Below are 230,686 nucleotides of genomic sequence, written 5' to 3' on the forward strand. Positions count from 1 at the left end.
CGCGCCGGCGCGGCTCAGGCAGACCCGCAGCGCGGCAGGCAAGACTCGAGCTCCTCGCCGAACGCCGCCTTGCCGATGCAATCCAGCCGGACCACCTCGTCGGGCTTCTGCAGGCATTGCTCGAAGTCTGCCGCCGGCAGCAGCGCGCGATGGACGAGTCTGGTGGCCCAGAAGTCATCGACGGCCGCGCCGCTGTTCTCGAACACGGTGCCGTCCGCTTGCACGTAGAGGAAGATCCACCGCTTCGTGTCGTCCGTAGCGGATGAATCACCCGGATCTGCCCCGGCGTGTGGTCGCGCAGGGCCTTCAGCGCGCACTCCAGCGCTGCGGGGTTCTCCACGACGGACGCTTCCTTCTCGCCAATGACGAGGATGTCGTCGCACGCGATGGTCGCTTCGCACACCACCTCGGTGATCTTCGCCCCGCAACTCTCGTCGAGGGCGAAGCAGCAACAATCGCTCGCTGGCTCGTCGAGGGGGCACACCTCGCCGCCGGTCGATGTCGGTTCCGTAGTCTCGGCCGTGGTCTCGGCCGTGGTCGTCGGGGCGTCCATGGTCTCCGCTTTACCGGGAGCACACGCCGCGCAGAGCAGGAGGAGCAGGCCACACCGAGGATGGATCGTTAAGCAAGTCATGCGCCGAGCGCAGCATGCTGGCGGCTCTCTGCGCATGTCCTCATGGACATGTTCTCATGGACAGCTTTGTAAAGCTGTCCGCTGGAGCGCGTCGATCGGTGTGAACCCGATGGCCGAATCAGCGCAGGTCGAGCTCGACGTCGACGCCCTTCTGGCGGCAGGCGGCGAGGATCTCCTCGGTCAGCTGATCGGTGTCACGGTTGTCGCCGGGCGGGAGGGCCAGGACCACGCGCGGGCGCTGGGCCTCGAGCGCCGCCATGCGTTCGCGGTGCTCGAGGAAGCGGGAGAAGCCGGCGTAGGCGACGCCCCCGAGCACGGCGACGAGCACCACCAGCGCGAGCAGGATCGGCATGTCGGTCCAGGATAGCGCGGTGGCGGGCGGGCGTCAGCCGCCGAACAGGCGCGCGAGCTGGCTCGCGCCGCCCTGCACGGCGGTGCGCTGCATGTACAGCTCGAGGCCGAGGCGACCGCCGAGCTCGGCGCCGCCGCCGGCGCGGCCGGGGCCGCCGTGCTGCGCCTGCGGGAACACGCCGCCGGGGCTGAACGAGCCGCCGGCGCCCTTCTCGTCGGAGAGGACGAGGCGGCCGAGCTGGGGCCCGAGCTCGGCGACGGCGCGCGCGACGTAGTCGCGATCGTCGCTGTAGACGGTGGTCACCAGGCTACCGCCGCCGAAGCCGATGATGGCCGCGGCCTGGGCGACGCTGCCGTCGTAGGGCAGGAGGGTGGCGACCGGCGCGAACACCTCGACGCGGTGGAACACGGCGCCGCGATCGAGCACCGCCGCGGCGTCGGCCTCGAGCAGGATCGGCTCGAGGAAGAAGCCCTTGCCGGCCGGGACGTCGATGAACTCGCCGCGCTGCGGATCGCCGCGGACGATGCGGGCGCGCTCGCGCAGGGCCGCGACGCCGGCGCGGGCGTCGGCGAGCTGCTGCGCGGTCGACAGCGGGCCCATCTTGACGCTCTTGCTCAGCGGGTTGCCGGTCTGCGCGGCCCGCTCGCCGAGGCGACCCTCGAGGGCGTCGCGCAGCGCGGGCAGGGCGGCCTCGGGCACGAGGATCCGGCGCGTGGCGGTGCACTTCTGACCTGTCTTTTGGGTCAGCTCCGTGACGGCGTCGCGCACGACCAGGTCCCACAGCTCGCTGCCCTCCTGCACGTCGGGGCCGAGCACCACCGAGTTGAGGCTGTCGGCCTCGACGTTGACGCGCACGCCGTGGGCGAGGACGTTGCGGTGGCCGCGGATCTTGGCGCCGGTGTCGGCCGAGCCGGTGAAGGCGACGACGTCCTGCGGGCCGAGGTGGTCGAGCAGGTCGCCGACCGAGCCGATCAGGACCTGGAAGGCGCCGGGCGGGAGGATGTCGGCGGCGACGACGAGCTCGGCGATCCGGTGGGCGACCAGGCTGGTGCTGGTGGCCGGCTTGGAGAGCACCGGCATGCCAGCGAGCCAGGCGACCGCGGCCTTGCCGAGCATGCCCCAGGCCGGGAAGTTGAAGGCGTTGATGTGCACGGCCACGCCGTGGCGCGGCTGCAGCAGGTGCTGCACGCGGACCTTGCTGGTGCGCACGACCACCGCCGGCTCGCCCTCGACCAGCCAGGGCGCGTCGGGCAGGGTCTCGGCCAGCTCGGCGTAGGCCGCGAGCACGCCGAGGCCGCCGTCGATGTCGAACTTGGCGTCGCCGCGGGTGTTGCCGCCGCTGACGACGGCGAGGTCGAGCAGCTCCTCGCGGTGCGCGTGCAGCAGCTTGGCGATGGCCTGCAGGAGGGCGCCACGTTGCCGAAAGGACATGGCCCGAAGGTCAGGTCCGCCGACCTCGCGGGCGTGGCGGACGGCGTCGCCGAGGCCGCGCGCCGAGCTCGCTTCGGCCAGGACCTCTTCGGTCGCGGGGTTGACGAGGGGGGTCTTGGGACCGTCCGCGGACTGCCAGGCGCCGTTCAGGAAGCTCTCGATCACGCGCATAGAGGCGCAAACGGTACGCCGAGCGCGGCCCCACCGACAAGCCGGCGGGCGGCGCGTTCGATCACGCGTGCGCGCGGGTGAGGCCGCAGGGGGCATGCAGCGGGAGGTCGGAGTGCTCGAGCACACCGACCTCCGTCACATCGTCGCGACGCGGGGCAGGGCCCGCGCCGGCGGTCACGCCTGGGCGCGACCGAGGCTGCGAGGATCGGTGAGGCGACCGGTGACGGCCGAGGCGGCGGCGACGGCCGGCGACACCAGGTAGACCGGACCGGGCGCGCCCATGCGGCGATCGAAGTTGCGGTTGGTCGTGCTCGCGGTGGTCTCGCCCTCGAGCGGGATCCCCGGACCGTTGCCGATGCACGAGCCGCAGCCCGGCGCGGTCACCACGGCCCCGAGCTCGCGGAACAGCCCGAGCAGGCCCTCCTGCTCGGCCGAGGCGCTGACCTCGGCGCTCGACGGCGTGACGGTGACGCGGACCTTCGGCGCGAGGGTGCGGCCGCGCAGGACTTCGGCGGCGGCGCGCAGGTCGGCGAGCGAGCCGCCGGTGCACGAGGCGATGACGACGTTGTGGATCGGCACGTCGACGACGTCGGCCAGAGCGGCGCGGTTGCGCGAGTCACCGGGGGTGGCGACGGTGAGCGGGACCTCGGCGAGGTCGATGGTGATGGTGCGTACGTACTCGGCGCCCTCGTCGGGCTCGACGAACATCGCGTCGGTGTCGACGCCGGGCCGGCGGTCGCGCAGGAACTCGCGCACGGGCGCGCACGGCTCGACCACGCCGGTCATCAGGCCGCCCTCGACGGTCATGTTGGTGAGCACGCTGAGCTCGTCGACGTTCCACTGATCGAGGCCGGGGCCGCCGATCTGGATCACGCAGGTGTCGGTGGCCGAGGTGCGCCACTGCTCCTCGCGGAAGTACGGGTCGCCGATGATGTGGAGGATGAGGTCCTTCGGCGAGACGACGCCGCGGGCGTCGCCGGTGACCCAGATCCGCACGGTCTTCGGCACGGTGACCGGGACCAGGCCGGTGCGCAGCGCGAAGGCCATGGCCGTCGAGCCGACGCCGAACGCGAAGGCGTTGAGCACGCCGGCGGTCGGGGTGTGCGAGTCGGTGAGGATGATGATGGTGCCGGGGTTGCCGTACTGCTCGACGACGATGCGGTGGCACACGCCGGCGTCGTACTTCTGGCCGGGCCCGTGGATCCGGATGCCGTTCTTGAGGCTGGCGCTGACCATCTCGTCGCGCAGCTGGCGGGCCGAGTCGAGCCGCTGCTTCTTGACGCGCAGCGGGACCGTCGGCTGATCGATGAGGACGAAGTGGTCCTCGAAGGCGGCCGCGAGCTCGGGGTTCTTGATCGGCGTGGTGCCCCACTCCTGCTCGTAGAGGGCCATCACCATGCCGCCGGTGTACTCGTGCACGCCGCGGAAGCCGACCGCGCACAGCACCTGATCGCCCGGCTTGACGGCGGCGATGCCGAAGCGCTCGCCGCCGGTCCAGGTGCGCGCGGCGATGATCTTCTCGGTGCAGTTGAGCGGGCGCGCGGGGGCGTCGGTGCGGTACTCGGGCTCGATCTCGCCGGCCAGCAGGCGGCTGCCGTAGTGCAGCAGGCCGCCGTTTTGCACGACAGCGCGGAAGAACGGCGGCAGCTCGGCCGCGAGGCCGCCGAGGTCGACGTCCTCACCGGCCTGCAGGCGGCCGACCACCCCGAAATCGGTGGTGAACGGCAGGCCGCTGTAGACCATGTTCTCCTGGAAGATCCGCTGGAAGCTGCGGGCCACCACGAGCTCGATGCCGGCGCCCTGGTGGGCGACCACCGCGACCTCGCGGCTCGAGCCGGAGCCGTAGGCGTCGCCGCCGACGACGACCTGGAAGCCGCCGTCCTTGACGCTGTCCTTTTGGACCTGCTCCTTGAAGTTCTCGAGGAAGTAAGGACCGAGGATGTCGCCGGTGTAGCCGAGCGTGCAGGCCGCGCCGCTGATCATCAAGTCGGTGTTGACGCCGTAGTGGAGCGGCGGAGCGGCGTCTGCGCGGGCGTCGAGATCCGTGCCCGTCAGCTGCTGCGCGATGCCCTGCGCGTCGTCGGTGAGCCAGAGGATCCTGCCGCGAAGCTTCATGCGAAGTTCGGTTTAACACCCGTGCGCAGGCTTCGGAAGGTAAAGAGGGGAGTCGGCGGGCCGGCGTGACGTGGCTCAGCTCACCGGTGCTCCGCCGGATGGCCGGCCCAGTGCGGTGGAGTATGTTCGCGGCGCATGTTCTTGCGCACGGCCCTTCGCTCCCTCTCGCTGACCGCGCTGGTCTCCACGACTGTTCTTCCAGGTTGCGCCTCCAAGCCGGCGACGTCGGCGGAGACTCCGGCCCCCGGCGGCGAGGATCCCGCAGGCGCGGCGGCCCGTGACGCCGATCCCGCGACGGTGGAGGCGCTCAAGGCCGCCATCGCCGGCCCGCAGCGCTCGGCTGAAAACCGCGCCCGCGACGTGTACCGCCACCCGCTCGAGACGCTGCTGTTCTTCGGCCTCAAGAAGGACCAGACGGTGGTCGAGCTGTGGCCCGGCGGCGGCGGGTGGTTCACCGAGGTGCTGGCGCCGACCCTGCGCGACAGCGGCAAGCTCATCGTCACCAACTTCGACCCCAACGGCCCGGCCGACGCCTACCAGACCCGCAACGGCAAGAAGTTCCTGGAGAAGCTGGCCAGCGCGCCGGAGGTCTACGACAAGGTCGAGGTCGTGACGGTGACCGACCCGTCGGCGCTGGTGCTCGCGCCGGAGAACTCGGTCGACCTGGTGGTCACGTTCCGCAACACCCACGGGTGGGTCGAGAACGGCATCGACGCGGCGGTCTACAGCGCGGCCTTCAAGGCACTCAAGCCCGGCGGCGTGCTCGGCGTCGAAGCCCACCGCGGCAAGCCGCAGCCGGTCGACGACCCGAAGAAGGTCGCCGAGACCGGATACCTGCCCGAGGACTGGGTGGTCGCCCGCGTCGAGTCGTTCGGCTTCAAGCTGCAGGCCCGCTCGGAGATCAACGCCAACCCGAAGGACACGAAGGACTACGAGAAGGGCGTGTGGACCCTGCCGCCGTCGTTCGAGCTCGGGGACAAGGACCGCGACAAGTACGCGGCGATCGGCGAGAGCGACCGCATGACGCTCAAGTTCGTCAAGCCGTAAGCGAGGCCCGTTCGCGGCCCAAAACAAAAGGACAGGTCCCTAGGGACCTGTCCTTTCGTGCATCCCGGCGGGGCCTAGAGGACCGACTTGATGAAGTCGGCGATCTTGCCGCGGGTGCCGCCGCCGACCATGCGGTTGGCCAGCTTGCCGTCCTTGAACAGCAGCAGGGTGGGGATGTTGGTGACGCCGTACTCGACGGCGGTGTTCTGGTTGCGATCGACGTCGAGCTTGACGATCTTGACCTGCTCGCCGAGCTCGCCGGCCAGGGCGTCGAGGTGGGGCGCGATCGCGCGACACGGACCGCACCAGGTGGCCCAGAAGTCGACCAGGACCGGGGTCTGCGAGTCGAGGACGTCGTTCTTGAAGGTCTGGTCCGAGGTGTTGGTGATTTTGTCGGATGCCATGGTGGTCGGGGCGGGTGAGTGCAGGCCAGAGGGCCGTGAAGCAGTCAGGCTTGGACGGGCTTGCAGCGGTTGAAGTGGGGGCCGCTCGCGGCGGCGGCGCGGCGCAACTGGCGTCGCCGCCGGCCAGAGCATGGTGCCGGGCCCGCGGCGGCGCAAGGGTTGTGAGGCCGCGCGGGCGCGGCTACCCTGGCCGGGCATGCCGCGGATCTTCGTCGCCCAGACCCTCGTCGACACATGGCTGTCGACCGGGACCGTGTCCCTCGAGCAGGACCTCCTGCGCGTGTCCGGTCCCCCGTCGGTCGATCTCTTCATCAACCCCGCGGTATGGTTCGAGCGCATCGACGGCGGCGAGGCCGATCCTCATGACGTCGTCGGGCGCGTGAAGACGTCGCAAGAGCTGGCGCAGATGGGCGCCGACCACTACGAGAGCTCGGTCGTGATGGGCGACTACGCGTACACCGTGAAGCCGGGCTTCATCGCCACGGTGGTCGACGCCCGCGGCTCCGAGGTCCGCCTCGACGGGCCGACGTGGGGCCGGCTCATGCAACAGATCGAGGACCTCGGCGCGTCGTCCGACAGTTAGGCCCCATGCTCGTCCTCTTCATCCTCGCTTCGCTCGCCTACGGGGCCGCGATCTTCGCGTACGCGCTCGACCCGCCCGCGAGCGAGGCGCGCGCAGATGCGCTGCATCGCGAGACGCGCGCGGGGATCTTGCTGGCGATCGCGGCGGCGCTGCACGTGGGTTGCATCGGCGCGCAATGCGTCGCCGGCGAGCACCCGTTCAGCTCGGTGTTCCTGGCGACCAGCTTCGGCGCGCTCATCGCGGTGGTCGGCGGCCTGGTGGTCGGACGGATCCGCCGGGCGGCGACGCTCGGCGCGATCGTGGCGCCGGTCGGGCTGCTCGGGCTCTCGATCGGCGTGATGTTCGGAGCGGCGAGCGTGCACGACCCGCTGCCGGCGCCGACCAGCGCGCTGGCGAAGGCGCACATCGGCCTGGCGACGGCGGGCCTCGGCGGGTTCACGATCGCGGCGGGCATCGCCGCGCTTTACCTGACGATGGACCGGCGACTGCGGCTGAAACGCTGGAAGCCCCAGCCTGGCGGCCTGTCGCTCACCGGCCTCGAGCGCCTGCACTACCATGCTGTGATGCTGGTCGTGCCGGTGCTGACGCTGACGATCGTCACCGGGGTGCTGTGGACGGTCAAGTCGGGCGGCGTGGCGGCGATCGGCGGGCGCTGGATCGAGGTGGTGATGGCGGCGGCGGCGTGGCTGTGCGGCGCGGCGATCCTGGTGATGCGCGCGACGATGGGGCTGCGCGGGCGCAAGTCGGCGCTGCTCACCCTGGCCGCGTTCGCGTGCACGCTGCTCGTGCTGGTCTGGTACGGGGTGCGGGCATGACGGAGCTCGTGGCGGTCGGGCTCAATCACAAGACAGCCCCGGTCGAGCTCCGCGAGCGCCTGGCCTTTGGGACAGGTGACGTCGCGGCCGCGCTGTCGGCCCTGCGCGAGCGCGCGGGCCTCGGCGAGGTGATGATCGTGTCGACCTGCAACCGCGTCGAGGTCTACGCGGTCGCGCCGCACTGGGCCCGCGCCGGCGAGCGCGTGCTGCAGGCGCTGGCCGACACGCGCGCGGTGCCGCTGCCCGAGCTGGTGGCACACACGTTCGTGCGCGGCGAACGAGCGGCGGCGAGTCACATCTGTCGCGTGGCGGCCAGCCTCGAGAGCATGGTGGTCGGCGAGCCGCAGATCCTGGGCCAGGTGAAGGACGCGTTCGAGCTGGCGCAGCGCGAGGGCACCGTCGGCGGGGTGCTCGACCGCTGCCTCGGGACGGCCTTCCGCGCGGCCAAGCGGGTCCGCAGCGAGACCGAGGTGGCCCGCGGGGCGGCGAGCGTGCCGTCGGTGGCGGTCGACCTGGCGCGATCGATCTTCGGCGAGCTCACCGGCAGCGGCGCGTTGCTGGTGGGCGCCGGCGAGATGGCGTCGCAGGCCGGCGTGCACCTCAAGGCGGCCGGCGTGGCCGAGATCGCGGTGGTCAACCGCAGCGAGGCCCGCGGGCGCGCCCTGGCGGACGAGCTTTCAGCCCGCTTCGCGCCGTGGGACAGCCTCGACGCCGAGCTGCGCCGCGCCGACATCGTGGTGACGAGCACCGGGGCGCAGCGGCCGGTGATCGACCGCGCGCTGCTGCGACCGGTGATGAAGGTCCGCCGCGGCAAGCCGATCTTCTTCGTCGACATCGCGGTGCCCCGAGACGTCGAGCCGGAGGTGGCGCGTCTCGAACAGGTGTTCCTCTACAACATCGACGACCTGCAAGGGATCGTGCACGACAACATGCGGGCCCGGGCAGCCGAGGCGGACCGCGCGGGGTCGCTGGTGGAGGAGGAGGTCGGCGAGTTCGTGGCCTGGCAACGGGCGCGGGCGATCGGGCCGATCGTGCAGGCGCTGCAGCAGCACGCGCGGGCGATCGCGGAGGCGGAGCTCGGCCGGATCCGCGGCAAGCTGCAAGGGCTGGCGCCGGAGCAGCAGAAGGCCGTGGAGGCGCTGGCCAACGGGATCGTGCAGAAGCTGCTGCACAAGCCGATGACGGCGCTGCGCCAGGCCGCGGTGGGCGAGGGCGGCGAGGCCGACCTGGCCGGGGCGGTGCAGCAGCTGTTCGGGCTCGAGGTGCCGTCGGCGACCGCAGCGGCGGCAGCACTGCTGAAGCCCGAGCTCGTGCGCGAGTGACGAGGGCCGGGCGCCGCGACGGGCGCGCTTGAAGCGAGGGACATGTCCCGAGGAGAATGTCCTGGGGGGCATGTCCCTGAGGACATGCCCGTGCGGACATGTCCCTCAGGTCTTGTGGGCCAGGGCGGCGAGCACGGCGTCGGCGCCGAGGCGGAGCAGGAGCTCGGCGACCCCTCAGGGCTTGTGGGCGAGCGCGGCGAGTACGGCGTCGGCGCGGAGCGGAGCAGGAGCTCGGCGAGCCTCAGGTCTTGTGGGCGAGCGCGGCGAGCACGGCGTCGGCGCCGAGGCGGAGCAGGAGCTCGGCGACGGCGGTGCCGAGGTCGGCGGCGTCGGCGGGCGGACCGACGCGGGCGGCGGTGAAGCAGGGGCGGCCGCTCGGGTCGGTGATGACGCCGCGGACGTGCAGGAGCTCGCCCTGCAGCTCGGCGTGGCAGCCCATCGGGACCTGGCAGCCGCCGTCGAGGCGGGCGAGGAAGGAGCGCTCGGCGGCGGCGACGGTGGCGGCGTGGGCGTCGTTCAGCGGGGCGACGAGGGCGCGCACGCGGTCGTCGTCGGCGCGGCTCTCGAGCGCGAGGATCCCCTGGCAGGCGGCCGGACAGAACTGTTCGGGGTCGAGGCGAGCGTCGATGCGCTCGCTCAGGCCGAGGCGGACGAGGCCGGCGGTGGCGAGCAGGATGGCGTCGTAGTCGCCGGCGTCGAGCTTGCGCAGGCGGGTGGGCACGTTGCCGCGCAGCGGGCGGATCTGCAGGCCAGGGTGGAGGCGCAGGGCCAGGGCGCCGCGGCGCAGGCTGGTGGTCCCGAGCGCGGCACCGGCGGGCAAGGACTGGATCGAGAGGTCGCTCGGGGCCTGTCCTTCGGGACAGAGAGCGGCGCGCAGGGCAGGGCCGAGGACGAGGGCGTCGCGGGCGTCCTCCCGCGGCGGGGTACAGACGATGGCGAGGCCGGGGTGCAGGCGCCCGGGCAGGTCCTTCATGCTGTGGACGGCGAGGTCGACTTCACCGGCGGCGAGTCGCTCCTCGATGGCGTTGACGAACAGACCCTTGCCGCCGATCTGGTTGAGCGGGCGGTCCTGGATCCGGTCGCCCTCGGTGGTGATGTGCACGAGCTCGACGGCGAGGCCGTCGCCCCAGACGGCGCGCAGCCGGTCGCGGATGTGGTGGGCTTGCCACAGCGCCAGCTCGGAGGCGCGAGTGCCGATCCGCAGCGGACGATCGAGGTCGGGCTTGGTCGAGGCGGTCATGCCGGGCGGGGATGATAGCGCCTGCGCTCGCACGGGCGCCACCGGGGTCGGGCGCCCGGCCCCGGGGGCTCCGAGGGCCGGGGTCGGGCGGCGGGTGTCATCGAGGCGAGCAGGGCCGCGCGAACGGCGAGCGCGCCGCCCTGGTGGCCGTCGACCTCGCACGCGGGGGATGCCGGCAATCCGTGACGGCGCTCGGGATCGATGAGGGGTCAGGCCTCGTGGCGTGCGTTGCCTTGGTGCGCAGTCGGTCGCGAGGCATGCTGGCCTCGGAGACCGGAGGCGGGCGGCAAGCAGTGCCCGCTCGGCGCAGGTCCGGCGAGAGGACGAGGACGATGATCCGCGTGATGTACTGGTGGAAGGTCGAGCCGGGCCAGGAAGATGCGTTCGCGGCGGCGTGGTCGCAGGTGACGCGGTGGATCCGGGAGCATAAACCGGGCGCTCGCGGCAGCTTGCTGCTGCGCAGCGCCGAGGACCCGCACGAGTTCGTGGCGATCGCCCGCTGGACCAGCCGCGAGGCGTGGGAGGCGTCGCCGCAGCTGGATGACGCCGAGATGCAGGTGCATCGGCAGACGATGCGGACGACGGCGGAACGCTCGCGCCCGGCCGTGTTCTTCGAGGAGGTGGCCGACCTGACGGTCAGCGACGAGGAGCGGGCAGGCGAGGCTTGAGGCGTGCCGGCGCTTCGCACGGCGCGGCGGGCACGTGGGAGACGCCTGGCGACAGGGACATGTCGCTGAGGACATAAACCGAAGGACATGCCCATACGGGCATGTCCTCGAAAACATGTCCTTCAGCGCTTGTCGGCCGGCGGGTCTTCGGGGGCGCCGCCGAGGCGGAACACGATCTCGCCGCGGATCTGGTCGGTCTCGACCCAGCCGATCGCCCGTGAGTCGCAGCAGGCGCCCTCGTCGCGGTTGTCGGCGACGAGCAGGTAGCCGTCGGCGGGCATCTCGTAGGGGCCGCCGTCGGCGGGCACGCCCATGCCGGGCCAGGCGTCGGGGCCGGCGGTGCTGGCGAGGACCTGATAGCGGCGATCGCCGATGATCTCGAAGGAGGTCGGGCGCCCGTTGGGCACGCCGGGGCCGTCGCCGGGCTTGTGCGCGAGCGGCTCGCCGTTGACGGCGAGGCCGAGGGCGCCGCGCGGATCGCCGAAGGTGACGGCGTCGCCGGGGAGGGCGAGGATCCGCGCGACCCGCAGGCTGCGCGGCGGCGGTCGCCCGGCGACGCCGCTGCGCCGCTGGACCTTCTCCCACTCGTCGTCGAGGCCGAGCTCCTTGGCGTCGACGACGGCGGTGTTGCGCAGGCGATCGCGGGTGCCGGGCACGCGCGGACGCGCGTCGGGCAGGGGCCGCTCGCCGGGCAGCTCCTGCACGGGCGAGGGCTCGGGCGGCGGCGGCGGCGGCGTGGGGTCGTAGACGACGAGGTCGCCGCGGTCGAGGCCCCAGGTGCCGCGCACGAACAGGACGTGATCGCCGCTGCGGAGGTTGGGCGCCATGCCGTCGCCGTGGATCTCGACGACGGTGGCGAAGCTGCAGCGCAGCATCAAGAGAGCGGCGCCACCGACGAGCACGCCCCAGGCGAGCCGCGTCGGCCAGGTGCGATCCGGCGGCGCGGGGTAGTCGTCAGGCTCTGGTTCGCGGCGAAACAACATGCGAGGCGCGGAGCTGTTCGCTCAGCGCGGCGACATCTTGCTCGACCCGGGCGGGCGGACCAAAGAAGACGCCGATCCCGGCGAGGGCCCGCGCGCCGGCGGCGAGGCAGGCGGCGGCGGTGGCCGGACCGACGCCGCCGAGGGCGACGAGGCAGGCGGCGGGCTCGGCGGCCCAGGCGCGCAGACCGTCGAGGCCGATCGGTCGCTTGCTGCCGAGCGGAGCGCCGGGCTGGGCGGTGGTCGGCGGGAAGACGGGGGCGACGAGGGTGTAGTCGACGAGGTGGTGGCCGGGCTGTGGGGGGCCGTGCACGGCCCGGCCGAGCAGGCCGGGCAGGCGCGGGCGCAGCTCGGCGAGGCGGACGAGCGAGGGGTCGCCGCGCAGGTGGAGGCCGTCGACGTCGGGCAGGCCGGCGGCGCGTAGGGCGTGCTCGGGATCGACGGCGAGCAGGATCGGGATCGCGCGCTCGCGGCAGCGGCGGACGACAGCGGCGAGGCGGCCGGCCGGATCGAGCAGAGCCTCCGGCGCGGCGCCAGGCTCGCGCAGGAGGACGGCCAGCGCGAGGTCGCCGGCACCGGCGCGCCAGCACCCGACGAGCTCGGGATCGACGGGGCCGGTCGGCGGGGTGATGGCGAGCAGATGGAAGGGCGGGGTCACGAGGACGCGCGCGCGTTCACTCGATCATGCCCGCCGTCGGGCTCGAGGCGCTGCCGATCACGCGCGTGGGCATGCGGCCGGCGCGGAAGGCCTTGCGACCGGCGACGATGCCGTCGCGCATGGCCTCGGCCATGAGCAAGGGGACCTGGGCGTGGGCCACGGCGGTGTTCATGAGCACGGCGGTGCAGCCGAGCTCCATGGCGATCGCGGCGTCGCTGGCGGTGCCGACGCCGGCGTCGACGATGACCGGGATCTTGGCCTGCTCGATGATGAGGCGGATGTTGTGCGGGTTGCGGATCCCGAGGCCGCTGCCGATCGGCGCCGCGAGCGGCATGACGGCGGCGCAGCCCATCGCCTCGAGCTTGCGGCAGACGATCGGATCGTCGGTGCAGTAAGGAAGGACGACGAAGCCCTCGTCGAGGAGGATCTTGGCGGCCTTGAGGGTCTCTTCGTTGTCGGGCAGGAGCGTGCGCGGGTCGCCGATGACCTCGAGCTTGACGAGGTCGGCGATGCCGAGCTCGCGCGCGAGGCGGAGCGTGCGAACGGCGTCGTCGGCGGTGTAGCAGCCGGCGGTGTTCGGCAGCAGCGTGTAGCGGCTGCGATCGATCCACGACAGCAGGTTGTCCTTGACCTTGAGGTCGACGCGGCGCAGCGCGACCGTCACGATCTCGGCGCCGCTGGCGGCCAGGCAGGCGCGCGTCTCCTCGGCGTCCTTGTACTTGCCGGTGCCGATGATGAGGCGCGAGGTCAGGGTCCGACCGGCGAGGGTCCAGGTGTCGTGTGTATCGCTCAATTTCAGCCTCCGCCGACGAAGGTGACCACCTCGAGCCGGTCACCGTCGACCAGCTCGATCTGTGCGTAGGTGGCCCGTGGCACGATCTCTCGGTTGCGTTCGACCGCTACCTGCCGCGGATCCAGACCCAGCGAGGCGACCAGCGCCGCGACCGTGGTCCCGGGCGCGAACGGGTGGGGCTCGCCGTTGAGCACGAGGGTCGGCACGGGCGGAAAGGTACAACGAACCGGGGGTGCGACGAGATGGCGCCATGTGCGCCGGCACGACATGGATCACAGCGTTGCCCAATTCACTCACCTGTGGCGATCGTGCAACAGGTACCCAGGGGCGCGATGATCGCCGTATTTTTGGAAGACTAATGGAAAATCAATGAGTTAGGCGTTTGACGCGCCGTGCCGGCGTTTGGCCCGCTTTGTGCTCACTCCCACAAGTATGCACGTTGAGTCGGAATCCCGCCGTCCGAGCATCCCCCTGGAACGCATGGAAGCCCAGGATATCCTGTCCTGCGTCGAGCCCTTCACCGCTGCCCGCCCCGCCGAGTTGGAGGTGCTGGGGCGCACGGCCGTACGAGTCCGAAAGACGCCCGCCAGCATCCTCTGCCACGATGGGCAGCCGGCTGACGGCCTTTATATCGTGCTCCGTGGACGCATCAACCTGGTCCGCGCCGTCGATGGCAACCGCGACCTGATCCTGTCGAGCCTCGGGCCCGGCGAAGTGTTCGGCGAGAACTGCGCGATGCCCGGGATGGTGATGTCGACCACCGCCGTCGCCGCGGTGCAGAGCGAGATGCTGCGGATCCCCGGCGAGGCGCTCAGCGAGCACCTCCGGCGCGAGCCCGAGACCGTGGTCCGCTTGATGCGGATGCAGTACGAGAAGCTCCGCGAGGTCGAGGCGGTGGCGAGCGGCCTGGCGCTGTGTGACGTGGAGCAGCGGCTGCGCCGCACGCTCGCTCGCCTGGCGCGTCGGCAGGGCCGCCGCAACCCGGCGAGCGCCGGCTGGATCCTCGCGCCGGTGCCGACGCAGTCGGAGCTCGCGCGCATGGTCGGCTCGTGTCGTGAGACCGTGTCCCGCACGCTCAGCGCGATGGCCCGCAACGGCCTCGTCAGCGGCAGCGGCCGGCGCATGATCCTCAACGACAGCCTCGTCAACGAGACGCCCTGAAGCCCGCGGAATGTCGGCGAGGCCGGGCGCGTTGGGGGACGCGCCCGATGCCACGTTCCCCGACTCCTCGTGCTAACTTCGGGCCCGTGGCTTATTCCGGGCCTGATCGTCGGGTCGCCGACCGCAGGCAAGCGCCGATCGTCGAAGTCCGGCCGACTTATGCGTATGTCGACGCCGGCGCGATGGTCCACAACCTGCGCACCGTGCAGGCGGCCGTCGGTCCGCGCTGCCGCGTGCTCGCGGTGGTCAAGGCCGACGGCTACGGCCACGGCGCGATCGAGGCGGCCCGCACGTTCGTCGACGCCGGCGCGTGGGGCTGCGCGGTCAGCCTGGTCGAGGAGGGCGTCGAGCTGCGCCAGGCCGAGATCCGCGCGCCGGTGCTGGTGCTCGGCGGGGTCCATCCGGGCTCCGAAGACGTGATCGTGCACCGCTCGCTGACGCCGGTGGTGTGGGCCCGCGAGCACCTGCAGCTGCTGTCCGCCGCGGTCCGTCGCAGCGGGGCGCCGCCGCTGCCGATCCACCTGAAGATCGACACGGGCATGTCGCGGCTCGGCGCGCTGCCCGGCCAGCTGCCGGAGTTCCTCGACTGGCTCGAGGGCGAGGACGGGCAGCACGTGCGGCTCGAAGGCGTGATGACCCACTTCGCCTGCGCCGACGAGCCGGACGACGTGACGAGCCCGCGCCAGCTCGAGTCGTTCCGCGACAGCCTGGCGGCGCTGGCCAGCCGCGGGTTCCACCCGCCGATCCGCCACGTGTGCAACAGCGCGGGGCTGGTCCGCCTGCCGCACGCGCACTTCGACATGGTGCGCCCGGGCGTGGCGATCTACGGGGCGGCGTCGAGCCGCGAGGTCGAGCTGCCGGGGTTGAAGATGGCGATGAGCGTGCACTCGCGGATCCTCGGCATCCGCGAGCTGCCGGCCGGCGCGCGGGTGTCGTACGGGCACCGCATGGAGCTGACGCGGCCGTCGCGGCTCGGCATCGTCCCGGTCGGCTACGCCGACGGCTACCCGCGGCGCATGAGCGGGCAGGCGCAGGTGCTGGTCCGCGGGCACCGCTGTCGGGTGGTCGGCAACATCACGATGGACGTGTCGATGATCGACGTGACCGACCTGCCCGACGCCCGCGAGGGCGAGCGCGTGACGCTGCTCGGGGCCCAGGGGCGCGACCGCATCGACGCCTACGAGCTGGCGCGTTGGGCTGATGTCATCCCGTACGAGATCCTGTGCGGGATCTCGAAGCGGGTGCCGCGGCGGGGGTAGCGGAGCTTCGGGACATGTCGCGCAGGACATGTCCGTTCGGACAATGACGAAGGGACATGCTCTTTCGAGCATGTCCCTTGAGATAGCGACCAGCCCCGGGCTCAGTTGCCGGCGGGCGGGGGCGCGGAGGTGGTCGGCGGCTGGCTGCTGGCCGGGGGCTCGCCGCCGGCGGGCGGGGGCGCTCCGGCCTCGTTGCAGTCCTCGGAGCCGACGTAGTCCGGGTGGCATGGGTCGCTGATGTCCTGCACCTTGGGCGCCGCGGCGCCGCCGGTCTGGCTGACCGGCTTCGACCAGTTCACCTCGGTCTTGGCGAAGGTATTGGTGTTGCCGGCGTCGAAGATCTGCTCCTCGTTGACGTAGCTGTAGAGGTAGCGCTGGTCGGTGGCGAACAGGGCGGTGATCGTCGACTGCTTCTTGACCTCGTGGCTGCCGCTCGAGGTGGTGGTGATCTCGGTCTCGTCGGTGTCGGTGATGAGCCGCGCGACGGTGATCGGCGGCTCGCCGGTCTGATAGAAGCCGTCGACCTTGCTGGTGACGGTGCCCTCGGAGTAGCGGCCGAGCTTGCCCTTGCGGCCGCGCTTCTTGTCGTCCTTCCAGGTGTCGCCGGCCTTGAGCGGGCGCGCGGGGACGGTGAGGAAGGCGGTCTCGAGGGCGTCCAGGGCCTGCTGGAGGACGACGCGGAGCTCGGCCGAGAGGTCCTCGGGGAGCTCGGGCATGTGGAGGATCTTGCCGGTGTCGTCGACGCTGAAGTCGACCTCGAGGCCCTGCAGCTGCTGGCCGGCGGTCCGGTTGAACTCGGCGACGCTGATCGGGAAGCTCGGCGGGAGGCTCCACTTGATCTGGACGGCGCTGAAGCGGGCAGTGACGGCGGTGCCGCCGTGGGCCTCGTCGGCGCCGCGCACGGTCAGCGTGAGATCGAAGCTGAAGCTCTGGGAGGAGCTGGTGGCGCTGGTGGCGGCGCGGATGGTGGCGCTGCGGCGCACGCTGCCCTGGTAGACCTGGCCCGCGGTGAGGTCGTAGCGCAGCGTGATGCCCTCGGCCGGCGCCTCGACCTTGGTGAGGCCGGGGCCGGTCTTGCACCCGGGCAGCGACGGAGCGGCACAGAGGACGAAGGCGAGGAGCCAGCGAGGGGCGCGAACCATGGCCCGGAACATACGCGGGCGCGTATCGCACGGTCAACCGGCGGCGATCCGACGCCTCAGCCGCCCGCAGCCGCGGCCGGGACGAAATCCGCCGTGGCTGCAGCAGCTTCGGCCCGGCGCTCGTCGGCCTCCTCCAGCCTGCGCTTCTCCTCCTCGGGGTCGGGCGGGCCGATCGGCCGCTCCTGAAAGAAGGCCTGATCGGGCGGGAGGCTCGAGTCGCGGACGTGGACGACGACGCTGCGCTCGAGGTCGGCGGGCAGGTAACCAGTCCAGCCGGCCGGCAGCGCGGGGGCGACCCACTCGAACAGCCAGCGGGCGTCGAGCGGGGCGAGGTTGACGCAGCCGTGGCTGCGCCGCTTGCCGAACTGGTCGTGCCAGTAGGCGCCGTGGAGCGCGTTGTGACCCTGGAAGAGCATGACCCAAGGGACATGTTCGACCATGTACGGGTTGTCCTCGTAGTCCTGGTTGGCCATGGTCATGCTGGCGACCTTGGCCCAGATCGGGTAGTTGCCCTTCGGGGTCGGCGAACCCTTGCCCGAGCTGACGAGGGTGACGTAGACCGGCCGCGCGCCGCGGTAGGCGACGAGGACCTGCTCGCCGAGGTCGATGTCGATCCACTGGTCGTCGCCGCTGGCGAGCCGGTTGTCGCGCAGGGCACCTTCGGGGATCGGCGTGAACACGACCTCGTTGAGGTTCTTGGCCTGGACCCATCGACCCTCGCCGATCTTCCACCAGCGCGCGGGGTCGGCCTCACCTGACTCTTCGAGCAGGTCGACACGCTCGCGCAGGCCGAGAGTGCCGACCTGGGCGGCCTTGAGATCGGGCTCGGCGAGCACGGGGGTCTTGTCGCGCGAGGACCAGGCGAAGGCAGGGCCGACGCCGGCGTCGCCGGCGAGGAAGACGCCGCGCCAGGCCGAGCCCTGACCGAGCCAGCCGACCGCGGACTTGCTGACGAGCGCGCCGTCGACGGTCTCGACGTAGGCGCCGCCGTCGACCTCGAGGGTGCGCGCGACGGCGAGGTTCATGCCCTCGCTCAGGCTGCGCGCGGCGACGCCGGTGCGCACGCCGTCGACGCCGCGGTACATGAGGGCGCCGTCCTCGCGGACCTTGGTGTAGTCGAAGGGCAGGCGACGCTCGCCACGCATGCGGTCGGCGAGCGCGTGGCCGACGGTCGGCTGGTCGCGCGCGGGTTTGACGTGCTCCGAACAGACGTAGCCGAACGGATAGACGGCGTACCACGGCTTGCCCTTGCAGCCGCTGCTGTCACGGCTGGCGATCTGCCCCCGCACGACCAAACGTGTCCCTTTGGACATGGTGGCGATCCGCTTGCTCGGCGCCCACGGGCGGGTGCGAATGCCGGTCTCGGGCCAGTGAGTCTCGACGATCGCGGCGGGCGCCGCGTCGACCTTGATGCCCTCGCGCGCCTCGTCCACGGGCTCGAGGCGGCCGAGCGCGGCGAGGGTGCGGAGGGCGGTCCAGGCGACGAGGAGCTGCACGGCGAGACGCTACCACGGCCGCGCAGGCGGACCGCAAAGTCGACCACGCGCGAGGGGGCACGAGGTATTCCAGCGCGCCGGCTCAGGAGCCGGAGCCGGCGCCAAGGACAGGCAGCGGGAACTTGTTGCGCCGCTCGGCCGCCTTGCCGCGCCGCCGCGCCCACGCGGCCTCGTCGCCGAACTTGAGCGGACGCGCGAGGGGAGGCGTGGCCTCGAAGGCACGGATCCAGTCGGCGTAGCGCGCGCCGGCTCGCACGGCCTGGATCGCGGCGTGGCCGGCGTCAGGGCCGCGCTGGGCCAGGAAGTACTCGATGTGGGCCCAGCGCGGCGACTGCGGCCGGATCTCGACCTTGCCGGCGAGACCGCTGCGGATCCGTCGCAGACGCTCCTCGGCCGCCTTGACGCCCATGAAGGCCTGACCGTCGAGCGGGGTGTTGCGCTTGGGGACGAAGGTGGAGAAGGTCAGCGCGAGACGGCCGATGCGGGCCAGCTCGCGGGCGAAGCGGATGAGCTCGTCGACGTCGGCGTCGGTCTCGCCGGGGGCGCCGATCATCTCGTAGACCTTGAGGCGGTGGAAGCCGTGCTCATGCACGAGCTTGGCGGCGCGCAGGATGTGCTCTTCCTTGATCTTGCGATCGAGCAGCAGCCGCATGCGCTCGCTGATGCCGTCGGAGGCGACGGTGATGGTGCGGTGACCGCTGCGCTGCATGTCGCGCAAGAAGGTGGGCGTGAGGCGATCGGCCCGCATGCTGGAGATGCTGACCGAGCGGCCCGACTCGACCAGGCTGGCGACCAGCGACTCGAGGTCGGGGTGATCGGTCACGGCAGCGCCGACCAGACCGACCTTGCGCGCTTGCTCGGGCACGAGGTCGAGGACGCGGTCGACCTCGACGAGGCGCATGCCGCCGCCCGGCTGGATCCGCATGACGCAGAAGGCACACTGACGCGAGCAGCCGCGCTCGGGCTCGATCAAGAACATGTCCGCGAGCTCGGTGTCGGGCGTGAGGATCGCGGAGTACGCCGGGACGCGCTCCTTGCTCGCCCGCGCCGGCTCCGGCAACTCGTGGAACAGGCCGGGGACGAGCTCGCCGACGATGGTGTGCGGCAACTCGGCGGCGGCGGCGATGGCGGGCTCGCGGCGTCGATGCGCGAGCAGTCGGTCGATGGCGTCGGGCAGGACGTCCTCGGCCTCGCCGGAGATCAAAAGATCGGCGAAGGGGAGCAGGCTGCTGGGGTTGGAGAAGGTGAGGGGGCCGCCGAAGATGAGGATCGGGTCGTGTTCGCGGCGCTCGGCGGCGAGGACCGGGATACCGGACCCTTCGAGCAGGCGGACGAGGCCGGCGAGCTCGAGCTCGTAGGCGACCGAGATGGCGACGACGCGGTACGACGACAGCGGTCGCTCGCCCTCGTAGGTGAGGATCTGTCGGCGCGGCTGCGGCCAGGGCAGCGCCATCGGCTCCCACGCGTCGGGCAAGAAGGCCCGGTGCGCGCCGAACTGCAGCTCGTGCAGCAGGCGGTAGAGGGTCTGGAAGCCCAGGCTGGACATGCCAGCGCGATAAGGGCTGGGATAGGCGAAGGCGACCTCGGAAGGTCGCCCTACGCCCAGAGTCCCGATCTCACGGTCCAGACGAGCCCGCAGCAGGGCTCGCTCGTCGCTCACGGCCATGTGTGGAGTCTAGCCGCGCCGCCTAGAAGCGCAGCGCGAAGGAGCCCGCAGCGCCGCCGCCGGGCAGGGGCGCCGCGCCGAGGCCGGTGACCTCGAGCCGCTTCTTGCCGGCGTAGAAGCCCTTGCTCTTCTTCTTGTTGGAGCGATCGATGGCGATCATGGCGATGCCACCGACCAGCAGCGCGCCGCCCGCCGCGATGAGGATCGGCGTGACGAGGTTGAGGGTCTTCAGCGAGTTGAAGTCGTCGTCGACGTCGCTGTTGTACTGACCCTGCGGGAAGGTCGAGATGAGGTTGCCCGAACCGGCGGCGGCCTCTTCGATGCCGGTGGCCCGATTCTTGGCGCCCACGAGGGTGCCGATGCCGCCGCCGACAGCGCCGACGCCGAGCACCGCGAGCACGACGCCGCCGATGAAGAGACCGGAGACGCCGCGCTTCTTCGGCGCGTCGTCCTCGTCCGCGCTGCTGCTGTTGTTCTTGCGCTTCTGCAGCAGCGGGTCCTCTTCGTCGGTCGCCGGACGCGACGAAGTGTTGTTGTTATTGGTCGTCGGCGTGGGCGCAGCCGCAGAACCACCGGTGACGCACTCCGGGTTGTTCTCGGACTTCTGCAGCAGGTCCTGGGCCTTCTTGCGCAGCTCGGCGTTGTTCTGCTCCTTGACGAGGAACAGCTCGAGGTACTGCTTTACGCGGGCGCAGTCCTTTAGCTCCCACGCGTCCTGGCCGATGTTGAAGGCGAAGATGTGCTTGTCGGGCGCGAACGCGTAGGCCTGCTCGAACCGGATGACCGAGTTGTAGTAGTCCTCGCGGTCGTGGGCCGCCTTGGCCTCGCCGAACAGCCGCTTCGCCCAGTTGAGCCGATCTTCCTGAGAGAGCGTGCTCGGGTCGGGCGGAGCTTCGGGCTGGACGCCGTTGCCGCCCGGCGGCGGCGGCGGCGGCGGACCGGCCCAGGCGACCGAGGTGGGCAGCGCGAGGGTGGTGCAGAGGAGGGCAGACAGCGAGGCGCGCAGGATCGACATGGGCGGGTCGTTTCTCTCGGGTGGCTCAGCCGAACGGATCGGCGACTTCGCTCTTCTTCTTGGGCTCGGTCTTCTTGGCGCCGCCGCCACCACCGCCACCGCCGCCGGTCTTCTTGACCTTCTTGACCGTCTTCTTGGCGTCGGCGTTGGCGTCGGGATCCGGCTGGCCGGGCGTGACGCCAGGCTGCGCGGGCGGAGCGTTGGGATCGACGGGCTGGCCCGGCGTGCCGACGCCAGGCTGACCCGCGACGTTCGGCTGACCGGGGATCGGTTGACCCGGGACGTTCGGCTGGCCGGGAAGCGGCTGGCCGGGCTGATTGGGCGCGACCACCGGCGGCTGGACCGGCGTGGGCTCCTTGGTCTCGATCTTGGCCGGCGCGGGCGGAGGCGGCGGCGGCGGATCGGGCTTCAGGAACATCGCCAGCCCGACAGCGATGCCGGCCACTGCGAGACCACCACCGAGCGCGATCGCCAGGATCGGCTTCGGAGGCGGCGGGGCCTCCTGCACGGGCGCAGCGTAGGTCTCAGCCTGCGGGGGCGGCTCCGGCGGCGGAGGCGGCGGCGGAGGCTCGGGCTCCGGCACCATGGTCGGAGTCATTGCAAGCTCGTCGACGAGCTGCCCGAGCAGGTCGTCAAACGCATCGGCGTTGCCGGATGTGGTCTTCTTGGGTGCAGCCACGGTGCCTCTCCTTCAACGGAGCCGAGAGCGGTTGGTCGATGTTAGCCTCTCGGGCAGGAGCGATACAAGGGTTTGCAGAACCGCGGCGGCGAATGATGTTCACCGCGCGGCGGATTCACTGGCGAGGCCAAGGCCAGTCTGCGCGCTCGCCAGTGCGCAGACGAGGGATTCCACACGGTCGATGAGCGCGGTCAAACGCGGGCGGCTGGGCCGGATCGGCGCTCCGGCGGACGACGCGAACGCGGCGAGCTCCGGCCACACCGCGGATCTCGCCTCGTCCATGTAGAGCGCGCGATTCACCTCGAGCTGCAACGCGTGCTGACTGGCCTCCGGTCTGCCGAACGAGCGCACGAGTTCACCGCCGCGGTAGGGGTCGTTCAGGCGCACGGAGAGCGCTGGCCGACCGTCCGCAGACGCGTGCAGCGCCGCGAGCGCCCGCTGCTGCAGCGCCGGGCTGCACGCGCCGCCCTCGTAGGTGCCGAGGATCAAGTCGCCGGGGACGCTGCTCGGCATGCTGTGGGCGTCGAGCAGGATCGCGTGGCCGAAGCGGGCCCGCCGGCGCGCGAGCAACACGGCGAGCGCCCGGTGGTAGGGCAGGTAGTAGCGGCTGAGGCGCTGCGCGAACTCGGCGTACGACAGCGGGCGATCGAGGATGGGGATGTTGCCGACGGCGTTGCCCCACACGACGCCGCGGTTCCTGGCCTGGGGTCCGCACCAGCTGCGGCGATCGGGGCGCGGAGCGGGATGATCCGGGACGATCTCGGGACCCACGTCGTCGGGGGCTCGGTTGAGGTCGACGAGGAGCCGGCTGTACTCGGCGCGCACGACGGCGGCCCCGAGGGCGGCGGCGCGGCTGTAGAGCAGGTGGACCTCGTAGTCGGCGTTGCGGGCGAACTCCACCGGCGGACGGGCTCGCGTGGCGTCGTTGGGCCAGGCGAGGCCGACGTGCGGGAGGCTGATGACGAGCGGGGTGATGCGCTCGGCCGGGATGAACCGAAATGGCAGCGGCGTGCCCGATGGGTGCCCGACGTCCTCGGGGCCGAGCTGCTCGAGCGCGGGTTCGGTCACGAATCGCTCCAGCGCCGGCCGGACCAGGCTTCGAAGCGCCCGCGGGCGGCAAGATCGGCGTCGGCGATCCGCTCGATCTGCGGAGCCCCGCGCGCGGCGGCGAAGGCGAGCGAGATCGTCGACACGCGCTCGCGCCGGCTGACCAGCAACTCCGCGGGTGCGCCCGGTTGCAGGTGATCCCAGACGCGGGCGGCCCGGGCGGCTCGGACCCGCAGCCAGCTGCCGTCCTGGCGGCGCGCGGCCAACAGCTCGTCGCCGGAGGCCAGACCAGCGCGCTCAGCGGGCGAGTCGGTGCGCACGAATTCGACCCAGGCGCTGCCACCACGGTCCAGGATGGTGAAGCCGGGATCGACGAGGCCGGGCTGAACTGGCTTTTCGGACAGGCGAAGGCCGAGCAGCGCGAGCCCGGTGAAGTCCAGCTCGGTCGGTCGAGACCAGAGTGCGCGAATGGCGCCCGGGACCTCTGCGAGGCCGCTTTTCTCCCCTAGAATCTGCTCGAGAGCGTCCACCCTAAAGCCTGGATAGGAATAGGTATTTGTCGTGGAAGGTCCGCGTGTTTCACGGTCGCCGGGGCCGCGGCGCCAGAGCTCGGCGAGGACAGCATCGAGGCCGTTGCCGGAGGGTTGCAACTCGCGGAGCCAGAGGTCGAGGAGCAGGGCGACGAGGCTACCCTTGAGGTAGTAGCTGACCGAGGCGTTGGGGCTGTCGTCCTGTGGGCGGTACAGCTTGATCCACGCGTCGAAGCTCGACTCCTCGAGCGACTGGACCAGGCGGCCCGGGGTGTCGCGCAGGCGAGCGATGGAGTCGGCGAGCCGCTGGAGGTGGGCCTTGACGCTGATCTCGCCGCTGCGCAGGACGAGCAGGCCGTCGTAGTAGCTGGTGAAGCCTTCGGCGATCCACAGCTCACGGGTGTAGTTCTCGCGGCCGTAGTCGAACGGGCCGAGCGCGAGCGGGCGCAAGCGCTTGACGTTCCAGGCGTGGAACAGCTCGTGACTGGCGAGCTCGAGCAGGTCGTAGACGCCGGCCTCGCTGTCGTCGTCGCGGTCGAGCGTGCCGGCCTGGATGCGCCGCGCAGCGGGCGCCCACCAGTCCGGCTCGACGCCGAGGACGCTGCCGGAGAGGTGCTCGAGGCCGCCGCGAGCGCCGACGGCCGCGTGGACGAGGAAGGTGTAGTGGTCGTAGGGGCGCGCGGGCCAGAAGCGCTCGACCTGGTCGACGACGCGGGCCAGGCGTGGGAGCACGAACTCGGGCAGCGGCTCGCCCCACACCGCCAGGCGCACGTGCTCGCACGGGGCCGGGAGGGTGGTGACGGCGAGCAAGCCGGCCTCGATCGGGGTGTCGAAAAGGGCGTCGAGGTCGGGGAGATCGAGCTCGAAGCGGCCGGGGCTGTGGCGCTCCTGGCGGGCGGGATCGGCGGCGAGGCTGATCGCGGACCAGCCAGGGAGCAGATCGACGGCGACGCGGAACGGGCCGGCGTAGCCCTCGGGCACCAGGAACAGCTGCGGCGGGTGGAGATAGGCGTGGCTGGCGTCGTGATGGGCGGTGCGGACGCTGAGGTCGTGGGCGTAGACGCTGTAGTCGACGACGATCCGCTCCCCCGGCTGGCTGGCGAGCTCGAACCGGTCCTTGGCGATCTTGCGGATCTCCCGCGGCGCGTCGTCGACGGTCGCGGCGATCGAGCGGACGTTGCGCGCGTACTCGCGGAGCACGTACGAACCGGGGCTCCAGGCCGGCATCCAGAGCTGGCAGATCTCCCCGCCCGCGGTCAGCTCCAGGCGGACGTGGACGAGGTGCGCCCCTGGCTGCGGAAACGTGATGCGGTAGGCGACGAGATCCACGCCAGGCAGGATAGCAAGGTGGTCCGGGCCGACGAATTTTTCGCGCCGGCGTCACCGTTCGGGTTCCCCGGAAAATCGCCGCGAAGCGGGTTCCAAGGAGATACGGCCGACGCTTCGACCCGCGCGCCCCCGAGCACCGTCGCTGGTGTCCGGGTGGGTCACCCGCCGGCCTGCTGGTCCTCCGACCTCAACGTGTGACCCATCACGCCGCAGCGAGCAGTCGCTGCGGCGTTTGTTTTGGGTCGCTCGGCGATGCGACCAAAAGGCGAAAGCCCTCAGCGGAGTGCGCTGAGGGCTTTCTGAGTGACCCTGTCGGGACTTGAACCCGAGCTTTCGGCGTGAGAGGCCAACGTCCTAACCGCTAGACTACAGGGCCAGAAACTCTCGGACGTGGTAGTTCGGGGACAGGGATTCGAACCCCGATAGGCGGTACCAGAAACCGCAGTCCTACCATTAGACGATCCCCGAAGAAGGGCGAAGCGCCGGAGAGGGGGTGTTGGTGGGTTCGAACCTTTCGGTCTGAACCGCGCCCCTGGGCGCGTCCGAGGTGCGGGGGAAGATGCTCCAAGCCTCGGCGGGTGTCAAGCATGATTTGGAAGCGACGGCGATGTGCGGATGGCGCGACAGTCGGAGGGAGGCCATGTAAGGTTTCGGCCATGTCCGCCCCGCTGAAACCGTCCGCATCCCTGGCCCTGACGCTCTGGCTCGTCGCGGGAGCGCTCGCGTGCAAACCCGCCGCACCTGCGGCGAGCCCGGCTCCCGGGCCCTCGGGTGCGCCTGGTGCGCAGGAATCGGACGCGCAGGGACCGGCGAGCGGGAGATCACTCCCCGCCAAGGATGCGGGCGATCCCGCGACGGCCGTGGGCATAAATGGCGCGGTGACCTCGGCCGAGCGCCACGCCAGCGAGGTCGGCGTGGCGGTCTTGAAGAAGGGCGGCAACGCGGTCGACGCGGCGGTCGCGGTCGGGCTGGCGCTGGCAGTGACCCACCCGAGCGCCGGGAATCTCGGCGGCGGCGGGTTCATGGTGATCCGCATGGCCGACGGCCGCACCGCGGCGATCGACTACCGCGAGGTCGCGCCCGCGGCGGCGACGCCGACCATGTACCTCGACGCCAAGGGCAACCCCACGCGCGAGAGCGTCGAGGGCCCGAAGGCGGCCGGGATCCCGGGCACGGTCGCGGGCTTGGCGCTGGCGCATGAGCAGTTCGGCACGCTGCCGTGGCGAGATCTCGTACTTCCCGCCGTGGCGCTCGCGCGCGACGGTCACGCGCTCGACAGCTTCCACGCCGAGGATTTGACCACCGGCAGCGAGCGGATGCTGAAGCTGGGCTTCAAGGACGCGGCGGCGATCTACCGCCGACCGACGGGCGAGGCCTTCGTCACCGGCGACACGTGGAAGCAGCCCGACCTGGCGCGCACGCTCGAGGCGATCGCCGATCGCGGGCCGCGGGCGTTTTACGAGGGGCCGCTGGCGGACAAGCTGGCGAGCGAGGTCAAGGCGCTGGGCGGGATCTGGACCCCCGACGACCTCAAGGCCTACCGCGCGGTGGCTCGCACGCCGATCACCTTCACCTACCGCGACCACGAGGTGATCACGATGCCGCCGCCGTCGGGCGGTGGGGTGGTGCTGCGGCAGCTGCTGGCGGCGCGCGAGATCCTCAAGATCTACGAGAAGCCGTGGCTCAGCGTCGACGAGCTGCACCTCTACGTCGAGTCGGCGCGGCGCACCTACGCCGACCGCAACTTCCTGCTCGGCGATCCGGCGTTCGTGAAGATCCCGCTCGAGCAGCTGACCGACTCGAAGTACCTGCAGGGGCGCCTGGCCGACATCGACCCGAACAAGGCCACGCCGTCGTCGAAGATCGCGGCCGGGATCGGCACCAAGACCTCGATGCAGACGACCCACTACTCGGTCGTCGACGTGCTCGGCAACGCGGTCGCCAACACCTACACCCTCAACACCGGGTTCGGCGCCAAGGTGGTCGTGCCGGGCACGGGGGTGCTGCTCAACAACGAGATGGACGACTTCTCGGTCAAGCCGGGCTCACCCAACACGTTCGGGCTGGTGCAGGGCGAGCAGAACAAGATCGAGCCAGGCAAGCGCATGCTGTCGAGCATGAGCCCGACGATCCTGGTCAAGGACGGCAAGCTGCGCGCGGTGGTCGGCACGCCGGGCGGCTCGACGATCTCGACGACGGTGACCCAGATCGTGCGCGCGCTGATCGACTACGGCGCGACCATCGACCAGGCCGTCAAGGCGCCGCGGGTCCATCACCAGTGGATGCCGGACCGCATCGTCACCGAGCCGACGCTCGACCCCGCGACCGTCGAGGGGCTCAAGGCCAAGGGGCACACGATCGGCGAGTGGCCGTCGATCGGCCACGCCAACTCGATCGAGGTCGACCCGAAGACGCAGGGCTACCGCGCGGTCGCCGACATCGCCCGCGACGGCGGGGCCGCGGTCGCGTACTGAGAGCCGGGCGCCGAGCGGCTGTCGTAGCTGCGCGAGAGCCCGCGCAGGGCCGCTCCGGGTGGCTTCTGCGACGGACCGCCGGGTGCGGACCCGGCCAGTCTTGGCGATCGGCAGCTGAAGGGGGCGCGCAGCGTAGCGTCCCTTCGGGACATGTCTAGGAGAGCATGTCCTTACGCACCTGTCGCTACGGGCATGTCCGAAAGGGAACGTTCGGCCACTACCTCGTCGCTGGCGCGCGCGCCAGGGGCCGCGGGCAGGCGGGCGGCGTCGAGGACGGCGACCGCGTCGTTGCGCCAGGCGCGGAGCTCGACCTCGGCGAGGCGGCCGGTGCTGCGGTCGCGGCGGACGACCAGGTGGGAGCCGTCGAGGAAGCAGCCGCTGTTGGCGTAGACCACCTCGTCGTTGCGGGCGATCGCGCCGTGGTGGCTGTGGCCCATCAGGACCAGCGGCACGCCCGTGGCCTTGCCGACGTCACAGGCGACACGGGCCATGTCGTCGGCCATCGCGCGCGGTCGCCGGCGCTTGCGGAGGCGGCGGATCGACAGCCAGCCCAGCAGCGCCCCCGCGGCCAGGCCCGCGAGCGTCGGGGCGCCGACCGCGGCGGCGAGGCCGACACCGATCCCGAGGCAGGCGAGCACGCTGAGGATCGCGTCGAGCGCGGTGATCCGCAGGACGCCGCCGACGGTCGCGGACGCCGGCGGCGGGGCCATCGACTGCAGCGCGGTCAGGGTGCTCATCTGCAGGCCGGCGGTGGCCGCGATCCGCTCGAGGCGCGCGGCGTGCATCGCCTGGCCGGCGCGGTCGACCCGGCCGGTGCGGGCCCACAGCGCCAGCAGGCGGAAGGCCATGCGGAAGTACAGCGTGATCGCGTAGAGGATGAAGCGCAGGCCGCGGGCCCAGGCCCAGCGGATGTAGTCCCACGGCGAGATGAACTTGTCGGCCGCGTCGTAGTCGATCTCCGGCATCGCGTTGGTGAAGCTGCGCGTCGCCACCTCGGCCAGCGACTGGACCAGGCGGCCGCCGCGCGTCGGCGCCAGCATCTGGCCCGTGTGACAGGCGGCGTCGAACACGTGCCCGTGCTCGATCCACACCCCGCCGGCCTCGCACAGGAACCACGGCACGAACCGCACCCGCGCCACCTGGTCGAGGCGCGGGCTGCCGGTGTGCGTGATCGTGAGCGAGGCCTCGCCCAGGCCGGCGTAGAGGCGTTCGGTGAGGGCGCGGCGGACGCCGGGGTAGAGGAACTCGGCGTCGTGATTGCCGACCACGAACACGATGTTGTGGCCGGCCGCGAGGAAGCGGGCCAGCGCGTCCTCGACGCCCGGATAGGCGTCGAGCACGGCGTGCAGGCGATGGACCGCGAGGGCCTCGCCGACGAGGCGCTTCTCCTGGCCGACCTCGATGTTCCAGAAGTCGATGAAGTCGCCGTTGATGACGAGCTGCCAGCGACCGGGTCCGCGTGCGTAGTGGTCGAGGAAGCGAGGCAGGCCGCGGTCGATGTCGACGGCGAGGTGGACGAACTCGCCGCGCATCCGCGGTTTGAGGTGGGAGCCGAGGTGGAGGTCGCTGATGAGGAGCAGGTCGGGCGCACGGTCGCGGGGGCCGGGAGACGGCTCGCGGTCGGGGCGCTGATCGGACGGGTCCATCACGGGGGGAGCGGGAGATCTGGCCGGGGCGCGGTCTTGCGCGCAGGGACGAACGCTGGCCTCTGCCCTGTGGTATAGCGTGCTTGCCCCACGCCTGCCCTGCCATGCTCAAGCAGATCGCCTTTGCCGCCGCCGTCGCGTTCTCGCTCGGCCTCTTCACCTACACCGTGTCGACGCTGGTGCGCACCGTCGCGCTCGGCCGCCCCTCCGACCTCAAAGAGACCTGGGCCCAACGGATCGCCAGCCTGATGGCGTTCTTCTTCGGCCAGGGCAAGGTCGTCGAGGAGAAGCGAAGCTGGCACCACCTGCCGATCTACTGGGGCTTTTTGATCCTCACGATCGCCACCGTCGACATGGGCCTCAGCGGCCTGTTCGGCCCCAGCGTCAACCTCTCGCTGGTCATGCCCGACGCGGCCTACCGGGCGGTCATGGCGACCGTCGACGTCGCCAACGTGATCGTGCTCGCCGCGCTGGCCTACGCGATCACGCGCCGCTTCATTCGCCCGGCGTTCGTGCCGCTGAGCCTCGACGCGATGCTGATCCTGTCGGCGATCAGCCTGCTGTGCATCAGCCACTTCGGCCACCACGCGTTCGAGATCGCGGGGGCCGGTCACTACGCCGGCGGCGCGCCGGTGTCGGCGGCGATCAGCGGCCTGTTCGCGGGGATGGACCCGCAGTTCGCCCACGTCGCCTCGGAGGTGTGCTGGTGGGTCCACATGGGCATCGTCCTGGCGTTCCTCAACTACTTGCCGTACTCGAAGCACATCCACGTGCTGACCTCGGCGCCGAACATCCTGCTGCGCCGCCAGGGCCAGCGCGGGGCGATGCCGAAGGCCCGGCTGTTCGACGGTGAGCCGACCGACCCCAACGCAGAGCCGCTGTTCGACAACTGGGGCGTGGGCAAGGTCGAGGACTTCACGTGGAAGAGCCTCCTCGACAACTACTCGTGTACCGAGTGCGCCCGCTGCACGATGTACTGCCCGGCGTTCGCGACCGAGAAGCCGCTGTCGCCGATGCACCTCATCCACGACCTCAAGGACGAGATGAAGGAGCGCGGCAAGCTGCTGGTGAAGCTGCAGAAGGCCGGCGGCACGGTGAAGGACGACGCGCCCGAGGGCCCGAACAAGTCGATCATCGACAAGATCAAGGCCGACCTCGAAGCGCTGCCGCCGATGGTCGGCGGGCGGGTCAAGGACGCGACGCTGTGGGCCTGCACGACCTGCGGGGCGTGCCAGGAGGTGTGCCCGGTGTTCATCGAGCACCCGCTGAAGATCCTGCAGATGCGCCAGCACATCGTGCTCAACGACGAGTCGGGCCGCACGCCCGGCGAGGTCACGCGCGTGCTCGGCAACATCGAGGGCGCCGGCAACCCGTGGAGCCTGCCGCAGGACGACCGCATGAAGTGGGCCGAGGGCCTCGAGGTGCCGCTGGTCGAGGACGTGCCCGACGCCGAGTACCTGATGTTCGTCGGCTGCGCCGGCGCCTTCGACGACAACGCCAAGAAGACCACGCGCGCGCTGGTCAAGGTGCTGCACGCGGCGAACGTCAAGTTCGCGGTGCTCGGCAAGCGCGAGAAGTGCACCGGCGACACGCTGCGCCGCCTCGGCGCCGAGATGGCGTTCCAGACGCTGGCGCAGGAGAACGTCGACACGCTCAACGAGGCCAAGGTCACCAAGGTGATCGCCTCGTGCCCGCACTGCTTCCACACGATCAAGAACGAGTATCCGCAGTTCGGCGGCAACTACGAGGTCATCCACCACTCGCAGCTCATCACGCACCTGCTGCAGGCCGGCAAGCTCAAGCTCGATCACACCAGCGAGCGCACGTTCACGTACCACGACTCGTGCTACCTCGGGCGCTGGAACGGGGTCTACGACGCGCCGCGCGAGATCCTCGAGCACGCGACCCGCGGCAAGGGCAAGGTCCAGGAGCTGCAGCGCAACCGCGAGCACGGGTTCTGCTGCGGGGCCGGCGGCGGTCGCATGTGGATGGAAGAGGAGCCGGCCAAGCGCGTCAACATCAACCGCGCCAAGGAGGTCGCCGAGGGCGGCGCCAACGCGGTCGCGGTCGGTTGCCCGTTCTGCCACACGATGCTGACCGACGGCCTCAAGGCGCTCGGCAAGGACGAGACCGTCGAGGTCATGGACCTCGCGGTGGTGGTCGCGGCTCAGCTGCCGGCCGAGGCTCCGCGGCCCGAGGCGAGCGCGTGAGCGAGGCTGTCCTTTCGGGCAGGCGAGCGCGGGCGCTGACGGAGGCGCTGACGACCGCGTTCGCGCCCGAGCACCTCGAGGTGCGCGACGAGAGCCACATGCACGCGGTGCCGAAGGGCGCCGAGAGCCACTTCCGGGTGGTCGTCGTAAGCGCGGGCTTCACCGGCAAGTCGCTGGTCGCCCGCCACCGCGAGGTCAACGCCGCCGCGGCCGAGGAGCTGCGCGCGGGGCTGCACGCGCTGGCGATCGAGGCGCTGACGCCGGAGCAATGGCAAGCCCGCGGCGGGCAGGCAGCCAAGAGCCCGCCCTGCCTCGGCGGCAGCAAGGCCGGCTGAGCGGCGGCCCGCGGGTTACCTGTCGTTGAGGGCTTGGCCCTCGGGGCAGAGCATCGTCGCCTGTCCCGAGAGTCAGGCGGGCGCTCGACGAGTGGGCGAGCGCCTCGCATCGGTGTCTGACGCGTGACGCGGTGGCGAGCGCCTGCTATCGTGACCTCCATGCGTCGGTCGGTGATGAGCGTGTTGCTGGTGATGGGGGCGTGCGAGTCCAAAGGCGAGCCGCCGCCGCCGGTCGTGTCGAAGGCCGAGGACGCGGTCGCGCACGAGATCGTGAAGACCGCCGAGGAACTGGCGAACCAGCAGCCGGCACCGATCCCCGCGGACACGAAGCGGGCGGCGATCGATCCGAAGGCGCTGCTCGGCACCTGGAGGATCAAGCACCTCGTCTACATCCGTGACGGCAAGCCCCTCGATCCGGAGGAGCCGGTCGTCGAGGGCACCTGGAGCTTCGAGGAAGGCGGTCGCTGGGTGAAGAAGGGCGGCAACGACCTCGAGGGGACGTTCGCGCTGACCCCGGACCGACTCGTCATCTCGGCGTTGGGCTCGCCGGTCGAGTACTCGGTCGACAAGGTGACGGTTTCCGAACTGGTGGTGACGACGGCGATCGTGGACGGCATGGGCACGACGACGGTGCTCGATCGGGTGCCGTAGTCGACCCGCCAGCGCCGCGCGCCCAGACCGCCCACACATGTCTCGAGGGACATGTGTGGCGGGCGATCACGATGTGTCTCTCGGGACAGGATGAGCTGTCCAAATGGACAGCTCGCTACTCGGCCTCGACGGCGCCGCGCATCCAGGCTGCGCCCGCCAGGCGCACCTGCGGCGCGTCGGCGGCGGGGCGGGCGACCACACGGCCGAGCGTGTAGGGCTCCTCGCCGGTCGCGGTGAGCGCGGCGCGGACGACCTCGACGTGGGCCGGGTCGACGTAGAGCAGCATGCCGACGCCGCAGTTGAAGGTGCGCAGCAGCTCGCGCACGCCGACGCCCTGACCGGCGACCGCGGCGAGCACCGGGGGAAGCTCGACCGACGAGAGATCGAGCTCGAGCGCGAGGTCGTCGGCGAGCGCACGCGCCGGGTTCTCGAGCAGGCCGCCGCCGGTGATGTGGGCGGCGCCGTGCAGCGGGGCGTGCTCGAGGCCACGCAGGGCCGCGAACGCGGGCTCGTAGATCCGCGTCGGCGTGAGCAGGGCGTCGCCGACGCTGCGGCCCGCGGGATCGCCGGGCAGCGGGTCCGCGAACGACAGGCCTGCGTGCGCAGGGTCGAGCAAGGCCTTGCGCGCCAGGCTGTAGCCGTTGCTGTGGAGGCCGCTCGAGCGCAGGCCGAGCACGACGTCGCCGTCCTTCACGCGGGTGGGCCCGAGCATCTTGCTGCGGTCGACGACGCCGACGGCGAAGGCGGCGAGGTCGTAGTGGTCATGGGCGTAGAGGCCGGGCAGCTCGGCCGTCTCGCCGCCCAGGAGGGCGCAGCGCGACTGCTTGCAGCCGTCGACGATGCCGCTCACGAGCGCCTCGATGCGCTCGGGCACGACCCGGTCGCAGGCGATGTAGTCGAGCACGAAGAGCGTGCTCGCGCCGGTGACGAGCAGGTCGTTGACGTTCATCGCCACGAGGTCGATGCCGACGGTGTCGTGGCGATCGAGCGCGATCGCCACGAGCAACTTCGTGCCCACGCCGTCGGTGCAGGCGACCAGCACGGGATCGCCGACGCCGGTCGGTAGGCCCATCAGGCCAGCGAAACCGCCGATGTCGCCGATCTGCTCGGGTCGGCGCGTTCCGGCCACGAGGCGCCGAATCCGCCGCACGGCTTCGTTGCCGGCGCTGATGTCGACGCCCGCGCCCTTGTAAGTGAGGGGGTCCTTGCGATCCTGCACGGGCATGACGCGTACCAAGGCGCGGGCCTCGCGGCAACGGCCTTGAAAAGGTGCCCCGTCGCGGCGATGATGCGCCCCGGCAAGGGAGCCCGATTCGCATGGCGTGGTGGAGCCGCAAAAAGCAGCCGCTCGAGCAGACGAGCGAGAGCAACAAGGTGTCCGTCCCGCGCGGCTTGTGGACCAAGTGCGACGCGTGCGGTGAGATCACGTACACCGCGGAGTTCGTGCAGAACCTCCGCGTCTGCCCGGTGTGCGGGCACCACCACGTGCTGCCGACGAAGGAGCGGATCGCGGCGATGCTCGACCCGGACTCGTGGCAGCCGCTGGATCTCGAGCTGCGCTCCGGAGATCCGCTCGGCTTCCGCGACCAGGCGGCCTACAGCGACCGCGTCACCAAGGCCGACCGCAGCGTCGGCCCGACCGACGCGTTCACCGCCGGCTTCGGCCGCATCGACGGCCTCGACGTCAGCGCCGGCTTCTTCGTGTTCGAGTACATGGGCGGCTCGATGGGCTCGGTGGTCGGCGAGAAGGTCACCCGCGTGTTCGAGCGGGCCCTCGAGCGCAAGATCCCCGCGGTCGTCTTCAGCGCGTCCGGCGGAGCGCGCATGCAGGAGGGGATCCTGTCGCTCATGCAGATGGCCAAAACCTCGGCCGCCCGCGGCCGCCTGCGCGCCGCCGGGATCCCGTACGTCTCGGTCTGCCTGCACCCGACCACCGGCGGCGTGGCGGCCAGCTTCGCCATGCTCGGCGACATCATCCTCGCCGAGCCGCGCGCGCTGGTCGGGTTCGCCGGCCCGCGCGTGGTCCAGCAGACGATCGGCCAGGAGCTGCCGCCCGGGTTCCAGCGCGCCGAGTTCCTGCTCGAGCACGGCATGCTCGACCGCATCGTCGGCCGGCTCGAGATGCGCGAGCAGCTGGGCCTGATGCTGCGCCTGCTGGCCGGCGCGCCGGCCAAGGCCGTGGCCGCGCTGCCGCCGGCGCCGGCTGGCTGATCGGACATGTCCATGAAGACACCCCCGGCCTGGCAGCTGGCGCTGTTCGCCCGCCGCTCGCTCGGGGTGATCCGCGGGCTCGAGGCGGTGCGCGCGGCGTGGGAGGGCCTCGGCGAGCCCGGCAAGGGCGTGCCGGTGGTCCACGTGGTCGGCACCAACGGCAAGGGCTCGACGTCGGCGATGGTGGCGCACGCGCTGGGGCGCCGCGGTCGACGCGTGGGCCTCTATACGAGCCCGCACTTGCACCGCGTGGGCGAGCGGATCCGGATCGACGGCGTGCCGCTCGATGACGCCGCGATGGAGCGGTTGGTCGAGCGCGTGCTGCGGCTCGAGGGGCCGGCGCTGCCGCGGCCGCTGACGTTCTTCGAGGTGTTGACGGCGGCGGCGCTGCTTGCGTTCGCCGAGGCCGGCGTCGAGACCATGGTCTTGGAGACAGGTCTGGGCGGGCGTCTCGACGCGACCGGGGTAGTGCCGGCGACGGCCACGCTGATGACGCCGATCGACCTCGACCATCAGATGTACCTCGGCGACACGATCGAGGCGATCGCGGGCGAGAAGGCGGCGGTGATGCGCGACGGGGCGCCGGTGTGGTCGGCGCCACAACATCCGGCCGCGGCGGCGGTGCTGCAGGCGTCCGCGATGGAGCACGGGGTGCGGCTGCGGTTCGTCGAGCCGCTGGTTCGCGCGCCCGAGGGGCTGCCGGGCGCGCACCAGCGGATCAACGGCGCGCTGGCGCTGGCGGGGGCGCGCTTCCTCGATCCGGAGGTGTCGGTGGGCGACCTCGACGGGGTGCGCTGGCCCGGCCGCTGCGAGCGAGTGACGAGCGGCGGCGGGACGGTGGTGTTCGACGCGGGGCACAATCCGCACGGGCTCGCGGCGCTGGTGACCTGGCTCGAAGGACAGCCGCATCCGCGGCGGGCGATCGTGTTCGGTTGCCTGGCCGACAAGGACGGGCCGGGGATGGTGGCGCAGCTGCGTCGCTTGCAGGTTCCGCTGTGGTTGGTGACGCCGGGACCGGGCGGCTACGACCTGGCGTCGCTCGGGGCCGCCGATACGCGGTTGTTCCTGGATGGCATGGGCCCCGAGTTCACTGCGGCGTGGCGCGAGCACCTGGCCGCGGGCGGCGAGCTGGTGGTGTGCGGCTCGCACCTGCTGGTGGGGCAGCTGCGCGAGGACGTGCTCGGCGAGGTCACCGACGCGCTGCCGCTCACCGATCCGCTGCGCGGCCGCTGAGGCGCTCGCAGGCGAGGGCGAGCCGGCTGCGCGGCGATGGATCGCGCGGGCGATTGCGCGTACAAGATCGTGAGGGCCCGCGCGGGCCAGCGAGACGACGATGGCGCAGACGCGACCGCTCCCCTACGACACCGACGCTGCGGCGACTCACCTGCGCCGCAGTCACAAGGCGATGAAGCGGCTGATCGATCGGCTGGGGCCGATCACGCTGCGGCGCGACGCCGGGGCGAGCCCGTACGGGGCGCTGGCGCGGTCGATCGTGTTCCAGCAGCTCGCGGGCGCGGCGGCGTCGACGATCTACGGGCGCGCGTGCCTGCTCGGCGAGGGCGGCCAGTTCCCCGAGCCGGCGGCGTTGCTCGAGCTGCCGGCGGAGCGGCTGCGCGCGGCGGGGCTGTCGGCGGGCAAGCAGGCTGCCCTGAAAGACCTGGCCCAAAAGACACTCGACGGCGTGGTCCCGACGATGCGCGCGCTGGCGAAGATGGAAGACGCTGCCATCGTCGAGCGCCTGATCCAGGTCCGCGGGATCGGGCGCTGGACGGTGGAGATGATGCTGATCTTCCGCCTCGGCCGCCCCGACGTGTGGCCGGTCGGCGACTTCGCGGTGCGCAAGGGCTACGGGCAGACGTTCGGCCTCGACGAGTCGCCGACCCAGCGCGAACTCGAAGCGCTCGGGGACCCGTTCTCGCCGTACCGCAGCGCGGCCGCGTGGTACTTCTGGCGCTCGCTCGATACGCAGACGTGAGGGCCGGCGGGGGGCGGCGGACTTCGGATGCCGCCCGACATCCTGCTGGGCCGGGACTCACTGCACGCGGCGCGGCGGTGATGCTCCGGGTCGCTGTACGCAGCGGTGTGGCGGATGTCGCTCGGCCGTCGCGGCTCACTCGCCGAAGCCGAGGCGGCGGCGGACGCGGGCCGCGAGGTCGCGGGCGCGGCTGGCGGGGCCGAGGGCGCGGGGAGGCGGGGCGCCGGGGAGGCTGTCCGATGGGACCTGTCGCTTGCGACCTGTCCGAAAGGACGTGGTCGCAAGGGCAGGTGCTTGCATGAGCAGCTTGACGAGCGCTGTCACCAGCTCGACCGGGCTGTCGGCGCGGACCTCGAGGCCGACCTTGCCGCCTGGGTCCTCCGCGGCGCCGCGCGCGACCGTGCGCGTGCCATCGGAGCGGACCTCGATGACGATCCGGCTGACGATCGGGAGATCCTCGTCCGCGCTGCTCATGGCGGGAAGCTAGCACGCCGGGCCGGGGACCGCCGCCGCCACCGGCGCGCGGCCGAGCACCCGGAGCGTGACGTCGAGACGGACGCTGCGAGAGACTGGGCGGCGGGTCACTCGCGCGGCGGGAAGGGCCCCTTGTAGAGGATGTCGCAGCGCACGACGTACTTGCGGCCGGTGGCGACGGCGCGGCCCTGGTGCAGGTGGCGGTGCTGAAACAAGATGCCGAGCCCGGTGTGGGGGATGACGCTCTGCTCGAGGTGGAGGAAGTGGGTCTCGCCGCCGGTGTAGTCCTCGTTGAGATAGATCATGAAGGTGAGCAGGCTGCGCTCGTCGTCAGCGCGGACGCAGGCGCCGTCGAAGTGCGGGGCGAAGCGCTCGCCGGGGTCGTAGCGGTAGCAACGGAGCCGCTGGTGGATGCCGAGGACGGTCATGCCGGCGATCTGCGGCGGCACCGCGGGCCGGACCCGCTCGAACAGCAGGTCCGCGAGCTCGGGATCGTCGAGGATGACGCGCTTGTTGTCGGTGAGCTCGGGGCGCAGCACGGGGGCGCGCAACATGGTGACGGGCGCGCGGGCCGGGCCGAGCGACTCGATGCGCTCGATCAGCGCCACGCACTCGCCGGCCGTCAGCACGTCGTCGACGGTCCAGACCGGCGGGTGTGACAGGTCGAGCGATCGGTGGTACACCGCCCCAGGATACGCAAAAGCGCGACCCAGGAGCCTGCCGTGACCCCACGAACCTTGCTCGCCCTCGCCCTCGCTCTGACCGCCTGTGACGGCGCCAAGCCGCCTGCTGCCGCCGGAACGCCGACCAAGACGCCCGCCGCCGACGGCGAGGCGAAGGCCGCCGCCCCGACGCCGGCGCCGACCGCGAACCCGCTCGCCGATCCGGCCGCGGTCGCGGCGATCGGCAAGCCGGCCCCCGACTTCACGCTGCCGACCGCCGACGGCAAGACGGTCAAGCTGTCCGACCTGCGCGGCAAGACGGTGGTGATCGAGTGGTTCAACCCCGAGTGCCCGTTCGTCAAGGCGGCGCACGACGCCGGACCGCTGAAGGATCTGGCGGCGCGCACGACGGCGGCGTCGCCGACGGTGACGTGGCTGGCGATCAACTCCGGCGCGCCGGGCAAGCAGGGCCACGGCGCGGACGCCAACCAGGCCGCGGCCAAGACGTGGTCGCTGGCCCACCCGATCCTGCTCGACGAGACGGGCGCGGTCGGCCACGCGTACGGGGCCACCAACACGCCGCACATGTACATCGTCGACGCCGAGGGCGCGCTGGTCTACCGCGGCGGCCTCGACAACGCGCCGATGAACGAGGCCGAGGGCGGCACGCGCGTGGCGCTGTTCGAGGACGCGCTGGCGGCCGTGCTGGGCGGCAAGCCGGTCGCGCAGGCCGACACGCGCGCGTGGGGCTGCTCGGTCAAGTACGCGAAGTGAGGCGGGCGGCCGCGCACGCGCGCGGCTGTACGTCGAGTCCGCGAACTGAAGCGAGCTGGCGGCCGCGCGCCAGCGTGAGCGGGGCGGTCGCTGCCGGGCGCGCCTGCGGGACGGTCGCTCGCTGTCGGGCCAGCGTGAGCGGGGCGGCCGCTCGCGCTGCCGGGCCAGCGTGAGCGGGACGGTCGCTCGCTGCCGGGCGCGCCAGCGTGAGCGGGACGGTTGCTCGCTGTCGGGCGCGCCGCTGCGAGTCCACGGTCGCGGCAGGGCTGTCCTCGAGGACAGGCGCGGGCCCGCTCGGTGGACGCGACGCGGCTGTCCTCGGGGACATGTTCTTCGCGGCTGCGCCGAGATGGTCGAGGTCCCGGGACGTGGCTCTCAGAGCATGTTCAAAACGACATGTCTGAAGGGACATGCCCGATCGCGGACGCACGAACGGCGCGGGCCCGAGGGGCGCCGCGCCGTTCGGGGGCCGCGGAGGGCGCGGCTCACTTGTTCTTGAGCTTGGCGGCCTCTTCGGCGGTCAGGCAGCGGTCGTCGACGACGTTGTTGCAGTCGTCGTCGAGGTTGTTGCAGATCTCCTGGCTCGGCTGGACATTGGCGACGCACTGGATCCGGCCGCCGAGGCACTGCATGACGCCCGGGGCGCACACGCCGACCTTGCCGGTCTGGCAGGCGACGCCGGTGCCCGGCACGTCCTCGTCGATCTTGTCGTCGCAGTCGTTGTCGAGGCCGTCGCACACCTCGGCCTTGATCGAGGGCTGCGGGGCGTCACACGTGGCGCCCTTGCCGTCGGCGTTGCACTTCCACACGCCCGAGCTCTTGCACTCGCCCTTGCCGATCGTGCAGGTGGCGCCCTCGCGCTCGAAGTCGTTGTCGACGATGCCGTCGCAGTCGTCGTCCTTGCGGTTGCAGAGCTCCTTGATGGGCGTCACCTGACCGCTGCACTGGCCCCACGTCGCGTCGTCGCTGCAGGTGCGCGTGCCGTCCTTGCACAGGCCGCGGCCGGAGGTGCCTTGCGGGCCGTCGTAGCAGGACTCGAGGATCTTCGGCTTGCACTGCGCGGGCTTGCTGCCGGTCGAGTTGAGCTCCTCGAGGAGCCTCTTCTGCTCGAGGTTCTGGTCGGTATTGGCGCACGCGCCGACGAAGGCGCCGATCGCTAGCCCGGCGAGGCATCCCCGGCGGAGGATCCCTGTGCCGGAGGCGAAAAAGGACGCAGCGGGGTTTCCCATGGCCGGGACTATACACCGCCTGATATCATCCGCCGCATCAAAGTGTCCCTGCTGGGCAAAGTCTACCTTCTGGTCAGCCTCATCCTGCTCGCGCTGGGCCTCGTGTGGACGCTCGTCACGCTGGGTGCGAACACCGGATGGGTCGAGGTGGTGCTCTACCTGCCCGCCGCCGATCTTGCCCCGTCGTTCGTCCGCCGCCGCTTCGAGGTCCACGCCGCGGCGCTGCTGGCCGGATGGGTCGCCACCGCGGCGCTGCTGGCCGTGGCGGCCATCCGGGCGCCGTTTCGGATCCGGTCCGCGGCGATCGCGCAACGGCGCACCCGCGAGCTCGAGCGTGAAGTGCTCGAGCTCCGCACCTTGCCCCTGCGACAGGAGGACGAGGACGAATTGCTGGCCCGCGAGGCCCATCTCAGCGATACGCGCCGGCCCGTGATGCTCGGCGTGTCGGGCCCGAGCACGGCGGCGACGCGGTCATGGTCGGGCTCGCAGCCGCGACGCGAAGGGGACGTCGGGTGAGCGAGCTGCTGGCGTTCGTGGTCGTGGCCCTGGCCGCCGGCGGAATCGGGGCTGCCCTGGCGTGGTGGCGGTTGGCGCCGCGGCGGGAGGCGATCGAGCGACTGGCCCGCCGCGGGCACGTGATCCGCGAGCTCGCCGAGGGCGACGTCGAGAACGTGGCCGAAGAGCTCGAGCGGATCGCGGAGGTCGAGCCCAACGACGCGACCGTGTTCCTCGCCCTGGCCGCGCTCGACCGCCGTCGCGGCCGCGTCGAGCGGGCCAAGGCGCTGCACCGCACGGTCCTGGCGTCGGCCGAGCTGGCGCCCGAGATGCGGGTCGCGGGGCTGGTCGGCCTCGGGCGCGATCTGCTGGCGCAGGGCCACGAGCAGGCGGCCGTCGGGGCGCTGACGCGGGCGATCAGCCTGGCGCCGCAATCGGTGGCGACGCTCGAGTCGCTGGCGCAGGCGCTCGAGCAGGCCGGCGCGTGGGAGCGGGCGGCGGCGGCGTGGGAGCGCCACGAGAAGCTGGCGCCGGCGCGGCGGCGGAGGCAGTCGCGGATCGGTCGCGGGCACGCGGTCGCCGGTCAGGCGCTGGCGGCCCTGCACGAGGGCGATCCCTTCAAGGCGCGCAAGCTGGTCGAGCGCGCGCTCGAGCTGGCGCCCGACAGCGGTCACGTGTGGACCGCGCGGGCCCGCGTCGCCGTGGTCGCGGGGGCCCGCGAGGAGGCGCTCGAGGCGTGGCAGCGGGCCTGGGAGCTGGCGCCTGCGGGCGCGCACGCGCTGACGAGCGAGGCGTGGTCGTGGGCGAAGGAGGAGGGCGCGCAGGACGAGCTGCTCGAGCGCATGCAGGCGAGCTTGCGCACGGCGAACGCCAGCAGTCTGGTAGTGGCGCTGGCCGAGCGCGTGGCTCGGCGTGACCCCGACCAGGCGGCCCAGGCGCTCGGCAGGGTCGCGTCACGCTCCCCCGCGGCGGCGCTCGGACTGATACGCTTGCGCCTCGCTCAGGCGCCGCGCGATGCGGCGCCCGATGCCACGGTCCGCGACGCTGCGATGAATTACAACACGCCCCCCACGCTCGTGTGCCGGCTGTGCGCCGCGCCGATGGCCAGATTCGGCTTCCGCTGCAGCTGCGGGGCCTGGGACAGCGCCGTCGCGGTCGAGGACCTGAGCCCGCGTTCGGGCGCCAGGAGCCGCACATGAACGACTCGACGCCGACACGCAAGCACGAGCTGCTCGGGTCGATCGGGCGGTTCCTCCGGCTGTGGGGCTTCCTGCTGTTCCCGGTGGTGCTCGCCATCATCTTCCGCGAGGTGATGGTCCCGTTCGTGTTCGCGTTCGCCCTGGCGTACCTGATGGCGCCGGTGATCAACCGGATGCAGGTCCGGCTCGGACGCGTGCTCTCGGTCATCCTCGTCTATCTGTCGCTGTTCGGGCTGATGACGGCGTTTTTGACGCTGTTCTTGCCGGCGCTCGTGGCCGACTTCTCGCGCCTGCGCGACACGGCCCCGGCGGCGATCGAGTACCTCGATCAGAACGTGCTGCCGCAGGCGTCGCGGTGGGTCGACGGCTCGCTCGGCACGCTCCACCAGCTCGACGAGGCGGTGACGACGGGACCGATGGAGCCGCCGAAGCCGTCGGAGCTGCTGGCCAAGCCGAACCGCGACGGCTCGTGGTCGATCAGCCTCGAGGGCGCGCGGCTCCACGTGGCCGACGCTGGCGACGGCCGCTACACGATCGCGGCCCCGAGCTCGACCGAAGAGAAGAAGCTGACCGACACGCTGCGCAAGCTGGTGGTGTCGAAGGGCACCGAGTACACCGGCCAGATCGCCGGGTTCCTCCGCAGCCTGGTCAGCGGGGTCACGACCTTCCTGACGAACTTCACGATCACGCTGATGCTGGCGGCGTTCATCCTCGTCAACCCGCAGCGGGTGACGGGCTTCGTGCGGGCGATGGTGCCGATCCAGCACCGCCGCACCTACGACGAGATCATGGGCCTGCTCGACGTCGGCCTCGCCGGGGTCATCCGCGGCCAGCTGCTGATCTGCCTGGTCAACGGCGTGCTGACCTACATCGGCCTCGTCATCTTCGACATCAAGTACAGCTTCCTGCTGGCGGTGGTGGCGGCGGCGTTCAGCCTGGTGCCGATCTTCGGCACCATCATCTCGTCGATCCCGATCCTGCTGGTGGCGCTGGTGTCGAACGAGAACGGCCTGTCGTTCGGGCCGCCGCTGCTGATGCTGGCGTGGATCGCCGGCATCCACCTGCTCGAAGCCAACGTGTTCAACCCGAAGATCATCGGCGACGCGGCGCACATGCACCCGGTCGTGGTGATCTTCGCGCTGCTGGCGGGTGAGCACGTCTACGGGCTGACCGGGGCGCTGCTGGCGGCGCCGGTGGCGAGCATGCTGCAGACGCTGTTCCTGTTCGCGTTCCGCCGCTCGCGCTGGCACCACGGGCCGAGCACGTCCGGCGACGTCGTGCCGGCGATGCAGTCGGTGACGACCTCGGTCGAGGCGTCGCGCGTGGCCGCCGACTCGGGCAGCTTCGTCGCCGCCGACAGCGACGCCTCGGACCGCTTCACCGGGCCGTGACGAGGGCTGCCGTGGGCGGTGCGGAGCGCGACCTCGCCCTCGGCCTCCCGCCTCGGTTCGTCGCGGTCGCGCGGCTCGGCGAGGGCGCCGAGGGCGGGACGTGGACGGCGCGCGACGCCGACGCGGGCGGCCGGCGCGTGGCCCTCAAGCACGTGCCGCCGGGGCGCGCCGCGCAGGTCCGGCAGGCGTTCCGGGTGCTGCGCCGCGTCAGCTCGCCGCACCTGCCGGCCGCGCTCGAGCTGCTCCAAGAGACAGGTGGCGGCGCGTGGCTGGTGACCGGGTGGATCGACGGCGCGCCGCTGACGGCGGGGCCGGTGGCGCTGGCGGAGGCGCTCGGCGAGGCGATCGCGGTCGCCCACGCGCTGCGGGCGATCCACGAGGCCGGCACGCACCATGGCGACGTCAGCCCCGGCAACGTGCTGGCGGGCGAGGGCGGGGTGGTGCTCACCGACTTCGGCCAGGTCGGCTGCCTCGGCTGCGGCACGCCCGGCTTCCTCGCCCCGGAGGCGCTGGCAGGCGGCGGCGGGCCAGCGGCCGACGCGTTCGCGCTCGGGTGCCTGCTGTGCTTCCGCCTGTTCGGCGCGGCGCCGTGGAGCCGGCCGGAGGGGCTCGTCGACGCGCTGCGCCGCGGCGAACGGGCGGTCGACGCTCGCCTGGCCGAGCTGGCCGCGCAGGCGCCGGTGCCGACGGAACTGCTGGCGCTGCTGCGCCGCCTGCTGGCGCTCGACGGGGCGCGCCGGCTGGTCGACCTGCGGCTGGTGCTGGCGCGCCTGCAGGGGTTGCTCGTGACATGTCTCGATGGACATGTCACGGAGAACATGTCCTCGGAGTCAGGCCCGACGTGGTGGCTGCCGGCCCGCTGGCCGTACGCCGGGACCTCGCTGGCGCCGGCGCTGGCGGTGCTGTTGCCGACCCCGCGCGCGCAGCTGGTCGCGGTCGTGGGGCCGCCGGGTGCGGGTCGTGGGCGCGTGGTCGAGGAGCTGGTCGCCACGCTGCAGGCCCAGGCTGAGGGTCCGCCGGCCCGCCTGTGTCCGGCGGAGCGGCTCGGGGCGGCGCTGCAGGTGCCGGCCGCGGGGTGGATCGAGGCCTGGATCGCGGGCGCCGAGGCGGCGGTGTTCGGGCTGCCGGAGGCGCCGCCGTGGCCGGGTGACCTGGCCGAAGAGACCGGTGACGAAGAACATGTCGCAAGGCGCAGGTCGGCGGTGCTGGCGGCGGCCGCGGCGATGGCCCGGACGACGGTGATCGTGCCGGTGTCGCCAGCCGTCGGGGCGGCGCTGGCCCGGGCGGGGGCGGAGGCGGCCGGGCGCGGGGAGCCGCCGATCGCGGTGGTGGAGCTGCGGCCGTGGACCGAGGAGGAGCTGTCGCAGGCGCTGCAGCCGGTGCTCGATCCGCCGGAGGAGCGCGAGGGCTGGGCCGCGGCGCTGCGGGCGGCCACCGGCGGCTGGCCGGGCGCGACGGTCGAGGCGATCGAGGCGAGCGCGCGGGCGGTGCTGGCCCGGCCGACGCCGGAGGGGATCGCCGGGGCGGCGGCGACGGCCCGCGGGGCGCTCGACGCCGGGCGGGCCCGCCTGGTGCTCGAGGCGGCGTGGACGGCCGAGGGGCGCGAGGCGGCGGTCGCCACCGGGGCCGGGCTGCAAGCGGCGCACCTGTTCGCGCCGGGCGGGGTGCCGCTCGGCTGGGCAGTGGCGGCGGCGCGGCGGACGTTCGGGCCGCGGGTGCGCGAGCTGGCGCGGGAGCGGCTGGCCGAGCTCGAAGAGGCTGGCGGGCGCGGTGGACATGGCGAAGAGGACATGTCCGGAGGGGCAGGCCGAAGCGTGGCCCTGGCGCTGGCGGTCGACGCCGAGGCGCCGCAGGCGGTGTCGCGCTGGCTGGCCGGGTGTGAAGAGTCGGGCGGGCCGTGGGAGCGCGACCCGGCGCTGCCGCGCCTGCTCGAGCGGATCGACGCCGAGCTGCCCGACGTGTCGCGGGCCAAGCTGGCGGGGGCGCTGCTGCGGGCCGGGCAGGCCGGGCGAGCGCTGACGCTGGCCGCGGGGGGGGGGCCTCGCTGCGCGCTGGTGGCCGCGCGGGCGCTCGAGCAGACCGGGCGCGCCGGGGAGGCGCTGGGCCGCCTCGAGGCGCTGCTGGTGAGCCCGGAGCTGGCCGACGGGCTGCGGGCAACGGCGCTGGGCCTGCGCTGGCGGGCGCTGACGGACCTCGGGCGCGCGAGCGAGGCCGTGGCCGAGGTGCTGCGGCTGGCGCCTCGGGAGCTGGCGCGAGAGACAGGTGCAGAACGGGCCGAGAGCAGCGGGCTGGCGCGAGAGACAGGTGACGGGCGGGCTGAGACGAGTGGGGAAAGCGAGGGGCTGGCGCGAGAGACAGGTGACGGTCGAGCCGAGACGCGCGAGGCGAGCGACGGGCCGGCGCGAGAGACAGGTGACGGCCGAGCCGAGGCGGATGGCGCTCTGGCAGGAGCGCCCGCTGTCATGGCAGAGGGGACATGCTCTGAAGAGCAGGCCCCAAAGGACATGGCCGTTGGGACATGGCCATTCGAACATGCTCACGAGGACATGCTCCGATCCGCGCTCGCGGCGAGCGGGTCCGGGGCGGCCGAGGCGTGGCTGTGGGCGGCGCTGGCTGCCATCTACGGCGGGGCGGAGGGGCACGCGGAGGGCTGGCTGGAGCGGGCCGAGGGGCGGCTCGGGGCGGCCGGTGCTCCGGGGCTGCAGGCCCGGATCGATCAAGTCCGCGGCAACCTGGCGCACCTGCGCGGGCAGCTCGGACGGGCAGAGGCGGCCTACGAGCGGGCGGCCGCGGGGTTCGAGCGGGCCGGTGAGGGGATAGGGCGCACGCTATTGGCGGCCAACCTGGCGGCGCTGGCGATCCTCAGCGGCGAGCTCGGCCGCGGGCTCGAGCACGGGCGGCAGGCGCTGCGCGGCTACCTGGCGCTCGGGCGCGTGCAGGCGCTGCCCGAGCTGGCCGAGAACCTCGTGCAGCTGCTGGTGCGGGCCGGCGCGCAAGCCGAGGCGGTGCGGCTGCACGTGCTGCTGGCGCAGACGCTGAGCGGGACCTCGGGGTCGCTGGCGCAGGCGCGGCTTGGGCGCGTGCAGGCGGAGCTGGTGTGGGGCGAGCGGCTGCGCGGGCAGGGCAGCGACGCCGCGGTGGCACACGCGTTCGCGGCGGCGGCCGAGGCGCTGCAAGGGGCCGGGGCGACGCGCGACGCCTGCGAGGCGCGGCTGCGGGCGGCCGCGGCGGCGCGGCGCAGCGGTCAGCCGGCGCGAGCGGTCGAGCTGCTGGCGGCGGCGGAGCAGGGCCTCGGCGAGGGCGACGAGGGGCTCGAGGTGACGGCGGCGCTCGAGGGCGTGCTGACGGCAGCCGCTGGCGGGGTGCCCGGCGAGCTCGCGCGGGCATGCCTGCGCCTGGCCGAGCTGCCGCCGCCCGTCGAGCTCGCGGCGCGCGGGCGGCTCGAGCTGGCCTGGCACTACGACCACGTCCTTCACGCTATCCTGAGCCCGAGCGACCCGCGGCGGCCCGCGCTCGCTCGCCGGGCCGCGCACACCTGGGAGGCATTGATGAGCAAGATCCCCGAACTCGACAAGCCCAGCGCGCGCGCGGCCCTGCTCGCGGAGTCGGGCGATCGGGCGGCCGTCGCGGCGCTGGTGAGCGACCTGCCCGAAAGTACAGGTGAGACCGCGGGCGAGGCCCCGCAGGCCGAGGTCGGGAGGCGCAGCGGCGACGCGGGCCACCTGCTGCGGATGTACCGGCGGCTGGTCCGCGAGGACGACCTCGGGCGGCTGCTGGCGCAGGTGGTCGACGCGGCGATGGAGCTGTGCGACGCGGAGCGCGGGGCGATCGCGGTGTTGCCGTCGCCGCCGGCGCGCGGCGCAGAGGCGGCGCCGCCGACCCTGATCGCGCGCGAGCTCGCCGGCGGGCCCGGCGGCACGTTCTCGCGCTCGGTGCTCGACCGCGTGCTCGCCGAGGGCACGCCGATCCTCAGCGTCGACGCGATCACCGACGATCGCTTCGGCCAGTCGCGATCGATCAGCCACCTCAACCTGCGCAGCGTGCTGGCGGTGCCGCTCGTGCACCGCGGGGCGCTGCTCGGGGCGCTGTACGTCGATCACCGGCTGCGCCGCGGGGCCTGGGGCGAGGCCGACCTGGCGCGGCTCGAGGAGTACGCCGAGCTGGCGGCGCTGGCGATCGCGCATCGCGGGGCGGTGGCGGCCCTGGCCGAGCGCGGGCGCGAGCTGGCGGCGCTGCTCGAGGAGCGCGAGCTCGAGGTCCGCGGCCTGCGCGAGGCGGCCCGCACGCCGGAGCGACGCGGCTATCGGAACATGGTCGGAGGGACAGGTTCGATCCAGACCGTGTTCCGCCTGGTCGACCGCCTCGCCGACAGCGACGTGCCGGTCGTCATCTACGGCGAGAGCGGGACCGGCAAGGAGCTGGTGGCGCGGGCGATCCACGACGGCGGGCCGCGAAAGGCTCGCCCGTTCGTGGCCGAGAACTGCGGCGCCATCCCCGAGACCCTGCTCGAGAGCGTGCTGTTCGGCCACGCCAAGGGCGCGTTCACGGGGGCGCAGCGGGCCACGCCGGGGCTGTTCGAGGCGGCCGACGGCGGCTCGCTGTTCCTCGACGAGATCGGTGAGATGAGCCCGGCGATGCAGACCAAGCTGCTGCGCGTGCTGCAAGAGGGCGAGGTCCGGCGGGTCGGTGAGACGGCGGTGCGCAAGATCGACGTGCGGCTGATCGCGGCCAGCAACCGCGACCTCGACGCGATGGTCGCGGCCGGCCAGTTCCGCAAGGACCTGCTGTATCGGGTGCGGGTGGTGAAGGTCGAGCTGCCTCCGCTGCGCGCGCGCACCGAGGACCTGCCGCTGCTCATCGAGCATTTTTTGGGCAAGTACGATCGCGGGCGGCGGCTCACCGTGAGCGCTGCGGCGATCCGGCTGCTCGCTCGCTATGCGTGGCCGGGCAACATCCGCGAGCTCGAGAACGAGGTGCAGCGGTGGGTCGCGCTGTGCGAGGCCCGCGTCGAGCCGGACGACCTCTCGCCGGCGATCCGCGAGGCGCCGGCGAGCGGGGCGCCGGCCGCCGACGACCTGCGCCTGCGGCCGCGCGTCGAGCGACTGGAGCGCGAGCTCATCGACCGCGCGCTGCAGCAGGCCAGCGGCAATCAGACCCGCGCGGCGACGCTGCTGGGGCTGTCACGCTTCGGGCTGCAGAAGAAATTGCGGCGGCTCGAGAGCGGCGGCGAAGACGAGGAGTGAGCGTCGCGCCTGCCAACCTCGTTGGCGATTTGGTCCCTGGTCGCCATCGGGGTTGCGAGGCCGCTGGGCTTTATCCAGCGATCACGCCCTTGGCGGCTTGGTGTAAGCCTTGCACAATGAGACCGTGGTCGCAGACCCACGGTGCTCGCCGTGCGTCGCAGCCGCCTGGAGCTCCGACCCATGCACTTCCGCGTCCTCCTCGCCGCCGTCCTCGTCGTCCTGAGCGCCTGCAACACGCACCTGCCTACGCGCACCGACCGGCCGTTCACCGGGCAGTTCGGGATCTCCGTGCCGGTCCCGCCGCCGAGCCTCAAGGCGGCCCCTGTGCAGTACGTGCGAGTGCAGGGCAACCTCGAGGTCGAGGCGCCGCAGGCCGACACGCGGGTGTTCGTGTACGACAGCTCCGGCGATCGGGGCTTCTTCGTGTTCGCCGACCAGTACGGCCAGTTCGAGTTCGACGCGGTGAAGCTCGACCTCACCGACAACTGCCTCGAGGTGTGGTTCGAGGAGCCGGGTCTCGACGGACCGGCGAGCCAGCACCGGTTCTACGTCGCCGGCATCGAGGCGGACGACGCGACCGTGGCGACGATGGAGCAGGCCGACGAGTGCTGAGCCCGGCGCCCGGAGTGAGCTGGCCCGAAGGACAGGTCGTCGAGACGACGCGCGCGGCTCGACGCGTGCGGTGTGCATCGGTCGGGCGGCGACTCTGCCGTACGGGCTTCGTGGCGCTCCTCCACGGCTGTCACGAAGCCCTCACGCCGACAGCAGCGCCCGAAAGCACCAGAGCCCGCCAGCGAAGCTGACGGGCCCTGCGAGGACTCGACCGGGAGGCGCGCTTACTGGGTCTTGACCGCCTTGCCGCCGACCTTGAGCACGGAGCGCTTGGCCTTGGGCGGGAGGTAGAACGTGACGCCGAGCGAGAACATCACGTTGTGGTTCCAGTTGGCGTCCTGGCGGTCGACCTTCGGCGGCACGTCCGTCGTGGTCGAGTTGAGGCCGGCCGCGTTGTTGTAGGTCATGATGTCGTGGACATCGAGGTTGAGCGAGGCGAAGTCGGCGAGGAAGATGTTCACGCCGCCGCCGAAGCTCGGACCGACCTTGAGGCCCGTGTCGGGCTTGACCGGGTGCAGGTAACACTCGCGGTTGGTGCTGTCCCCGTCGCGGCAGTACGTCGGGCTGCCGTTCGCCGTGTCGAGGCCGAGCAGGTCGCTGGTCGACCGGGCGTTCGGGTAGTGACGCCCGAAATTGGCCAGGCCGAGGCCGGCGAACAGGTACATGTCGTACTCGGTGAAGATGCCCGAGAACAGGCCCAGCTTGCCGCTGAAGGGCTTGAACACAACGTCGAAGCTGGCCAGCCAGTTGTTGCGCGTGAGGCCCGACTGGAAGTCGTGGAGCAGCGGCGCGGGGCTGTTGAAGTCGGCCAGCGTACGGACGGGCGCGAGGGACTGGTTCTCGGGCGTACCCGTCGGGATGCCGCGCGGGAGGCCGCCGGACTCGTCGTTGAGCGCCTTGAGCAGCTTGGCGTCGCGGTTGATCACGCCGTACGCGAACTTCGCCTGGATGCCGATCCAGTCGGTGAAGTCGAAGTGGAGCTTGCCGCCGACGTAACCCTTGTGGACGAAGGTCTGCGACAGGCTCATGCCGACGAACGGCGTGATGCCGAAGCGAAGCTTGCGCAGCTCGAGCTTGCGGACGACGACCGGCTTGCCTTCGAGCGGGCTCTTCCGCTTGGCATGCGCGACGTCGGGGAGCAACGAGATGGCGACCAGGGATGCCGCCAGAACAGTGAGCGATCGAATCCGGTGCATGTCGAGGTGCTCTTAGCGGCGGGTGGTGTACTGGAAGGAGGTGGGGAAGTAGAAGCTCAACCCCAGGAAGAAGACCACGTTGAAGGCGAGCTTCTTGACCGCGGCATCCTTGGCAGCGTCGGCGGAGTCGAGGCTGTCGAGCTGATTGGGGCCCGGGCCACGCTCCGTCGGCTCGAGCTTGTCCTGGTAGATCCAGGTGCGAACGCCGAAGTTGACCGAGATCCAGTCGACGCGCGGGCCGTAGAAGCGGGCGCCGATGGCGAAGTTGCCCTGGCCGGTGAGGTGGCGGAACGGCTCGTGGATGGCCTCGTACCGCGGAATCACCTGGGTCTGGATCGCGCCGCCGCCGACCTGGACGTACGACTCCCAGTGCATCAAGGCACGGTTGAACACCGCGATCTTGCCGTAGAACGGGTTGTAGAGGAAGTTGACGCTGGCCTGCCACAGCGTCTTGTTCGCGGTCAACAGCACGCTCTCCTGGAAGCGGATGTTGGTGTACCGCGAGGTCTTGTTGCCGAAGAAGGCCGTGCCCGTGATACCGACCGCCATGCGGTTGGTGATCCAGTAGTTGAGCTCGGCGCCGACGGTGAAGTGGCGGACGAAGGGATCGTTGACCGTGATGCCGATCTGCGGCTGCAGCTCGAAGCGCTTCTTCTTGAGGAAGCGCTGGCGCTGCACGACGGTAATGAACGCCTTGTCCTGCTTCAACTGGTCGGCTTCGGAGGTCGCGCTGACCTTGCCGGTCTCGCCCGAGGCCGCCGCCTTGCCCTTGTTCGCGTCGCCGAACAGGTCGGTCGAAGCACCGGCCTCACCACCTGCCTTGGCTTCGCCCGCGGGCTTGGCCGGGGTCTCGCTCTCGGCCTCGTCGAGGACGATCGTGTCGTCGTCGGCCGGGGCCGCAGGCGCGGCAGGAGCGGGGGCGGGTGCCGCGAGGGCCGCGGCGGCGGTTCCAGGAGCAGTGAAGGCCCAGGCTGCCAGGAGAACAGCCGAGCCGGTCAAAGAACGTCGCATGCTCACCTCAAGGTCGACTGGCACGTGGGTATCTCGGAGGTCAGGCCCAGCGGCCTGTGGAGAGGCCCTGCAGGGCCGTAGGAGGCAGGAACTCAAGTGGCCGGGAAGGCCGGGTCTCAGCAGGCCCGAAGGCCGTTGGAAGCAGAATCGCAGAGCCGGGGTAGAAAATCATCAGGCCCAGAGGGCACCCGGCAACCGAAGCGATAGACACCGGTTTAGGGGTGTCGGACGGTATCACAGCCAACCACTAGGTCACAACAGGACAAGCGCTGTTTGATGGCGGGCGCTGTTTGGAGCAAAGGCACGCGGGGCGGCTCGTAGGCCCCAAGGCTGCCAAATTCGCAGGTGACGCCCCGACACGCGCCCGCCGGCTGCCCGGCGAAGTTGTGGAAGACGATCTCCGCGGCGGGGGTTGGGTGACCCGTCACGACCCGCCTGGCCGTGCGAAGGCGCAATTTCAAACACGGCCCCATGGCGTAGAAAGTGCCAGTCACGCCCTGGCGTCGTCCGGGTCGCCGAACATGGCCTCGACGAACGCGTCGGCGTCGAACGGCCGCAGGTCGTCGACCTTCTCGCCGATGCCGATGAAGCGGACCGGCACCCGCAGCTCGTCGCACACGCCGAGGACCACGCCGCCCTTGGCCGTGCCGTCGAGTTTGGTCAGCACGAGGCCGGTGAAGTCCATCGTCTCCTTGAACAGGACCGCCTGGGCGAGCGCGTTCTGGCCGATGGTGGCGTCGAGCACGAGGAAGGTGTCGTGCGGGCCGCGGACTTCGGTCTCCACGACCCCGCGAGCGCGCGCGAGGGCCTTGGCGCACGAGCGGCGGATCTTCTGCAGCTCGTCCATCAGCTCCTTCTTGGTGTGGAGCCGGCCGGCGGTGTCGCAGAGGACCACGTCGAAGCCCTCGCGGGCGCCGCGGGCGATGCCGTCGTGGATGACGCTCGAAGGATCGGCGCCCTCCTTGCCGAGGTGGATCTCGCAGCCGACGCGGCGGGCCCAGATCTCGAGCTGCTCGCCGGCGGCGGCGCGGAAGGTGTCGCCGGCGACCAGCAGCACGCGGCGCCCCGCGGCCTTGTGGAAGGCGGCCAGCTTGCCGAGCGTGGTCGTCTTGCCGACGCCGTTGACGCCGATCATCAGCAGCACGTAAGGCGGCGGGTTCGGGCTGTAGTCGAGCGGGTCGGCGGGGACGGCCAAGATCTGGCGCGCGGCGGTGCGGATGACGGCCCACACCTTGTCGGCGTCGGCGACGTCGCTCTTGTCGAGGAGGTCGGTGACCTGCTCGAGCAGCTTCTGCGCCGCCTTGGCGCCGATGTCGGCGGTGAACAGCACGCTCTCGACCTCTTCGCGCAGCTCGGCGCTGACGCGCGGGCGGCCGCGGAACAGGCGGGCGAGCTTGGCGACGAAGCCGCCGCGGGTGCGCGCGAGGCCGGCGACGTAGCGCTCCTGTTCGGCGGCGCGGGCCAGCTCCTCGGCGGTGAGCGGCCGGACCGGGACCTCGGGGGCGCGGCGGGTCGCCCCCTCGAGGGCGCGTGCGGGCGGTTCGCCGGTCAGCTCGGCCGGCGTCTTGGCCGGCGGGAGGGCGCGGCGACGCGCGAGGACGACGCCGCCGGTGACGACGAGGACGCCGAGGATGGCGAGGAGCAGGTAGATCTCGGTCGAGGTCATCGGCGACGGCCACTGCAGCGGTAGCACAGCTGGCGCCGATCCTGAAGGGTTCGGGCGTAGCTCCGCGAGATCTGCGAGATCTCGGGGGCGCGGGGCGCGGGCGCCGGCGGGGCGGGGTGAGCCCGCGACATCCGATTCGGGCCCCGGCCCCGGGAGATCGTCACCGCGGGCTTTTCCGGGGCGGCGGGTGGTGCTATCTCGCGGACGCCAGCGTTTTTTTGCGCGCGCCGTTCGATGCGAATCAAGAAGATCGAGGTCAACGGGTTCAAGTCCTTCGCCGACCGCGAGGTCATCCACGTCGACGACCACGTGACCGCGATCCTCGGGCCCAACGGCTGCGGCAAGTCGAACGTCGTCGACGCGATGCGCTGGTGCCTCGGCGAGCAGCGGGCCAAGCACCTGCGCGGCCAGGGCATGGCCGACGTCATCTTCGCCGGCTGCTCGACGCGCGGCCCCGGCAACGCCGCCGAGGTGACGCTGACCTTCCAGAACAACGGCCAGGTCCCGGCGGCCTACCTCAATTTCGCCGAGATCGCGGTCACCCGCCGGCTGTACCGCGACGGCACCAGCGAGTACCTCATCAACAAGGTGCAGTGCCGCCTGCGCGACATCCAGGAGCTGATGGCCGGCACCGGCGCGGGCACGCGCGGCTACTCGATCATCGAGCAGGGCCAGGTCGGCCGGATCGTCAGCTCCAAGGCCGAGGAGCGCCGCTACATCATCGACGAGGCGGCCGGCATCACCCGCTTCAAGGCCCAGAAGCAGGCCGCCGAGAAGAAGATCGAGCAGACGCAGCAGAACCTGCTGCGGGTGTCGGACGTGCTGACCGAGCTCGAGGCGCGGGTCGGCAACCTGCGCCGGCAGGCGCAGAAGGCCGAGCGCTACAAGCGCTACCGGTCCGAGCTGCGCGACCTCGATCTGTGGATCGCCAGCCATCGGTTCCTCGAGCTCGAGGCGACGCGGCGCGTGCTCGAGGTCCGCAAGGGCGAGCTCGGGGTGCAGGTCGACGACATGCGGGCCAACCTGGCGGCCGCCGACGCGCGCGGCGAGGCCCAGCGGACCGAACTGCTGCAGCGCGAGCAGGAGCTGCGCGCGGCCCAGACGACGGTGTTCGACCTCGACAACCGCATCAAGCTGGCCGAGAGCGAGGGCCAGTTCCGCCGCCGCGAGCAGGAGGGGGCCCGCCAGGCGGTCACACAGGCCCGCGCCGAGGCGGCCGCGGCCGAGCGCTCGCTGACGGCCCTGCGCGGGGAGCTCGAGCAGGTCACGTCCCAGCTCGAGGATCTGCGCGCCGGCGCCGACGAGGGCCACGCCGAGGTCGCGGCGCGCCTGCAGGAGGAGCACGACGGGCTGACGGCGCGGCTGCGCGGCGAGGTGTCCGAGTTCGAGCGCGGGCGCTCGCAGCTGGCGCGCCTGCAGCAGCGCGAGGCGACCGCGTCGGCTCAGCTGCAGGCCCGCGCCGAGGGCCTGTCCGACCTCGAGCAGCGGATCTCGGGCCTGGCCCAGGAGACAGAATTGCTGGTGATCCAGCTCGAGCGCGACCGCGAGGATCTCGAGGTCGCCGAGTCCGCCCGCGAGGCCGCGGCCGAGCGGGTCGCGGGCCTCAACGACCGTCGCAGCGCCGGCGACCGCGAGAAGCAGGCGCTCAAGGGCCAGATCAAGTCGGCCGAGCAGACCCACGACGGCGTGCGCACGCAGCTGCAGCGGACCCAGTCGCGGGTGCAGTCGCTCGAGGAGATCCAGAAGCGCTACCGCGGCTGCGCCAGCGGGGTGCAGACGGTGATCCAAAACCGCGAGGCGATCGCGGCGGAGGCCGGCGGGGCGATCCTCGGCATCCTCGCCGACCACGTGGCCGCGCCGGCCAAGTTCGAGCCAGCGCTGTCGGCGGTGCTCGGCGACCGCCTGCAAGGGGTGGTCGTCGACGGCGTGCGCGCCAGCGCCAGCGCGGTCGCTTTGCTCAAGGCCAAGCAAGAGGGTCGGACCTCGTTCCTGCCGCGCGAGTGCCGGCCGCGCCGCTCCGAGCATGGCTCCCAGGACATGTCCGATGCGCCAGGTGCTTACGGACCTGGCCTCGAGGACATGCTCCAGAGGCCAGGCGTGGTCGGCCGCCTGGTCGACGCGATCGACGTGCCGGGGGAGCTGCGGCCGCTGGCCCGCGCGCTGCTCGGCGACACGGTGGTGGTCGAGGACCTGCCCCAGGCGCTCGAGCTGTGGCAGGCCGGGGCGACCGCGCCGCTGGTGACCCTGGCCGGCGACCGCGTCGAGCCCTCGGGGGTGGTGATCGGCGGCTCGGCGCAGGGGCTCGACTCGGCGCTGCTGCAGCAGAAGCGGGAGATCCGCGAGCTGCACGAGCAGGCGGCCACGCGCGAGGTCGAGGTCGCGGCGGCGTACGAGCAGGTGCAGGTGCTGGCCGAGCGCCAGTCGCAGCTCGAGGCCGAGCGCGAGATGAGCGAGGCGGAGCTGCTCGAGTCGGAGAAGGTCCGGCTGGCGCGGGTGCAGGAGGTCAGCCGGCTGCAGCGGGAGATCCAGCAGCTGGGCCAGCGGATCGATCAGCTGACGCGCGAGCGCGCCAAGCTGCAGGCGTCGCTCGGCGGCCGCGAGGAGGAGCGGGCGCGCCTGACCGAGGAGCTGGGGCAGGTGCGCGAGGAGCTGCCGGGGCTGCAGCAGACGATCGTCGACGCCGAGGCGCGCATCGAGCTGCTGCGCGAGCAGCAGGCGCAGGTGTCGGAGATGTTGACCGAGGCCAAGGTGGCGCTGGCGCGCTTCCAGCAGCAGCTCGGGGCGCTGACGGCGGCCGAGGGCCGGCTGTCGCGCCAGGTCGCGGCCGAGGACGAGCGCCTGCAGCGGCTCGGGCAGACCCAGATCGAGGGCGAGGCCAAGATCGCGGCGCTCGAGGAGGCGCTGCAGGCGGCCGAGGCCGAGCGCGAGCAGCAGCTCGAGGCGCACCGCGTGGCGACCGCGACGCTGCAGGCCGCGCGCGAGGCCCACGACGCGGTCCGCCTGGCCACCGACGAGCTCGACCTGTCGGTCCGCAAGCTGCGCAACGGGCTCGACGAGCAGCGCGAGCGCCTGGCCGAGGTCGAGAGCGTGCTCAAGGAGCAGCGCATGGAGGCGCAGCACCTGAGCGCCGACATCCGCGAGCGCTTCGACGCCGAGCTCGAGCTGTCGCTGTGCGACTTCCACGACCGCCCGCTGGCCGGGCCCGACTCGTCGGCGCGCCAGCAGGAGCTCAAGCGCGTGCTGGCGCGCATGGGCGAGGTCAACCTGACGGCGATCGAAGAGTTCGAGGAGGTCTCGGGCCGCTGCGACTACCTCTCGACGCAGAAGCGCGACCTCGAGTCGGCGATCGCCCAGCTGCAAGAGGCGATCGACAAGATCAACAAGACCACGCGCGAGCGCTTCCTCGAGACGTTCCGCGAGATCAACGAGAAGTTCCAGCAGGTGTTCCCGCGCCTGTTCAACGGCGGCCAGGCGCTGCTCCGGCTGACCGACGCCAGCGACCTGCTCGGCACCGGCGTCGAGATCCAGGCCCAGCCGCCCGGCAAGCAGGTCCGCAACCTCGAGCTGCTGTCCGGCGGCGAGAAGGCGCTCACCGCGGTCAGCCTGATCTTCGCCATCTTCCTCATCAAGCCGAGCCCGTTCTGCCTCCTCGACGAGGTCGACGCGCCGCTCGACGAGGCCAACGTCGGCCGCTTCGGCGCGATGGTCCAGGAGATGGCGCAGAACACCCAGTTCATCATCATCACCCACAACAAGCGGACGATGGAGATCGCCGACCGCCTGTACGGGGTGACGATGGAGACCCGCGGCGTGTCGAAGCTGGTCAGCGTCAACATCAAGCGCGCGGTCGAGATGGCGGTCGCCTGAGCCGCGGGCGCGGGTGTCCGCGAGGGCATGTCCACAAGGGCATGTCCGAAGGGGCATGTCCGCGAGAGCATGTCCTTGGGGGCACCCGGCCGTGGCCCGGCTCACGGCGGCGGCGCTGCCGCGGACGCGGGAAACCGGGCATCGTCGCGGCATGAGCATCTTTCGCGCGGACGCGCTGCAGGGACTGGTCGCCCTCGTCACCGGCGGGGGTTCGGGCATCGGGGCGGCGATCGCGGTGACGCTGGCGGAGCACGGGGCCCGCGTGGCGGTGTGCGGGCGGACGCAGGCCAAGCTCGAGGCGACGGTCGAAGCGATCGCGGCGGCCGGCGGCGAGGCGCTGGCGGTCGCGGCCGACGTGCGCAGGCCGGAGCAGGTCGAGGCGGTGATGCAGGCGATCGAGGCCCGCTGGGGCCGGCTCGACGTGCTGGTCAATTCGGCCGCGGGCAACTTCCTGTGCCCGGCCGCGAGCCTGTCGCCGAACGGCTTCGGCACCGTGGTCGACATCGATCTCAAGGGCACGTTCAACGCCTGCAAGGCCGCGCTGCCGCTGCTGTCGCGGGCGGGCGGGACGATCCTCAACATCTCGGCGACGCTGCACTACGGCGGCACGCCGCTGCAGATCCACGCGGCCAGCGCGAAGGCGGGGATCGACGCGCTGACGCGCACGCTGGCGGTCGAGTGGGGCGCGGCGGGGATCCGCGTCAACGCGATCGCGCCGGGGCCGATCGACAACACCGAGGGGATCACCCGGCTGTTGCCGCCCGAGCTGCGCGCCAGGGCGGAGCGGGCGATCCCGCTGCGGCGGTTCGGCCAGCCGCGCGAGATCGCCGACGCTGCGGTGTTCCTGGCCTCGTCCGCCAGCGCCTACACGACCGGCGCGACGCTGGTGATCGACGGCGGTCACTGGCTGACCGGGATGGGCCTGATGAGCCTCGCCGAGTGACGGGGCGCGGTCGCGCGGCGGTTCGCCGGTCAGACGCCCGCGGTTCTGCGTTATCGTGGCGGCTCGCATGAGTGCGAGCGCGAGCGCGGCTCACTACGTGCAAGAGGTCGGCGCGATCCTCGGGACCGCGGCCGTGACCAGCTTGCTGTCGCAGCGGCTGCGTCAGCCGCCGGTGCTCGGCTACCTGGTCGCGGGCATGATCCTCGGCCCGCACGTGCCGGGCATCATCATCGGCGGCGAGGGCAGCGTGCAGCTGGCCCACGCGCTGTCCGAGTTCGGCGTGATCCTGCTGATGTTCACCATCGGCATCGAGTTCAGCCTGCGGAAGATCGTGAAGATCGGGCTGCCGGCGGCGCTGACGGCGGTGATCGAGGTCGGGCTGATGATCTCGCTCGGCTACATGATCGGGGGGCTGTTCGGCTGGAGCTCGACCGCGAGCCTGTTCGTCGGCGCGTGCCTCGGCATCTCGTCGACGATGCTGGTGGCCAAGGCGTTCGAGGAGCAGCGGCTGCGCGGCGGCTTCGTCGAGGTCGTGTTCGCGGTGCTGGTGTTCGAGGACATGATCGCCATCCTGCTGCTGGCGATCCTCACCGGCCTGGCCTCGGGGACAGGTCTGTCGCCGATCGACTTCGCGCTGACCGTGGGCAAGCTGCTGGCGTTCCTGCTGGCGATGCTGGCGGCGGGCCTGCTGGTGGTGCCGCGCTTCATCCGCGGGGTGGTCCGGATCGGGCGCGCCGAGACGACGCTGATCGCGGGCATCGCGGTGTGCTTCGGTATGGCGGCGTTCGCCTCGGCCTCGGGCTACTCGGTCGCGCTCGGGGCGTTCCTCGCCGGCATGCTGGTGTCGGAGTCGGGCGAGGGGCCGAAGGTCGAGCACGTGATCCAGCCGCTGCGCGACCTGTTCGCCGCGGTGTTCTTCATCTCCATCGGGATGACGATCGACCCGGTGCTGGTGGCCCAGCACTGGTTGCCGGTGGTGGTGCTGACGGCGGTGGTGCTGGTCGGCAAGGTCGTCGGCGTGTCGTTCGGGTCGTTCCTGGCCGGCAACGGGCTGCGCCGCTCGGTCCGCGCCGGCATGAGCCTGGCCCAGATCGGCGAGTTCTCGTTCATCATCGCCGGCCTCGGCCTGCAGACCGGCGCGATCCCGGACTACATCCTGCCGATCATGGTGGCGGTCTCGATCCTCACCTCGATCACCACGCCGGTGATGGTCCGCCGGTCCGAGCGCGGAGCCGAGGCGATCGATCGCTGGCTGCCCGATCGCGTGCAGACGTTCGTGACGTTCTACGACGGGTGGATCGAGCAGCTGCGCGCGGCGCCCCGCAGCGCGACCGCCGGTCGCCGGGTGCGCGGGCCGCTGTTGATGCTGACCGTCGACGCGGCGCTGCTGGTGGCGCTGCTCGCCGGCTCGAGTCTGGTCCACTGGCAGGCGGTCGAGGCGATGTTCCAGGCGACGCGGCTGTCGCCGACGGTGATCGAGATCTTGTACGTCGGCGCGACGCTGACGCTGGCGGGCGTGCTGTTCGTCGGCGTGCTGCGGCGGGCGGCGGCGCTGGCCCGCGCGCTGGCGACGGTGGTCCTGCCGACCCGCGACGACGGCAAGCTCGACCTCGGCTCGGCGCCGCGGCGGGCGTTCACGGTGGCGATCGAGCTGGCGCTGTCGCTGGTGATCGGGCTGCCGCTGGTCGCGGTGCTGCAGCCGTTCCTGCCGCTCAGCTCGGGCTTCGCGGTGTTCGTGCTGGTGGTCGCGGCGCTCGGTTACAACGTGTGGCGCAGCATCGGCAACCTCGATGGCCACGTGCGCGCGGGCACCGAGCTGATCGTCGAGGTGCTGGCCCGCCAGGGCCGCCAGGGCAGCGGCCCGGCCGCCCACCAGTCGCTGGTCGAGGTGGCGCCGATGCTGCCCGGCTTCCCCGACATGACGCCGGTGACGCTGGCGGCCACGAGCCCGGCGATCGGGCAGACGCTGGCGGAGCTCAACCTGCGCGCGCGCACGGGCGCGTCGGTGCTGTCGATCAACCGCGCCGGCGCGGGCGTGGTGCTGCCCGAGGCCAACGAGCGGCTGCAGGTCGGCGACACGCTGACGCTGGCCGGCGGCCACGAGGCGGTCGAGCGCGCCTCGGCGCTGCTACAGCGCGGGATCTCCCCCGGCGATTGAAGACGGCGGGCATGCTCGATCGAGCATGTCCGATGGAACATGGCAAATCGGACATGTCGTGAGCGACATGTCCGAAGACGCAGCCGGGTCAGGCGCGCGCGAGCTCGGCGGTGGCGGCGACGATGCGGTCCAGCGAGCGGGCGAGCACGTGGGCGTCGTCGACGACCTCGAGGCGGACGGCGGGGTGGGCGGCCGCCCAGGCCTCGACGGCGGCGACGGGGATGAGCTCGTCGTCGCGGCCGTGGATGGCGATCGTCGGGCAGGGCGGCGCGAGGTCGAGGGCGTCGGCCGGCGGCTCGTGCACGATCAGGGCCGGGGCGGCGAGCACGAGGCCGTGCACGCGACCGCCGGCGCGATGGTGGAGGATCGCGCCGCACAGGGCGGTGAGGCCGCCGTAGCTCGAGCCGACCAGGACGCAGCCGTCGTGGGCGGCGAGCTCGGGCAGCAGCGCGGCGACGCGCGCGGCGAGGTTCATGCCGGTGAAGTCGGGGGCCACGAGGTCGAGACCGGCGGCCCGCAGCGCCTGCGCCTTGCGGCCCTGCGGGCTGCCCTCGAGACCGTGGCAGAAGACGACCTTCATCGCCGGACAGGATACGCGGCGGGCCGGCGCTCGTGGTAGGCCATGGCCATGCCGGTGTTCGCGCTGACGGACGAGCTGGTGTTCCCGGACCCGGGGCAGGCCGAGCCGGACGGGCTGCTGGCGCTCGGCGGCGACTTGCGGCCCGAGCGGGTGCTGCTGGCGTACGCGCACGGGATCTTCCCGTGGAACAGCGAGGACGAGCCGCTGCTGTGGTGGTCGCCGGCGCCGCGGGCGGTGCTGGAACCGGGGGCGATCGCGGTGCCGCGCTCGCTGGCCAAGGCGATCCGTCGCCGGCCTTACCGCATCACCCTCGACCTGGCCTTCGAGGCAGTCATCGCCGCGTGCGCCGAGACGCCGCGGCCGGGCCAGGACCGCACGTGGATCACGCCGGCGATCCGGGCGGCGTTCACCGATCTTCACCGCCGCGGATTGGCCCACAGCGTCGAGGCGTGGGACGGCGAGGAGCTGGTCGGCGGGCTGTACGGGCTGGCGCTGGGGTCGGTGTTCTGCGGCGAGAGCATGTTCGCCCGCGCCGACGATGCCTCGAAGATCGCGTTCGTGGCCCTGGCCGAGCAGCTGCGGCGGTGGGAATTCTCGATGATCGATTGCCAGGTCGAGTCGGACCACCTGCGTCGCTTCGGGGCGACGCCGCTGGAGCGCGTGGCGTTCATGCGCCGGCTGGCGGCCGGGGTGGCGCAGCCGTGGCGGGTCGGGCTGTGGACGCTCGACGAGGAGCTGGCCGGCCGCGCCGAGGGCGGGCCGCCGGCGCACACCGCCGGGCCGCCGGTGATGTGGAGAATGTCCCAAGAGACAGGTGATGCGTCCGCCGGCGAGGGGCGGAGCCGGCGCAAGCGGCGAGGCCGCGGCGACTGCGAGCTGGCGCGAGGGACAGGTGCTTCGACGGGGCGCGCGGCCGAGGCCGCGAGTGAGATGTCTCGAGGGACAGGTGGATCGGCGGGGTCCGGGGCAGAGGCTGCGCCCGCGAGTGAGGCGTCCCGCGGGAAGAAGGACGCGCCCGAGCCCGACCTGCCGCGCGGGACAGATCCAGGGGTGGTCCGCGGGGCCGCGGAGGGCACGATGGGCGCAGAGACCGAGGACACGAACATGTCTCCGGGGACAGGTGGCGAGGGCGCCGCTGCTTCGGGCTCCTCGGGCCGGCGGGAGCCCTGAACCGCTGCGGGGCCGCGGGCCCGGGGAGCGACGGCGCCGCGACGTCACGGGGCCATCGGCTGCGACGGGCGTGACGCGCGGGAAGGCGCGAGGTATCCTTCGCGCCCTCTCGCATGCCCCGCTCGCGCGTCGTTCGGCTCCTCGCAACTGCCCTCTCTCCGGCCCTGGTGGCCTCGCTCGCGGCCTCGGGCTGCACGCCTCGCTCGGCGGCTCCCACGCCGCCGCTGGCGCATCAGCCGGGCGCGCCGCCGGCGGCGCCCCCGGTCGCGGGCAAGCCCGGCGAAGCCGGCAAGGACGAGCAGGCCAAGTGGGACGTGAACGATCCGCCGGGTGACGAGACCGAGGTCGCGATCGACGTCACCGAGGGCACGTGGATGAGCCTCGACGTCAGCCCCGACGGGACCGAGATCGTGTTCGACCTGCTGGGTGACCTCTACGCGCTGCCGCTCGCGGGCGGCGAGGCGCGGGCGCTGACGACGGGCATGGCGTGGGACATGCAGCCGCGCTACAGCCCCGACGGCAAGTGGATCGCGTTCACCAGCGATCGCGGCGGCGGTGACAACGTGTGGGTCATCCCGCGCGCGGGCGGCGAGGCGCGGCAGGTGACGAAGGAGGACTTCCGGCTGGTCAACGGGCCGGTCTGGTCGCCCGACGGCAACTTCATCGCGGCGCGCAAGCACTTCACCAAGCACCGCAGCCTCGGCTCCGGCGAGATCTGGCTGTACCACGTGTCGGGCGGCAAGGGCGTGGCGATGACGGAGAAGCCGAACGATCAGAAGGACGTGAACGAGCCCGCGTTCTCGCCCGACGGCAAGTACGTGTACTTCAGCCAGGACACCACGCCGGGGTCGCACTTCGAGTACAACAAGGACCCGTACGCCGGCATCTACACGATCCGCCGGCTCGAGCGGGCCACCGGGCGCATCGAGGACCTGGTCGGAGGGACAGGTGGCGCGGCCCGGCCGACGCCGTCGCACGACGGCAAGTCGCTGGCGTTCATCCGCCGCGTCGGGGCGACGCCGCAGCACCCGGGCTCGACGGCGCTGTACGTGCGCGACGTGAAGAGCGGGCAGGAGCGGCTGGTGATCCGCGGGCTCGAGCGCGACAACCAGGAGACGTGGGCGATCCACGGGGTCTACCCGGCGATCGCGTTCACGCCCGACGATCGCGCGATCGTGTACTGGAGCGCGGGCAAGCTGCACCGCGTCGAGGTCGCCAGCGGCAAGGTCAGCGACATCGCGTTCCACGTGAAGTCGACCCGCAAGGTCGCGCCGGCGATCCGCTACCCGGTCAAGGTGGCGCCGCCGGAGTTCGCGGTGAAGATGCTGCGCTGGCCGACGGTCAGCCCCGACGGCAAGTCGGTGGTCTATCAGGCGCTGGGCAAGCTGTACGTAAGGACATTGCCGAACGGACAGCCGAAGCGGCTGACCGCGCAGGACGAGCACGTCGAGCTGTATCCGACGTTCACGCGCGACGGCAAGTCGATCGTCTACGCGACGTGGGACGACCAGGGCTTCGGCAGCGTGCGGGTGATGCCGGCCAAGGGCGGCAAGGGGCGGGTGCTGACGAGCGAGCCGGGGCACTATATCGAGCCGGCGGTGTCGCCCGACGGGCAGACGGTGGTCTATCGCAAGGTCGCGGGCGGGTGGACGCGCTCGCCGGCGTGGTCGCAGGAGCTGGGGCTCTACGCGGTGCCGCTGCGCGGCGGGGCGCCGAAGCGGATCGTCCGCGAGGGCGAGCAGCCGCACTTCGGCGCGGCCAACGACCGCGTGTTCTATGCGCTCGAGCAGGACGACAAGGTGCAGCTGTGGAGCGTGGCGCTCGACGGCAGCGAGCCGCATCACCACGCGAGCAGCGAGCTGGCGACGGGCTTCGAGGTGTCGCCCGACGGGCAGTGGGTGGCCTGGCAGGAGGGCTTCCAGGCCCACGTGGCGCCGTTCCCGGCCACCGGGCGGGCGGTCGAGCTGGCGCCCAAGATGGACGCGGTGCCGTCGTACAAGGTGTCGAAGGACGCGGGCAACGAGCTGCACTGGTCGGGCGACAGCAAGCGCCTGCACTGGTCGCTCGGGCCGCAGCTCTACACGCGCGCGCTCGACGAGGTGTTTGCGTTCGTGCGCGCCGACGGCAAGCTGCCCGAGGGGCCGCTGGCCGACGCGCCAGGGCTCGAGATCGGGTTCACGCAGGCGACGGCGCGGCCCAGAGGCGCGGTGGCGCTGGTCGGCGTCAAGGCGATCACGATGAAGGGCGACGAGGTGATCGCGCCGGCGACGATCGTGATCCAGGACGACCGGATCGTGGCCGTCGGTCCCCAGGGACAGGTGGCGATCCCGGCCGGCGCGCGCACCATCGACCTCAAGGGCGCGACGGTGATGCCGGGGCTGGTCGACGTGCACGCGCACGGGTCGGCGGGCGAGCAGGGCATCGTGCCGGAGCAGAACTGGCACCACCTGTCGGCGCTGGCGTTCGGGGTGACGACGCTGCACGACCCGAGCAACGACACGGCGACGATCTTCGCGGCCAGCGAGCTGCAAAAGGCGGGGCTGATCGTGGCGCCGCGGCTGTTCTCGACCGGGACGATCCTGTACGGGGCGCTGGCGCCGTTCAAGGCCCAGATCGACTCGCTCGACGACGCCCGCTCGCACCTGCGGCGGATGAAGGCGGTCGGGGCGTTCTCGGTCAAGAGCTACAACCAGCCGCGCCGCGAGCAGCGGCAGCAAGTGCTGGCGGCGGCGCGCGAGCTCGAGATGATGGTGGTGCCCGAGGGCGGGGCGCTCTACCACCACAACATGACGATGGTGGCCGACGGCCACACGGGGGTCGAACACGCGGTGCCGGTGGCGACGCTCTACGCGGATGCGCTGCAGCTGTGGGGCGGCACCAAGGTCGGCTACACGCCGACGCTCGGGGTGGCGTACGGCGGGCTCGGCGGCGAGAACTACTGGTACGCGACCACCGACGTGTGGAAGAACGCGGCGCTGACCCGCTTCGTGCCGCAGCACGCGTTCGGGGGGACGGCGTACCGGCGCGTGACGGCGTCGGAGGGCGACTGGAACCACTTCAGCGCGGCGCGGACGGCCAAGAAGCTGCTCGACGCCGGCGTGGGCGTGAACCTCGGCGCGCACGGCCAACGCGAGGGCCTGGCGGCCCACTGGGAGCTGTGGATGCTGGCGCAGGGCGGGATGACGCCGCACGAGGCGCTGCGCGCGGGCACTCTGAGCGGCGCGCGCTACCTCGGCCTCGACGCGGACCTGGGCTCGATCGAGCCCGGCAAGCTGGCCGACCTGGTGGTGCTGGCGAAGGACCCACTGGCGGAGATCCGCAACACGGACTCGGTGACGCACGTGGTCGTCGGCGGGCGGGTGTTCGAGGCGACGACGATGCGCGAGCTCGGCGGGCTGGGGTCGGTGCCGCAGCCGCTGTACTGGCTGGCAGCGGAGGGCCAGACGAGCACGGCGGCGCCGCCGAAGCACGCGCGCTGCGACCACGGCGAGCCGTGAACTGATCGCGGGCGCGGCACCCCGACGCGCATGAACGAGAGAACATGTCTCGAGAGACAGACATTATGCGCTGACTGCGCGTGTGGTCGATGTCTTCCAGGCGCGCGAGCGGCCGTACGCCCGGTGCGAGGTCGAGTGACGGAGGCGTGGGGCTGGAGTAGATTTCTCCCCGAATGTCCTCGCCCGCATGGTTCATTCGCTCCGTCTCGGTGCAGAAGTTCGGGTGCCTCAAGGACGTGAACGCAGCGTTGACGCCGCTGCACGCGTTCATCGGGCCGAACGATAGCGGCAAGAGCACGCTGCTGCGCGCGCTGCGGACGGCGATGCACCTGGTTCGAAGGTCATTTATTCGCGCGCCGAATGACGAAATTCAGCCCTTTGATCCGGGACCACTCTGTAGCGGGACGGCCATGCAGCTCGCCTTCGGGCCAGATCGTGCAAAGAGCCATTTCAACTTGAAGATCCTCGATGAGGGTAACTTCGCGGAGTCCGGTGGGTCGAAGCCGTTGCTGGCGTCTCAGCGAAGCTGGATCGGGCCGCGGTCGACCAAACGAGGTTCAACGCTAACGTGGCCTCCGGAGATTTTGCCGCTGCTCGACTCGGGCGCTCGGCTCGTGCACCTAAACCCGAGCTCGCTGCGTGAGCCGAGCGAGCTCATCCCTGAGGGCGGTGGAAACGAGCTCATCGACGAGTACGGGCGGGGGCTGCCGGCCATTTACGACGCAATCCTCAATCGCGGGGATGATGCATTCTTGCGCATGGTCGAGGGCGTTCGTCGTTTGTTTCCGACGATCAAGGCAGTCCGCCTCAAGGTGATGTCGAAGAGCACTAAGGCGCTGGAGGTGGAGCTTGTTTCGGGGGAGCGAGTGCCCGCGGCATTCCTCAGCGAGGGGCTCCTGTTCTATCTCGCCTTCGCGGCGTTGCAGCACCTCGATCCGGTCGCGCTGTTGCTGATCGAGGAGCCCGAGAATGGGCTGCACCCGGCGCGAATCGCCGACGTCATGCGGATCCTGCGGGAGATCTCGAGTACGACGCAGGTGGTGCTGACGACCCATAGTCCGCTCGTGATCAACGAGATGCAGGGCGACGAGGTCAGCGTGGTCACGCGCGATCGAGACAAGGGCACGATGGTCCGTCGCCTCGACTCGACCCCGAACTTCATCGAGCGCTCGAAGGTCTACGCCCTCGGAGAGCTGTGGCTGAGCTACGCGAACGGCGACGACGAGGGGCCGCTGCTCACCGCGCAGGTCGTGACATGAAGCGCGTCGTCCTCGGCGGGGAAGGGCCGAACGAGCTCGGCGGCTGGTGCAACCTGCCCCCGTATCGCGCAGAAACACCGGTTCCGGGGGTGCTCGAGGCGCTGTTGCGGCACGTCCGTCCTGACGGATGGATCGTCATCGACGCCGTAGTTTGGAGCTCGATCCGGAAGTATCGCGCCGGAGGTCACGCGGACGCCGAGGAGCGCAACGTGCTCGGTCTGGTCTTGAAGGCGCGAGAGCGCGGCGCCGACATCGTCGCCTTCGCGCGCGACTGCGACGGCGACGGAGCGCAGCACCGCCGCCGAATCGCCTCGATCGACGTCGGGCTCGCGCGCGCGCGCGAAGAGTTTCCGCAGGGTCCAGCCGTGATTGGTGGGAGCGCCGTGCGCATGCTCGAGGCTTGGGTCCTCGCTATCGGCGGCGAGCGACGGACCGAAGAGATGGGTCGAGAGGGACTTGAGACGGGATTTCAGCGGTTCCAGATCCCGCTCAAGAAGACCCCTGCGCTGGTCGACTTTGTTCAGAAGGCGGACCTCGGCAGGATTCCCGCCGATGCCGTGTCGCTGACGAAATGGTTGGCGCGAGCGCGTGAGGTCCTCGCTCCGTCTTGAGCACGCCTCGATCCGCTGGGCATGTCCGAACGGTCAGCAGCGATGAACGCTCGGGACATGTCGCTCGCGGTCTAGACCCCACTCGTCCGGCGCGAATGGCTGGCACTCGGGACATGTCCTGTCGGTCAGACTGGTTGACCGATCTCTGGCGCTAGCGAGCGGCTGGCACTCGGGACATGTCCCTCGCGGCTAGTCCCACTCGCACACGCGGTGCTTGCACTTCTGGCCGGCGGCGCAGTCGGCGGCGGTGCTGCAGGCGTAGAAGCAGCGCTTGTGCTCGCACAGCAGGCCGGCGGGGCACTCGGCGTCGGCCTCGCACTCGAAGGTGCACATGCCGCCGTCGCACTCCTTCTTGTCGCAGCAGTGGCCGGAGCTGCACTCGTCGTCGTCGTCGCAGAAGGCCCCGATGCCGCCGGGGCAGTTGGGGTCGTAGCGGCAGTCGCCTCCAGGGAGGCCCGGGGGTCCGCAGGTGACGCTCAGCAGGGCGCCGATGGAGAGGCCGAGGAGGGTGTGAAGCCAGCCGGGCGATCGGTGCATGGAGCGAGGATCGACGGGGACGCGGAGGACGTCAACGGTCAGGGCTGCGGTCCGGAAGCCCCGGCCGTGAGCAGGGCCGCGTCGAGCCGGGCCTCGAGATCGGCGCCGGGCAGGGCCCACACGCCGATGAGGCCGGCCGCGCGGGCGGCGTCGATGTTGCCGCGCTGATCGTCGATGACGACGACGTCCGAGGCGAGGCCGCGGAGGTGCGCCCAGAAGCGCGGGTCGGGCTTGGCGACGCCGAGTTCGCCGCTGCAGAGCCAGTGATCGACGAGGCCGGAGTCGCCGATCTGGTCACGCACGAGGGGCAGCCAGGCGCGGGCGAAGTTGGTGGCGAGGGCGATCCGGTGGCCCCGCGCGCGCAGGCGCGAGACGAGCGCGAGCCGGTCTGTCCGCAGGCGCAGGCAGGCGCGGTAGGCGGCGGCGGTCGCCGGGTCCCAGAAGTCGTCTTCGTCGATCGCGCCGACCCGCAGGCGGTGCCAGCGGTCGCGGTCGGGGGCGCCGTCGAGCTCCCGCCACGACGGCTCGGCGAGCACGCCGATCAGGTCGAAGGCGACGAGCGGGAGGGCGGACGAGGAGGTCGGTTCGGACATGGTTAAAAAAGGGTCGGGCTTCAGGACGTTCACGTCTAGCGAGCCGCTCGCGGGACGGAGGTCGACGAGGCCCGGGCCGTCGGCGGGGACCGTAGCTCGTCGCGCCGCGAGGAGATGTCCGAACGCACATGCTCGTATGAACATGCGCATATGGACATGTACAAACAGACATGCGCTTTTGGACCTGCGCGTTCGGACATGTCCTTCACAGCAGGCCGTAGCGGACCAGGTGGTCGGGGGAGCGCTGCCACAGGTGGCCGACCACGGCGGTGGCGGCCTCGTCGAAGCGCTCGGCGCCGGCGCGCAGGCGGCGGTACACCGGGGAGGCGTCCCGGACGTCGTAGGCGAGGAGGTCGAGGGCGCGGCGGGTGTCGGGCTCGGCGAGGGCGGCGAGGAAGGCGTCGTAGGCGGTGACGAGGCCGGCGCACAGGGGGAGGCCGTCCAGCGGGCGCAGGGCGTCGGCGATCCGCAGCAGCGGCGGGCGGGGCAGCTGCTCGGCGAGCCAGCCGTCGCGGGCCTCGTCGGGCAGCAGCGCGGCGCGGCAGAACACGGCGAGGTTGGCGAGGTGCCACAGCTTGCGCGAGTGACGGAGCTTGAAGTAGCGGATGGCCCAGTGCTTGCCGGCGTTCTCGACCTTGAACCGGTAGTCGACGCAGATCGTGCGGTAGTAGCGGTGGAGGTCGTTGCTCAGCGAGGTGAGGTAGCGGCCGCGGGTGATGGCGCCGGCCGTGTAGGCGCCGAACACCTGCTCGACGATGGCGGCGGCGTCGCCGGCGTTGGCCAGCCAGGCGCCCTCGGTCAGCAGGAGGGCGCGGTAGGTCAGGTGATCGTTGCTGTCGTCGCGGCCGCCGATGTCGCCGAGCAGGTCGTCGAGGACGACGGCGCTGTGGAAGGTCTTGTCGGGGACGTCGAGGCCGCGGGCGCGCAGGGCGGCGGCCAGGGCCTCGCGCGCGCCGTCGGCGTCGACGGGGGCGATGGCGCCGCGGCGGTAGACGACGGCCAGGTCGAGGTCGCTGAGGGCGCTCGACTCGTGGCGGCCGAGCGAGCCGAGCGCGAAGGCGGCGCAGCCTGGCGGGACGGCGCCGACGAGGGCGCGTCGCAGCTCGGCCAGGCGGGCGTGCGAGCCGGCGGCGGCGGCGAGCACGTGGGACGCGTCGGCTGCGGTCAACCCGAGCTCGGCGAGCAGCGGCGCGTAGTCGACCGGTCCGCGCATGTCAGATCTCCGGGCCCTCGGCGCCGGGTATGACTGTCCATCGGGACATGTCCTCATGGACATGGTCGTCGAGCGTGATCGGCAGGGTCAGCTGGGCCGCGGCGTGGCGCGGGCTGACGAACGCGAGCTGACGGCTGTGACGGTAGCGGCGCGACCACTGCGGGCGAGCGAGGCCGTGCGGACCGGGGGCGACGGTGGCGTCGACGAAGTAGCGCTTGTGCACGCGCGGGACCACGTCGTCGCCGCCGGGCGGGGGCACGCGGGTGCTCTGGAAGCGGTCGTCTTGCCCTTCGGACAGGCCGCTGCGGCGCGCGTGAGTCTCGACCAGGCCGCGCAGGGCGGCGTCGTCGAACTCGGCGAAGCGGGCGAAGATCCGGTGGTCGAACGCGTCGGCGACCGCGCGCGACAGCTCGGCCTCGCACACGATGTTGGAGGGCAGGTTGATGACCTCGCTGTAGATCCGGTCCTTGAGGTTCCAGAAGCGGTCGATGACGGGGAGCGCGTCGGGGTCGATGAGCAGCTCGCGGCCGCGGCGGACGAACACGGCCCGCGGCAGGCGCACGCCGGCGCGGCCGAAGGTGCGGGCGGTGCGGACGATGCCGTCGAGGGTGTCGAGGTTGATCGGGGCGAGCAGCAGGGCCGAGAGGTCGAGCGCGAGGCCGTCGCCGCGGCCGCCGATGATGGCCCACACGCGCTCGGGGTCGAGGTCGACGCTCTGCAGCACGGGGCGCAGCGAGAGGGCCTCCGGGATCGCGCCGTTGCCGAGGACGATCCACTCGCTGACGCCGTGGTGGGCGACGCCGAGGGCCCGCTCGAAGCCCGGCTCGGCCGCGTGCGACAGCGGGAAGTGGCCGATGTCGTGCAGCAGGCAGGCGGCGACGAAGTGGCGCAGATCGGCCTCGGCGAGGCCCAGCGCGGCGCCGAAGCGGTGACCGAGGGTGGCGACGCCGAGCGAGTGGTCGAGGCGGGTCGCGGGGTCGTGGCTGCGCGGGTGCCAGTCGAGGGTGCCGAGGAAGCTGACCCGACCGAGGCGCTGCACCCACGACGAGTCGAGCAGCGGAGCGCCGAGCAGACGGACGAGGGCCGGGGGGGGAGGCACGGCCCTCGGACGCTGGCACAGGCCCGCGGTGCTGCCAAGGGGGGACGCCGCGGCGCTCGCCGCAGCGTCACGCAGACAGGCCGTGAGGTGCGGGTCGGATCGCCGCGTGTCGGCCTGCGTCGGGCCCGCTTGCAAACCGGCGCGCGCTCTGCGAAGCCATGCGGCGACGGCATGACGAAGAAGTCCGCGAAGATCCGCTGTTGGCTGATGAAGAGCGAGCCGGACGTGTTCTCGATCGACGATCTGCAGCGGCTCGGCAAGACCGCCTGGGAGGGCGTGCGCAACTACACCGCCCGCAACTCGATGCGCGACGACATGAAGATCGGCGACCTGGTGATCTTCTACCACTCGAGCGTCGAGCCCGCCGGCGCGGTCGGGCTCGCTCGCGTGTGCAGCGCGCCGTACCCCGATCCGACCCAGTTCGACGAGAAGAGCGAGTACCACGATCCCAAGGCGACCCGCGAGGCGCCGCGGTGGATCCTCGTCGACGTCGAGTTCGTCGAGAAGTGGCCGGCGATGGTGACGCTGCAGGCGCTCAAGGCCGACAAGAAGCTGAAGGACATGCTGGTGGTGCAGAAGGGTCAGCGGCTGAGCGTGCAGGCGGTCGAGCCGCGCCACTTCGTGCACGTGCTGCAGCTGGCCGGCAGCGCGCAGGGCGAGGCGGTGTCGGCGTGAGCGCGGCCCGCAACATCGAGCTCAAGGCCCGCTGCCCCGACCTGGCGGCGGCCCGCGCTGCCGCCGAGCGCCACGGGGCCCGCTTCGTCCGCGTCGAGCACCAGCGCGACACGTTCTTCCACGCCCGCACCGGTCGCCTCAAGCTGCGCGAACGGACATGGCGCGAGGGACAGGACGCAGAGGACAGGTCGGACGCGGAGCTGATCCCGTACGAGCGCTCGGACACCGGCGGGGCGCGGGAGAGCCGCTACCACGTGGTGCCGGTGATCGAGCCTGCCGCCCTGATCGCGGGGCTGGCGGCGGCGCTCGGGATCCGCGGGGCGGTGGTGAAGCGGCGCGAGCTGTGGATGTGGCACAACGTGCGGATCCACCTCGACGCGGTCGAGGGGCTGGGGGCGTTCGTCGAGTTCGAGGCGGTGATGCTGCCCGGCGAGACGGACGCCGAGGCTCACGCGCGGGTGACGGCGCTGCAGGCGGCGCTGGGGCTGGCGGACGCCGACGTGGTGCCAGTCGCGTACGCCGACCTGCTCGGGCTGTGAGCGGGACGTAGGGACATGTCCGCGAGGGCATGTGCCTGCGGACATGTTTAATCAGACATGCCCGATCGGGCATGCCGGGAGGGACAGGTTCAGGCCGAGAGGGTCGCCGGGGGCCGGTCGGTGAGGATCGGCAGGGCGCGCGGGTGGGGGGCGGCCTCGCGGATGAGGGTGGCGAGCGCGTTGACCCATACCGGGTGGTCGTTGAGGCAGGGGACGAGGCGCAGGTCCTCGCCGCCGGCGGCCTTGAACGACTCGGCGGCGCGGATCCCGATCTCCTCGAGCGTCTCCAGGCAGTCGGCGACAAAGGCGGGGCAGAACACGGCCAGGCGGCGGACGCCGCGGCGAGCCAGCTCGACCAGCGCGACGTCGGTGAACGGCTGGATCCACGGGGTGCGGCCGAGGCGGGACTGGAAGGCGATGCTGGTCGCTTCGCGGGCGAGGCCTAGGCGGTCGCGCAGGGCGCGGGCGGTGGCGACGCAGTGGGCGCGGTAGCAGTTGCGGTTGTTGAGACCGATGGTGTCGCAGCAGTCGGGGCGGGCCAGGCAGTGGGCGCCGCTGGGGTCGCTCTTCTTGACCTGGCGCTCGGGCAGGCCGTGGAAGCTGAACATGACGTGGTCGGGGCGGAAGTCCTCGAGCACAGGCGCGCCGACGCGGGCGAGCGCGTCGATGAAGGCCGGGTGGTCGTAGAACGGCGGGACGATGGTGAGGAACGGGGTGTTCCACGGCTCGCCGGCGGCGCGGTAGAGGGCCTCGACGGTCGATCCGGTCGAGCTCGAGGCGTATTGCGGGTAGAGCGGGACGGCGACGATCCGGTCGCAGCCGCGCGCCTTCAGGGCGTCGAGGCCGCGCTGCAGCGAGGGCTCGCCGTAGCGCATGGCGAGCTCGATCTCGAGGTCGGGCATGGCGACGCGCAGGGCCTCGGTGAGCTGGCGCGAGTGGTGCAGCAGGGGCGAGCCGTCGGGGCCCCAGACGGTGCGGTAAGCGGCTGCGGAGCGCGCCGGACGGAAGGGGAGGATGACGAGGTTGAGCAGCAGCCAGCGGCCGACGGCGCCGATGTCGAGGACGCGCGGGTCGGACAGAAACTCGCGCAGGTAGCGGCGGACCTCGGGGGCGCGCGGGGCGGCGGGCGTGCCGAGGTTGATGAGGAGGACGCCGAGCTTCGGTTCGGGGCGCATGCGCGGGCGCATCGTGGCGCGGTTCGCCAGGCGCCGCAACTGCGCGGCGGCTTGACGCGGGCCAGGGGTGCGCGCGACGTTTGCAGCGGTGACGGAGCGGCAGAGCCTGGCGCCAGGTGAGGTCCACGTGTGGCTGTGCGCGGCCGAGACGCAGGTCGACGCCGACTGGTTGGCGGCGGCGCGCGGGCTGCTGAACCCGGAGGAGCAGGCCCGCCAGGATCGCTTCGTGTTCGAGCGCAACCGCCGGCAGTTCGCGGTCGCGCGGGTGCTGGTGCGCCAGATCCTCGCCGGCTACACGGGGATCGCGGCAGCCGAGCTGCGCTTCGTCGCCAACGAGTACGGCAGGCCGGCGCTGGCCCTGGCCGGCGCGCTCGAGTTCAACCTGTCGCACACCGACGGGCTGGCGGCGCTGGCGGTGACCCGCGTCGGCGAGATCGGGGTCGACGTCGAGGACGCCGAGCGACGCGCGCGGCCGGAGGAGGTGGCCGACCACTTCTTCGCGCCGAGCGAGGTGGCGGGGCTGATGGCGCTGGAGACCGAGCAGCGGCGGGCCCGGTTCTTCGACCTGTGGACGCTGAAGGAGGCGTACATCAAGGCGCGCGGGATGGGCCTGGCGATCCCGCTGGACGCGTTCGCGTACGACCTGTCGCGCGGGCGCGCGGCGATCGATCTGGCGATCGACGCGTCGCTCGGCGATCCGCGCGCGGGCTGGGAGTTCTTCCTGGAGGACCCGACGCCGCGCCACCGCCTGGCGCTGGCGGCCCGCTTGCCCGCGAGGGAACCCGCGCGGATAACGTATCGGTGGGTCGGTCCGGCCGGGCACGGGCGGCTCGGCCTGCGAGATGGTCCTTGAGACATGTTTTTATGGACATGTCCGAACGGACCTGTTCTTCACGACCTGTGATGCCGCGGCGCGACGGGATTCACTCGAACGTGCGCGGCCCGAAAGCGAAACGACCGCCCCGGGGCTCCGGAGCGGTCGCTGGGCGGCCTGGCGGCGGGGCTCAGCCCTTCTGGCTGTAGAAGGGCTTCTTGCGCTCCTCGGCGCGCGACTGGGTGGCGTGCACGAGGCCTGACCACAGGTTCTCGAGGCCCATGGCGTCGCGGACCTTGCCGAGGGTCTCGTAGGCGACCTTGCGGGCGGTGATGGTGCCGTCGACGATGATCTCTTCAGTGCGGTGCTTGTCGGCCGCGAACTCGGACCGGCGCTCGCGGATCGGGACCAGGGTCTTCTCGAGCGCCTCGATGACGCGGTCCTGGACGGCGGCGAAGCCGATGGCGCCGCGGTCGTACTCGGCGCGGAGGTTGGCCAGCTCCTCGGCGTCGCGCAGGAAGGCCTCGGCGAACAGGAACAGCGGGGCGTCGGTCGACTCGCCGGGGGCCGGGCCGGGCAGGGTGCGGATCTTGCGAGCGACCTCCTCGGGGCTGTCCTTGAGCCAGATCGCGTTGCCGGCCGACTTCGACATCTTGCGCTCGGCACCGCCGGCGACGGTGTTGACGCCCGGCAGCGACGGGGTCGCCGAGATGGTGGCCTGCGGGACCGCAAACACGCGGCCGTAGGCGTCGTTGAAGTGCTGGGCGATGTCGCGGGCGAGGGTGACGTGGGTCTCGTTGTCGGCGCCGACCGGCACGAGCTCGGCGTTGGCCATGAGAATGTCGGCGGCCTGGAGCACCGGGTAGCCGAGCAGGCCGAGCGGCACGTCAGCGTCCTTGAGGCCGGCGTTGACGGCCATGTCCTGGATCGACTGCATGCCCGACAGCCGCGCCACCGGGGTGAGCATCTGCAGCAGGATGGCGATGTCGTAGACCGCCGGTACGCCCGACTGGAGGTAGATCGTCGAGCGGCCGGGGTCGACGCCCACGCTGAGCATGTCGAGCACCACGTCGCGCACGTGGTTCGGCAGGCGGGCAATCTCGTCGCGCCGCGAGCGGGTCGTGAGCGAGTGCAGGTCGGCGACGATGATGAAGCACTCGTGGCTGTCCTGCAGTTTGACCCGGCTCTGCAGGGTGCCGACGAGGTGACCGAGGTGAAGCGGCCCCGTGGGGCGATCACCAGTGAGCAGTCGCGGTTTGCGAGCTTCCATCGAGTTCAAGGGTCAAGGCCGGCTCTCCCTGTGTCAAGCCAACGGGTTCGCGCATCGCGGAACGACACACAGCTGTCTCATGGGACAGCTGTGCGTGGACCTGCGACTCGGGCTTGCAAAGAGGGGGTGACCAAATGCGAAGCGCCGCGACCGAAGGCGGTCACGGCGCATCCGCGCTCCGCGGATCTGGCGGCTGCGAACCAGATCAGCGCAACGCTTCACGCAGGCGCGGCTTGATGTCCGGGAGCACCACGCTGACGAGGATGCCGAGCTGCGCCTTGCTGCAGTCGACGGCCATACCCCAGCGATACTTGTCGGTGAGGTCGACCACCACGATCATGACGATGCCCTCGTCGCCGAGGCGGAGCATGGTCTCGTTCAGATAGTCGGGGACGGGCAGACCCGACTTCTTGATCGTCTCCATGATGCGCTCACAAAGGATGTTGAAGAGCGCGCACGCCTTGGGGCTGCTGCGAACGCCGGCGACCGACATGCCGGACGTTTTGCTGAAGACGTCGGAGGCGGCCAGGCCACCCATCAGACCGTCTTCCACCTCAGCGAGCAGTTGGTTTACGACTTTGAGATTCATTTCGAGTTCCTTCGTGATCCGTGCAGTCGGTGCCAGGTCATGGTAGCCGTGGCGCGGGGCGACAATCTATCACTTTTTGCACGATCCGGACAGCCGTCCAAACGGCCCGAGCGGCGCGCCGCACGTGGCCGCAAGGCCCGTTCGGCGCGGTCAGAAGCTCAGCCCGCGGATCGGCGGCGGCGCGTCCTGCTGCGTCTCCTTGAGGTAGTGCTTCGCAGCCCTCCGCAGCAGCGCCTTGAGATCCTCGGTGTCCCAGGGCTTCGTGACGTACTGCCACATCAAACCCTCGTTGAGGCCGCGAATTACCACGTTGATGTCGGAGTAGCCGGTGATCAGGATGCGCACCGGCGTCGGGTTGATCTCCTTGAGCTTGCCGAACAGCTCGACACCCGTCATCTCCGGCATGCGCTGGTCGCTGAGAACCAGCTGAATGTCGCTGGCCCGGAAGATCTGCAGCGCCTCGGTGCCCGAGTTGGCGGTGTAGACCTTGAACATGTCGCGGAAGCTCTCCTCCAGCGTGTTGAGGATGCCCCGCTCGTCGTCGACGATGAGCAGCGAGAGGACCTGCTTGTCCTCTTGGCCGATCGTGCCGGTCTTCTGGAATTCCTTCCAACTCATGCAATACCTCGCTTCTCGCTGGGCAACCGGTCGTAGCGCGGGGAACCCTCGACGCGAGAGAGAGTCTGCTCCGTTCGCGCATGGTGGCAGGGGCGCATCCGGTTCGCAAGGGCCCCTTGGAGCCGCTCGCAGGAGCGCTGGTGGAGCGAGCCAGGGCCGGGGAGGCCGTGGCGCCCGGAGGACCTCGAAAGCGACCCGTGAGGCCTGCTAGGGCCTTTTCGCGCGTGAGTGGTCACAGTAAATCTCCTGTACCACCGTCCGCTCCGCGCACGTAGCGGAAAGTGGACGCAAAGTGGCGAATTCCGGGGGCTTCGACCTCGAAGCGAAGGCCGTGGCGCATGCGCTGGCCCTTCTCTTCGAACACGGTGCGCACCACGTCGGCGACGTACTCGAGGTGCTCCATGGTGTAGACGCGGCGCGGGATGGTGATCCGGCACAGGTCGAGGTTGGGGCGGATGTTCTCGCCGGTGTCAGGATCGCGGCCGATGAGGACGCTGCCGACCTCGACCGCGCGCACTCCGCCCTCTTTGTAGAGCTCGACGCAGAGCAGCTGGCCGGGGAACTCGTCCTCGGGCACGTTGCCGAAGAAGCGCCGCGCGTCGATGAACACCGCGTGACCGCCGAGCGGCTCGACCAGCGGCACGCCAGCGGCGCTGAGCAGCTCGCCGAAGCGCTTGACCTGACCGATGCGGTAGGTGAGGTACGGCTCCTCGGTGACCTCGCGCAGGCCCTGCGCCAACGCCTCCATGTCGGCGCCCGACATGCCGCCGTAGGTGTAGAAGCCCTCGAACAGGATCGTCGGCGCCTTGAGGCGCTCGTACAGCAGGTCGTCGCGCACGGCGATGAACCCGCCCATCGGCACGAGCGCGTCCTTCTTCGCGCTCATGATCGCCGCGTCGGTGTAGCTGCACATCTCGGCGACGATCTCCGGGATCGTCTTGGTCGCGTAGCCGGGCTCGCGGTGCTTGATGAACCACGCGTTCTCGGCGAAGCGCGCGGCGTCGAGGATGACGAGGAGGCCGTACTGGTCGGCGATCCGCCGCACCTCGCGGATGTTCTCCATCGACACCGGCTGACCGCCGCCCGAGTTGCAGGTGACCGTCATCAGGATGTACGCGACGTGGCGCGGGCCGTACTCGCGGATGACGCTCTCGAGCTTGGCCAGGTCGACGTCGCCCTTGAACGGGTGGTAGCCCGTCGAGCTGCGGCCGGCGTCGATCGTGCAGTCGATCGCGCGGCCGCCGGCGAATTCGATGTGCGCCTTGGTCGTGTCGAAGTGCGAGTTGCCGGGCACGATCATGTGCTTTTTGATCAGCACGAAGTCGAGCACGCGCTCGGCGGCGCGACCCTGGTGGGTCGGGATGGTGTAGCGGTACCCCATCGTCTCGCGGATCTGCCGCTCCATCTCGAAGAAGGAGCGTGAACCGGCGTAGGCCTCGTCGCCGATCATCATGCGGCCCATCTGGGCCGCCGAGAGGGCTCCGGTGCCGGAGTCGGTCACGAGGTCGATGTACACGTCGTGCGATGCGAGGCGGAACAAGTTGTTGCCGCACGCCTCGATCCGCCGGACCCGCTCCTCATAAGGGAGCAGCGCGATCGGCTCGACGACCTTCGCCTTGTACGGGATGATCTGTCTGGCTCTGCTCATGGGCTCTCCGCGGCCTTGGCGGCCCCTTCGGTCCTCGTGCCCGGGTCCTTGGGCTCGGTCGGGATCCGAATGAGGAAGGTTACCCCCGCCGTTTCATTGCGCGTCACTGCGATGGTCCCCTGGTGCTCCATCACGATCCGGTAGCTGATCGACAGGCCCAATCCTGTCCCCTTGCCGACCGGCTTGGTGGTGAAGAAGGGATCGAAAATCTTCGAGAGGTTGGCTTCCGAGATGCCTTCGCCGTCGTCCTTGACCGCGATCTCGACCCAGGCGCCGTTGACCCGCGTGTCCACGTGAACTTCGCCCCCGCGCGGGGTGGCGTCGATCGCGTTGTTCACGAGGTTCAGTACTACCTGGTTGAGCTTGGCAGGGAAGCAGGCGTAAGGGCGCGTCAGCGTGAGGTCGGACGTCAACTTGACGCCCTGGTCGCGCGCGTTGTTGGAGAGGATCATCAGGGTCTGACGGATCCCCTCGTCGATGTCGGCGTTCTGGAACTGCGCCTCGTCGAGGCGGGCGAAGTTGCGGAGCCCGAGCACGATCTCGGCCATGCGATCGAGGCCGATGAAGCACTCCTCGAGCACCTTCTGCGTGCGCGCGAGGACCTCGTCGAGCGAGCCTTCCTTCTGCTCGCGGCTCTGGCTGACGTAGCTGAAGAACATCTTGAGCAGCTCGAGCTGCTTCGGCGCGGGCATGCTGCCGAGGTCGGCGATGACGTCCTTGGCGTCGGAGCCGATGTCTTTGTCTTCCTTCAGCTTGTCGAGGATCGCCCGGGCCGCGCTGACGCGCGCATGCGGGTCGCCGCCGGCGTCGGCCTCGAGCCAGCGCTGGACCGCGAGCCGCCGCGCGACCTTGAGGACGCGCTCGTGGGCGAGGTGCGTGTTGTTGCGGCTGAAGGCCAGCGGGTTGTTGATCTCGTGGGCGACGCCGGCGGTGAGCTGGCCGAGGCTGGCGAGCTTCTCGCCCTGGACGAGCTGGGCCTGGGTCTGCTTGAGCTCGACGAGGCTCTCCTGGAGGCCCTCGTAGAGCTGGTTGTTCGTCAGCGAGATCGCGGTCTGGCTGGCGAGCGAGAGCGTCAGCTCGAGCGCGGCGTCGTCGTACGGGAGGACGACGCTGTCGATGTCGGCGGCCGTCAGCGTGGCGGTGCGCGAGATCTTGCGGTTGATGAGCTGGAGGACGCCGATGACCTGGTCGTCCTGGTTCTTCATCGGCAGCACGAGCATGCTGCGCGTGCGGTAGCCGGTGCGCTGATCGAAGGCGGGGTTGAAGCTGTACTCGGCCTTGGGATCGAGCAGGTAGGCGTCAGGGATGTTGACGGGCTCGCCGGTGACGGCGACGTAGCCGGCGAGGGTGCTCTTCGAGACCGGGATGGTGAACTTGACCAGCTCGAGGTGCGGCAGCGAGTCGTTCTGCGAGTTGTTGAAGCGCAGGCGCCTGGTGCCGGACGCGTCCTTCTCGACGATGTAGAGCGAGCCGGCGTCGGAGCAGGTGAAGTCGCGGGCGGTGGTGAGGATGAAGTCGAGGAGCCGCTCCTGATCACGCTCGGTCGACAGGGCGATGCCGATGCGATTGAGCTTGGTGATCTCGCCGGCGAGGCGGCGACGCTCGGCCTCGAGGCCGAGCAGACGATCGTCGGCGGCGGCGTCGCGGAGGGCGGTGCGGAGCGCGACCTGGAGCGCGGCGGCACCTGGCTCCGGGGACAGGATCGAGGAGAGCACGTCGCCGAAGCGCTGCTGCAGCGCGTCGGCGCCGGAGCCCGGCAACATGCTGATGATGCGGGTGGGGCCGACGGGCTGGAGCTCGACGCGGCCGTCGTCGCAGAGGAGGTGCTCGTCGAGGAGGACGATGCACGACCGACCGGCGCGCCGCGTGGCGACGACGGTGCCGAGCTCGCGCGGAGCGACGGGTCGCAGCTCGCCGGACGAGCGGCACAGAGCGGCGGTCGCCGAGCCGGCGAAGGCCGCCGAGCACAGCAGCAGCGGGGTCAACGGCTCGGGACGAGGCGCAGGCACAGGCCCGGTGGGTCCGGCCGCGTCACCCGGGGGCGCGGTGCTGGCTGCGTCGTCGGCCTGCACAGTGTTCATGATGGTCGGAGAACCGGAGCGCAAAAACAAGAGTCACCGCTGCATCTGCACGACGTGAGGTCGGTGCCCGCGGACCCACACCGACGTCGCGACGACGACGCGGCGCGGGCTGCACCCGCGACGCGTCGAAGTCCTCAGCGGACGATACCGCGCTCACATGTTGACTTCGGGCAGCTCGGCCAACGCCGCCTCGATCGCCGCCTGCGGGTAGGCGTAGTCGGTCAGCTCGCCGCGGAAGTAGGCGTCGTAGGCCGTCATGTCGAAGTGGCCGTGGCCGCAGAGGTTGAACAGGATCACCGGCGAGGTGCCCTCTTCCTTGGCGCGGATGGCCTCGCGGATCACCTGAGCCACGGCGTGGCCGGCTTCGGGCGCGGGGACGATGCCCTCGGCGCGCAGGAAGGTGACCGCCGACTTGAAGGCCTCGAGCTGCGGGACCGAGTAGGCCTCGATCAGCTTCTGGTCGTACAGCTCGCTGATGACGCTGCCGACGCCGTGGTAGCGCAGGCCGCCCGCGTGCACCGGCGGCGGGATGAACTTGGCGCCGAGCGTGTGCATCTTGACCATCGGCGCCATGCCGGCGGTGTCGCCGTAGTCGTAGGCGTACACGCCGCGCGTGAGGGTCGGGCAGGCCGCGGGCTCGACCGCGACGACCCGCACGTTGCGGCCGTGGACGATCTTGTCGCGCAGGTAGGGCACGGCGATGCCGGCGAAGTTGCTGCCGCCGCCGACGCAGCCGACGATGATGTCGGGGCTGTCACCGGCGCGGTCGAGCTGCAGCATCGCCTCCTGGCCGATGACCGACTGATGCATCAGCACGTGGTTCAGCACCGAGCCGAGCGCGTACTTGTACTTGCCGCCGCTCTTGGCCGCCATCTCGACGGCCTCGCTGATGGCGATGCCGAGGCTGCCGGTGCTGTCCGGATCCTGGGCCAGGATCGATCGCCCCGACTCGGTGCGGTCGCTCGGGCTGGCGGTGACGTTGGCGCCGAAGCTCTGGATGATCGCGCGCCGGTACGGCTTCTGGTGGAAGCTGACCTTCACCATGAAGACGTGGCACTCGAGGTTGAAGAAGTTGCAGGCCTGCGACAGGGCAGTGCCCCACTGACCCGCGCCGGTCTCGGTGGTCAGGCCGACGACGCCGGCCTGCTTGTTGTAGAAGGCCTGCGGGATCGCGGTGTTCAGCTTGTGGCTGCCGCTCGGCGAGACGCCCTCGTACTTGTAGTAGATCTTCGCCGTGGTCCCGAGGGCCTTCTCCAGGCGCCTGGCCCGCATCAGCGGCGTGGGGCGCCACAGCTTGTAGATCTCCCGGACCTCCTCCGGGATGTCGATGAAGCGCTCGCGCGAGACCTCCTGGTTGATGATCTCCGCGGGGAACAGCGGCAGCAGGTCGTCTGGAGTAACCGGGCTCTTGGTACCGGGGTGCAGGACCACGGGGAGCGGGCGCGGAAGATCGGCCTGGATGTTGTACCAACGTGTCGGAATTGCGCTCTGGGGGAGTTCAAAACGCGTCAGGGACTCGGTCATTCGCGGCGCTCCAGTCTCGCTCGACCTTTATATCGCGAGGCGTCGCTGCGACAAAGGCCCACGGGTCGGTCGCGGCCTCGGCTTTCGTCGGCGGGCTGCGGTCCTTGCCCCGTGTTCGCCGAGGTGCACCCCGAGCCGTAGATCGGCTGTTCTTTGGGCCATGCGCCGCAATTCGCGGGGCGCGCCGGCCGCTGCGCCCGGCGCCCGTGCGCATGCGCGTGGACGCGCCGGGTCGGCAAAACCGGCTGAAACGGGCTTCTGGGGCCATTTGGCGGGCCTCGCCGCGGCGCGCTTCGGCCGATGCGCGCGGAGTCACGGACCGCGGCGCGCGGACAGGTGTCACCGCCGCTTTGCCGCGCGTAGGCGCGCGAAGTACTCGCGGTAGGCCCGCATCGTCACGCCGGCGAACAGCAGCGTGATCGGGATGTTGACCCACAGCATCACGCCAGTGCCGACCGAGGTGATGTTGTCGAGTTCAGCCTCGGTGCTGATCCAGCCTGCGCAGGCGAGCAGGATGCTCAGGCAGTAGACGATCTTGTACGGGACGACTGACCGCCGTCCCGCCATGTAGACCATGCCCTGCTCGCCGTAATAGGCGTACGAGATCATGGTCGACACCGCGAACAGCCACGAGGCCACGGCCACGAGCCACTTCCCGAGCCCCGGGGCCACGCGATCGAAGGCGTGGCTGGTCAGCGCGGCGCCGACGTAGTCCTTGTAGACGTCGAGGCCTGCGAGCGCAGGCGCGCTGGCGAGCGGCGCCGCCGGGGAGCCCACCGGAGACCAGTCGACATAGAGGCGATCTCCCGCCCCGACAGCGACGACGCCGCTGACTCGCTGCAGGTCGCCGCCGGTGGCCGGATCGATCGGGCCGTAGCGCGCGAGCATGAACACCCCGTCGCCGGGCCGCCAGCCGGTGCCGGTGATCGCCAGCGCCTGCGCATGTTTCTCGGGCAATGGCGTATCGGACAGGTCCCAACAGCCAGGTTCGATCTGGACCGCGGCCGGCGGGGCGGACAGCGAGGCCTCGCCGTCGCGACACCAGGCGCCGCTGGCCAGCACGACCAGCGAGGTGAGGGTGCAGACGACGAGGGTGTCGATGAAGGGCTCGAGGCCGGCGACCACGCCCTCGCGCACGGGCTCGTCGGTCCGCGCGGCGCAGTGGGCGATCGGCGAGGTGCCCTGGCCGGCCTCGCTCGAGAACAGGGCCCGCTTCATGCCCCACACGAAGGCGGCGCCCGAGGTGCCGCCGACGAACGCGCCGGCGGCGTCGGCTGGGGAGAAGGCGGAGGCGACGATGAGGCGCAGCATCGCCGGGATGTCGGCGACGTGGACCGCGAGCACGTAGAGGGCGGCGGCGAGGTAGAGGAAGCACATCGCCGGGACCAGGGCGCCCGCGACGGCGCCGATCCGCTTGATGCCGCCGAGGATGACGGCGCCGACCAACAGCGCGAGCACGACGCCGACGGCCTGCTGCGGCACGCCGAAGCTCTCCTCGGTGACGATGCCGACGTTCCACGCCTGGAACATGTTGCCGCCGGTGAGCGTGCTGATGAGGAGGGTGATGCAGAACAGGACGCCGAGGACGCGGCCGACGGGCCGCAGCTTCTCGCTGCGCTGGGCGAGGCCGTCGTCGGCGACCCACATCGGCCCGCCGCTCGGCTCGTCCGGGTTGTCGGTGCGCCGGTACAGCATCGACAGCGTGACCTCGGTGGTCTTGAGCGCCATGCCGGCGATGCCGACCATCCACATCCAGAACACCGCGCCCGGGCCCCCGAGCGCGATGGCGACGGCGACCCCGCCGATGTTGCCGAGGCCCACGGTGGCCGACAGCGCGGCGGAGAGGGCCTGGAAGTGGCTGATGGCCCCGGGCGCGTCGGGCTTGTCGTAGTCGCCGCGGATGATGGCGACGCCGTGGGTGAGCGCGTGGTACTGGCAGAAGCCGCTCCACACGGTGAACAAGAGGCCGGTGGCCATCACGGCGTAGAGCACGCTGTCGTGCCACAAGACCGCGTTGATGGCCGTCAGCCAGTCGTTGATGGCGATCCAGATCTCCACGAGCGGACGAGGGCCGCATGATGGCGGCCCGACCTGCGCGGCGCAATGACCGGGGCGGGGCCAGGCGAGCGGTCGGCGACTTTGCTGGATTAATTAAAGGAGAGGCGCGGCGGCCGGCCCGCGGCTCAGCCGGCCGGGGCGGATGGGGCCACCGGGGGCGGGCTCGCGGCGGCGGCGGACTGGCCGGCGGCGAGCGGCGTGGCGGGGCTCGTCATCGGCGTCGCGGGCGGGTCGGCGGCGTCTGCGGGCGCGGGCTTGCCGAGCTGCGGGGCGTCAGGACGGATCCCCGGCGGGACCTCGACGCGCTCGCCGACTGTGATGAGGCTGGCGTAGCGGAGCAGGCTGACCTTCACCAGCAGATCGGAGAAGGCCCACTCGGTCTCGAAGTTGGTGGCGACGGGGATGTCGACCGCGCCATCGGGGCCGGGCGCGGGCAGCTCGCGCGAGGGGACGCGCGTGGGTGGGCCGTAGACGCGGGTGTAGTGGGCGACGGCGTCCTCGTAGTCGGCGAGCGCGGGCGCGGGGTCCTTGGCGGTGCGCTGGTACGAGACGTGGCGCAGCGGATGATCGACGCTGTCGAACACGAACAGCAGGCGGCCCTCGGACCGCGGCCGCGGGCGATCGGTGAGCTGCTCGCTGCGGGTCTTGGGGCAGCTGAAGCGGACCTGCGGGTTGGCCTCGCGCTTGCTCTTGCGATCGAGCCACGAGGCGGCGGTGACAGCGTCCTCGCCGCGGGCGCGGGCGTCCTCGAGGCGCTTGCGCTCGACCTTGCGGCGACCCTCCATGCTGGCGCGGATCGAGGTGTCGCCGCAGGCGAGGCCGAGGCGCGCGGCGAGGGCCTCGGCGTCGGCGACGTGGTGGCGGCCGACGTCGGTGTGCATGGCGACGGTGACGGGCGCGCGCGGCCCCGGGCGCGGATCTTTGAACTCGAAGCGCCACTCCTGCTCCCTGCGCGCGAACAGGCCGGCGAGGCCGGAGCCGGTCGCGGTCGCGGTCGGCTGGGTGGGCTCCGCGGCGGGCTCGGGCCGCTGTTCGCCAGCGCCGCAGGCGGCGAGGCCGAGGACGCAGGCGAGAAGGGTGAGGCGCGAGGCGAGCAGCATGGGAGGCGCGGGAAAGTTCTCGAAGGGCGGTGTGAACTTCGGGACAGGTCGATGAGGATCGAGATGAACTTCGGGACAGGCGCGGGTGCGGTGGCTCGGAGGGGGAAGTGTCGCGCGACGCTTCGGAGGCGGAGGTTCGAGGTGAACTTCGGGACAGGTCGCGCGGGAGGCCGGATGAACTTCGGGACAGGTCGCGCGGGAGGCCGGATGAACTTCGGGGCAGGTCGCGCGGGGCTTGGGGCGGGCCGGAGATCGGGGGAACTTTGGGACAGGTCGCGCGGGGACGCGGGGCCGGGGGCGGGTGTACTTCGGGACAGGTCGCGCGGGTGGCTGCGGAGCGGTGGTCAGCGGCCGAGCAAGATGCGGGCGCCGGCGATCGCCTGGCGCAGCTCGGGGTCGCTGACGTCGGACATGGCGCGGCTGGTGGCGTCGCTGGGCTCGGCCGTCATGGTCGGCGGAGCGAGCGCGGCTGCGGGCAGGGCGAGCGGGCGCGGGCTGGGCGTAGGGACGGCGCCGAGGCGGAACCTCAGGCCGCCGAGGCGGGCCTCGGGGGCCAGCTGCTGGAGCTTGCCCAGGAGCTGGTCCCGCGAGTACATCAGTTCGTGGTGGTACTGACTGTCCTCGACCACGACGATGACCTCGTCCCGCACGACCGCGAGCGGATAGGCGCGCCCGCGCAGCCACGGCATGTTGAGCCGCTCCCAGGCGGCGCGGACGTAGACCAGCCGGACCATGTGGTCGGGGACGATGGTCTTGACCAGCCGCCACACGGCGTCGGCGAGCGGCTGCGGACCGCGGGCGAACGAGCGGCGAGGACGACGGGCGGCCATCACCGTCGAGTGTGCCACACCGCGCTGGCGTGGGCGGCGGCGCTCCTCACGCTCGGATGCGCGGCCCGGTCCGGATGGGAGCGGACCGACGCGCGGGCCTGCCGCCCGGCCGATCCGCCGCGGATCTGCGTGCTCGCCGAGCCCGACCGGGCCCTGGTGGTCCGCGCGGGCGGGACGGCGCTGGTGCCCGGCGAGTGCGCGTCGTCGCCCCGGCGCCGCGGCGGGTCGCTTCACGTGACGGCAGAGGACGGTCGAACCGGGGCGCGAGACGACCGCTGGCTGCGGACCGGTCGCGGGGCGACGACGCGGATCACGGCGACCAACAAGGCGAAGCCGCGGGTGGTCGAGCGCGACCGCTGCACCGGGCAGATCGAGGCGGACATGGCCGAAGGGTCATCCGCAGCGCGCGGCCGCGAGTGAGGGGCGGCTGCGCGGCGAACGGGCGTGCCCGAATCGTCCGCGTAGCGGACATGCTCGAAGGGGCATGGCCGAACGAGCATGCGCGAAGGGACATGCTCGAAGGGTCATGGCCGAACGAGCATGCTCGAAGGGACATGCTCCGACAGCGAGGGGCCGGCCGCCCGGGGAGGCGGCCGGGTGTCCCGAGGGACAGGCGCGGGCTCGTGTCGCTCAGAGCGACGCGAGGCCGGCCTCGTAGGCCTGGCGGAGGCGGAGGGTCAGCGGGCCCTCGCGGCCGTCGGTGACCGGGAAGCCGTCGAGGGTGGTGACGGCGATCGGGCCGCGCACCGAGGAGGTCAGGAACACCTCGTCGGCGGCGCGCAGGTCGAACGGGTGCAGCGACGACTCCTGGGCGGAGATCGCCAGCGAGGCGGCGAGCTCGAGCACGACCGCGCGGGTGATGCCGGGCAGGATGCCGTCGGAGATCGGCGGGGTGAACAGGACCCCGCCGAGGACCGCGAACACGTTGCTGGTCGCGCCCTCGGCGACCAGGCCGGCTGGGTTGACGAGCACCGCCTCGTCGTCGCCCGCGGCCAGGGCCTGGCGCAGGGCCTGGATGTTGGGCAGGTAGTTGGCGGTCTTGAACGCGGGGTCGAGCGCGCTGGCCGGGGCGCGCGTGACGTCGACGATCCGCGCCCGCAGGCCGCGGGAGTAGCCGGCCGCGTCGGGCAGGTCGAGCGGGATCGCCAGCACGGCCAGCGTCGGCGTCAGCGCCTTGCGCGGGTCGAGCATCAGCGGGCCGACGCCGCGGGTGACGACGATCCGCACCAGGCTGTCGGCGTTGCCGGTGGCAGCGTGGGTGGCGTCGAAGTGCACGCGCAGGTCGGCGTCCGACCAGGGCAGGTCGAGGCCGATGCCGTCGGCGCTGCGGCGCAGGCGGGCGGTGTGGGCCGCCCAGGAGACGGGGCGGCCGCTGGCGGTGCGCAGGGTCTCGAACACGGCGTCGCCGAACAAGAACCCGCGGTCGAGCACGGGCACCGCCGCCTCAGCGGGGTCGAGGGGGCGGCCGATGGTGGACAGGTACACGCGGGATGACGGCATAGCTTCAGAACATGTCGGATGAGACAGGGTGGAAGGGACAGGGTGAAACGGGCATGTCCTTCAGGACCGGCGGAGACGGAGGCGGAGGCACAGGCCGACGGCCTCGAGGGCGATCGCGGGCGTCATCTTCGACGCGCCGCGCTCGCGGTCGGGGAACACGATCGGCAGCTCGCGCGCGCGCCTGCCGGCGCGCACGAGGCGGTACTTCATCTCGATCTGGAAGCCGTAGCCGCTGGCGGCCACGGCGCTGCGATCGAGGGCGGCGAGAGCGGCGCGGCCGTAGCAGACGAACCCGGCGGTCGGGTCGCGCAGGCCGAGGCCGAGCAGGGTGCGGGCGTAGAGGCCGCCGCCGCGCGACAGCAGGCGGCGCCCGAGGCTCCATCCGCGGGTGCCGCCGCCGGGCACGTAGCGCGAGCCGATCGCAAAGTCGGCGCCGGTCTCGCCGACCGCGGCGACCAGGCCCGGCAGGTAGGCGGGGTCGTGCGAGAAGTCGGCATCCATGGTGATGATGTGGGTGAAGCTGTCCTCGTGCCGCAGGGCCCAGTCGATGCCGGCGAGGTAGGCGCGGCCGAGGCCCTGCTTGGCGGCGCGGTGGAGGACGTGGACGCGGGCGTCGGCGGCGGCGAGGCCGTCGGCGAGGGCGCCGGTGCCGTCGGGGCTGGCGTCGTCGATGATGAGCACGCGCGCGTCGGGCAGCGCGGTGAGGATCGCCGCGGTGATCGGCTCGACGTTGTCGCGCTCGTTGTAGGTCGGCACGAGCACGAGCGGGCGTGGGCGATTGGCGGCGGCGCTCATGGCAGGCAGCCCGCGCAGAGTACCCCGCGCCGGCGCAGGGTTGCGAGGCCGCGCGCCGGGCTGCTATGTTGTCGCCCGCCCAGGTTGCCACGGTGCGACGGATCCGCTGCCATTACGCGTCCGGAGAGGCCTTTACGGCGGCGCTGCGCGCGGCCGGCGACGATCAGGCGCTGCAGGTCTTCACGACCGAGCGCTTCGAGCCCGGCGAAGAAGTGCTCGCGGAGGTGTTCTTCACCGGCATGAACGGGAAGATGCTGGTCCGCGCGATCGGCAAGAAATGGCACATGGCGCGCCCGCGCCTGCGCGTCCGCGCCGGTGGGGTGCTCCGCTGCGCGGGGAGCGAGTGGCGCAAGCTTCAGTTTCTCCGCGAGGTGGCGCTCGGGCGGGCGACCATGGCACCGCGGCGACGGCACCTGCGCCAGCCGGTTTTGGTCGAGATCCGCTGGCGGCGCAGCGACGGCAATGACCTGATGCCGGCGACGATCTCGGAGATCTCCGAGGCCGGCGCGCTGCTCCTGACGGACGCGGGACTCACGCTCGGGGAGGAGATCATCATCGAGATCACGACCCCGGGGGGCGCGCGCCCGCTCGAGCTGACCTCGGTCGTGCGCAACACCCAGCACCCCGACGGGGTCGGCGTCGAGTTCATGCGCCGCACCTCCGGCGGGCTGACGCGGATCCGCGAGGTCATCCGCCGGCTCGTGGACCAGTGAGCGCGATGCGACAGGTACGAAGAGACATGTCCGTGGGGACAGGGCGTTCGGGGCAGGTGCGAAGGGGCATGTCCTTCGGGGCAGCGGCGCTGGCGCTGGCGCTCGGCTGCGGGCCGCCGGCGGTCGAGGTGCTGCCGGGGGTCAAGGCCGACCTCGGGTCGGGCGCGCCGAGCCCGGTCGGCGAGCCGACGCCGGCGCGGTCCGAGGGCGACTGCGCCGGGCTGGCGGCGGGCGCGGCCGCGGGCTCCGGCGAGGACGCGGTGCTGCTCGTTTGGACATGTCCGGAAGTTCAGGCGAGTCCGGCGGCGCTGCGGGCCGCGCTGCTGCAGGCGGGCAGCCCGGCGGAGGCGGCCGCGCTGGCGCCGAAGCTGGCGGCGGCGCCCGATCTGGCGGGGCTGGCCCGGCTGGCGGCGATCGATCGCCCGGCCGCGGGCTCGCTCAACCCGGCGGAGGCGCCCGACCCGGTCACGGCGATCGTGAGCCCGATCGACGAGGCGGTGCTCGGCGGGGTGCTGCGAGCGATCGGGGCCCAGACAGCGAGCGGGCTGACGCACGAACAGCGGACGCGGTCGGCGGCGCTGCTGGCCCGGGTCCACCGCGAGGCGCTGGCGCAGCTGGGGCTGCCGCCGGACCAGCCGCTGCCGCCGTTCGGGCGCCTGCTGGCCGGGCGGTTCCTCCACTTCGGTCGCGGGTTCTGTCAGACGTACTGGCAGCGGCGCGTGGCCGGGCTCGAGCCGCTGTTCGCGGCGACCGAGGACGAGCTGATGCGGGTGATGCTGGCGGTGGAGCGCACGGCCCACGCGGGTGACGACGCGCTGCTGGCGGTCGAGCGCCAGCGGGCCCGCCGTTACTTGCAGGGCAGCGGGGTGGCGGAGCGGCTCAAGTCGCGCGGGGTGACGCAGACGCCCGAGGCCCTGCTGCCGCTGCCGAACGAGCTCGATCGCCTGGCCGACCACGGCTTCGTCGAGCTGGCGCTGCAGCGGGCGCTGTTCCTCGCGGGCGAGCAGCCGGCGCCGTTCGGGCTCGTGCCGGTGATCGAGTCGCTGCAGGCGATCCTGAGCCAGCGCGATCTGGGCGAGTTCCAGGCGCTGCTGACCCGCAGGATCGGCGAGTCGCGCAAGCTGGTGCCGGCGCCGCCGGAGCAGGGGACGCGCGAGTGGCCGGTGCGCGTGCCGTGGAGCTGGTCCGACGCGAGCTCGGTGGCGACCGCGGCCGAGACGCTGTGCGAGGAGGCCGACGCGGCCCAGGGGACGTCGCGCCAGCGCGGGCTGTGGCGGGCGGTGCTGGCGCTGCGCGACCGGCCCGACGCGTGCCGCGAGCTGCTGCGCCGGGCGCAAGCCGGCGGGCTGGCGGCCCGGCTGGCGCGGGCGGTGCTCGACCGCCTCGACGACGACAGCCTGGCCGGGCTGCGCACGCGCACGGCGGCGCGCGAGGCCGGCGAGGCGCAGGTGCGGCGGGCGTTCGCGCTGGCGAGCCGCGACGCCGGGCTGTTGCCGCGCTGAGGCGCGGAGGCGCGGAGGCTCGCGGCCGCGCTGGGGCGCGGAGGCTCGCGGCCGCGCTGGGGCGCGGAGGCGTCGCAGAGGCGCGGAGGCGACGCAGCCGCGCAGAGGCGACGCAGCCGCGCAGAGGCGCGGAGGCGACGCAGAGGCGACGCAGCCGCGCAGAGGCGACGCAGCCGCGCAGAGGCGACGCAGCCGCGCAGAGGCGCGGAGGCGACGCAGAGGCGACGCAGCCGCGCAGAGGCGACGCAGCCGCGCAGAGGCGACGCAGAGGCGCAGAGGCGACGCGGCGCGACGCGCTTGCGCGCGCGTGAGCATGTTCTTTCGGACATGTGGAATCCGAGCGGGCGCACACGGCATGTTCGAGAGAACATGTAGTTCCAGACATGTCTCTATGGACATGTCCTCGAAGGCATGACCTATCGGGCATGACCTATCGGGCATGACCGATCGGGCATGTCATACGGCAGGGGCGTGTGCTGTCAGCCAGGCGGCGATCTCGCGCTGGCGGCGAGGGTTGCGGATGGCGTGGGCGTCGCGCTCGGCCTGGCGGGCGAGGGCCAGGGCGCGGTCGCGCTGGCTCGGTTCGTGGTCCCACAGGGCGCGGGCGAGGGCGAAGTGGGCGATGGTGCGGATCAGCGGCTGCTGCGAGCGCTCGGCCAGCGAGTGGGCGCGCTCGAGGTCGTCGAGGGCGCGGGCGATGGCGCCGCGGCCGAGCTGCAGCATGCCGGTGGCGGCGAAGTACTCGGCGTAGTCGAGGCGGTCGTTGCCGAAGGTGGCGATGATCTGCGGCAGGGCCGGCTCGAGCAGCCGTGCGGCCTCGTCGAAGTGGCCGAGCTCGAAGTGGGCGAGGCCGAGGTTGGCGTGGGCCATGCACGCGAACGGGTGGCGCTCGCCGAGCAGGCTGTCGAGCCCGGCGCTGGCCTCGTGGAGGACGGCAGCGGCCTCCTCGACCCGGCCGATCGAGCGCAAGGCCTCGCCGAGGCCGATCTGGGTGATCCGGATCGGCAGCGGCTCGTCGGGCGCGGTGCGCTGGCGCAGGGCGATGCCGCGGCGGTACAGGTCCTCGGCCTCGGCCAGGCGGCCCTGGGCGGCGCGCGAGTTGGCCAGATTGTTGAGGAGCTCGGCCTCGATGCCGATCTCGGGCGGGCGCCGGGCGATCAGGGCCCCGGCGATCGCTGCGGCGCGCTCGGCGGCACCGAAGTCCTGGAGGCCGTAGCCCTGGACGTGGACGTCGGTGACGAGGGCGCGAAGCTCGATGGCGTCGTGGCCGGCGCGGATGCTGGTGAGATAGGCGGCCCACAGCGAGCTGGCGGACTGCTGGGGCTCGCCGGTGTCGCTGAAGATCCGCCCGCGCCAGAACAGGGCCTCGGCGAGCAGCGGCGGGTAGTCGGTGGCCTCGGCGGCGTGGATGGTGCGCTCGACGAGGGCGACGGCGCGGTCGATCTGACCGGCGAGGAACAGCGCCTCGACCTGGGCCAGGTCGCGCTGCAGCAGCTGGACGCGGGCGGCGACGGCGGGGTCGCTCGGGAGGCCGAGGCGGCGCTGTTCGTCCATCAACGCCGTCGGGTCGCCGCACGAGGCGACCGAGCGCAGCCCGGCGACCGCCTGGGCGGCGTTCATCACGGTGTTGCGATCGCCCTCGGCGAGCACGTCGACGAGCGCGTCGAGCTCGGCCCGGCGGCGCTGCAGGCAGTGCATCTGCAGGTCGAGCGCGGCGCTCGAGCGCTCGCCGGCGCGGTGGGCCTCGCAGGTGCGCACGTGCAGCTCGGTCCACTCGGCGGCGTGGGCGTCGAGGTCCTGTCGCGTGCGCGCGACGGTGTCCGCGGCGAACACCAGGCCGGTCGCCAGCATGGCGCGCTCGACCGCGGCGCTGCGGCTGTCGTCCCACACGCCGACGAGGTGCTCGGCGGCGTCACGGCAGCTGCCGGCGGCGCCGGCCTGGACGAACGCGATCGCGGCGGTGCCGAGGCCGGCCACGGCGAGGGCCCAGCGCATGCGTCGGCGGCCGCGATCGGGCGCGGGCGCCAGCTCGGCCAGCAGGTCGTGCATGGTCGGGAAGCGCTGGTTGGGATCGCTGTCGAGGCCGCGCAGCACGGCCCGCTGGACCTTGGGCGGCACCGGGGTGCGCGCGGGGATCGGGACGCGCTCGCCGAGCAGGACGCTGCGGCTGACCTCCTCGATGGTGCTGCCGGGGAACGGGCGGTAGCCGAACATCGCCTCGAACAGGGCCACGCAGAAGCCGAACTGATCGGTGCGCGCGTCGGTCGGCTCGCGCAGGAACTGCTCGGGCGCCATGTAGGCGGGGGTGCCGATCAACGAGCCGGCGGCGGTCATGCGCAGGATCGATTTGCCCGACTCCGAGATCGTGGCGCTGAGCTCGTCGCCGCCGAGGCCGACCGGCAGGGCCAGGCCGAAGTCCATGACGCGGACGCGGCCGTCGCCGCCGATCATGAAGTTGTCGGGCTTGACGTCGCGGTGGACGATGCCGGCGCCGTGAGCCGCGGCCAGGCCGCGACCGGCCTCCACGAACACCGCGAGGATGTCGGACCACGAGCGCGTCTGCTCTTCGAGCCAGGTGGTGAGGGTGCGGCCGTGGACGAACTCGAGGGCGATGAAGATCTGGCTGTTCCACTCGCCGACGTCGTAGATCTGGATGACGTTGGGGTGCGACAGCTGGGCCAGCGCCTGGGCCTCGCGCAGCAGGCGGGCGCGGCCGGGGAGGTCGCCGCTGAGCTGGCGACGGACCAGCTTGACGGCGACGCGACGGTCGAGCAGCTCGTCGTAGGCGCTGTAGACGACGCCCATGGCGCCCTCGCCGAGGCGGCTGAGGACGACGTAGCGGCCGAACCGCAGCGCGTTGGCGTCAGGCTCGCTCGAGCCCGCTCCGCCGCCGGTCGCCGTGGTCTCGTCGGCCATAAACGGCGGCAGCTTACCCGATGCAGGCGGCCGCCGGCGCCCCGGGGACGTGCGTCGGCCAGGGCGCGCGCGGGTACGGCCGAGCTCACACGATCGAACTCACGCGGCCGGACGGGCGCATGATGCGCGGCCGCGCGCGCGCGGCTGCCTGTGCCGGAGGACATGTCCTCGGGGGCATGTCCGAATCGACATGGCTATTTGAGCATGTCCGCAAAGGCACGCGAGTGCCGCGGCAGGAACAGGGCCCCGAGGACCACGCCGGCGGCGATGCCGGCGGCGTGGGCGGTGCCGCTGACCTCGGGGGTGAAGCTGTCGAACACGACCTGGAGTCCGAACAGGATGGCGAGCGCGACCAGCTCGGTGCGGCCGATCGGGGTCGACCGGAGGTCGCGCCGCAGCAGCAGGGCGGCGATCACGGCGCCGCCGAGCGCCATGATCGCCCCGGAGGCGCCGATCAGCAGCAACGGGCTGGCCGGGTCGCGCAGGAGCGCCACGGCGAGGCCGCTGAGGGCGGCGCTCAGCACGTAGATGGCGGCGAGGCGAGCCCGGCCGAACAGCACCTCGACGAAGGTGCCGAAGCGCCACAGCATCAGGACGTTGAGGGCGAGGTGGAGGACGCCGACGTGCAGCAGCGTCAGGGTGCCGAGCCGCCAGACCTCGGACGGGCCGAAATCGCCGGTGTACAGGGCACCCCAGGCGTAGGCGTGCTCCGTGTCGTAGGGATCGCCGACGCTGGCGTAGATGGCGTAGAAGCCGACGAGCACGGCCATCCACGCCCAGGTGAGGCGCGGGCGGATGGCGTGGCGGCCGAGGAAGGTCGAGACGGCGCGCAGGGTCGGAGCGCCGCGGCGCAGGGCGGCGAGGCGGTGGTCGAGCGCGGGGCTAGGGGTGGTGGCCGGCCGCGGCGGGCGGCGCACGATCATGGCGTCGAGCGAGGCGAGGGTGGAGCGGGCGATCCGGTGCTCGCCGTGCTGCTCGAGCGCGCGCGCGAGGGTGCGACGGGCGGCGTCGGGGCGGCCGGCGCACCACTCGGCGAGGGCGACGCACAGCTCGCGATCGCCGCGCGCGAGGTACATGCCGAGGCCGTCGGCGAGGGCGCAGGTGCGGGCGACGTCGCCGGCGAGGGCGTGGGCCTGGATGACGAGGCGAGCGAGGCGCTCGAGCTGCTGGAAGGTGGGGTCGCCGGCGAGCGCCCGCGCGAGCGCCTCGGCGAGGGCGTCGCCGCTGGGGTCGGTGCAGGCGACGCTCTGGACGTAGATGGCGCCGAGGCCCTGGGCGAACAGGCCGGCGCGCTCCTCGGGATCGGCGAAGGCGGCCTTGACGGCGTCGACGTCGCGGCGGTTGTGCAGGAGGACGATGTCGAAGGCGCGCCGCACCTGCGGCAGGCCGTGCGAGACGCGATCGAGCTCGGCGGGCGGGACATCGTCGCCGGCGCGCAGGGCGAGGATGGTCGGCAGCGCGGCCAGCTCCTCGCGCACGACCCGGGTCGGGTGGATCCGCGCGAGCACCCAGGCGAGCCGCCGCGCCCGCACCTCGTCGCCGGCGCCGATGGCCCGGTGCAGCCGCGTCTGCAGCGAGACGGGGGCGATGATGAAGAGGAGGTAGAGGCCGAAGGCGACGAAGCCGGCGCTGACGGGCTCGATCCACCACGCGAGCGCGGCGGCGAGGACGATAAAGGCGACGAGCAGCCAGCCGGTGCGCGCGTGCGGCAGGCCGACCCGGCGCAGGTAGAGGGCGTAGCCGAATAGCCCGATCGCGGTGACGATCAGCAGCGGGAGGGCGAGGGCGTCGATCGGCACGCAGCCGCAGGGTAGCCGAGCGCGGGCAGGTCGGGGTAGATCGATCGGCGTGCTGAAGCGGGCGGCGGTGCGGATGCAGTCGGCGATCGCGGTGGCGATCGCGGTGGTGGCGTCGGTGCTGGTGCTGGCGGTGGCGCCGTGGTGGATGGTGGTGATAGGGCCGCTGGTCGGGCTCGGCTACCGCGCGGCGGCGCTGCGGCCGATCACGCGGCGCGAGCGCGTGGCGCTGGCGCCGGTGCCGGAGACCTGGCGCGAGCTGCTGAGCCGGCGGGTGCCGTTCTACGAGCGGCTGACGCCGCCGGCGCAGCGGCGCTTCGAGGGCGACGTGGCGGTGTTCCTGGCCGAACACCGGATCTATGGGCCGCAGGGGTCGGAGGTGCCGGAGGAGGTCAAGCTGATGATCGGGGCCGGGGCGGCGATGCTGTGCCACGGGCGGCCGGACTGGGAGTGGCCGCACGTGCGCGACATCGTCGTCCACCCGACGCAGTGGAACGAGGACGGCGAGCCCGGCGACCACCACGGGATCGCCGGGCAGGTCCACCTGCAGGGGCCGGTGCTGTTCTCGCGCAAGCAGATCCGGTTCGGCTTCCGCAAGCCCGACGGCGAGAACGTGGTGCTGCACGAGCTGGCCCACGTGCTCGACATGGCCGACGGGGCCGCCGACGGGTCGCCCGACCGGTTCGCGTGGTCGGCGGTGCCGGGCTGGGAGGATCTGGTCAAGAGCCGCTTGAAGTCGGTCCGTCGCAAGCAGGGCGGGCCGCTGCGGGCGTACGCGGGGACCAACTCGGCGGAGCTGTTCGCGGTCGCGGTCGAGGTGTTCTTCGAGCAGCCGCAGCGCCTGCGCAAGCAGGACCCGCAGCTCTACGAGGCGCTGGCGACGCTGTTCAACGTCGACCCCGACACGGGGGTGCTGCGACGGGCGCTGCCGGAGTAGGCTGGCCCTACAGGGTGTCCTTAAGGACAGGTTGATTCTCAGGAGGATGTCCCACGGGACAGGTCGGTTGCCTGTCCCGAAGGACATCCGGCGATCAGATCGGCGTGGCCGACAGCACGCGCGCGGTGCAGACGGCGCCCGCGGTGGCGACCTCGACGACGAGCGGGCGGGGCTTGCCGTCTTCCATGGCGGGCAGGCGGACCGCGACGGTGGTGCGGAGGGCGGTGGCGGGGGCGGCGAAGCCGATCACGTGCTGCTGGCCCTTCTCGCTGCTGTCGATGCCGTGGAGGACCGCGCGGGCGTCGGGCTGCTGGGGATCGCGGGTCAGCTCGACGGACAGGACGACCACGAAGTCCCGCGGCGAGGCATTGACGAACACAGAGCCCTGGACCGGGTGGTTGGGGTCCAGCGAGGGGTTGGAGAACACGACGTCGTACGCGCTCATGCCGGGGAGCTTAGCGCCACTCGCCGCAGGGCTGCCGCGGCGAGGGCGTCGAGCACGGCGGGGTCGCTGGCGAGCGCGTCGCCGGCGAGCGCGATCTCGAGGCTCGCGTGGTCGCGCTGGACCCGGGCGACGAGCTCCGGGACGTCGCGCTTCAGGTGGCGCCCGCCGCCGGAGAGGAACACCGGCACGACGACGACCCGCCGCACGCCGGCCTCGCCGAGGCGCGCGACGACGTCGCCGAGCGCGGGGCCGTGCTCGAGGGTGGCGAGCGCGATCGCCAGCGCGGGGGCGAGGACGCGCAGGCGCTCGGCGATCTGCTCGACCGGGGTCAGCCAGTCGGGATCGGGGCTGCCGTGGGCGAGCAGCGCGAGCGCGAGCTCGGGGCGGGGGTCGCTCATGACCGGGCCGCGCGCAGCTCGACGGCGAGGATGGCCTCGTGATCGCGGAGCCGCTGCAGGCACTCCTCGCTCGGCGCGACCTCGAAGGTGATGGTGGCGCAGGCCGCCTCACCGCCGGCGAAGATGGTGTTGCTCATGCCCTGGACGTTGACCCGCTCCTCGCGCAGCGCCATGAGGATGCCGGCGAGCACGCCGACGCGATCGAGGTGGCGGACGACGAGGCTGTAGCGAGCGACGCGCTCGTTGAGGTTGACGGCGTGGTGGACGATGCCGCGGGCGACGAAGCTCTCGATGATGCGCACGACCTCGTCGCTGATCGCCGACTCGGCCTGCTCGGTCGAGGCGCCGATGTGCGGGGTGGCGTAGACGTCGCCGTGTTCGCCGGCGATGTTCTTGAAGTCGGCCTGGCCGCCGGCGGGCTCGCCCTCGAAGACGTCGAGGCCGGCGCGCAGCCGACCGGCGCGCACGGCCTCGGCGAGGGCCTTGTCGTCGACGACGCCGCCGCGCGAGGTGTGGATCAGGGTGGCGCCCGGCCGCATGCGCGCGAGCTGCTCGGCGCCGATGTAGTGGTGGTTGGTCTTGGAGTAGGGGACGTGGACGCTGACGATGTCGCTGACGTCGAGCAGCGCGCCGAGGTCGGCGACCTGGATCGCGCCGTGGGCCTCGAGCACGTCGGGCGCGATCGGGTGGTTGGCGCAGGTGACGATCTTGAGGCCAAAGGCGCGGGCGCGGACGGCGACCTCGCGGGCGATCATGCCGAAGCCGACGAGGCCGAGGGTCTGCCCCTTGAGGCCGCGGGCCTTGCCGTACTTGCTCTTGTTCCAGGTGCCGTGCCGCAGCTCGAGGGTGGCGTCGACGATCCGCCGGTCGAGCGCGAGGATCAGGCCCATGGTCAGCTCGGCCACGGCGATCGCGTTCTTGCCGGGGCAGTTGGCGACGAAGATGCCGCGACGGCTGGCGGCGGCGGTGTCGATGGTGTTGGTGCCGGCTCCGGCACGCACGACCAGCGACAGCGGCGGGGAGGCGGCCAGGGCGGTCTCGCTGACCACCGTCGAGCGGACGACGAGGATGTCGGCCTTCGTCTCGCCGAGCGCGGCAGGCAGCTGCTCGGCGCTCAACTCGGGCCGGTAGACGACCTCGCCGAGGCGAGCCAGGACGTCACGACCACTCGGAGGAAACTTGTCGGCGATCAGCACCAGCATGGCGGCCATCCATACCATGCCCGCTGCTCGCGCCGTCGTGATCGCGCGCGCTTGCGAGGGGCAATCTTGCGGTTGTATTGGTGGATGAATTACGGATTTGTTTCGTAATCTTGGACGATAAAATAGGAAGTCTTGGATGATGGTGGGTTCGGGCGCAGCGCCGCAGCGCGGATGGCGGGCGGGTGACTGCGTCGGCGCAAGACACTGGCGGTGTTTGCGAGATCTCGCTATGGGTCGCCGATGCCTCGCCTGCGCCTCGAGTGGATCGCCGTCGCCTCGCTGACGGCGTGCGGTGCGACGCCCACCGCCGACACGGCCGCGGGTCGGCCGGTGTCGGCAAGCCCGGCCACGCCGGTGACCGCGAGCGCCCCGGCGCCGCTCGAGACGACGGCGCCGCCGGCCGCGGCAACGCCGGCTCCGACGCCGCTACCGCTGCCGACCGCGGCCGATGCCGGGACCTGTCCGGCCGCCGACGATCGGGCCTATGGGATCTTGGTGTCACCGCAGCGGCCGGCGGTCGGGCAGCCGATGCGGGTGCTGGCGGCGACGCTGGCGGGCGAAGAGGCGCTGGCGCTGCGGGTCGAGGGCGGGGCTGACCCTTCGGACATGCGCTTTTGGACAGGCGCTCCGGCGGCGGCGCTGGCGACGGTGACGCCGGACAGGGCGGGCGAGCTGACGATCGTCGCGGGCCGCGGCGGGGTCGGCAAGGTCTGCCTCAAAGTGAAGGTGCGCGAGCGGGCCGGGCGCGACGCACCGCCGCCGGCGAGCACGGCGGTGTGGCCGAGCCAGCGCGCGTGGGACAGCGGGGAAGAGGCGCTGTACTCGGCGTGGGTGCGGGCGCTGTTCCACGCCGAGCCGGGCGTCGACCTGGCCTACACGGCGTTCGATCAGGTGACGCGCGATCCGGTCCGCAACATCCTTCATGACGCGTTCGCGTGGGGCGAGGACGCGGCGCCGCAGCAGGGCGGGCTGCACATGCGGCCGGACTGCGCCGACACGCCGTACTTCCTGCGCGCGTACTACAGCTGGAAGCGGGCGCTGCCGTTCGCTTTCCGCGGCTGCTCGCGCGGGGGGCCGGGCAAGCCGCCGCGCTGCGGCGAGACGACCAGCAACCTGGCGGCGCCGGGTGGGTCGGGGCCGCAGCCGGGGCAGCTCGGGGCGGTGCAACACTTCATGCGGCGCACGCTGGCGTGGGGGGTGCACACGGGCAACGGGCGGGTGGCGCTGGGCGACGAGCGCAGCGACCTCTATCCGGTGCGACTCGATCGCCGGTCGCTGCGGCCGGGCACGGTCTACGCCGATCCTTACGGGCACATCCTGGTGCTGGTGGAGCTGTTCGCCGGCGAGGGCGGGCGGCCGGGGGTGCTGTACGCGGTCGACGGTCAGCCCGACGGCAGCATCACGCGCAAGCGGTTCTGGGAGGGCAACTTCCTGTGGAACCCGGACCCGCTGCTCGGCGGATCGGGGTTCAAGAATTTCCGGCCGATCGCGATCCGTGACGGGGCGGCGACGCCGCTGACGGATGCCGAGATCGCGGCCCACGGCGACTACGGCGACCTGTCCCAAGAGCAAGGTACGCTGGCGGGCCCGGCGTTCTACGACCGCATGGAGGCGATCGTGTCGCCAGGCGCGCGCGACCCGTTCCTCGCCCAGGAGGAGGCGGTCGCGGCGCTGTTCGAGCAGGCGCGAGTGCGGGTGACGTCGGTCGGCAACGGTGAGGCGTTCTTCAAGCAGAGCCCGGGGGCGACGATCGCGATGCCGGAGGGGTTCGCGGTGTTCGAGACGACGGGCTCGTGGGAGTCGTACTCGACGCCGGCCCGCGACCTGCGGCTGCTGATCGCCATCGACGTGGTCCGCGACTTCGCCGACAAGGTGCGACGTCAGCCGGCGGTGTTCGCGGCGGAGAACGACCTCGAGGGCGTGGTGCGCCGGCTCGGCGAGGCGCGCGACAAGCTGCTCGCCGATCCGAAGTTCCGCTTCGAGTACGTGCGCAGCGACGGATCGAAGTGGCCGCTCGGGCTCGGCGAACTGGTGGCCCGGGGGCGCGCGCTCGAGGTCGCTTACAACCCGAACGACTGCCCGGAGCACCGCTGGGGCGCGCCCGCCGGCAGCGAGGAGGCGAAGCCTTGCTCGCGCCGGGCACCGAACGAGCAGCAGACGAAGATGGAGCGCTATCGGGAGTGGTTCTCGGCGCGCAAGCGGCCGGCCCGCGGGACCTGAGGAGTCGGGTCGGTCGCGGCGCGGGCGACGGTGAGGCGCGACGAGCGAGTCTCGCGCCCGGCACGCGGGACCCGGGGCGCGACGAGCGAGTCGTTCGCGCCCGGCTCGGGGGACTCGAGGCGCGGCGAAGTGCGAGTCACTCGTCGGTGTGACGAAGCAGTGACGCGCGGACAGTCGGCCGGATCAGGCGCCGGCGTCGCGCGGCGGGCGGACGACGAGGACGCTGCAGTGGGCGTGATTGACGACGCGGGCAGCGGTGGTGCCGAGCAGGCGATCGAGGGTGTCGAAGCCGTGGCTACCGATGATGATGAGGTCGGCGCCGATGGCGTCGGCGACCTCGCAAATCACCTGCGCGGGTCGGCCGAGGCGGACGTGGATCTCGCCGGCGAGCGAGGCCGTGAGGGAGCCTCGCAGGTTCACGAGGTCCTGGTGCGCGAGCTCCACCAGGCGCGCGCCGAGCTCTTCGCCGCTGAGCGACCAGGCTTCGACGGGCATGCCGATCGGGACGTTGACGGCCCGGCACAGGTCGAGCGCGGCGCCGTGGCTGGCGGCGAGCTGCGCGGCCTGGCGGAGGACGAGGTCGGTCCGCGAGGACCCGTCGAGGGCGGCGAGGATGCGGGTGTACATGCGCGGACAATTTAGATCGTCGGCGCGAGGTTGTTCACCTTTTCGATGTGCGCGGGAGAGCGTAGCCTCCCGGCCATGGTCGACCAATCCACCCCGGTCCGCGACGTGATGACGCCGGCCCCGATCACGATCGGCCGCGCGCAGACGCTGTCCGACGCGGCTCGGCGGATGCACGAGCACCACGTCCCTCACTTGCCCGTGCTCGAGGGCGGCTACTTGTTCGGGGTCCTCAGCGAGCGGGACATCGACCTGGTCGAGAACCTGCCGGACGTGGACCCGGACGCGGTCAAGGTCGAGGAGGCGATGACGCAGGACCCGTACCGCGTCGGCCCGGACGTGACGGTGGGTGAGGTGGTCCGGACGATGGCGGCCCACAAGTACGGCTCGGCGGTGGTGATGCACGAGGGCCGCGTGGCCGGGATCTTCACCACGGCCGACGCCATGAACCTGCTGGCCGCGGTCCTGGCGCCCGCCGCTCCGCCCGCCGCCGAAGGTGTATGATGCACCCGCGCCAGGCTGCGGGGCGAACATGAGCGGGCTGATTCTCATCGTCGAAGACGAACGCGACCTGGTGGCGACCCTCGAGTACGCGCTCGATCGCGAGGGGTTCCGCACCCGGTCGGCCTACACCGGTCGACAAGCGCTCGAGATCGCGGTGACCGAGCCGGCACCCGACCTCGTGCTGCTCGACCTGATGCTGCCCGACATGTCCGGGACGCAGGTGTGCCAGCAGCTCCGCGCCAACGAGCGCACGCGGGCGATGCCGGTGATCATGATGACGGCCAAGGCCGAGGAGGTCGATCGCGTGGTCGGCTTCGAGGTCGGCGCCGACGACTACGTGGTCAAGCCGTTCAGCCTGCGCGAGCTGATGCTGCGGATCCGGGCGGTGCTGCGGCGCAAGACCCCGGCCGAGACGCCGCTGGCGCCGACGCCGTACGGGCGGCTGCGCGTCGACATGGACGGCCATCGCGTGTGGGTCGACGACACCGAGGTGACGCTGACGGCGCTCGAGTTCCGCCTGCTGACGACGCTGATCGCTCGCCGCGGCCGGGTCCAGACCCGCGACGCGCTGCTGGCCGACGTGTGGGGCGTGCAGCCGGGGCTGACGACGCGCACGGTCGACACGCACGTCCGGCGCCTGCGCAAGAAGCTGGGCGAGATCGCCGACTACGTGCAGACGCTGCGCGGGGTGGGCTACCGCTTCACGACCGACCTGCGCGCGTCCGAGGACGACGAACCTTGAGGCTCGACTTCCGCGGCAAGCTGTTCCTCGTCTCGGTCTTGTTGGTGCTGTCCGTCGTGCTGGTGGCCGGCGGTTATCTCGAGGGTCAGATCCGCGAGTGGGCCCACGGCCGCGCGGAGGCCGAATTGCTGGCCCAGGCGCGGGTCGGGCGGGTCGCGCTGGCCTACGACAGCGCCCCGGCCGACGCGGTCGCCGATCAGCTCGGGGCGGCCAGCGGAGCGCGGGTGACGATCATCGACGCGACCGGCAAGGTGCTCGGCGACTCGGAGATCGCGGCGGACGAGCTGGCCGCGGTCGACTCGCACAGCGACCGCCCCGAGGTGATCGCCGCGGTCGCGGCGGGCGAGGGCCGGGCGGTCCGCTACAGCGCGACGCTCGGGACCGACATGATGTACATCGCGGTGCCGTTCACCGCCGGCGCGGTGACTGGGACGCTGCGGGTGGCCCGGCCGCTCGAGGAGATGGACGCGGCGGTGCGACGGCTGCGGATCGCGCTCGGGATCGCGGGCCTGCTGAGCCTCGCCGGTGCGGTGGTGCTGAGCGGGCTGGCGTCGCACTTTTTGGCCCGCACGCTGCGCACGCTGGTGGAGGACGCGCGCCGGGCGGTCGACGGCGAGGAGCCGCGGGTGCCGGCCGAGCCGAACGACGGGATGATCGGCTCGCTCAACCGCATGGCGGCCGAGCTCGAGACGACGGTCGGGATGCTGGCGGCCGAGCGCAGCCGCTTCGAGGCGGTGCTCGAGAGCATGGACGAGGGCGTAGTGGCGGTCGATCAGACGCAGCAGTTGACGCTGATCAACCGCGCGGCGCTGGGGCTGCTCAGCCTGTCGATCGAGCACAGCGGTTCGACGCTGGCCGAGCGCATCCCGATCCCGGCGCTGCACGAGCTGGTGCAGCGCGCGCTGGCCGGGCACCCCGAGCGCCGCGAGTTCGAGACGCGGACGACGCCGCCGCGGCAGGTGCAGGCGTACGCGAGCCCGCTGCGCAATCAGCAGGGCGCGGTGGTGGTGATGCACGACGTGACCGAGATCCGCCGGCTCGAGCGGGTCCGCCGCGATTTCGTCGCCAACGTGTCGCACGAGCTGCGCACGCCGGTGAGCATCATCCGCGCCAACGCGGAGACGCTGCTCGACGGGGCGATCGAGAAGCCGGAGATCGCGCGCAGGTTCCTCGACGCGCAGCTGCGCAGCGCCGACCGCCTGGCGGCGCTGGTCTCCGACTTGCTCGAGATCTCCCGCATCGAGGCGGGGAACTACGAGATCAGCCCCGACGAGATCGAGCTCGAGCCGATCGTGGCCCACACGATCGACGAGGTCGAGCGGCTGGCGCAGGAGAAGCACATCGAGATCACGTCGGATGTCCCCGAGGACATGACCGTATGGGCAGACGAGCAGGCGCTCGAGCAGGTGCTGCTCAACCTGATCGACAACGCGGTCAAGTACACGCCGGCCGGCGGAAAGATCGTGGTCCGGGCGGTGAAGCGCGACGACATGGTCCGCGTGGAGGTCGAGGACAACGGGCCGGGGATCGAGGCCCGCCACCGCGCGCGGGTGTTCGAGCGGTTCTACCGGGTCGACAAGGGCCGCTCGCGCGAGGTCGGCGGCACGGGGCTGGGCCTGGCGATCGTGAAGCACCTGGCCGAGGCGATGGACGGGCAGGTCGGGGTCGAGCCGTCCGAGCCGCAAGGCTCGCTGTTCTGGCTGACGCTGCCGGCAGCGCCGGATTGAGCAGGGCCTTTCAGACAGGTCGTGAAGGACAGGTCGTCGAGGACATGGCCGACTGGGCATGTCCTTTGCGACTCACGGGTCAGGGCAGCAGGGCGTCGGCGAGCACGTCGAGCAGGGCGCTGTCCTGGGTGTCGCCGGCCAGCTCCCAGAACATCGCGCCGCCGAGGGCCTTGGCGGTGATGTAGTCGGTCTTGCGCTGCATCGACTCGGGGTCGTCGTAGGTGATGAAGAGGTCGTCGGCGGCGTCGTAAAGCCACGGGACCGCGGCCTCGGCGTGCCAGAAGCGCTCGAGCTCGGGCTCGTAGTTGGCGACGATGTCGTGGTAGTCGACGATGCCGGGCTCCCAGGTGCCGGGGCCGGCGCCGCTGAAGGTCGAGTAGAGGCCGTCCTGGCCGCCGCTGGCGCCGGCGAAGCTGCGGCCGTAGAACGGCACGCCGAGCACCAGCTGATCGGGCGCGACGCCGGCGGCGAGGATGGCGGTGACGGCGGAGTCGTCGCTGAGCAGGGCGTTGTTCGGGTCGGGATCGTCGGCCGGGCTGTAGAGCGCGGCGTTGTGGGTGGTGGTGCCCATCCACGGGCCGGCGAAGTCGTAGGCCATGAGGTTGATCCAGTCGACGCTGGCGGCGATGCCGGGGAGATCGAGGTTGGCGAGGTTGCCCGGTCCGGCGGGCGCGGCGATGGTCAGCAGGTAGTCGGCGCCGTCTTCGGCCCCGGCGGCGTCGAGCTCGGTCCGCAGGGCGGCCAGGAGCGCGCTGTAGTGCTGGCCCTCGAGCGGCGAGGCGGGGAACTCCCAGTCGATGTCGACGCCGTCGAACCCGTAGTCGCGCATGAACTTGACGCACGAGGCCGCCAGCTTGGCCCGGCCCTGCTCGGTGGCGGCGTTGGGGGCGAAGTTGGTCGACCAGGTGTAGCCGCCGACCGAGATGAGGGTGCGCAGGTGGCCGTGCTGCTGCTTGAGCTGGTGAAGCTGGTGGAAGCTGCCCTTGAGCGGGGCGTTCGGGTCGTCGCCGTCGTAGACCTTCTCGATGTCGGCGTAGCTGTCGCCGAGCACGCACTCGCCGGCGGGGCTGAGGTTGGCGAAGGCGTAATTGACGTGGGTGAGCTTGGCGGCCGGGATGTCGCTGACGTGGTAGTCGCGGTCGTAGACGGCCCAGGCGGTGAAGTAGCCGACGATCCGGCCGGCGCCGCGGACGGGATCGCCGGTGGTAGTCGTCGTGGTGTCGATGTCGGTGGTGTCGGTGGTGTCGGGGCCGGTGGTGGTCGAGGCGACGGTGGTGGTGCCCGGGTCGCCGGTGGTCGGCGCGGTGGTGCCGGTCGGATCGCCGCTGTCGCTGTCGGTCGCGGTCCCGCTCGTCCCGGAAGTCGTGCCGGCGGTGATGACGGGATCGGTGGCTGTCGAGCCGTCGGTGGTCGCGGGTGAGCCTGTCCCTTCGGACATGGTCGAATCGCCCTGTCCCCCGGGACATGCAGCGACGAGCGCGGCGGTCAGCAGGAGCGCGGGGACGGGGCGGGGTGGAAGCGACGGCATGGACGGCCATCTTGACGGCACTCGCGGCCCGAGAGCGAGGACAAAGCGAGCGCGGGGGCGCGCCAGGGCGCCCCCGCTCGCGCCGGGCTCAGCCGATGACGCAGCCGTACTCGATCTGGACGATGCCGGTCTGCTTGTAGTGCTCGCACGCGTCGCCGCACAGGATGATGGCGTCGCGGTCGGGCGAGGTGTACTTCCAGCCGGCCTCCTCGTCGCAGTTGGCGACCTGCGTGTCCTGGCCCTCGTAGACCTGCTGGTCGGCGTCGCTGTCGCTGCCGACCTCGACTTGCTGGATGAAGAAGCTGTCCGGCACCGGCTCGCCGAGCTTGATCTCGCACGAGACGACCTGCTGCGTGATGGCGTTGAGCGCGGCCTGCAGCTCGGTCTGGTTGAGGGCGTTGTAGAACTTCTCCTCGCCGGGGCGGGCGGTGCCGCCGAGCTCGGCCAGCTCGTTGAGCTTCTCGTAGGTGTTGGTGTTGTCGGGGTTGCCGTCGACCATCGTCGGCGAGAACACGTCCTCGATGTCGATGCCGATGACGTAGGTCGGGAAGCCCATCGCCTGGGCCTCGGCGACCACCGCCGGCAGGTTGTCGTCGTAGTCGTTGAACAGCGCGGGCGTCACCGTGCCGGCCTTGCAGTTGGCGGCCCCGTCGGTGACGAGGATGATGAACTTCGGCTCGTCGTCCTGCAGGCCGGCGAGCTCGTCGAGCGCGACCTTGATGCCGGCCGCGGCCGGGGTGCCGCCGGCGATCATCGTCGTGTCGGCGGGCGGGAGGGCGGCGAGGATGGCGGCGCCGCTCTGCGGGCCGATCGGGACCAGCGGCTGGGCGTCGACCGTGCAGGCGGCGGGGCCGTAAGAGCCGGTGGCGGTGAGCGACGGGAACAGCACCGCGCCGAAGTTGATGACGTTGTCGAGGCTGGCGAAGATCGACTCGACGACCGAGTGGAGGCTCATCCAGCGGGTGATGTCCGGGGTGTTGGGATCGGCGTCGTGATCCCAGAAGCCGGACTCCTCCGAGATCATCGAGCCCGACTTGTCGAGCACGAGCACGACCCGCGGGATGACGGGCTCGATCTCCATCGGCACGAACTCGTCACACACCAGCGGACCGTCCTCAGTCGTGGTCCCGGTGACGTCGGGGCCGGTGGTGGGCGCCCCGGTGGTCGGGTCTTCGGGCCCGGTGGTGCTGGTGGTGGTGGTGAGCGGGGGCAGCTCGACGCCGGTGGTGCCGGGGGTCGAGTTGCCGCCGGCGGTGTCGTCATCCCCGCCAGGGCAGGCGCTGAGGAGCGCAACGGAAGCTACGGTGACAAACAGAGGGCGCTGCATGTCGGGGCAGTACCCGCGGCGGCGCTTTCAATTGGGGTCGATGAACATCGGCCGCGGCGCCGCAAAACGGCGACCGCGGCGGGTCCGGAGTGCGCGCGCCCTCGCTCGCCCCCGGACCCGCGCGGCGCCGAACTCTAGGGGATGAAGCAGCCGTACTCGATCTCGACGAGGCCGGTGGCTTTGTAGTGCTCGCAGGCGGCGCCGCACAGGACGATCGCGTCGCGCGTCGGGCTGGTGTACTGCCAGCCGCTCTCGCTGTCGCAAGCGTCGACCTGCGTGTCCTGGCCGTCGTATTCCTGCTTGTCGGCGTCGTCGCCGATCTCGACGCGCTGGATGTAGAAGTGGTCAGGGACGGGCTTGCCGAGGCCGATCTCGCACGAGACGACGCCGCCGGTGATGGCCATGAGCGCGGCCTGCAGCTCCTCCTCGTTGGTGGCGTTGTAGAACTTCTCGGCGCCCGGCCGCGCGGTGCCGGCGATCTCGGCCAGCTCGTTGAGCTGCTCGTAGGGGTTGATGCCGTCGGGGTTGCCGTCCTGCAGCACCGGGGTGAGCGCGTCGGAGATGTCGATGCCGACGACGTGGACCTGATAGCCGGCGTCGCGGGCGTCGGCGACGGTGGTGGCCAGACGGGCGTCGTAGTCGTCGAACAGCTTGTCGTTGTCGGGATCGCAGTTGGCGGCGCCGTCGGTGATGAAGATGATCGACCTCGGCTCTTCGCCCTCGAGCCCATCGAGCGCGCTGATGGCCGCCTGGAGGCCGGCGGTCGAGGGGGTGCCGCCGGCGATCGTGGTGGTGTTCGGCGGCGGGATGGCGGCGAGGATGGCCCCGCCGGCCTGCGGACCGACCGGCACCAGCAGATCGGCCCCGACGACGCAGGCGGCGATGGTCGGCTTGGCGGTGGCCGCGAGCGACGGGAACAGCACCGCGCCGAACTGGACCACGGTGTCGAGGCCGCCGACCATCGACTCGACCACCGCGTGCAGGCTCGACCAGCGCGACACGACGTCGGTGGCAGGATCGCCGTCGTGGTCCCACTCGTAGAGCATCGAGCCCGACTTGTCGAGGACGAGGACGACGCGCGGCACGATCGGCTCGGGCGCCGCCGGGATGAAGTCGTCGCACTTGAGCGGGCCGTCGCCGGTGGTGCTGGAGGCGGTAGTGGTCGGATCGGGCTCGTCCTGCGTGGTGGTCCCGGGCTCGCCGCCGCTGCTGGTGCTGTCGTCCGCGGTGGTCGGCGGGAGGATGCTGGTGACGACCTCCGAAGCAGCGTCGCTGTCGCTCTCGCTGGTGGCCTCGCCGCCCGGACACGCGGATAGAAGAAGGACAAGCCAAGCCATGGATAAGGATGAGCGCTGCATGATCGGGCAGTACCCGCCGCGCAGCGTTCAATTGCGGGGGCGCGTCGATCGCTAAAGACAGCCGAAGCGCAGCCGGGCGATCGCGCCCGCGTGCAGCCGATCACAGGCGGCGGGGCAAAGCTCGATCGCCCGGTGGGTGTCGTCGCGCCAGCGCCAGGCCCAGCGATCGTCGCAGTCGGGGTCGGCGCGGTGCATGCGACCGTCGACGTCGAGGGCGACGAGGTTCGGATAGTCGGGCGCGGCGTCGATGCCGATCCGGCAGGCGTCGACCTGCTCGGCCAGGGGGGCCAGGCGCTCGCGCAGACCGGCCAGCACCTGCGGCAGCGCGGCCGTGTCGCGCAGGTGGAGGTAGTGCTCGGGCCCCGCTTGCGCCGCGCCGCCGGCCAGCGCGAGCGCGTTGAAGTACTCGTGCGGGTTGACGTCGTCGATCATGCTGTCGCCCGCGAGCAGCGGGGCGAGCACGTCCATGACGCTGATGCCGACGACGACCGTCGGGATGCCGCTGGCGAAGCTGGCCTCGACCAGCGGGTAGACCTCGCCGTCGAGCTTCTCGGCGATGTCCTCTTTGATCTTCGGCTTGGTCGGGCAGTTCGGCGGGTTGTCGCTGACGAGGACGATGGCGCGCTGGCGCAGCAGGCCGTCCTCCAGCGGCGGGAACAGGTCGGACCAGGCCTCGCGCAGCGGGTTCTCGCCGATCGGCGGCGAGGCGATGTCCTCGGGGACAGCGTCGAGGATGGCCGCCGAGACGTCTTCGGTGCCGAATGGGACCCGCGAGTTGTCGTTGAGGTTGCAGAAGCCCTGCTCGGAGATCAGGGTCGGCGTCGGGAACACGACCGCGGCGAAGTCGATGCGATCGGCGAACTCGGGCACGAGGGTGTGGACCAGCGCGACCAGGCCGTCCCAGCGGCTGAGGCCGGGCGGGTCGACGGCCTGGGCGCAGCGCTCGCGCTCGGTCGGATCGTCGAGGCAGCGGCGCATCGACTGCGAGTGGTCGAGCAGCAGGGCGACCTGCGGGCGCACGTCCTGCAGGTCGAAGGTGAGGCCGCTGCAGCGGCGCTCGACGGCGCACACGCCGTCGTCCTGGCACGGCAGGTCGGGGCCGCAGTCGGCGTCGGTCTCGCAGCGCTCGCCCCAAAGCGCCTGTCCTTCGAAACATGACCCGAAGACCAGGGCCGTGGCGAGGCAGGCGAGGCGCGCGAGGCCGGCCGCGCGCGCCATCAGTGGCCCTTCCAGGTCCGGCGCTTGCCGGTGTCGAGGTGGACGAACTGGCTGACGGGGTAGTAGCCGACGCCGCCTTTCCACCGCTTGAGCGCGTACTTGTAGAGCTTGTCGGCCTTGACGCCGCGCAGCGAGAAGTCGATCGCCTGGCTGCGCGCGTGCTGGCTGTCGCGCGCGACCTCGTGGCCCTTCTTGGTGAGCATGAGGTTGAACTTGGGGTGGCGGAAGCCGCTGATGACGCGGACCTCGCCGGCGCCGAAGTGGTCGGCCGCGGCGACGACCCCGGCGATCAGCTCGGCGGGGTGGCCGGCCGGCTCGTCGGTGAAGCGGCAGCGAAAGAAGCTCGCCAGCGCGCCGGGAGGGTGGGGGCCGCGCAGCGGCATGACCTCGAGCGTGTGAAGGTGACGGGCGAACAGCACCGGGTCGGCCTGGTCGCCGGCGCGTGGGGAGTCGCGGCAGACCGGGTCGATGAGACATGTTCCATCGGACATGTCCTTGGGGCAACATGCGCGCCGGGCCGGCGGCGGGGCCCGCTTGGCGGCGAGGTAGGCGGCCTTCTTGTCGTCCTCGTGCTCGCCGGTCGGACCGACGGCGGGGCCGAGCAGCGCGGCGACGAGGAGGACGACCTGCACGCGGACAGTCTAGTGCGCGGCGCGGGTTCTTTCGAGCCTCGCCGCGCGGGCGCGTGGACGCGGCCGAATTCGGGCTGGGTGACGGCGCTAGCCGGCGTCGCCGGGGAAGCGCGCGACCTCGACGTAGGCCCCGGGGCCGGCGTCGCCCACGCGGCGGAACAGCACGGCGCCGCCGATAGTGTGCTCCTGGGCGTCGACGACCAGGTAGTCGACCGGGTAACCGGCGGCCAGCGCGGCGGCCTCGTCCTCGGCCGAGAAGTAGGCGCCGACCCGCGGGTGCGAGTGGTAAATGATGGTGGGCGGATCGTCGCCGTCGAAGGCGCGCGTGAACTCGATCAGCTCGCGGCCGCCGAAGTTGTAGCCGTTGGCCGAGGTCCGCGGGTAGGTCTCGGGGTCCATCGCGTGCAGCTTGTCCATGAAGTTCTTGCACGGATACAGCCGCATGGCGTCGCCGCGGCCGCGCAGGTAGCCGCAGCACTCGCCCGGGAACTCGGCCCGCGATTGGGCGTAGATCTGGGCCAGGAGCGCAGCAGGGACGGCGAATTCGGAGGCTGGCGTTTCGGACATGTCCTTCACCACAGGTAGCGCTTCTCCCAGCGCAGCGGGACGAAGTAGCGGTCGCCGCGGTCGCACAGGATGGTGACGACCACGCCGCGGCGGCCCTCCGCAGACAACTGCTTGGCGATCCGCAGCGCGCCGGCGACGTTACCGCCCGAGGAGTGGCCGACGAACAGGCCCTCCTCCCGGGCGAGCCGCTCGGCCATGTCCCAGCCCTCGTCGGTCGGCAGCCAGATCGTGTCATCGAGCACGCCGGCGTCGTAGATCGCCGGCACGATGCTCGAGGGCAGGTGCTTCATGCCCTCGAGGCCGTGCATGGCGTCGTCGGGCTGGATGGCGACGCAGCGGATGTCGCGGCTGAACTCGTGGAGCCGGCGCGAGGTGCCGACGACGGTGCCGCTGGTGCCGATGCCGGTCACGAAGTGAGTGACGCGGCCGCCGGTCTGCTGCCAGATCTCGGGCGCGGTGGTGTGGTAGTGCGCCAGCGGGTTGTTGGGGTTGCCGTACTGGTCGGCGTAGTGCCAGCGCTCGGGGTGACGCTCGACGAGCTCGTGGGCCAGCACGATCGCGCCGTCGCTGCCCTCCATCGGGCTGCTGTAGACGATCTCGACCCCGTACGCGGTGGTGACCTGCTTGCGCGGGGCGCTGACGTTCTCGGGCATCACGAGGGTGACGGGCACGCCGAGCGCGGCGCCGACCATGGCGTAGGCGATGCCGGTGTTGCCGCTGGTGCTGTCGATGAGGCGCACGCCCGGGCGCAGCAGGCCGCGCGCGAGGGCGTCACGCACGATCCGCAGGGCGGCGCGATCCTTGACCGAGCCGGCCGGGTTGCAGAACTCGCACTTGGCCCAGATCTCGACGCCGGGCGTGGCGCGATCGATGTGGTGCAGCCGCACCAGCGGGGTGTTGCCGACGAGGTCGACGATGCTGTCCGTTCGGACAGCTCGCCCCGGACGCAGGTCGCTCAGGAGTTGTTCGCGGCCGGTGGGCAGCATGGGGCGTGCGCGCTCAACCGCCGGCGATCGCGGGGACGATGCTGATCTCGTCGCTGGCCTTGACCGCGGTGCCGAGGTTGTCGAGGAAGCGGATGTCGTCCTCGCCGACGAACACGTTGACGAACCGCCGCACCTTGCCGGCCTCGTCGCAGATCCGCTCCTTGATCCCCGGGTAGCTCTGCTCGAGGCCGTCGAGCACGCCGGCGACGGTCTCGCCTTCGACGGTGACCTCTTCGCGGCCTTGGGTGTACTTGCGCAGGGGAGTGGGGATCCGGACGTTCGGCATGACGGTGTGTTCAGTATAATGAACAGGGCGCTCAGGTACTGCAAGCGGCGCTCGAACACGCGGGCCCCAGCGGGCCCCGGACGGGCCGGGAAACCTGCGGATCACACCCCGGGCAGCCTGCGCGCCGCGCGGGGCGGATCTGCTGCGGACGGAGCTCGCGGAGGTCGAGCGCGACGAGGGTGCCGGCGACGTCCGCCCCGGCGTCGAGGGCGACCGCGAGGTGCGCCATCATGAAGCCGAGCGCGCCCGCGGCCGCACCCTGGACGCCGACGGCGGCGCATGAGGGCGCGAGCTCGGCCGGCGGCGCGGCCTCGAAGACGCAGCGAAAGCAGGCGCCAGCGCCGTGACGCACGGCCATCGCCTGACCGCCCCAGCGCTGCACGCCGCCGATGACGAGATCGAGGCGATGCTCGCCGCACAGGTCGTGGGTGAGGAACTTGAGGTCGGGCTGGTCGCTGCACTCGAGCACGACGGTGCCCGGCGCCTGGGCCGCGAGCAGCGATGAGAGCGTGCGCTCGTCGAGCCGCAGGGGGATCGGCTCGACCTCGAGATCGGGCGCGCACGCCCGCAGGCGACGGGCCGCGGCCTCGACCTTGGGTGCGCCGACGTCACCGAGATCGTAGAGGACCTGGCGATGGAGGTTGGTGGCGTCGACGACGTCGCAGTCGACGACGCCGATCCGCGTCGCGCCGCTCCCGACGAGCCCGAGCAGGGCCGGGCAGCCGAGGCCGCCGGCGCCGAGCACGAGGAAGCGACCGCCGGCCATCGGGCCTCAGGCGCCCGCGGGCGCGGCGAACTGCTCGTCGAGCGAGAAGTAGCGCTCGCCGGTGTCGCAGAGGATCGTGACGACGTCCTTGTCGGGCCCGAGCTCGGCCGCGAGCGCGAGCGCGGCCACCATCGCGGCGCCGGCGGAGATGCCGACGAGCAGGCCCTCCTCACGGGCGAGCCGCTGCTTCATGTGCCAGGCCTCTTCGTCGCCGATCCGCGCGACGCGATCGAAGACGCGGGTGTTGAGCACGGGGGGGACGAAGCCGGCGCCGATGCCCTGGATCTTGTGCGGGCCGGAGACGCCCCCGCTGAGCACCGGGCTGCGATCGGGCTCGACCGCGACGATGAGCACGTCGGGCCAGCGCGCGCGCAGGACCTCGCCGACGCCGGTGAGCGTGCCGCCCGTGCCGACGGCGGCGACGAAGCCGTCGACCCGGCGATCGCCGAGCTGGGCCATCAGCTCGAGCGCGGTGGTCCGGCGGTGCATCTCCGGGTTGGCCGGGTTCTCGAACTGGTGGAGCATGACGTGACCTGGCCTTTGGCACAGCTCACGCGCGCGGGCGACGGCGCCCTCCATCCACTCGCTCTCGGGGGTCAGCACGATCTCGGCGCCGTAGGCCTTGAGCAGGTTGCGGCGCTCGAGGCTCATGCACTCGGGCATGGTGAGGATCAGCCGGTAGCCCTTGACCGCGGCGACCAGCGCGAGGCCGATGCCGGTGTTGCCGCTGGTCGGCTCGACGAGGACGCTCTCGCCGGGACGGATCTGGCCGCGCGCCTCGGCGGCCTCGATCATGGCCAGGGCGATGCGGTCCTTGACCGAGCCGCCCGGGTTCAACATCTCGCACTTGCCCCACACGGTGGCGTGGGCGTCGCCGGCGTGGAGCTTGCGGATCCGGACCAGCGGCGTGTTGCCGATCAGGCCCAGGATGTCGTCGACGCAGACCGGCGGCATGCGAAGATCGGCGGCTCAGATGATGAAGTCGGTCGAGCGGCGACGGAAGCTGTCGCGCGCCTCGCCGAGCAGCTGCTCGAGGCTGAGCTGCCCCACCGCGGCCTCGAAGCGGGCGTCGACCGAGCGCTCGACGATCCGCGTGATCTCGTCCTGCGGATCCCCGGTGACAGGGCCGCTGCTGGTGGGGGTCGACAGCGCCTGCAGCACCTCGGCGATCGAGATGTCGGCGGCGGGGCGGGCCAATTTGTAGCCGCCGCGCGGGCCGCGCTTGCCCACCACGAAGCCCGCCTTGCGGAGTTCACCGATGATTTCCTCCAAATACCGCGAGGGAATCGCCTGTTGCTCCGCGATGACGTGGGCCGAGGCGTATCCCCGGTGAGCGACATGGCAAAGGGCGCGCAGGCCGTATCGGGCTTTGGTCGTAAGCTGCATTTTCCGGTGGGCCTTGATGAAAAGTCTGGGCCCGGACTTTGCCACAACTTCCCCACGTTCGTCATGGAATTCTCGCGGGAAAACAGTGGTGCAGGGACCCCGTTCGCATACCCTTTCACCGTTTAAAATTCGGGAAATTAGCGGGCGTCCGCGCGCAGGCTGGGTCTGCGCTGGTCTCGTGGGCAAATGGGTGAAAACGCGCGCCAGTCGGGGAGATCCGCGGGACCCAACCGGGATCCGCCTTGCGCGAACCTCGCAGAAATGCGCAGGTGGCGCGACGGCGAGCGACGAGACTTCTCTCGGGCGGCCCCGGCGGCGATCGCCGTTGACACGGAGGCCATGGAGGTACTACCCACCGCACGCCCATGGACGTCTCCGAACTCCGCAAGAACGCAAAGGTCCAGCTCGACGGCCACCCCTACGTCGTCGTCGAATTCTTGTTCGTCAAGCCGGGCAAGGGGCAGGGGCTCTACAAGTGCAAGCTCAAGAACATGATCACCGGCGCGGTCCTCGATCGGACCTGGCGCTCGGGTGAGCGGTTCGATCCGGCCAACGTCGAGTCGCGCAAGATGCAGTACCTGTTCAAGGACCAGAACGGGTTCACCTTCATGGACAACGAGAGCTACGAGCAGGTCGCCCTCGCCGACGAGATCGTCGGCGACGACTCGGCCTTCTTGCTCGACCAGATCGCGGTCGACGTCCTCTTCTACAACGACCGTCCGGTCGGCGTGACGCTGCCCAGCCACATCGTCATGACCATCACCGAGTGCGAGCCGGGCGTGAAGGGCGACACCGCCACCAACGCGACCAAGAACGCGACCGTCGAGACCGGCCACAAGATCCAGGTCCCGCTGTTCATCCGCGAGGGTGACAAGGTCAAGATCGACACGCGCACCGGCTCCTACGTCGAGCGCATCAACACCTAGTCGTTCGATGGCGGCCGAGCTCGGCGGGCTCGCGTGGCCCGCCCGCGTACAGATCTGGGACGCCGCGTTGGCCGCCGTGCGCGGCTATTTTCGCGAGGCGGGCCTGCGCGAGGTCAGCACGCCGGTGCGCGTGCCCGCGGTCGCGGTCGAGCCGTTCATCGAGCCGATCGCCGCGCCGCCGGGCCTGCTGGCGACCAGCCCCGAGCTGGCGATGAAGCGGCTGCTGGTGCGCGGCAGCGGGCCGATCTTTCAGATCGCCCACGTGTTCCGTCGCGCCGAGGTCGGCGATCGTCACAGCGAAGAGTTCCACCTCGTCGAGTGGTACCGCCTCGGCGCCGATCTCGATCCGCTGCTCGCCGACGTCGAGGCGCTCGTAGCCCGGGTGTTCGCTGCGACAGGTACGAACGGACATGTCCCGAAGACCTGGCAGCGCGCGCGCTTCGGCGACGTGGTGACCGCGACCTGCGGCGCGCGCCTGCGCGGCGACGAGGGGCCCGACGCCTTGGTGGCCGCGCTGCCGCCGGCGCTGGCCGCCGAGGTGGTCGCGGCGCTGGTGCCGGCCGCGGGCGCGGACCCGGCGGCGCGGACCCTGATGGCGTGGACGGCTTTCTTTACTGCCTGGTCGGACATGTTCTTCGAGACATGGCTGAAAGGACATGAAGGTACGCACCTGGTCGACTTCCCGGCGCCGCTCGCGGCGCTGGCGGTGACCGACCCGGAGCGGCCGTGGCTGGCGCGGCGGGCCGAGTGCCACGTCGGCGGGCTGGAGATCGCCAACGGCTACGTCGAGCTGCGCGACGCCGACGAGCAGCGGCGTCGGTTCGCGGCGGTCAACGAGCTGCGGCGGGCCCACGGCTCGGCGGCGCTGCCGATCGACGACGAATTCCTGACCGAGCTGCCCGGGCTGCCGCCGTGCGCCGGGATCGCTCTCGGCCTCGACCGCCTGATCACCCTCGCAGCCTGCCGCACGCGCCTCGCCGACGTCTCGCTCGCCCTCGCTGGCGGGTGAGAAGACCCGATGCAGAAGGGGCTCGGGCGATCCACGGGCGCGAGCCTCGAGTGACTTGGTGTTCGGGGCAGGGGCGGGCGCCGGCGGCGACCCCTGGCGGCACACCGCGACACCCTCGGCCTGCGGCGGCGATGCGGCGAGGGGGAGCGGCTCGCGCTGGACGGATGGCTAGGGCCGCGGGGATCCGCAGATCGGACCGAGTTCGGACGCCGGACCGTGCAGGCCGCCTCGCACGTGCGCCGTGGCCTTGCGGCCCCGCCGCCAGGACCGGAGGTCGGCCCGCGGTCGCGCTCGGAACCGCGGGGCGTCTTGAACTCCCCTCACATGTCTGTACACTGGCGCTCTCCATGCGTCCGATTCTCGCCGCAGTTGCCGCGTGTGCCCTGTTCCTGGCGCCCGGCTGCACCAAGATCGCCGCGCGCGACTTCATCCGCGAGGGAAACACCCTCTACGCCAACGGGCAGTATCGCGAGGCGATCGAGAAGTACAACGAGGCCGAGAAGCTGGAGCCCGACCTGGTCACGCTGTTCTGGAACCGCGCCTGCGCGGCCGAGAGCATCGTCCTCAAGATCAAGGATCCGAACCAGCTCGCCGATCGCAAGGTCTTCACCGACCTCGCGCTGTCGGACTTCAAGACCTGGCTCGACCGCGCCGGCAACGAGGTGACCGAAGACGACCGCGCGGCGTACCTCAACCACCGGCTCGCGCTGCTCGACGCCGACGAGCGCTGCGACGACCTGCTGTCCTACTTCCTCGAGCAGCACAACAAGAACTCGAAGGAAGAGGGCTGGTACACGCGCATCGCCAAGCAGTACGAAACCTGCGGGCGCACCAAGGACGCCGACGAGTGGTTCGTCAAGCGCACGGTCGACTTCCCGACCAGCGTGCGCGCCTACCTCTCGCTGGCGATCCGCAAGCTCGAGCGGCTCTACCCCGAGCCCGACAGCGGCGTGCAGTACAACACCAACTTGTCGGAGGAAGAGCGCCTGGCGCTCGCCAACGAGGCGATCGCCCTCCTCGACAAGGCGACGATGATCGACCACAAGTTCATCGAGGCGTACATCTACCGGTCGATCGCGTACACCCAGCGGCAGCTGGCGCGGCGCTACGGCGACGATCCGACGCAGAACACCGCCTACGAGAACCTCAACCTGATCCTCGCGCGCGAGGACGGCATGTCGGCGTGGCGGCAGCAGAAGGCGATCTGCGACATCAAGGTCGAGCCCGAGTGCCCGACTGACAAGGCGCCGGAGGGCCCGTGCTGCATGCTGGCGCCGCGCCCGATCTCCCCCGAAGAAGAGGCTTCCGACGCCGAGCGCAAGAAGGCGATCGAGGAGGAGATCCGGGTGCTCGAGAGCGGCGCCACGCCGGAGCCGGTCAAGGGCAAGGGCAAGAAGGTCAAGGGGCAGGGCAGCAAGTAGTCGCGGCGCCCGCTTCGCACGCGGGCGTTCGGGGCCAGTGAGACCGCACCATGTTTGAACACTATCTCACGTACCAAAAGTCCGACCCCAAGCGTCAGCGCCGGATCGCGATCGCTTCGGTCGTGTCGGGCACGCTCACCTTCTCCGGCATCATCTTCGTCTGGGCCGCGAACAAGATGAACATCACCAAGGTGGACCCGCCGACGGTCCAGTTCTTGATGGTGCAGATGAGCGCCGAGGAGGCCGCGCCGCCTCCACCTCCGCCTCCGCCGCCCGCCGCGGCCGAGACCCAGGAGGAAGAGGAGAAGGAAGAGATCCCCGAGGAGGACGTCCCGGAGGAGATCGTTCAGCCGAAGGAGACGCCCGACAAGGTGCCCGACGTGAAGAAGACGGCGGGCGGCCCCAAGACCAATTCGGTGCCCGGCGGCGTGCCCGGCGGCGTGCCCGGCGGTGTGCCCGGCGGCGTGCTGGGCGGTGTGCTGGGCGGTCAGCTCGGCGGCCAGCTCGGCGGCGTGGCGACCAAGCGCGACGCGACCCAGGCGGTCGCGCCGAAGCCGATCGCGGTGGTCATGGGCAACGCCATCTACAAGCCCGATCCCGAGAGCAACAAGCTCGCCGCGACCAAGGCCGGCATGTTCGACAAGCGGCCCGGCACCGTCACGATCTTCTTCTGCGTCGACGTCGACGGCAAGACGACCGAAGTGAAGACCAAGAAGAAGTTCCCCCACAACGACCCCAAGGTCGACGAAATCTGCCGCGACACGGTCAAGAAGTGGCGCTTCAAGCCCTTCATGGTCGGCGGCAAGGCGACCAAGGTGTGCTCCGAGGTCGACTTCAACATCAAGTTCAACTGACTTCAGGGCCCTCCGGGCTCGAGCGCCACCGCCTCCGGGCCTGAGCGCTCCACGGTCTACCGGCCCTGGTCCTCGCCGGCGCGACCTCAAGACTTCTGGCCTCGCGGCTCCACCCGCCGGCCCCGCCAAGACCCCAATACAAGGCCCTTCGGGCCTGATCCACTGCACGGCCCTCCGGGCCTGATCCACTGCACGGCCCTCCGGGCCTGATCCACTGCACGGCCCTCCGGGCCTGATCCACTGCACGGCCCTCCGGGCCTGATCCACTGCACGGCCCTCCGGGCCTGATCCACCGCACGGCCTTCAGGCCCTCAGCCGACCCCAACGAGAAGACAGGCATCCGACATGGAGCTCATCGACATCACCACGCTACTCGCCAACACCGGCGGCACGGACTTCTCCCTCGCAGGCATGTGGGAGCAGATGGGCATCTTCGCCAAGGTCATCTTGGTGTTGCTCATGCTCATGTTCCTGCTGTCTCTGGCGATCGTGCTCGAGCGCCTGCGGGCTTACTCGCGGTCGCGGCGGCACTCGATCCAGTACATCATGCTGCTGCGCAACTTCTTGCAGGAGCGCAAGCTGCAAGAGGCGGTCGCGGCGGCGCAGACCCACGGCGACAGCCCGCTGGCCAAGGTCGTCGGCGCCGGTCTGAACGAGTACATCAAGGGCATGGAGGCCCTCAACGAGGAGGGTCCCGAGGATGTCGGCGACTTCGACCTCGTCGACGCGGTCAACCGCCAGCTCGAGCGCGCCAAGGAGCGTGAGACGGCCAACCTCAAGCGCGGCCTGACCTCGCTGGCGACCGTCGGCACCACCGCCCCGTTCGTCGGCCTCCTCGGCACCGTGGTCGGCATCATCAACTCGTTCCAGGGCATCTCGTCCGACGGCGGCGGCGGTCTGTCGTCGGTCGCCGGCGGGATCTCCGAGGCCCTCGTCGCCACCGCGGTGGGCCTCCTCGTCGCCATCCCGGCGGTCGTGATGTTCAACTCCTTCAACGCGCGGGTCGAGGGCTTCCAGATCGACATGAACGACGTGGCGTCGGAGCTCATCGACTTCGTCCTCAAGGAAGGGCGCTACCCCTGATGTCCGCTTCCACGAGCCCTCGCCGCGGGGGCAAGGGCGGCAAGCACCGGCGGCACGTCGCGTACAAGAGCGACCACGGCATTCAGCCGGCGCAGGCCAACAGCGACATCAACGTCACCCCGCTGGTCGACGTCTGCCTGGTGCTCCTCATCATCTTCATGGTGGTGACGCCGATGCTCGGGCGCGGCGTGGCGGTCCAGCTGCCGACGCTGACCACCGCGACGATGCACAAGGAGGGCGACCAGGTGTTCGTCTCGGTCAACGACGACGGCGCCTGGGTCGAGACGGACATGTACACGGACAAAGAGCCGTTCCTCGCCCGTCTCGAGGAGGACCTCAAGATCGCCTCCGGCAAGGCGATGGCCAACGACTATACGGGCCCGATCCTGTTCGTCAAAGGCGACAAGGGCACCGAGTGGGGCCGGATCAAGACAGTCATGGAGTGGATCACGGGGTCCAACGCCCAGATGCAGGACGTGGCCCTCGTGGTCGAGGTTGCCAATCAGTCGGGTCCACCCCCGACCTGAGCGTCCGTGATGCTGCGGCCGGGCGAGCGGCCGGGCTGTCGGCGATGCCTCCAGGCGCTCGCGCCACCGACCCCGAGTTGTTCGCCGCGTCACCGAACCCGCCATCGCCGAGCTCCCCGCGTCCGAACTCCGTCCGAACCAAAGCCCGCTCAAACCCCGCGGCGCGACCCTCCCCAGGGCGCGCCGCTTGCGTTTTTCCTATCCCTCCGCGGCAAACGGCGGTAGGCTAATTATCAGCGCGAGCCCTCGGCGGCCGCGAAGGATCACCATGAGCATGTCCGCAGGTGGCTCCAAAAAGGGAGCCCAGAGCGATATCAACGTCACTCCGCTCGTCGACGTCTGTCTCGTGCTGCTCATCATCTTCATGGTGATGCTGCCGAAGAACGTGCCCGAGCTTTCGGTCAAGGTGCCGCCCGAGAGCAAGACGCGGCAGAAGCCGCAGCCCGAGAGTGAGAACCTCGTCCTCGGTCTGACGAAAGACGGGGCCATCACGATCAACCGGACGCCGGTCGACAAGGCGAGCCTCAAGGACACGCTGGAGAACCAGCTCAAGTTCCGCGACAAGAAGGTCATCTTCGTCAACTTCGACGATGACGCCGTCTACGGGCTCGCGGTCGAGGTGCTCGACATCGCCAAGCACTCCGGCGCTGACGTGCTCGGCATCATGAAGAACAAGGACAAGCCGACTCCGGACAGCTTGCGGCAGAAAACCTAACCGACTCGATGAGCAGGACCGACGCCATGCGTAAAAACCTCCTCCGAAGCATTCCCCGCTTGTCGCGCCCGATTCACCGCGGCGACGCCGGCTCTGGCGCCTGGGCGCTGGCCGTGTTCGCTGTGTTCGGCGCCTCGACGGTGTTGAGCGGCTGTGTGACCGACCCCGATTGCGGCGTCTGTGACCCCGAGAACCTGATCCTCGAGACCGTCGCGGGCGTCAATTATGCCGGCAAGGTCGTCAAGCTGCTCGGCCCCGAGTGCGAGGGTCCCGAGTGTCCAGGCGAGATCAAGAACGGCAACTACTTCGTCGAGAAGGTCATCCCCTGTCTGGAGACCGACGCGGCGCTCGAGGCCCCGCGCGGCGCCCAGGAGTGGTGCAAGGTCTCGCCGCTGATCGTCACCGACGGCCTGCAGTTCATCTTCAACAACCTGCTGGATCCGCAGTCGGTCGAGCTCGTCCGCAAGTCGCCGGTCAACCCGCAGCTGTTCGAGGTCTACGACTGGAAGACGAACATCGTCCACCTCGAAGGCCCGATCACGCGCTATAACGGCGACTATCGCCCGGGTTCGCAGACGGCGCCCGACCAGGTGGCGCGCCTCGTCAACCTGGCCTGCATCGACAACCTGAACGAGCAGGGCAAGGGGTTCAACCACGAGAACGTGGCCGACAACTCCTGTGACGGCCTGTTCGTCGACCCGAAGTCGAAGAAGACCATCCCGCTCAAGATGCGGGTGGCCGAAGAGGTCAAGACCTACAAGGGCGAGACCGACGCGCGCCGCGCCTCGCAGTCGTGCACGACCCCGCAGGACGGCGTCGACACCTGCTGCGACGCGTGTGACTACGAGCTCGCGGTCAACATCGCCAAGTACGGCACGACCACGCCGGTCCCGGCCAGCCAGGAGGCCAACAGCAACCAGCTGCGCAGCCCCAACGCCGGCAACGCGCTCACCTGCGATCTGATGGGCGACAAGTTCGCGCAGTGCCGCGACTTCATCCCGTACGTGAACCGGACCGAGGAGGTCCGCGAGTACTCGTACGACTGGACCGACGGCAAGCAGACCTTCCGCGTGCCGCTGCAGGACAAGCTGCGCGAGACGCATCCCGACGAGCGCCCGCCCGGCCTCGAGCAGCTCAACATCCGCTGCGAGACCGACGAGGACTGCGCGGTCAAGCCGTATCCGGCCCTGCCGGGCAGCAACTGCGTCGGCACCAAGAACGGCGCCGCGTGCAGCGGCTCCGATCCGGAGTGCGAGGACAAGTTCTGCCGCGCCGAGTGGTTCGTCGAGTGCCGCGTCGAGACGGCCACCACCGGCGAGCAGGGCTACTGCGTCGACAAGCGCTGGAACGGCAACGGCGTCGCCGCTTGCTTCCAGACCCAGGTCCCGTACCCGATCTGCCGCGACGAGACGTGCACCTCCAAGCAGTCGGAGTCGGCGGACAAGGCCAAGGGCCGCCGCTTCGCCTTCGCCGACTCCGACCTCAGCAACTCGATCTCGGCGCTCGAGGGCTGCCGCGCCGAGCTCAGCAAAGGTGGCCAGGTGCCCGCCGCTTGCGACCCGTACTTCCAGGAAGGCGTCCAGCCGACGAGCCGCTACGACCGCAAGGAGACGCTGCCGAGCGTCGCTCGCAACTGCGTGTGCGAGGAGGATCCGGCGCCCGGTTGCGGCGACCTCGTGGCCTCGCTGTGCCGCGAGGGCGGCGACATCAACAAGCCCTTGATCAAGGAGAAGATCGGGCAGTACGCGATGAAGTTCGTGTCGAAGAACGGCGGCGTGATCTACGACCCGGCGATCAAGGGCGTGCTGTTCTTGCCGGCCGACCTCGGCGCGGTCCCGCGGAGCTTCGCCGAGACCTGCTCGGCGGGCCGGTCCAAGGGCGCCGGTGCGCTCAACATCCGCGACGGCTGGCGCGGCAACGACAACGGGTTCTTCGAGAGCTACGAGAACTTCGATCGCGCGATGTGCTCGAGCTCGACCTACAAGATCGTCTTCAACGACGAGTCGACGAAGAACGAGACGACCGGCGGCATCGCCCAATACATCCGCGACAAGGTCGGCAACACGCTGCGGGACAAGGCGACCTACGTCATCCACACGCCCGACTTCCACGTCGTCCCGGGCAGCGGCTTCCCGACCAACAACCTGCGCATCGGCGCGTGCGACGACTTCGAGCTGCGCTTCTCGAACAAGTACGACATGAGCCCGTCGAACTTGCTGAAGCTGCAGATCATCGAGCTCGGCGGCACCGACGAAGAGCCGGTCGAGGGCAAGGTGATCGCGGGCGGCCCCGGTTGCGCCAAGACGGCCGAGGACCTCGAGGCCGGCGTCGGCAGCGTGCCGTGCCTGTCGGTCAACGTCCGCGACCAGGACATCGGGTCGGTCCGCGTCGAGATCGACGCCAAGGAGTTCGGCGCCATCCTGCAGCCGAATTCCAGCGACAACCCGATCCGCTACCGCTTCAAGGTCCCGGGCCTCACGCTCGCCGACGGCGAGGACGTGTTCGAGGCGATGAAGAACCGCCCGGCCGACTACGCGGCGGCGTTCTGGGACGCGTGCGGCATGCCGCTCGTGCTCGGCATGCCGAAGGTCGACGGCGACGGGAACGTGGCGAAGGGTGGCAAGGCCGCCTCGCCGGACTTCTGGTACGACTTCGAGATCGACTCGCCGAAGTGCAAGGAGGACGAGGACCTCGACGGCTTCCCGTTCTCCTGCGACAACGCGCCCGACGACTTCAACCCGGACCAGGTCAACAGCGACGGCGACGAGGCCGGCGACGTGGTCGACCTGTGCCCGACGGTGGCGACGATGAACCCGTTTGCCGACACCGACAAGGACGGCATCGGCAACGAGTGCGACTTCTGCACCCGCCCGGTGGCCACCTACAACAAGAACGCGGCGGCGGCCTCGGCCTCGGAGAAGATGAAGGTCCGCAACATCCCGGACCAGTCCGACTTCGACCGCGACGGCATCGGCGACGTCTGCGACAACTGCATCACCGTGGCCAACTGCGGCGACTTCGGCGAGGGTGGCAACAAGAAGCCGGCCAAGATCGGCGACCCCGTCCCGTTCAACAACGACAGCCAGTGCCAGGTCGACATCGACGCCAACCCGTTCATCGGTGACGCGTGCGTCGGGCTGATTACGATGCCCGAGATGGGCGCGGCGGGCCCGGTCGGCTTCGGCCTCGAGGACGACTTCGACCAGGACGGCGTCGCCAACAAGGACGACAGGTGCCCGCGCCAGCGTGTCAAGGCGTGCACTGAGGACGCGGAGTGCGGCGGCGAGGACGTGACCTGCGCAGCCGGGTTCTGCAGCAACCACTCGGACTTCGACGGCGACGACGTCGGCGACATCTGCGACACCTGTCCGTTCGATCAGAACCCGCAGCAGGTCCAGATGGGCATGTCGGAGGAGAACGACCTCGACGGCGACTTCGTCGGCTTCAACTGCGAGACCAACAACGAGTGCTTCGACCGTCCGGACGCGCGCCCGATCGCGTTCTACGACAAGGTCGCGCCCTCGGGCATGTGCTGCACGACGGTGTTCCCGGTCGACACGCTCGACGCCCCGCGCCTGATGCCCGACGGCGAGCCGCTCGAACGCGACGAAGTCGAGCGCCTGATGATGGAGTACCAGGCCGCGCGGGAGGCGTGGGCGATGGCGATGGACGGCTCCGAGCCGCCGCTCCCGCCGCTGTTCGTCCCGCTCAAGGCCGACTGCGGCGGCGAGGGGCCCGACAAGTGCCGCCAGCTGCCGCCGAAGGTCCTCGGCATCCACGGCGTCGTCAACCTGCCGCCCGGCTGCGCCGAGGCCGGTCAGCCGCTCAACCTCGACAGCCCGAGCATCAACGGCAACGCCGACGAGCTCTACAAGTTCATGTGCACGCTGCCGCAGCGCGACCAGGACTTCGACGGCATCGGCGACGAGTGCGATCTGTGCCAGTTCTCGTTCGACCCCGACAACACCCTGTACAAGGACCAGAACAACAAGGTGTGGCCGCAGTACGGCCAGTACTGCAGCGGCGTGTGGGCCGTCGACGTGGCGCCCCGCCTGCTCTCGCAGTGCGGTGACCTGTCCGAGGACGTGGGCATGACCACGACCGACACCACGACCGGTGGCATGACCACGACCACCGGCGGCTGAGTCGTCTCCGCGACGCGCTCGACGAAGAAGGGGCCGCCCTGCGCGGCCCCTTCTTTTTTGCGCGTGCAACGTCCGACGCGCTGCCCGAGCGAAGCGCCGGTTACGGCGCTTCGCTTCACGGCGGTCGCGTCTCGCGGTTCAGATCGACACGGCGGGCTCGAAGCGCCAGACGGCGCGCAGGTCACCGTCGGCGTTGCGCGCGGCGATCTCGGCCGCGACCTGCTCGAGCTCGTCGGCGGGGCGCGGGGCGCCGTCGTAGAACAATCGACCCTGGCCACCCTCGGCGTCCGGCTCGAACCAGCAGTCGAGGTCGTCGAGGGTGAGGATGTGGCCGCGACGGAGCCGGGACGCGATGTTCTCGGCGGTGAGGCCGTCGTCGAATTCCTCGCGCAGCTTGCCGAGCCGGCGTGCCTCCTCACTGAGCCCGGCGAGGTCGCCGGCGACCACGGCGTGCAACTCCCCGAGCGCGCGCAGGCCGTCGATCTCGCCCTCGCCGCCCCAGAAGCGGCCGCGGACGTAGAGGTAGGGCGGGGCCATCACGCCGGTCACGCCGGCGATCTGGCGGGCGGCCTGCGGCTGGTCGTGGAGGTTCATGCGGCGGAAGGGGATGCCTTCGGCGGTGAACACCGCGGTCACGTGATCGGTGGCGGCGTCGCCGGGGTAGCCGAACACGACGACGACGATCGGATCGGACCTGTCCAATGGTTCATCTTGCAGCGCCGCCTCTTCGACGGGCGGCTCGGGGCGGGCCTCGCTGCGGCCCCCGAGCGCCGCGGCGCGCTCCTGCACCTGCTCGATGAGCTTGCGGCTGGTCTCGCGGACACCCTCGGGCAGGTGCTTCTCCGCCATCGATTGCGCCTTGCGCAGCAGATCTCGCAACACCGGGGGACAGTAACGCGAACCCCGGGGGGCGACCAGACGTGGCGGCCTGGCGGGCGCGACGGGACAGGCGGTGCGGCGCCCAGGAATTTTCGCGCACCGCGGGCAGGCCGCGCCGAAACCCGCCGGCCCTCGCCGATCCGTGGTATGCATCTGCCTCGCGCCCGATGTTGCGGCTCACGCTCCACCTCGTGCTCGCGGCCAACTTCGCCGTGAGTCCCGTTGCCGGATCCAAGGACAAGCCAGCGTCCAACTGCCGCAACCCGAGCGCCCTCTACGAAGAGGGCCTCAAGGACTACGATCAGAAGTTCACCAGGGCCGCGATCGAGAAGTTCGAAGCGGCCCACCGGTGCTCGAAGAACCCGCTGATCCTCTACAACATCGGCCTGGCGTACCAGCGGTTGTACGACGCCGAGCAGCAGCCTGACCTGCTGCACGCGGCCAAGAAGGCGCTGGTCGAGTACGTCGACGCGATCGAGAAGGACCCGACGCTCGGCGCCGACCCCGAAGAGGTGAAGCCGGCGCTGGCCGAGATCGACGCGGAGCTCGAGCGGATCCGTCCGCCCGAGGTCGCGCCCGAGCCCGAGCCGCTGCCGGCGGCGCCCGATCCGGTCGACGATCCGGGCCGGTCGAAGCGGCTGCTCGGCATCGGGTTGATGAGCGGCGGCGGAGCGCTGACGGTGGTGGGCGTGGCGGTTGGCGCCGTGTTCGCCAGCAAGGGCGGCAAGCTGCACGACCAGCTCAACGGTGAGGGCGCCGTCTACGACCAGCTCGAGGCGGGCGGCTGCGGCCTGGCACAGGCCGACGACGTGCAGGGCGCCGACACGATGGCGTGCGACGCCCTCCGCGGCCGACGCGAGGACCTCCGCAGCGACGGCGTACGCGCCAACGGGGTGGCGTTCGGGATGATGGCGGTCGGCGTGGTCGGCCTCGGCCTCATCATCGGCGGCGCGGTGGCGTTCGCCCAGGGCAAGCGCGCCACGTCCGAGTGGGAGTCGAGCCAGCGCGCTCGCGTCCGGGTCCTGCCGACGATGGGCGGGCTGCTGCTGCAGGGGCGCTTCTAGGCGGCTCCGCGCTGGCCGCGACGACGCGATTCGCTCGTGGCAGCTTGATGACGTGATTCGCCGGCCCGGCGCCCAGCCGTTCGGCTCGAGCGTCCCACGTCGTGGCGGCCCTGCTTGGATGTCTCGAAGGACATGCCCATGTCGACATGTCTTCGTGGACATGCCACGAAGGACATGTTCTCACAGACAGGCTCAATCTCGCCGCGGCTCGGCGGTCGGCTCGCCGCGCGGCAGCAGCAGGGTGAAGCTGGACCCGCGGCCGCTCTCGCTGTCGACGACGATGTCGCCGCCGAGCAGGCGGGCGAAGCGGCGGCTGATGGCGAGGCCGAGGCCGGTGCCGCCGAAGCCGTGGCGGGCGTCGTGGACCTGCGAGAAGTCGCGGAACAGCAGCGAAAGCTTGTCGGCGTCGATGCCGATGCCGGTGTCGGCGACGCAGAAGGCGATGAACTCGCGGTCGCCCTCGCGGGCCGCTCGCACCGCCAGCTCGACCTCGCCGCGCGCGGTGAACTTGACCGCATTGCTCAGCAAGTTGAGCAAGATCTGGCGCAGCTTGGTGGCGTCGGTCGTGATGTCCCCGAGGCCAGGTTCGAGCACCATCCGCCAGCGCAGCGGCTTGCCGCGCAGCTGCGGGCGCACGGCCGCCTCCATCTCCTCGGCCAGCGGCGCGACCGCGACCGACTCGCGCCGCAGCTGCGGGACGCCGGCCTCGAGGCGCGCGAGGTCGAGGATGTCCTCGATGACGGCGACGAGGTGGCGGCCGGAGCGGTCGACGGTCTGGATGTCGGGCAGGAGCTGGCCGAGGCCGGCGGCGGTGGCCTCCTCGCGCAGCATCTCGGCGCAGCCGAGGATCGCGTTGAGCGGCGTGCGCAGCTCGTGGCCCATGTTGGCGAGGAAGAGGTCCTTGGCGCGCGCCGCGGTGACGGCCTCGGCGCGGGCGCGGGCGAGGTCGTCCCGCTGCTCGGCGAGCTCGCGCTCGCGGCGATCGAGCTCGAGGCGGACGGCGGCCTGGCGCGCGAGGGCGAGGAGGTCGCGCCGCTGGTCCTCGTCGAAGCGGCGCGGGACGACATCGAGGATGCACAGGCCGGCGATCGCCCGGCCGGCCTCGCCGGGCAGCGACACGCCGACGAGGCTGCGCAGCCGCGGGCAGGCGGCCACCAGCGGATGCGCGGCGAACCGCGGGTCGGCGGCGAGATCTTCGATCTCGAGCGGCTCGTCGCGCGCGAGCACGGCGGTACAAAAGGACAGGTAGCGTGAGGCGTCGCCGTCGCCGAGGCCGAAGCTGCCCGCGAGCCACACGGCGTCCTCGTCGGCGAGGGCGAGCAGGACGATCGGCGCGGCCAGCAGCGTGGCGGCCAGACGCGTGAGATCGGCGAAGGCCTGCTCGCGGTCCGAGCCGACGGGCGCACGCTCCGGCGCGCCCGCACGCGGGACCTCGAGCTCGGACGACGCGACCAACTCCACGGACCTACGATACTCGCCGTCGCGAGCGCAGCAAGCCCTCTTCATCGCCATCTGCTTCGTACGGCTGTCCGCGGCCAGCTGTTCGAGCGATCGGGCGATCGAAGGTTCACGCGACGACTGTCGCAGTCGTCAGAACTTGCCGAGGCGGACGCCGAGAGTGCCGGTCAGGCCGCTGAGGATCCGGTCGCTCGGCCCGCTCCACGGCTGGGCCACGGCGAAGCGATAGCCGCCCGAGAGCACCAGCCGGAGCACGCGGGTCAGCGCGAACGACAGCCCGAGCTCGGGTTCGGCGACGAACATGGCGGCACGATTGACGCAGCGATCGAGCCGCTCGTCGTTGAGGCAGACCCGGCCGCCGCCGATGAGCGCGCCGATTTGGAGCGAGAAGAAACGGACCTGCAACAACGCGACGGCGAGCGTGACGCCGGCGTACTGGGTCCGCATGTTGAAGGTGCGGTCGTCGGAGCGCTGGGCCGGCAGCGGGGTGGCGAGCGCGTGGCCGGCGGCGCCGAACATGAAGCGCTCGTTGACGATGACGGCGAAGTCGGCGCCGAGCATCAGTCCGGGCGAGCGTCCGAAGCCGGTGAGCTTGAAGTTAGGGGCGATGTAGGCGCCGACCTTGGAGTCGCGGACGATGAGCGGCTGACCCTCGGTCCACAGCGGCCCGCGCTTGGGCTCGCGCTTGGCCTTGACCTCGGCCTTTTCGCCTGGCTTTGGGGACATGGTCTCAGGGCCAGGTTTTGAAGGAGCGGAGGTGTCGGGCGGCGCCGGGGTGGCCACGCCGGAGGAGGGCGGCTGCCAGGCCGGGACGCTGGCGGGCTGGGTGAGATCGGGCGGGTTGCCGTCGACCGGCTGGGGCGCGGGCATCGGCGCCAGCGAGGTGGAGCCGCTGCTGCTGGAGTGCGGCGAGGGCGGGGCCTGGACGCCCGCGGCCGCGCGCGCCGGGACGGACAGGAGGGCGAGCGCAGCGAACACGGAAATTGCGCGGGGGGCCATGGGGTGGGGGATACTGTTGCAGGGGCGGCCCCACGAGGCAATCGCGGGCCGCCCGGGAGCCGGCCGGCTTGCCGGTGCGCGCCACCACGGGCAAGATCCGGGCGTGCGTCGCTCTGTCGTGTTCGCTCTGTCCGCCGCGGCCGCGCTGCTCGCGTGCACACCCGAGCCGGCGAGCACGGTCGAGATGCGCCAGACGGTGGTCGAGGTGGTCGACCAGGGCCGGGCGATGGCGATCGAGAACGCCATGGTCGCGCTGGTCGGCAGCATCGACCCGGCCGACAGCCTGGCCCACATCACCGACCAGGTCGCGGCCGGGCTGGCGACGCAGACGCCGTGCGCGGTGGTCAGCCGCCCGGGCGCGGTGGCGCTGCGGGTGTGGTTCGGCAGCAAGGCCGAGCCGTGCCCCTACGCCGGGATCGGCCTCAGCGGGACGATGCGCGTGGTCTACACGCGGCCCGACGGCGACGGCCTGCTGGCGTCGATCTACTACGAGCCGCTGCGCGGCGAGGCGACGCTGCTCGACGGCTTCTCCCAGCTGACGTGGGCGCCCGACGGCAGTCAGCGGCTGGTGACCGAGATCCGGGTCGACACGGCGACCGAGCGGCAGGTGGAGATCCAGTCGGATCGCCTGCTGTCCCACGTCGACGGCGCGCTCAAGGTCGAGGGCTGGCGCCGCTGGCAGACGCTGATGGGCCGCTGGGAGGCCGAGCTCGCCGCGCTGCTGGTCGACGCCGACGAGTTCATGCCGTACTCGGGCCTGGCCGAGGTCGAGACGCCGTTCAACCACTCGATCGTGCTCGACTTCACGCACGAGGCCGGCGGGGCCCAGGTGCGCGCCAACGGCGGCCGCCGCGACCGCCTGTTCGAGGTCACCGCCGAGGGTGACGTGATCGACGTCGGCGACGGTTAGCGGCTGGCGCGTGGGACATGTCCTCGGGGGCATGCCCGCAGGACCATGTTCGTTTAAGCATGTCCTCGGGGTCATGCCCCCGAGGACATGTCCGGGCCGTCAGCGCTGGAGGACCGGCCAGATCAGCGCGGTCTGGATCGGGTCCTCGCGCAGGGCGTCGAGCTGGGCCAGCACGCCGGAGACGGCCGCGAGGCCGCCGGGGCCGAGCGCGACGGCGAGGCTCGGGACCAGGTCGTGCTCGGCGGCGGCGCGGAGCAGGCTGGGGCCGGTGTCGAAGCCCTCGATCAGGTCCTTGAGGGTCGGCTCGGGCGGGTAGACCTCGAGCGCGACCTCGGGGCCGATGCCGGAGAGCTTGCGGGTCTCGGCGAGCGCCTCGGTGAGGCCGCCGAGCTCGTCGACGAGGCCGCGCTCCTTGGCGGCGGCGCCGGTCCACACGCGGCCCTGGGCGATCGCGTGGATGTCGTCGAAGGTCTTGCCGCGGCCGCTGGCGACGCGCTCGACGAAGATCTTGTAGATGTCCTCCATCGTCGCCAGCACGCGGGCTCGCTCGCCCTCGGTCCACGGGGTCATGCCCGACCACATCGCGGCCCGCTTGCCCCTGGTGATCGGGAAGGTGCGGATGCCGACCTTCTCGAGCATGCCGGCGACGGCGATCTTGCCGCCGACCACGCCGATCGAGCCGGTGAGGGTGTTGGCGAGGGCGAAGATCTTGGTCGCGCCGCAGGCGATGTAGTAACCGCCCGACGCGGCCACGCCGCCCATCGACACCACGACCGGCTTCTTCTCCTTGGCCCGCTGGAGCGCGCGCCAGATCTGCTCCGAGGCCATCGCGCTGCCGCCACCGGAGTCGACGCGGAGCAGGATCGCGGCGACGTTGGCGTCGTCGGCGAGGTTGTCGATCGCGGCAGCGAGGGTGCGCCCGGCGATCTGGTTGCGCGCGCCGATGGTGCCCTGGCCGCGGCCGTCGACGATGCTGCCGAGCGCGTAGACGAGGGCGATGTGCGGCTCCTTGGGCCGCTTGGGCGGGACCAGGCCGATGAAGGTCTGCAGCTTCTCCATGTCGAAGCCGCCGCCGCTCGGGCTGTCCTTGAGCTTGACCTGCTTCCACGCGGCGCCGCCGGTGTGCTGGGCGCGGAAGTCTTCGTAGGTGGCGACGCCGTCGACGAGCCCGGCCGCGAGCGCGCCCTCGCTGGTGAACAGGGCCTCGTCGATCTGCTGCGCGACGGTCTCGGGGGCCAGCTCGCGGCCGGCGGCGATGCCCGCCTGCATGGTCAAATAGGCCTGATCGACCACGGCGGCCAGGGTCTCGCGCATCTCCTTCGACGGCTCGGTGCGCGTGAGCGGCTCGGCCGCGCCCTTGAAGGCGCCGACGTGCACGAAGTCGGGGACGACGCCGAGCTTGTCGAGCAGGCCGCGCAGGTGCAGCGGCATGGCCATCGGGCCGGGGATCATGACCTCGCCGACCGGCTGGACGCCGACGGCGTCGCAGGCGCTCATGAGGTAGTAGACGGCGTTGGTCGGGACGTCGGCGTGGCAGACGAGCTTGCGCTTGCCCTCGGCCTTGAAGGCGAGGAAGGCGCCGCGGACCTCCTCGGCGGTGGCCATGTCGAGGCTCACGTCGGTGAAGCGGACCAGCAGGCCCTGGACGTTGGCGTCGGTGGCCAGGCGATCGAGGCGCGTCAGCAGGGCGTGGAGCTCGATGAGGGCGCCGCCGCCGAACAGCGACATCGGCGCGAGCTCGCCGATCTCGCCGCCGAGATCGAGGGTGAGCCAGTGCGGCTTGGCGGCGTCGAAGCCGGGCGACTGGCGCGGCGGGTCGTAGGGGCCGGGGGCGTCGAGCTTGTCGGCGAGCATGCTGCTCAGCGGGCCGAGGTTGGCGAGCGCGCCCGTGGGGGCCGCCGGGGCCGTCGTGGGGGCGACGTCTCGCTTGTCGCCGGCTTCGGCGGGCGGGGTCCGATCGGGCTGGCGATCGCCGCGGCAGGCGGTGGCACACAGGGTGGCGAGGCTGAGCAGGGCGGTGGTGGCTCGCGTGACGCGCAAGGAAATTCCTCCGGGCGATGTGGACCCGGGCCGGACCCGCGGAGTGTCGCGAGCGGACGGCTGGGCGGGTCGCTTCCGCGCAAGTATCCTCCCGGCACCCCGCCATGCAAAGTCCCGTGTCCGAGCTCGCCCCGCGGCCTCAGGGTCCTGAACTCCTCGCCGATCTGACGACGCTCGTGCCCGATCCGAACCGGCTGTGCGTGGCCTATGCGAGCCTCATGCAGGTGCAGGAGGGCCGCACCCGCCAGGGTCGACCGTACTTCGATCTGGTGGTGAGCGACGCCGCGCGGACCATCGCCGCCAAGGTCTGGGACGACGCGCCCGAGGCGATGGAGGCGGCGAGGGCGGCGCGACGCGGGCAGGCGGTCAAGCTGCTGTTCCGCGTCGAGCAGTACCAGGGCGCGCTGCAGCTCAACGTCCGCAAGCTTCGCGGCGCGCTCGACGACGACGACGGCTACGCGCCGGCGCGGGTGTTCGGCGAGGGCTTCGAGCGGGTCGCGGGCAAGCTGTGCCGCACGCTGGTGTTCGACATCGAGACGGCGCCGGCGCACGACCCGGCGACGATGCCGGCCAGCGTGATCGAGGCGATCCAGCGCCACGCGACGCGCGAGGCGTGCGAGCCGGGGCTGGTGATGAGCCTGTCGCCGCTGTTCGGGCAGGTCGTGTCGCTGGCGTTCATGGACGGCGACGACCTCGACGGCGAGGTGTGGGCGCTCGGCGTGCCGCCCGGCGGCGATCCGCGGCGGGTGGTCGAGGCGGTGCCGCCGTGGCTGCAATTGGTCAGCGAGCGCGAGCTGCTGCAGGCGTTCTGGCTGCTGGCGGCCCAGGCCGAGGTGGTGGTCAGCTACAACGGGCGCAACTTCGACGTGCCGTTCCTGCTCGGGCGCAGCCTCGTGCACGAGGTGCCGGCGCGGGTCGATCTGCTCGGCAGCCCGTACGCGTTGCGGCCGCACCTCGACCTCTACCGCATGATCGCCACCGGCCGCTCGGTCGCCCCGGCCCCGCTCGACGCGGTCTGCTGGGCGCTCGGGGTCGACAGCCCGAAGGGCGGGATGAGCGGCGCCGACGTCGCCCCGGCCTACGCCCGCGGCGAGCTGGCGGCGATCTCCTCTTACAACCGCGGCGACGTGCGCGCGACCGCCAGCGTGTACCAGCGCGTGCGCGACACGGTGCTGCGGTTCCGCGAGGACTGGTGAGCCGGGGCTGTCCGAACGGGCATGCTCTGGAGAGCATGTCCTGAAGGGCATGTAGGATCGCGCGGCCGGATGGAGCCTGCGAACAGCGAAGGGGGACATGCCGGTTCGGGCATGTCCCCTCGTGCATGTTCTGGAGAGCATGTCCTCGCGGACATGCCCTTCGGGTCAGCTCAGCCGAACACCACGCGGAAGCGGCACTTCTTGCCCGCCTGCAGGCGCACGCCCTGGTCGCCGGCCGCGGCCGGGGTGACGGGGTGGGCCGGGTCGGTGACGGGCTCGCCGTTGAGCTTGACGGCACCGGCGCCGATCCGCTCGCGAGCCTCGCGCTTGGACTTGAACGCCTCGATCTCGGGGTGCGTGACGAGGTCGACCAGCCGGATCTCGGGGCCGGGCACGGTCACCAGCGGCACCGCGCTCCAGTCGTCGCTGCTGCCGAACGCCTGCTCGCTGGCCTGCTTGGCCTGGGTGGCGTGGTCGAGGCCGTGCAGCAGGGCGGTGGCCTCGTAGGCGAGGCGGACCTTGGCGGCCTTGAGGGCCGCGCCGCCCTCGGCGGTGAGCGCCTCGATCTCGGCGACCGGGACGTCGGTGAAGGTCCGCAGCATGCGGGCGACGTCGCGGTCGTCGCAGCCGATCCAGAACTGGTAGTACTCGAACGGGGTCAGCCGCTCGGGGTCGAGCCAGACCGCGCCGCGCTCCGTCTTGCCCATCTTGCGCCCGTCGGTGGTGAGCAGCAGCGGCAAGGTGAGGCAGTGGGCGGCGTTGGGCTGGCCCTCGGGGGTCATGCGCCGGATCAGCTCGATGCCGGCGACCATGTTGCCCCACTGGTCCGAGCCGCCGAACTGCAGGGTGCAGCCGTGGTGGCGGAACAGGTGCAGGAAGTCGTAGGCCTGGAACAGCTGGTAGTTGAACTCGAGGAAGCTGAGCGGGATCTCGGCGTCGAGGCGGTCGCGGTAGGTCTTGACCGCGATCATGCGGTTGACCGTGAAGTGGCGGCCGACGTCGCGCAGGAATTCGATGTACTTGAGCTCGAGCAGCCAGTCGCCGTTGTCGAGCAGGACCGCGTCGTTGGGCCGGCCGCTGTCGAAGTGGAGGAAGCGGCCGAGCTGGGTCTTGATCGCGGCGGCGTTGGCGGCCACGTCGTCGCGCGTCAGCAGCTTGCGCGCCTCCATCTTGCCGGACGGGTCGCCGATCATGCCGGTGCCGCCGCCGATGATGACGATCGGCCGGTGGCCGGCGCGCTGGAGGGCGCGCATGCCCATGATCTGGACCAGGTGGCCGACGTGCAGCGAGGCGGCGGTCGGGTCGTAGCCGACGTAGAAGGTGACCATGCCGCTGTCCATGGCGGCGTCGATGGCCTGGAAGTCGCTGGCCTGTTCGAAGTAACCGCGCTCGAGCATGCGCTGGAGGGCGGCGGAGCGGGGCGGCTGCGGCGGGGTGGCGTTCATGGCGCTGTCACGCGGTCGGTGGTTCTTCGAGGGTGTCGGCGGCGGCCTCGGCGGCGGCGAGCCGTTGCTCGTGTTGATCGAGGGCGCGTCGCAGGCCCTGCAAGCGCTCGTGGACCTTGTGGCGGAACCGCTGGTGCAGGTCCTTCTCGCGGAACAGCTCGTCGGCGATCTGCATGGCGACGAGCAGGGCGACCCGTTGGGCGTTGGCGGCGCTGTTGACCCGCTTGGCGCCGCTGCTCAGCAGCTGCAAGTGGCCGTCGACGAACTCGGCCAGCTGTTGGACGTAATCCTGGCCCTCGTCGCTGCGGATCGTGAGCGTCTGCCCGGCGATCTCGACCTGGACGGAGCGCTTCATGGCTGGCCCTGGGCCTCGGCCAGCCGGTCAGCCTCGTCGCTGGCGCGCAGGGCGGCGATGACGTCGTCGATGTCGCCGTCCATGAAGTCGTCGATCGCGTGGCGCGTGAGGCCGATGCGATGATCGCTGACGCGGTCCTGCGGGAAGTTGTAGGTGCGGATCTTCTCGCTGCGATCGCCGGTGCCGACCTGGCTGCGCCGCTGGGCCGCGCGCTCGCTCTGGACCCGCTGGATCTCGCGGTCGAGCAGGCGCGAGCGCAGGAGCTTCATCGCCAGCTCGCGGTTTTTGGTCTGCGACTTCTCCTGCATGCAGTGCACCGCCAGCCCGGTCGGGACGTGGGTGATCCGCACGGCGGAGTCGGTGGTGTTGACGCTCTGACCGCCGGCCCCGGAGGCGCGCATGAACTGCACCTCGAGGTCCTTGGGGTTGATCTGGATGTCGACCTCCTCGGCCTCCGGCATGATGGCGACGGTGGCGGTGGAGGTGTGGATCCGGCCCTGAGCCTCGGTGGCCGGGACGCGCTGGACCCGGTGCACGCCGCTCTCGAATTTGAGGAGGGCGTAGACGTCGCGGCCGTGGATCATGGCCGAGATCTCGCGGAAGCCGCCGGCGCCGGCCTCGCTCATGGCGAGGGGCTCGACGGACCAGCGCTGCCGCTCGGCGAAGCGGGTGTACATGCGCCAAAGATCGGCGGCGAACAGCGCGGCCTCTTCGCCGCCGGTGCCGGCCCGGATCTCGAGCACGACGTCGCGGCTGTCGTTGGGATCCTTGGGCAGGAGCAGCTTCTGCAGCTCGCCCTCGAGCTCGCCGCGCTGCTGCTTGAGATCGCGCAGGTCGCTTTCGGCCATGTCCCGAAGGTCAGGATCGGCGAGCAGCTCGTCGGCGTCGCGGGTGCGCGTCTCGAGGTCGCGGTAGCGGGCGATGGCGGCGGCGAGGGGGGCGATCTCGGCGTGCTCGCGCGAGAGCGCCAGCAGACGGGTCTTGTCCTGGGCGATCTCGGGGGCGCAGAGCATGACGCCCAGCTCTTCGTGACGCTCGGCGATGCTCTCGAGCTTGGCGCGCAGGGCAGGGTCCATGGCGAGCGCGCGACGCTAGCACCAGGGCCGAAGGGGCTCAAGGGCCACGCCACCGCGACGAGCGCCGAAACGCGGCGGCTGCAATGCCCGGCGCAGCGTGAGCACTCGTGGCGCTGCTGCGAGGCCGAGGGCCGGCGGCGGCGAACACACACGCGGGGCGGAACCCCGCCAGGACGGCCGCAGGAGGGGGCCCTGGGGCGGATCGGGCGCGGCGGGCCGCGAGCGCCCTTGCCTCCCGGCCGGGGCGCGCGCTATCCGTGGGCGCGCCATGCTCCACGCCGACCGCTGGGCCGCCCGCTACGGCTTTCTCCGCGAGCTGTGGGCCGGCCGCAGCCGCGTGCTCGCCGACCCCGCGCTCGAGGCGGCGCTGCGCGGGGCGAAGTCGCTGCCAGCCCCGTTCGCGGCGCTGCTGGCCGAGCTGCTGCCGGGGGCTGGCAACCAGGCGTGGCTGCTGGCGCACGAGGCGAGGCCGGGCACGGGTCGCGGTCGCACGGGCGCGCGGGTGGCGGAATTCGACGCGTTCGAGGAGCTGCTGGCGGAGGCGCCGTGGCAGGTGGCGATCGTCGACCTGGCGCGCCACTTCGTCGATGCGGCCAGCCTGACGCGGTTCGCGGCGCGGGCCCAGACGCGGCTGGAGAATCGCCTCGAGACGCGGGCGTTCCGGCTGCTGACGGCGCTGGCGGAGGGGGCAGAGGCCGGGCGGGTCGTGGTGGTGACCGCCCCGGGCGAGGCCGCCGGGGGGCTCGAGCTGGGGCTGTTCCAGGAGCTGGTGACGCAGCATTTCCCGCGGGCGCGGATCTACGCGCTGGCGCTGACGCGCGCGGCCAGCGTGGTGGACTGCGGCGAGGTCACCAGCGACGAGATCGAGGACGAGGAGGCCGACGAGCGCGGGCCGGTGCCGCTGGCCTTCGACAACAGCCTCGGCGAGGACGCGGGCTTCGAGTGCCTGATCGCGGTGGTGGGCGCGCGCGACGTGCCGCGCGGGGTGACGCTGCTCGAGCTGCCGCCGACGGCCCCGCCAGCCGAGCCGGCGCGCCCGGAGCGAGCTCGGCCGGAGCGGGCCCGCGACGAGGAGAGCGAGTCGCTGCGCGGGCAATTGGCCCAGGCGCGGCGGCAGATCGAGCTGGCGAGCATCGCCCGCCAGTCGCTGGTGGAGCAGCTCGACGCGGCCCAGGGCCGGATCGATGCGCTCGAGGATCAGCTCGCGGGGCGGGCGCCGGCGGCCGCGAAGGCCAACGAGCCCGACGAGGAGGGGCCGCGACGGATTGACGCGGCGGCGGCGGCGCTGCAGAGCGCCCGCTGGGAGCTCGAGCAGCTGCAGGGCGAGCTGCGGCGGGTGACGGCGCGGCCGGTGGACGCGCTGGAGCGGTCGTTGGCGGCCGCCGAGGCGCGGCTGGGGGCGCTCCACGCCTGCGCCGCGACGGTCGACGCACTGGCGCAGCGGGCCGGAGCGGACGAACCGCTGGCCGCCGAGCTGCAGACCCTCCGCGACCGTCTGCTCGAGCTCGCCGGGCCGCCCGCGACCGACGAATCGGCGTGAACCGGCGCTCGCCGGGCGGGCATCGCCGCGACATGGTTGCCGGGGCCGGGCGCGCCGGACTATCCTGGCGGAGGCGCGCTGGTGCCCAGACCGGCGCTCCTCCCCGTGCGGCCGCAAACCTGTCTGCGCTTGACCACCGCGGACTTCGGGCCGGTCACGGGTGCGCACCGACCCATCACCCCCCTAGAGCGGAAGCGACTTAGCCATGCGAGTTTCCCCCGAAGCGCCAGTCCCCGACTGGTCGGCCCTTGAAACCTCTTTTGAGCACAACGCCCCCGACCACCACGCCTATCTGGATCTGCAGAACGGGCAGGTGGTCACCATCAACGACACCCGGCCCGAGGACGAGGAGAAGCGGCAGCAGATCGCGCGCTCGACCGGGCGCTTCGTCCACCTCGACCCGGCGTCGTCGCGCGAGCAGTACCGCTGGATGGAGCGATTCGTCGCCTCGGTCGAAGATCCCGCGCTGCGCGAGCGGCTGACGCTGGCGATCGACGGCAAGGGCGCGTTCCGCCGGTTCAAGGACGTGCTGCTGTCGTACCCGGTCGAGCGCGACCGGTGGTTCTCGTACCGCGCCAACCTGCTGCACATCTACATCGACGGCTGGCTGGCCAATCAGGACGTGCTGCTCGGCGCGTACCCTCCGTGGGGCAAGCCCGAGGATCCGCCGGAGCCGAACATCCCGCTCGAGAAGCCGGCGAGCGAGCGCGCGCCGGGGCCGTCCGAGACGCTGCGCCGGACCGCGCGCGATCTCATCGATCGCCTGCCCGCGATCGAGCTCCCGGCCGCCATCGCCTACCTGCAGTACTTGCTCGACAAGCAGCCTTCGGTCCACGTCGAGCCGACGACGTGATCCGGCCGATGGAGCTGTCCCTTGCGACATCTCCGGCGCGACGCTTCACCCGCTTCATCGGCGTCGCTCTCGGCGGCGGCCGCGGCAAGACGACCGCGGTCGCTCGCCTCGAGCGCGTCGACGAGGAGGGCGAGACGCCGCGCGTGCGCCTGGCGGAGGCTCGGCTCCGCCACGGCCACCGCGGCAGCGGCGAAGAGGGCGGCGAGGCCAGCGGCGATCCGTTGTTTCGCGACGAGGTGCTGGTCGCGTACCTGCAGCGGTGGGTGACCGACGACGCGGTGGTGGCGATCGACGCGCCGCTGACGTTGCCGCCGTGCATCCGCTGTCCGCTGGCCTGTCCCGGAGTGCAGGCGTGCACCGTGCCGGTGGTGGCGTGGATGCGGAAGCACGCGCCGGCCTTGCACGCGGCCCGGCGCTCCGATCCGGGCAAGCCGGCGGTCACGCCGTACACGCAGCGCGCGGTCGACGTCCTGTTGACGCACGTGGGCCTGTCGCCGCGCGAGTCGCTGGGGCAGGGCATGGGGCCGCTGGCGGCGCGGGCGGCGTATCTGCGGCGCGTGCTGTCGCCGCTGCTGCGACTGCACGAGAACCTGATCGAGGTCCACCCGCCGGCCACGGTGACGCGGCTGTTCGGGGCCGAGGTCGAGCGTCGGCACCGGCGCAGCGACAGCGAGCAGGCGTGGGAGCTGCGCAAGCGGATGCTGACGGCGCTCGAACCGTGCCTCGCGTTCGACTTCGTGTGGCCCGAGGTTGTGGTCCGCAGCCCGCACGTATTCGACGCGGTCATCGCCGGCCTCACGGCGTTCTTGTGGGCGCATCAGAGCTGGCAGGGTCCGCTCGATCTGCAACCGGCGCAGTCTGCGGCGACTCAGGAGGCGGTCGCGCCCGATCCGCTGCGCGCCGCGATCGCGGGGCTCGAGGACCGCTGGCTCGAAGACGGCTGGATCTGGGTCCCACCGGCTCCTGGAGGCGGACGCGTGTGATTCTGCACGATTTGTGGCAGACCCGGCCCCGCAGCGGGCCGTTGCTTCCCCTGCTTGCCTGCGATGCGCCGCCAGGTGCACAGTAGACAGGCTACAGGCCCTCGGACCCCAGACGCATGCGAGACCCGGCCCACGGCAGCGACTTCACCCCTGACGAGCTCGATCTCCTGGAGGACGCGCTCGAGTGGATGGAGGATCCCGCGCGCCGCGCCGAGCTCGAGGCGATGCCCGCGCCGCTGCGTCAGCGCGCCGACGAGTACGCGTCGATCCTGGCGATGACGCGCGAGGCGATGCCCGCGGAGGACGTGGCGCCGGGGGTGCTCGACGGCATCCTCGCCGAGGCCCGGCGATCGGCGCCGCCGCCTTCGCAGCCGGCGGCCGAGGGCCCGAGCCTGTGGGAGCGGCTGCGACGCTCGTTCCTGCTGCCGGGCGTGGCGCTGGCCGGGACCGCCGCGCTGCTGCTGTGGGTGGCGCGGCCGACCGACGAGGCGGGGCCGTCGATCCGCGAGGAGGCGGCGCCTTCGCCCGCGCCGGCGGCTCCCGAGGCCCGCGAGCCGCGAGCGGCGCCCGAGTCGGATGGCCCCAAGGACATGTCCCCGCCGACAGACGACGCGAAGGGCGAGGCTTCGGCGGCCGTCGAGGTCGCACCTGCGCCGGCCGCCGACGCGGCGAGCGTGCCCGGGGCGGTCTACCAGGAGCCGGCGTCGCCGGCGATGAAGGCCATGCGCGGCGGAGCGCCGGCCAAGAAGAAGGCGATCGACGTCGACGAGGGGCCGTTGCCGGGCATCTCCGTGCCGGAGGCGCAGCGCATCGACGCCGACAAGGAGTCGGTCCGCGATCAGCTCGAGAGCGGCGACCGGGCCCGCAACAAGGGCCGCTGCGACGTCGCCGAGGCCGAGTACGCGGCGGTGGCGAACAGCAACGGACCGGCGGCAGAGCGGGCGCGAGCCCTCGCGGGCCTGGGGCTGTGTCGAGAGGCCGCCGGCAAGTCGGCGGACGCGGAGCGCTACTTCGACGCGGCGCGCTCGCTCGACTCCGGGGTCGAGCGCTGGCTCGGCGGCGAGTCCGAGGTGGTGAAGAAGAAGACCACGAAGATGGCCAAGCCGAAGAGCGAGGCGCCGTAGGTCGATCGCGGCGCGGGCCCCGGCCGACGCGCGGGACATGGGCTTCGGGGCATGTCGCAGAGGCCAGGTGCGTTCGAGCATGTTCTGAACGACATGACGGAAGATACATGTCGTCAGGGACAGTCGCCTGCGCGGCGGGCAAGGGGTCGCAAGGACCAGGCGCGCCGAACGGTTCAGTGCAGGCGCGTCGGTGCCCGCGGGCTCACGCTGAACGGGCAGGCGCAGCGATGCCGCGCGGACGCGCTGCCGCTCGCATCAATCGACGTCGACCGCGAAGTCGACGCCGACGCTGAGCGTGCGGGCGCAGCGGTGCCGCGCTGCCGCTCGCATCAATCGACGTCGACCGCGACGCGACGCCGAGCGGGCTAGGGCAGCGGTGCCGCGCTGCCGCTCGCATCAATCGACGTCGACCGCGAAGTCGACGCCGACGCTCGGGCCGTCGTAGCCGGGGAAGCGGTGGTCGAACACGGCCTTGCGGGCGCACGGGACGATGCCCCACACGCTCAGGCTCGCGGGGGCCTTGACCGACACGCTCTCGACCTTGCCCGAGGGCAAAAGGCGCAGCTGAACAGCGAGGCGGCCGCTGCCGACGTCGCCGTAGCGGCTGGCCGTGATCACGCAGTCGGTGATCTTCGGCGTGATCTTGGCGAAATGCTGGTCGAGGACGCGCTCGCTGGGCCGCTCGCTGCCGGCCTCGAGGTCGATCGTCTGGGTCTTGTCGCTCGAGAACTGGGGGATCTTGCGATCGTCGACAGGCACGAAGGGGGGCAGCTTTTCGGCCGGGGTCTCGGCCTCCTCGACCTCGTCGCCCGGCGCTGTCGCGGGCTCGGAGCCGTGGCCCGCGGCTGAGGCCGCCGTGGTCCGGCGCACGCGCTTCTTCTTGCGGCGCTTCTTCTTCTTTTTGCCGTCGTCGGTGACGGGTGGCGCGGCCGGGGCGTCGACGACGCACTGGCCCTCGACGCAGCTGCTCCCGGGGTCGCAGGGCGTGGCGCACTCGGGCTTCGGTGCGGGTTCGCACGCGAACGAGGTCACCAGCGCCAGCGCGACGAGGCGGGCGAAACGGGCGCCCGGCGGATGCTCACCCATGGGCCCGGATGATGCCGGCCGCAGCGGCGCGGTTCAAGCTCACGGCCCGAGATCTGGCCCGCGGGCAGCCGACCATGGCAGCTTGCGCGCGTGTCCACGGTGCCCTCCCGAGAGCTCGCTTCGTTCGTCAATCCCCGCCCCGGGCGCGACTACGAGGTCCGCTTCGATTGCCCTGAATTCACCTGTCTGTGCCCGATGACGGGCCAACCGGACTTCGCCACGATCCGGATCCGCTACCGCCCGCGCGCGCGCTGCGTCGAGCTCAAGAGCCTCAAGCTGTACCTGTGGTCCTTCCGGGACACGGGGGCGTTTCACGAGGCCGTCACCAACCAGATCCTCGACGACCTGGTCGCGGTTCTGGACCCGGAGTGGGTCGAGGTCGAGGGCGACTTCCTGGTCCGCGGCGGGATCCACACGGTCGTGCGAGCCCGCCACGTCGGCGCGCCGCTGCCGGGCTGAAAGCGGCGGGCGGGCGTGATAACGTCCGCCCGGACTCGCAGCCATGCCCATGTTCTCGACCCTCGCCGGCGCCCTGATCGCTCTCCTCCTCGACGGTCCCTTCAACTACGAGTTCTCGCGCGTCACCGACGAGAAGAGTCAAGCCCACGTGATCCTGCGGGCCAACGAGGACCTGCAGGCGATGGAAGTGACGATCAGCGGCGACCGCCAGACGATCCGCAAGAAGATCCCGGCGCTCAAGGCCGGCAAAGAGTTCAAGATCGCCTGGACGCAGAACGGCGACAACGCGGCCTACGAGATGGCGATCGTGTCGTCGGCGGGCGAGGCCAACGCCAACTTCGAGGTCGCGCGCGGAGCCAGTAAGCCGTCGGGCGGCGGTGGCGGCGGTGGTGGCGGCGGCGCGGCCGGCAAGGTCACGGCGATGGCATCCGCGGCCGACATCCTCTTCGACCACAAGGTCGCGTACACGACCAGCTTCGAGGTCAGCGGCTACGAGTTCAAGGTCTACAACACCGACGGCGACGTGATCCACACGGACGCGGGCGCCGGCGGCTGGAAGGCCAACGAGCGCATCGACCTCAAGTGGGACACGACCGACGACGTGTTCCTGGTCAAGGTCCGGTTCGAGGGCGCGCAGGGCCAGTTCGGCGAGCACATCCTGGCGCCGATGGCGATCGACATCCCGCACACCGAGGTCGTGTTCGACAGCGGCAAGGCGATCATCCGCGGCGAGCAGGCGCCGAAGATCGACGAGGCCGCGGCGGTGGCGATGCACAAGCTGGCGGCGGTCGAGAACGCCAAGAAGGCGGTGGGCAACGCGCTCGAGGGCGCCGGTTACGTGCCCAAGCTGTTCATCGCCGGCTACACCGACACCGTCGGCAAGCCGGGCGACAATCAAAAGCTCTCGGAGGGGCGCGCGCGGGCGATCGCGGAGCGCTTCCACGAGCGGGGCGTGTGGTCCGAGATCTATTACACGGGCATGGGCGAGAAGGGCCTGAAGGTCCAGACGCCGGACTCGTTCGACGAGGAGAAGAATCGCCGCGCGGTCTATGTCATCAGCTTCCAGCCGCCGACGGGGCCGTGGTTCCCGTCGCCAGGGGCGTGGAAGAAGGTGGCAGGCGCGCGCGCGCGTCCGTCCGAGCTGCCGCCGTACCCGGAGAAGTGGAAGGAGCACGAGGACAACAAGCGCTACGGCAAGCCGGGCGCGGGCTCCTCGTCGGGCGACAGCAGCAGCGGCAGCAGCAGCTCGAGTGATTCGTCGAGCGACGACAGCTCGGGCACGTCGGGCAGCAGCAGCAGCTCGGGCGGCGAGCCATACATGGGCTCGGCCGAAGGCCCGCCGGAGGTCGGCGGGGAGCCGGGCGCGAGCAAGAAGGGCTGCAACGTGGTGGCCGAGCCGACCCCCGGGGCGACGATCCTGCTGCTCGCGGGGCTGCTGACGCTCCGTCGCCGTCGCGTCCGCGCGGCGTGAACGCTGCCGAGGTCGCCTCACGCCCGTTCGCCGACGCGAGCGGGCGTTTTGCGTCTCAGATGCAACGGGGCGGTGCGACCGATGGTGAGCGGTCGCTGCCGTGCAGAGATGGGCTGCCCGCACGGGTGCGGCTCGCTTCGCGTTTCGGATGCACGGGGCGGTGCGACCGATGGCGAGCGGTCGCTGCCGTGCAGAGATGGGCTGCCCGCACGGGTGGGAGGCGCTTCGCGTTTCGGATGCACGGGGCGAAGCGACCGATGGCGAGCGGTCGCTGCCGTGCAAAGGGGGGCTGCCCGCATGGGTGCGGCTCGCTTCGCGGGCGGCGTAATGGGGTCGTCGCCCGCGGGTGACTTCGAGGCATCGACACGACCAGGGCAGGTCGTCGTGCGGGCCTTCATCCGCGGCGGCGGCGACGGTGCCGATGCATGCACGAGGGCCCGGATCGCGCGGCGTCGCTCCGAAGCAGGCGTCGAGGCGGCGGGCCGGGAGCAGCGCACGCGCATGGTGTGCGAGGGGATCGGCGATGTCGTCGCCGCGATCGGGTCGCGACTCCCAATCGTCGATGCGGCGAGAAATGCCTCAGAGGTGCATGCAGGGCCATGAATTCGCCGGATCGGTCGACGTGGCCTTTGGGACCTGCGCCACGCGGCAGGTCGCCACGCTCGGCCCGTGATCGACGGGAGAGTTGCAGGCTCGCCAACGTGTTCCAGACTTGCGCCGCAGAAGGAGTGAGAGCATGGCACGTAGCAATCGGACAAAGCAGAGTGGGCCGGCGCGGGCCGGCGCGAAAGTACGCAAGGCGGCTTCGGCCAAGACCGCTGCCCCGTCGCGGACGAAGAGCGCCGCGGTGAAGGGCAAGACGACGGCGGCCAGCAAGGCGACGAGCAAGCCGGCCGCGCGCGCGAGCAAGCAAACCGCGGCGCCCGCTTCGACGACCCGCAGCGAGGCGGCGAAGAAGGGCTGGGAGACCCGTCGTCGCCGGGCCGCGAAGGCGTCCCCGACGACGACGCGCAAGGCCGCCGCCGGCAGCACGAAGGCGAAGAAGACCCGGGCCCGCTAGCGAGATGTCCTTCGGGACATGTCCCACAGGCGGCCAGCCGCAGGACCGCGCGGCTGGCCGAGTCGCGGACGGGCGCACAGGACCGCGTGCGCCCGTCCGCTCGTGACAGCGGACGAGGCGGCGACGCCGACGCGACGGCGTGACGCAGACCGGACGAGGCACGAGACCGCGTGGCTCGTCCGGCAGCAGAAGCGACGAGGTTGCGAGGCTCGCCGCGTCGGCGCGTGAAAGCAGAGGACGAGGGTGACGGCCGGCTCACCCGACAAGACGGCGAGCCACGAGACCGTGTGGCTCGCCGTCGCTTTCATGGAGACCGCGGGATACGCCGGCGCTGTCAGAGACGGGGAGCCTCGAGATCGTGGGACTCGACCCGGCATCTGCCGACGAGGCGCGAAGCGCTCGTGCGATGAGGAATCGGCGCCGGGCAGTGGGAATCATTCCCCCGCGTCGGTCTGGAAGTCAGTGGCTGTCAGGCGGGCTGGCCTTTGGGACAGGAGTTTTGCAGGCAGTGCTGCAGCCCGCACTTGAGGCTCGGCGTGGCGGGCAGGCGGGCCAGCTCGGGGCACACGGTCACGAGCTGGGCGACGGCGTCGGTGCCGACGCCCGAGAGCACGCACGCGGCCCCGAGGCGACGGACCGCGTGGGCGATCTGGGCCACGGATTCGGCGTTGACGGTGTCGATCGCCTCGATCGCTTGCAGGTCGAGCACCACCCACGCGGCCTGTTGGCGCGAGATCGTCTCGGCGAGGCCGCCGATCGTCGCGGCCTGGCGGTCGCCGTCGAGGTGGCCGATCAGCGGCACCGCGAGCACGCCGTCCCAGATCTCGAGCACCGGCGAGGTGAGGCGCGCGATCTCCTGGCGCTGCGCGTGGATGACCGACATCTTGTGAAGCAGGTCGCGCTCGGCGGTGCGGCGGCGATCGGTCTCGAGCGCGAGCGTGACGGCGTCGGCGAGCGAGGCGACGAAGGCCAGCTCGTCGTCGGTCCAGACCCGCGGGCCGCCGATCGACTCGCAGCAGAGCACGCCCGACAGGCCGCCGCGCGAGCGGATCGGGGCGTCGAGGGTGGCGGACACGTCGTGCCGGCGAAAGTAGATGCTGCCGAACTCGCGGGTGCGGGGGTCGGTCTGCGCGTTCGCGGCGTCCAGCACCCGCGTGGTCGCCAGCGTGGCGAAATAAATCGGGAAATCGCAGCGGTAGAGCACGGCACCGGACGAGTGCGCGGAGGTCGCCACGTCGTACACGTCGGCGCACTCCAGGGCCGAAGCGTCGGGGGTAAAGAACCACACGCCGGCGCGATGGATGTCGAGGACTTCGGTCGCGGTCTCGGTGACGCGGCGGAGGGCGGTGGCGAGGTCGACGTCGGGCCGCTCACGGTCGCGGGACAGCTCGAGCAGCGCTCTCAGCTGGCGGGCGAGGTTGGAGTTGTCGCTCGCCGCGTCGCCGCCACACATCAGCTCGGCGAGCACGCGCGCCCTGGCCCGGTCCGGGTCCTCTGCGATGCGGGCGGCGGCGACGATCCGCGCGGCTCGATCGAGCAGGTTCATACTTCCCCTCCAGAGCGAAGTATGACCGGCAACACCGGACGCGCGAGCGGCGAAGCCGCCCGATCGACATCACATGTCCCCAGGGACAGATCGAGGGCGGCCCGGGCGCTGGCGCCTGGGCGGGCAGATCGACGGTCAAGCTCGACCGCGTGTCACTCGAAGGTGACGACGAAGACCTCCTGCTCGCTGTCGGTGCCGGCGGCGCCGCTGGTGGCACTGTCATCTCCGCGGCGCGCGCGACGGATCTCGACCTCGCTGCGGTAGCCGAGCGCCTCGAGGGCGTTGACCGTGGTCTGAAACAGCGGGCGGCCGGGGTCCGCGAGCACGATCCGGCCGCCCGGGCGGCACAGGCGGGCCAGCGCCGGGGCGACCTGATCGGCGAGGCCGGCCTCGTAGACGACATCGCTGGCGAGCACGAGGTCGGCGGTGCCGAGGGCGGCGACCAGGGCGTCGGGGTCGGCGACGTCGCCCTGGTGATAGGCGATGACGGCGTCGTTGAGGGCGGCGTTGCGGCGCAGCAGGGCGAGCACGTCGGGGTGGGCGTCGCAGGCGAGGACGTGAGCGCCGAGGCGGGCGGCGACCAGGCCGGGCAGGCCGAGGCCGCAGCCGACCTCGATGACCCGGCGGCCGCGGACCAGCGCCGGTCGCTCGCCGAGGTGGGCCGCGAGCGCGCGGCCTGCCGACCACAGGGTGCCGAAGTACGGGACGAGGCGCAGCGCCTCGGCGTCGTCGAGGCTGCGGCCGACCTCGTCGCACAGGGCGTCGATGGCGGCGTCGAGGCTGGCGACGACGTCGAGCTCGACGACGACGCCGCCGCACAGCTCGCGGACGCGGCGCAAGGGGTAGTCGAAGCGGCTGCCCGAAAGGACAGGTGAAGCGGCGGGGGGGGTCATGGTCGGGGAGGGGGTCCGAAGGGACAGGCGAGGTGCGGGTCAGCGGTCGCGCGGGACCGTGGAGAATGGCTGCCCGAAAGGACAGGCGAAGAGACGGGGTTGCGAGGCGGAGGGGCGGGTGTTCCTCGTGGATGTCCGAAGGGACAGGTGAACCTTCGCCCGCGTCAGCGGTCGATCGTGAGGACCACCTTGCCGAACTGTTCGCGGCGGTCGAGGTAGCGGTGGGCGGCCTCGGCCTCGGCGAGGGGGAAGGTGCGGTCGAGGATGGGCTTCAGCTCGCCGCGGCCGACGTGGGCGAGGATCGGGAACAGCATCGACTTGCTGCCCATGGTGCTGCCGAGGACCTGCAACTGCCGGAAGAACACCTGGCGCAGGTCGGTGGTGGCGGCGTGGCCCGAGGTCGCGCCGCAGGTGACGACCGCGCCGCCGCGCTTGCAAAGGCGCAGGCTGGCCTCCCAGGTGGCGGCGCCGGTGTGCTCGAACACGACGTCGACGCCGCGCTTGTGCACCCACGGCACGCCCCGCACGCGCCGCTCCCACTCGGGGTCGTCGCTGCGGAAGGTGAGCTCGGCCCCGAGCTCGCGCGCGCGGGCCAGCTTGGCGTCGGTGCTGGCGAGGGCGATCACGCGGGCGCCGAACAGGCGGGCGATCTGCAGGCCGGCGACGCCGACGCCGCTGCCGACGGCGTGGATCAGGACCGTCTGCCCGGGCTTCACCTGCGCGCGCGCGACCAGCATCTGCCAGGCGGTGAGGAAGGTCAGCGGGACGGCGGCGGCGCTGACGAAATCGAGGTTTTCGGGCTTGGGCAGCAGGTTCTGGGCCGGCACGGCGATCTGCTCGCAGTAGCCGCCGGGGAGCTGCTCGCCGAGGATGCCGTACTTGGGGCACAGGTTGTCCCAGCCCGACAGGCAGGCCTCGCACTGGCCGCACGAGACGCCGGGGCTGACGACGACCTCGGCGCCGACCCTGGCCGGGTCGACGCCGGGACCCACGGCGGTGACGACGCCGGCGATGTCGCAGCCGAGCACGTGCGGCAGCGGCAGCTTGAGGCCCGGCAGGCCGCCGCGGACCCACAGGTCGAGGCGGTTGAGGGCGCAGGCGCGGACCTCGACCAGCGCCTGACCGGGGCCGGGCTCGGGGTCGGGCAGGTCGGCGAGCTCGAGGACGCTGGGGTCGCCGTGGCGGCGGAGGACGACGGCTCTCATGGCGGCAGCTCCAGGTGCGAGGGACAGGGCGAAACGGACAGGCGAGGACCGCGGTCGGATGCTGAGAGGGAAGGATCGCGGAGGACAGGGCGAAACGGACAGGTCGGAGAGGACAGGTCGGAGAGGACAGGTCGCGGAGGACAGGTCGGAGAGGACAGGCGAGCGTCAGCGAAGGGCGGCGAAGTTGACGTTCTCGCCGTCGTGCACGGCGTCGACGAACTCCTGCACGACCGCGCTGATGTCGCCCGAGCGGGCCTTGCCGGCCTTGATCGCCTGCGACAGGGCGTCGGCGGCGGCGGCGTAGTCGGCCAGGCTCTCGGCGAACTGCGGCAGCCAGAACACGGCCGACGCGGCCTTCGGGTCGGAGTCGTAGGCGGCGCGGAACTCGGCGTAGGCGCCGGTGAAGGCGCCGTGGAAGGCCTCGCACACGCCGGCGGTGAACTCGTCGTGGTCGCCGATGCAGCGCACGTACGGCTTGGCCTGGATGAGGGCGTTGCGGGTGTGCCACTCGAGGCCGGCGCCGACGCGGGCCTCGATCTCGGCCAGGACCGCGGCGTCGAGCCGGCCCTGGCGGGCGGCGATCTGCTCCTCGAGGCCGCGCCGCGACTCGTCCCAGGCGCGGTAGGCGTCGCTGAAGTTGTTGTAGATCGGCGAGCGCTCGCCGTCCTCTTCGATCGAGGATGACCTGTGCGACATGTCCTCGCGGACAGCGTCGATGGTGGCGGCGAACACTTTGGAGGTGTCGTTGTAGACCGCGGCGGCCTGCTCGAGCGCCGGCTGCGGCGGCTTGAGCAGCGGCCCCTCGCGCTCGGCCTTGTCGCACTGGCCGAGCGCCTCCGGCGGGATCTCGGCCGGCGGGGTGCGGGTGCGCCCGGCGAACGCGGCCGCGCCCTCGCGGTAGGCGTCGTACAGCGGCACGCGGGTGGCGCCGACGCAGTCGACGTAGAGCCGGAGCTTGTTGAGGACGAGCTCGGGCGGCAGCCGGTCGGGCTCCTCGGGCCGCTTCTTGTCGGTCGAGGTCAGGCCCTGCTGCAGGCGCTCGCTGATCTGCCGCTGGAGCCCCGCGACGCCGCCGTTGCAGGCGAGGCCGGCGCACAGCGGCGCGGCGAGCAGCAGCCCGCGGAGCCGAGAGTCGTGCGTGGCCGGGCCCAGGGTCATTGCGAGCGGCAGAGCAGCGTGCCAGGGCCGACCGCGCCCCGCAAGCGCCCGGGCGGCCAGCGAGCCCGTCGACGCGGCGCGGAGGTCATGAGGAACGGCGCGCGTCAGACCCAGTGCGGGTCTTCGGGGACGATGATGCGCAGGTAGTGGAAGAGGTTGCGGATCCGGTAGTGATCGGTCGACACGTACTCTTCGCCGTCGATCTGCGAGGGGACCGGGCCCATGCCTGCGGGGCGGAAGATCTTGACCTCGATCTGCGAGCCGCGCGGGATCTGCTTGGGCGCGAGGCCGAGGACCGCGAGGTCGTCCTGGGTCACCGGGTTGCGCTTGTGGGCCCGGATCGTGATGGCGCCCCAGTCGGCGGGGTTGTCGACGATGATGACCTCGAACTTGCCGTCGTCGGGCTTGCTGGTGGGGTCGAAGATCCAGTCGCCGCCGTACAGGACGGTGCCCTTGATGACGATGTCGTTGATGCCGCCGAGCTCGCGGGTCTCGCCGTCAATGGTGATGATCGCGGCGAAGCGGGCCTTGCCGATCAGCGACTTGAGGGCGTTCTTGGCCAGGCTCGACAGGCCGGCGCGGATGTACACCAGCTTGTCGCGGTAGAGCTGGCGCAGAACCGGGATCTTGGCGACGATCTTGCGGTCGCGGTTGCGCTTGGCCAGGATCTGCGCCGAAAGGCCGAGGCCCCAGCTGTCGAACCAGAGGTCCTGATCGACGACCTCGCCGGCGGCGTCGATGGCCTCGACCTGGCCGACGTCGAGCCACTGCTCGACGCCGCCGGCGATGATGGCGATGTTGTGGGGCAGCGCCTTGAGGCCGGAGTGGATGCCGAAGCTGCGGCCCTGGTCGTTGGCGGTGCCCATCGGCAACATGCCCATCGGCGTGTCGCTGCCGCAGCGCTCGCGGGCGAGGATGATGCCCTTGGCGGTCTCGGCGAAGGTGCCGTCGCCGCCGAGGTAGATCACCCGGGCGACGTCGCCGCGCTCGAGCCGTTCGGCGAGCGCCGCGACCGTGGCTCCCTGCGGAAGCGTGGAGAAGAACTCGGGCTCGAGGCGGGCCTTCGTCAGACCCTCCATCGCCGCGGCGATCGCCGCCTCGGCCTTGCCGCTGCGAGCCGTGGGGTTGCCGACGAGCAGCGAGACGCGAGGGCGAGGCACGGCGGCGGAAGGCTAAACCTCCGGGCCCGCGGCGGGCAAGTCCGCGCGAGGGAGCGCACGCGTCGCGCGGCCGGGTCGCGCCGGCCGCCGGGCCCCGGTCGCGTCCTGCTTCGGGTTTCAGCGCCCCGCACCCGGGGAGGTCACGCGAGCGCGACGCGCAGCCGCCGCGCGGATCTGATACCCAACCGGGATGCTCCGCACCCTCCCCGCAGCGCTGCCTTCCAGCCTCACCCTCGTGCTCCTGATCGCCGGTTGCGCCGGCAAGGGCGCCGACTCGGCCACGCCGAACGGCGGCGGCGAGAGCGTGACCCAAGAGCCAGATCAGGCCAAGGCCACGGTCAAGTTCGAGAACCCCGGCGGGATGTGGATGCCCGGGCAGATGACGGCCCACGCGGAGACGCTGAAGAGCCTCGGGCTCACCTACGACCCGGCCGCGCTGACCGACCCGACGGCGTTCCCGCTCGGCGCGATCGTCAGCCTCGGCGGCTGTTCGGCCTCGTTCGTGTCGCCCGAGGGCCTGATCGTCACCAACCACCACTGCGTGACGCGCTACCTGCAGTCCAACTCGACGCCCGAGAACAACCTGCTCGATAACGGCTACCTGGCCAAGACCCGCGCCGACGAGAAGTCGGGTGGCCCGGCGGCGCGCGTGTTCGTGACGACCGCGTTCACCGACGTGACCGACAAGGTGGTCGGCGGGCTCGAGGGCGTGGCGGACGACAAGCGCGGGGGCCAGATCGAGGATCGCCGCAAGCAGCTGGTCGGCACGTGCGAGGGCGGCCGCGCGGGCGTGCGCTGCACGGTGGCGAGCTTCTACGAGGGGGCGCAGTTCTACCAGATCGAGCAGACCGAGCTCCGCGACGTGCGCCTGGTGTACGCGCCGCACGAGGGCATCGGCGTGTTCGGCGGCGACATCGACAACTGGCGCTGGCCGCGTCACACCGGCGACTTCTCGTTCCTGCGCGCGTACGTCGGCAAGGACGGCCAGCCGGCCGACTACTCGCCCGAGAACGTGCCGTTCAAGCCGAAGCACCACCTGAAGGTGGCGACCGACAAGGCGACCGAGGGCAGCCTGGTGATGGTGGCCGGCTACCCGGGCCGCACGCAGCGGCTCAAGACGTCGGCCGAGGCGCAGCAGGCGGCCGACTGGTACTACAGCCGCCAGATCCAGCTGTACGAGGAGCTGATCGCGGTCATGGAGGGCATCGGCAAGCTGGACCCGAAGGCGTCGATCGCCGGGGCGTCGCGGCTGCGCGGGCTCCACAACTACCTGCTCAACTTCCGCGGCATGCGCGACGGCCTGGTCAAGGGCGGGGTGGCCGGCGACAAGGCCCGCATCGAGGGCGAGCTGCAGACTTGGATCGAGGCCGACGAGGCGCGCAAGGCCAAGTACGGCGACGTGCTGGCGCAGATGGCGGCGCTGACGACCGAGAAGGCCAAGACGCGCGAGCGCGACGCGGCCCACGACGAGCTGGTGCGCGGCTCGCTGCTGCTCGGTGCGGCCGAGACGATCGTGCGCCTGGCCGACGAGCGGGCCAAGCCCGACGACCAGCGCCGGCTCGGCATGCAGACCCGCGACGAGCGGGACCTCGAGCAGTCGATGCAGGCGCTGCAGGCCAACTACCACCCCGACCTCGATCGCGCGGTGTTCCGCCTGTACCTGCAGCGCGCGTCCAAGCTGCCGGAGGCCGAGCGGCCCGAGGTGCTGACGGCGATCGTCGGCAAGAAGGGCACGATCACCGACCTCGACATCGACCGCGCGCTCGACAAGCTCTACAAGGCGACCAAGCTCGGCGACGCGGTGGTCCGGCTCGAGGCGCTGCGGGCGGCCAGCACCAAGTCGATCAAGGCCAGCAGCGATCCGTTCATCAAGCTGGCGCTCAAGCTGAAGCCGCTCAACGAGGCCAACAAGAAGCAGAGCGAGGCGACCACCGGGGCGATGGCCTCGCTGCGCCCGCGCTACATCGAGGCGCTGCGCGCGTTCCACAACGGGACGCTGGCGCCCGACGCCAACTCGACGCTGCGCGTGACCTTCGGGACCATCCGCGGCTACTCGCCGTCGGCCGGCGCGCCGGTCTACAAGCCGTTCACCTCGGTGTCGGAGATGGTGAAGAAGAACACCGGCGAGGAGCCGTTCGCGGCGCCCAAGGGGGCCCTCGACGCGGTCTCGGCCCGGCGCTTCGGGCCCTACGCGGCGCCGGAGCTCGGCGAGGTGCCGGTCAACTTCCTCGCCGACCTCGACATCACCGGCGGCAACTCGGGCTCGGCGACGCTCAACGCTCGCGGCGAGATCACCGGCCTGGTGTTCGACGGCAACATCGAAGCGATGGCCAGCGACTGGGTGTTCATGCCGCCGATCACCCGCTCGATCCACGTCGACATCCGCTACGTGCTGTGGGTGATGGACGCGGTCGACGGCGCCGACCACCTGCTCACCGAGCTCGGCGTGACCCCGGCGGTCTGAGGCCGCGGTGAAACGAGCACGACCCCGGGGGCGCGGCTCCCGGGGTCGTTCTTCTTCATGGTGCGAGCACGACGCGAGAGCGCGGCCTTCGGCGCCGCGGCCTTGCGCTTGTCGCCCGCGCGGGCCCGGCCTAGGCTGGGGAACCGGAGGAGCGCCCGTGAACCTCGTCTGCCCGCGGATCACCAGGGACATGCTCGCGCGCGACTGCGCGGCGCTCGGCGTCGGGCCGGGCGACACGGTGATGGTGCACGCGTCGCTGCGCGCGGTCGGGCCGCTGCTCGGTGGGCCCGATGCGCTGATCGACGCGATCCTCGAGGCGGTCGGCGCGGCGGGGACGATGATGGTCTACCTCGGCTGTCCTTCGCCGTACGACGACCTCGGTCGCGGGCTCTACTCGGCCGAGGACGAGCGCTTCATCGAAGAGCACTGTCCGCCGTTCGACCCGTACCTGACGCGGGCGAGCCGCGATTTCGGGATCCTGGCCGAGTTCTTCCGCGGCCACCCGCGGGTCCGCTGCAGCGCCAATCCGGGCATGCGCATGGCCGCCGTGGGGGCGCGCGCCGAATTCCTGACCCGCGACCACGGGCCGGACTTCGGGCTCGGCGAGGGCTCGCCGCTGGCGCGGCTGTGCGACGTCGGCGGCAAGGTGCTGCTGGTCGGCTCCGACCTCGACCAGGTGACGCTGCTGCACTACGCCGAGGCGGTGGCGTCGATCGAGGGCAAGCGGCTGGCCCACGTGCGCGTGCCGGTGCTGCGCGAGGGGGTCCGCGTGTGGCAGGACGCCGTGGAGTTCGACACCAACCACGGGATCTGCGACTGGCCCGATCGGTTCTTCGGCACGATCGTGGAGGGGTTCATCGCCGCCGGTCACGCGCGCAGCGGGCCGATCGGCCAGGCGGGCTGCCACCTGCTGCCGGGCCGCGCGTTGGTCGAGTTCGCGGCGCCGATCATGGCGGCGACGGCGCGGCAGGCGGGGTGAGCGAAGGGACATGTCCGATGGGACATTCCCTCGAGGACATGGGCTTCGGGGCAGGTCTTTGGGAGCATGTCCGATAGGACATGACGTGAGGCGACATGGGCCGGCGCCGACGCGACGAGCGTGGCCGGCGTGCTGACCCCCAGCGCGGGGGAATGCGCCGCTCACGGCATGCGGACGACCGGCGGGGGCACCCAGTCGCCGCGCAGGACCGGCTCCTTGGGCCAGTAGAGGCGCATGATCAGGTTGAACGGGCCGGCGGGCGCGGGCAGCCAGTTGGCCTCGCGGGCCTTGCCGGGCGACTCGTGCTGGATGTAGAGGTCGAGCGAGCCGTCGCGGTTGCGCTTCAGCTTGTCGCGCTGGCCGAGGCCGTAGCGATCGAGCGGGTTGTCGACGAAGTAGTGCTGGGCGTCGTAGAGGGTGACCGACCAGAAGCCCGCGACCGGCGGGGTCTCACCCTTGTCGAAGTGGAGGACGTAGCGGCTCGCGCCGGTCAGCGGCTGGCCCTCGCCGTCGACGCTGGCGACCGGATAGACAGCGTCCTGCGGCAGGTTGGCGCCGAGGCCGACCTCGGCGATGAGGGCCCGCAGCTCGTAGTCGACGCCGTACTGGCCGATGTCGGTGGTGATCCGCCAGCCGTTGACCTGGTCGCCCGGCAGATGATGGGCCGCGGCCGCCAGCTCGGCGCGAGCGTCGGCGAAGCCCTCGTCCAGCGCCAGGGTCTCGGCCGGCGTGAGGGCGTCCGGGTTCCACGGCCGGCCGCGCTCGAGCCGGAGCTCGCGCATGGCCGCGACCATGGCGGCGTCGGCCTCGGCCGGCGGGTTCTCGGGCAAGAGCTCGGCGACGCGGGCGAGGAACGCCTCGGGGGCCATGGCGAGGACCTGCTGCGGGGGCGGGGTGCTGACGTCGACGCCGGTGGTCAGCGGCGTGGGCTCGGGCGCGACGGCCATCGGGCCCCAGCCGGACAGCGGGGTGAGCTTGTACTGATCTTGCAGCTTGTGGACGGCGAGGGTGTCGAGCTCGCTGGTGACCTCGGTGCGGCCGATGATCCAGACGATGTCGGTCGGGGCGCGCAGCTCGACGAGGCCTTCGGGCAGCGCGCCCTGCCAGGTCGGTCCGACCACGGCGAACTGCTGGGCCTTGTTGCCGGTGGTGCGCGTGCCGGGCGAGGCGAACACGTTGGTCCAGGCGTCGAGCATCGGCATGAGCCAGTAGCGCTTGCCCATGTCGGGGACGCTGAGCACGACGGGCTCGCGGGCGAGGTCGAGCCAGGCCGAGGAGTAGAGGGTGTCGGCGTTGGGGCTGACGACGTCGTGGAACTTGGCGCTGGGGAAGGCGCGCAGGTGCTGGAAGCTGTTGACCGCGGTCTGCGAGGTCATGACCTGGCGGGTGAGGTCCATGAGCACGAGCGGGTAGGCGAAGGTGTAGACCTGCTGGGCGATCCGGCGCAGCCGCGGATCGGCGGTCGGCTCGGGCGGCGGCGGCTCGGGTGCCAGCTCGCGGACGGGCTCGACCGGCGCTGCCACCTGCGGCGCGGGCGCGTGGGCGAGGCTGCGACCGCGGTGACAGGCGAGGGCGAGCAAGCCGAGGGCGAGGACCGGGACGAGCGAGCGGCAGGACGGGCTCCGGTGCATCGGGCAAGGCTGGCCGAGGCCCGCCGCGGCGCAAGCAGGCGGGCGGGCCGGAAGCGGCGATGCGGGGCGGCAATTGCGGGCTGCAGGTCGAGGACGGCGCGGCCGTGCGTCAGGATGTCTCTCGGGACATGTCACTCGCGCTCGCCGAGTGGATGTCTCTCGGGACATTTCACTCGCGCGCTCGTCGGCGTCGAGTGGATGTCTCTCGGGACGTTTCACTCGCGCGCTCGCCCGCGCCCGGCACATGTCCCGAGGGACATGTCACTCGGGACATGTGCCGGGTACATGTCTCTCGGGACATGTCACTCGCGCGCTCGCACGCATGACCCGAAGGACATGCGCGCGCGCGGGTGCCGCCTCACTCGGCTTCGCGGTACTCGAGCGCGAGCTCGCAGTAGGGGTCGAGGTAGAGGGCGCGGTCGAAGCACTCGCGGGCGTTGTCGCTGGCGCCCATGCTGACGTAGATCGCGCCGCGGTAGGCGTGGAGGATCGCCAGGCTCGGGTTGATGCTCTCGGCGTAGTCGAGCAGCTCGAGCGAGTTCTGGCCGATGTCGGGGTCGCAGCCGCTGGCGCGGTAGCGGGCGAACGCGAGGTGGGCGTGCAGGTCGGCGGTGTCGAAGCCGGTGTTGTAGGCGTCCTCGAACAGGGCCACGGCGGTGTCGTAGTCACCCTCGCGCATGGCGGCCTCGGCCTCGCCGTAGCGCACTGCCGCGTAGCTGGCAGCCCCGCCGTCGCCGCTGTTGGCGTCGTCGTTGGCCCCGACGAAGGTGTTCTCGCCGCTGGCGAGCATCGGCTCGTCGGCGTAGCCGGCGTCGTCGTCACCGATCTCGGCGTCCTCGTCGAGCTCGTCGAGCTCCTCGGCGTCGTCGTCCTCGTCGCCGAGGTCACCGAGGTCGGCCGAGAGCACGCCGGAGACGTTGGGATCGCCGAGGTCGGCCAGGTCGACCGCGAGCGACAGATCGCCGGAGACGTTGGGATCGAGCGGGGCGCCGTCGAGGTCGTCGCCGAGGTCGCCGGCGAGGTCGCCGAGGTCGTCGCCCAGGTCGAGGCCGTCGAGGTCGTCGAGCTCGGGCAGCGGCTCGTCGCCGTCGCCGAGCAAGAGGTCGTCGTCGACGCCAGCGAGCAGCTCGTCGGGGTCGAGGCCAGCGTCGGGGTCAAGGCCAGCGTCGGGGTCGGTGCCGGGACCCTCGTCGGCGAGCACGGCGGCGAGCGACTGCACGCCGCTCTCACCGGCGAGGTCGCCGAGGTCGCCGAGGTCGCCGAGGTCACCTGGTTCTTCGGGCAGGTCGGCGAGCGGCTCGAGCGCGAGGCTGGCGGGCGTGAGGGTGGCCGGCGGCTCGGGATCGAGGTCGCCGCGGCCGAGCTCCGCGAGGTCGGCGAAGGCGCCGTCGGCAGGCGCTGCTTCGGGCTCGCTCGCGGCGGCGATCGCCGGCTCTTCAGGCGCTGCGTCGTCGGCCGGAGCGTCGTCGCCCGCGTCGGTCGGATCGTCGAGCATCTCGTCGTCGTCGAGCTCCTCGAGCTCTTCGATGTCCTCGAGCGGCTCGTCGTCGGCGTCGGTCTCGTCGGGGATGGCGATGCCGGCGAGGGACTCGTCAGGGAGGGGCTCGTCGACGAGGGCGAGGCCCACGAGCGACTCGTCGGGCAGGGGCTCGTCGGGCAGGGCGATGCCGGCGAGCGACTCGTCGGGCAGGGCGATGCCGGCGAAGGACTCGTCGGGGAGCGGATCGTCGGGCAGGGCGAGGCCGGCGAGCGACTCTTCGGGGAGGGCGATGCCGGCGAGTGATTCGTCAGGCAGGGCGACGGTGGCGAGCGCGTCGTCGCCGAGCAGGTCGTCGGGATCGCCGAGGTCGTCGGGCAGCTCGGGCTCGGCGAGCAGGGCCAGCGCGGCGCTGGAGGGCGAGAGGTCGGGCGCGGGCGCGGCGACCGGCGGGTCCTTGCGCAGCGAGGACAGGCCGGGCGGGGGGCCGAGCTTGTGGGTCGCGGGCGTCGGCGCGGGGGCGCGGATCGAGTCCTCGGGGCCGTCGCGCAGGTCGCTGAAGTCGGTCTCGGCGTCGAAGGCCCCCGAGACGTCGGCGGACGGGGCGGGCGTGAGCGTCGGCGCGATGGCGGGCGCGGGGCGAGGGATGATCTCGCGAGCGGCGGCCGCCTGCAGCTTGGCCCGCAGGTTGCGCGGGTCGGTGACGATGCTCTCGTCGACGTTGAGGCCGCGGAACATCTCCTCGTCCTCGGTCGGCAGCAGCGGGACCCGCGGGTTGCGGCTCGAGGAGGCGCCGAGGTCGATCGGGAGCCGGCTCGGCAGCGGGGTGTCCTCGTACTCGCCGATGGTCGAAAGGACCTCGAAGCCGGGCGCGAGCTGGTCCTCGGGCAAGGTCGGCGGGGTCAGGTTGGGCCGCAGCGGGGCCAGGCGCCGCGGCGATTTGGTCTCGAGCGGGTCGACGACGCCGGCGCTGAGGAGGCCGAGCAGCAGGGTCGAGAGCTGCGGGACCTCGAGGTCGGGGCGGCGCGACAGCAGCTCGTCGGTGGAGCGGCTGCCGTCGATGCAGCGCAGGAAGTACAGCTCCTCGGGCAGGAGCTCGAGGCCGGCCGCGTCGCCGCTCCAGCGCGGGCTCGGGGTCGGGTACCTGTCGGCGAACGGTTTGAGGGCCTCGCGCGCGCGCTCGTCGGTGAAGCGCTCCTGGATCGCGGCGAGGATCAGCGCCTCGATGGTGCCGGCCGGCGGGGTGCCAGTGATGCCGGGCTCGGCCCCGGACTTGAACTGGAACCGGCCCTCGTCCCAGGCGAAGATCTCGAACAGCTTGCGCCGCAGCTGCTCCTCCAGGCCGTAGCGCAGGTTGTGCTCGGAGAGGATGCCCATCTCGACCAGCAGCTCGCCCTGCTTCTTGCCGGTGCGGCGGATGGCCTCGAGGGTGTTGTCGCACTGCTCCTGCGTGATGAGGCCCTGATCGGTCAGGACCTGGCCGAGGAACTCGGTGGCGAGGTTGCTGCGCACGACCGTGGGCTGGCCGTCGACGAAGAACACGACCTTCTTCGTGTCCCCGCTCATCAGGTACAGGCTGCCGGTGATGCCGGCGCCGGCGATGTCGCGCAGCAGGCTGGAGAACGGCACGCGCTTGAGCGAGCCCTTGGTCGGAAACCCGAGGTCGGTGTCAGCGGAGGTCATGCGCGAGAGCTCTGGAGCCGAGCGGGCCAACGATACCCCGGCGGCCACAAGCCGGGCAGCCCGGTCCGCGTAGGGTCTGCGCTGGATCGGGCGCCGGACGAGGCGCGCAGGCCCACGGGCGGGCAGTGTCACAGTCGAGCTTCGCGGTGCGCTCTTTGCGCAGCGCGGGGAGCCGGCGGGCCGCGCAGATCTGCCCCCGCGCGGGCGGGCCTCACGCAGGCTCGTGGAGCGGCAGACGGATGACGACGGCGGCGCCGCCGAGCTCGCTGTCCTCGACCCGGACCTCGCCGTTGTGGTCGAGCACGACCTTCTTGACGATCGCAAGGCCGAGGCCGGTGCCCTCCTTGCGGGTCGACTCGTAGGGCTCGAAGACCCGCTCGCGCCGCTCGATCTCGATGCCGGGGCCGTTGTCGTCGACGCGCAGCTCGACGAACCCGGGCTCGCCCCGGGCCGGCCGCGCGGCCACCCGCACGTGCACGGGGCCGCGCTGCCGCTGCGACAGCACCGCGTTCTCGACCAGGTTGACCAGGCATTGCTTGAGCAGCTGGCGGTCGCCGAGGATGACGAGCGAGGCCGGGGCGGGCATGACCTCGAGGACATCGGCGTCGCGCTCGGTGAGGTGGCCGTAGGCGCGCTCGAACTCGCCGAGGATCCGCGCGACCAGGGTCGGCTCGAGCTGGGCCTCGGGGACCTTGGCGAAGCGCGAGAAGCTGGTGACCATGCGCCGCAGCGACTCGATCTCGTCCTCGACGATCTCGACCGAGGAGCGGAGCAGGCGCGAGAAGTTCTCGTCGGTGCCGGGGTCCTTCTCGCGCAGCTGCTGGGCGGCCAGCTGGATCGGGGTGAGCGGGTTCTTGATCTCGTGGGCGATCCGCCGCGCCATCTCCTGCCAGGCGCCGACCCGCTGCAGGTAGGACAGCTTGCGCTGGGCCGAGGCGAGCTCGTCGAGCATGCCGTTGAAGGCGGCGCCGAGCTGGCCGAGCTCGTCGTTGCCGAGCTCGGGCACGCGCGCCAGCAGGTCGCCGCCGGCGACCCGCAGCATGGCGTCGCTGAGCATGCTGAGCTTGCGCGTGGTGGCCCGCGCGAGCAGGAAGCCGGCGATGAAGGCGACCATCAGCACGAGCGCGCTGGCGGCCCCGATCGCGCGGTAGACGGCCCGCTCGAGCTCGCCGCGGTCGACGACGTTGCCGTCGACGGTGACGTAGTCGAGGCCGCGCTTGATCATGCCGAGCGACTGGTAGTCGCGGTCGAGCGCGGGGTCGAGGGCGAAGATGGCGGCGAGGCGATCCTGGTCGGTGGGACCTGTCGCTTTGAACATGTTCAAAGGGACAGGCCCGGACATGACCCAGATCCGCGCGCCCTCGTCCTCGGGCAGCAGATCGCGCCGCTCGGCCAGGGCGTGGTGCGGGCCGTTGATCTCCAGCTCGACGAGGTCGGGCTCGCGGCGCAGCAGGGCGTGCAGCAGCTCGCGCGGGCCGGCGGGGTCGTCGGCGGTCAGCTCGCCGCGGGCGGCGGCCAGCTCGAGCTCGCGGGCCATGGCCTCGAGGCGGGCGCGGTAGGTCTCCTTGCGGGCCTTGACGTAGCCGTCGTAGAAGGGCAGCGAGAGGGCGACGGCGTCGTCGCTCTTCTGGGTGGCGGCGCCGACGATGCCCTCGAAGTACTGGACGGTGAGGGCGACGAGGTAGGCCGAGGCGCCGACGCAGAGGATGCCGAGGCAGACGAGCGCGGTGATCACCCGCGACTCGAGCCGACCCCACCACGGCACACGCGGGGCGGCGACGATGCGCTGACCGATCCGCGTCATGCGGATCCGCGAGAGGTCGCTCGGGCGCGAGTCGGCGGCGCCGAAGCGGAAGAAAGAAGAAGTGCGGGCCCCGGCCTTGTCGGCGCGCGGGTGGACGCTGGACTCGGGGCGCGCGGCCGGGGTGACGGCGGAGGGCGGGCGCGCGGCGGTCCGGGCTCGCGGCCGCGAGGGCTCGCCGAGCCTGGGGCGCGGATCGAGGTCGTCGCGCGGGCCCGCGGGCAATTCGTCGGAGGCGGCCGGCGTGGTGCGCGAGCCGGATCGTCGCGGGAGGTCGTCGCGCGATCCGGCTTGATGCGTCGCGTCGCGCGCGCCGGGCGGGTTCACCGGGCGCGGGGCGTCGTCGTCGCTGGGGCCGCGCGCGCTCATGACGACACCAGATAGAAGCCCGGGACGGTTTTTATTGCGAAGGTCTGCTCGGCGCTCTGGGTGGCGCGGACGAAGATGCCGACCCACCGCGAGAACACCGAGAGGTCGCGGCCCTGGCCGCGGTCCCACTCGTCGCCGGACTGCGGGGCGAGCAGGTCGCGGTCGATCGGGTTGCGCTGGCCGACGACGGTGGCGAAATAGACGGCCTCAGGGCCGCGCTGGAGGGCGCTGACGCGGGCGATGCGGACGCGGTCGAGGGTGGTGGCGCGGGCGATCGCCTCGTCGCGATCGGTGTAGTAGCGGATCTGCGGGGCGCGCCCGGGATCGCTGGTGGTGACCACGTAGCGCTCTTTCCACGGGTTGTACTGGATCTTGACGACGCGCGAGCGCTGGTCGACCGGGAGGCTGTGGCCGGTGCGATAGACGACGATCTCGAACACGAGGGTGGTGGCGAACGCCGACTCGAGCGAGGCCATGGCGTCGTCGTCGCGCGTGGGCAGGAGCTCGGGCATGGCGGCGGTCATGAGCACGCCGTCGCCGACCTCCTCGAACTTGGCCCGGCGGTTGCGCAGCAGCTCGAGGCCGCTGGCGCCCAGCAGCGGCAAGGAGAGGCCGGCGAGCAGGAGGGCGCGCCGCTTCACAGCGGGGTCCTCCGCAGGACGTTGCCGACGCTGAACTCGAGCGCGCCGACGACGGTCTCGAGGCGCAGGCCGAAGTTGGCGTTGAAGCCGACCGGGGCGGCCCACTCGCCGGCGGCGCGGTGGAGGGCCCGCTCGGCGGCGTCGCCGGCGAAGGTGAAGATGCCGGTCGACCACACGAGATAGCCGGCCTTGATCCCGCGCACGCGGTTGCGCTGGAACAGCGGCCACACGTACTCGAGGTCGACGCGCGCGAACAACGAGCCGAGGACGCGGCGATCGACGCCGGTATTGAAGACGTCGACCGGGCTGCGGGTGGTGTAGATGAGACCCAGCTCGCGCCCGGGGGTCCAGTCGCTGAGATCGCCGGCGAAGAAGCGCTCGAACCGCGGGGCCCGGCCGGCGATCTGGCCGGCGACGAGGCTGGGGGTGATCCAGTGGCCCCAGGGCAGGCGGAAGCTGTAGGCGGCGCCGGCGACCAGCTTGATGTACTCGTACTCGCTGCCGACCAGCGGGGAGCTGAGCTGGAGGTCGAGGGCGACGCGGGCGCCCTTGCCGAGGCGCGCGGCCTCGTCGCGGCCGTCGTAGTTGAGGCCGAAGTTGAAGGAGGTGAGGCGGTGGACGCCGCCGAGCAGCTCGAGGTCGACCGGGCGGGTCTCGCCGAGCGGCGAGGTGTAGGTCGGGTCGCCGGGCGGCTGGGCGTTGACGCGCTCGAACCGGTAGTCGAGGCCGAAGACGAGGCGGTTGCCGGCGTTGAAGGTGGTGCCGAGGATGCCGCCGATCCGGCCGTAGTCGACGGTGCGGAACAGCGACGGGTCAGGGTCCTCGGGGCGGCCGGCGATCCGGAACGGCTCGCTGGCAGAGGTGACGTAGATGGTGCCGGCGAGGCCGAACCGCGAGCCACGCAGGCGCGGGGCGGCGAGGTGGAGCCGGAAGGCCTGCTGCCGCCGGCTGCGCGGGACCTGCCGCGGCAAGCTGCCCCACACGAAGCCGCCGCCGAGGTGCAGGGCGCGGCCGAGGAAGTTGCGCTCGAGCGCCTGGACGCCGCCGCGGAAGGGGGTGAAGCGAGATGTCCCGAGGTACAGGTCGGTGACCTCGAGCGAGCTGCGCTCCTCGACCTCGACGGTCAAGGTGACGCTGCCCGGGTCGTCGGCGAGGGGGCGCAGGCGCAGGGTGACGCGCTCGAAGGCGTCGGTCTGGAGCAGGCGCAGGCGGGCCCGCTGGACCCGCGCGTCCTCGGGCCACAACAAGGTGGCGCCCTCGCGCAGGCCCTCGGCGGCGAGGATTTCGACGATCCGCGCGCTCGGGGTCTGCTCGGTGCCGCGGACGGTGAGCGCGGCGATGGTGACGCTGCGCCGCTCCTGAGCGCCGGCGGTCGCTGCGCCTGGACCGGGGCCCGGATCGGCGGGGGCGACGACGACAGGTCGGGCGGGTGGACCGGCAGCCGCGGCGGTCCACGGCAGGATACCTGCCGCGAAGAGCCCCCACGCGGGGCCGCACGACCACCGACTCGGAGCAGGCCGCCGGGATCGGCGGTCGCCTGCGCGGGCGTCAGGGGCGTGCATCGGCCGCGAGTGTAACGCAAGGCGCGCCCGCGCCGCTCCGTTGTCCGCTAGACTGCGTCCCGTGGTGGGCCGCAAGCTCGTCGTCTACATCGAGGACAACCCGAGCAACTTCGCTCTGGCCCGCAAGATCCTCGAGCTGTCCGGCGACTACGAGGTCATCGGCGCCAAGGACGGGGTGTCCGGCCTGGCCCTGGTGCGCGACCGGCGACCGGACGTGGTCCTCCTCGACCTCGATCTGCCGGGGATCAGCGGGATCGAGGTGGTGCAGCGGATCCGCGCGAGCCCCGACATCGCGGGGACGCCGGTGCTGGCGGTGACGGCGAGCGTGATGAAACGCGAGCGCCGCCAGGCGATGGACGCGGGGTGCGACCGCTTCATCGAGAAGCCGTTCGACATCCACGAGCTGCGCAGCCAGGTCGACGAGGTCGCGGCGATCCAGCGCTGAAGCCGAGCGGGTGCGCCTGGCCGAAGGGGCAGGTGCGCGGGGCGGCGGGTGAGGAGTCGGCCGAATCGGCGACCTGGCGGCGGTGAGCGGTCGCGCGAGGCTGTCCGAAGGGGCAGGTCCCAAGGGGAATGTCCGAAGGGGCAGGTCTGAAGGGGCAGGTCCCAAGGGGCATGTGCCAGGGGACATGCCCGAAGGGTCAGGCGGTGCGGGCGGCCAGGATCTCGGCGAGGGCGGCCAGCTGCTCGGGGGTGTTGACGCCGGCGACCTCGTCGGCGGGGACCTCCACGGTGAGGACGCCGCGCTCGGCGGCGCGGGCCACCAGGTCGGTGAGGTAGATCTCTCCCTGGGCGTTGGCCTGCCCGAGGCCCGGCAGCTCGCTGCGCAGCAGCTCGGCGCGGGCGCAGTAGACCCCGGCGTTGCACTCCCGGAGCGCGCGCGTGGCCGCGTCGGCGTCGCGCTCCTCGACGACGGCGTGGATCCGCCCGCGGTCGTCGCGGACGATCCGGCCGTAGCCGTGCGGGTCTTCGGGCGTGAAGGTGGCGAGCGCGAGACCGGCGCCGCTGGCTGCGCAGGCTTCGACGAGGCCGGCGAGGGTGGCCGGTCGCAGCAGCGGGACGTCGCCCGAGAGGATGAGCACCGGACCTTCGTGGTCGGCGATCGCGGGTAGTGCGCACTGTACCGCGTGCCCGGTGCCGAGCTGCTCGGCCTGCACGACGAAGCGGAGGTCGGTGAACACGGGCCCGAGGGCCGCTTCCACCTGCTCGGCCCCGTGACCGACGACGACGACGAGGCGGGCGACGCCGGCCGCCCGGGCGCTGCGCAGGACGTGCACGGCCAGCGGCTCGCCGGCCAGCGGGTGCAGGACCTTGGGCAGGTCGGAGCGCATGCGGGTGCCCTTGCCCGCGGCGAGGACGACGGCGATCGGCGAAACGGCGGTGACGGGCTGCTGTGGCACGCGCGGCGGACCTTAGCAAAATCGCCGGGCGCGGGTGTCCGGGCCGCCGTGCGCTGCGCAGGTGCGAGCTCGCTCGCGTAAGGCAAGGTGGGACGCGAGCGGCGGCCGTCGCTGCGCCGCCGGGGGGCCGCTCCGGGCCGCCAGGTTGCGCCGCAAGGTAGCCTGTGCGACCGTTGGTGTCGGTCCGCGCGCGTATCGGGATGGCACTCCGTCGCAACAGATTGATGGGTTGGAGCTCCGCGTCGATCGCTGCGGCGGTGCTGGCGCTGGCGTGCGGTCCGGGCGTTCGCTCGGAGGCCGGGCCCGATCTGGCCAACCTGGCGGGCAAGAGCGGGGCCGACGAGCCGATCCGCCGCGAGCCGCCGATCTCGCTGACGGCCGCCGACGGGGCCGAGCTGCCGCTGCGGGTGCTGCGGGTGCGGGCGGTGCTCGATCAACCGCTGGCGTTCACGGAGCTCGAGCTGGCGTTCGACAACCCGGAGGGCCGCCCGCTGGCCGGCCGCCTGGCGCTGGCGATCCCGCCGGGCGCCCGCGTGACCCGGTTCGCGGCGTTCCGCGACGGGGCCTGGCAAGAGGCCGAGGTGGTGCCGCGGCGGACGGCGATCCAGGAGCTGGCGCTGAACCACGCGCCGCAAGAGCCGCAGCTGGTCGGGGCGCCGGAGGGCGAGCGCTTCGTGGCTCGCGTCGAGCCGATCGCGGCGCGGCAACAGACGCGGCTGATCGTGGCGTACACGCAGGAGATGCGCGGCCGCAGCGAGCCGTACCGGGTGCCGGTGGCCGGGCTGGCGCCGCTGCGCGAGCTGGCGGTGGCGCTGCGCTCGCGGGCGCCGCTGGTGATGGCCGGCGACCCACTGTTCGCGGGGGTCCGCGGCGACGGCGAGTTCTACCGGTTCGCCGACGTGCGTCCGACCGGCGACATCGTGGTCCAGCCGCACGGGCCGCGCGAGCTGGGGCTGCGCCACGACAACATGGTGGTGGCCCGGATCTCGCCGATCCCCCACGACCACCCGGATCCGGTCGAGAGCCTGGCGATCCTGTTCGACACCAGCGCCTCGCAGGCGCTCGGCTGGGACACCCACGTCGACCGCCTGGGGCAGGTGATCGAGGAGCTGGTCGCGCGGGTCCCGAAGGACTTCCCGCTGCGGGTGGTGGCGTTCGACCAGGGCGCCGAGACGGCGTACGAGGGGACGATCCGCGGGTTCGGCGAGGCGGCGCTGGCGGCGATCCGCTCGCGGCGGCCGCTCGGCGCCTCGAACCTGCTGGGCGCGCTGCGCTTCGCGGCCCGCAGCGGCGAGCGACCGGCCCGGCGCATGCTGGTGATGACCGACGGGCTCATCACCGCCGGGGCGCACACCGAGGCGGCGCTGGTCGCCGAGGCCGAGCGGCTGCGCAAGGACGGGGTGGCCCGGCTCGACGTGATGCTCGAGGGCGGTGCGGCCGATCCGGCGCGGCTGCGCGGGCTGACGGCGCTGACGCATTTGGGCGCGCAGCCGGAGACGCTCAAGGCGATGGGCCACGAGCTGGCGCCGTCGCGGCCGGGGCTGGTGCTGCGCAGCGGGGTGACGCCGCGGGTCGCGGCGCATCGGCTGACCCGCACGGTGGTGCGCGACGTCGAGGTGCGCGTGCCCGGCAGCGGCTGGGTCTACCCGCAGAAGCTCGAGAGCGTGCAGGCCGGCGACGACGTGCTGGTCTACGCCGAGTACGCGGAGGACGAGCTCGAGGTCGAGCTGGTCGGGCACGAGGTCGCGGCGCGCCACGGCGTGGCGCTGACGCGCTCGCCGTCGCCGCTGCTGCAGGACGCGTGGGCGGGGGCCCGCGCGGCCTGGCTGATCGACCAGGCCCGCTCGTGCGCCCGCGGGCCCGACGACACCTGCGACAAGTTCCGCGAGCGCGCGGTCGAGTTCTCGCTGTCGAACCGGATCGTCAACGACGCCACGGCGATGGTGGTGATCGGCTCGGCCCACGACTACGCCCGCTTCGGCCTCGACGGCACCTCGCTGCGCGACGTGCTGACGGTCGGCAAGTTCGGGCCCGAGTGGCGCGAGGCGGCCCCGGTGCCGCTGCCCGACGAGCGGGCCGCGCCGCCGTCGCACGCGCTGCTGGCCGGGCTGCGCATGTCGAGCTTCGACGCCGCGCCGGCGCCGACCACCGCCGCGGCCCCGCCGGTGCCGCCGGTGCCTGTCCGATCGCGCAGGTCCGAACGGCAAGGTCCCAAGAGACCTGTCCGAGAGAACAGCCGACCCGACGCCGCCGCCGATCAGGCCGGCGAGGACGCGCGCGACCGCATGCGCGACAAGGACGCCGGGCTGCGCTTCGGGCCCCAGCGCACGCCGGCCGACGCCTACGAGGGCAACTTCCTGGCGGTGATGAACCTGCTCGGCGCGTGGGACGACAAGCGCAACGCGCTCGGGGTGGCGGAGCGGTGGCAGCGGGCGGCGCCGGCCGACGTGATGGCGCTGCTGGCCCTCGGCGAGGCGCTCGAGGCCAACGGCCGCGACGACCTGGCGGCCCGCGCCTACGGCTCGCTGATCGATCTGTACCCCGGCCGCGCCGACGTGCGGCGGACCGCGGCGGGCCGGCTCGAGCGGACCGGCGAGGGCGCGGGCGGGCTGGTCCTCGACGCCTACAGCCGCGCGGTCGAGCAGCGCTACGACGATCCGGCCGGCTATCGCCTGTACGCCTACGCGCTGCTGCGGGCCGGCTACTTCGGCGAGGCGTGGGCGGCCCTGCTCGACGGCATGGCGTGGGCCCGCGTCGAGCCGAAGACCCGCGGGCTCGAGCGCGTGTTCAAGGACGATCTCGGCCTGGTCGCGGCGGCGTGGATCCGTCGCTGGCCCGACCAGCGCGACTACGTGATGGAGGCGCTGCGGGTGCAGGAGGCCGAGCTGGCCGAGCAGCCGTCGCTGCGGTTCGTGCTCAGCTGGGACGACGCGCAGAGCGACCTCGACCTGCACGTGCGCGACGGCCACGGCTGGCACGCCTTCTACCGCGAGAAATCACTCGAGTCGGGCGGCCGCCTGCTCGACGACATGGACGCGGGCTACGGGCTCGAGGCGTTCGTGATCGACGGAACGGCCGCGGCCTACCCGTACCGGCTCGAGGTCGGCTACTACGGCCGGGGCTCCGACTACGGGGCGGGCAAGGTCCAGATCGTCGAGCACGACGGCGCGGGCCAGCTGTACTTCGACGAGCGGCCGTTCGTGGTCCTCAAGCAGCGCGGCTACGTCGACCTCGGGGCGCTGACGGGCTCGCTGGCGCCCGCGAGCCGGAGCACGGTCGCCGCGCTGGCGCCGACCGGCAAATGAGATCACGCTCGGGGCATGCGCTTCGAGAAGGGCTACCGCAGCGACGACGTCATCGACCGCCGGGGTCAGCGCAGCTTCGGCGGCGGAGGCGGCGGGGGCGGGGCGATGCTCGGCCTGGTCGGCATGCTGCTGCGCTCGCGGTTCGGGTGGTTCGGCGTGATCGTCATGCTCATCCTCTATGCGACGATGGGCCGCTGCGAGCAGCAGGGCTCGTACCTGGCCGGGCAGCAGGACGCGCCGGTCGCCGAGGGCAAGGCCGACGACCTGTCGAGCTACGTCGCCTACGCGCTCGACGACGTGCAGTCGTCGTGGCAGGCGCGCTCGCCGATCGCGGTGTCGGGCGCCGGGCCGACGCCGTACCAGAAGGCCAAGCTGGTGCTGTTCACCGACCGGACCCCGACCGGCTGCGGCTACGGCGAGGCGGCGTCGGGTCCGTTCTACTGCCCGGCCGATCAGCGCGTGTACATCGACCTCGGGTTCTACCGCGAGCTGCGCGACCGCCTCGGGGCCACCGGTGATTTCGCCCAGGCCTACGTGATCGCCCACGAGGTCGCGCATCACCTGCAGAACCTGCTCGGGCTGTCCGACAAGGTCCACGCCGCGTCGCCGCGCCAGCTGCAGGGGCCCGGCGGGCTGTCGGTGCGGCTCGAGCTGCAGGCCGACTGCCTCGCCGGCGTGTGGGCCCGCGACGCCGAGCTGCGCGGCAAGCTCGACCCGGGCGACATCGACGAGGCGATGCGCGCGGCCGAGGCGATCGGCGACGACCGCCTGCAGAAGATGGCGCGCGGCACGGTCCAGCCGGAGTCGTTCAGCCACGGGACGTCGCAGCAGCGCGCGCGGTGGTTCGCCCGCGGCCACGACTCGCACGACCCGGCCCGCTGCGACACCTTCAACGCGGCCGAGCTTTGATGTGAACCTCGGGACATGTCGTGTCGGACATGTCCCGAAGGTCACGCACCTGAGGAGTGCGGCGCGCGTGGCGCGCGCCGCTCGAGGGCGAATGTCAAAGCAAGACATCCGTCCGCGGGGCGCTGGTGGAGGCGGGTGCGCGCGGCTTTATGAATGCGGCTTAACGCCGGGTTCACCGCGAGCCGCGAGTACAGCGTTCATGCTGGCCGGGCCGCGCAGCGCGGCGCTCGGTGCTTCATGTCGACCGCCACGGCCCATCCGCTTTCGTTCGACGCGCCGCCGCAGCCCGCGGCGCGCCCCGACGTGCGCGAGCGCCTGCAGGCGGCGCTGGAGCACGCGTCGCACTACTTGCCGGCCCAGGCGCCGCTCGAGGTGTTCGTCCACCACAACACGCTGCACGCGTTCCAGCACCTGCCGTTCCACGCGGCGATCCGCGAGGCCCAGACCAAGCTGCGGGTCCGCGGGTACCTGACCAAAGAGACATATCGTGAGTTGTTGGCGAGCGGACGGATCCGCGAGGACGACCTCGACGCGGTGCTGGCCGACGAGCGGTTCCCGGGCGAGCCGATCGCGCCCGGGTTCCCGAGCCGCGACGTCGCCGCGGCGCTGGTGATCCGCCACGGGGTCGGCGCCGAGACGATCGCCCACCTGCGCTGGAACCTGGTCGAGAAGGACGCGGCCAACCGGTTCGACGGCGACATCCGCCAGGGGCCGCGCGACGCGATCGTCCGCAGCACGCGGGCCTGGCTCGAGCAGGAGGTCGCGGCCGCCGGCGGGCCGGCGGGCGCGCGCGAGGTCGCGGCCAAGGTCGTGAGCCCGACGCCCGGCGAGCGCGCCCTCGATCCGCTGCGCAAGCTCGGCGCGCTGCTCGGCCGCCGCGTCGACCCACGCGACCTGATGGGGGCGTTCGCGTGCAACCCGGAGCTGTTCTCGGTGCGCGCGCTGTGGACCGCCTGCGTCCGCGCGTGCGAGCACCTCGAGGGCCAGCCGTGCCCGCAGGACACGCCGGCGGTGTTTCATCGCGACCTGCTGCTGCGCACCAGCGGCGAGGATCCGAACGACCTGGTCCACGCCCACCTGATCCCGCTGTGCGCGGCGTTCCTCGACCGCGGGCAGTCGTACTGGACGATGCCGGACCGCGAGCGCGGGTTCTTCCGCGCGTGGTCGAAGGTGCTGTCGTCGGGCCTCGGCGTGCGCCCGGCGTGGCTGGCGGGCCTCGGCGAGCGTCTGCGCGACTGGGACGCGCGCAAGCTCGGGGCCGAGGACGTGGTGGTCGAGCTGCTGGCCGAGCTCGGGATCGCCGACGACGAGCTCGCGGCGTTCGTCGAGCACACGCTGCTGCAGCTGCCGGGGTGGGCGGGGATGTTCCACCGGCTGGAGAGCGCGCCGGGGCCGATCGGTCGCACGCGCGCGCAGGTCCACTTGATCGACTACATGGCGGTGCGGCTGACGCTCGACCTGTTCGCGTACTGCGACGTCGGGGCGCGGCTCGGCCTGCGCGGCCAGGCCCGCGCGATCCGGGCGGCCTGCGCCGGGCTGCCGCAGATCTCGGGGCCGAAGCAGCGCGGCCGCCACGACACCTCGTGGCCGCTGTTCCGCCTGTGTCAGCTCGCGGGGGTGTCGGCGGCGACGATCTACGCGGCCAGCCGGGCCGACGTCGAGGCGGTGCTGGCGTTCCTCGACGAGCTCGACGAGCCGACCCGGCTGCGCGTGCTCCACGAGGCGTACGAGCGCCGCTACCGGGTCGAGCTGCTCGACGCGCTGGCGGCCAACCTGGCCGCGCCGCCGCCGGTGACGACGCGGCCGCGGCATCAGGTGGTGTTCTGCATCGACGATCGCTTCGAGTCGTCGCGCCGCCACCTCGAGGAGATCGCGCCCGAGTGCGAGACCCTCGGCGCGGCCGGGTTCTTCGGCCTGGCGATCGCGTACCAGGGCATCGACGATCCGAGCACGTTCCCGCTGTGCCCGGTGGTGGTCGAGCCGCAGCACCGGATCGAGGAGCAGGCGCTGACGCGGCAGTTCAGCATCGCCGAGCTGCGCGCGAGCCGGCGCCGCCAGCTGGGCGAGATCGAGACGGCGTGGGGCCGGATGTCGCGCTCGCTGCTGCTCGGCTCGATCGTCACCGCGGTCGCCGGGTTCTTCGCCGCGATCCCGCTGCTGGCGAGCGTGTTCTCGCCGCGCGCGGCCGGGCGGATGCGCAAGGCGATCGCGCGCTGGTGGCTGCCCGAGCCGATGACCCGGCTGACGGAGCTGCGCGCCGAGCAGGACGGGACGCGCACGGCGCAGGTGATGTCGGGCTTCACGCTCGACGAGATGGCGACCCGGGTGGCGTCGCTGCTCGAGAACATGGGGATCGTGCACCGGTTCGGGAAGCTGATCGTGGTGCTCGGCCACGACTCGTCGAGCGTCAACAACCCGTACTTCCCGGCCTACTCGTGCGGGGCGTGCGGCGGCCGCTCGGGCGGGCCCAACGCGCGGCTGTTCGCGCGCATGGCCAATCAGTCGGGGGTGCGCGAGCGACTGGCAGCGCGCGGGATCGAGGTGCCGGCCGACACGGTGTTCGTCGGCGGGCTCTACGACACCGCCAACGACATGATCCGCCTCTACGACGCCGAGGACCTGCCCGACGCGGCGCTGCTCGAGCTGCGGGTGCTGTCGCCGCAGCTCGAAGAGATGTGCCGCCGCAACGCGCACGAGCGCTGCCGCCGGTTCGCGGCGGCGCCGCGGCGGGCCTCGCCCGAGCGCGACCAGCGGCACGTCGAGGGCCGCGCGTTCGACCTGGCGCAGGCGCGCCCGGAGCTCGGCCACGCGACCAATGCGGCCTGCTTCGTCGGCCGGCGCCCGCTGACCGCGGGCCTGTTCCTCGACCGGCGGGCGTTCCTCGTCTCGTACGATCCGGAGCAAGATCCGAAGGGCGCGATCCTCGAGCGGATCTTGCTGGCCGTCGGCCCCGTCGGCGCCGGCATCAACCTCGAGTATTTCTTCTCGACCGTCGACGCCGAGCGGCTCGGCGCCGGGACCAAGCTGCCGCACAACGTCACCGGCCTGTTCGGGGTCATGAACGGGGCCAGCAGCGACCTGCGGACCGGGCTGCCGCGGCAGATGACGGAGATCCACGAGCCGGTGCGGCTGCACCTGGTGGTCGAGGCGACGCCGGCGACGCTGCTGGCGATCGCGGGCCGCCAGCCGATCGTCGCCGAGCTGGTGACGAACGAGTGGCTGCGGCTGTGCGCGGTCGACCCGGACACGCGCGCGATCCAGGTGTTCGACGCCCGCTTCGGCTTCCGCCCCTACACGCCCGTCAGCGCCGGGCTGCCGCGCGTCGCTCGCTCCGGCGACTGGTACGCCGGGCGCGACGGGTTCTTGCCGCCGGCGCTGATCCGTCCCTGACCTTTCGGACATGTTATTCAAGACATGCTCGAATCCACCCCGCTGCTGCCGATCCGTCCCTGACCTTTCGGACATGGTCTTCGCGTCATGCTCGACCCCAACACGCTCGCACACGTGATCGCGCTGGCCCCGGCCGCGCCGGCGCTCGGCGGCCTCGTCATCGCCGTCCTGCTGGCGGCGCGGCTGGCCGGCGAGCGCGTGGTGGCGGCGGTGGCCCAGACGGCGATCGGCCTGGGCCTGTTGGGCCTGCTGGTGGGCTTGGTCGGCTGGGCGCTCGGGCCCGCGGGTCCGCTCGAGCTCGGGTTCGGCTCGTGGTACTCGGGCGCGGGCTACGACTTCCGCATCGACCTGCTGATCGACGGCCGCTCGGCGGCGGTGTCGGCCCTGGTGTCGCTGCTGCTGCTGGCGACCAGCCGGTTCTCGATCGCGTACCTGCACCGCGAGCCGGGCTTCAACCGGTTCTTCCTGCTGATGCTGCTGTTCGGCGCGGGCATGCAGACGCTGGTGCTGGCGGGCAACCTCGAGCTGCTGTTCGTCGGCTGGGAGATCGTCGGCATGACCTCGGTGCTGCTGGTCGGGTTCTTCCACGACCGCCAGGGGCCGGTGAAGGCGGCGACCCGGGTGCTGGTGACGTACCGGCTGTGTGACATCGGCCTGCTGACCGCGGGGGTGTCGCTGCATCGCTGGCTGCACACGAGCGACTGGATGGCGGCCGAGCAGGCGGCGCTGACGAGCCCGTGGCCTGCGACGTTCGTCGGCCTGTCGCTGGTGTTCGCGGCGATGGGCAAGTCGGCCCAGTTCCCGCTCGGGGGCTGGCTGCCGCGGGCGATGGAGGGGCCGACGGCCTCGTCGGCGGTGTTCTACGGCAGCCTCTCGGTGCACGCGGGGGTGTACCTGCTGCTGCGCGCGGCGCCGCTGCTCGAGCACTCGCTGGCGGCGCAGACGATGATGATCACGGTCGGCGCGATCACGGCGGTGATCTCGGCGATGAGCAGCCAGGCGAGCCCGGACGCGAAGTCGGCGGTGGCCTACGCGACGGCCAGCCAGGTCGGGCTGATGTTCGTCGAGATCGGGTTCGGGCTCTACACGATCGCGACGGTCCACCTCGTGGCCCACGCGATGCTGCGCTACTACCAGTTCCTGCGCACGCCATCGGCCTTGCAGGACGCGCTGGCCCGCCGCGCGGCGCTCGGCCGCACGGAGGCCGACGAGGGCGCGGTCCGCTGGGAGGCGCTCGGGCTGCGCACGCGCCGTTACGTGTACCGCATGGCGATCGAGCGCTTCGACGTCGAGATCGCGCTCGACCGCTATGTGGTGCGCCCGGTGATGGCGCTGTCGCGCCGGCTCGATCGCCTCGAGTCGCAGCTGCTGGCGCTGCACGGCGAGTCGGACCGGCGCGGGCGCGGGTCGAAGGAGGATCGGCGATGAACGCGTGGGTGCAGTACTCGCTGATCGTGCTGTGGCTGATGCCGCTGCTGGCCGCGGCGGCGCTGCGCTGGGGGGTGCGCGGGGCGAGCAAGCAGCGCGCGCTGGCGCTGGGGTTCGCGCTGCCGATCTTCGTGATCGCGTGCGCGCTGTTCGTCCACGAGGGCACGCGCCACGCGTACGCGGAGGATCACCTCGAGCAGGGTCTGGGCTGGTGGCACAGTCACTTCGCGATCGACGGGCTGAACGCGGTGCTGCTGCCGCTGACGGCCGGGCTGACGCTGGTGGCGCTGCTGATGACGCCGCGCGCCGACATGCGCGCGGGGCTGGCGGCCAAGATCATGGTGGTCGAGGGGGCGCTGATGGGCAGCTTCCTCGCGCTCGACGCGGGGGTGCTGTCAGGCTTCGTGGTGCTGTCGCTGCTGCCGCTGTGGTTCGACGCCAGGCACCGCGGGTCGCGGCCGCTGCAGGTGATCCTGAAGTCGCTGGTGGTGGCGACGGGGCTGGCGCTGACGGTGGCGATGGTCGGGCTGGCGCTCGAGGCGTCGGCGGCGGGGGTGCAAAACCCGCTGGACCTGGTGGCGCTGGCCAAGAGCACGTACACGCCGTCGCCGTGGATCGGGACGCTGGTCCTGGCGGTGGCGCTGCTGCGCATGGGGATCGTGCCGCTGCACCTGTGGTTCCCGGCGACGGCGCAGCACAGCACGCCGCACCTGGCCCTCGTGACATGTTTGACGCCGCTCGGGTCGTTCATGCTGGCCCGCCTGGCGCTGGCGATCTTCCCGCGGGTGTTCGGACCGGCGGCGCCGCTGCTGATGGCGCTGGGGGTGGTCACTGCGCTGTACGGGGCGTTCCTGGCGCTGGGACAGTTCGACCTGCGCCGGATCGTGGCGTGGTTCTGGGTCAGCCAGTCCGGGCTGGTGCTGGCAGGCTTCGCAGGGCTCGACGACGCGAGCGTGTCCGGGGCGCTGCTGCAGGCGATGTCGACGGTGGTGGAGTGCGGGGGGCTGATGCTGCTGACGCTGGCGGTGGAGGTGCGGGCGAACACGACGGACCTGCGCAAGCTCGGGGGGCTGGCCCACAATGCGCCGCGGATGGCGACGGCGTACCTGATCCTGGCAGCCGCGGCGGTGGGGTTCCCGGGGACGATCTCGTTCGTGGCGGAGGACCTGGTCGGGCAAGGGCTGCTGCGCGAGCACCCGTTCGTGGTGGGGCTGCTGTTCATCGTGACGGCGGTGAACGGGATCACGCTGTGGCGGGCGTTCAAGCGCACGTTCCTGGGGCCGCCGTCGCCGCACGCGGACGATCTGCGCGGGTTCGAGGATCTGCGGCAGTGGGAGACGTATGCGATCGCGGGGATGATCGGGACGCTGCTGCTCGGGGGGTTCCTGCCGGAGCCGCTGCTGGCGGTGCGGCGCGGGGTAGTCGATGCGATTGGGCGTATCGAGGCGCCGGTGGTCGACGGGCATTGAGCGGGCTCGCGTTTGCGGGGGGCGGGGGGTTCGCGTATTGCCGGATGTGACTCGCAAGGGGTCCGGGGATGACTCGGCTGCGAGTTCAGCGTCCCGATGACACCTCCTGCGTCGGGGTCATCCTGGCCTCGTATTCGCATCCGAGCCATCCCCGGACCCCGTGCACGACACAGCCGTGAGAAGCCGACCCTCCGTCGTGGGCTTCGATGTCGGCTGGTCTTCGGGACAGGTCGCTTGCGGCCTGTTCGACGGCCGTTCGGCCGCCGAACAGACCGCTTTCTGGGGTCCTTTCGGAGGGCCCCCGAGGGCCGGGGGGGCGCGTATTGCCGGATGAGCGGTTCGAGGGGTCCGGGGATGACTCGGCGGCGAGTTCAGCTTCCCGAGGACCCTCTTGCGTTCGGCTCGGTTCGGCTCGGGAGCGGCCTGGTGAGGCGATGAGAGAGGGCTTGATGGAGGATGGCCTTCAAGACATGTCGATGAGGACATGTCTCGGGGCGTGATGCGCTGAGGACGATGTGGCCTTCGGGGCATGTTCATGAGGACATGTCTCGGAAGACTTGTTGTGACGGCGAGTCAGGCGTCGGGGCGTTTGGCGGCGAGATCGGCGATGAAGGCTTCGATCTCGGCTTCGCAGGCGATCTGCGGCGAGCGGGATGGGTCGAAGGGGGGCAGTTCGGGCGGGGGCAGGCCGAGGGCGGCGAGTAGGCGAGTGCACAGGCGCAGCTCGTCGAACCAGGCGAACGGGGGGCCGTCGGCCCAGGCTTCGCGGTAGGCTTCGAGGGCCAGCGGGCGGGCGAGGTCGGGTTCGCCGAGGGCGAGGTGGGCTTCGGCGAGGGGGCGGTCGGCGGCGTCGTGGGCGTCGGCGAGGAACCGGCGGGCTTCGGCGGGGCGGCCGAGGTGGGCGAGGCAGGTGGCGAGGCGGGCGCGGTAGCCGGCGTGGGTGGCGCCCATGCGGCGCGCGAGCCGGAGGGCCTCGTTCAGGTGGGGCTCGGCGTCGGCGTAGGCGCCGGCAGCCATGGCGATGCGGGCGAGGAGCGCGTGCAGCTGGGCGGTGTCGAAGACGCGAGGGGTCCGTTCGAGCTCGCGCCAGGCGGCCGCGAGCCACGGCGCCGGATCGTCGCCGCGGTAGATCGCGAGCTCGATGCGGTTGCGGGTGAGGGTGAGGCGGTCGTTGGTGTCGAGCTCGCCGTCGTCGATCGCGGCGAGGTCGGCCTCGGCGTCGTGCCATCGTCCGAGCTCGATGGCGAGGCGGGCGCGGTGGCGCAGCGGGAGGGCCTGCTTGCCGCCGGCAGCGACGGCGAGGCGGTGGGCGAGGTCGAAGGTCCGCAGGGCCGCGTGGGTGTGGTCCTCGGCCTCGATCGAGAGGGCCCAGTTGACGAGGCTGACGACCACGGCGTCGGGGTTGCGGCGTCGGAGGTTGATGCGGATGCTGAGCTCGCGCAGGGCCTCGGCGTCGCGGTCGCGCCCGACGAGCGCGAGCGCGTTGGAGAGGAGGGTGATCGCCACGCTCTGGCCCCAGGGGTCGGACAGCGCGGGCGGCTCGCGCAGGCCGCGGGTGAAGAGGGGGGTCAGCAGCTCGACGATGGTGGCGAAGGCCGAGAGGCGCTCGTCGAGCGGAGCGCTCAGACGGTCGTAGTACAGCTCGAAGGCGGCGTAGAAGTCGCCGGCGCCGATGAGCGCGCTGTAGATCTCGATGGTGCGCTGGAGGTCGGCGAGGCTGCGGACGCTGGCCTTGGGCTCGGGTGGGAGCTGCTCGAAGTGATCGCGGATCGCCTCGAAGGCGGCGGTGCGATCGGGGCCGGCGAGGCGCTCGAAGGCGTGGGCGCGGATGACCGGGTGGAGGTCGTGGCGGTTGCTGCCGCGGTCCCAGTGCAGGAAGCCGCGGGCCTCGAGCAGGCACAGGTCGGCGTGGACGCCGGCGTAGTGGGCGAGGACGCCGGGCAGGCGAGCGTAGGTGCCGGCGAGCGCGTGATAGACGTCCCAGGCGTCTCGGCGGGCGCGGAGCTCGTCGTGGCGGTCCTGCAGATAGGTGAGGGTGCCCGGCGAGGTCTCGTCGGCGAGGGCGCGCTCGAGCTGGCGCAGCGGCGCGAGGGGCTGCGGAGGCGGGCGTCGCAGGCCGAGCGGGGGCGGATCGGCGAGGGCGAGCACGGTGTCGATGCCGACCGGCGCGCGCAGGGCGGCGATCCGCGACAGCAGCCGGGCGGCGCGGGCCGGCAAGAGCTCGAAGGCGGTGTCGAGGATGTGCGCGCGCAAGACGGCGGGCGCCTCGTGGGCGCGGCCGCTGATGGTCGTGGGCCGGGCGTAGTCGTGCATGCAGCCGGCGAGCAGGCGCCACAGCAGGCTGGAGTGGCCGAGCTTCGCCATCGTCTGCGTGGTCGAGTCGACCCACCACGCTTCGGGGTCGAGCCCGTGCGCGCGCAACAGGCCGGGGATGTCGGCGGGATCGAGGCCCTGGGCCGCGGAGAGCTCGACGCCGGGGACCAGCGCTTCACCGTCGCGCAGGTCGCTCGGGAAGATCCGCGAGGTCGCCAGCAGCCGCGACGGGCTGGCCTGGACCAGCGCGCGCAGGAACCTGCCATCGCGCGGGTCGGTGCAGGCGTGAAGGTCGAGGGCGGCGTCGGCGACATCGTCCGGCAGGCGCGCGGCGTCGAGGCGGTGGTAGGCGACGAGGGCTCGCTCGAGGCCGTCGAGCACGAGCAGGAACGGGCGCGCCTGCAGGGCGGCGAGGATCCGCTGCTCGAGGGCGGGTCGGTCGGCGCGCAGGGCGTCGAGCGGCGCCATGCCGGTGGCGTAGATCGCAAGGTGGCGGATCAGGGCGTCGAAGTCGGCGCCGCCCTCGTAGAAGCTCCACCACAGGCAACCAGCCCAGGGCGCGTCGACGAGCCGCCGCTGCAGCCAGGCCCAGGCGAGGGCGCTCTTGCCGACGCCGCCGAGAGCGACGAGGACCCGCGCCGGCTGGCCATGCGCGAGCCAGAGGTCGAGCTCCGCGAGGTCGGCGGTGCGGCCGGTGAAGACGCGCGATTGAAAGTAGGGGTGGACGAGGTAGGGGGCCGGTAGCGGCGGCGGAGCGGGGAGATGGGCGTCGAGGGCGGTGGTGGTGGCGTCGCCTTTGGCGGCGTCGTCCTCGTCCTCGTCCTCGTCATCGTCCTCGACGTCGTCATTGCCATCGTCATCATCATCCTCATCGCCGGCATCCTCATCGACGTCGCCGACGTCATCGACGTCGGCATCCTCGCTGCTCTCTGCAGGCAAACCGAGCAGGCGCAGTTCGGCGTAGGCGGCGGGGCCGATGTTCGCGCCCTCCGGGAGGCGCAGGTCGGCGGGGCCGGGGTCATTGCCGATGCGGACGACCAGCGCGGTCTCGGCATCCTCGGTCTCTTCGGATATGTCGCATGGGACATGTCCTGCGCGCCATGCGGCGTCGAAGACGGCGGTATGGGCGGGTTCGGGGGCGAAGACGACGACGCGTCGGGGCGGCATCGCCACGCATGATCGTCGATGCCGTGGTGGGTGGGAAGCAGGTCGCCCCGGAGGTCGTCCTTCGGTCCGCTGGGCGGCACGGACTGCTTCCTGATCGGGCGTCCGGGGTCGCCGGCGGGGACGCTGGAAGACGTCGAGGCGTTCCTCGCCGGCTGCTGCGTCCCTTGTCGGCTACCGGCGGACGACACGGCCGATGGCCCCGGGGCGTTCCCGCGCTGGCTGAGTGAACGGCGAGGTGCCCTGTGCCCCGGGTGGCCTGGGCGCGCTGCTGTCGCGCCTGACGTCGCAGCCGATCGCGGCGCTGTGGGACGAGCTCGAGCTGTTAGCGAGGCGCAGCTCGGCGTGGCGCGCGGTCGTACCCGCTGCAGCTCATGCGCTGCGGCTACGTGACCGCGGGCACGGCGAAGCGGTCTGGATGACCGCAGGCACATGTTTTAATGGACATGTTCCAGAGGACATGTCCTCGGCGGCATGTCGCGCGGGACATGCCGCTCAGGACAGGCTCATGGCTCGCCGGGGGCGACGGCGTTGCGCTCGCGCAGGCGGCGGCCGCGGCTGGTGCGGTCGAGATCGACGTGCGGGGCGGCGTGGTAGTACTGCATCAGCTCGCCGACGCGGCGCGGGGCCGACTCGGCGAGGTTGTTGCGCTCGCCGAAGTCGCCGCTGAGGTCGTAGAGCTCGGTGAGGTTGTCGCCGGGGCGGACCAGCAGCTTGTAGGGCCAGGCGATGACGCCGTACTGGTCGCTCTCGTTGAGGATCAGCGGGCGGCCGCGCGGACGCAGCTCGTCGGGGGCGCCGGGCACGAGGTGGGGCAGGAGGCTGCGGCCGTCGGCGCCGGCGAGCGGCTCGGCGCCGACGAGGTCGAGCACGGTGGGGGTGACGTCGAGGACGGTGACAGGGTCGGTGGCGAGGCCGCCGGGCTGGCCGGGGATCCGGACCACGAGCGGGACGTGGATCAGCGGGTTGTAGAGGACGCGGCCGTGGTTGTCAGGCAGGCGCGGATCCTCGCCGAGGCCCTCGCCGTGATCGCTGACGAGGACGACGATGGTCTTGTCCCACAGCTGACGCGCGACGAGGTCGTCGACGAGGGCGCCGACCTGCTCGTCGACGAGGCGCAGCATGGCGCGGTACTTCTCGCGCCGGCCGAGCCGCGGGTTGGGGTTGGCGAGCACGCGTCGCAGGCTGCGGTCGCCGCCGTCGACCTCGTCGTGCTCGTGGACGTCGAAGTAGTGCAGCCACAGGAAGAACGGCGAGGCGGCGCCCTGCTGGGCGGCTGCCGTGCGCCCGTCGAGGAAGGCGAGGCCGAGGCCGGTGGTCCTCGCGGAGGTGCTGTACGAGCCGACGTCGCGCTGGCCGGCGTCGTTGACGAGGCGGTCGTGGCTGTGCAGTCCGCGGGTCAGGAGGGTCTTGCCGGCGTAGCGCAGGACCTCGCTGGGGATGACGCCGTGGGCGACGCGGCCGGCGTCGTGGAGGGCTTCGGCGAGGGTCCGGTCGACGTGGGTGAAGGGATCGATGCGGCCGGTGAGGATGCCGGAGAGCGACAGGTCGGTGCCGGCGGAGGGGGCGAAGGCGCGGGTGAAGACGGTGGCGTCGGTGAACAGCTGGAACAGGCGCGGGTACTCGGCGCGGTTCTCCGGGCTGTCGGCGAGGACATCGGCGCGCAGGGCGTCGATGCTCAGCAGGATGACGTTCATCGGCGCCGTCCGGCGCAGGAACTCGCGCACCTCGGGCTCGTCGCGCCACTGGCCCTGGCGGCGCGCGGCGACCTCGTCGGCCACGGCGAGCGCGGCGGCGAGGTCCTCGCGGGCGACGTAGCCGTCGCAGTCCTCGTCGACGTCGTTGCCGATGATCTCGCGCGCCTCGGGGTGGACCCGCGGGTCGCGGTCGTCACAGTCGGCGCCGCCGAGCGCGGGCGAGTGACCGTCGCCGTCGCCGTCGACGAGGCCGCGGACGACCCGCGCGAGCAGGCGGGTGTGCATGCCCTGGGTGGCGACGACGAAGCGCGTGTCGGGGTCGCGCAGGCCGAGCTGGACGCAGGCGACGAGGTTGGCGATCACGGCCATGACGGCGCTGATGAGGCCCGCGAGGGCGAGGGCGCGGCCCTGGGCGACCGGAGCGCGACGCTCGACCTGGTCGTAGCGCCAGGGGCGGGTGAAGCCGAGCCACAGCGACAGGCCGGCGGCCGCGCAGGCGCCGACGATCAGCAAGGTGTGGAGGTCGGGGTACTCGGTGCGCATGTACCTGCGGTTGACGAACTCGCAGGCGACGGCGCCGAGGCCGAGCACGAAGGCGATCAGGCGCCGGCGGCGGATGAACAGCGGCAGCGCGGCGCCCTTCGGCGGGGCGCGGCCGACGGTGTCGGGGCGCGGGTACTGCAACCATCTGCCACCTGGCCAAAAGGCCAGGAGCAGGCCGAGCCAGCCGAGCAGCGGGACCCACACGAAGGCCGTGCTGGCGCCGGGCAGGGTGCTGGCGAAGGCGCCGTCGAACAGGTGGCGGGCGACCGGGATCAGCACCGGCAGGCAGCAGGAGGCCCGCAGCGCGGCGGTCAGCAGCGGGCGCGAGCGCAGGCGGGCGACCAGCCACTCGGCGAGCGCGAGCACGCAGCCGATCGCGGCCCCGAGCGCGAGGATCAGGGACCAGGCGGCCCACACCGCGCCGAGGTCGGCGGCCGGGCCGAGCGCGCGGTGCTCGATCGGGGCGATGGCGACGGCGCCGAGCAGGCCGACGGCGAGCCCGGCGATCACGCCGCGCGAGGGCTGGACCCGCGGGCGCCGGGCCCGGAGGCCGCTGCGCACCTCGGGCAGGTCGCGCACGGTGGCGCGCAGGGCCTCGTCGCCGGCCGGAGGCGGCGCGGCGGCGGCAGGCGGCGGCGAGGTCTCGTCGTCGCCGTCGGGCAGGGGCGTGATGCGATCGTCGTCGCTCACTCCGCGCCCTGGGTCCCGGCCTGGCCAGGCAGCAGGTCTTCGCGCATGCGGACGTACAGCTCGCCGCCGCCGGCGCGGAACTCCTCGGCCTTCTCCTGCATGCCGCGGGCGATCGCGGCCGGGTCGTCACCTGTCCCCTGGGACAGGTCCGCGCCCTCGGTCAGGTCGCGCAGGTCCTGGGTCAGCTTCATCGAGCAGAAGTGCGGGCCGCACATCGAGCAGAAGTGGGCGTCCTTGGCCGGCTCGGCCGGCAAGGTCTCGTCGTGGAAGCTCTGCGCGGTCTCGGGGTCGAGCGAGAGGTTGAACTGGTCGCGCCAGCGGAACTCGAAGCGGGCCTTGCTGAGCGCGTCGTCGCGGGCCTGGGCGCCGGGGTGGCCCTTGGCGAGGTCGGCGGCGTGGGCGGCGATCTTGTAGGCGATGACGCCGGCCTTGACGTCCTCGCGGTCGGGCAGGCCGAGGTGCTCCTTGGGCGTGACGTAGCAGAGCATCGCCGTGCCGAACCACCCGATCATCGCCGCGCCGATCGCCGAGGTGATGTGGTCGTAGCCGGGGGCGATGTCGGTGGTCAGCGGGCCGAGCGTGTAGAACGGCGCCTCGTGGCACAGGCGCAGCTGCTCGTCCATGTTCTCTTTGATCTTGTGCATCGGCACGTGGCCGGGGCCCTCGATCATGACCTGGACGTCGTGGCGCCACGCGATCTCGGTCAGCTCGCCGAGGGTCCTCAGCTCGCCGAACTGGGCCGCGTCGTTGGCGTCGGCGATGCACCCGGGGCGCAGGCCGTCACCGAGCGAGAAGCTGATGTCGTACTTCTTCATCAGCGCGCAGATGCGCTCGAACTCGGTGTAGAGGAAGTTCTCTTTGTGGTGGTGCAGGCACCACTTGGCGAGGATCGAGCCGCCGCGCGAGACGATGCCGGTGACGCGACGGGCGGTCAGCGGGACGTAGCGCAGCAGCACGCCGGCGTGGATCGTGAAGTAGTCGACGCCCTGCTCGGCCTGCTCCTCGAGGGTCTCCATGAACACGTCGATGTTCAGGTCCTCGACCTTGCCCTTGACCTTCTCGAGCGCCTGGTAGATCGGGACGGTGCCGATCGGGACCGGCGCGTTGCGCAGGATCCACTCGCGCGTCTCTTTGATCTGCTTGCCGGTCGAGAGGTCCATGACCGTGTCGGCGCCCCAGCGCGTCGACCACTGCAGCTTCTCGACCTCGTCCTCGATCTTGCTCGACACGGCGCTGTTGCCGATGTTGGCGTTGATCTTGACCAGGAAATTGCGGCCGATGATCATCGGCTCGAGCTCGGGGTGCTTGATGTTGGCGGGCAGCACGGCCCGCCCGCGCGCGATCTCGCTGCGCACGAACTCGGGATCGACCTGCTCGCGGATGGCGACGAACCGCATCTCCTCGGTGACCACGCCCTGGCGGGCGAGGTGCATCTGGGTGTTGTTGCCGTCGCTCTTGGCCAGGCGCGCGTCGATCCAGTCCTGGCGCCGCGGCGGCAGCCCGGCCCGCGGATCGTGACCCTGCGGCCCGGTGGTGTCGTAGACGACGACGTCGGGGTTGTCGCCGGTCTGCTGGATGGTCCGGAACGGGACCTTGAGGTCGCCGACCTCGATCTTGCTCGAGCTCGGGAAGCTGGTGTGGAGAGGGGGGACGGGACGCAGCGGGTGTACGTCGGGGCCCGCGATGGGCAATCCTGCGCGCCGCGCAGAGCTGTCGGGAGTGTCGTCGTGACGGTCCATTCGCACTTTCCTCCGCCGGAATTAGCCGGATCAGGTTCGAGGGGTATGTTCTCAGGCCGTCTGGCCACCCCCAGGCGAGAGGGGGACGATACGGCAGTTGCCCGCGAGCGGCACGTGATCTGCGCGAGAAAAAGCCTGTGCGCTAGTGTTTCTGCGCAACGAACGGCAAGGCCGAGGTCCCTGGACCCCGACTTCGGCGCGATTCGCCCCTGAGGGCACAAAATCGCGCAGAACGCCGTTTATTGTGCGTTTCGTCCGCTCATGGTCCGCCCGCGAGGGGTTGGATCGCCGCCTCGGGGATCGGAGCATTTCCCGTTGCAATTCGGCACTTCGCCGGCGCGTGCCCCAGCCGCGCCCGGCCCTGAGCGACGCGACGCGAACGCCTCGCCCGGCACTACGCCGGTCGAGGCTCGCGCCACCGGACTCGTACCCCGCAGGACCCCCATGCAGCCCCATCATCACGCTCTCATCTCCCTCTGCGCGACCGTCGTGGCCCTCGCCCTGTCCGGGTGCGGCACCGCCGACTCGCCCGGTGTGGGCTCCGACAGCGACGGTTCGTCGACCGGCGCGGCCACCGATGGGCCGACCGGCACCAGCGGCGTGACCGAGGGCGGGCCGGCGTCGTGCGGCGACGGCGTGCAGGACGCCGGCGAGGAGTGCGACGACGGCGCGGCCAACGGGGCCGATCGCCCGTGCACGCCGAACTGCACCAAGGTGGCCTGCGGCGACGGCTTCCAGGGCCCGGGCGAGGGCTGCGACGACGGCAACGCCAACGACGACGACGCGTGCACGAGCGCCTGCCAGGCGCCGGGCTGCGGCGACGGGGTGGTCAGCGTCGGCGAGGCCTGCGACGACAACAACACCGACAACAGCGACGGCTGCCTCAACAGCTGTCAGCTGGCCAGCTGCGGCGACGGCTACGTGTACAGCGGGATCGAGCCGTGCGACGACGGCAACGACGACAACAGCGACGCCTGCCTCGACACCTGCGAGGTCGCCAAGTGCGGCGACGGGATCCTCCAGGAGGTCGTCGAGGTGTGCGACGACGGCGACAAGGACAACGGCGACGCCTGCCTGAACAACTGCCAGGCGGCCCGCTGCGGCGACGGCTTCGTGCAGGAGGGCGCGGAGGCGTGCGACGACGGCAACGAGATCGACAACGACGGCTGCAAGAACGACTGCAGCTCGCCGGCCAGCTGCATCGACGGCGAGCAGAACGGCGGCGAGAGCGATGTCGACTGCGGCGGGCTGCACTGCTTCGGCTGCCTCGACGCGCAGGCGTGCGACAAGGACGCCGACTGCATGTCGAGCTACTGCCACGAGGGCCAGTGTCTGTCGCCCCGCCACTGCCGCGACATCCGTGACCTCGAGCTCGAGACGGACGACGGGGTCTACGACATCGACCCCGACGGCCAGGACGGGCCGCTGCCGCCGGCGCAGGTGTTCTGCGAGATGACGTTCAACGGCGGCGGCTGGCAGGCCGTGTACAACATGATGGACAAGCCGATCGGCGAGGCGGCGGCGCAGGCGATGCTCGACAGCCTGATGGCGAACGGGCCGGCCGCCCCGGTGCTGCCGGGCTCGGACAGCCCGGCGGTGCTGACGGACGGGCTGGTCCTGGCCGACTTCACCGAGGTGGTGTTCGGCTGGGCGCCGACCAGCGGCAGCGACGTGGCCCGCTACGGCCGGCTCGAGGCCCCGGGCGGGCTCGCGGGGGTGTGCTACCTCGACGGCTACTGCGGCCCGGGGATCGAGGTCGGCGAGTTCGACATCGTCCCGAACGGCAGCACCCGCACGCTCCGCACCGGCGACGCCGACGACTTCCCGCACGTGGGCCTCGGCTACGACGCGCAGATCATGCTGTGGGGCTACGACCGCCAGGCGTCGATCTTCAGCAACTGGGCCAACTGGAACGACGGCGGGATGTGCTGCAAGGCCGGCAACGTCGAGGCGATCGAGGTGCCCGGCTGGCGCTACACGATCTACGTGCGCTGAGCGGCACGGCTGTACCTCGGGACATGTCCCTGGCGGCATGTCCCGAGCGACATGGGCTCGAGGGCATGTCGCTTGGAGCATGTCCTCGAGGACAGGACACGGCCCGAGCGCCGCGGACCAGGCGCGGCTGTCCAGGGCCTCAGGCGCGGGGGTTGACGAGGGCGCTGGCGAGGGCGTCGCCGAGGGCCTCGATGTGCTCGCCGGCCAGCGCCGGGACCAGGGTCGCCGGGGCGGCGGAGAAGATGACGCTGGCGCCGCGGGCGACCAGGCCGCGGGCGGCTTCCTGGACGGTCTCGGCGGTGGTCGGCTCGACGCCGGTGACGCCGGTGAAGTCGACGATCAGCGTGCGTGGGCCGGGGGGCACGTCGGCGGTGGCCTCGAGCAGCTGCTGGGCGCGGGCGTCGTCGAGCGCGCCGGTCACCGGGATGACCGCGAGCTCGTCGATGATCGCCAGCACCGGCACGGCGCGGCGGGCCAGCAGGCCGCCCTGGCGCTCGAGCAGGACGTCGCGGCCCTCGAGCCGGTGGCGCTCGGCGCGGGCGTCCTCCGAGGTGTCGAGCAGGACGCCGACGGCCTTGCCGGCGACGCCCGCGAGCGGGGCGGCGAACACGGCCAGGGCCGGCTCGCCGACAAGGTCGCGGCGCAACTCGGCGCCGGCGCCGAGAGCCTCGGCGAGGGCGGCGGCGACCGGGAGGTGGGCGCCACCGGTCAGGCCGAGGGCGGTCCAGCGCGCATTGCCCTGCAGATCCTCGCCGGCGCCGATCACCGCCGCGACGGGCACGGCCTCGAGATCGTGGGGAGCAGCGGCGGCGGCCTCGGCGAGCAGCGCCCGGCCGGCCAGGCTGACCGCGGCGGGGCCCGCCAGCGCGACGTAGAGGCGGCGCAGGGCGGTCGGCAGCGGGCGCGGCGACGACCAGCCGAGCTCGAGCAGGGCGACCTCACGCCCGCCCCAGGCCAGCGGCAGCAGCAGGGTGGCGCCGTGGGTGGCGCCGTCGGGACCCGTGGGCTCGGCCTGGCGGGGGGTCGGCGCGCCGGGCTCGATCTCGGACGGGGTGTCCGATCGGACCTGTTCGAACAGCCATGGCTCGTTGGGCCTGGCGAACAGGCCAGCCAGGTCGGCGAGCGGGCGCGTGGCCGGACCGGGGCCGGCGCGCAGCACCAGGTGGGTCGGGTCGGCGGGGTCGCGCAGCCACAGCGCGGCGGTCGAGGCGTCGATCGCCTGGGCCGGCTCGGCCAGCGCGGCCAGCGTCTCCTCGAGGTCAGCGGACTCGGTCAGCGCCAGCGCGGCCACGTACATCGTGTTGGCTTCGTCGATGGCGCGCTGGTGGTCGCGCAGGGCGTCGCGGGCGACCAGCAGCGAGGCGACGGCGGCGCCGAGCATGTCGTAGACGAGCCGCTCGCGCGGGCTCGGGATGTGGACGATCCGCCACGACAGCACCAGCACACCGGGCCAGCGCGCCTCGGGGCCGCCGGTGGTGAGCGGCAGGACGACCAGGGCCTGGGCGCTGCGCTCGCTCGGGTGCGCGGCGGGGCGCGGGTCGGCCGAGAGGTCGTGCACCACCAGCGCTTGCCGCGGCGCCGCCAGCCAGCGCGCCAGCACCGGGTGGTCGGCGAGCGCGAACGGCCGCCCGAGCAGCGGGTCGGTGGCCGGGCAGATGCCGGCCTGCCACACGCTCGAGAGCTCGGCGTGGGTCGGCACGCTGGCGTCGGTCTGGGCCGGGCGCGGGCCGCTGCGGTCGATGAAGCGCGGGTCGTGCGAGCCGAGGTCGCCGGGGTCGTCGCGCAAAGTGTAGAGGCGGATCAGCGACGGGCCGTAGCTGCCGACCGCCGAGGCGACGGCGCGCAGGACGGCGTCGTCGGTGTCGGCTTCGACGAGGGCGAGCAGGGCCCGGGCGAAGGTCGTGGCCAGTTCCACGCCCTGAGGGCCGTGGAAACCTGCTTCGGCGCGCGGGTCTGGGATCATGAGAGCCGCTAGAGACGATGAGCCGAGCGGCGGCCGAGCACAAGCGCTTTCTGTGGCGCGACCCTCTGCACCCGCGCTATAGCGCCGGCATGCGCGAATGGGTGCTGTACGGCGCCAATGGTTACACCGGCGAGCTCATCGCCCGTCAGGCGGCCTCCGAGGGTCTGCGCCCGATCCTGGCCGGCCGCGACGCGCCGGCGATCCGCCGGCTGGCCGGCGAACTCGGGCTCGAAGCGCGGGTGTTCGCCCTCGACGATCCGGAGGCCCTGCGCCGCGGGCTCGCAGGCGCCGCCCTGGTGCTGCACGCCGCCGGGCCGTTCTCGCGGACCAGCGCGCCGATGGTCGCGGCCTGCCTCGAGAGCGAAGTCCATTACCTCGACATCACCGGTGAGATCCCCGTGTTCGAGGCCTGCAGGGCCCAGGACGCCCGCGCGCGCGAGCGCGGCGTGGTCCTGATGCCCGGCGTCGGCTTCGACGTGGTGCCCTCGGACTGCCTGGCCAAGGCGCTGGCCGAGGCCCTGCCGGAGGCGACGCGGCTCGAGCTGGCGATCCTGGCGCTCGGCGAGCTCAGCCGTGGCACCACCAAGACGATGATCGAGCACCTCGGCGCCGGCGGGGTGGTGCGCGAGGGCGGCCGCCTGGTCCCGATCGCCCCGGGCTCGCGCACCCGCACCGTCCGCCTCGGCGGGCGCGAGCGCCTGGTGGTGGCGGTGCCGTGGGGCGATCTGGCGACCGCGTACGCGTCGACGGGGATCGAGAACATCACCACGTGGATGAGCTTCCCGAAGGCGCAGATCCGCGGCATGCGGGCGCTCCGGCTGCTGGCGCCGCTGCTGCGCCTCCGGCCGGTGATCAAGGTGCTGCAGGCGCTGGTCGACCGCCGGGTCACCGGACCCGACGAGCAGGTCCGCGAGGCCGGCTCGAGCGAGATCTGGGGCCGCGTCGAGGCGCCCGACGGCCGGGCCGTGGAGGGCCGGGTGCGCACGCCCGAGGGCTACAAGTTCACGGTGATCGCGTCGCTGGCGAGCGTCCGTCGCATGCTCGAGGCGGCGCCGGCCGCCGGCTACCAGACGCCGGCGACGGCGTTCGGCAGCGGCTTCGTCGCCACGCTGCCGGGCTGCTCGCTGACGGTGCCCGAGACGGCTGGCGCTTAGGGCATGTTTGAACGGGCATGTCCGAGCGGCCATGTCCGTTCGGGCATGTCCGAGCGCGGTGGGTCACTGGTTCAGGTGCAGTGGAAACTCGCAGTCGTCGCACGGCTCGACGAGCTCGTAGGTGTATTCGCGGACCACGGTGCAGCCCTTGCCGGCCCAGGCGCAGCTGCCGTCGTCCTGCCAGTCGCTCGTGATCCGGCTGCGCACCGTCTCGCCGTCGACGGGCTCGACCTCGATGCGCTCGGTCCCCCGGCAACCGCTTGGCTGCCCCTCGTGGGCGTACTCGCCGGTCTGCGCGTCGCGGGCGACGTGCTCGAAGACATAGCCGGTCAGGGCCACGCACGCCTCGCAGGAGGCGGAGATGCCGAGAAATTCGGTGTAGGGCACCTTGAACCCGTCTCTCTCGACGTGGACGACCTCTTCCCCGACGAAGCTGTCGTCGAGCTTCGGGTGGCAGTCGTTCTCGAGGGTGACGGCGGAGATCCGGTAGACCCCGGACGGCGGTGACGCTTCGGGCTCGGGGCCGCAACCGGGAGAGCCGACCAGGACAGCCGCGAGCGCGAGGGCAGGGCGAGCGAACATGGTGGCGAGGCTAGCGCGGCGACCCAGGTGGTGCACGTCGGGGCCGTCAGTCGGTGCGCAGGGCGGTGCAGTGGCCCTCGCCGTTGATGTGGCCGAGGGTGGCGGTCAGCTGCTCGACGAACGACCACAGGTCGGTGATGTTCGTCAGGTTGCCGACTTGATAGCGCTCCTGGGTGGTGATGTCGACGCCGCGCAGGTCGTCGGCGGTCAGCTCGCCGTCGCCGTCGTCGCTGGCGGCGATCAGGTCGAAGGCGACCTTCGGGTTCTCGGCGAACAGGTCGTCGTAGAACAGGTGGTCGGCGTGGATGGTGAGCTGGACGTCGGTCGAGCCGGCCAGGTCGCAGCCGCTGTAGCGGGTGCGGGTCGAGAAGCCCCAGATGAAGTTCAGCGACTCGCCGCCGCGGGTGGCCTTGCCCTCGACGTAGATCGAGTGGCCGCCGGTCTTCATCAGCGCGACGTCGTCCTCGGTGGCGTTGCCGGCGATCACGTCGCTGCTCGGGCCGACGACGTAGTCGGCGCTGGGGTTCTCGGCGGTGATCGTGCCGTCGATGATCGGGAAGCCAGCGCCATCGCTGGCCTGGGCGAGGTCGAAGATCCGGTACGGCTCGTCCTCTTCGCCGAGCGGCTGATCGGCGACGCGGATGTCGCCGACGCTGACGAGGAACTTGTCGAAGCTGACGGACCAACCGTCGGAGAAGATGGCGGTGGGGATGCCCTCTTCGATGAACTCCTCGCCGTAGACGGAGGCCTCGTAGGTGCGCTCGGTGGCGGTGGTGCAGGCGCAGACGAGCAGGAGCGGGATCAGGACGGTGCGCATGGCGATTCTCCGGTCAGAGAGGAGCGACAGTGTAGAACACGTGAGACTGTAAGGCGCGCCGGACGAGGTTGTGCGCGGGGTCGCCGGGGCCGATGCGCACCGGGGTGCCGTCGCCCGGATCGAGGGCGGCGAAGTCGATGCCGTCGAACAGCGCGGCGCCGCTGCCGTCGTCGCGCAGGCGCAGCTGGAGGCCGAGCGTCTCGGTGGTGCCCTCGTCGATCTCGAGGTCGAACGGCGCGCCGACGACGGCGGCGCTGTCGTCGAGGTCGAGGATCGCGGTGAAGCCGAGCTCACGGCCGTCCTTGCGGGCGGTGCCGACGAACTGGGCGGTGTGACCGGCGAGCGGGTCCGCGGCCGGCAGCTCGTCGGCGCGGCGGAAGGCGATGTTGCAGCCGTGGTAGTTGCCGGTCAGCAGCTCGGCGCGCCCGAGCTCGTCGCCGTCGCCGGCGACCCAGTCGAGCACGAAGCTGCCCGGCAAGGCGCCGGTGACGTCGCCGCCGGCGTAGTGCCCGGGGTGGGCGATCGCGGGCGGGACGAGCAGATCCCACAGGCGGGCGAGGGCGTGCATCTCGCCCTGGATCGTGAACTCGAGGTCGCCAGCGGCGATACGCGCGGTGTCGAGGTGGATCGTCCAGCCGAGGTCGGTGGCGGCGTCGACGAGCCGGCCGGCGTCGACGGCGACGGCGAGCTCGACCCGGGTGGCCTCCTGGCTGGGGGCGCACGCGGTGGCGAGACAGGTCGCAAGGGACAGGGCGGAGAGGACAGGTCGCATCGTGAGGCCCGAAGGACATGTCATGAGGGACAGGGCGTAAAGGACAGGTCGATGCATGTCGTCACAACCACAGGGTGGCGCCGATCCGGGCGGTCAGCGGCGGGCCGGCGAGGAAGTGGAGGACGGGGATGGTGCTGCGCGGCTCGCTGCGGTCCCACCACGAGGCGTAGTGGTACTCGCCCTCTTTCCAGCCGGCGTTGGTGACGTTGTCGATCTGGAGGTCGAGCTGCAACGGGCCGACACGGTAGCCGAGGCTGAGGTCGAGCAGGGCGTAAGCCGAGGTGCGGGCGCCGTGCGGGAGGGCGCGGCTGCCGACGACGAGGAAGCGAGCGCCGGCGCGGAACCCCGAGGGGTGGACGACGGTGAGGCCCGTGGCCGACATGAACGGCGGGGCGAGCGGGACCGGGGCGCCCGAGTCGACGAAGCGGGCCTGCACGAGGCTCAGGTCCTGGCGCAGCTGTAGCCACCGCCGCGGCCACACGGCGAGGTCGAAGTCGATGCCGAGCCGACGGGTGCGGTTGAGCTCGATGTTGACGGCGGACACGTGATCGAAGACGAGCTCGCGCGCGATCCAGGTGCCGAACAGCGACAGGCCGGCGCTGACGAGTTCGCGGTGCTGGAAGCGGGCGCCGACCTCGACGCTGTCGGAGGCGATGATGCGCGCCGGGCCGCCGCGGTAGCGATCGAGCGCGGTGTCCTCGGGCACGGCGGCGCCGCCGAGCACGGCGCGGGCCTCGGGGGCCCGCAGGCCGCGGCCGTAGGCGAGGAAGAGGTGGGCGAACGGGGCCAGGCGGACGCTGGCGTTGATGCGCGGCGAGGGCAGGGCGAGGACCTTGCGGGCGCGACGCTCTGGGTCGATAAGGTCGCGGACGTTGTAGGCGACGAGGTCGAGGCGGGCGCCGGCCTCGAGGACGAAGCGATCGACGGGCCGCCAGCGCAGGCCGGCGCGCGCGTGGGCCTGGTGCTGGCCGGCGCCGAGGTCCCAGTTGCGGGTGACGACCTCGTGGTGGGCGTCGACGCGCACGTCGTGCTGGCGGAGGAGGTCGCCCTGCCAGGCGCCGCCGGCCAGCAGCTCGACGGTGCGGTGGAGCGGGCGCCGGTACTCGAGCTGATAGCCGAGGCTGGCGAAGCGGTGCCGCTGGTTGCGACGATCGCCGGCGAGCGGATCGAGGAGGTAGCCGGTGAAGTCCTCGACGAGGTCGAGGGCGCGCAGCTGGCCGTGGAGGCGGTGCTCGAGCTTGCCGACGCCGAGGTCGAGCTGGTGACGCAGGGCGGTGAAGAGGCGGTCGGAGCGGCCGCCGCCGTCGTCGCGGTAGACGCCGGCGAATCCGACGCGACCGCTGGCGACGTCGTCGGCGCGCACGGCCCCGGGGGCGTCGAAGCGGGCGACGTAGACGCCGGCGGTGAGGTCGAGGGCGCCGTGGGTCTTGCTGTCGAGCAGGCGGATCTGGCCGAGGAAGGTGGCGCGCCGGGCGGCCCTGGCGGCGGCGAAGCCCTTGTCGGTCATGGCCTCGACCGCGAAGAATGTCTCTTTGGACATGTTCTTCGGGGCATGTACGAACACGCCGCGGTGCCGCAGGGTGCTGCCGAACTCGTAGCCGACCCGGCTGCCGCGCGCTTCAGGCTCGACGCCGAGGTCGAAGCGGATGGTGCCGGCGTTGGCGAAGTTGCCCTGGTCGAGCAGGAACGGGCCCTTGTTGGCGGTGACGCGGCGGACGACCTCGGGGATGACGAAGCCGAGGTCGACGTAGCCCTGGCCGTGGATGTTGGAGAGCTCGTTGACGGTGACGCCGGCGACCTTGACCTCGATGTCGGCGCCGTGGGCCGCGTCGAAGCCGCGCATGAACATCTGCTGGCCCTTGCCCTCGGCGCCGTGCTGGATCAGGAGGACGCCGGGCACGAGCCGCAGGAGGTCGTCGGCGCTGCGCCGACGCGGACTGGCGGCGATCTCGGCGGGACCGACGACCCGCTGCGACGCCGTTCGCGGGCTGCGGTCGCTGACGACGACGGTGGCGTATCGCCTGTCCTTGGGGACATCATGCGCCGCGGCGGCCGCAGGGGCGGCCAGGACGGCGAGGAGCGCAAAGGCGCGCAACAGGGGCTCGCTCGGTCGGCGCACGCGTCGGGCCAGGATACGCGAGGGGACGGGCGGCGGATCGGGCGAACGGGACGCGCGGCCGGAGGCTCGCAGGCGCGCGGGCGCTTGGGTCCGTCATTCGGAACTCGAGCGCGGTGCGTGGGCACGGTGCGGCGGACCGGGCGGCACGCTCGCGCACGCGAGCCATGGGAGGATGCGCGGTGAAGCGGGTGCACGAGCGCGGTCGCAGACGTGCCACGAGGAGCGGGCGAACAACGAGAGCACCCTCGCGGGGCGAGGGTGCTCGTGCGTGGACGCGGGGGCGCGCGCGGGCTCAGGCGAGCGGGTGCTCGAAGGCCGGCGGCTTGCCGCGGCTCATGGCGGTGACGCCGACCTTCGCGGCCGACTGGCACAGGCTGTCGGCCGCGCGCTGCTCCTCGAGGGCGCCGGCGGCGGCGACGTCGAGGGCGTTGGCGTCCGCGATCGTGCGGGCGAGGAGGTCGCGCAGCTGGGCGTCGAGCACGACCCCCTGCTCGTTGCGCGGATCGACGTCGCGGTCGACCTCGATCTCGGCGGGGCCGGTGCGGAACGGCGGGAGCGGAGCTGTCCCTCGGGCCAGGGCGAGGGCGAGCTCGCCGCTGGCGCGCGGCAGGTCGCGCACCGGGACGACGGCGCTGACGAGGCCGAGCTCCTGCGCGCGCGCGGCCGAGATGCTCTTGCCGGTCAGCAGCAGCTCGTTGAGGGCGGCGTAGTGCTCGGGGGCGCTGCTGCGGTGGAGCAGGTGGCAGCCGCCGAGGCCGGGGATGACGCCGACGGTCGGCTCGGGCTGGGCGATGACGGCGCCCTCGCCGGCGATGCGGGCGTGGCAGGAGCTGGCGAGCTCCATGCCGCCGCCGAGCGCGCGACCGACGATCGCGGCGACGGTCGGCTTGCCGGCGCGCAGCTTGGCGAGGGCGTGCTTCCAGCCCTGGATCAGCGCGAGCGCGCCGTCCCGCTTGCCGAGCACGGGCACGAAGGCGCCGATGTCGGCGCCGTGGCCGAAATCGCGGTTGAAGAGGCCGTCAGGGGCGACGACGATCGCCTCGACGGCCGGGTCGGCCTGGAGGGCGTCGACGGCCCGCCCGAGCTCGGCCAGCAAGGTGTGGCCGAGGGTCGAGCGCTTGAGCGAGATCAGGCCGACGCCGCCGCTGACGCTGCGGCCGACGTAGATGCTGTCCCATCCGACATGTTCTCCGGGACCTGTCCGCGAGAACACGTCGAGCGGGGCGACCTCGTCGGCGCGGGTGATCTGCTGGTCGACGAGGAAGGCGCGGGTGAGCGCGGCGGCCTGCTCGAGGCCGAGCGCGGCGATCAGCGCGGGCGGGCCGTCGCGGAAGGCGAGGGCCTTCTCGGCCAGGTAGTTGAGGGCGTCGGCGCCGACGATCTTGTGGGCGAGCATGCGCGCGGTGAGGGCGAACAACATGCCGAACATGCGCGCGCGGACGGTGGCGACGCCCTCGGGCGGGCACTTCTGGCCGCGCTCGTAGGGCCACTGCTTGCCGGGGTCGGCGATGTACGGCTTCCAGGCGTCGGGGATGGCGTAGAGGCTGCTGTCGACCTCCTCGCGCATGAGCTCCATGCAGTGGGCCGACAGGCTGTTGGCGCCGCGGATCAGGTTGTGGACGAAGAACGGCGAGGTGCCGAGCAGCTGCTTGCAGGCGTCGTCGATCTGCGCCGGGCTGAGGCCGGTGCTCTCGTGGATCCGCACGGCCTCGAGCATCATCCCGCAGAACAGGCGGTCGGCGGCGAAGCTCGGCACGTCACCGACCGAGATCAGCGTCATGCCGGCGCGACCGAGGAAGGCCTTGATCTGCTTGAGCGTGGCGGCGCCGGTGACGGCGCCCTGCTCGGGCAGCTCCCACAACTTGTTGGTGAGGTGGGGGAAGAACGGGTGGAGGACGCCGCAGCGATCGGCGCCCGGCAGGCCGTCGAACAGGTGACGGGTGGTGAAGCCGCTGGTGGCGGAGAAGATGAGGGCCTCGGGATCGCGGGCCCGGATGGCGGCGTAGAGCGGCTTCTTGATGGCGAGGCTCTCGGGCACGGCCTCGAACACGAGGCCGATCTTGAGCTCGGCGGGGATGTCGGCGATGCCGCCGCGGATCGGGATGATGGCCCGGGTGATGGCCTCGATCTCGGCCGGGGAGACGCGCGGGGCGAACTGCTCGGCGAGCTTGGCGGCGACCTGGTCGACGGCGGGCGAGAGGTCGAGGGCGATCACGGGCACGCCGTGGCGGGCGAGGATGCGCGCGAGCTGGCCCAGCTTGCCGAAACCGACGTTGCCGCAGCAGCCGGCGACGAGCAGGGCCCGCGGCGGACCCCCGTCGGGCTGAAAGATGGCTGCTACCGAGGGATCGCGCGCGTTTTCCATGGCCCGGGAGCATAAAAGGCGCCCGCGGCGAGCCGCTCCCGGCCTAGGTTGAGCTTCCCCACGCCCTGGTCGGATTGTGTATTCGCCGTCATGTGCCATCTGCCGCCCGCTCCCGCGGCGAACGGCGAGAAGGGCCATGATCCTTCTATATAGCGGGTGTTCGCCCGCTTGCGCAACAGGCGCCGCTCTTTTCTCTCGATCGTTGCCGGATTGGCGGTGATCGGACTACAGTGCCGTTCACGACTCGATCGACCCTCGATCAAGGCACGTAGGAGACTCGTCATGAAGCACACCAAGATCGCTCTTGCGGCCCTCGCCGCGATGTCCCTGTCCCTCCCGGCTTGCGGCGGGGACGCCAAGAAGGAAGAGAAGAAGGAAGAGAAGAAGGTCGAGACCAAGGTCGAGACCACCAAGACGGTCGAGACCCCGAAGCCGGTCGAGGCCAAGCCCGAGGTGAAGCCCGAGGACGCCAAGCCCGTGGATCCGGCCGCTCCGGCCCCCGGTGGCGCCGCGGTCCCGCCGCCCGCCCCCGAAGCCGGCAAGTAATCGGCTCCTCTTCTCAGCCACCAAGCAAGACACGGCGAGGCGCCAGGATGGCACCTCGCCTTGTTTTTTGGGTCGAGGTCGATGCGCGCCGCGTCACCGCGTGCACAGCGAAGAGCGGTCGGGTTTTGCTAGGGTGAGCCATGCGCCACGACGGCCGCGCCCTCGATCAACTCCGTCCCTTCTCCCTCGAGCCCGGCTTCATCGGCTCGGCCCTCGGCTCCGTGCTGGTGGCCACCGGCCGCACCCGGGTGATCTGCACCGCGAGCCGCGAGGCCAAGCCGCCGGGCTGGCTGACCCATGGCGGCTGGGTGACCGCCGAGTACGCGATGCTGCCCGGCGCGGTCCGGCCGCGCGCACGCCGGGAGCCCGACGGCCGCGCGAAGGAGATCCAGCGGCTCATCGGCCGCTCGCTGCGAGCGGCGATCGATCTCGAGAAGCTGGTCGGTCCGCAGGGCCCGGTGGCGCTGACGGTCGATTGCGACGTGATCGAGGCCGACGGCGGGACGCGCACGGCGGCGATCACCGGCGGGATGGTGGCGCTGGCGCTGGCGCTGCAGACGCTGCAACGCGACGGGGTGTTGACGGCCGATCCGGTGCGGGCGCTGGTGGCGGCGGTCTCGGTCGGCGTGTGCCCGCTGGACGGCGCCGAGGTGCCGATGCTCGACCTGGCTTACACGGAAGACAGCCAGGCGATCGTCGACTGCAACGTGGTGATGCTGGAGCGCGGCGGGCTGGTCGAGATCCAGGGCACCGGCGAGCGCGGCGGGTTCGACCGGTCGACGCTGTCGCGCATGCTCGACCTGGCCGAGTCCGGCGCGGCGTCGCTGTTCGCGGGCCAGCGGGCGGCGCTGGAAGGTGGCGGAGCAGGCAGGATCGTGAGTTCGTAGATGATCGCGCAGGAAGGTTCGGACATGTCCCGAAGGCTGGTGCTGGCGACCGGCAACCCGCACAAGGTGGCGGAGCTGGCGGCGATGGTGCGCGCGGCCGGGCTGCCGCTGACGGTCTGCTCGGCGCGCTCGCTCGGGCCGGCGCCGGAGATCGCGGAGGACCAGGGCAGCTTCGAGGCGCACGCGCGGCTCAAGGCGGAGGGGATCGCGGAGTGGCTGCGAGGTCGCGGCGAGCCGGGCTCGACGCTGGTGCTGGCCGACGATTCGGGGATCTGCGTGGCGGCGCTGGACGGGGCGCCAGGCGTCGATTCGGCGATCTTCGCGGGGCCGCAGGCAGACGACGCGGCCAACAACGCCCGGCTGGTGGCGGAGCTGGGCGCACGCGGGCTGGAGCGGTCGCCGGCACATTACCTGTGCGTGCTGGCGCTGACGCGGGTCGACGCGGGCGCGGACGCGGTGCGGCTGTTCACGGGCCGCTGGGACGGCGAGGTCCGGACGACGCCGCGCGGGTCAGGCGGGTTCGGCTACGACCCGTACTTCTGGCCCGACGGCAGCGCCCGCTCGTCGGCCGAGCTGCCGGCGGCCGAGAAGAACGCGCAGTCGCACCGCGGGCGGGCGACGGCGCTGCTGCTGGCAGCGCTGCCGGCGGTGCTGGAGGCGTAGAGGGCGAGGGCGGCGATCGCCGGATGCGCGGCAGATGGCATCGCTGCGGCGGCGGAGGTGAGGACGTGGTGGCGCTGCGATGGCGCGGAGGTCGCGGAGAATCGGCGAGGACGCGGCGCGAGGCCGTCTCGCGCGCGCGAGGCTGCGGGGCGCGTGCTTCGTGGCGCTGGATCGCAGCCCGGGGGTCGTGTATGGTCCGGCCGCTCGGGGCGTAGCGCAGTCTGGTAGCGCGCCTGCTTTGGGAGCAGGATGCCGGAGGTTCGAATCCTCTCGCCCCGACCATTTTTGTTTCACGGCCCTTCGGGGCCTGTTCCACGGCCCTTCAGGCCCGGCGCCCATAGCTCAGTTGGATAGAGCATCGGCCTTCTAAGCCGAGGGTCCCAGGTTCGATTCCTGGTGGGCGCGTCGCGTTCGCGCCCAGGCGTCACGCGTGGGCGCGAGCGGCCCGGTAGGCGTCGGCGAAGCGACGCGCGCGCTCGGGATCGACGGGGCCGCCGGCGCGACCGTCGGCCCGCAGGGCGCTGCCGACGATGACGCCGTCGCACAGGCCGGCGAGGATCGGCAGGGCGGCCTCGGTGGCGCCGCTGGCGACGTAGAGCGGGACGCCGCCGGCGGCCGCCCGCACGCGCCGCAGGTGCTCGGGGTCGACGGCCTCGCCGGTGCCGCTGCCGGTGACGAGGACGGCGTCGGCGAGGCTGCGCTGGACGAGGTCGCGGGTCTCGTCGGCGAGGTCGCGCGCGGCCAGCGGGGCGGAGTGCTTGACCGCGACGTCGCCCCAGATCCGCAGGTCGGGTCGGCCGAGCTCGCGGCGCAGGCGGACGACCTCGGCGGCCTGGCCCTCGACGAGGCCCTGATCGGTGACGCGGGCGCCCGAGAGCACGTTGATGCGCACGCACTCGGCGCCGACGACGACGGCGACGGCGACCGCGGCGAGGCCGTCGTTGCGCAGGACGTTGATGCCGAGCGCGAGGTCGGGGCAGGCGTCGCGCACGGCGAGGGCGCAGGCGGTGATGCCGGCGATCGTGACCGGAGGGACAGGTCCCTTGAAGAAGGGGATGTCGCCGAAGTTCTCGACGACGGCGAGGTCGAAGCCGGCGGCGGCGAGGGCCTGGGCGTCGCGGGCGACGGCGCGGGCGATCGCGGCGACGGGCTCGCGGCTGCGCGGGCTGCCGGGCAGCGGCGGGAGGTGCAGGACGCCGACGAGGCTGCGCATGGCGGCGAAGGTAGCAGCGATGCCGCGCGCATGCAGCCGCGCGGCTTCGCGGAACCGACGCGGGCGAGCTCTGCGAGGAACGTCGCGGATGATGAGATGCGAGATCCGTCGGGCGCCGGCTCGCGGGAGTCGATGCCGGGCGTGGGTGTGCGCAGCGGGCTGCGCCGCGACGATGGAGACAGAGGTCGCCCCGCGGCGCGCCGTGGGCGAAGGGACCGATCTGCGGCCTCGCGTGCGCGCGTGGCCGCGATCGCCGTTGCCGGGGTCCGGCGGTGATCGCCCGCACTTCAGGCGCACACGCGGCGACGCTAGCGTCGGACGCAGGAGGTGTTCGGCATGCGGGGGACGTGGACGATCGCGGCGGTGTTGGTGCTCGGAGGTTGTGGCGACAGCGGGCCGGGGACCGGCACGGGAGGGATCAGCGAGGGCACGACGACGGCGGCGTCGACCGATCCGATGACGACGACGACGGGGCCGACGACCTCGGAGCCGGAGCCGACGACATCGACGACGACCACCACCACGATGACGCCGACGACGACCTCGCCGACCACCGGCGAGCCGGCGGAGTGTCAGACGGCCGCCGATTGTCAGGCGCCGACCTGCCAGGCGCCGACCTGCGAGGCGGGGGCGTGCGGGACGATGAACATGGCCGAAGGGACAGCCGTGGACGACCTGCCCGGCGACTGTCGGGCCACGGTGTGCGACGGGGCCGGCGGGACCAAGGAGATCCCGATCGACGATCCGCCGTCGCAGGCCGCGGGCGACTGCAAGCTGGTGGGATGTCTTCAGGGACAGGTGGAGTACACGCCGGCCGACGACGATCTGCCCAGCGACGGCAACGACTGCACGATCGACACCTGCATGACCGGCGAGGCGGTGTTCACGGCCAAGCCGATGCACAGCCCGTGCGGGCCGATGGGGTCGCAGTTCTGCCACGCCGACGCGAGCTGCCAGGCGTGCAAGGAGGTCACCGACGCGTGCGAGGACTACGGGTCGGAGCCGCACGAGACGCAGGCGACCGCCCACAGCCTCGGCGAGATCACCGACGCCGACGCCAACGGGTCGTTCGCGTGCGGCACGGTCCAGGGCGCCGGCGACGTCGACTGGTTCACGTTCTCCGGCGTCGACGCGTTCCTCAACATGGTCGACCCGTCGCGCACGCTGGTGGCCGAGAACGACGCGGGGCGGCTGTGCGTGTACATGCAGTGCGAGAAGGGCACGACGACGGTGACGTGCGGGGCCAACGACACGCCCGACACCGCGCCGCTGGGCCAGAAGGGCTGCTGCGGGCAAGGCACGGTGTCGCCAGGGCTGAACTGCACGGGCCTCGACGACTCGGCCAAGGTGTGGATCAAGGTCGACAACCCGGACATGCTGGCCTGCGTGCCGTACCGGCTCGACTATCACTTCTAGGCGCGGGGCTGCGGAGCGGCAGCGGCGGGACGGGCTGCATCGCGGGGCGGGGACGCAGTGGCGCTCCTGCTGGTGATGTCTCGAGGGGCGAGTGTGCTTCGATGTGTCCCAAGGGACATGTTGATCTCTCGTGCCTCGATATGTCCCGAAGGACAGACGATCGCGCTTGCATCGAAGTGTCTCGAAGGACAGGTGGTCGAGGGCGCGATGCGAGGGGCAGGCTCGGCGAGGGGGGCCGACGTCACCGCGCGCTCGCGTGGCTCCGCGCGTCGTTCGGCAGCGGCGACGTCGGCGCCCGTCCGCCAGCGCGGCGATGATCTCGCGGGGGCATGGCTGCGAGGCGCTGCGTCAGCACCTGCAGTCGTCGCCAGCTCCGCGCAGTTGCGAACGTAACGGGCGCGCGTGAAGGCGTTTCATGCTCCAGGTTCTCGCCGCGCAGATCGGGGCCGACCGGGTTCGTGGCATCAGCAAGAATCTCCGAGCGACGCGGCCTGGCCAGCAGACACGCGGCGGCGAGGTCGCCGGCGAGCGGTCCTCTGTACGAGCTTGCCGCGCCGTGCAGGCTCTCGATCGCGGGCCGTCCGCGGCGCGCCGACTGTTCAGATGGGCTGTAAGCAAAGGTCCCGGGCGCGCGCGGGCGGAACTGCAAAGGCCTTGCGACACCGTCGGCAACGACGTTCGGCTGTACGCTGGCGCGAGGTAGCAGGACGACGAATGGCGATGCTCGAGCGACTCGATGCGGTGCGTGCGATCTTCAACAACCTCGAGGTCATCGTCTGGGCCGTCGACACCGAGGGCACCATCGTCGTCTCGGAGGGCGGCGGGTTGAAGTACCTCGGCCTGCCGCCCGGCGCGATAGTCGGCCAGAGCTTCTACGAGCTGTACGGGCAGAGCAGCGACGGCGTGAACAACCTGCAGCGCTCGCTCGCCGGCGAGACGCTGATCGTCCAGCACAACGATCACGGCCGGGCCCTCGAGTCGCGCTTCGTGCCGGTCCGCAGCGAGAGTGACGAGGCGGTGGTGGGCGTCATCGGCGTCACCCAGGACATCACCGAGCGCCTGCGCAGCCAGGCCGAGCTGCGCGAGCAGGCGGAGCTGCTGGACCTGGCCCACGACGCGATCGTGGTCCGCCGGCTCGACGGCACTGTCACGTACTGGAACCACGGGGCGGCGCAGATCTACGGCCACAGCCGCGAGGAGGCGCTCGGTCGCGACGTGCACGCGCTGCTGCGCACGAGCGGCGATCTGCAGGAGCCGCGGCGCCGGCTGCTGGCAGAGGGCTTCTGGGACGGCGAACAGACGCACACGCGACGCGACGGCCAGGAGGTGCTGGTGGCCTCGCGCTGGGTGCTGAAGCGCGACGCGAACGGTCAGTCGGCGACGATCCTGCAGATCGACACCGACATCACGGCGCGCAAGCAGGCGGAGCAGGCGGAGGCCCGCCGGCGCGAGGATCTCATCCGCGCCCAGGCGCTCGCCATCGAGGAGCTCTCGACGCCGCTGATCCCGATCACCGACGACATCTTCGTGATGCCGCTGATCGGGATGATGGACTCGATGCGCGCGCAGCAGGTGCTGCAGACCCTGCTCGACGGGCTGGCCAACGGGCGCGGCAGGTTCGTGATCCTCGACATCACGGGGGTGCCGGTGGTGGATACGGCCGTTGCCCACGCGCTGCTGCGCTCGGCCCAGGCGGCCCGCCTGCTCGGGGCCGAGGTGATCCTGACGGGCATCCGCCCGGAGGTCGCGCAGACGCTGGTGAGCATCGAGGCCAACTTCACCAACGTGATCACGCGCGGCACGCTGCAGAGCGGCATCGCCTACGCGCTCGGGCGGCGCGGGCAGAGGACGCTGTGACGCGGGGAGCGGTCGCGTGAGTGGCAGGGTCTTCGGGACATGCTTGAAAGGGCATGTCCTCGAGGACGGCGTGGTGAGCGATCGCGCCGTGGAAACGTGAAAACAGTCTGGCCCTCAGGACATGCTCCTTCGGGCATGTCCTGAGGAGCAGGCGCGATCAGGCGGTCGTGATCAGCGACGGCGGCAGGTGGCCGGTGTCGTTGTAGGTGATCAGCGCCTCGAAGTCTTCCTGGTAGACCCGGAGCTCGGTGATCCCGCAGTGCGAGCAGTCGAACCGGCTCCACGCCTCGTAGGGCAGGCGCAGGGTGTGGGCGACGAGGTAGCGGATCAGGTTGCCGTGGGTGAAGATGACCGCGAAATTGGTCTGCTTCGGGGTGCGGAAGAAGCGGTCGCGGACCTTGTCGACCTGCTTGACGGTCATGGCCCGGTCCTCGGGGCTGGTGAACGGCAGGCCGGGGTGGACGCCGAACTCGGCCACGCGGTTGGCGTCGACCACCGGCAGGACCTCGTGCAGGTACGGCTTGACCTTGATCCGGTCGATGTGGAGCTCGTGGGCGGCGATCTCGGCGGTCTGCAGGGCGCGCGGCCAGGGGCTCGAGAACAGGCCCTCGAACTTGCCTTGCGCGGCGTCGAGGATCTGCGCCAGGCGCCGACCGGTGCGCACGGCCTGGCGCCGGCCCAGCGGGGTGAGGCCCCAGACGGTGTCGCCCTCGTCGCCGATCCGCTCGTAGTGGCCGTGCCGGACGAGGATGACCCGGCTGTGGACGACTTCGAGGCTCATGCGCGGCGGCGCTTGTAACACGGCGTCGCCGCGCTCACAAAGGAGTCACGGCGAGCCGCCGCAGCCGGCGCCACAGGGCCAGGTCGCCGGCGACGAGCCGCTCCTTGTCGGCCCGCCGGAGGGCCTTGAGCGCGTATTCCAGCTGCCGGGCGTGGCGCGGCAGCTGCTGGCCGCGCTTCCAGGCGACCGCCACCGGCAGCCGCCCGCGCGTGTACTTGGCGCCCTTGCCGGCGTTGTGCGCGGCGAGGCGGCGGTCCAGGTCGTCGGTGATGCCGGCGTAGAGCGAGCCGTCGGCGCAGCGGAGGAGGTAGACGATGTAGCGCCGCTCGGCCACGGGAGGGCTCCGACGATACACGCGATCGGGCCGGGGCGCGGAAGCGTCACGGGCGCTCAGCCGGCGGCCGCGATCACCTCGAGCAGGCCGGCGCCGTACTTGTCGGCCTTGGCCGGGCCGATCCCGTGGGCGAGCAGCAGCTGGTCGCGGGTGCGCGGGCGCAGCAGCGCGAGGTCGCGCAGGCTGCGGTCGCTGGCGACCACGTAGGGCGGGACCCCGTCGCGGCTGGCGACCTGCATGCGGTGGGCGCGGAGGCGCTCGAACAGCGCCAGGGCGGCGGCGTCGAGCACGGCCTCGGGCTCGTGCGTCTTTCTGTCCTTCGGGACATGTCCCAAGGGACCTGCCCCGGGGAGCATGTCCTTTGCGGCAGGTCGATGGCGCGGCGGCAGCAGCAGGCGGGCCGGCACGGCGCCGCGCATGACCTGGCGGCCGATGTCGGTGAGGACGACGACGGGGCGGTCGTCGCCGGTGAAGTCGACCCAGCCGGCGACGACGCAGCGGCGCAGCAGGCGGAGCAGCCAGGGGCCGTCGTGATCGCGCAGGGCGCCGAAGGTCGGGGTGTTGACGAGGCCAGTGCGCTCGAGCCGCTCGTCGGCGGCGCCGCGCAGCAGGCTGACGGCCGCCTGTAGGCCGAAGCGGCGGTGGATCCGGGCGACCGCGCTGAGCGCCTTGCGCACGATCAGGGTCGTGGCCTCCGGGTCGTCGTCGGCCTCGGCCGAGAGCTGGCGGCACACGTCGCAGCGGGCGCAGCCGCCGAGCGCCTCGCCCTCGTCGCCGAAGTGGCGGAGGATCGCGTCGTGGCGGCACGAGCCGCCCTCGGCCCAGCGCATCAGCTCGAGGAAGGTGTTCCACTTGTGCTCGACCACCGCCGGCGCGGGCGGGCTGTCGTCGCCGCCGCCGCGCTCGATCAGCCGGCGCCGCAGCGGCAGGTCGCCCGGGGCGATCAGCAGCAGACCGAGCGCGTCGCGGCCGTCGCGGCCGGCGCGACCGACCTCCTGGTAGTAGGCCTCGATCGAGCCCGGCGGGGCCAGGTGGATCACCGCCCGCACGTCGCCGCGGTCGATGCCCATGCCGAAGGCGTTGGTGGCGACGACGATGTCGAGCTCGCCGCGCGAGAAGCGGGCCTGGACCCGATCGCGCTGCGGACCCTCGAGGCCGGCGTGGTAGGCCTCGGCCCGCCAGCCGCGGGTGACCAGGCGCACCGACTCCTGCTCGGTGACCTTGCGGGTGGGGGCGTAGATGATGGCTGTCCCGTAGGACATGTCCTCGGCGTCATGTCCCGAAGGACGGGCGCCGGGGGCCCGGCCGAGCGCCGCCTCGAGCGTGTGGTCGATGAGGCGCTCGCGCGACCGGCGGTCCTCCTCCTCGGCGACGTGCAGGGCCAGGTTGGGGCGGGCGAAGCCGCGGACGATCTGCGGGGTGTCGGCCGGCAGGCCCAGGCGCGACAGGATCTCGTCGCGCACCACCGGGGTGGCGGTGGCGGTGCAGGCGAGCACGCGCGCGCGCGGCAGGTCGGCCAGGAGCTCGCCGATCTGCAGGTACTCCGGGCGAAAGTCGTGGCCCCACTCGCTGATGCAGTGGGCCTCGTCGATGGCGATCAGCGGGACGGCGATCCGGCGGCAGATGTCGCGGAAGGCCGGGGCGCCGAGCCGCTCGGGGGCGACGTAGACGAGCTTGTAGTGGCCACGCGCCATGGCCCCGAGGCGGGCGCTGATCTCGGGCCCGGGCAAGGTGCTGGCGAGGAAGGTGGCCGTGACGCCGCGCGCCTCGAGGGCCCGCACCTGGTCGGCCATGAGGGCGATCAGCGGCGAGAGGACGATGGTGGTGCCCGGCAAGGCGCTGCCCGGGAGCTGGAAGGTGAGGCTCTTGCCGCCGCCGGTGGGCGCGACGAGCAGCAGCCGCCGCCGCTGCATGAGGACCTCGATGGCCTCGGCTTGACCTGGCCGAAAGGACTGGTAGCCGAGCCGCTGCAGGGCGCCCAGGAAATCGGGCCCGTCGCCCGCGCCAGGCTCCTGACGGGGGCCTCCGGGGCCGGCAGGCCGAACCGTCGCGTCGGGCTCGTGGGCGCCAGGAGAGGTCACGGGCCGACAGGGTGGGCGCTCGCGCGCGCACGCGCAAGCAGGATCGCGCGGGCGCGAGCGCGGCGGGGGCCTGGCGCGAGCGCGGCGGGGACCTGGCGCGAGCGCGGCGGGAGCCTGGCGCGAGCGCGTGGACCGGAGGGGCGAGGCCCTGGGTGACCGGCGATGGTGGACGAGAGGGAAACGAGCTCCCCGCGGGCGGGCGGAGGGAGGCGAATGCGGTTCGTTCGAGAGGCCGGGAGCGCGGCGGGCCTCAGGGGGCGGGCTCGGCGGCAGCCTCGGCAGCGGCTTCGGCGGCGGGGTCGACGGGTTCGGTCGGGCCGCCGCCGAGGCGGAAGATGCGGGCGATGAGGCCGTTGGGGACCACGAAGGCGGCGATGCGCTGGCGGTCGACGGTCAGCTGCGGGCACTCGGGCGTGCGCCGGTCGGGCCAGATGTCGACGCCGGAGGCGAACACGCTGAAGCCCGGCTCGCCGGTGGCGCACTGGCCCGAGAGCCAGGCGTCGCGCGCCTCGTGATCCGCGAGCGCGGCCATGACGACGAGGCGCGGGCTGAGGGCGGGCAGCAAGATGTCGGCCCAGGTCAGCGCGACGACGTGAGCGCCGTCGACGGCGAAGGTGCGCGCGACGATCTCGGGGCCGGACGGCGGGTCGGCGTCGGCGGCCTTGGGATCGACGGTGGTGTCGATGCGCTCGCACACGAGGCTGACGATCTGGGTGGTGGCGAGCGGGGTGACGCAGGTGATGGCGACGCTGCCGACCTTGCCCTCGAGCTTCTCGTCGGTCCACACGTCGAGCATGGCGGCCTCGCGGATCTGCGCGGCCAGCTCGCGCTCGCGGTCGTCGTCGGCGAGGTCGACCTCGGGGTAACTGATAGCGAGGGTGACCTGGCCGGGCCGGCGGGCGATCGATTTCTCCACCACGGGCACGTAGGCGAGGCCGTCGCTCAGCGGGGCGGTGGTGTAGAGCCGATCGGAGGTGGCGACGAACAGCGGCGGAGCCCCGCGCGGCTGGCTCGACTCGGCCGGCGGCGGCCGACAGGTGGGCAGCGCGAGCAGGAGGAGGGCGAGGCCTGTATTTCGGGACAGGTGCATCGAGACAGGTCGGCGGACGGACCGGACGCTCGAGAGTGCGACGAACCGCCGGTCGCCGCAAGCGGGCCGGCGACCTCAGGCGGAGGGTGCTGCGGAGGCGGGGGCCGGTGTGAGGGCCGGCGGCGATGGCGCTGGATGCGGGGCAGGGGAGCCGAGCGGGTGGGGTTCATGCTGTCTATTGCGACATGTCTAAAAGGGCATGGTCATAAGGACATGTTGAAAGTCAAGAGGCGAGGGCGACGCCCCTGCAAGACGAAGAGGATGGCGACCTCGCCGCGGGTCGTCCAGCGCATCGGGGCGTAGAGGCGAAGGGCGCCGACGCGGACCTCGTGGAAGGGATCTGTCACTTGCGGCGGCGGCGACGAAGCAGCGGCAGAAGCCAGGCCAGGGCCGGGCTGCCGGTGCGGCAGCCGCCGCAGGCGTCGTCGCCGGGCGGGTCGGACTCGCCGGCGGTGTCGGACTCGCCCGGATCGTCGCCGGTGCTCGAATCATCACCGGTGCTGTCGCCGCTGCTCTCGTCGCCGGTGGTCTCGGGCGCGGGCAGTGGTTCGACGCAGGCGAGCCCGTCGCGGGTGTCCGCGGCGCACAGGTGGGCGCGGATCGACATGTCCGAGAGGACAGGGTTGACGACGGCCAGCCAGTAGCCGCCGGCGGGCAGCTCGGCGAGGATCCGCGGCTCGGGTTCGGCGCCGTCCCAGGCGAGCGCCTCCGGCTCGACGGGGCCGTCGGCCGCGCCGCCGGCGACCGCCTGAAGCGTGAACTCGAGGCCGGGCGCGGGCGCGGCGAGGCCGAACCACAGCGGGCCGCCGGGGTGGTCGAGGCGGTAGTAGCGGGCGGTCAGCGAGAAGAAGCGGTCGTCGTCGGCGAGCGGGAACACCTCCTGTTCGGCGGCCACGCCCGCGAGCTCGGCGGCGTACGGGTGGCTGTCGCGGGCGCCGGCGTGCTCGCCGGTGGCGAGGTTCCAGGCGGCGAACTCGAGCCAGGCCGGGCGCAGGTCGTCGGCGTGCGCCTGCAGCAGCCCGGCGATCGCGGCCGGCAGCTCGGCGGCGCCGCCGATCTGCAGCAGGGCGTCGACGAACTCGGGGCCGCGGCGGGCGATCAGGAAATCCCACCACAGCCCGGTGCCGTAAGCGAAGCTCGGCACCGGACCGGCGGGGGGCTTGAAGAGGGAGCGGCCGGTGTCGGCGAGGTAAGCATCGCAGAAGCGCAGGAAATCGCGCGAGTCGGCGCGATAGGACCGCTCGGCCCACACGGCGGTGCCCTCGGAGAACCACACCGGGAGGTCGACGGCGTACGCGGCCTGGACGGCGTGGAACAGCTCGTGACTGACGACGGTGTCGACGGCCTCCGCGAGGTCGGCGTAGCCGTAGCCGGCGAAATCGTTCTCGAGCACGAGGTGGCCGGCGCAGGCGTCGGGGTCGCAAGCGTCGTGGCCGAAGTGGCCGTCGGCGGAGCCGCCGAAATCGACGAGGTAGATGTCGAGTGCCTCGCTGCCGCCGAGCAGGCCGAGGTCGTGCTCGGCCTCGCTGCGCGGGGGCCGGAGGTCAAAGGCGTCGCGGTAGAGCGCGAGCACGGCGGCGGCGGTGTCGGCGACGCGGACGACGTAGTCGGGCACGCCGTCGCCGTCGAGGTCGGCGAGCGGGACGACGCTGGGGCCGTCGGCGCTGTAGTGGACGCGCAGGCCGCCGCCCGGGTGATCGAAAAAGACGAGGCTGTCCTTTGGGTCATACGGCCACAGGCCGCCCTCGGTCGGCCGCTCGGCGCGCGCGAGGCCCGGGACGAGCAGGGCGGCGAGCAGGGCGGCGAAGCACGCGGGGACCGGCGAGCGAGTGGGACGCGCGCGGCGCTTCGGCTCGACGGCGGAGTGATTTCCACGCACCCCGAGCGAGTGGCACGCGACGAGCGCGGGATGCTCGCGCGTCGACGCGAAGGCGAAGTGATTCCTGCGGCTCGTCGAATCGGCGCATGAGTGCTGCGCGGGCATCGTCGCTTCGACGGGCGAGCGATGCCCGCGCATCGTCGCTGCTTCGGCCGATGGATCCGCCGTCGCCTCGCGCTCCGCGGCGTCGCGGCGCTTCACGGGAGGAAGCTCCAGCGCCAGGTCATGATCGCCGAGCCCGTGCCCATGGTGCCGTTCTCGTTGCAGTCGGCCTGGCCCTGTTCGTAGTAGGCCTCGATCACCAGCTTGACGGCGCGACCGTCGGCGAGGCGGAGGGCGAACGGGAAGCCGGTGGTGGTGACGCAGCCGGTGTAGCCCCACCAGCTGGCCATGCGGTACGCGGGGCTGCCGGGCAGGCCGGAGCCGTCCTCTTGCAGGGTGCAGGCGTCGTCGTAGTAGCTCTCGGGCGCGAACTCGGCGTCGGGCGGGGCGGCGTCGAGGTCGGCGTACTGGCCGGCGGGCGCGGCGACGGTGACGCACGACGGGCCCGAGCTGCCGCTGTTGGCGCGGATGCCGAAGCGCTTGGCGGCGATGTCCCAGGCGCCGCTCTCGAGCGCCGCGACGTCGTCGAGGTCGACCCGCGCGAGGCCGTCGTCGGTGAAGCGGAGGTAGACCCACGGATTCATCGCCGCGGCCATGGTCCCGCCGGCGGAGGCGTCGAGGGTCGAGACCCAGTCGTCGCCGTCGCGCACGCTGGCGACCTCGGCGTCGCTGACCTTGTCGTCTTGCAGCGACAGGTCCTGGATCGAGGCGTCGATGCAGGGGACGGGGGCCAGCGGGCAGGCGTTCGGGTCGACCGGCTCGTCGGTGGTGCCGGGGTCGGTGGTGGTCGGTGGCTCGGCGGTGGTGCCGGTCTCGGTCGTGGTGCCGGGTTCGGTGGCGGCCGAGCTCTCGTTGCCGGTCTCGGCAGTGCCGCCGGTCCCGGCATCGTTGCCGGTCGCGGCCTCGGTGCCGGTGCCGGTGTCGGCCGGATCGCCCTGGTCGCCGCAGGCGCCGACGAGCATGGCGAAGAGGATGAGGTGTAACTTGGGACAGGTCGTGAGGGACATGGGATGCGCGATCCTGGTGCGAGGTGATCTGAACTTTTGGACAGGTCCCCGGGCCCGACGAGCGGGCGGGCGAGATGAACCTTTGGACAGGTCCCCGGGGACAGGCGCGTGGGGCGCGTGCCGCGGCAGGACGGCCGCGGCCACGGTCACGCGTGGAGGTCGTCGGGCGGGCGCGGGAGGACGGCGAAGCCGCGGCCCGCGGGCGCGGGTACGAGGTCGAAGCGGGCGCCGAAGCACGCCTCGAGGCGCTCGGGGGTGAGGACGTCGGCCGGTTCACCGTGGGCGACGCAGCGGCCGGCGTGGAGCAGGGCGAGGTCGTCGGCGCACTGGCTGGCGGCGCCGAGGTCGTGGAGGACGAGCACGAGGGCGGTGTCGGTGGCGCGCACGAACTGGCGCAGGCGCGCGAGGATCCGGACGGCGTGGCCGGGGTCGAGGTTGGCGGTCGGCTCGTCGAGCAGGAGGTAGCGGCGCGGGTGCTCGGGGCTGGGCTCCCAGATCTGGGCGAGCACCCGGGCCAGCTGGACGCGCTGCTGCTCGCCGCCGGACAGGGTCGGGGCGAGGCGCTCGGCGAGGTGGGCGACCTCGGCCAGCTCGAGCGCGGCCCAGGCGATGTCGCGGTCGCGCCGGGTCTCGCCGCGGCCGGGGTGCGGGAGGCGCCCCAGGGTAGCGACCTCGAGCGCGGTCAGCGGGAAGCGCAGGGCGCTGGCCTGCGGCAGGACGGCCCGCATGCGCGCGAGGGAGGTGGGGTGGACCTGGGCGAGCGGGCGACCGTCGAAGCGCAGCTCGCCGGCGCTGGGGGCCTGCTCGCCGGCCCAGACGCGCAGCAGGGTCGATTTTCCGGCTCCGCTGGGGCCGACGACGGCGAGCACGCGGGCGCACTCGGCCACGAGCGAGAGGTCGCGCAGGAGCTCGGCGCGCCCGACGGTGACGCCGATGCGCGAGGCGACCAGGCTCACGCGACCTCCGATTGGGGGGCGGCGAAGCGAGGGGGATCGACCTCGGCCCCGGCGCGCCCGGGCGCATGGTCTTCGGGACAGGTCGAGCCGGGCCGCGCGTCGTGCGAGCCCGGGACCGGGGCCGGGCGGGGCGTGCGCATCAGGATGGCCTTCGGGACAGGTGGGGGCGCGACCGGGGGCGATCGCCTGGGTTCGACCCTTGGTTGCGATCGTTCTTCATAAGTATTCAGAACCAAAGATCTTACGGCGCTGCTCATGCGAACTCCGAGGCGCGCACGCGGGCGAGCAGGGCGAGGAACACCGGGGCGCCGAGCAGCGAGGTCAGGATGCCGACGGGCAGCTCGGCGGGGGCGAGCATGGTGCGGGCGGCGGCGTCGGCGAACAGCAGCAGGGCGGCGCCGCCGAGCGCGGCCGCGGGGATGAGGACGCGATGGCGCGGACCGACGAGCCCGCGCAGCAGGTGCGGGACGACCAGACCGACGAAGCCGATGATGCCGGTGAAGGCGACGCACACGCCGACGGCCAGGGCGACCTCGGTGATCACGCGCCGGCGTAGGCGCTCGACGTCGACGCCGAGGTGGAACGCCTCGGCCTCGCCGAGCAAGAGGGCGTCGAGCTCACGCGCGCGGCGCCACAAGAGGACGCCGGACAGGCCGACGAGGGGCACGAGGATGAGGCCGACGCTGTGGGTGATGCCGCCGAGCCCGCCGAGCAGCCACAGGCTGAGGTCGCGCAGCTGGCGGTCGTCGGCGAGGTAGCCGAGCAGGCCGATCGCGGCGCTGGCCAGGGCGCTGACGGCGATGCCGGCGAGCAGCAGGCCGACCACCGAGGTCTGGCCGCGGACCCGGGCGAGGGCGTGCACGATCCACGTGGCAACGAGCCCGCCGAAAAAGGCGAAGACCGGCTGGGTGAGGCCGCCGGGGAGCACGGGCAAGGCGCGGCCGAGCACGATGGCGAGGCCGGCCCCGAGCGCGGCGCCGCTGCTGACGCCGACGAGGCTCGGGTCGGCCAGCGGGTTGCGGAACAGGCCCTGCATGGCGCAGCCGGACACCGCCAGGCCGGCGCCGACGACCATGGCGCCGAGGGTCCGCGGCAGGCGCAGGGCGGTGAGGATGTAGCGCTCGCTCGGCTCGCAGGTCGGGTCGGGCGAGACGAGGCAGCCGACCGCGTGCGCGAGGTCGAGCGGGGCGGCGCCGACGGCCAGCTGCAGCAGCGCGCCGAGGACGACGAGGACGGCGAGGCCCACGAGGACCGGGCGCACGCGCCGGGCTGTCCCGGCGGACAGGCTCGCCCGGGCGGCGGTCACACGGCCGCTCCTGCGCCTGCGGACATGTGCGAACAGACAGGGACCGCCGAGGACCTGCGCGAAGAGACAGGTGACCGGGACCTGCGCGAAGCGACAGGTGCTCGGCTGAGGCCGGGCCGGGCGCCGGAGCTGCGCGGAGCGACAGGCGCGCCGTCGCGGAGGCGGCACCGCGTCACGGCGCCGCTCCTTCGCCGAGCTCGGGGTGGAGGGCGACCAGCAGCTCGCGCACGCCCTGGCCGATCCGCGGGCCGAAGCCGAGCAGCTTGAGGTCGTCGATGGCGACGATCCGCTGGTCGCGGCCGGCGGGCGTCTCGGCCAGGCCGGGGAGGGCGAGCAGGCCCGGGACGCCGCCCATGCTCTCGAGGCCGCGGCTCGGCAGGACGACCACGTCGGGCGCGGCGGCGACCACCGCCTCGGCGCTCCACGGCTTCATGCCGGTGAGGGCGCCGCCCGCGTTCTCGCCAGCGGCGAGGCGCACCAGCTCGGCGCCGGCGGTCTCGCGCCCGGCCACCAGCAGGCGGCCCGGCCCGCGCGCGTAGACGAACAGGACCCGCGGCCGCGAGGTGACGCGAGCGCGCATGCGGTCGGCCTCGGCCAGGTCGGCCTCGAGCGTGGCGAGCACCGTGGCCGCCGCTTCGGGCCGGCCGAGCGCGGCGGCGATGGCCGTGATGTTGCCGCGCGCGGCGTCGAGGTTCTCGCCCGACGGCAGCAGCTCGAGGCGGATGCCGGCGCTGCGCAGCTGCTCGACCGCGGTGGCCGGACCGGACGCGTCGCTGGCGAGCACCAGGTCCGGCCGGAGCCCGAGCACGCCCTCGGCGGAGAACTGCCGGTAGTAGCCGACCCGCGGGAGGGCAGCGGCGGTCTCGGGATAGAGGCTCGAGAGGTCGACGCCGACGACGCGATCCCCGGCCCCAAGCGCAAATACCGCTTCGGTGACCGAGCTGCCGAGGGTGACGATGCGCTGGGGAGCCGTGACCTCGGCCGTCGCGGGGGCTGGACCGTCGCCCGGGGCGGCGCAGGCCGGGAGCAGCACCGCAGCGAGGACGAGCGAGCGAAGGACGGTCGAGGCGAGCATGCAGATCCAGACCGATGACACCGCGAGGCGCGCGGGCCAGAGTGGTGGCTACCACATTTTGAAAATGCAAATCAAAGCTAATTTCGTGAGCGAACCGCGCAACTGGGGTGTCACGGCCCTGGAGTTTGGCTTGACACGAGATTTTGAAAACTGTTATCAATCCACCCCCTCGCTCGGAAGCGCACCATGAGTCGTTACACCGGACCCCGTCTCCGCATCCTCCGCCGCCTCGACGTCGACCTCCCGGGTCTGACCGCCAAGTCGCGCGAGAAGCGGCCCTATCCACCCGGACAGCACGGGCAGGCGCGGCGCAAGCGGCCGTCCGCCTACGGCATGCAGCTCGCCGAGAAGCAGAAGCTCTGCTTCAACTACGGCGTCAGCGAGCGGCAGATGCGGCGCCTGTTCGCCGAGGCGATCGCGGCCAAGGGCGTCACCGGTGAAGTGCTGCTCGAGCTGCTCGAGCGCCGCCTCGACAACGTCGTGTTCCGCTCCGGCCTCGCGCCGACGATCCCCGCGGCGCGGCAGCTCGTGACCCACGGGCACGTCCGCGTCGACGGCCATCGCGTCGACATCGCCTCGTTCCGCGTGCGCACCGGCGCCGAGATCACGCTGCGCCCGCGCAGCGTCGACCTCGACATCGTCCAAAAGGCCGTGGGCACGCCGGTCCGCATCCCGCTGCCGACGTGGCTCGAGACCGATCTGCCGCAGCGTCGGGTGAAGATGGTCGGCAAGCCGAGCGGCAACTCGGCTCCGTTCGAGCTCGATGTCCAGCTGGTGGTCGAGTACTACGCCCGCTTCTTCTAGGAGTGCCATGCCGCGCCCCTCGACCCCCGACAATTCGTTGATGGCGCTGATCGTGCGCCGCTGCGGTCTCGACGCGGTGGCAGCCGAGCTGCTGCAGCGAATCGAGGCCGCCGCGTGGGACCTCGTCGCCGACGGCGTGACGCCGGACGTGCTGCGCGCGGTGCTCGCGGTGGTCGCCGACGTGGCACCGGCTCCGGCGGGCCTGCCGTTCCGCGCGCGCCGGCTGCTGCGGAAGTTCGCCCGCGCCCGCGACGCCGGCGTGCCGCCCGACGTGGTCTCCAGCTTCACCGAGGACGCGCTGCGCATGGCGCTGCTGATCGACGACGCGTTCCACCGCGGCCACGCGCTCGGCCGCGCCGAGGCGACGACGCCGATCGAAGACGCGCCGCCGCCCGGGACCTGGCCGCACTGAGGCGCAAGCGCACCGGATGTCTGAAGGGACATGGCCGCGAGGTCATGTCCCTTTTGCGTGCATGGTTCACCGAGCCCGAGTCGGATGTCTGAAGGGACATGGCCGCGAGGTCATGTCCCTTCGTGCATGTGCTTCGCATTGGATGTCCGAAGAGACATGGCCGCGAGGTCATGTCCCTTCGTGCGCCCGGCTCGGGTCAGAGCGCCTGCGCGGCGATCCAGCGGAACACGCCGGGCCCGGTGCCGCGCATCAGCTCGGGGTCGGGCTCGAGCGCGTCGATGCGCGCCAGCTCGCCGGTCACCGAGAGCACGTACAGGTTGCGCGGGGCCGACGGCGGCAGCAGCAGCTCGACGCTGAAGCCCTGGTCGTCGCGGCTGTGGAGCAGCAGGTCGCCGTCGTCGTCGATCGCCAGCGCCCACATCGGCACGCCCTGGAACCGCTCCATGCCCGCCGACGACACGCGGACGATCTCCCCCGCCGTCACCCCGCCGACGTCCTGCGTGTCGCTGGCGCACGTCCAGGCGACGAAGCGGGCGTTCGGCGAGGCCACCGGCGGCTGGCCGCCGACGCATGGGCTCTGCTCCGCGCTCAGCAGCTCGAGCCGGTCGGCGTCGACGCGCAGCGCGGCCCCGCGGACCGTCACGAACAGCAGCGCGCGGCCGTCGGCGCTGACGCGGGTGAACAGCTCGCCGGTGTCGCCGATCAGCGGCCGGCCGTCGTGCTCGCCGGTCGTGTGGTCGTAGCGGCGGATCGCCAGGCCGTCACGGAACACGTAGTGGCGGGGCGAGACGGCGGCGACCAGGCGCGAAGGGTCGGCCCACGCGGGGGCGTCGCCCGGGACCGCGCAGGCGACCCCGGGCTCGTCGACGGCCCAGCGCCACACGCGGCAGAGGCCGTCGGCGCCGCCCAGGCTCAGCGCGCCGCCGTCGGGGTCGACCACGCCGAGGCCGCAGCTCGGGCCCGGGCCGGCGCAGCGGGCCCGCTGCAGCCGCGCGAGCGGGGCGTCGGGCAGGCGGGCCGCGCCCAGCTCGGTCAACGCGGGCGCGGCGTCGTAGCCCTCGGCTGGCCTCGGGTACCTGATTGCAAGGACATGTCCTTTGGGACCTGGCCGTAAGAACCCGTCCTCGGGGACACCTTGCACGGCGAACAGCACCGGGGCGTCGGCGGCGCCCACGACCCCCCAGACCTCGGCGCAGCCGGCCGGCAGCGGCCACGCGAGCGGCACGATCGCGGCCGGATCGCCGGCGCTGGTGGTGGCGACCCGGGGCGACAGCGGCACCAGCTGCAGCGCGGCCGGGCAGCCGGCGGTCCACCACAGCGCGCCGCCGGCGGGGGCGAAGCCGGTGGCGTCAGGGGCCAGGCGGGCGGGCAGGGCGAGCGGCAGGGTGCGCGCGCCGACGAGGTCGACGAAGCCGGCGCGCAGCGTGCCGAAGCTGTCCCCGAGTTCATGTTGCCAGCCGCCGTCGCCGGCGCGGATAAGGGCGCCCTGACCGCGCGGATCGAGCTCGACCACGAGGGGCTGCGCGTCGGCCTCGGGGCCCGGTTCGGCGGGCAAGAGCTCGCGGAAGGCGAGGTCGCCGGCGTCGTAGATCGTCAGGGTCCGGGCCCCCTCCTTGCCGCGCTGCGACGCGATCCACACCGCGCGCGCGTCGACCGTGGGCGGGCCGCACGCGACGAGGCCAACGACGGTCAGGACGGTCAGGATCGCCGCGCCCGCGCGAGCGCGAAGGCCCGCGGGCGGGCGCGGGGGCGTCGCTTGTGACTTCACTCCCCCGCCTGGTGTCGCCGCGGCCACCACCCCCAGGGTACCAGCCTTGCGCGCCCGATGCGGGTTTGGCAGGCTTCGCGCCTCATGTCCGGCGACCCCAAAGACCCTGATTACGACGACACCGAAGCCGCCCTCGAGCCCGGCGAGCTGATGTTCGACGACGGCGACGAGGACGAGGTCGCGGCCTCCGAAGAGGAGATCCAGGAGGCGGCCCAGGCGATCGAGCTCGTCACGCTGCCGGTCTCGTGCACCAACGAGGGCAAGGGCGCGCCGCTCGGCATGGGCATCCAGCGCTTCTGGGCCCAGGAGCTGGCCGAAGCCGGGGTCCGGGCCGCCGCGCCGGTATTCACCGCGATCCAGGAGCAGGAGGGCCGCCGCGCGCCGGCGCTGATGATCTTCCGCGAGCCGTGGACCGACGAGCGCGCGCTCGAGGGCATCAACCGGTTCGCCAACGCCAAGTTCGGCCTGGCGACCGACATGTTCGCGCAGGAAGAGAAGGTCACGCTGACGGCCCGCCTGGTCGCCATCAGGCCGGGGCCCGCGCTCGAGACCGTCGACACCTTCGTCGCCGAGACCACCGCCGAGCAGCTGCCCGGCGAGGTGTTCGTGCTGACGCAGAAGATCGCCGCCGCGCTCGGCAAGCAGGTCGAGAAGAAGACCTGGCAGGAGGCGTTCGGCACCGAAAACGTGCAGGCGATCATCTCGTTCCTGGTCGGCCTCGGCAACCTCAGCGCGCTCCAGGGCCGCTGCGTGCCGACGACCTCGGACCAGCTGCTGTCGCCGCTGATGGACGCCCTCGGCCGCGCGCCGGAGATGGACGTGACCATGCAGGCGCTGCACGCGATGACCGACATCCTCATCGCCGGCCAGCCCGACCAGGCCGCCATCCCGCTGTCGGTGCAGGCGCTGTCGATCGCGGCGCAGAAGCGCAAGAACGATCAAGGCGCGTGGCACCACCTCGCGCTGGTCCTGCGCCGCGTCGGCGACCTCGGCTCGGCGGTCCAGGCGTTCCAGCAGGCGATCAACCTCGGGCCGCAGAACGCCGCGGTCGCGGCCGGCTTCGTCGACACCCTGCGGGCCGCCGGCGACCTCGAGAACGCGCTCAAGGTGGCCCAGTTCGCGGTCGAGAACGGCAACGAGGGCGTCCTGTTGATGGCCCAGCTCGGCAGCCTCCTGATCGAGAACGATCAGTTCGACGAGGCCGAGCCGTTCCTCCGCCGCGCGGTCGAGGAGGGCAAGGTCCCCAGCGCCTACGGCGACCTCGCCAACGTGCTGTGGGAGACCACCGAGGACGACCCGAAGAAGGTCCAGGAGGACCGCGACGAGGCGCTCGCGCTGCTGGCCCAGGCCATCGAGCAGCCCACGCTGCACAAGAGCGCGCTCGACATCCTGCTCGACCTCCACGAGGAGGAGAAGCTCGAGAAGGCGACGCTGCTGATGCTGCGCGCCGCCGAGAAGCACGCCGAGAACGCGACCGTGCTGCGCTACGTCGCCAGCATGTACCTCGAGGGCGACGAGCCGGCCCGCGCGCGCCCGTACCTCGATTCGATCCTCAAGCTGCAGCGCCGCAGCCTCGACGACGACGCGTTCGCGCGCCGGGCGATCCTCACCCTCGACGTCGAGGGCTTCGAGGACCGCTACGACCAGGCCATCGACTACGTGCGCAGCGGCGACCCGCAGAAGCACCTCGCCGCGGCCAAGTTCCTGCGCGAGATGATCGGCCGTGACCCGCGCTACTGGCAGCCGCACCTGATGCTGGCCCTGGCGGTGCGCGACAGCGAGGGCGACGCCTCGGCGCTGTCGCACCTCAACGACGCCGTCCGCCTGCGCCCGAACGACGCCGAGATCCGCAACCTCATGTCGGCGATCCTGCGCAAGCAGGGCCGCGCGCGCGAGGCCGTGGAGCACCTGCGCGCGGTCGTGGCGATCAACCCGCGCGAGATCGAGCCGGTCGTCAACCTCGCCTCGGCGATGCGCGACGCCAACATGTTCGACGAGGCGCGCCAGGTCTGCACCGCGGCGCTGCAGATGATCCCGGACCACCCGGAGTTCAAGCGCATCCTCGACAGCCTGCCGCCGCCGCGCCAGCGCCAGAACTGAGCCGCCCCCGACGGCTCCGACCTGGAGCCGAGACACGACGCGCATGCCGGCGAGCCGGGGTGCGCGTCGTCGGTCTTCGTGGGCACGAGCGAGAGCGAGTGAACATCGTTCGCCACGGATGTCGTGAGCGAGCGGCCGACGCCTGGCGATGGTGCTGCGCCGCGAACTCGTTCAGCCTGTCACGACGGCGTGGGGCGCTCTCCGAGGGGCTTCTCCGCGATCGTCCCACCGGGAGTCAACGTGATGCGAGCGCTTAAATTGAAGTGTGCGTGGAGTCGGGCCCTGACCCTTGGCATCGGGCTCGGCGCGGGCTGGACCCTGGCGATGCCGCAGACGGCCGAGGCCTGCGGCGGCGTGTTCTGCGACGGCGGGCTGCCGAACTCGATGCCCGTCAACCAGGACGGCGAGAACGTGCTGTTCGTGCTCGACCAGAACGAGGTCGAGGTCCACATCCAGATCAGCATCGATCCCAACACCAACGCGCAGAAGTTCGCGTGGCTGATCCCGATCGCCCAGATCCCCGAGTTCGAGGTCGGCTCGCAGCCCCTGTTCGACGCGCTGCTGAACTCGTCGGTGCCGACCTACCAGGTCCAGCAGACCTTCGAGGTCTGCGGCGAGAGCGGCCTCTCCGGCGGGTTCACGACCGGCGGCAGCGGCGACCCGGGCCTCAGCAGCGACAGCAACGGGACCGGCACCGACGGCAACGAGAGCGCCGGCGAGGACCCGGTGCTGTTCAAGACCACCGCCGGCGCGTTCGAGATCGTGGTCCTGCAGGACAAGCAGATCGGGCCGATCAAGGACTGGCTGATCGACAACGACTACCAGTGGATCGACGGCTCGGAGACGGTGCTGCAGCAGTACCTCGACGAGGGCCAGGTGATCGTCGCGCTCAAGCTGGCGGCCGGGTCCGACGGCGGTGACGTGCACCCGATCGTGCTGCGCTACCCGTCGAACGAGAACTGCTTCCCGCTGCGGCTGACGCGGTTCGCGTCGATCGAGAACATGGACATCCGTGTGTTCGTGCTCGGCGACAAGCGGGCGGCGCCGACCAACTACCGCCACGTCCTCGTCAACCCGCTGAAGATCGACTGGCTGTCGTTCGCGACCAACTACAAGGAGGTCATCACCAAGGCGGTCGACGACCTCGAGGCCGACGGGCTGGCGTTCGTGACCGAGTTCGCCGGGGCGTCGAGCGTGGTCCAGCCGTTCGCGTTCAACTTCTACAGCACGTCGTGGAACGAGGCGGCGTTCATCGGCATCCCGCCCGAGCAGGTGGTCCAGGTGCTGAACGAGCAGGGGCTGACGCAGTGCTTCGACCCCGAGTTCTGCTTCTACAACCACCCGCTGGTCGAGAGCCTGCTGAACGATTTCCTGCCGGTGCCCGACGGCCTGACGGCGGAGGAGTTCTACTGGAACCTGCCCGCCTACGTCGACCAGATCGACGCGATGGCGTGGGGCGACGGCAGCGCGTTCGCGCAGGCGCTCGACAGCCGGATCATCGCGCCGGGCGAGCACGCGCAGGAGCTGATCGACACGTATCCGTACCTGACGCGCATGTACACGGTGATCTCGCCCAACGAGATGATCGCGGACCCGATCTTCCACATCAACCCGGACTTGCCCGACGTGGCGAGCTTCCGCTCGGCGACCGAGTACAACCTGTGCGACGGCAACAGCGTGGTGACGCTGCCCGACGAGCGCGAGATCTTCGTGCCGAACGGCGGGCCGTGGCCGGAGTTCATCGGCGAGATGTGGTGGGCCGAGGAGGTCCAGCAGGTCGCCCTCAAGGGCAAGCCGATGCACCTCGTCAACAACACCGCGGCGATCAACAAGAAGATCGAGGAGTGGAACCTGGCCCACGGCTGGCCGCGCTTCCCCGACGCTCCGACGACCAGCGCCAGCGACACGGACACCGACAGCTCGGGCTCGGGCTCGAGCGGCGGGCCCGACTCTGCCACCGGCGGGGGACAGAACGACAGCAGCGGCTGCGGCTGCCGCAGCGACGGGACCCCGGGCGCCGGGATGCTGGCGCTCGTGGGGCTGGGGCTGCTGGCGCAGCGGCGCCGGCGGCGGGCGTGAGGCTGTTTTCTCGCGCCTGACCTCGAGGGCATGTCCGTAAGGGCATGCTCTCGAGGCGCTGTTCGTAAGGACATGTCCTCGGCGACATGTCCGTGCGGTCAGCCTCAGAAATCGATGACGACGGAGCGGGCCGAGACCTTGGCCGGGCCGTGGAACACCGCCTCGACGTTGTTGCCGGCGGGGTCGAGCAGGAACGCGGCGTAGTAGCCGGGGTGATACGGGCGCTCGCCGGGGGCCCCGTTGTCGCGGCCGCCCGCGGCCAGGCCGGCGGTGTGGAAGCGTTCGACGGCGCCACGATCGGGGGCCTGGAAGGCCAGGTGGACCCGCCCGGTGGTCTGACCCTGGGCCGCCTTGCTCTCGGCGGTGGAGATGAAGAGCTCGTCGTACCACACGTGGTCGTCGGCCTCGCCCCCGCGCGGGACGCCGAGAGCGCCGAGCACCGCGGCGTAGAAGCGCTTGGCCGCGGGGAGGTCGGTGACGACGAGCTGGATGTGATCGATGAGGCGACCGCGGTGGAGCTGCATGCCCCACCGTAGCCGATCGTTCGGCGCGCGCAACGCCGAGTCAGGCGACGGCCTGGTAGTCGCGCAGGTCGAGCTGACGGGTGCGGAGCCAGTAGCTGACCGTAAAGCCAGGCCACAGCGCGGCGGCCCGACCATCGGCGGTCTGATACCAGCTCTTGCAGCCCGAAGACCACACCGTGCGGCCGAGCTGCTCGTAGAGCTCGCTGGCGAAGGCACTCTGGACCTCGGGGCGGACGTCGAGGGTCCGCAGGCCGCGGTCGCGGAGCGCCAGGATGCACTGCAGCGCGTAGCGGACCTGGGCCTCGATCATGAAGATCATCGAGTTGTGGCCGAGACCGGTGCCGGGGCCCATGAGCAGGTAGAGGTTGGGGAAGCCCGCGACGGTGATCCCGAGGTAGGTCTCGGGCTTGCCGCGCCAGTGGGCGTTGAGCTCGTGGCCGTCGGCGCCGACGATTGTGATGGCCGAGAGATAATCGGTGGCACGGAAGCCAGTGCCGAGGACGATGGCGTCGACCTCGCGCAGCACGCCGTCGCTGGTGCGCACGCCGGTCGGCTCGATGCGCTCGATCGCATCGGTCACCAGCTCGACGTTGGGCCGCGTCAGCGCCGGGTAGAAATCGTCGGAGATCAGGACGCGCTTGCAGCCCATGCGGTAGTCGGGCCGCAGGCGGGCGCGCAGGGCCGGATCGGCGATCTGGCGCGCGAGGTGCCGGCGCGCCAGCGGCTCGACCAGGCGCATGATCGCGGGCCGCATGAAGGCCAGCGCGCGCGCCTCGTGCTGCCAGTAGAGGCCGCTCCGCACCAGCCGCTGCAGGGCCGGCGCGCGGGCGTAGACGCGGCGCGCCAGCGGGCCGATCGGGTGGTCGGGCTTGGGCACGATCCACGCGGGGGTGCGCTGGAACAGGTGCAGCCGCTGCACCTTCGGGGCGATCTGCGGCACGAACTGGATCGCGCTGGCGCCGGTGCCGATGACGGCGACTGTCTTTTGAGACATGTCGTAGCCGTGGTCCCAGCGGGCCGAGTGGAAGGTCTTGCCGGCGAAGCTGTCGAGCCCCGGCAGCTCGGGGTAAGCGGGCAGGTGGAGGGCTCCGTTGCCGAGCACGAGGGCGCGGGCGCTGTACTGCTCGCCTGCTTTGGTGCGCACGCGCCAGCGGCCGGCGGCGCGGTCGAACGCGGCGTGCTCGACCTCGGCGCCGAAGCGGATGTGGCGGCGGACGTCGTACTTGTCGGCGCAGCGCTCGAGGTAGGCCTGGATCTCCGCCTGCAGCGGGAAGGCGCGGGTCCACGCCGGGTTCTGCTCGAACGAGAACGAGTAGAGGTGCGAGGGGATGTCGCAGGCGGCCCCGGGATAGGTGTTGTCGCGCCAGGTGCCGCCGACGCTCGTGGCCTTCTCGAGCACGACGAAATCGGTGACGCCGACGCGGCGCAGCTGGATAGCCATGCACAGGCCGGAGAAGCCGGCGCCGACGATCACCACGTCGACGTCGCGGGAGGTGCTCGCAGCGAGTTCGGTCATCGGCCGCAGTGTAGCGTGGGGCGACGCGGGTCACGGCGCTCTCGCGCTGCGCACGTCGAGGGCGACGAGCCGCTCGCGCAGGCGCGAGGCCGCGGGCGGCAAGCTGGCGCCGCGCCGCCACATCAGGCGGTACGTCACGTGGCCGAGCTCGGGCACCGGGCGCGCGACGGCGCCGCGAGGCAGGCTGCAGCTGCCGTTGACGATGGCGACGCCGAGGCCGAGGCCGGCGAGGTGCAGCATCAGCGGCCAGCCGTCGGCCTCGATCGGCGGCGCGCCGACGTCTGCCAGGCCGGCCAGCGCGCGGCCGACGAACGCGCGGTGCGACTGGCCCGCGGGGGCGAGGATCAGCCGCTCCCCCGCGAGGTCGGCCAGGCGCACGCGACGACGCCGGGCCAGGCGGTGACTGGCGGCCATCGCCACGCACAGCGGGGTGCGCAGGAGATCGCGGGCGACCAACTCCTCGGGCACGAGGTCGACGACACCCACTGCCAGGTGAGCCGCGCCCTCACGCACGGCCTCGGCGGCGTCGGGCCCGCCGCGGGTGATCGGGCACAGCGTGGCGTCGGGCTCGTCGCGCGCGAAGGCCCGCAGGCTCGGGCCGAGCAGGTAGAGGTACGCGCCCTCGCCGGCGGCCAGGACGACGCGCTCGCGCCGGGCCTCGCCGCGCAGCTCGGCGAGGAAGCTCCGGGTACGCGCCAGCTCCTCGCGGGCGAACGCGGCCACCCGCACGCCGGCGTCGGTGAGCCGCAACTGACGGCCCTCGCGCTCGTACAGCGCCGCGCCGACCTCCTGCGCGAGGCGGGCGATCCGCTCGAACAGGGCCGGCTGCGACAGGCCGACCACCTTGGCCGCGCGGGTGAGGTTGAGGGCGTCGGCGAAGGCCACGAACGCGCGCAGCAGCTCACCGTCGAGTATCGGCACGACCGATGACATATCGAAGCATTCTAGACGACGCCGATAGCTCGCGGGGCCACCCTTCCAGCATGCACGACGCCACCGCCGCTCCTCGCAGCTCGGCCGCCTGGTGGGCCGAGACCAAGGCCGACCCCGCGCGCCTGCTCGCCTGGCTGTTCGCGCAGTACCGCGGCGAGGTCACCGCCGCGCAGCGGATCGCCCGTCTGCGCGACGCCCACGCGACCCCGGGCAGCCGGGCTTACCGGCTGCTGACGGCGATCGCCGGGCAGGAGCGCGACCACGCCGAGTGGGTCGGGGCGCTGCTGCAGGCCCGCGGCCACGCGCCCGCGGTGGTCGGCCCGGCCGAGGCGCGCTACTGGCGAGCGACGCTGCCCGGCATCGACGACCTCGAGACCGGCTGCGCCGTGGGGGCCCACGCCGAGGCGATGCGGCTGGCGCGGATCGAGGCGATCGCGGGCGATACGACGGCGCCGGCCGACATCCGCGCGGTGTTCGCCCGCATCCTGCCGCAGGAGCGCTTCCACGAGCGGGCGTTTCGCTCGCTGGCGACGCCGGCGAGCCTGGCCGCGACGCGCGGGGCCCACGAGCTCGGCCGCGCGGTGCTCGGGCTCGAGGCGTGAGGCGGCAGATCGGCTGTCTGCGAGAGCATGTCTCCGAGGGCATGTCTCGAAGAGCATGTCGTGAAGGACATGGCCTCGAGGTCTTGTGGTGTGCGGTGCGTCCCGACCGGCTCCGGCCTCATGCGCCCGGCGAGTACCAGATCGGGCTGGTCCAGGCGCGCTCCTGGATGGTGCGCGGGACGGTCGGGTCGCTGCACGCGGGCGGGCGGGCGTCCTCGGCGAGGCCGAGGCAGTCGCGCCAGCTCCAGCGGCACACCGGGTCCTCGATCACGCGCACGTAATAAAAGGCGGGGCGCGCCGGGTCGAATTCGGGGTCGCGCCAGACCCCGCACAGGAGGGCCGCGCCGCGCTGCTCGGCGGCGCAGGTGGCCTCGTCGACGCTCGAGCCGTCGGGTCCGCCGGCGACGTCGATCACCGCGATCTGGCCGACGCCGTCCTCGTCTTGCCAGCCCTTGATCACCTGGATCCGCTCGAGCCGCGACCCGGGCGCGCCGGCGCTGCCGGGGTCCATCTGCGCGCTGACGGCGATGACCGGGCCCGACGTACCTGTCCTTTCAGGCAGGATCGCCCCCATCGGCACGCCGCGAGCGTCGGCGGCCGCGACGAAGTCGCCGGCGCCGCACAGATCTTCGGGCAGGCCCCAGCCGCCGAACACCCGCACGGCCATGCGCGGGCCGCTGGTGCCGTAGACCTCGCGGCGGCGGAGCGCGTCCCAGATCGACTCGCGGCTGTTCTCCTCGGCCCACACCGCGACCAGGCCGCCGGGGCTGTTGCGCGCGCCCGCGGGCACGTTGCCGGTGAGGCGGGTGACGGGGTCGCTCTCGCGGGCGCCGAAGTGGCCGGGGTAGGTCGCCTCCTCGACGTTGCCGGGCGTGCCGTTGTGGGTGTCGGTGCTGGCGATGACGCCGAGGCGGAACGGGTTGACGCCGAGGCGCTGCTCGGCGCCGAGGCCGGCGAGCAGGATCCCGCGCAGGAAATCGAGGCGCGACACGCAGCCGCGGCCGACCATGCCCTGGCTGCCGGTGCCGTCGCCGCAGTCGTCGAACGGCAGCACGCGCAGCTTCTCGAAGTCGCACAGCTCGTCGGGCGGGCCGAGGCCGACGACCCCGCGCGAGCACTCCGAGTCGCCCTTGTGCTGGTAGATCTCGAGCAGCGGCTCGAGGTCGGCGCGGACCTCGGCGAGCTCGGTCTCGTCGGCGCCGGCGGGCAACTCGGGCGTGAACAGGTTGCCGTTCGACCAGTTGCTGTTGTGCGGGATCGCCAGCACGTCGCAGCCCTCGCGGCCCTCGCGGCACTCGCCCTGCAGCCGCTGCCACAGCTCGCCGGCGGTCGGCGCCTCGAAGTGCGTGACCGGCAGCGCGGGTACGCGGCTCGAGCGGAAGATGACGTTGCGGTGGAGGTTCGACAGCATGCGCGAGCCCGACCACTCGTAGGCGACGAAGCTGGTGAAGCGGCAGGCGGCGGAGCGGTCGTAGGCGGCCTCGGCGGCCTCCTGCACGCGCTTCCACACCGCCCCGGCCCGCGCCTCGCAGTCGAGCCCGCCCTTGCCGCACAGGTCGTCCCAGCGGGTCGCGTCGTCGCCGTCGAGGCCGAGGCCGAAGTTGACGAGCGCCGCGGTGGTGCCGGCGCGGAAGTCCTGGCAGCGGTCGCTGTCGTAGACGGCCGAGCCCGGGGTGGTGCAGCCCTCGACCTCGGCCAGGTATTCGGCGTGATCGGTGACGGCGGCGAAGTCGAGCGGGCGCGCGAGCTTCATGCCGGCGACCTGCTCGCCGCGGGCGAACCGGTAGGCGCCGGCCGGATCGGTGCGCACGTCGTTGATCCAGGCGTCGAACGAGTAGGCGGTGTGGACGTGGAGATCGCCGAAGTAGAGGTTGCGCTGCGGGTTGCGGTCGCTGCACGCCTCGCGGCGGTCGACGAACGGCTCCGGCTCGGGGCGACAGGCGAGCTGACCCATCAGGCATGTCGTCAGAGACATGGCCGAAACGACAGGGCGAAGAGAACAGGTTCGATGGGACAGGCCGGTCATGCGGGGCTCCAGAAGGCGAGGACGCGCTCGATGGTCCAGGCGACGGCGACGGCGCCGAGGGCGAGGGCCGGGAGGGCGCGCAGCGGGGCGCGCGCGCGGGTCGGCAGGCGAGCGAGGCCGGCGCGGGCGAGGGCGGCGAGGGCGAGCACGACGGCGGCGACCAGCAACTGGCCGAGCTCGACGCCGGCGTTGAAGGCCAGCAGCGCCGGCACGGCGGCCCCCTGCGGCAGGCCGATCTCGGCCAGCGCGCCGGCGAAGCCGAGGCCGTGGAGCAGCCCGCAGGCGCCGGCGAGGCGCCAGGCGGCGCCGGTCGAGGGCTTCTCGCCGAGGGCGAGGGCGCGGGCCAACAGCACCAGCGAGACGGCGATGCAGGCCTCGACGGGCGCCTGCGGCAGCGCGAGCAGGCCGAGCGCCGCGAGCGCGAGGGTGAGGCTGTGGGCCGCCGTGAAGGCCGTGAGGGCGCCAGCGAGCCGCAGCGCCGGGCGCACGAGCAGCGTGAGGCCGGCGACGAACAGCAGGTGATCGGCGCCGCCGAGGATGTGCTCGACGCCGAGGGCGAGGTAGCCGGGCGGCGGGCCGGGGCTCGGGTCGAGCGGGGCGGTGGTTTGACCTGGCCGGAGGACCATGGTCTGAAGGCCAGCCTCGGGGCGGCGCAGGTGGACGATCAGCTCGCCGCGCGCGAGGCCGGTGACGCCGAGCTCGCCGCGCAGGCCGTCGGGACCGCAGTTGGCGCGCAGGCGGCCGGGCGGGGCGGGCGAGGGCCGACAGTGCGGCGGGAGCTCGACGCGCAGGGCCTGGAGGTCGGGCTCGGGCGGGAGCTCGAGGCGGCCCTGGACGCGGCCGTCGGCGGCCTGCTCGAGCACGAGCACGGCCGGGCGGAACTCGTGGGCGCGGGCAACCGAGGCGTGGAGCAGCAGCGGCGCGGCGATGATCGCGGCGAGTGCTTTTGAGCCCGCCGCGGGCGGCGTCGGACGCGAGATCGAGGTGGCCGAAAGGACAGGTAATTCAGAAAGTTTCGCAGGGATCGCGGGCTGCGGCGCCGCGCACCGGGTCCGAGCGGAGGTTGAGATGGCCGAAGGGACAGGTAGGCCTCCGGGAGCGGTGCCTGCGAGCCGCGACGGGCGGGCGAGCGCCATGTCCGAAGGGACATGTGATGCGCCCGGTATGACTTCGGCGGTCACAGGTCGTGCTCCGCGAGCATCGCGGCGAGGTCGGCCGGCAGGTCGGTCAGGTCGGCGGGGTCGCTGCGGCGCAGCTCGGCGAGCGCGGCCTCGACGGCCTCGGCGCGGCGGCGCTCGGCCAGGTCGGCGGCCAGCCGCGGGCGCGCGGCGGCGAGCGGCAGCAGCTCGGCGGGCGCGCGGGCGTCGACGCGGACGGCGTGGGCGCCGAGCGGAGACTGTACGATCGACCATGTCCCTGCGGGCATGTCCGTGAGGGCAGCCGCGAACTCGGGCCCGAACAGGCCGGCGTAGTCGCTGGCGGGGCGCAGGCCGAAGCGGCGGGCGTGCGGGCCCGGATCGCCGAGCGCGGCCGGATCGGCGCCGGCTTCGAGGAGGCGGACCAGCTCGCCCGCGGCGGCCGCGGGATCGGGGTGACGCCCGCGCGCGGCGAGCACCTGCGTCAGCGCGAGCCGGGCAGGCGCGGAGTAGCGGGCCGGTTCGGCGTCGCGCAGGGCCAGCAGGGCGGCGTCGGCGAAGGAGTCGACGTCGGCGGTCGATTCGTGGGCGAGGCGCAGCTTCTGGATCAGGCGCCGGCGCACGATCGGGTCGTCACGATCGAGGCCGAGGCGCACGGCCTCGCGGGCCATGCGCTCGTCGTCGAGCGCGTCGCGCAGGGCCGCGGCCAGCTCGCGGTCGTCGGGGGCTCGCGCGAGCCGCTCGGTCAGCCCGGCCCGGGTCGACTCGACGCGGTCGCGGTCGACCCGCATGCCCGCGTCCGGATCGGGGCGCACTTGCGCGTGCAGGGCGAACAGGGCCAGCCCCGCGACGAGGAATTGGACGAGCGGTTCGCGGACGAGGGCGCGCCAGGTCAAGGCGCGGAACTATCCCTCGCGGGCGCCCGCGCGGGCAAGGGGCGGCCGCGCGGTGTCCGGCAATTCGACCGCAATCGCGTGCTGGCGGCGGCGACGGGGTGGCGTACGATCGGCGGCATGTCACTCGCAGGGCTGGCCAAGGACACGGTGGCGATCGTCGAGCGCGGCAGTTACACCGGTCCTTCGGGACAGGTGGTGTCGATCGCCGCGGCGGTCGCGGCGGCGCAGGCAGGGACGGTGCTGTATCGGCCGCAAGACTTCGACGATCTGCCGATCCCCGCCGGCGCCGGGCAGGGGCCGAAGATCGAGGTGTGGGCCGACACCACCGGCGGGGCGGCGCGCCGGCTGGTCGAGAAGGAGGGCGTGGCCGAGGTCGCGGCGCTCAACTTCGCCTCGGCCCGCAACCCCGGGGGCGGGTTCCTCGGCGGCGCCAAGGCGCAGGAGGAGGAGCTCGCCCGCTGCTCGGCGCTCTACCACTGCTTGCTCGAGGCCCGCGAGTACTACGACGTCAACCGCGCCAACGAGTCGGTGCTCTACACCGACCACGTGATCTGGTCGCCGGGGGTCCCGTTCTTCCGCGACGAGCGGCTCGACCTGCTGGAGCGGCCGTTCCATGTCGGCGTCGTCACGGCGCCGGCTCCCAACGCGGGCGAGCACCTGCGCCGGGCGCCGAACGGGCGCAAGGATGTCTCGACGGCGCTGCAGCGTCGGGCCGAGCGGGTGCTGCGGGTGCTGGCGCGTCACGGGCAGCACACGCTGGTCCTGGGGGCGTGGGGTTGCGGGGTGTTCCGCAACGATCCGAAGGAGGTCGCCCAGGTGTTCGCCGATCTGCTGCGCACGACCTACGCGAAGTCGTTCGCCCGGGTGGTGTTCGCGATCTACGACCGGACCCGCGACAGGGCCACGCTGGGGGCGTTCGAGCGCGTGTTCGGCTGAGCCGCGGCGCCGGGTGGTTCGGGGCATCGGGGGCACGGAGCAGATCCGTGCAGTGCTGCGCGCGGGTACCCGTTCTGGTATCGCTGGCGGCGATGAAGAAGCCTCCCCCCAGGTCGACCATCCCCAACTTCAACGACCTCACCGAAAAGAAGCTGCGCTCGCTCGGGCAGAAGCTGGACAAGCTCGTCGACGCCAACGCGTTCAAGCACAACAGCCTGCTGCGCAAGAGCGACAGCGACTCGACCGCGCTGCTGTGGCACCTGGCCCGCCACGGGCTCGTGCTGCATTCGGTGATCTCGGTCGGCATGTTCCGGACGCTCAGCGAGAACACCCGCGGGATCCCGGCGGACGACATCCTCACCGTGCTGCGCCGCGTGCCCGACGACATGGGCGCGCTCGACAAGGGCCAGGGGCGCTCCTGGCCGTCGTACACGCCCGGAATCTCGACGGAGGTCGATACGCTGATCACCGCGGCGTACGTGGCCGACCCGGCGGCCGTGACGGCGCTGCGCGACGAGCTGCCGGAGAACATGCAGCTGGCGATCGACTTCGTCCGCGGCCGCGCCGGCGAGACGATCCCGCCGGCGTCGAGCGTGAAGATCCTGCGTCACCTCGTGACGACCCACCTGGTGCGCGGTCTGGCGACCGGCTGGGACTGCCCGTGGATCGTCGAGGGGCGACTGGTCGAGTTCCGTCTGAATTCGACGGCGCAGGTGGAGCTGCTGGCCGCCCGGTTCGGCTCGTCGTGGGCCGAGGAGGCGCACGCGTGGATCCTGCCGCGCGTCAACGAGTTCCGCGCGCGCGCCGGCGACATCGGCCGCAACGGCGTGGCCGGGCTGCGGCTGGCGACGCTGGCGGACGTGATCTATCTGTTCGGCGACGGCTGGTGGGACCCGCGCTCGCTGCTGGAAGTGCTCGACGCCCGCGACGATGCGCCGGCGGCCCTGTTCGCGGCGGCGCTCAAGCTGCGCGCCGAGGGCACTTCGGCGTTCAAGATCACGGTGCCGCAGGTGCGGCCGGAGCCGCCGCAGAAGCCGTCCGCCGGCGATGAGGACGCGGACGACGGCGACGACGGCGACGACGATTACGCCGGTGACGGCGACGAGTACGACGAGTACGGCGGCGGCGGCGGCGGCGGCGAGGTCGATGCGGACGCGGAGCCGGAGATCGAGGAGGCGAGCGGCGACGAGGAGCGGGTAGTGTTGCTGGCGACGCTGCTGACGGCGGTGGGCATCGAGCGCGCGCACGCGAGTGGGCAGGCGATCCCGCTCGAGGTGGACGCGGTGATCGACCTCGACAAGGTCTACGACAGCGAGCCGCAGCTGATCGCGCGGCTGCGCGGGGTGATGGCGATCCTCGGGCCGGCGCGCACGCACGCGATCCTGCGCAGGCAGCTGGCCAAGGAGTTCTGGTTCGGCAAGGTCAGCGCGTTCCTCGACGTCCACTTCGACCGCGCGCTGGTCGAGGAGGCGTTCGCCCGCCTCGCCGCTGGCAAGTACGCGGCCGACGCCGGGCTGCTCGGGTTCTGCACGCCGGCGCTGGTGCCGTTCGTGGTCCAGGCGCAGGCGCAGGCGAGGACGCCCGAGATCAAGGCGATGTTCGGCGAGGCGATCCTTTACATCCTGGCCCGCGCGGCGGCAGGCGGCGAGACGTGGGACCCGGCGCTCGAGCAGCACCTGCAGCTCGACCAGATCCGGTTCGACTACGGCGGCCCCAAGGTCGACCCGGTGCTGGCGCTGCTCGACAAGCTGCCGCTGGCGCGGTGGGTCAAGGTCATCGAGGCCAACCGCGAGCGCTGCGCCGAGGAGCCGGTGCGGCTGCTCAAGCTGCTGCGGACCGACATGCCGCCTGCACTCCTGGCCGAGATCTTGAAGGACGCGGTGGCCAGGCAACAGAAGCTCGGTTCCGGCGGGTTGGGCGACCGCCTGCGCAAGTTCGGGCCCGAGATCGTGACGCCGTTGCTGCAGGCGATCGGCGACGCGCCGGCCACCAACACGCTGATGAAGGATCTCGATCGCTCGCTCGACTACCTGGTGTTCACGGCGGTAAAGGAGGGGCTCGGCAAGGCGATCGAGACGCCGGAGCAGGAGCTGCGGCGGCTGGCGGCCAGCGTGCCGGGAGAGACGATCCGGATCTATCGCCTGCGTCGCGGCCAGGGCGAGCCTTCGGCGGACGCGGTGGCGCGGATCGGCGGGGCGCCGCGCGGGGTGGTGACGCCGCCGGTCGATCGCAAGGAGCCGATGACGCACGTCATCACGCTCGACCTGGCGCAGCTGCCCGAGCTGGCGGCGCGTCGCCCGGGCGCGCGTTCGCTGTCGCTCTACTTGCCCGACCCCGACACCGGTGAGCGGCACCGCCACGGCGCGCTGGTGTGGACGAGCGAGGCGGAGCTGGGCGGCGCGCCGGGTTCGACCGCGGACGCGCGGCCGCTGGTGGTCGAGGCGTTCGACGTGCCGGCGCAGATCTTCGGCGGCGAGGAGCTCACGGGTCCGGCCAAGCGGGTACGCGGGATCGTCTACGGCTCGCCGGGATACGTCGGCGGCGGCCCGCTGTGGCTGCAGGACGGCGAGCCAGGGGTCGATCCGCGCTTCGTGTTCCAATTTGACGAGAGCCTGTGCGGCATCAACCTCGGCGACTCGGGGGTGATGTACGTGTTCGAGGGAGACATCGACTGGCAGTGCCATTGAGGACGTAGCCAAACGCCTCCGTCGCGGAGATGGAGGCGTTTGGAGACACTGGCTGGATGCACCATGTGAAGCGGTTGGGATGGATGGTCGCGGTCGTGGCCGCGTGTGGAGATTCGAGCGCCAGCACCGATGCTCTGCTGGAGACGACGACATCGACATCGACATCGACCACGACGATGACGACGGACCCGGCGACCACGGACGAGCCGGGCACGACCGTCGCGCCGACGACGACGGACCCGACAACGACCTCGACTTCGACTTCGACCTCGACGACAGAGCCGGGTACGACGACGTCATCGACGACGGAGCCGGATACGACGACGACCTCCTCGACGACGGAGTCGGACACGACGACGACGACGACGGACACGACGACGGACACGACGACCGGGACCGACACGAGCACTTCGACGACGACCGGGACCGACGATGACGCCGACGACGACGGCGTGGCGGACGCGGACGACAACTGCGTCGACGTCGCCAACGCGGGCCAGGAGGACGGCGACGAGGACGGGGCCGGCGACGCGTGTGACAACTGTGCCGGCGATCCGAACCCCGATCAGGGCGACGGGGACGGGGACGGAGTCGGCGACCTTTGCGACGAGGAGGCGATCAACAACGGCGACGTGCTCTACGTGCCCGAGGGGACATCGATCGATCTCGGCGGGTCGCACTGCTACGGGCTGTGGGTGAAGATCGACGGCACGGTCACGGTGCCGGCGTACGCGAACAACCCGAACACCGGCACGTTGACGCTCAAGTCGCAGACGATCCGGATCGGCGCGACCGGCAAGATCGTGGCCGACAACGCGGGCATGGCCGGCGGCACGCCGTCGCAGCAGAACACGGTCGGCGGGTTCGCCGGGCAGGGCGTGGGTGCGGGCTGCGGCGGCGGTCCGGGCAGCTCGGTCGGGCAAGGCGGCTCGGGCGCGGGCTACGGCGGCGTCGGCGGCGCGCCCGGGAACACCTACGCGATGAACAACGCCTGCAACAGCTGCAGCGAGCCGACCATCTCGCACTGCGGCGGCGCGGTCGGCACGGTCGTCGGCACCGACATGGGCGAGGACGTGGCGCTCGGCGTCGGCGGCGGCGCGGGCGGCAACTCGAGCGGCTGCAGCAACGCCGGCGGTCGCGGCGGTCGCGGCGGCGGCTCGGTGCTGCTGCTGGCCAACGACTGGGTGCAGGTCGACGGCTCGGTGAGCGCGCGCGGCGAGGAGCCCCCGCCCGACAATTCGGCGTGCGGTTATCGACCCGGGGGCGGCGGCGGCTCGGGCGGCGGCATCGTCGTCGCCGCGGACGAGGTGCTCGGCGCGGGCACGCTCGACGCCCGCGGCGGCAACGGCGGACCGGCGCTCGGCGAGACGCAGAGCCAGACGTGGGCGTGGGGCGGCGGCGGCGGCGGCGGCGGCCGGATCAAGGTGTTCTCGCCGGCCGACGCGTTCAGCGGCATGCGCCGCGTCGACGCCGGGGCCGGCGGGACCGCGCCGGCCACC

General features: G+C 72.1%; 184 protein-coding genes, 4 tRNA genes, 1 pseudogene and 1 riboswitch (1 of these 190 only partly in view). Of the genes and pseudogenes, 83 read left to right on the top strand and 106 right to left on the bottom strand.

The window, feature by feature from the left end; all coding sequences use genetic code 11:
* Positions 1-14: 14 nt before the first annotated feature.
* The 4 genes from POL25_RS38760 to POL25_RS38775 form a co-directional block, all read right to left on the bottom strand.
* Positions 15-224 (bottom strand): hypothetical protein, encoded by a 210-nt coding sequence (locus POL25_RS38760; protein ID WP_272091436.1) that lies wholly within the window; start codon positions 222-224, stop codon positions 15-17.
* A gap of 528 nt (positions 225-752) precedes the next feature.
* Positions 753-986, bottom strand: coding sequence for a hypothetical protein (locus POL25_RS38765; RefSeq protein WP_272091437.1), 234 nt, complete (start codon positions 984-986; stop codon positions 753-755).
* Between the two features lie 33 nt (positions 987-1,019).
* Positions 1,020-2,588: a 3,4-dehydroadipyl-CoA semialdehyde dehydrogenase gene (locus tag POL25_RS38770; protein WP_272091438.1), complete on the bottom strand. Its 1,569-nt coding sequence runs from the start codon at positions 2,586-2,588 to the stop codon at positions 1,020-1,022.
* A gap of 174 nt (positions 2,589-2,762) precedes the next feature.
* Positions 2,763-4,703, bottom strand: coding sequence for an aconitase family protein (locus POL25_RS38775; protein WP_272091439.1), 1,941 nt, complete (start codon positions 4,701-4,703; stop codon positions 2,763-2,765).
* 135 nt (positions 4,704-4,838) lie between these two features.
* On the opposite strand from POL25_RS38775, the gene POL25_RS38780 reads away from it, so the two are divergent.
* Complete coding sequence (locus POL25_RS38780) at positions 4,839-5,750, top strand: class I SAM-dependent methyltransferase (protein ID WP_272091440.1); 912 nt, start codon at positions 4,839-4,841, stop codon at positions 5,748-5,750.
* Positions 5,751-5,824: 74 nt separating this feature from the next.
* Here the strand turns inward: POL25_RS38780 and trxA are convergent, their stop codons facing one another.
* Entirely contained in the window at positions 5,825-6,154 is a 330-nt protein-coding gene (gene trxA, locus POL25_RS38785; protein ID WP_272091441.1) for a thioredoxin, read from the bottom strand.
* A 196-nt stretch (positions 6,155-6,350) separates the two neighbouring features.
* Here trxA and POL25_RS38790 point away from each other — a divergent pair, with 196 nt between their 5' ends.
* From POL25_RS38790 to hemA, 3 genes are read left to right on the top strand one after another with little or no spacing between them, the layout of a single operon-like run.
* A complete protein-coding gene (locus POL25_RS38790) occupies positions 6,351-6,737 on the top strand; it encodes a hypothetical protein (RefSeq protein WP_272091442.1) in 387 nt (128 codons plus the stop codon).
* Between the two features lie 5 nt (positions 6,738-6,742).
* Positions 6,743-7,552, top strand: coding sequence for a cytochrome c biogenesis protein CcsA (gene ccsA, locus POL25_RS38795; protein ID WP_272091443.1), 810 nt, complete (start codon positions 6,743-6,745; stop codon positions 7,550-7,552).
* Complete coding sequence (gene hemA, locus POL25_RS38800; protein ID WP_272091444.1) at positions 7,549-8,874, top strand: glutamyl-tRNA reductase; 1,326 nt, start codon at positions 7,549-7,551, stop codon at positions 8,872-8,874. Before ccsA ends, hemA begins: the two co-directional genes overlap by 4 nt.
* Before the next feature lie 241 nt (positions 8,875-9,115).
* Here the strand turns inward: hemA and hemC are convergent, their stop codons facing one another.
* Complete coding sequence (hemC, locus tag POL25_RS38805) at positions 9,116-10,114, bottom strand: hydroxymethylbilane synthase (RefSeq protein ID WP_272091445.1); 999 nt, start codon at positions 10,112-10,114, stop codon at positions 9,116-9,118.
* Between the two features lie 332 nt (positions 10,115-10,446).
* Between hemC and POL25_RS38810 the strand changes: the two genes are divergently transcribed.
* Positions 10,447-10,782, top strand: a complete 336-nt coding sequence (locus tag POL25_RS38810) for an antibiotic biosynthesis monooxygenase family protein (RefSeq protein ID WP_272091446.1) — start codon at positions 10,447-10,449, stop codon at positions 10,780-10,782.
* A 122-nt stretch (positions 10,783-10,904) separates the two neighbouring features.
* On the opposite strand, the gene POL25_RS38815 is transcribed toward POL25_RS38810, so the two are convergent.
* The 4 genes from POL25_RS38815 to thiS are packed head-to-tail and all read right to left on the bottom strand — an operon-like array spanning position 10,905 to position 13,419.
* Positions 10,905-11,765: a S26 family signal peptidase gene (locus POL25_RS38815; protein ID WP_272091447.1), complete on the bottom strand. Its 861-nt coding sequence runs from the start codon at positions 11,763-11,765 to the stop codon at positions 10,905-10,907.
* Entirely contained in the window at positions 11,737-12,420 is a 684-nt protein-coding gene (locus POL25_RS38820; protein ID WP_272091448.1) for a thiamine phosphate synthase, read from the bottom strand. Before POL25_RS38820 ends, POL25_RS38815 begins: the two co-directional genes overlap by 29 nt.
* A 16-nt stretch (positions 12,421-12,436) precedes the next feature.
* The gene (locus POL25_RS38825) at positions 12,437-13,213 is read right to left on the bottom strand and encodes a thiazole synthase (protein ID WP_272091449.1); all 777 of its coding nucleotides are present in this window, start codon (positions 13,211-13,213) and stop codon (positions 12,437-12,439) included.
* Between the two features lie 2 nt (positions 13,214-13,215).
* A complete protein-coding gene (gene thiS / locus POL25_RS38830) occupies positions 13,216-13,419 on the bottom strand; it encodes a sulfur carrier protein ThiS (protein ID WP_272091450.1) in 204 nt (67 codons plus the stop codon).
* A 274-nt stretch (positions 13,420-13,693) separates the two neighbouring features.
* On the opposite strand from thiS, the gene POL25_RS38835 reads away from it, so the two are divergent.
* Both POL25_RS38835 and alr read left to right on the top strand, forming a co-directional pair.
* On the top strand, positions 13,694-14,374 hold the full coding sequence (locus tag POL25_RS38835) for a Crp/Fnr family transcriptional regulator (protein ID WP_272091451.1): 681 nt from the start codon (positions 13,694-13,696) through the stop codon (positions 14,372-14,374).
* An 86-nt stretch (positions 14,375-14,460) separates the two neighbouring features.
* Positions 14,461-15,633, top strand: coding sequence for an alanine racemase (gene alr, locus POL25_RS38840; RefSeq protein WP_272091452.1), 1,173 nt, complete (start codon positions 14,461-14,463; stop codon positions 15,631-15,633).
* Positions 15,634-15,734: 101 nt separating this feature from the next.
* Here the strand turns inward: alr and POL25_RS38845 are convergent, their stop codons facing one another.
* The 9 genes from POL25_RS38845 to POL25_RS38885 form a co-directional block, all read right to left on the bottom strand.
* Entirely contained in the window at positions 15,735-16,775 is a 1,041-nt protein-coding gene (locus POL25_RS38845) for a hypothetical protein (protein WP_272091453.1), read from the bottom strand.
* Positions 16,776-16,831: 56 nt separating this feature from the next.
* Positions 16,832-18,271 (bottom strand): L,D-transpeptidase, encoded by a 1,440-nt coding sequence (locus POL25_RS38850; protein WP_272091454.1) that lies wholly within the window; start codon positions 18,269-18,271, stop codon positions 16,832-16,834.
* Between the two features lie 82 nt (positions 18,272-18,353).
* Entirely contained in the window at positions 18,354-19,817 is a 1,464-nt protein-coding gene (locus POL25_RS38855) for a B12-binding domain-containing radical SAM protein (RefSeq protein ID WP_272091455.1), read from the bottom strand.
* A 142-nt stretch (positions 19,818-19,959) separates the two neighbouring features.
* On the bottom strand, positions 19,960-20,952 hold the full coding sequence (locus tag POL25_RS38860; protein WP_272091456.1) for a hypothetical protein: 993 nt from the start codon (positions 20,950-20,952) through the stop codon (positions 19,960-19,962).
* Between the two features lie 25 nt (positions 20,953-20,977).
* A complete protein-coding gene (locus POL25_RS38865; RefSeq protein ID WP_272091457.1) occupies positions 20,978-21,631 on the bottom strand; it encodes a hypothetical protein in 654 nt (217 codons plus the stop codon).
* Positions 21,632-21,730: 99 nt separating this feature from the next.
* Positions 21,731-22,699: an N-formylglutamate amidohydrolase gene (locus POL25_RS38870; RefSeq protein WP_272091458.1), complete on the bottom strand. Its 969-nt coding sequence runs from the start codon at positions 22,697-22,699 to the stop codon at positions 21,731-21,733.
* Positions 22,696-24,537: a M61 family metallopeptidase gene (locus POL25_RS38875; protein ID WP_272091459.1), complete on the bottom strand. Its 1,842-nt coding sequence runs from the start codon at positions 24,535-24,537 to the stop codon at positions 22,696-22,698. Before POL25_RS38875 ends, POL25_RS38870 begins: the two co-directional genes overlap by 4 nt.
* 304 nt (positions 24,538-24,841) lie before the next feature.
* A tRNA-Glu gene (locus tag POL25_RS38880) sits at positions 24,842-24,913 on the bottom strand.
* 21 nt (positions 24,914-24,934) lie between these two features.
* Positions 24,935-25,005: transfer RNA gene (locus tag POL25_RS38885), tRNA-Gln, on the bottom strand.
* A gap of 410 nt (positions 25,006-25,415) precedes the next feature.
* Between POL25_RS38885 and ggt the strand changes: the two genes are divergently transcribed.
* Entirely contained in the window at positions 25,416-27,011 is a 1,596-nt protein-coding gene (ggt, locus tag POL25_RS38890; RefSeq protein WP_272091460.1) for a gamma-glutamyltransferase, read from the top strand.
* Between the two features lie 170 nt (positions 27,012-27,181).
* On the opposite strand, the gene POL25_RS38895 is transcribed toward ggt, so the two are convergent.
* Entirely contained in the window at positions 27,182-28,657 is a 1,476-nt protein-coding gene (locus POL25_RS38895; protein ID WP_272091461.1) for a metallophosphoesterase, read from the bottom strand.
* A 104-nt stretch (positions 28,658-28,761) separates the two neighbouring features.
* Between POL25_RS38895 and POL25_RS38900 the strand changes: the two genes are divergently transcribed.
* The 3 genes from POL25_RS38900 to POL25_RS38910 all read left to right on the top strand — a co-directional run bounded on the left by POL25_RS38900 (position 28,762) and on the right by POL25_RS38910 (position 31,853).
* Complete coding sequence (locus POL25_RS38900) at positions 28,762-30,867, top strand: (Fe-S)-binding protein (RefSeq protein WP_272091462.1); 2,106 nt, start codon at positions 28,762-28,764, stop codon at positions 30,865-30,867.
* Positions 30,864-31,202 carry a BolA family protein gene (locus POL25_RS38905; protein ID WP_272091463.1) on the top strand — a complete coding sequence of 113 codons (339 nt, stop codon included), beginning with the start codon at positions 30,864-30,866 and terminating at the stop codon, positions 31,200-31,202. The genes POL25_RS38900 and POL25_RS38905 overlap by 4 nt, the downstream gene beginning before the upstream one ends.
* A 159-nt stretch (positions 31,203-31,361) precedes the next feature.
* Complete coding sequence (locus POL25_RS38910; RefSeq protein ID WP_272091464.1) at positions 31,362-31,853, top strand: hypothetical protein; 492 nt, start codon at positions 31,362-31,364, stop codon at positions 31,851-31,853.
* Between the two features lie 115 nt (positions 31,854-31,968).
* Here the strand turns inward: POL25_RS38910 and purM are convergent, their stop codons facing one another.
* Complete coding sequence (gene purM, locus POL25_RS38915) at positions 31,969-33,078, bottom strand: phosphoribosylformylglycinamidine cyclo-ligase (RefSeq protein WP_276594743.1); 1,110 nt, start codon at positions 33,076-33,078, stop codon at positions 31,969-31,971.
* 92 nt (positions 33,079-33,170) lie between these two features.
* On the opposite strand from purM, the gene accD reads away from it, so the two are divergent.
* The 3 genes from accD (at position 33,171) to POL25_RS38930 (ending at position 36,039) form a co-directional block, all read left to right on the top strand.
* Positions 33,171-34,064 (top strand): acetyl-CoA carboxylase, carboxyltransferase subunit beta, encoded by an 894-nt coding sequence (accD, locus tag POL25_RS38920; RefSeq protein WP_272091466.1) that lies wholly within the window; start codon positions 33,171-33,173, stop codon positions 34,062-34,064.
* 6 nt (positions 34,065-34,070) lie between these two features.
* Complete coding sequence (locus tag POL25_RS38925) at positions 34,071-35,297, top strand: bifunctional folylpolyglutamate synthase/dihydrofolate synthase (RefSeq protein ID WP_272091467.1); 1,227 nt, start codon at positions 34,071-34,073, stop codon at positions 35,295-35,297.
* Positions 35,298-35,397: 100 nt separating this feature from the next.
* Positions 35,398-36,039, top strand: a complete 642-nt coding sequence (locus tag POL25_RS38930) for a DNA-3-methyladenine glycosylase family protein (RefSeq protein ID WP_272091468.1) — start codon at positions 35,398-35,400, stop codon at positions 36,037-36,039.
* A gap of 135 nt (positions 36,040-36,174) precedes the next feature.
* Here the strand turns inward: POL25_RS38930 and POL25_RS38935 are convergent, their stop codons facing one another.
* Both POL25_RS38935 and POL25_RS44725 read right to left on the bottom strand, forming a co-directional pair.
* Positions 36,175-36,513, bottom strand: a complete 339-nt coding sequence (locus tag POL25_RS38935) for a hypothetical protein (protein ID WP_272091469.1) — start codon at positions 36,511-36,513, stop codon at positions 36,175-36,177.
* Positions 36,514-36,620: 107 nt separating this feature from the next.
* On the bottom strand, positions 36,621-37,196 hold the full coding sequence (locus POL25_RS44725; protein ID WP_272091470.1) for a 2OG-Fe(II) oxygenase: 576 nt from the start codon (positions 37,194-37,196) through the stop codon (positions 36,621-36,623).
* A gap of 39 nt (positions 37,197-37,235) precedes the next feature.
* On the opposite strand from POL25_RS44725, the gene POL25_RS38945 reads away from it, so the two are divergent.
* Complete coding sequence (locus POL25_RS38945) at positions 37,236-37,949, top strand: redoxin family protein (RefSeq protein WP_272091471.1); 714 nt, start codon at positions 37,236-37,238, stop codon at positions 37,947-37,949.
* Between the two features lie 485 nt (positions 37,950-38,434).
* Here POL25_RS38945 and POL25_RS38950 read toward each other — a convergent pair whose 3' ends face one another.
* Positions 38,435-39,178, bottom strand: coding sequence for a MopE-related protein (locus POL25_RS38950; RefSeq protein WP_272091472.1), 744 nt, complete (start codon positions 39,176-39,178; stop codon positions 38,435-38,437).
* Between the two features lie 42 nt (positions 39,179-39,220).
* On the opposite strand from POL25_RS38950, the gene POL25_RS38955 reads away from it, so the two are divergent.
* From POL25_RS38955 to POL25_RS38975, 5 genes are all read left to right on the top strand, one after another.
* The gene (locus tag POL25_RS38955) at positions 39,221-39,694 is read left to right on the top strand and encodes a hypothetical protein (protein WP_272091473.1); all 474 of its coding nucleotides are present in this window, start codon (positions 39,221-39,223) and stop codon (positions 39,692-39,694) included.
* Positions 39,691-40,872, top strand: a complete 1,182-nt coding sequence (locus POL25_RS38960) for a tetratricopeptide repeat protein (protein ID WP_272091474.1) — start codon at positions 39,691-39,693, stop codon at positions 40,870-40,872. Before POL25_RS38955 ends, POL25_RS38960 begins: the two co-directional genes overlap by 4 nt.
* A complete protein-coding gene (locus POL25_RS38965) occupies positions 40,869-42,263 on the top strand; it encodes an AI-2E family transporter (protein WP_272091475.1) in 1,395 nt (464 codons plus the stop codon). The genes POL25_RS38960 and POL25_RS38965 overlap by 4 nt, the downstream gene beginning before the upstream one ends.
* Positions 42,260-47,506, top strand: a complete 5,247-nt coding sequence (locus POL25_RS38970; protein WP_272091476.1) for a sigma 54-interacting transcriptional regulator — start codon at positions 42,260-42,262, stop codon at positions 47,504-47,506. Before POL25_RS38965 ends, POL25_RS38970 begins: the two co-directional genes overlap by 4 nt.
* 180 nt (positions 47,507-47,686) lie before the next feature.
* Complete coding sequence (locus tag POL25_RS38975; protein ID WP_272091477.1) at positions 47,687-48,118, top strand: hypothetical protein; 432 nt, start codon at positions 47,687-47,689, stop codon at positions 48,116-48,118.
* Between the two features lie 224 nt (positions 48,119-48,342).
* On the opposite strand, the gene POL25_RS38980 is transcribed toward POL25_RS38975, so the two are convergent.
* From POL25_RS38980 to ftsY, 3 genes are all read right to left on the bottom strand, one after another.
* Positions 48,343-49,314, bottom strand: a complete 972-nt coding sequence (locus POL25_RS38980; RefSeq protein WP_272091478.1) for an outer membrane beta-barrel domain-containing protein — start codon at positions 49,312-49,314, stop codon at positions 48,343-48,345.
* A gap of 12 nt (positions 49,315-49,326) precedes the next feature.
* Positions 49,327-50,325 carry an outer membrane beta-barrel domain-containing protein gene (locus tag POL25_RS38985; RefSeq protein ID WP_272091479.1) on the bottom strand — a complete coding sequence of 333 codons (999 nt, stop codon included), beginning with the start codon at positions 50,323-50,325 and terminating at the stop codon, positions 49,327-49,329.
* A gap of 490 nt (positions 50,326-50,815) precedes the next feature.
* On the bottom strand, positions 50,816-51,991 hold the full coding sequence (gene ftsY, locus POL25_RS38990; protein ID WP_272091480.1) for a signal recognition particle-docking protein FtsY: 1,176 nt from the start codon (positions 51,989-51,991) through the stop codon (positions 50,816-50,818).
* 234 nt (positions 51,992-52,225) lie between these two features.
* Here ftsY and smc point away from each other — a divergent pair, with 234 nt between their 5' ends.
* The 3 genes from smc (at position 52,226) to POL25_RS39005 (ending at position 58,959) form a co-directional block, all read left to right on the top strand.
* A complete protein-coding gene (gene smc, locus POL25_RS38995) occupies positions 52,226-55,858 on the top strand; it encodes a chromosome segregation protein SMC (RefSeq protein WP_272091481.1) in 3,633 nt (1,210 codons plus the stop codon).
* Positions 55,859-56,009: 151 nt separating this feature from the next.
* On the top strand, positions 56,010-56,801 hold the full coding sequence (locus tag POL25_RS39000) for an SDR family oxidoreductase (protein ID WP_272091482.1): 792 nt from the start codon (positions 56,010-56,012) through the stop codon (positions 56,799-56,801).
* Positions 56,802-56,868: 67 nt separating this feature from the next.
* Positions 56,869-58,959: a monovalent cation:proton antiporter family protein gene (locus POL25_RS39005; protein ID WP_272091483.1), complete on the top strand. Its 2,091-nt coding sequence runs from the start codon at positions 56,869-56,871 to the stop codon at positions 58,957-58,959.
* A gap of 88 nt (positions 58,960-59,047) precedes the next feature.
* Here the strand turns inward: POL25_RS39005 and POL25_RS39010 are convergent, their stop codons facing one another.
* Positions 59,048-59,539: an alpha/beta fold hydrolase gene (locus POL25_RS39010; protein WP_272091484.1), complete on the bottom strand. Its 492-nt coding sequence runs from the start codon at positions 59,537-59,539 to the stop codon at positions 59,048-59,050.
* 48 nt (positions 59,540-59,587) lie between these two features.
* Here POL25_RS39010 and aat point away from each other — a divergent pair.
* The 4 genes and pseudogenes from aat to POL25_RS39030 all read left to right on the top strand — a co-directional run.
* A pseudogene (gene aat / locus POL25_RS45110) lies at positions 59,588-60,268 on the top strand (leucyl/phenylalanyl-tRNA--protein transferase); the annotation flags it as partial.
* Positions 60,269-60,822: 554 nt separating this feature from the next.
* A complete protein-coding gene (locus POL25_RS39020) occupies positions 60,823-64,206 on the top strand; it encodes an amidohydrolase family protein (protein WP_272091485.1) in 3,384 nt (1,127 codons plus the stop codon).
* Positions 64,207-64,379: 173 nt separating this feature from the next.
* Positions 64,380-65,465, top strand: a complete 1,086-nt coding sequence (locus tag POL25_RS39025; RefSeq protein WP_272091486.1) for an AAA family ATPase — start codon at positions 64,380-64,382, stop codon at positions 65,463-65,465.
* The gene (locus POL25_RS39030) at positions 65,462-66,076 is read left to right on the top strand and encodes a hypothetical protein (protein ID WP_272091487.1); all 615 of its coding nucleotides are present in this window, start codon (positions 65,462-65,464) and stop codon (positions 66,074-66,076) included. Before POL25_RS39025 ends, POL25_RS39030 begins: the two co-directional genes overlap by 4 nt.
* A 189-nt stretch (positions 66,077-66,265) precedes the next feature.
* Here POL25_RS39030 and POL25_RS39035 read toward each other — a convergent pair whose 3' ends face one another.
* The 4 genes from POL25_RS39035 to POL25_RS39050 form a co-directional block, all read right to left on the bottom strand.
* Positions 66,266-66,613, bottom strand: a complete 348-nt coding sequence (locus tag POL25_RS39035; protein ID WP_272091488.1) for a hypothetical protein — start codon at positions 66,611-66,613, stop codon at positions 66,266-66,268.
* Positions 66,614-66,651: 38 nt separating this feature from the next.
* On the bottom strand, positions 66,652-67,206 hold the full coding sequence (locus POL25_RS39040) for an HAD family hydrolase (protein WP_272091489.1): 555 nt from the start codon (positions 67,204-67,206) through the stop codon (positions 66,652-66,654).
* Positions 67,207-67,411: 205 nt separating this feature from the next.
* The gene (locus tag POL25_RS39045; protein WP_272091490.1) at positions 67,412-68,419 is read right to left on the bottom strand and encodes a DUF294 nucleotidyltransferase-like domain-containing protein; all 1,008 of its coding nucleotides are present in this window, start codon (positions 68,417-68,419) and stop codon (positions 67,412-67,414) included.
* 1 nt (position 68,420) lies between these two features.
* Entirely contained in the window at positions 68,421-69,518 is a 1,098-nt protein-coding gene (locus tag POL25_RS39050; protein ID WP_272091491.1) for an HD domain-containing protein, read from the bottom strand.
* A 171-nt stretch (positions 69,519-69,689) separates the two neighbouring features.
* On the opposite strand from POL25_RS39050, the gene POL25_RS39055 reads away from it, so the two are divergent.
* Positions 69,690-70,193 carry an EVE domain-containing protein gene (locus POL25_RS39055; RefSeq protein WP_272091492.1) on the top strand — a complete coding sequence of 168 codons (504 nt, stop codon included), beginning with the start codon at positions 69,690-69,692 and terminating at the stop codon, positions 70,191-70,193.
* The gene (locus tag POL25_RS39060) at positions 70,190-70,732 is read left to right on the top strand and encodes a class IV adenylate cyclase (RefSeq protein ID WP_272091493.1); all 543 of its coding nucleotides are present in this window, start codon (positions 70,190-70,192) and stop codon (positions 70,730-70,732) included. Before POL25_RS39055 ends, POL25_RS39060 begins: the two co-directional genes overlap by 4 nt.
* 89 nt (positions 70,733-70,821) lie before the next feature.
* Here the strand turns inward: POL25_RS39060 and hemH are convergent, their stop codons facing one another.
* Positions 70,822-71,907: a ferrochelatase gene (gene hemH / locus POL25_RS39065; RefSeq protein WP_272091494.1), complete on the bottom strand. Its 1,086-nt coding sequence runs from the start codon at positions 71,905-71,907 to the stop codon at positions 70,822-70,824.
* Positions 71,908-71,995: 88 nt separating this feature from the next.
* On the opposite strand from hemH, the gene POL25_RS39070 reads away from it, so the two are divergent.
* Positions 71,996-72,760 (top strand): 4'-phosphopantetheinyl transferase family protein, encoded by a 765-nt coding sequence (locus tag POL25_RS39070; protein WP_272091495.1) that lies wholly within the window; start codon positions 71,996-71,998, stop codon positions 72,758-72,760.
* A gap of 151 nt (positions 72,761-72,911) precedes the next feature.
* On the opposite strand, the gene trpS is transcribed toward POL25_RS39070, so the two are convergent.
* The 9 genes from trpS to POL25_RS39115 all read right to left on the bottom strand — a co-directional run bounded on the left by trpS (position 72,912) and on the right by POL25_RS39115 (position 84,439).
* Positions 72,912-73,991, bottom strand: coding sequence for a tryptophan--tRNA ligase (trpS, locus tag POL25_RS39075; RefSeq protein WP_272091496.1), 1,080 nt, complete (start codon positions 73,989-73,991; stop codon positions 72,912-72,914).
* A gap of 205 nt (positions 73,992-74,196) precedes the next feature.
* Positions 74,197-74,580, bottom strand: coding sequence for a hypothetical protein (locus tag POL25_RS39080; protein WP_267701612.1), 384 nt, complete (start codon positions 74,578-74,580; stop codon positions 74,197-74,199).
* A 150-nt stretch (positions 74,581-74,730) separates the two neighbouring features.
* Complete coding sequence (locus POL25_RS39085; RefSeq protein ID WP_272091497.1) at positions 74,731-75,198, bottom strand: response regulator; 468 nt, start codon at positions 75,196-75,198, stop codon at positions 74,731-74,733.
* Positions 75,199-75,430: 232 nt separating this feature from the next.
* Positions 75,431-76,846, bottom strand: a complete 1,416-nt coding sequence (locus POL25_RS39090) for a tryptophanase (RefSeq protein ID WP_272091498.1) — start codon at positions 76,844-76,846, stop codon at positions 75,431-75,433.
* Positions 76,843-78,855 carry a GAF domain-containing sensor histidine kinase gene (locus POL25_RS39095; RefSeq protein ID WP_272091499.1) on the bottom strand — a complete coding sequence of 671 codons (2,013 nt, stop codon included), beginning with the start codon at positions 78,853-78,855 and terminating at the stop codon, positions 76,843-76,845. Before POL25_RS39095 ends, POL25_RS39090 begins: the two co-directional genes overlap by 4 nt.
* A 225-nt stretch (positions 78,856-79,080) precedes the next feature.
* A complete protein-coding gene (locus POL25_RS39100) occupies positions 79,081-80,451 on the bottom strand; it encodes a TrpB-like pyridoxal phosphate-dependent enzyme (RefSeq protein WP_272091500.1) in 1,371 nt (456 codons plus the stop codon).
* A 339-nt stretch (positions 80,452-80,790) separates the two neighbouring features.
* Entirely contained in the window at positions 80,791-82,509 is a 1,719-nt protein-coding gene (locus POL25_RS39105) for an alanine/glycine:cation symporter family protein (RefSeq protein ID WP_272091501.1), read from the bottom strand.
* Positions 82,510-82,634: 125 nt separating this feature from the next.
* Positions 82,635-83,609, bottom strand: coding sequence for a hypothetical protein (locus POL25_RS39110; RefSeq protein ID WP_272091502.1), 975 nt, complete (start codon positions 83,607-83,609; stop codon positions 82,635-82,637).
* A gap of 344 nt (positions 83,610-83,953) precedes the next feature.
* Positions 83,954-84,439 (bottom strand): DciA family protein, encoded by a 486-nt coding sequence (locus tag POL25_RS39115; protein ID WP_272091503.1) that lies wholly within the window; start codon positions 84,437-84,439, stop codon positions 83,954-83,956.
* Between the two features lie 9 nt (positions 84,440-84,448).
* Here POL25_RS39115 and POL25_RS39120 point away from each other — a divergent pair, with 9 nt between their 5' ends.
* Positions 84,449-84,859: a hypothetical protein gene (locus tag POL25_RS39120; RefSeq protein WP_272091504.1), complete on the top strand. Its 411-nt coding sequence runs from the start codon at positions 84,449-84,451 to the stop codon at positions 84,857-84,859.
* 210 nt (positions 84,860-85,069) lie between these two features.
* Here the strand turns inward: POL25_RS39120 and POL25_RS39125 are convergent, their stop codons facing one another.
* Positions 85,070-85,939, bottom strand: coding sequence for an aminotransferase class IV (locus tag POL25_RS39125; RefSeq protein ID WP_272091505.1), 870 nt, complete (start codon positions 85,937-85,939; stop codon positions 85,070-85,072).
* A 60-nt stretch (positions 85,940-85,999) separates the two neighbouring features.
* On the bottom strand, positions 86,000-86,734 hold the full coding sequence (locus POL25_RS39130) for a polyprenol monophosphomannose synthase (RefSeq protein WP_272091506.1): 735 nt from the start codon (positions 86,732-86,734) through the stop codon (positions 86,000-86,002).
* A 92-nt stretch (positions 86,735-86,826) separates the two neighbouring features.
* Here POL25_RS39130 and POL25_RS44730 point away from each other — a divergent pair, with 92 nt between their 5' ends.
* Both POL25_RS44730 and POL25_RS39140 read left to right on the top strand, forming a co-directional pair.
* Positions 86,827-87,447, top strand: a complete 621-nt coding sequence (locus POL25_RS44730; protein ID WP_272091507.1) for a PilZ domain-containing protein — start codon at positions 86,827-86,829, stop codon at positions 87,445-87,447.
* 68 nt (positions 87,448-87,515) lie between these two features.
* Positions 87,516-88,949: a hypothetical protein gene (locus tag POL25_RS39140; RefSeq protein ID WP_272091508.1), complete on the top strand. Its 1,434-nt coding sequence runs from the start codon at positions 87,516-87,518 to the stop codon at positions 88,947-88,949.
* A gap of 456 nt (positions 88,950-89,405) precedes the next feature.
* Here the strand turns inward: POL25_RS39140 and POL25_RS39145 are convergent, their stop codons facing one another.
* Both POL25_RS39145 and POL25_RS44735 read right to left on the bottom strand, forming a co-directional pair.
* Entirely contained in the window at positions 89,406-91,865 is a 2,460-nt protein-coding gene (locus POL25_RS39145) for a protein kinase domain-containing protein (protein WP_272091509.1), read from the bottom strand.
* Positions 91,866-92,059: 194 nt separating this feature from the next.
* Positions 92,060-93,664 carry a rhomboid family intramembrane serine protease gene (locus POL25_RS44735; protein ID WP_272091510.1) on the bottom strand — a complete coding sequence of 535 codons (1,605 nt, stop codon included), beginning with the start codon at positions 93,662-93,664 and terminating at the stop codon, positions 92,060-92,062.
* 49 nt (positions 93,665-93,713) lie between these two features.
* Between POL25_RS44735 and POL25_RS39155 the strand changes: the two genes are divergently transcribed.
* Complete coding sequence (locus POL25_RS39155) at positions 93,714-94,598, top strand: M90 family metallopeptidase (protein WP_272091511.1); 885 nt, start codon at positions 93,714-93,716, stop codon at positions 94,596-94,598.
* A 94-nt stretch (positions 94,599-94,692) separates the two neighbouring features.
* Here the strand turns inward: POL25_RS39155 and POL25_RS39160 are convergent, their stop codons facing one another.
* Genes POL25_RS39160 through POL25_RS39170 form a run of 3 tightly spaced genes read right to left on the bottom strand, consistent with a single transcriptional unit; the run spans position 94,693 to position 96,643 of the window.
* The gene (locus POL25_RS39160) at positions 94,693-95,043 is read right to left on the bottom strand and encodes a hypothetical protein (protein ID WP_272091512.1); all 351 of its coding nucleotides are present in this window, start codon (positions 95,041-95,043) and stop codon (positions 94,693-94,695) included.
* Positions 95,040-95,441, bottom strand: coding sequence for a sirohydrochlorin chelatase (locus POL25_RS39165; protein ID WP_272091513.1), 402 nt, complete (start codon positions 95,439-95,441; stop codon positions 95,040-95,042). The genes POL25_RS39160 and POL25_RS39165 overlap by 4 nt, the downstream gene beginning before the upstream one ends.
* Positions 95,438-96,643 carry an NAD(P)-dependent oxidoreductase gene (locus POL25_RS39170; protein ID WP_272091514.1) on the bottom strand — a complete coding sequence of 402 codons (1,206 nt, stop codon included), beginning with the start codon at positions 96,641-96,643 and terminating at the stop codon, positions 95,438-95,440. The genes POL25_RS39165 and POL25_RS39170 overlap by 4 nt, the downstream gene beginning before the upstream one ends.
* Positions 96,644-96,883: 240 nt before the next feature.
* On the opposite strand from POL25_RS39170, the gene POL25_RS39175 reads away from it, so the two are divergent.
* Complete coding sequence (locus POL25_RS39175; protein ID WP_272091515.1) at positions 96,884-98,863, top strand: hypothetical protein; 1,980 nt, start codon at positions 96,884-96,886, stop codon at positions 98,861-98,863.
* A 183-nt stretch (positions 98,864-99,046) separates the two neighbouring features.
* Here the strand turns inward: POL25_RS39175 and POL25_RS39180 are convergent, their stop codons facing one another.
* The gene (locus tag POL25_RS39180; protein ID WP_272091516.1) at positions 99,047-99,490 is read right to left on the bottom strand and encodes a universal stress protein; all 444 of its coding nucleotides are present in this window, start codon (positions 99,488-99,490) and stop codon (positions 99,047-99,049) included.
* A 75-nt stretch (positions 99,491-99,565) separates the two neighbouring features.
* On the opposite strand from POL25_RS39180, the gene POL25_RS39185 reads away from it, so the two are divergent.
* From POL25_RS39185 to POL25_RS39195, 3 genes are read left to right on the top strand one after another with little or no spacing between them, the layout of a single operon-like run.
* The gene (locus POL25_RS39185; protein WP_272091517.1) at positions 99,566-99,991 is read left to right on the top strand and encodes a CBS domain-containing protein; all 426 of its coding nucleotides are present in this window, start codon (positions 99,566-99,568) and stop codon (positions 99,989-99,991) included.
* A gap of 28 nt (positions 99,992-100,019) precedes the next feature.
* Positions 100,020-100,733 carry a response regulator gene (locus tag POL25_RS39190; protein ID WP_272091518.1) on the top strand — a complete coding sequence of 238 codons (714 nt, stop codon included), beginning with the start codon at positions 100,020-100,022 and terminating at the stop codon, positions 100,731-100,733.
* Positions 100,730-102,460, top strand: a complete 1,731-nt coding sequence (locus tag POL25_RS39195; RefSeq protein WP_272091519.1) for a sensor histidine kinase — start codon at positions 100,730-100,732, stop codon at positions 102,458-102,460. The genes POL25_RS39190 and POL25_RS39195 overlap by 4 nt, the downstream gene beginning before the upstream one ends.
* 79 nt (positions 102,461-102,539) lie before the next feature.
* On the opposite strand, the gene POL25_RS39200 is transcribed toward POL25_RS39195, so the two are convergent.
* The 11 genes from POL25_RS39200 to POL25_RS39250 all read right to left on the bottom strand — a co-directional run bounded on the left by POL25_RS39200 (position 102,540) and on the right by POL25_RS39250 (position 112,559).
* A complete protein-coding gene (locus POL25_RS39200) occupies positions 102,540-103,988 on the bottom strand; it encodes a glycoside hydrolase family 18 protein (protein WP_272091520.1) in 1,449 nt (482 codons plus the stop codon).
* 88 nt (positions 103,989-104,076) lie between these two features.
* Positions 104,077-105,315 (bottom strand): vWA domain-containing protein, encoded by a 1,239-nt coding sequence (locus tag POL25_RS39205; protein WP_272091521.1) that lies wholly within the window; start codon positions 105,313-105,315, stop codon positions 104,077-104,079.
* Between the two features lie 134 nt (positions 105,316-105,449).
* A complete protein-coding gene (locus POL25_RS39210) occupies positions 105,450-106,652 on the bottom strand; it encodes a vWA domain-containing protein (RefSeq protein WP_272091522.1) in 1,203 nt (400 codons plus the stop codon).
* 72 nt (positions 106,653-106,724) lie between these two features.
* Positions 106,725-107,891, bottom strand: a complete 1,167-nt coding sequence (locus tag POL25_RS39215) for a hypothetical protein (RefSeq protein WP_272091523.1) — start codon at positions 107,889-107,891, stop codon at positions 106,725-106,727.
* Positions 107,891-108,523: a YcbK family protein gene (locus POL25_RS44740; RefSeq protein ID WP_272091524.1), complete on the bottom strand. Its 633-nt coding sequence runs from the start codon at positions 108,521-108,523 to the stop codon at positions 107,891-107,893. Before POL25_RS44740 ends, POL25_RS39215 begins: the two co-directional genes overlap by 1 nt.
* A gap of 87 nt (positions 108,524-108,610) precedes the next feature.
* Complete coding sequence (locus POL25_RS39225; RefSeq protein WP_272091525.1) at positions 108,611-109,090, bottom strand: M67 family metallopeptidase; 480 nt, start codon at positions 109,088-109,090, stop codon at positions 108,611-108,613.
* 5 nt (positions 109,091-109,095) lie between these two features.
* The gene (locus POL25_RS39230; protein WP_272091526.1) at positions 109,096-110,076 is read right to left on the bottom strand and encodes a PLP-dependent cysteine synthase family protein; all 981 of its coding nucleotides are present in this window, start codon (positions 110,074-110,076) and stop codon (positions 109,096-109,098) included.
* Positions 110,077-110,089: 13 nt separating this feature from the next.
* A complete protein-coding gene (locus POL25_RS39235; RefSeq protein WP_272091527.1) occupies positions 110,090-110,362 on the bottom strand; it encodes a MoaD/ThiS family protein in 273 nt (90 codons plus the stop codon).
* A 31-nt stretch (positions 110,363-110,393) separates the two neighbouring features.
* Entirely contained in the window at positions 110,394-111,128 is a 735-nt protein-coding gene (locus tag POL25_RS39240; protein ID WP_272091528.1) for a HesA/MoeB/ThiF family protein, read from the bottom strand.
* A gap of 6 nt (positions 111,129-111,134) precedes the next feature.
* Positions 111,135-112,082, bottom strand: a complete 948-nt coding sequence (cysK, locus tag POL25_RS39245; RefSeq protein WP_272091529.1) for a cysteine synthase A — start codon at positions 112,080-112,082, stop codon at positions 111,135-111,137.
* A 15-nt stretch (positions 112,083-112,097) separates the two neighbouring features.
* On the bottom strand, positions 112,098-112,559 hold the full coding sequence (locus POL25_RS39250; RefSeq protein WP_272091530.1) for an RrF2 family transcriptional regulator: 462 nt from the start codon (positions 112,557-112,559) through the stop codon (positions 112,098-112,100).
* Between the two features lie 320 nt (positions 112,560-112,879).
* Between POL25_RS39250 and efp the strand changes: the two genes are divergently transcribed.
* The 8 genes from efp (at position 112,880) to POL25_RS39290 (ending at position 123,194) form a co-directional block, all read left to right on the top strand.
* Positions 112,880-113,440 (top strand): elongation factor P, encoded by a 561-nt coding sequence (gene efp / locus POL25_RS39255; protein ID WP_272091531.1) that lies wholly within the window; start codon positions 112,880-112,882, stop codon positions 113,438-113,440.
* A 7-nt stretch (positions 113,441-113,447) separates the two neighbouring features.
* Positions 113,448-114,449: an amino acid--tRNA ligase-related protein gene (locus POL25_RS39260; protein ID WP_272091532.1), complete on the top strand. Its 1,002-nt coding sequence runs from the start codon at positions 113,448-113,450 to the stop codon at positions 114,447-114,449.
* 347 nt (positions 114,450-114,796) lie between these two features.
* On the top strand, positions 114,797-115,870 hold the full coding sequence (locus tag POL25_RS39265; RefSeq protein WP_272091533.1) for a tetratricopeptide repeat protein: 1,074 nt from the start codon (positions 114,797-114,799) through the stop codon (positions 115,868-115,870).
* A 50-nt stretch (positions 115,871-115,920) separates the two neighbouring features.
* On the top strand, positions 115,921-116,724 hold the full coding sequence (locus POL25_RS39270) for an energy transducer TonB (RefSeq protein WP_272091534.1): 804 nt from the start codon (positions 115,921-115,923) through the stop codon (positions 116,722-116,724).
* 345 nt (positions 116,725-117,069) lie between these two features.
* On the top strand, positions 117,070-117,807 hold the full coding sequence (locus tag POL25_RS39275; RefSeq protein WP_272091535.1) for a MotA/TolQ/ExbB proton channel family protein: 738 nt from the start codon (positions 117,070-117,072) through the stop codon (positions 117,805-117,807).
* Complete coding sequence (locus POL25_RS39280; protein WP_272091536.1) at positions 117,807-118,334, top strand: ExbD/TolR family protein; 528 nt, start codon at positions 117,807-117,809, stop codon at positions 118,332-118,334. Before POL25_RS39275 ends, POL25_RS39280 begins: the two co-directional genes overlap by 1 nt.
* A gap of 268 nt (positions 118,335-118,602) precedes the next feature.
* A complete protein-coding gene (locus POL25_RS39285; protein WP_272091537.1) occupies positions 118,603-119,049 on the top strand; it encodes an ExbD/TolR family protein in 447 nt (148 codons plus the stop codon).
* Positions 119,050-119,108: 59 nt separating this feature from the next.
* Positions 119,109-123,194, top strand: a complete 4,086-nt coding sequence (locus POL25_RS39290; protein WP_272091538.1) for a thrombospondin type 3 repeat-containing protein — start codon at positions 119,109-119,111, stop codon at positions 123,192-123,194.
* Positions 123,195-123,332: 138 nt separating this feature from the next.
* Here the strand turns inward: POL25_RS39290 and POL25_RS39295 are convergent, their stop codons facing one another.
* On the bottom strand, positions 123,333-124,076 hold the full coding sequence (locus POL25_RS39295; protein ID WP_272091539.1) for a hypothetical protein: 744 nt from the start codon (positions 124,074-124,076) through the stop codon (positions 123,333-123,335).
* 164 nt (positions 124,077-124,240) lie between these two features.
* Here POL25_RS39295 and POL25_RS39300 point away from each other — a divergent pair, with 164 nt between their 5' ends.
* A complete protein-coding gene (locus POL25_RS39300; RefSeq protein WP_272091540.1) occupies positions 124,241-125,137 on the top strand; it encodes a hypothetical protein in 897 nt (298 codons plus the stop codon).
* 192 nt (positions 125,138-125,329) lie between these two features.
* On the opposite strand, the gene POL25_RS39305 is transcribed toward POL25_RS39300, so the two are convergent.
* On the bottom strand, positions 125,330-126,598 hold the full coding sequence (locus tag POL25_RS39305) for a sensor histidine kinase (protein ID WP_272091541.1): 1,269 nt from the start codon (positions 126,596-126,598) through the stop codon (positions 125,330-125,332).
* 129 nt (positions 126,599-126,727) lie between these two features.
* Complete coding sequence (locus tag POL25_RS39310; protein ID WP_272091542.1) at positions 126,728-127,594, bottom strand: hypothetical protein; 867 nt, start codon at positions 127,592-127,594, stop codon at positions 126,728-126,730.
* A gap of 103 nt (positions 127,595-127,697) precedes the next feature.
* Between POL25_RS39310 and POL25_RS39315 the strand changes: the two genes are divergently transcribed.
* A complete protein-coding gene (locus POL25_RS39315) occupies positions 127,698-128,504 on the top strand; it encodes a hypothetical protein (RefSeq protein ID WP_272091543.1) in 807 nt (268 codons plus the stop codon).
* Between the two features lie 99 nt (positions 128,505-128,603).
* Here POL25_RS39315 and sppA read toward each other — a convergent pair whose 3' ends face one another.
* Positions 128,604-130,544, bottom strand: coding sequence for a signal peptide peptidase SppA (gene sppA / locus POL25_RS39320; protein WP_272091544.1), 1,941 nt, complete (start codon positions 130,542-130,544; stop codon positions 128,604-128,606).
* A 104-nt stretch (positions 130,545-130,648) separates the two neighbouring features.
* Here sppA and POL25_RS39325 point away from each other — a divergent pair, with 104 nt between their 5' ends.
* The gene (locus tag POL25_RS39325; RefSeq protein WP_272091545.1) at positions 130,649-131,740 is read left to right on the top strand and encodes a ribonuclease H-like domain-containing protein; all 1,092 of its coding nucleotides are present in this window, start codon (positions 130,649-130,651) and stop codon (positions 131,738-131,740) included.
* A 170-nt stretch (positions 131,741-131,910) separates the two neighbouring features.
* Here the strand turns inward: POL25_RS39325 and tyrS are convergent, their stop codons facing one another.
* The 3 genes from tyrS to prfA are packed head-to-tail and all read right to left on the bottom strand — an operon-like array spanning position 131,911 to position 134,616.
* Positions 131,911-133,185 (bottom strand): tyrosine--tRNA ligase, encoded by a 1,275-nt coding sequence (gene tyrS, locus POL25_RS39330; protein WP_272091546.1) that lies wholly within the window; start codon positions 133,183-133,185, stop codon positions 131,911-131,913.
* 7 nt (positions 133,186-133,192) lie between these two features.
* A complete protein-coding gene (locus tag POL25_RS39335) occupies positions 133,193-133,540 on the bottom strand; it encodes a cell division protein ZapA (RefSeq protein WP_272091547.1) in 348 nt (115 codons plus the stop codon).
* Positions 133,537-134,616 (bottom strand): peptide chain release factor 1, encoded by a 1,080-nt coding sequence (gene prfA, locus POL25_RS39340; protein ID WP_272091548.1) that lies wholly within the window; start codon positions 134,614-134,616, stop codon positions 133,537-133,539. Before prfA ends, POL25_RS39335 begins: the two co-directional genes overlap by 4 nt.
* Positions 134,617-134,884: 268 nt before the next feature.
* On the opposite strand from prfA, the gene POL25_RS39345 reads away from it, so the two are divergent.
* The 4 genes from POL25_RS39345 to POL25_RS39360 all read left to right on the top strand — a co-directional run bounded on the left by POL25_RS39345 (position 134,885) and on the right by POL25_RS39360 (position 139,116).
* Complete coding sequence (locus tag POL25_RS39345) at positions 134,885-136,156, top strand: hypothetical protein (RefSeq protein ID WP_272091549.1); 1,272 nt, start codon at positions 134,885-134,887, stop codon at positions 136,154-136,156.
* Between the two features lie 205 nt (positions 136,157-136,361).
* Positions 136,362-137,009: a UPF0158 family protein gene (locus POL25_RS39350; protein WP_272091550.1), complete on the top strand. Its 648-nt coding sequence runs from the start codon at positions 136,362-136,364 to the stop codon at positions 137,007-137,009.
* Between the two features lie 8 nt (positions 137,010-137,017).
* The gene (locus tag POL25_RS39355; RefSeq protein ID WP_272091551.1) at positions 137,018-137,992 is read left to right on the top strand and encodes a DUF429 domain-containing protein; all 975 of its coding nucleotides are present in this window, start codon (positions 137,018-137,020) and stop codon (positions 137,990-137,992) included.
* 116 nt (positions 137,993-138,108) lie between these two features.
* Positions 138,109-139,116, top strand: coding sequence for a hypothetical protein (locus POL25_RS39360; RefSeq protein ID WP_272091552.1), 1,008 nt, complete (start codon positions 138,109-138,111; stop codon positions 139,114-139,116).
* A gap of 396 nt (positions 139,117-139,512) precedes the next feature.
* On the opposite strand, the gene POL25_RS39365 is transcribed toward POL25_RS39360, so the two are convergent.
* Positions 139,513-140,202: a hypothetical protein gene (locus tag POL25_RS39365; RefSeq protein ID WP_272091553.1), complete on the bottom strand. Its 690-nt coding sequence runs from the start codon at positions 140,200-140,202 to the stop codon at positions 139,513-139,515.
* 90 nt (positions 140,203-140,292) lie between these two features.
* Here POL25_RS39365 and queF point away from each other — a divergent pair, with 90 nt between their 5' ends.
* The 3 genes from queF to POL25_RS39380 all read left to right on the top strand — a co-directional run bounded on the left by queF (position 140,293) and on the right by POL25_RS39380 (position 143,192).
* The gene (gene queF, locus POL25_RS39370) at positions 140,293-140,661 is read left to right on the top strand and encodes a preQ(1) synthase (RefSeq protein WP_272091554.1); all 369 of its coding nucleotides are present in this window, start codon (positions 140,293-140,295) and stop codon (positions 140,659-140,661) included.
* 43 nt (positions 140,662-140,704) lie between these two features.
* Positions 140,705-142,132 (top strand): OmpA family protein, encoded by a 1,428-nt coding sequence (locus POL25_RS39375; protein ID WP_272091555.1) that lies wholly within the window; start codon positions 140,705-140,707, stop codon positions 142,130-142,132.
* 736 nt (positions 142,133-142,868) lie between these two features.
* Positions 142,869-143,192, top strand: coding sequence for a hypothetical protein (locus tag POL25_RS39380; protein WP_272091556.1), 324 nt, complete (start codon positions 142,869-142,871; stop codon positions 143,190-143,192).
* A 469-nt stretch (positions 143,193-143,661) separates the two neighbouring features.
* On the opposite strand, the gene POL25_RS39385 is transcribed toward POL25_RS39380, so the two are convergent.
* The 5 genes from POL25_RS39385 to POL25_RS39405 form a co-directional block, all read right to left on the bottom strand.
* Entirely contained in the window at positions 143,662-144,738 is a 1,077-nt protein-coding gene (locus tag POL25_RS39385; RefSeq protein WP_272091557.1) for a GAF domain-containing protein, read from the bottom strand.
* 152 nt (positions 144,739-144,890) lie between these two features.
* Entirely contained in the window at positions 144,891-145,631 is a 741-nt protein-coding gene (locus POL25_RS39390) for a class I SAM-dependent methyltransferase (protein WP_272091558.1), read from the bottom strand.
* Between the two features lie 164 nt (positions 145,632-145,795).
* On the bottom strand, positions 145,796-146,836 hold the full coding sequence (locus POL25_RS39395) for a zinc-binding dehydrogenase (protein ID WP_272091559.1): 1,041 nt from the start codon (positions 146,834-146,836) through the stop codon (positions 145,796-145,798).
* Between the two features lie 165 nt (positions 146,837-147,001).
* Entirely contained in the window at positions 147,002-147,994 is a 993-nt protein-coding gene (locus POL25_RS39400; RefSeq protein ID WP_272091560.1) for a hypothetical protein, read from the bottom strand.
* A gap of 104 nt (positions 147,995-148,098) precedes the next feature.
* On the bottom strand, positions 148,099-149,154 hold the full coding sequence (locus POL25_RS39405; RefSeq protein ID WP_272091561.1) for a diacylglycerol/lipid kinase family protein: 1,056 nt from the start codon (positions 149,152-149,154) through the stop codon (positions 148,099-148,101).
* A 190-nt stretch (positions 149,155-149,344) separates the two neighbouring features.
* Between POL25_RS39405 and POL25_RS39410 the strand changes: the two genes are divergently transcribed.
* Positions 149,345-151,618 carry a S46 family peptidase gene (locus POL25_RS39410; RefSeq protein ID WP_272091562.1) on the top strand — a complete coding sequence of 758 codons (2,274 nt, stop codon included), beginning with the start codon at positions 149,345-149,347 and terminating at the stop codon, positions 151,616-151,618.
* 157 nt (positions 151,619-151,775) lie between these two features.
* Positions 151,776-152,597 carry an aminoglycoside 3-N-acetyltransferase gene (gene aac(3) / locus POL25_RS39415; protein WP_272091563.1) on the top strand — a complete coding sequence of 274 codons (822 nt, stop codon included), beginning with the start codon at positions 151,776-151,778 and terminating at the stop codon, positions 152,595-152,597.
* 161 nt (positions 152,598-152,758) lie between these two features.
* Here the strand turns inward: aac(3) and POL25_RS39420 are convergent, their stop codons facing one another.
* The 5 genes from POL25_RS39420 to POL25_RS39440 form a co-directional block, all read right to left on the bottom strand.
* Positions 152,759-154,228: a DUF1254 domain-containing protein gene (locus POL25_RS39420; protein ID WP_272091564.1), complete on the bottom strand. Its 1,470-nt coding sequence runs from the start codon at positions 154,226-154,228 to the stop codon at positions 152,759-152,761.
* Between the two features lie 358 nt (positions 154,229-154,586).
* Positions 154,587-157,388, bottom strand: a complete 2,802-nt coding sequence (locus POL25_RS39425; RefSeq protein ID WP_272091565.1) for a DUF4388 domain-containing protein — start codon at positions 157,386-157,388, stop codon at positions 154,587-154,589.
* A 211-nt stretch (positions 157,389-157,599) separates the two neighbouring features.
* On the bottom strand, positions 157,600-159,558 hold the full coding sequence (locus POL25_RS39430; RefSeq protein ID WP_272091566.1) for a sensor histidine kinase: 1,959 nt from the start codon (positions 159,556-159,558) through the stop codon (positions 157,600-157,602).
* On the bottom strand, positions 159,555-160,199 hold the full coding sequence (locus POL25_RS39435) for a DUF4390 domain-containing protein (protein ID WP_272091567.1): 645 nt from the start codon (positions 160,197-160,199) through the stop codon (positions 159,555-159,557). The genes POL25_RS39430 and POL25_RS39435 overlap by 4 nt, the downstream gene beginning before the upstream one ends.
* Positions 160,196-161,761 carry a BamA/TamA family outer membrane protein gene (locus tag POL25_RS39440; RefSeq protein WP_272091568.1) on the bottom strand — a complete coding sequence of 522 codons (1,566 nt, stop codon included), beginning with the start codon at positions 161,759-161,761 and terminating at the stop codon, positions 160,196-160,198. The genes POL25_RS39435 and POL25_RS39440 overlap by 4 nt, the downstream gene beginning before the upstream one ends.
* A 61-nt stretch (positions 161,762-161,822) precedes the next feature.
* On the opposite strand from POL25_RS39440, the gene POL25_RS39445 reads away from it, so the two are divergent.
* Positions 161,823-162,206 carry a response regulator gene (locus tag POL25_RS39445; RefSeq protein ID WP_272091569.1) on the top strand — a complete coding sequence of 128 codons (384 nt, stop codon included), beginning with the start codon at positions 161,823-161,825 and terminating at the stop codon, positions 162,204-162,206.
* 196 nt (positions 162,207-162,402) lie between these two features.
* On the opposite strand, the gene POL25_RS39450 is transcribed toward POL25_RS39445, so the two are convergent.
* Complete coding sequence (locus POL25_RS39450; RefSeq protein ID WP_272091570.1) at positions 162,403-163,161, bottom strand: sugar phosphate nucleotidyltransferase; 759 nt, start codon at positions 163,159-163,161, stop codon at positions 162,403-162,405.
* A 224-nt stretch (positions 163,162-163,385) separates the two neighbouring features.
* Here POL25_RS39450 and POL25_RS39455 point away from each other — a divergent pair, with 224 nt between their 5' ends.
* From POL25_RS39455 to POL25_RS39475, 5 genes are all read left to right on the top strand, one after another.
* Complete coding sequence (locus POL25_RS39455) at positions 163,386-166,466, top strand: DUF2135 domain-containing protein (RefSeq protein ID WP_272091571.1); 3,081 nt, start codon at positions 163,386-163,388, stop codon at positions 166,464-166,466.
* A gap of 15 nt (positions 166,467-166,481) precedes the next feature.
* Positions 166,482-167,375: a KPN_02809 family neutral zinc metallopeptidase gene (ypfJ, locus tag POL25_RS39460; RefSeq protein ID WP_272091572.1), complete on the top strand. Its 894-nt coding sequence runs from the start codon at positions 166,482-166,484 to the stop codon at positions 167,373-167,375.
* 237 nt (positions 167,376-167,612) lie between these two features.
* On the top strand, positions 167,613-170,765 hold the full coding sequence (locus tag POL25_RS39465) for a DUF2309 domain-containing protein (RefSeq protein ID WP_272091573.1): 3,153 nt from the start codon (positions 167,613-167,615) through the stop codon (positions 170,763-170,765).
* A gap of 87 nt (positions 170,766-170,852) precedes the next feature.
* On the top strand, positions 170,853-172,193 hold the full coding sequence (locus POL25_RS39470; protein ID WP_272091574.1) for a proton-conducting transporter transmembrane domain-containing protein: 1,341 nt from the start codon (positions 170,853-170,855) through the stop codon (positions 172,191-172,193).
* Positions 172,190-173,662 carry a proton-conducting transporter transmembrane domain-containing protein gene (locus POL25_RS39475; protein WP_272091575.1) on the top strand — a complete coding sequence of 491 codons (1,473 nt, stop codon included), beginning with the start codon at positions 172,190-172,192 and terminating at the stop codon, positions 173,660-173,662. The genes POL25_RS39470 and POL25_RS39475 overlap by 4 nt, the downstream gene beginning before the upstream one ends.
* 573 nt (positions 173,663-174,235) lie before the next feature.
* Here POL25_RS39475 and POL25_RS39480 read toward each other — a convergent pair.
* The 3 genes from POL25_RS39480 to thiC all read right to left on the bottom strand — a co-directional run bounded on the left by POL25_RS39480 (position 174,236) and on the right by thiC (position 181,808).
* A complete protein-coding gene (locus tag POL25_RS39480) occupies positions 174,236-177,142 on the bottom strand; it encodes a tetratricopeptide repeat protein (protein WP_272091576.1) in 2,907 nt (968 codons plus the stop codon).
* 503 nt (positions 177,143-177,645) lie between these two features.
* A complete protein-coding gene (locus POL25_RS44745; protein ID WP_272091577.1) occupies positions 177,646-180,069 on the bottom strand; it encodes a sulfatase-like hydrolase/transferase in 2,424 nt (807 codons plus the stop codon).
* Positions 180,066-181,808 carry a phosphomethylpyrimidine synthase ThiC gene (thiC, locus tag POL25_RS39490; RefSeq protein WP_308477916.1) on the bottom strand — a complete coding sequence of 581 codons (1,743 nt, stop codon included), beginning with the start codon at positions 181,806-181,808 and terminating at the stop codon, positions 180,066-180,068. The genes POL25_RS44745 and thiC overlap by 4 nt, the downstream gene beginning before the upstream one ends.
* Positions 181,798-181,890, bottom strand: a riboswitch (TPP riboswitch). Its footprint overlaps the gene before it by 11 nt.
* Positions 181,891-182,252: 362 nt before the next feature.
* Here thiC and POL25_RS39495 point away from each other — a divergent pair.
* A complete protein-coding gene (locus POL25_RS39495) occupies positions 182,253-183,803 on the top strand; it encodes a DUF4215 domain-containing protein (RefSeq protein WP_272091578.1) in 1,551 nt (516 codons plus the stop codon).
* 139 nt (positions 183,804-183,942) lie between these two features.
* Here the strand turns inward: POL25_RS39495 and POL25_RS39500 are convergent, their stop codons facing one another.
* The gene (locus tag POL25_RS39500; RefSeq protein WP_272091579.1) at positions 183,943-185,718 is read right to left on the bottom strand and encodes an STAS domain-containing protein; all 1,776 of its coding nucleotides are present in this window, start codon (positions 185,716-185,718) and stop codon (positions 183,943-183,945) included.
* A gap of 137 nt (positions 185,719-185,855) precedes the next feature.
* Between POL25_RS39500 and POL25_RS39505 the strand changes: the two genes are divergently transcribed.
* Positions 185,856-186,920, top strand: coding sequence for a saccharopine dehydrogenase family protein (locus tag POL25_RS39505; RefSeq protein WP_272091580.1), 1,065 nt, complete (start codon positions 185,856-185,858; stop codon positions 186,918-186,920).
* 63 nt (positions 186,921-186,983) lie between these two features.
* On the opposite strand, the gene POL25_RS39510 is transcribed toward POL25_RS39505, so the two are convergent.
* The 5 genes from POL25_RS39510 to POL25_RS39530 all read right to left on the bottom strand — a co-directional run bounded on the left by POL25_RS39510 (position 186,984) and on the right by POL25_RS39530 (position 193,575).
* Positions 186,984-187,502 carry a hypothetical protein gene (locus tag POL25_RS39510; protein WP_272091581.1) on the bottom strand — a complete coding sequence of 173 codons (519 nt, stop codon included), beginning with the start codon at positions 187,500-187,502 and terminating at the stop codon, positions 186,984-186,986.
* A 46-nt stretch (positions 187,503-187,548) separates the two neighbouring features.
* Entirely contained in the window at positions 187,549-188,319 is a 771-nt protein-coding gene (locus POL25_RS39515) for a hypothetical protein (protein ID WP_272091582.1), read from the bottom strand.
* A 13-nt stretch (positions 188,320-188,332) separates the two neighbouring features.
* Positions 188,333-189,148: a hypothetical protein gene (locus tag POL25_RS39520; protein ID WP_272091583.1), complete on the bottom strand. Its 816-nt coding sequence runs from the start codon at positions 189,146-189,148 to the stop codon at positions 188,333-188,335.
* A gap of 4 nt (positions 189,149-189,152) precedes the next feature.
* A complete protein-coding gene (locus POL25_RS39525; protein ID WP_272091584.1) occupies positions 189,153-191,210 on the bottom strand; it encodes a TonB-dependent receptor in 2,058 nt (685 codons plus the stop codon).
* Between the two features lie 292 nt (positions 191,211-191,502).
* Complete coding sequence (locus POL25_RS39530) at positions 191,503-193,575, bottom strand: enoyl-CoA hydratase-related protein (protein WP_272091585.1); 2,073 nt, start codon at positions 193,573-193,575, stop codon at positions 191,503-191,505.
* Between the two features lie 282 nt (positions 193,576-193,857).
* On the opposite strand from POL25_RS39530, the gene POL25_RS39535 reads away from it, so the two are divergent.
* The 5 genes from POL25_RS39535 to POL25_RS39555 all read left to right on the top strand — a co-directional run bounded on the left by POL25_RS39535 (position 193,858) and on the right by POL25_RS39555 (position 196,076).
* Positions 193,858-194,121: a hypothetical protein gene (locus POL25_RS39535; protein WP_272091586.1), complete on the top strand. Its 264-nt coding sequence runs from the start codon at positions 193,858-193,860 to the stop codon at positions 194,119-194,121.
* Between the two features lie 140 nt (positions 194,122-194,261).
* Positions 194,262-195,008, top strand: a complete 747-nt coding sequence (rph, locus tag POL25_RS39540; RefSeq protein ID WP_272091587.1) for a ribonuclease PH — start codon at positions 194,262-194,264, stop codon at positions 195,006-195,008.
* 24 nt (positions 195,009-195,032) lie between these two features.
* The gene (locus POL25_RS39545; RefSeq protein WP_272091588.1) at positions 195,033-195,671 is read left to right on the top strand and encodes a non-canonical purine NTP pyrophosphatase; all 639 of its coding nucleotides are present in this window, start codon (positions 195,033-195,035) and stop codon (positions 195,669-195,671) included.
* A 205-nt stretch (positions 195,672-195,876) separates the two neighbouring features.
* A tRNA-Pro gene (locus POL25_RS39550) sits at positions 195,877-195,953 on the top strand.
* Positions 195,954-196,002: 49 nt separating this feature from the next.
* Positions 196,003-196,076: transfer RNA gene (locus POL25_RS39555), tRNA-Arg, on the top strand.
* Between the two features lie 19 nt (positions 196,077-196,095).
* Here POL25_RS39555 and POL25_RS39560 read toward each other — a convergent pair.
* Complete coding sequence (locus POL25_RS39560) at positions 196,096-196,884, bottom strand: BtpA/SgcQ family protein (protein ID WP_272091589.1); 789 nt, start codon at positions 196,882-196,884, stop codon at positions 196,096-196,098.
* Between the two features lie 336 nt (positions 196,885-197,220).
* Here POL25_RS39560 and POL25_RS39565 point away from each other — a divergent pair, with 336 nt between their 5' ends.
* Complete coding sequence (locus POL25_RS39565; protein ID WP_272091590.1) at positions 197,221-198,300, top strand: hypothetical protein; 1,080 nt, start codon at positions 197,221-197,223, stop codon at positions 198,298-198,300.
* A 720-nt stretch (positions 198,301-199,020) separates the two neighbouring features.
* Positions 199,021-200,157 (top strand): PAS domain S-box protein, encoded by a 1,137-nt coding sequence (locus POL25_RS39570; protein ID WP_272091591.1) that lies wholly within the window; start codon positions 199,021-199,023, stop codon positions 200,155-200,157.
* Positions 200,158-200,314: 157 nt separating this feature from the next.
* Here POL25_RS39570 and POL25_RS39575 read toward each other — a convergent pair whose 3' ends face one another.
* The 9 genes from POL25_RS39575 to POL25_RS39615 all read right to left on the bottom strand — a co-directional run bounded on the left by POL25_RS39575 (position 200,315) and on the right by POL25_RS39615 (position 210,768).
* Positions 200,315-200,938, bottom strand: coding sequence for a histidine phosphatase family protein (locus POL25_RS39575; RefSeq protein ID WP_272091592.1), 624 nt, complete (start codon positions 200,936-200,938; stop codon positions 200,315-200,317).
* A 34-nt stretch (positions 200,939-200,972) separates the two neighbouring features.
* Positions 200,973-201,272: a GIY-YIG nuclease family protein gene (locus POL25_RS39580; RefSeq protein ID WP_272091593.1), complete on the bottom strand. Its 300-nt coding sequence runs from the start codon at positions 201,270-201,272 to the stop codon at positions 200,973-200,975.
* A 56-nt stretch (positions 201,273-201,328) separates the two neighbouring features.
* Positions 201,329-203,353, bottom strand: coding sequence for a RecQ family ATP-dependent DNA helicase (locus tag POL25_RS39585; RefSeq protein WP_272091594.1), 2,025 nt, complete (start codon positions 203,351-203,353; stop codon positions 201,329-201,331).
* Positions 203,354-203,603: 250 nt separating this feature from the next.
* On the bottom strand, positions 203,604-204,443 hold the full coding sequence (locus POL25_RS39590; RefSeq protein WP_272091595.1) for a hypothetical protein: 840 nt from the start codon (positions 204,441-204,443) through the stop codon (positions 203,604-203,606).
* Between the two features lie 343 nt (positions 204,444-204,786).
* Positions 204,787-206,322, bottom strand: a complete 1,536-nt coding sequence (locus tag POL25_RS39595; RefSeq protein ID WP_272091596.1) for an MXAN_6640 family putative metalloprotease — start codon at positions 206,320-206,322, stop codon at positions 204,787-204,789.
* A gap of 197 nt (positions 206,323-206,519) precedes the next feature.
* A complete protein-coding gene (locus tag POL25_RS39600) occupies positions 206,520-207,431 on the bottom strand; it encodes an HmuY family protein (protein ID WP_272091597.1) in 912 nt (303 codons plus the stop codon).
* 146 nt (positions 207,432-207,577) lie between these two features.
* Positions 207,578-208,387 (bottom strand): heme ABC transporter ATP-binding protein, encoded by an 810-nt coding sequence (locus POL25_RS39605; RefSeq protein ID WP_272091598.1) that lies wholly within the window; start codon positions 208,385-208,387, stop codon positions 207,578-207,580.
* Between the two features lie 253 nt (positions 208,388-208,640).
* Positions 208,641-209,693: a FecCD family ABC transporter permease gene (locus tag POL25_RS39610; protein ID WP_272091599.1), complete on the bottom strand. Its 1,053-nt coding sequence runs from the start codon at positions 209,691-209,693 to the stop codon at positions 208,641-208,643.
* Positions 209,694-209,865: 172 nt separating this feature from the next.
* Positions 209,866-210,768 carry a heme/hemin ABC transporter substrate-binding protein gene (locus POL25_RS39615; RefSeq protein WP_272091600.1) on the bottom strand — a complete coding sequence of 301 codons (903 nt, stop codon included), beginning with the start codon at positions 210,766-210,768 and terminating at the stop codon, positions 209,866-209,868.
* Here POL25_RS39615 and POL25_RS39620 point away from each other — a divergent pair.
* From POL25_RS39620 to POL25_RS39630, 3 genes are read left to right on the top strand one after another with little or no spacing between them, the layout of a single operon-like run.
* Positions 210,767-210,958 (top strand): hypothetical protein, encoded by a 192-nt coding sequence (locus tag POL25_RS39620; protein WP_272091601.1) that lies wholly within the window; start codon positions 210,767-210,769, stop codon positions 210,956-210,958. The two genes, POL25_RS39615 and POL25_RS39620, sit on opposite strands and share 2 nt — an antisense overlap.
* Positions 210,955-211,572 carry a 30S ribosomal protein S4 gene (gene rpsD / locus POL25_RS39625; protein WP_272091602.1) on the top strand — a complete coding sequence of 206 codons (618 nt, stop codon included), beginning with the start codon at positions 210,955-210,957 and terminating at the stop codon, positions 211,570-211,572. The genes POL25_RS39620 and rpsD overlap by 4 nt, the downstream gene beginning before the upstream one ends.
* Before the next feature lie 7 nt (positions 211,573-211,579).
* On the top strand, positions 211,580-211,984 hold the full coding sequence (locus tag POL25_RS39630; protein ID WP_272091603.1) for a hypothetical protein: 405 nt from the start codon (positions 211,580-211,582) through the stop codon (positions 211,982-211,984).
* Positions 211,985-212,180: 196 nt separating this feature from the next.
* Here the strand turns inward: POL25_RS39630 and POL25_RS39635 are convergent, their stop codons facing one another.
* Positions 212,181-213,752 carry a hypothetical protein gene (locus POL25_RS39635; protein WP_272091604.1) on the bottom strand — a complete coding sequence of 524 codons (1,572 nt, stop codon included), beginning with the start codon at positions 213,750-213,752 and terminating at the stop codon, positions 212,181-212,183.
* Positions 213,753-213,836: 84 nt separating this feature from the next.
* Here POL25_RS39635 and POL25_RS39640 point away from each other — a divergent pair, with 84 nt between their 5' ends.
* Together POL25_RS39640 and POL25_RS39645 are read left to right on the top strand one after the other, a co-directional pair.
* Positions 213,837-215,852: a tetratricopeptide repeat protein gene (locus tag POL25_RS39640; protein WP_272091605.1), complete on the top strand. Its 2,016-nt coding sequence runs from the start codon at positions 213,837-213,839 to the stop codon at positions 215,850-215,852.
* Positions 215,853-216,095: 243 nt separating this feature from the next.
* On the top strand, positions 216,096-217,931 hold the full coding sequence (locus POL25_RS39645; RefSeq protein WP_272091606.1) for a DUF2330 domain-containing protein: 1,836 nt from the start codon (positions 216,096-216,098) through the stop codon (positions 217,929-217,931).
* A gap of 104 nt (positions 217,932-218,035) precedes the next feature.
* Here POL25_RS39645 and POL25_RS39650 read toward each other — a convergent pair whose 3' ends face one another.
* The 3 genes from POL25_RS39650 to POL25_RS39660 are packed head-to-tail and all read right to left on the bottom strand — an operon-like array spanning position 218,036 to position 220,892.
* On the bottom strand, positions 218,036-218,455 hold the full coding sequence (locus POL25_RS39650) for a VOC family protein (protein WP_272091607.1): 420 nt from the start codon (positions 218,453-218,455) through the stop codon (positions 218,036-218,038).
* Between the two features lie 40 nt (positions 218,456-218,495).
* Positions 218,496-219,971, bottom strand: a complete 1,476-nt coding sequence (locus tag POL25_RS39655) for a flavin-containing monooxygenase (protein ID WP_272091608.1) — start codon at positions 219,969-219,971, stop codon at positions 218,496-218,498.
* Positions 219,972-220,001: 30 nt separating this feature from the next.
* Positions 220,002-220,892, bottom strand: a complete 891-nt coding sequence (locus tag POL25_RS39660) for a LysR family transcriptional regulator (protein ID WP_272091609.1) — start codon at positions 220,890-220,892, stop codon at positions 220,002-220,004.
* Positions 220,893-220,954: 62 nt separating this feature from the next.
* Between POL25_RS39660 and POL25_RS39665 the strand changes: the two genes are divergently transcribed.
* Entirely contained in the window at positions 220,955-221,506 is a 552-nt protein-coding gene (locus POL25_RS39665; RefSeq protein ID WP_272091610.1) for a ferritin-like domain-containing protein, read from the top strand.
* Between the two features lie 118 nt (positions 221,507-221,624).
* On the opposite strand, the gene POL25_RS39670 is transcribed toward POL25_RS39665, so the two are convergent.
* From POL25_RS39670 to POL25_RS39680, 3 genes are all read right to left on the bottom strand, one after another.
* On the bottom strand, positions 221,625-223,481 hold the full coding sequence (locus POL25_RS39670; protein ID WP_272091611.1) for a DUF3604 domain-containing protein: 1,857 nt from the start codon (positions 223,479-223,481) through the stop codon (positions 221,625-221,627).
* A 47-nt stretch (positions 223,482-223,528) separates the two neighbouring features.
* On the bottom strand, positions 223,529-224,401 hold the full coding sequence (locus POL25_RS39675; protein ID WP_272091612.1) for a HupE/UreJ family protein: 873 nt from the start codon (positions 224,399-224,401) through the stop codon (positions 223,529-223,531).
* 308 nt (positions 224,402-224,709) lie between these two features.
* The gene (locus POL25_RS39680; protein ID WP_272091613.1) at positions 224,710-225,564 is read right to left on the bottom strand and encodes a peptidylprolyl isomerase; all 855 of its coding nucleotides are present in this window, start codon (positions 225,562-225,564) and stop codon (positions 224,710-224,712) included.
* A 117-nt stretch (positions 225,565-225,681) separates the two neighbouring features.
* Between POL25_RS39680 and POL25_RS39685 the strand changes: the two genes are divergently transcribed.
* From POL25_RS39685 to POL25_RS39700, 4 genes are all read left to right on the top strand, one after another.
* Complete coding sequence (locus POL25_RS39685; protein ID WP_272091614.1) at positions 225,682-226,500, top strand: TIGR02452 family protein; 819 nt, start codon at positions 225,682-225,684, stop codon at positions 226,498-226,500.
* 92 nt (positions 226,501-226,592) lie between these two features.
* Positions 226,593-229,187 carry a hypothetical protein gene (locus tag POL25_RS39690; protein WP_272091615.1) on the top strand — a complete coding sequence of 865 codons (2,595 nt, stop codon included), beginning with the start codon at positions 226,593-226,595 and terminating at the stop codon, positions 229,185-229,187.
* A gap of 103 nt (positions 229,188-229,290) precedes the next feature.
* Positions 229,291-229,623, top strand: a complete 333-nt coding sequence (locus POL25_RS39695; RefSeq protein WP_272091616.1) for a hypothetical protein — start codon at positions 229,291-229,293, stop codon at positions 229,621-229,623.
* Positions 229,624-229,639: 16 nt separating this feature from the next.
* Positions 229,640-230,686 carry the 5' portion of a hypothetical protein gene (locus tag POL25_RS39700; RefSeq protein ID WP_272091617.1) on the top strand. 93 nt of this gene lie beyond the right edge of the window, so 1,047 of the gene's 1,140 nt are visible here — the first part of the coding sequence; the start codon lies at positions 229,640-229,642; its stop codon lies off the right edge, out of view.

This window comes from Nannocystis bainbridge, assembly GCF_028368995.1.
Lineage (GTDB): Bacteria > Myxococcota_A > Polyangia > Nannocystales > Nannocystaceae > Nannocystis > Nannocystis bainbridge.

Bases quoted from the DNA above. Each gene is read 5' to 3' on its own strand.
- POL25_RS38845 (WP_272091453.1), bottom strand. From the start codon at position 16,775: ATGGTTCGCGCCCCTCGCTGGCTCCTCGCCTTCGTCCTCTGTGCCGCT.
- POL25_RS39640 (WP_272091605.1), top strand. From the start codon at position 213,837: ATGTCCGGCGACCCCAAAGACCCTGATTACGACGACACCGAAGCCGCC.
- POL25_RS38925 (WP_272091467.1), top strand. From the start codon at position 34,071: ATGTCCATGAAGACACCCCCGGCCTGGCAGCTGGCGCTGTTCGCCCGC.
- efp (WP_272091531.1), top strand. From the start codon at position 112,880: ATGGACGTCTCCGAACTCCGCAAGAACGCAAAGGTCCAGCTCGACGGC.
- POL25_RS39225 (WP_272091525.1), bottom strand. From the start codon at position 109,090: ATGTCCGAAACGCCAGCCTCCGAATTCGCCGTCCCTGCTGCGCTCCTG.
- POL25_RS39125 (WP_272091505.1), bottom strand. From the start codon at position 85,939: ATGCCGTCATCCCGCGTGTACCTGTCCACCATCGGCCGCCCCCTCGAC.
- POL25_RS39420 (WP_272091564.1), bottom strand. From the start codon at position 154,228: ATGCACCGGAGCCCGTCCTGCCGCTCGCTCGTCCCGGTCCTCGCCCTC.
- POL25_RS39560 (WP_272091589.1), bottom strand. From the start codon at position 196,884: ATGCGCAGCCTCGTCGGCGTCCTGCACCTCCCGCCGCTGCCCGGCAGC.
- POL25_RS39400 (WP_272091560.1), bottom strand. From the start codon at position 147,994: ATGACCCTGGGCCCGGCCACGCACGACTCTCGGCTCCGCGGGCTGCTG.
- POL25_RS38770 (WP_272091438.1), bottom strand. From the start codon at position 2,588: ATGCGCGTGATCGAGAGCTTCCTGAACGGCGCCTGGCAGTCCGCGGAC.
- POL25_RS39670 (WP_272091611.1), bottom strand. From the start codon at position 223,481: ATGTCTCTGACGACATGCCTGATGGGTCAGCTCGCCTGTCGCCCCGAG.
- POL25_RS39410 (WP_272091562.1), top strand. From the start codon at position 149,345: ATGCTCCGCACCCTCCCCGCAGCGCTGCCTTCCAGCCTCACCCTCGTG.
- POL25_RS39185 (WP_272091517.1), top strand. From the start codon at position 99,566: ATGGTCGACCAATCCACCCCGGTCCGCGACGTGATGACGCCGGCCCCG.
- POL25_RS39375 (WP_272091555.1), top strand. From the start codon at position 140,705: ATGCCCATGTTCTCGACCCTCGCCGGCGCCCTGATCGCTCTCCTCCTC.
- POL25_RS38815 (WP_272091447.1), bottom strand. From the start codon at position 11,765: ATGTTGTTTCGCCGCGAACCAGAGCCTGACGACTACCCCGCGCCGCCG.
- POL25_RS39390 (WP_272091558.1), bottom strand. From the start codon at position 145,631: ATGACCCCCCCCGCCGCTTCACCTGTCCTTTCGGGCAGCCGCTTCGAC.
- POL25_RS39470 (WP_272091574.1), top strand. From the start codon at position 170,853: ATGCTCGACCCCAACACGCTCGCACACGTGATCGCGCTGGCCCCGGCC.
- POL25_RS39455 (WP_272091571.1), top strand. From the start codon at position 163,386: ATGGGTTGGAGCTCCGCGTCGATCGCTGCGGCGGTGCTGGCGCTGGCG.
- POL25_RS39130 (WP_272091506.1), bottom strand. From the start codon at position 86,734: ATGAGCGCCGCCGCCAATCGCCCACGCCCGCTCGTGCTCGTGCCGACC.
- POL25_RS39230 (WP_272091526.1), bottom strand. From the start codon at position 110,076: ATGCTGCCCACCGGCCGCGAACAACTCCTGAGCGACCTGCGTCCGGGG.
- POL25_RS39495 (WP_272091578.1), top strand. From the start codon at position 182,253: ATGCAGCCCCATCATCACGCTCTCATCTCCCTCTGCGCGACCGTCGTG.
- POL25_RS39005 (WP_272091483.1), top strand. From the start codon at position 56,869: ATGAGTGCGAGCGCGAGCGCGGCTCACTACGTGCAAGAGGTCGGCGCG.
- hemH (WP_272091494.1), bottom strand. From the start codon at position 71,907: ATGCGCCCCGAACCGAAGCTCGGCGTCCTCCTCATCAACCTCGGCACG.
- POL25_RS39615 (WP_272091600.1), bottom strand. From the start codon at position 210,768: ATGCTCGCCTCGACCGTCCTTCGCTCGCTCGTCCTCGCTGCGGTGCTG.
- POL25_RS39360 (WP_272091552.1), top strand. From the start codon at position 138,109: ATGCGAGACCCGGCCCACGGCAGCGACTTCACCCCTGACGAGCTCGAT.
- POL25_RS39235 (WP_272091527.1), bottom strand. From the start codon at position 110,362: ATGCCGAACGTCCGGATCCCCACTCCCCTGCGCAAGTACACCCAAGGC.
- POL25_RS39575 (WP_272091592.1), bottom strand. From the start codon at position 200,938: ATGAGCCTCGAAGTCGTCCACAGCCGGGTCATCCTCGTCCGGCACGGC.
- POL25_RS39300 (WP_272091540.1), top strand. From the start codon at position 124,241: ATGTTGCGGCTCACGCTCCACCTCGTGCTCGCGGCCAACTTCGCCGTG.
- POL25_RS39310 (WP_272091542.1), bottom strand. From the start codon at position 127,594: ATGGCCCCCCGCGCAATTTCCGTGTTCGCTGCGCTCGCCCTCCTGTCC.
- POL25_RS39000 (WP_272091482.1), top strand. From the start codon at position 56,010: ATGAGCATCTTTCGCGCGGACGCGCTGCAGGGACTGGTCGCCCTCGTC.
- POL25_RS39085 (WP_272091497.1), bottom strand. From the start codon at position 75,198: ATGAGTTGGAAGGAATTCCAGAAGACCGGCACGATCGGCCAAGAGGAC.
- ccsA (WP_272091443.1), top strand. From the start codon at position 6,743: ATGCTCGTCCTCTTCATCCTCGCTTCGCTCGCCTACGGGGCCGCGATC.
- POL25_RS39535 (WP_272091586.1), top strand. From the start codon at position 193,858: ATGAAGCACACCAAGATCGCTCTTGCGGCCCTCGCCGCGATGTCCCTG.
- POL25_RS39280 (WP_272091536.1), top strand. From the start codon at position 117,807: ATGTCCGCTTCCACGAGCCCTCGCCGCGGGGGCAAGGGCGGCAAGCAC.
- rph (WP_272091587.1), top strand. From the start codon at position 194,262: ATGCGCCACGACGGCCGCGCCCTCGATCAACTCCGTCCCTTCTCCCTC.
- POL25_RS39270 (WP_272091534.1), top strand. From the start codon at position 115,921: ATGTTTGAACACTATCTCACGTACCAAAAGTCCGACCCCAAGCGTCAG.
- POL25_RS39350 (WP_272091550.1), top strand. From the start codon at position 136,362: ATGCGAGTTTCCCCCGAAGCGCCAGTCCCCGACTGGTCGGCCCTTGAA.
- POL25_RS39325 (WP_272091545.1), top strand. From the start codon at position 130,649: ATGCAAAGTCCCGTGTCCGAGCTCGCCCCGCGGCCTCAGGGTCCTGAA.
- POL25_RS39020 (WP_272091485.1), top strand. From the start codon at position 60,823: ATGCCCCGCTCGCGCGTCGTTCGGCTCCTCGCAACTGCCCTCTCTCCG.
- POL25_RS39365 (WP_272091553.1), bottom strand. From the start codon at position 140,202: ATGGGTGAGCATCCGCCGGGCGCCCGTTTCGCCCGCCTCGTCGCGCTG.
- trxA (WP_272091441.1), bottom strand. From the start codon at position 6,154: ATGGCATCCGACAAAATCACCAACACCTCGGACCAGACCTTCAAGAAC.
- POL25_RS39655 (WP_272091608.1), bottom strand. From the start codon at position 219,971: ATGACCGAACTCGCTGCGAGCACCTCCCGCGACGTCGACGTGGTGATC.
- POL25_RS39260 (WP_272091532.1), top strand. From the start codon at position 113,448: ATGGCGGCCGAGCTCGGCGGGCTCGCGTGGCCCGCCCGCGTACAGATC.
- POL25_RS39475 (WP_272091575.1), top strand. From the start codon at position 172,190: ATGAACGCGTGGGTGCAGTACTCGCTGATCGTGCTGTGGCTGATGCCG.
- POL25_RS38780 (WP_272091440.1), top strand. From the start codon at position 4,839: ATGTTCTTGCGCACGGCCCTTCGCTCCCTCTCGCTGACCGCGCTGGTC.
- POL25_RS39210 (WP_272091522.1), bottom strand. From the start codon at position 106,652: ATGGCTTGGCTTGTCCTTCTTCTATCCGCGTGTCCGGGCGGCGAGGCC.
- POL25_RS39115 (WP_272091503.1), bottom strand. From the start codon at position 84,439: ATGGCCGCCCGTCGTCCTCGCCGCTCGTTCGCCCGCGGTCCGCAGCCG.
- POL25_RS39200 (WP_272091520.1), bottom strand. From the start codon at position 103,988: ATGCCGTCGCTTCCACCCCGCCCCGTCCCCGCGCTCCTGCTGACCGCC.
- POL25_RS39620 (WP_272091601.1), top strand. From the start codon at position 210,767: ATGCAGATCCAGACCGATGACACCGCGAGGCGCGCGGGCCAGAGTGGT.
- POL25_RS39030 (WP_272091487.1), top strand. From the start codon at position 65,462: ATGAAGCGCGTCGTCCTCGGCGGGGAAGGGCCGAACGAGCTCGGCGGC.
- POL25_RS39025 (WP_272091486.1), top strand. From the start codon at position 64,380: ATGTCCTCGCCCGCATGGTTCATTCGCTCCGTCTCGGTGCAGAAGTTC.
- POL25_RS38765 (WP_272091437.1), bottom strand. From the start codon at position 986: ATGCCGATCCTGCTCGCGCTGGTGGTGCTCGTCGCCGTGCTCGGGGGC.
- POL25_RS39395 (WP_272091559.1), bottom strand. From the start codon at position 146,836: ATGAGAGCCGTCGTCCTCCGCCGCCACGGCGACCCCAGCGTCCTCGAG.
- POL25_RS39380 (WP_272091556.1), top strand. From the start codon at position 142,869: ATGGCACGTAGCAATCGGACAAAGCAGAGTGGGCCGGCGCGGGCCGGC.
- POL25_RS39035 (WP_272091488.1), bottom strand. From the start codon at position 66,613: ATGCACCGATCGCCCGGCTGGCTTCACACCCTCCTCGGCCTCTCCATC.
- POL25_RS39690 (WP_272091615.1), top strand. From the start codon at position 226,593: ATGAAGAAGCCTCCCCCCAGGTCGACCATCCCCAACTTCAACGACCTC.
- tyrS (WP_272091546.1), bottom strand. From the start codon at position 133,185: ATGAACGCCACCCCGCCGCAGCCGCCCCGCTCCGCCGCCCTCCAGCGC.
- hemC (WP_272091445.1), bottom strand. From the start codon at position 10,114: ATGACCGCCTCGACCAAGCCCGACCTCGATCGTCCGCTGCGGATCGGC.
- POL25_RS39685 (WP_272091614.1), top strand. From the start codon at position 225,682: ATGTCACTCGCAGGGCTGGCCAAGGACACGGTGGCGATCGTCGAGCGC.
- POL25_RS39010 (WP_272091484.1), bottom strand. From the start codon at position 59,539: ATGAAGGTCGTCTTCTGCCACGGTCTCGAGGGCAGCCCGCAGGGCCGC.
- POL25_RS39600 (WP_272091597.1), bottom strand. From the start codon at position 207,431: ATGTCCCTCACGACCTGTCCCAAGTTACACCTCATCCTCTTCGCCATG.
- POL25_RS38860 (WP_272091456.1), bottom strand. From the start codon at position 20,952: ATGTCGATCCTGCGCGCCTCGCTGTCTGCCCTCCTCTGCACCACCCTC.
- POL25_RS39040 (WP_272091489.1), bottom strand. From the start codon at position 67,206: ATGTCCGAACCGACCTCCTCGTCCGCCCTCCCGCTCGTCGCCTTCGAC.
- POL25_RS38965 (WP_272091475.1), top strand. From the start codon at position 40,869: ATGAACGACTCGACGCCGACACGCAAGCACGAGCTGCTCGGGTCGATC.
- POL25_RS39140 (WP_272091508.1), top strand. From the start codon at position 87,516: ATGTCCTTCGGGGCAGCGGCGCTGGCGCTGGCGCTCGGCTGCGGGCCG.
- POL25_RS39590 (WP_272091595.1), bottom strand. From the start codon at position 204,443: ATGCACCTGTCCCGAAATACAGGCCTCGCCCTCCTCCTGCTCGCGCTG.
- thiC (WP_308477916.1), bottom strand. From the start codon at position 181,808: ATGGACCGTCACGACGACACTCCCGACAGCTCTGCGCGGCGCGCAGGA.
- POL25_RS39545 (WP_272091588.1), top strand. From the start codon at position 195,033: ATGTCCCGAAGGCTGGTGCTGGCGACCGGCAACCCGCACAAGGTGGCG.
- POL25_RS39440 (WP_272091568.1), bottom strand. From the start codon at position 161,761: ATGCACGCCCCTGACGCCCGCGCAGGCGACCGCCGATCCCGGCGGCCT.
- POL25_RS39565 (WP_272091590.1), top strand. From the start codon at position 197,221: ATGCGGGGGACGTGGACGATCGCGGCGGTGTTGGTGCTCGGAGGTTGT.
- POL25_RS38895 (WP_272091461.1), bottom strand. From the start codon at position 28,657: ATGGACCCGTCCGATCAGCGCCCCGACCGCGAGCCGTCTCCCGGCCCC.
- POL25_RS39285 (WP_272091537.1), top strand. From the start codon at position 118,603: ATGAGCATGTCCGCAGGTGGCTCCAAAAAGGGAGCCCAGAGCGATATC.
- POL25_RS38930 (WP_272091468.1), top strand. From the start codon at position 35,398: ATGGCGCAGACGCGACCGCTCCCCTACGACACCGACGCTGCGGCGACT.
- POL25_RS39425 (WP_272091565.1), bottom strand. From the start codon at position 157,388: ATGACCTCCGCTGACACCGACCTCGGGTTTCCGACCAAGGGCTCGCTC.
- POL25_RS39205 (WP_272091521.1), bottom strand. From the start codon at position 105,315: ATGCAGCGCCCTCTGTTTGTCACCGTAGCTTCCGTTGCGCTCCTCAGC.
- POL25_RS38810 (WP_272091446.1), top strand. From the start codon at position 10,447: ATGATCCGCGTGATGTACTGGTGGAAGGTCGAGCCGGGCCAGGAAGAT.
- ypfJ (WP_272091572.1), top strand. From the start codon at position 166,482: ATGCGCTTCGAGAAGGGCTACCGCAGCGACGACGTCATCGACCGCCGG.
- POL25_RS39530 (WP_272091585.1), bottom strand. From the start codon at position 193,575: ATGGAAAACGCGCGCGATCCCTCGGTAGCAGCCATCTTTCAGCCCGAC.
- POL25_RS38900 (WP_272091462.1), top strand. From the start codon at position 28,762: ATGCTCAAGCAGATCGCCTTTGCCGCCGCCGTCGCGTTCTCGCTCGGC.
- POL25_RS39160 (WP_272091512.1), bottom strand. From the start codon at position 95,043: ATGAGCGCGTACGACGTCGTGTTCTCCAACCCCTCGCTGGACCCCAAC.
- POL25_RS39045 (WP_272091490.1), bottom strand. From the start codon at position 68,419: ATGCGCGGACCGGTCGACTACGCGCCGCTGCTCGCCGAGCTCGGGTTG.
- POL25_RS39465 (WP_272091573.1), top strand. From the start codon at position 167,613: ATGTCGACCGCCACGGCCCATCCGCTTTCGTTCGACGCGCCGCCGCAG.
- POL25_RS38790 (WP_272091442.1), top strand. From the start codon at position 6,351: ATGCCGCGGATCTTCGTCGCCCAGACCCTCGTCGACACATGGCTGTCG.
- POL25_RS38935 (WP_272091469.1), bottom strand. From the start codon at position 36,513: ATGAGCAGCGCGGACGAGGATCTCCCGATCGTCAGCCGGATCGTCATC.
- POL25_RS39145 (WP_272091509.1), bottom strand. From the start codon at position 91,865: ATGGCCGACGAGACCACGGCGACCGGCGGCGGAGCGGGCTCGAGCGAG.
- POL25_RS38985 (WP_272091479.1), bottom strand. From the start codon at position 50,325: ATGCGACGTTCTTTGACCGGCTCGGCTGTTCTCCTGGCAGCCTGGGCC.
- POL25_RS39180 (WP_272091516.1), bottom strand. From the start codon at position 99,490: ATGTACACCCGCATCCTCGCCGCCCTCGACGGGTCCTCGCGGACCGAC.
- POL25_RS38835 (WP_272091451.1), top strand. From the start codon at position 13,694: ATGGAAGCCCAGGATATCCTGTCCTGCGTCGAGCCCTTCACCGCTGCC.
- POL25_RS38775 (WP_272091439.1), bottom strand. From the start codon at position 4,703: ATGAAGCTTCGCGGCAGGATCCTCTGGCTCACCGACGACGCGCAGGGC.
- POL25_RS38855 (WP_272091455.1), bottom strand. From the start codon at position 19,817: ATGTCCAGCCTGGGCTTCCAGACCCTCTACCGCCTGCTGCACGAGCTG.
- POL25_RS39265 (WP_272091533.1), top strand. From the start codon at position 114,797: ATGCGTCCGATTCTCGCCGCAGTTGCCGCGTGTGCCCTGTTCCTGGCG.
- POL25_RS38980 (WP_272091478.1), bottom strand. From the start codon at position 49,314: ATGCACCGGATTCGATCGCTCACTGTTCTGGCGGCATCCCTGGTCGCC.
- POL25_RS39175 (WP_272091515.1), top strand. From the start codon at position 96,884: ATGCCTCGCCTGCGCCTCGAGTGGATCGCCGTCGCCTCGCTGACGGCG.
- POL25_RS39520 (WP_272091583.1), bottom strand. From the start codon at position 189,148: ATGCATCGACCTGTCCTTTACGCCCTGTCCCTCATGACATGTCCTTCG.
- POL25_RS39505 (WP_272091580.1), top strand. From the start codon at position 185,856: ATGCGCGAATGGGTGCTGTACGGCGCCAATGGTTACACCGGCGAGCTC.
- hemA (WP_272091444.1), top strand. From the start codon at position 7,549: ATGACGGAGCTCGTGGCGGTCGGGCTCAATCACAAGACAGCCCCGGTC.
- POL25_RS38910 (WP_272091464.1), top strand. From the start codon at position 31,362: ATGCGTCGGTCGGTGATGAGCGTGTTGCTGGTGATGGGGGCGTGCGAG.
- POL25_RS39080 (WP_267701612.1), bottom strand. From the start codon at position 74,580: ATGAATCTCAAAGTCGTAAACCAACTGCTCGCTGAGGTGGAAGACGGT.
- POL25_RS39650 (WP_272091607.1), bottom strand. From the start codon at position 218,455: ATGCAGCTCCACCGCGGTCGCCTCATCGATCACATCCAGCTCGTCGTC.
- POL25_RS39570 (WP_272091591.1), top strand. From the start codon at position 199,021: ATGCTCGAGCGACTCGATGCGGTGCGTGCGATCTTCAACAACCTCGAG.
- POL25_RS39240 (WP_272091528.1), bottom strand. From the start codon at position 111,128: ATGGCCGGCGGTCGCTTCCTCGTGCTCGGCGCCGGCGGCCTCGGCTGC.
- POL25_RS39110 (WP_272091502.1), bottom strand. From the start codon at position 83,609: ATGCTGCTCGCCTCGCGCCTCACCCTTCTCGCCTGCGTCCTCGGCCTC.
- POL25_RS39165 (WP_272091513.1), bottom strand. From the start codon at position 95,441: ATGAGCGACCCCCGCCCCGAGCTCGCGCTCGCGCTGCTCGCCCACGGC.
- POL25_RS38950 (WP_272091472.1), bottom strand. From the start codon at position 39,178: ATGGGAAACCCCGCTGCGTCCTTTTTCGCCTCCGGCACAGGGATCCTC.
- smc (WP_272091481.1), top strand. From the start codon at position 52,226: ATGCGAATCAAGAAGATCGAGGTCAACGGGTTCAAGTCCTTCGCCGAC.
- POL25_RS39335 (WP_272091547.1), bottom strand. From the start codon at position 133,540: ATGAAGCGCTCCGTCCAGGTCGAGATCGCCGGGCAGACGCTCACGATC.
- purM (WP_276594743.1), bottom strand. From the start codon at position 33,078: ATGCCCGTGCAGGATCGCAAGGACCCCCTCACTTACAAGGGCGCGGGC.
- POL25_RS39215 (WP_272091523.1), bottom strand. From the start codon at position 107,891: ATGGCGCGCGCGGCCGGCCTCGCGCGCCTCGCCTGCCTCGCCACGGCC.
- POL25_RS39430 (WP_272091566.1), bottom strand. From the start codon at position 159,558: ATGAGCGCGCGCGGCCCCAGCGACGACGACGCCCCGCGCCCGGTGAAC.
- POL25_RS39100 (WP_272091500.1), bottom strand. From the start codon at position 80,451: ATGACCGAGTCCCTGACGCGTTTTGAACTCCCCCAGAGCGCAATTCCG.
- POL25_RS39170 (WP_272091514.1), bottom strand. From the start codon at position 96,643: ATGCTGGTGCTGATCGCCGACAAGTTTCCTCCGAGTGGTCGTGACGTC.
- POL25_RS39090 (WP_272091498.1), bottom strand. From the start codon at position 76,846: ATGAGCAGAGCCAGACAGATCATCCCGTACAAGGCGAAGGTCGTCGAG.
- POL25_RS39345 (WP_272091549.1), top strand. From the start codon at position 134,885: ATGCTCCACGCCGACCGCTGGGCCGCCCGCTACGGCTTTCTCCGCGAG.
- POL25_RS39480 (WP_272091576.1), bottom strand. From the start codon at position 177,142: ATGCCGCCCCGACGCGTCGTCGTCTTCGCCCCCGAACCCGCCCATACC.
- rpsD (WP_272091602.1), top strand. From the start codon at position 210,955: ATGAGTCGTTACACCGGACCCCGTCTCCGCATCCTCCGCCGCCTCGAC.
- POL25_RS38975 (WP_272091477.1), top strand. From the start codon at position 47,687: ATGCACTTCCGCGTCCTCCTCGCCGCCGTCCTCGTCGTCCTGAGCGCC.
- accD (WP_272091466.1), top strand. From the start codon at position 33,171: ATGGCGTGGTGGAGCCGCAAAAAGCAGCCGCTCGAGCAGACGAGCGAG.
- POL25_RS39630 (WP_272091603.1), top strand. From the start codon at position 211,580: ATGCCGCGCCCCTCGACCCCCGACAATTCGTTGATGGCGCTGATCGTG.
- POL25_RS39355 (WP_272091551.1), top strand. From the start codon at position 137,018: ATGGAGCTGTCCCTTGCGACATCTCCGGCGCGACGCTTCACCCGCTTC.
- POL25_RS39385 (WP_272091557.1), bottom strand. From the start codon at position 144,738: ATGAACCTGCTCGATCGAGCCGCGCGGATCGTCGCCGCCGCCCGCATC.
- cysK (WP_272091529.1), bottom strand. From the start codon at position 112,082: ATGCCGCCGGTCTGCGTCGACGACATCCTGGGCCTGATCGGCAACACG.
- ftsY (WP_272091480.1), bottom strand. From the start codon at position 51,991: ATGACCTCGACCGAGATCTACCTGCTCCTCGCCATCCTCGGCGTCCTC.
- POL25_RS39665 (WP_272091610.1), top strand. From the start codon at position 220,955: ATGCACGACGCCACCGCCGCTCCTCGCAGCTCGGCCGCCTGGTGGGCC.
- POL25_RS39510 (WP_272091581.1), bottom strand. From the start codon at position 187,502: ATGTTCGCTCGCCCTGCCCTCGCGCTCGCGGCTGTCCTGGTCGGCTCT.
- POL25_RS39055 (WP_272091492.1), top strand. From the start codon at position 69,690: ATGACGAAGAAGTCCGCGAAGATCCGCTGTTGGCTGATGAAGAGCGAG.
- POL25_RS39515 (WP_272091582.1), bottom strand. From the start codon at position 188,319: ATGCGCACCGTCCTGATCCCGCTCCTGCTCGTCTGCGCCTGCACCACC.
- trpS (WP_272091496.1), bottom strand. From the start codon at position 73,991: ATGGAAGCTCGCAAACCGCGACTGCTCACTGGTGATCGCCCCACGGGG.
- POL25_RS39645 (WP_272091606.1), top strand. From the start codon at position 216,096: ATGCGAGCGCTTAAATTGAAGTGTGCGTGGAGTCGGGCCCTGACCCTT.
- POL25_RS39190 (WP_272091518.1), top strand. From the start codon at position 100,020: ATGAGCGGGCTGATTCTCATCGTCGAAGACGAACGCGACCTGGTGGCG.
- prfA (WP_272091548.1), bottom strand. From the start codon at position 134,616: ATGGACCCTGCCCTGCGCGCCAAGCTCGAGAGCATCGCCGAGCGTCAC.
- POL25_RS39275 (WP_272091535.1), top strand. From the start codon at position 117,070: ATGGAGCTCATCGACATCACCACGCTACTCGCCAACACCGGCGGCACG.